The sequence below is a fragment of the Chitinophagales bacterium genome (assembly GCA_020636495.1).
Taxonomy (GTDB): domain Bacteria; phylum Bacteroidota; class Bacteroidia; order Chitinophagales; family Chitinophagaceae; genus UBA5543.
This window is the reverse complement of the sequence record JACJXQ010000008.1, coordinates 3,055,779-3,286,464: the sequence shown is the minus strand read 5'-3', so window position 1 is coordinate 3,286,464 and position 230,686 is coordinate 3,055,779. Positions and strand designations below refer to the sequence as shown.

At 42.9% G+C, this 230,686-nt stretch carries 222 protein-coding genes and 1 tRNA gene (1 of these 223 running past the window's edge); 126 read left to right on the top strand and 97 right to left on the bottom strand.

The genetic code is table 11. From position 1 onward, the window contains the following. From prfA to H6550_14750, 3 genes are all read left to right on the top strand, one after another. Positions 1-629, top strand: partial view of a peptide chain release factor 1 gene (gene prfA, locus H6550_14760; protein MCB9047393.1) — the 3' portion only. Its footprint begins 448 nt before the window's first position; only the last 629 of its 1,077 coding nucleotides appear in the window; its start codon lies off the left edge, out of view; its stop codon occupies positions 627-629. Between the two features lie 69 nt (positions 630-698). Beyond that, positions 699-1,622 carry a hypothetical protein gene (locus H6550_14755; GenBank protein ID MCB9047392.1) on the top strand — a complete coding sequence of 308 codons (924 nt, stop codon included), beginning with the start codon at positions 699-701 and terminating at the stop codon, positions 1,620-1,622. Further along, positions 1,619-3,097 carry an O-antigen ligase family protein gene (locus H6550_14750; protein ID MCB9047391.1) on the top strand — a complete coding sequence of 493 codons (1,479 nt, stop codon included), beginning with the start codon at positions 1,619-1,621 and terminating at the stop codon, positions 3,095-3,097. Before H6550_14755 ends, H6550_14750 begins: the two co-directional genes overlap by 4 nt. Here the strand turns inward: H6550_14750 and ispG are convergent. Continuing rightward, positions 3,084-5,093, bottom strand: a complete 2,010-nt coding sequence (gene ispG / locus H6550_14745; GenBank protein ID MCB9047390.1) for a (E)-4-hydroxy-3-methylbut-2-enyl-diphosphate synthase — start codon at positions 5,091-5,093, stop codon at positions 3,084-3,086. The genes H6550_14750 and ispG overlap by 14 nt on opposite strands. A gap of 190 nt (positions 5,094-5,283) precedes the next feature. On the opposite strand from ispG, the gene H6550_14740 reads away from it, so the two are divergent. The 3 genes from H6550_14740 to H6550_14730 all read left to right on the top strand — a co-directional run bounded on the left by H6550_14740 (position 5,284) and on the right by H6550_14730 (position 7,386). Then, entirely contained in the window at positions 5,284-6,045 is a 762-nt protein-coding gene (locus tag H6550_14740; GenBank protein MCB9047389.1) for an alpha/beta hydrolase, read from the top strand. Between the two features lie 95 nt (positions 6,046-6,140). Next, the gene (locus H6550_14735; GenBank protein ID MCB9047388.1) at positions 6,141-6,800 is read left to right on the top strand and encodes a CBS domain-containing protein; all 660 of its coding nucleotides are present in this window, start codon (positions 6,141-6,143) and stop codon (positions 6,798-6,800) included. Between the two features lie 7 nt (positions 6,801-6,807). Beyond that, positions 6,808-7,386, top strand: a complete 579-nt coding sequence (locus H6550_14730) for a DUF3109 family protein (GenBank protein ID MCB9047387.1) — start codon at positions 6,808-6,810, stop codon at positions 7,384-7,386. A 10-nt stretch (positions 7,387-7,396) separates the two neighbouring features. Here the strand turns inward: H6550_14730 and rpoN are convergent, their stop codons facing one another. Next, entirely contained in the window at positions 7,397-8,875 is a 1,479-nt protein-coding gene (gene rpoN / locus H6550_14725; protein ID MCB9047386.1) for an RNA polymerase factor sigma-54, read from the bottom strand. Between the two features lie 752 nt (positions 8,876-9,627). Here rpoN and H6550_14720 point away from each other — a divergent pair. Beyond that, on the top strand, positions 9,628-10,029 hold the full coding sequence (locus H6550_14720) for a hypothetical protein (protein ID MCB9047385.1): 402 nt from the start codon (positions 9,628-9,630) through the stop codon (positions 10,027-10,029). A gap of 160 nt (positions 10,030-10,189) precedes the next feature. Here H6550_14720 and H6550_14715 read toward each other — a convergent pair whose 3' ends face one another. Next, positions 10,190-10,567, bottom strand: a complete 378-nt coding sequence (locus H6550_14715; protein MCB9047384.1) for a hypothetical protein — start codon at positions 10,565-10,567, stop codon at positions 10,190-10,192. 346 nt (positions 10,568-10,913) lie between these two features. Between H6550_14715 and H6550_14710 the strand changes: the two genes are divergently transcribed. Beyond that, on the top strand, positions 10,914-11,183 hold the full coding sequence (locus H6550_14710; protein ID MCB9047383.1) for a hypothetical protein: 270 nt from the start codon (positions 10,914-10,916) through the stop codon (positions 11,181-11,183). Positions 11,184-11,376: 193 nt separating this feature from the next. After that, positions 11,377-11,586, top strand: a complete 210-nt coding sequence (locus tag H6550_14705; GenBank protein MCB9047382.1) for a hypothetical protein — start codon at positions 11,377-11,379, stop codon at positions 11,584-11,586. Here the strand turns inward: H6550_14705 and H6550_14700 are convergent, their stop codons facing one another. Next, complete coding sequence (locus tag H6550_14700; protein ID MCB9047381.1) at positions 11,587-12,183, bottom strand: riboflavin synthase; 597 nt, start codon at positions 12,181-12,183, stop codon at positions 11,587-11,589. Between the two features lie 6 nt (positions 12,184-12,189). Next, entirely contained in the window at positions 12,190-12,744 is a 555-nt protein-coding gene (locus H6550_14695) for a hypothetical protein (GenBank protein ID MCB9047380.1), read from the bottom strand. 151 nt (positions 12,745-12,895) lie between these two features. Here H6550_14695 and H6550_14690 point away from each other — a divergent pair, with 151 nt between their 5' ends. From H6550_14690 to H6550_14675, 4 genes are all read left to right on the top strand, one after another. Further along, a complete protein-coding gene (locus tag H6550_14690; GenBank protein ID MCB9047379.1) occupies positions 12,896-13,093 on the top strand; it encodes a 30S ribosomal protein S21 in 198 nt (65 codons plus the stop codon). Between the two features lie 93 nt (positions 13,094-13,186). Beyond that, positions 13,187-14,077: a tyrosine-type recombinase/integrase gene (locus tag H6550_14685; protein MCB9047378.1), complete on the top strand. Its 891-nt coding sequence runs from the start codon at positions 13,187-13,189 to the stop codon at positions 14,075-14,077. Positions 14,078-14,105: 28 nt separating this feature from the next. Next, positions 14,106-14,405: a ribosome-associated translation inhibitor RaiA gene (locus H6550_14680; protein MCB9047377.1), complete on the top strand. Its 300-nt coding sequence runs from the start codon at positions 14,106-14,108 to the stop codon at positions 14,403-14,405. Positions 14,406-14,531: 126 nt separating this feature from the next. Continuing rightward, positions 14,532-15,662, top strand: a complete 1,131-nt coding sequence (locus tag H6550_14675; GenBank protein ID MCB9047376.1) for a PQQ-binding-like beta-propeller repeat protein — start codon at positions 14,532-14,534, stop codon at positions 15,660-15,662. A 120-nt stretch (positions 15,663-15,782) separates the two neighbouring features. Here the strand turns inward: H6550_14675 and H6550_14670 are convergent, their stop codons facing one another. The 9 genes from H6550_14670 to H6550_14630 all read right to left on the bottom strand — a co-directional run bounded on the left by H6550_14670 (position 15,783) and on the right by H6550_14630 (position 23,982). Then, positions 15,783-16,595 carry an undecaprenyl-diphosphate phosphatase gene (locus tag H6550_14670; protein ID MCB9047375.1) on the bottom strand — a complete coding sequence of 271 codons (813 nt, stop codon included), beginning with the start codon at positions 16,593-16,595 and terminating at the stop codon, positions 15,783-15,785. Between the two features lie 2 nt (positions 16,596-16,597). Continuing rightward, positions 16,598-17,179 (bottom strand): radical SAM protein, encoded by a 582-nt coding sequence (locus H6550_14665; protein MCB9047374.1) that lies wholly within the window; start codon positions 17,177-17,179, stop codon positions 16,598-16,600. Between the two features lie 45 nt (positions 17,180-17,224). Then, positions 17,225-18,100 carry a bifunctional 5,10-methylenetetrahydrofolate dehydrogenase/5,10-methenyltetrahydrofolate cyclohydrolase gene (locus H6550_14660; protein ID MCB9047373.1) on the bottom strand — a complete coding sequence of 292 codons (876 nt, stop codon included), beginning with the start codon at positions 18,098-18,100 and terminating at the stop codon, positions 17,225-17,227. Positions 18,101-18,208: 108 nt separating this feature from the next. Then, positions 18,209-20,161, bottom strand: a complete 1,953-nt coding sequence (locus H6550_14655) for a hypothetical protein (protein MCB9047372.1) — start codon at positions 20,159-20,161, stop codon at positions 18,209-18,211. Next, positions 20,158-21,339: a mechanosensitive ion channel protein MscS gene (locus H6550_14650; protein MCB9047371.1), complete on the bottom strand. Its 1,182-nt coding sequence runs from the start codon at positions 21,337-21,339 to the stop codon at positions 20,158-20,160. Before H6550_14650 ends, H6550_14655 begins: the two co-directional genes overlap by 4 nt. Then, positions 21,336-22,082, bottom strand: coding sequence for a DUF1361 domain-containing protein (locus tag H6550_14645; protein ID MCB9047370.1), 747 nt, complete (start codon positions 22,080-22,082; stop codon positions 21,336-21,338). Before H6550_14645 ends, H6550_14650 begins: the two co-directional genes overlap by 4 nt. A gap of 311 nt (positions 22,083-22,393) precedes the next feature. Next, positions 22,394-22,567 carry a hypothetical protein gene (locus H6550_14640; protein MCB9047369.1) on the bottom strand — a complete coding sequence of 58 codons (174 nt, stop codon included), beginning with the start codon at positions 22,565-22,567 and terminating at the stop codon, positions 22,394-22,396. Beyond that, complete coding sequence (locus tag H6550_14635; GenBank protein MCB9047368.1) at positions 22,557-22,775, bottom strand: hypothetical protein; 219 nt, start codon at positions 22,773-22,775, stop codon at positions 22,557-22,559. Before H6550_14635 ends, H6550_14640 begins: the two co-directional genes overlap by 11 nt. Positions 22,776-22,827: 52 nt before the next feature. Beyond that, on the bottom strand, positions 22,828-23,982 hold the full coding sequence (locus H6550_14630; protein MCB9047367.1) for a hypothetical protein: 1,155 nt from the start codon (positions 23,980-23,982) through the stop codon (positions 22,828-22,830). 164 nt (positions 23,983-24,146) lie between these two features. Here H6550_14630 and H6550_14625 point away from each other — a divergent pair, with 164 nt between their 5' ends. Then, on the top strand, positions 24,147-26,147 hold the full coding sequence (locus tag H6550_14625) for a hypothetical protein (GenBank protein ID MCB9047366.1): 2,001 nt from the start codon (positions 24,147-24,149) through the stop codon (positions 26,145-26,147). Between the two features lie 11 nt (positions 26,148-26,158). Here H6550_14625 and H6550_14620 read toward each other — a convergent pair whose 3' ends face one another. Further along, complete coding sequence (locus H6550_14620) at positions 26,159-27,529, bottom strand: GIY-YIG nuclease family protein (protein MCB9047365.1); 1,371 nt, start codon at positions 27,527-27,529, stop codon at positions 26,159-26,161. A 149-nt stretch (positions 27,530-27,678) separates the two neighbouring features. On the opposite strand from H6550_14620, the gene H6550_14615 reads away from it, so the two are divergent. Next, positions 27,679-28,581, top strand: coding sequence for a class I SAM-dependent methyltransferase (locus H6550_14615; protein ID MCB9047364.1), 903 nt, complete (start codon positions 27,679-27,681; stop codon positions 28,579-28,581). A 23-nt stretch (positions 28,582-28,604) separates the two neighbouring features. Here H6550_14615 and H6550_14610 read toward each other — a convergent pair whose 3' ends face one another. Then, the gene (locus H6550_14610) at positions 28,605-29,135 is read right to left on the bottom strand and encodes a hypothetical protein (protein ID MCB9047363.1); all 531 of its coding nucleotides are present in this window, start codon (positions 29,133-29,135) and stop codon (positions 28,605-28,607) included. Positions 29,136-29,410: 275 nt separating this feature from the next. On the opposite strand from H6550_14610, the gene H6550_14605 reads away from it, so the two are divergent. Then, a complete protein-coding gene (locus tag H6550_14605) occupies positions 29,411-30,394 on the top strand; it encodes an NAD(P)-dependent alcohol dehydrogenase (protein ID MCB9047362.1) in 984 nt (327 codons plus the stop codon). Positions 30,395-30,410: 16 nt separating this feature from the next. Here H6550_14605 and H6550_14600 read toward each other — a convergent pair whose 3' ends face one another. Beyond that, a complete protein-coding gene (locus tag H6550_14600; protein MCB9047361.1) occupies positions 30,411-30,956 on the bottom strand; it encodes a Crp/Fnr family transcriptional regulator in 546 nt (181 codons plus the stop codon). A 186-nt stretch (positions 30,957-31,142) separates the two neighbouring features. Between H6550_14600 and H6550_14595 the strand changes: the two genes are divergently transcribed. Next, the gene (locus H6550_14595) at positions 31,143-31,388 is read left to right on the top strand and encodes an MbtH family protein (GenBank protein ID MCB9047360.1); all 246 of its coding nucleotides are present in this window, start codon (positions 31,143-31,145) and stop codon (positions 31,386-31,388) included. Positions 31,389-31,469: 81 nt separating this feature from the next. Here H6550_14595 and H6550_14590 read toward each other — a convergent pair whose 3' ends face one another. From H6550_14590 to H6550_14580, 3 genes are all read right to left on the bottom strand, one after another. Next, positions 31,470-32,240 carry a hypothetical protein gene (locus tag H6550_14590; protein MCB9047359.1) on the bottom strand — a complete coding sequence of 257 codons (771 nt, stop codon included), beginning with the start codon at positions 32,238-32,240 and terminating at the stop codon, positions 31,470-31,472. After that, entirely contained in the window at positions 32,237-32,875 is a 639-nt protein-coding gene (locus H6550_14585) for a hypothetical protein (protein MCB9047358.1), read from the bottom strand. Before H6550_14585 ends, H6550_14590 begins: the two co-directional genes overlap by 4 nt. Positions 32,876-32,963: 88 nt before the next feature. After that, the gene (locus tag H6550_14580; GenBank protein MCB9047357.1) at positions 32,964-33,620 is read right to left on the bottom strand and encodes a hypothetical protein; all 657 of its coding nucleotides are present in this window, start codon (positions 33,618-33,620) and stop codon (positions 32,964-32,966) included. 168 nt (positions 33,621-33,788) lie between these two features. Between H6550_14580 and H6550_14575 the strand changes: the two genes are divergently transcribed. Next, positions 33,789-34,310, top strand: a complete 522-nt coding sequence (locus H6550_14575) for a hypothetical protein (GenBank protein ID MCB9047356.1) — start codon at positions 33,789-33,791, stop codon at positions 34,308-34,310. 66 nt (positions 34,311-34,376) lie between these two features. Here H6550_14575 and H6550_14570 read toward each other — a convergent pair whose 3' ends face one another. Both H6550_14570 and folP read right to left on the bottom strand, forming a co-directional pair. Continuing rightward, on the bottom strand, positions 34,377-35,780 hold the full coding sequence (locus H6550_14570; GenBank protein ID MCB9047355.1) for a metallophosphoesterase: 1,404 nt from the start codon (positions 35,778-35,780) through the stop codon (positions 34,377-34,379). A 263-nt stretch (positions 35,781-36,043) separates the two neighbouring features. Continuing rightward, positions 36,044-36,868 carry a dihydropteroate synthase gene (gene folP, locus H6550_14565; GenBank protein MCB9047354.1) on the bottom strand — a complete coding sequence of 275 codons (825 nt, stop codon included), beginning with the start codon at positions 36,866-36,868 and terminating at the stop codon, positions 36,044-36,046. 84 nt (positions 36,869-36,952) lie between these two features. Between folP and H6550_14560 the strand changes: the two genes are divergently transcribed. From H6550_14560 to H6550_14530, 7 genes are all read left to right on the top strand, one after another. After that, a complete protein-coding gene (locus H6550_14560; GenBank protein MCB9047353.1) occupies positions 36,953-37,498 on the top strand; it encodes a DUF1599 domain-containing protein in 546 nt (181 codons plus the stop codon). Between the two features lie 63 nt (positions 37,499-37,561). Further along, positions 37,562-38,674, top strand: a complete 1,113-nt coding sequence (locus tag H6550_14555) for a DoxX family protein (protein MCB9047352.1) — start codon at positions 37,562-37,564, stop codon at positions 38,672-38,674. Between the two features lie 18 nt (positions 38,675-38,692). Beyond that, on the top strand, positions 38,693-39,739 hold the full coding sequence (locus tag H6550_14550; protein MCB9047351.1) for an ABC transporter permease: 1,047 nt from the start codon (positions 38,693-38,695) through the stop codon (positions 39,737-39,739). A 183-nt stretch (positions 39,740-39,922) separates the two neighbouring features. Beyond that, the gene (locus tag H6550_14545) at positions 39,923-41,167 is read left to right on the top strand and encodes a porin (protein ID MCB9047350.1); all 1,245 of its coding nucleotides are present in this window, start codon (positions 39,923-39,925) and stop codon (positions 41,165-41,167) included. A 114-nt stretch (positions 41,168-41,281) separates the two neighbouring features. Continuing rightward, the gene (locus H6550_14540; protein ID MCB9047349.1) at positions 41,282-41,929 is read left to right on the top strand and encodes a DUF47 domain-containing protein; all 648 of its coding nucleotides are present in this window, start codon (positions 41,282-41,284) and stop codon (positions 41,927-41,929) included. Between the two features lie 26 nt (positions 41,930-41,955). Beyond that, positions 41,956-43,395, top strand: coding sequence for an inorganic phosphate transporter (locus H6550_14535; GenBank protein ID MCB9047348.1), 1,440 nt, complete (start codon positions 41,956-41,958; stop codon positions 43,393-43,395). Positions 43,396-43,488: 93 nt separating this feature from the next. After that, the gene (locus tag H6550_14530) at positions 43,489-47,256 is read left to right on the top strand and encodes an SNF2 helicase associated domain-containing protein (GenBank protein MCB9047347.1); all 3,768 of its coding nucleotides are present in this window, start codon (positions 43,489-43,491) and stop codon (positions 47,254-47,256) included. 3 nt (positions 47,257-47,259) lie between these two features. Here H6550_14530 and H6550_14525 read toward each other — a convergent pair whose 3' ends face one another. From H6550_14525 to H6550_14500, 6 genes are all read right to left on the bottom strand, one after another. Continuing rightward, the gene (locus H6550_14525; protein ID MCB9047346.1) at positions 47,260-48,231 is read right to left on the bottom strand and encodes an endonuclease; all 972 of its coding nucleotides are present in this window, start codon (positions 48,229-48,231) and stop codon (positions 47,260-47,262) included. After that, positions 48,228-49,199 carry a 6-phosphofructokinase gene (gene pfkA, locus H6550_14520; protein ID MCB9047345.1) on the bottom strand — a complete coding sequence of 324 codons (972 nt, stop codon included), beginning with the start codon at positions 49,197-49,199 and terminating at the stop codon, positions 48,228-48,230. The genes H6550_14525 and pfkA overlap by 4 nt, the downstream gene beginning before the upstream one ends. 86 nt (positions 49,200-49,285) lie before the next feature. Further along, on the bottom strand, positions 49,286-49,696 hold the full coding sequence (locus H6550_14515; GenBank protein ID MCB9047344.1) for a VOC family protein: 411 nt from the start codon (positions 49,694-49,696) through the stop codon (positions 49,286-49,288). 73 nt (positions 49,697-49,769) lie between these two features. Next, positions 49,770-50,186, bottom strand: coding sequence for a helix-turn-helix transcriptional regulator (locus tag H6550_14510; GenBank protein ID MCB9047343.1), 417 nt, complete (start codon positions 50,184-50,186; stop codon positions 49,770-49,772). A gap of 117 nt (positions 50,187-50,303) precedes the next feature. Continuing rightward, positions 50,304-52,205, bottom strand: a complete 1,902-nt coding sequence (gene dnaK / locus H6550_14505; GenBank protein ID MCB9047342.1) for a molecular chaperone DnaK — start codon at positions 52,203-52,205, stop codon at positions 50,304-50,306. Positions 52,206-52,384: 179 nt separating this feature from the next. After that, on the bottom strand, positions 52,385-53,488 hold the full coding sequence (locus H6550_14500) for a hypothetical protein (GenBank protein ID MCB9047341.1): 1,104 nt from the start codon (positions 53,486-53,488) through the stop codon (positions 52,385-52,387). Between the two features lie 828 nt (positions 53,489-54,316). Here H6550_14500 and H6550_14495 point away from each other — a divergent pair. Next, a complete protein-coding gene (locus tag H6550_14495) occupies positions 54,317-55,087 on the top strand; it encodes a T9SS type A sorting domain-containing protein (GenBank protein MCB9047340.1) in 771 nt (256 codons plus the stop codon). A 75-nt stretch (positions 55,088-55,162) separates the two neighbouring features. Continuing rightward, a complete protein-coding gene (gene recR / locus H6550_14490) occupies positions 55,163-55,786 on the top strand; it encodes a recombination protein RecR (protein MCB9047339.1) in 624 nt (207 codons plus the stop codon). Positions 55,787-55,808: 22 nt separating this feature from the next. On the opposite strand, the gene H6550_14485 is transcribed toward recR, so the two are convergent. From H6550_14485 to H6550_14470, 4 genes are all read right to left on the bottom strand, one after another. Then, positions 55,809-56,048, bottom strand: a complete 240-nt coding sequence (locus H6550_14485) for a hypothetical protein (protein ID MCB9047338.1) — start codon at positions 56,046-56,048, stop codon at positions 55,809-55,811. Positions 56,049-56,159: 111 nt separating this feature from the next. Beyond that, the gene (locus H6550_14480; GenBank protein ID MCB9047337.1) at positions 56,160-56,474 is read right to left on the bottom strand and encodes a hypothetical protein; all 315 of its coding nucleotides are present in this window, start codon (positions 56,472-56,474) and stop codon (positions 56,160-56,162) included. Between the two features lie 72 nt (positions 56,475-56,546). Continuing rightward, complete coding sequence (locus H6550_14475) at positions 56,547-56,969, bottom strand: NUDIX hydrolase (protein MCB9047336.1); 423 nt, start codon at positions 56,967-56,969, stop codon at positions 56,547-56,549. Between the two features lies 1 nt (position 56,970). Continuing rightward, positions 56,971-57,912, bottom strand: a complete 942-nt coding sequence (locus H6550_14470; protein ID MCB9047335.1) for a magnesium transporter CorA family protein — start codon at positions 57,910-57,912, stop codon at positions 56,971-56,973. 148 nt (positions 57,913-58,060) lie between these two features. Here H6550_14470 and fbp point away from each other — a divergent pair, with 148 nt between their 5' ends. After that, positions 58,061-59,071 carry a class 1 fructose-bisphosphatase gene (gene fbp, locus H6550_14465; GenBank protein MCB9047334.1) on the top strand — a complete coding sequence of 337 codons (1,011 nt, stop codon included), beginning with the start codon at positions 58,061-58,063 and terminating at the stop codon, positions 59,069-59,071. A 79-nt stretch (positions 59,072-59,150) separates the two neighbouring features. Here fbp and H6550_14460 read toward each other — a convergent pair whose 3' ends face one another. The 4 genes from H6550_14460 to H6550_14445 all read right to left on the bottom strand — a co-directional run bounded on the left by H6550_14460 (position 59,151) and on the right by H6550_14445 (position 61,206). Next, positions 59,151-59,693 (bottom strand): redoxin domain-containing protein, encoded by a 543-nt coding sequence (locus tag H6550_14460; GenBank protein ID MCB9047333.1) that lies wholly within the window; start codon positions 59,691-59,693, stop codon positions 59,151-59,153. Continuing rightward, on the bottom strand, positions 59,668-60,177 hold the full coding sequence (locus tag H6550_14455; protein MCB9047332.1) for a hypothetical protein: 510 nt from the start codon (positions 60,175-60,177) through the stop codon (positions 59,668-59,670). Before H6550_14455 ends, H6550_14460 begins: the two co-directional genes overlap by 26 nt. A gap of 1 nt (position 60,178) precedes the next feature. Beyond that, a complete protein-coding gene (locus H6550_14450) occupies positions 60,179-60,571 on the bottom strand; it encodes a DoxX family protein (GenBank protein MCB9047331.1) in 393 nt (130 codons plus the stop codon). 68 nt (positions 60,572-60,639) lie between these two features. Beyond that, a complete protein-coding gene (locus tag H6550_14445) occupies positions 60,640-61,206 on the bottom strand; it encodes a TetR/AcrR family transcriptional regulator (protein MCB9047330.1) in 567 nt (188 codons plus the stop codon). A gap of 375 nt (positions 61,207-61,581) precedes the next feature. Between H6550_14445 and H6550_14440 the strand changes: the two genes are divergently transcribed. Genes H6550_14440 through H6550_14430 form a run of 3 tightly spaced genes read left to right on the top strand, consistent with a single transcriptional unit; the run spans position 61,582 to position 63,951 of the window. Further along, on the top strand, positions 61,582-61,881 hold the full coding sequence (locus tag H6550_14440; protein MCB9047329.1) for a winged helix-turn-helix transcriptional regulator: 300 nt from the start codon (positions 61,582-61,584) through the stop codon (positions 61,879-61,881). Next, positions 61,859-62,530 (top strand): SdpI family protein, encoded by a 672-nt coding sequence (locus tag H6550_14435; protein MCB9047328.1) that lies wholly within the window; start codon positions 61,859-61,861, stop codon positions 62,528-62,530. The genes H6550_14440 and H6550_14435 overlap by 23 nt, the downstream gene beginning before the upstream one ends. A gap of 5 nt (positions 62,531-62,535) precedes the next feature. Continuing rightward, a complete protein-coding gene (locus tag H6550_14430) occupies positions 62,536-63,951 on the top strand; it encodes an alpha/beta hydrolase (GenBank protein ID MCB9047327.1) in 1,416 nt (471 codons plus the stop codon). 45 nt (positions 63,952-63,996) lie between these two features. Here the strand turns inward: H6550_14430 and H6550_14425 are convergent, their stop codons facing one another. The 4 genes from H6550_14425 to H6550_14410 form a co-directional block, all read right to left on the bottom strand. Then, positions 63,997-65,358 (bottom strand): c-type cytochrome, encoded by a 1,362-nt coding sequence (locus H6550_14425; protein ID MCB9047326.1) that lies wholly within the window; start codon positions 65,356-65,358, stop codon positions 63,997-63,999. Between the two features lie 109 nt (positions 65,359-65,467). Then, the gene (locus H6550_14420) at positions 65,468-66,229 is read right to left on the bottom strand and encodes a hypothetical protein (protein MCB9047325.1); all 762 of its coding nucleotides are present in this window, start codon (positions 66,227-66,229) and stop codon (positions 65,468-65,470) included. 3 nt (positions 66,230-66,232) lie between these two features. Continuing rightward, positions 66,233-67,333, bottom strand: a complete 1,101-nt coding sequence (locus tag H6550_14415; GenBank protein ID MCB9047324.1) for a Nif3-like dinuclear metal center hexameric protein — start codon at positions 67,331-67,333, stop codon at positions 66,233-66,235. Between the two features lie 845 nt (positions 67,334-68,178). Further along, positions 68,179-68,628, bottom strand: coding sequence for a hypothetical protein (locus tag H6550_14410; protein ID MCB9047323.1), 450 nt, complete (start codon positions 68,626-68,628; stop codon positions 68,179-68,181). A 437-nt stretch (positions 68,629-69,065) separates the two neighbouring features. On the opposite strand from H6550_14410, the gene H6550_14405 reads away from it, so the two are divergent. The 5 genes from H6550_14405 to H6550_14385 all read left to right on the top strand — a co-directional run bounded on the left by H6550_14405 (position 69,066) and on the right by H6550_14385 (position 72,269). Continuing rightward, positions 69,066-69,806 carry an HIRAN domain-containing protein gene (locus H6550_14405; protein MCB9047322.1) on the top strand — a complete coding sequence of 247 codons (741 nt, stop codon included), beginning with the start codon at positions 69,066-69,068 and terminating at the stop codon, positions 69,804-69,806. 122 nt (positions 69,807-69,928) lie between these two features. After that, entirely contained in the window at positions 69,929-70,516 is a 588-nt protein-coding gene (locus H6550_14400) for a hypothetical protein (GenBank protein ID MCB9047321.1), read from the top strand. Positions 70,517-70,523: 7 nt separating this feature from the next. Continuing rightward, positions 70,524-70,958 (top strand): rRNA adenine methyltransferase, encoded by a 435-nt coding sequence (locus H6550_14395; GenBank protein ID MCB9047320.1) that lies wholly within the window; start codon positions 70,524-70,526, stop codon positions 70,956-70,958. Continuing rightward, positions 70,945-71,754: a hypothetical protein gene (locus tag H6550_14390; GenBank protein ID MCB9047319.1), complete on the top strand. Its 810-nt coding sequence runs from the start codon at positions 70,945-70,947 to the stop codon at positions 71,752-71,754. Before H6550_14395 ends, H6550_14390 begins: the two co-directional genes overlap by 14 nt. Then, positions 71,751-72,269, top strand: coding sequence for a hypothetical protein (locus tag H6550_14385; protein MCB9047318.1), 519 nt, complete (start codon positions 71,751-71,753; stop codon positions 72,267-72,269). The genes H6550_14390 and H6550_14385 overlap by 4 nt, the downstream gene beginning before the upstream one ends. On the opposite strand, the gene H6550_14380 is transcribed toward H6550_14385, so the two are convergent. Continuing rightward, entirely contained in the window at positions 72,270-73,250 is a 981-nt protein-coding gene (locus H6550_14380; GenBank protein ID MCB9047317.1) for a helix-turn-helix domain-containing protein, read from the bottom strand. Between the two features lie 128 nt (positions 73,251-73,378). Between H6550_14380 and H6550_14375 the strand changes: the two genes are divergently transcribed. From H6550_14375 to H6550_14345, 7 genes are all read left to right on the top strand, one after another. Beyond that, positions 73,379-73,786: a VOC family protein gene (locus tag H6550_14375; GenBank protein ID MCB9047316.1), complete on the top strand. Its 408-nt coding sequence runs from the start codon at positions 73,379-73,381 to the stop codon at positions 73,784-73,786. A gap of 33 nt (positions 73,787-73,819) precedes the next feature. Then, positions 73,820-74,254, top strand: a complete 435-nt coding sequence (locus H6550_14370) for a VOC family protein (GenBank protein ID MCB9047315.1) — start codon at positions 73,820-73,822, stop codon at positions 74,252-74,254. A 12-nt stretch (positions 74,255-74,266) separates the two neighbouring features. After that, a complete protein-coding gene (locus H6550_14365; GenBank protein ID MCB9047314.1) occupies positions 74,267-74,632 on the top strand; it encodes a DoxX family protein in 366 nt (121 codons plus the stop codon). Positions 74,633-74,655: 23 nt separating this feature from the next. Continuing rightward, entirely contained in the window at positions 74,656-74,865 is a 210-nt protein-coding gene (locus H6550_14360) for a hypothetical protein (GenBank protein ID MCB9047313.1), read from the top strand. Between the two features lie 66 nt (positions 74,866-74,931). Then, positions 74,932-75,276, top strand: a complete 345-nt coding sequence (locus H6550_14355) for a winged helix-turn-helix transcriptional regulator (GenBank protein MCB9047312.1) — start codon at positions 74,932-74,934, stop codon at positions 75,274-75,276. Beyond that, the gene (locus H6550_14350; GenBank protein MCB9047311.1) at positions 75,260-76,216 is read left to right on the top strand and encodes an SRPBCC domain-containing protein; all 957 of its coding nucleotides are present in this window, start codon (positions 75,260-75,262) and stop codon (positions 76,214-76,216) included. Before H6550_14355 ends, H6550_14350 begins: the two co-directional genes overlap by 17 nt. Before the next feature lie 9 nt (positions 76,217-76,225). Continuing rightward, positions 76,226-76,669 (top strand): SRPBCC domain-containing protein, encoded by a 444-nt coding sequence (locus H6550_14345; protein MCB9047310.1) that lies wholly within the window; start codon positions 76,226-76,228, stop codon positions 76,667-76,669. Positions 76,670-76,726: 57 nt separating this feature from the next. On the opposite strand, the gene H6550_14340 is transcribed toward H6550_14345, so the two are convergent. Together H6550_14340 and H6550_14335 are read right to left on the bottom strand one after the other, a co-directional pair. Further along, positions 76,727-77,671, bottom strand: coding sequence for an SDR family oxidoreductase (locus tag H6550_14340; GenBank protein MCB9047309.1), 945 nt, complete (start codon positions 77,669-77,671; stop codon positions 76,727-76,729). Positions 77,672-77,704: 33 nt separating this feature from the next. After that, positions 77,705-79,051, bottom strand: coding sequence for a UDP-glucose/GDP-mannose dehydrogenase family protein (locus H6550_14335; protein ID MCB9047308.1), 1,347 nt, complete (start codon positions 79,049-79,051; stop codon positions 77,705-77,707). Positions 79,052-79,194: 143 nt separating this feature from the next. Between H6550_14335 and H6550_14330 the strand changes: the two genes are divergently transcribed. Further along, positions 79,195-80,055: a hypothetical protein gene (locus H6550_14330; protein MCB9047307.1), complete on the top strand. Its 861-nt coding sequence runs from the start codon at positions 79,195-79,197 to the stop codon at positions 80,053-80,055. 119 nt (positions 80,056-80,174) lie between these two features. Further along, the gene (aqpZ, locus tag H6550_14325) at positions 80,175-80,870 is read left to right on the top strand and encodes an aquaporin Z (protein ID MCB9047306.1); all 696 of its coding nucleotides are present in this window, start codon (positions 80,175-80,177) and stop codon (positions 80,868-80,870) included. A 66-nt stretch (positions 80,871-80,936) separates the two neighbouring features. Here the strand turns inward: aqpZ and H6550_14320 are convergent, their stop codons facing one another. Continuing rightward, positions 80,937-82,109, bottom strand: coding sequence for an aspartate aminotransferase family protein (locus tag H6550_14320; GenBank protein ID MCB9047305.1), 1,173 nt, complete (start codon positions 82,107-82,109; stop codon positions 80,937-80,939). 190 nt (positions 82,110-82,299) lie between these two features. Here H6550_14320 and H6550_14315 point away from each other — a divergent pair, with 190 nt between their 5' ends. Together H6550_14315 and H6550_14310 are read left to right on the top strand one after the other, a co-directional pair. Continuing rightward, complete coding sequence (locus H6550_14315; protein MCB9047304.1) at positions 82,300-85,164, top strand: TonB-dependent receptor; 2,865 nt, start codon at positions 82,300-82,302, stop codon at positions 85,162-85,164. Between the two features lie 233 nt (positions 85,165-85,397). Continuing rightward, positions 85,398-86,699, top strand: coding sequence for a T9SS C-terminal target domain-containing protein (locus tag H6550_14310; GenBank protein ID MCB9047303.1), 1,302 nt, complete (start codon positions 85,398-85,400; stop codon positions 86,697-86,699). A gap of 83 nt (positions 86,700-86,782) precedes the next feature. Here H6550_14310 and H6550_14305 read toward each other — a convergent pair whose 3' ends face one another. The 4 genes from H6550_14305 to H6550_14290 all read right to left on the bottom strand — a co-directional run bounded on the left by H6550_14305 (position 86,783) and on the right by H6550_14290 (position 91,516). Then, positions 86,783-87,256, bottom strand: a complete 474-nt coding sequence (locus H6550_14305; GenBank protein ID MCB9047302.1) for a group 1 truncated hemoglobin — start codon at positions 87,254-87,256, stop codon at positions 86,783-86,785. Positions 87,257-87,291: 35 nt separating this feature from the next. Then, complete coding sequence (locus H6550_14300) at positions 87,292-87,702, bottom strand: hypothetical protein (GenBank protein MCB9047301.1); 411 nt, start codon at positions 87,700-87,702, stop codon at positions 87,292-87,294. A gap of 154 nt (positions 87,703-87,856) precedes the next feature. Next, positions 87,857-88,486 carry a response regulator transcription factor gene (locus H6550_14295; protein MCB9047300.1) on the bottom strand — a complete coding sequence of 210 codons (630 nt, stop codon included), beginning with the start codon at positions 88,484-88,486 and terminating at the stop codon, positions 87,857-87,859. A gap of 87 nt (positions 88,487-88,573) precedes the next feature. Continuing rightward, a complete protein-coding gene (locus H6550_14290) occupies positions 88,574-91,516 on the bottom strand; it encodes a hypothetical protein (GenBank protein MCB9047299.1) in 2,943 nt (980 codons plus the stop codon). Between the two features lie 193 nt (positions 91,517-91,709). Between H6550_14290 and H6550_14285 the strand changes: the two genes are divergently transcribed. Continuing rightward, the gene (locus H6550_14285; GenBank protein ID MCB9047298.1) at positions 91,710-94,157 is read left to right on the top strand and encodes an outer membrane beta-barrel protein; all 2,448 of its coding nucleotides are present in this window, start codon (positions 91,710-91,712) and stop codon (positions 94,155-94,157) included. 106 nt (positions 94,158-94,263) lie between these two features. On the opposite strand, the gene H6550_14280 is transcribed toward H6550_14285, so the two are convergent. The 6 genes from H6550_14280 to H6550_14255 all read right to left on the bottom strand — a co-directional run bounded on the left by H6550_14280 (position 94,264) and on the right by H6550_14255 (position 99,760). Beyond that, the gene (locus tag H6550_14280) at positions 94,264-95,286 is read right to left on the bottom strand and encodes an amidohydrolase (protein ID MCB9047297.1); all 1,023 of its coding nucleotides are present in this window, start codon (positions 95,284-95,286) and stop codon (positions 94,264-94,266) included. Between the two features lie 62 nt (positions 95,287-95,348). Next, entirely contained in the window at positions 95,349-95,720 is a 372-nt protein-coding gene (locus H6550_14275) for a DUF4440 domain-containing protein (GenBank protein MCB9047296.1), read from the bottom strand. Further along, positions 95,701-96,474 (bottom strand): DUF2490 domain-containing protein, encoded by a 774-nt coding sequence (locus H6550_14270; protein MCB9047295.1) that lies wholly within the window; start codon positions 96,472-96,474, stop codon positions 95,701-95,703. Before H6550_14270 ends, H6550_14275 begins: the two co-directional genes overlap by 20 nt. A gap of 29 nt (positions 96,475-96,503) precedes the next feature. Further along, the gene (locus H6550_14265) at positions 96,504-97,700 is read right to left on the bottom strand and encodes an acetyl-CoA C-acyltransferase (GenBank protein MCB9047294.1); all 1,197 of its coding nucleotides are present in this window, start codon (positions 97,698-97,700) and stop codon (positions 96,504-96,506) included. Positions 97,701-97,862: 162 nt separating this feature from the next. After that, on the bottom strand, positions 97,863-99,104 hold the full coding sequence (locus H6550_14260) for a PLP-dependent transferase (protein ID MCB9047293.1): 1,242 nt from the start codon (positions 99,102-99,104) through the stop codon (positions 97,863-97,865). 92 nt (positions 99,105-99,196) lie between these two features. Further along, complete coding sequence (locus H6550_14255; GenBank protein MCB9047292.1) at positions 99,197-99,760, bottom strand: DUF1579 domain-containing protein; 564 nt, start codon at positions 99,758-99,760, stop codon at positions 99,197-99,199. A gap of 82 nt (positions 99,761-99,842) precedes the next feature. Here H6550_14255 and H6550_14250 point away from each other — a divergent pair, with 82 nt between their 5' ends. Continuing rightward, entirely contained in the window at positions 99,843-100,337 is a 495-nt protein-coding gene (locus H6550_14250; protein ID MCB9047291.1) for a DUF664 domain-containing protein, read from the top strand. On the opposite strand, the gene H6550_14245 is transcribed toward H6550_14250, so the two are convergent. Beyond that, the gene (locus tag H6550_14245; GenBank protein MCB9047290.1) at positions 100,334-100,504 is read right to left on the bottom strand and encodes a hypothetical protein; all 171 of its coding nucleotides are present in this window, start codon (positions 100,502-100,504) and stop codon (positions 100,334-100,336) included. The two genes, H6550_14250 and H6550_14245, sit on opposite strands and share 4 nt — an antisense overlap. 179 nt (positions 100,505-100,683) lie before the next feature. Between H6550_14245 and H6550_14240 the strand changes: the two genes are divergently transcribed. Continuing rightward, positions 100,684-101,391 (top strand): PorT family protein, encoded by a 708-nt coding sequence (locus H6550_14240; GenBank protein ID MCB9047289.1) that lies wholly within the window; start codon positions 100,684-100,686, stop codon positions 101,389-101,391. A gap of 42 nt (positions 101,392-101,433) precedes the next feature. On the opposite strand, the gene H6550_14235 is transcribed toward H6550_14240, so the two are convergent. Then, positions 101,434-102,027, bottom strand: coding sequence for a hypothetical protein (locus H6550_14235; protein MCB9047288.1), 594 nt, complete (start codon positions 102,025-102,027; stop codon positions 101,434-101,436). A gap of 228 nt (positions 102,028-102,255) precedes the next feature. On the opposite strand from H6550_14235, the gene H6550_14230 reads away from it, so the two are divergent. Genes H6550_14230 through H6550_14215 form a run of 4 tightly spaced genes read left to right on the top strand, consistent with a single transcriptional unit; the run spans position 102,256 to position 105,153 of the window. Continuing rightward, positions 102,256-103,050, top strand: a complete 795-nt coding sequence (locus tag H6550_14230) for a hypothetical protein (protein MCB9047287.1) — start codon at positions 102,256-102,258, stop codon at positions 103,048-103,050. 20 nt (positions 103,051-103,070) lie between these two features. Next, entirely contained in the window at positions 103,071-103,724 is a 654-nt protein-coding gene (locus H6550_14225) for a hypothetical protein (protein MCB9047286.1), read from the top strand. Beyond that, the gene (locus tag H6550_14220; GenBank protein ID MCB9047285.1) at positions 103,711-104,487 is read left to right on the top strand and encodes a hypothetical protein; all 777 of its coding nucleotides are present in this window, start codon (positions 103,711-103,713) and stop codon (positions 104,485-104,487) included. Before H6550_14225 ends, H6550_14220 begins: the two co-directional genes overlap by 14 nt. Before the next feature lie 3 nt (positions 104,488-104,490). Continuing rightward, positions 104,491-105,153, top strand: a complete 663-nt coding sequence (locus tag H6550_14215; protein MCB9047284.1) for a response regulator transcription factor — start codon at positions 104,491-104,493, stop codon at positions 105,151-105,153. Positions 105,154-105,216: 63 nt separating this feature from the next. Here the strand turns inward: H6550_14215 and H6550_14210 are convergent, their stop codons facing one another. Continuing rightward, positions 105,217-105,942 carry a thioredoxin fold domain-containing protein gene (locus H6550_14210; GenBank protein MCB9047283.1) on the bottom strand — a complete coding sequence of 242 codons (726 nt, stop codon included), beginning with the start codon at positions 105,940-105,942 and terminating at the stop codon, positions 105,217-105,219. 43 nt (positions 105,943-105,985) lie between these two features. Continuing rightward, positions 105,986-106,288 (bottom strand): thioredoxin, encoded by a 303-nt coding sequence (gene trxA / locus H6550_14205; protein ID MCB9047282.1) that lies wholly within the window; start codon positions 106,286-106,288, stop codon positions 105,986-105,988. A 271-nt stretch (positions 106,289-106,559) separates the two neighbouring features. Here trxA (H6550_14205) and H6550_14200 point away from each other — a divergent pair, with 271 nt between their 5' ends. From H6550_14200 to H6550_14175, 6 genes are all read left to right on the top strand, one after another. Continuing rightward, positions 106,560-107,183, top strand: coding sequence for a peroxiredoxin (locus H6550_14200; GenBank protein ID MCB9047281.1), 624 nt, complete (start codon positions 106,560-106,562; stop codon positions 107,181-107,183). A gap of 96 nt (positions 107,184-107,279) precedes the next feature. Beyond that, positions 107,280-108,071, top strand: a complete 792-nt coding sequence (locus tag H6550_14195; protein ID MCB9047280.1) for a sulfite exporter TauE/SafE family protein — start codon at positions 107,280-107,282, stop codon at positions 108,069-108,071. A 119-nt stretch (positions 108,072-108,190) separates the two neighbouring features. Next, positions 108,191-108,454, top strand: a complete 264-nt coding sequence (locus tag H6550_14190) for a hypothetical protein (protein ID MCB9047279.1) — start codon at positions 108,191-108,193, stop codon at positions 108,452-108,454. Between the two features lie 71 nt (positions 108,455-108,525). After that, entirely contained in the window at positions 108,526-109,212 is a 687-nt protein-coding gene (locus H6550_14185; protein MCB9047278.1) for a PKD domain-containing protein, read from the top strand. Positions 109,213-109,260: 48 nt separating this feature from the next. Continuing rightward, a complete protein-coding gene (locus tag H6550_14180; protein MCB9047277.1) occupies positions 109,261-109,860 on the top strand; it encodes a hypothetical protein in 600 nt (199 codons plus the stop codon). A 108-nt stretch (positions 109,861-109,968) separates the two neighbouring features. Then, complete coding sequence (locus H6550_14175; GenBank protein ID MCB9047276.1) at positions 109,969-110,571, top strand: hypothetical protein; 603 nt, start codon at positions 109,969-109,971, stop codon at positions 110,569-110,571. A gap of 176 nt (positions 110,572-110,747) precedes the next feature. Here the strand turns inward: H6550_14175 and H6550_14170 are convergent, their stop codons facing one another. Beyond that, positions 110,748-110,900 carry an HNH endonuclease gene (locus H6550_14170; protein ID MCB9047275.1) on the bottom strand — a complete coding sequence of 51 codons (153 nt, stop codon included), beginning with the start codon at positions 110,898-110,900 and terminating at the stop codon, positions 110,748-110,750. 563 nt (positions 110,901-111,463) lie between these two features. On the opposite strand from H6550_14170, the gene H6550_14165 reads away from it, so the two are divergent. Further along, on the top strand, positions 111,464-111,970 hold the full coding sequence (locus tag H6550_14165) for a hypothetical protein (protein MCB9047274.1): 507 nt from the start codon (positions 111,464-111,466) through the stop codon (positions 111,968-111,970). Positions 111,971-112,041: 71 nt separating this feature from the next. Here the strand turns inward: H6550_14165 and H6550_14160 are convergent, their stop codons facing one another. After that, entirely contained in the window at positions 112,042-112,590 is a 549-nt protein-coding gene (locus tag H6550_14160) for a hypothetical protein (protein MCB9047273.1), read from the bottom strand. A 269-nt stretch (positions 112,591-112,859) separates the two neighbouring features. On the opposite strand from H6550_14160, the gene H6550_14155 reads away from it, so the two are divergent. From H6550_14155 to H6550_14065, 19 genes are all read left to right on the top strand, one after another. Then, positions 112,860-114,362 carry a hypothetical protein gene (locus H6550_14155; protein MCB9047272.1) on the top strand — a complete coding sequence of 501 codons (1,503 nt, stop codon included), beginning with the start codon at positions 112,860-112,862 and terminating at the stop codon, positions 114,360-114,362. Positions 114,363-115,003: 641 nt separating this feature from the next. After that, positions 115,004-115,657 carry a ribulose-phosphate 3-epimerase gene (locus H6550_14150; protein MCB9047271.1) on the top strand — a complete coding sequence of 218 codons (654 nt, stop codon included), beginning with the start codon at positions 115,004-115,006 and terminating at the stop codon, positions 115,655-115,657. Positions 115,658-115,685: 28 nt separating this feature from the next. Continuing rightward, positions 115,686-118,139, top strand: a complete 2,454-nt coding sequence (locus H6550_14145) for a TonB-dependent receptor (GenBank protein ID MCB9047270.1) — start codon at positions 115,686-115,688, stop codon at positions 118,137-118,139. 29 nt (positions 118,140-118,168) lie between these two features. Next, complete coding sequence (locus H6550_14140) at positions 118,169-118,393, top strand: hypothetical protein (protein MCB9047269.1); 225 nt, start codon at positions 118,169-118,171, stop codon at positions 118,391-118,393. 504 nt (positions 118,394-118,897) lie between these two features. After that, entirely contained in the window at positions 118,898-119,179 is a 282-nt protein-coding gene (locus H6550_14135; GenBank protein ID MCB9047268.1) for a hypothetical protein, read from the top strand. 101 nt (positions 119,180-119,280) lie between these two features. Beyond that, positions 119,281-124,473, top strand: a complete 5,193-nt coding sequence (locus H6550_14130; protein MCB9047267.1) for a hypothetical protein — start codon at positions 119,281-119,283, stop codon at positions 124,471-124,473. Between the two features lie 63 nt (positions 124,474-124,536). Then, complete coding sequence (locus H6550_14125) at positions 124,537-125,325, top strand: hypothetical protein (GenBank protein MCB9047266.1); 789 nt, start codon at positions 124,537-124,539, stop codon at positions 125,323-125,325. Positions 125,326-125,453: 128 nt separating this feature from the next. Next, on the top strand, positions 125,454-125,894 hold the full coding sequence (locus tag H6550_14120; GenBank protein ID MCB9047265.1) for a hypothetical protein: 441 nt from the start codon (positions 125,454-125,456) through the stop codon (positions 125,892-125,894). A gap of 156 nt (positions 125,895-126,050) precedes the next feature. Further along, positions 126,051-126,872 carry a hypothetical protein gene (locus tag H6550_14115; protein ID MCB9047264.1) on the top strand — a complete coding sequence of 274 codons (822 nt, stop codon included), beginning with the start codon at positions 126,051-126,053 and terminating at the stop codon, positions 126,870-126,872. A 69-nt stretch (positions 126,873-126,941) separates the two neighbouring features. Beyond that, positions 126,942-127,778 (top strand): glutaminyl-peptide cyclotransferase, encoded by an 837-nt coding sequence (locus tag H6550_14110; GenBank protein ID MCB9047263.1) that lies wholly within the window; start codon positions 126,942-126,944, stop codon positions 127,776-127,778. Between the two features lie 120 nt (positions 127,779-127,898). Next, a complete protein-coding gene (locus H6550_14105) occupies positions 127,899-128,138 on the top strand; it encodes a T9SS type A sorting domain-containing protein (GenBank protein ID MCB9047262.1) in 240 nt (79 codons plus the stop codon). Positions 128,139-128,215: 77 nt separating this feature from the next. Then, the gene (locus tag H6550_14100) at positions 128,216-128,773 is read left to right on the top strand and encodes a YceI family protein (protein MCB9047261.1); all 558 of its coding nucleotides are present in this window, start codon (positions 128,216-128,218) and stop codon (positions 128,771-128,773) included. After that, positions 128,774-131,635 (top strand): histidine kinase, encoded by a 2,862-nt coding sequence (locus H6550_14095; protein MCB9047260.1) that lies wholly within the window; start codon positions 128,774-128,776, stop codon positions 131,633-131,635. Then, positions 131,632-132,393, top strand: coding sequence for a response regulator transcription factor (locus H6550_14090; protein ID MCB9047259.1), 762 nt, complete (start codon positions 131,632-131,634; stop codon positions 132,391-132,393). The genes H6550_14095 and H6550_14090 overlap by 4 nt, the downstream gene beginning before the upstream one ends. A 113-nt stretch (positions 132,394-132,506) precedes the next feature. Continuing rightward, positions 132,507-132,920, top strand: a complete 414-nt coding sequence (locus tag H6550_14085; protein ID MCB9047258.1) for a hypothetical protein — start codon at positions 132,507-132,509, stop codon at positions 132,918-132,920. A 33-nt stretch (positions 132,921-132,953) separates the two neighbouring features. Continuing rightward, complete coding sequence (locus H6550_14080) at positions 132,954-133,667, top strand: c-type cytochrome (GenBank protein ID MCB9047257.1); 714 nt, start codon at positions 132,954-132,956, stop codon at positions 133,665-133,667. Between the two features lie 72 nt (positions 133,668-133,739). Continuing rightward, positions 133,740-134,111, top strand: coding sequence for a hypothetical protein (locus H6550_14075; GenBank protein ID MCB9047256.1), 372 nt, complete (start codon positions 133,740-133,742; stop codon positions 134,109-134,111). A gap of 45 nt (positions 134,112-134,156) precedes the next feature. Then, a complete protein-coding gene (locus tag H6550_14070; GenBank protein ID MCB9047255.1) occupies positions 134,157-134,702 on the top strand; it encodes a YceI family protein in 546 nt (181 codons plus the stop codon). Between the two features lie 26 nt (positions 134,703-134,728). Continuing rightward, positions 134,729-135,685, top strand: a complete 957-nt coding sequence (locus tag H6550_14065) for a hypothetical protein (GenBank protein MCB9047254.1) — start codon at positions 134,729-134,731, stop codon at positions 135,683-135,685. A gap of 92 nt (positions 135,686-135,777) precedes the next feature. Here H6550_14065 and mdh read toward each other — a convergent pair whose 3' ends face one another. Further along, complete coding sequence (gene mdh, locus H6550_14060; GenBank protein MCB9047253.1) at positions 135,778-136,710, bottom strand: malate dehydrogenase; 933 nt, start codon at positions 136,708-136,710, stop codon at positions 135,778-135,780. Between the two features lie 22 nt (positions 136,711-136,732). Here mdh and H6550_14055 point away from each other — a divergent pair, with 22 nt between their 5' ends. Further along, positions 136,733-137,044, top strand: a complete 312-nt coding sequence (locus H6550_14055; GenBank protein ID MCB9047252.1) for a hypothetical protein — start codon at positions 136,733-136,735, stop codon at positions 137,042-137,044. Between the two features lie 92 nt (positions 137,045-137,136). On the opposite strand, the gene H6550_14050 is transcribed toward H6550_14055, so the two are convergent. The 4 genes from H6550_14050 to H6550_14035 all read right to left on the bottom strand — a co-directional run bounded on the left by H6550_14050 (position 137,137) and on the right by H6550_14035 (position 142,110). Beyond that, positions 137,137-137,403: a hypothetical protein gene (locus tag H6550_14050; protein MCB9047251.1), complete on the bottom strand. Its 267-nt coding sequence runs from the start codon at positions 137,401-137,403 to the stop codon at positions 137,137-137,139. 125 nt (positions 137,404-137,528) lie between these two features. After that, positions 137,529-140,300: a carboxypeptidase regulatory-like domain-containing protein gene (locus H6550_14045; protein ID MCB9047250.1), complete on the bottom strand. Its 2,772-nt coding sequence runs from the start codon at positions 140,298-140,300 to the stop codon at positions 137,529-137,531. 169 nt (positions 140,301-140,469) lie between these two features. After that, positions 140,470-141,030 (bottom strand): hypothetical protein, encoded by a 561-nt coding sequence (locus tag H6550_14040; GenBank protein MCB9047249.1) that lies wholly within the window; start codon positions 141,028-141,030, stop codon positions 140,470-140,472. A 273-nt stretch (positions 141,031-141,303) separates the two neighbouring features. Then, on the bottom strand, positions 141,304-142,110 hold the full coding sequence (locus H6550_14035) for a 2,3,4,5-tetrahydropyridine-2,6-dicarboxylate N-succinyltransferase (GenBank protein ID MCB9047248.1): 807 nt from the start codon (positions 142,108-142,110) through the stop codon (positions 141,304-141,306). A gap of 157 nt (positions 142,111-142,267) precedes the next feature. Here H6550_14035 and H6550_14030 point away from each other — a divergent pair, with 157 nt between their 5' ends. The 9 genes from H6550_14030 to trxA (H6550_13990) all read left to right on the top strand — a co-directional run bounded on the left by H6550_14030 (position 142,268) and on the right by trxA (H6550_13990) (position 156,786). Continuing rightward, the gene (locus tag H6550_14030; GenBank protein ID MCB9047247.1) at positions 142,268-144,076 is read left to right on the top strand and encodes a T9SS type A sorting domain-containing protein; all 1,809 of its coding nucleotides are present in this window, start codon (positions 142,268-142,270) and stop codon (positions 144,074-144,076) included. A gap of 133 nt (positions 144,077-144,209) precedes the next feature. Beyond that, positions 144,210-144,284 (top strand) — tRNA-Val (locus H6550_14025). 276 nt (positions 144,285-144,560) lie between these two features. Further along, positions 144,561-145,301, top strand: coding sequence for an Error-prone repair protein ImuA (locus H6550_14020; GenBank protein ID MCB9047246.1), 741 nt, complete (start codon positions 144,561-144,563; stop codon positions 145,299-145,301). Between the two features lies 1 nt (position 145,302). After that, on the top strand, positions 145,303-146,796 hold the full coding sequence (locus H6550_14015; protein MCB9047245.1) for a DNA polymerase Y family protein: 1,494 nt from the start codon (positions 145,303-145,305) through the stop codon (positions 146,794-146,796). A 14-nt stretch (positions 146,797-146,810) separates the two neighbouring features. Beyond that, the gene (locus H6550_14010; GenBank protein MCB9047244.1) at positions 146,811-150,035 is read left to right on the top strand and encodes an error-prone DNA polymerase; all 3,225 of its coding nucleotides are present in this window, start codon (positions 146,811-146,813) and stop codon (positions 150,033-150,035) included. A gap of 249 nt (positions 150,036-150,284) precedes the next feature. Further along, the gene (locus tag H6550_14005) at positions 150,285-153,047 is read left to right on the top strand and encodes a hypothetical protein (protein MCB9047243.1); all 2,763 of its coding nucleotides are present in this window, start codon (positions 150,285-150,287) and stop codon (positions 153,045-153,047) included. Positions 153,048-153,249: 202 nt separating this feature from the next. Next, positions 153,250-154,725 carry a peptidase M19 gene (locus H6550_14000; GenBank protein MCB9047242.1) on the top strand — a complete coding sequence of 492 codons (1,476 nt, stop codon included), beginning with the start codon at positions 153,250-153,252 and terminating at the stop codon, positions 154,723-154,725. Between the two features lie 100 nt (positions 154,726-154,825). Then, entirely contained in the window at positions 154,826-156,358 is a 1,533-nt protein-coding gene (locus tag H6550_13995) for a hypothetical protein (protein MCB9047241.1), read from the top strand. 53 nt (positions 156,359-156,411) lie between these two features. Beyond that, positions 156,412-156,786: a thioredoxin gene (gene trxA / locus H6550_13990; GenBank protein ID MCB9047240.1), complete on the top strand. Its 375-nt coding sequence runs from the start codon at positions 156,412-156,414 to the stop codon at positions 156,784-156,786. A 251-nt stretch (positions 156,787-157,037) separates the two neighbouring features. On the opposite strand, the gene pbpC is transcribed toward trxA (H6550_13990), so the two are convergent. From pbpC to H6550_13975, 3 genes are all read right to left on the bottom strand, one after another. Beyond that, entirely contained in the window at positions 157,038-159,338 is a 2,301-nt protein-coding gene (gene pbpC / locus H6550_13985) for a penicillin-binding protein 1C (GenBank protein ID MCB9047239.1), read from the bottom strand. An 18-nt stretch (positions 159,339-159,356) separates the two neighbouring features. Next, entirely contained in the window at positions 159,357-164,750 is a 5,394-nt protein-coding gene (locus H6550_13980) for an alpha-2-macroglobulin family protein (protein MCB9047238.1), read from the bottom strand. A 135-nt stretch (positions 164,751-164,885) separates the two neighbouring features. Beyond that, on the bottom strand, positions 164,886-166,658 hold the full coding sequence (locus tag H6550_13975) for a T9SS type A sorting domain-containing protein (GenBank protein ID MCB9047237.1): 1,773 nt from the start codon (positions 166,656-166,658) through the stop codon (positions 164,886-164,888). Between the two features lie 139 nt (positions 166,659-166,797). Here H6550_13975 and H6550_13970 point away from each other — a divergent pair, with 139 nt between their 5' ends. The 3 genes from H6550_13970 to H6550_13960 all read left to right on the top strand — a co-directional run bounded on the left by H6550_13970 (position 166,798) and on the right by H6550_13960 (position 172,819). Further along, a complete protein-coding gene (locus H6550_13970; protein ID MCB9047236.1) occupies positions 166,798-167,181 on the top strand; it encodes a hypothetical protein in 384 nt (127 codons plus the stop codon). A gap of 97 nt (positions 167,182-167,278) precedes the next feature. Continuing rightward, a complete protein-coding gene (locus H6550_13965) occupies positions 167,279-171,649 on the top strand; it encodes a CusA/CzcA family heavy metal efflux RND transporter (protein MCB9047235.1) in 4,371 nt (1,456 codons plus the stop codon). Between the two features lie 6 nt (positions 171,650-171,655). After that, positions 171,656-172,819: an efflux RND transporter periplasmic adaptor subunit gene (locus H6550_13960; protein MCB9047234.1), complete on the top strand. Its 1,164-nt coding sequence runs from the start codon at positions 171,656-171,658 to the stop codon at positions 172,817-172,819. 51 nt (positions 172,820-172,870) lie between these two features. Here the strand turns inward: H6550_13960 and H6550_13955 are convergent, their stop codons facing one another. The 4 genes from H6550_13955 to H6550_13940 form a co-directional block, all read right to left on the bottom strand. Beyond that, the gene (locus tag H6550_13955) at positions 172,871-173,479 is read right to left on the bottom strand and encodes a hypothetical protein (GenBank protein MCB9047233.1); all 609 of its coding nucleotides are present in this window, start codon (positions 173,477-173,479) and stop codon (positions 172,871-172,873) included. 26 nt (positions 173,480-173,505) lie between these two features. Further along, on the bottom strand, positions 173,506-173,721 hold the full coding sequence (locus H6550_13950) for a hypothetical protein (GenBank protein MCB9047232.1): 216 nt from the start codon (positions 173,719-173,721) through the stop codon (positions 173,506-173,508). A 62-nt stretch (positions 173,722-173,783) separates the two neighbouring features. Continuing rightward, positions 173,784-175,208 carry a T9SS type A sorting domain-containing protein gene (locus H6550_13945; GenBank protein MCB9047231.1) on the bottom strand — a complete coding sequence of 475 codons (1,425 nt, stop codon included), beginning with the start codon at positions 175,206-175,208 and terminating at the stop codon, positions 173,784-173,786. Positions 175,209-175,339: 131 nt separating this feature from the next. After that, positions 175,340-176,071 carry a LexA family transcriptional regulator gene (locus H6550_13940; protein MCB9047230.1) on the bottom strand — a complete coding sequence of 244 codons (732 nt, stop codon included), beginning with the start codon at positions 176,069-176,071 and terminating at the stop codon, positions 175,340-175,342. Positions 176,072-176,285: 214 nt separating this feature from the next. Between H6550_13940 and H6550_13935 the strand changes: the two genes are divergently transcribed. The 4 genes from H6550_13935 (at position 176,286) to H6550_13920 (ending at position 177,916) form a co-directional block, all read left to right on the top strand. After that, positions 176,286-176,708, top strand: a complete 423-nt coding sequence (locus H6550_13935; GenBank protein MCB9047229.1) for a hypothetical protein — start codon at positions 176,286-176,288, stop codon at positions 176,706-176,708. 19 nt (positions 176,709-176,727) lie between these two features. Further along, the gene (locus H6550_13930; protein ID MCB9047228.1) at positions 176,728-177,141 is read left to right on the top strand and encodes a hypothetical protein; all 414 of its coding nucleotides are present in this window, start codon (positions 176,728-176,730) and stop codon (positions 177,139-177,141) included. Between the two features lie 96 nt (positions 177,142-177,237). Continuing rightward, entirely contained in the window at positions 177,238-177,507 is a 270-nt protein-coding gene (locus tag H6550_13925) for a hypothetical protein (GenBank protein ID MCB9047227.1), read from the top strand. Between the two features lie 49 nt (positions 177,508-177,556). Next, entirely contained in the window at positions 177,557-177,916 is a 360-nt protein-coding gene (locus H6550_13920; GenBank protein ID MCB9047226.1) for a hypothetical protein, read from the top strand. Between the two features lie 139 nt (positions 177,917-178,055). On the opposite strand, the gene H6550_13915 is transcribed toward H6550_13920, so the two are convergent. Together H6550_13915 and H6550_13910 are read right to left on the bottom strand one after the other, a co-directional pair. Beyond that, on the bottom strand, positions 178,056-178,442 hold the full coding sequence (locus H6550_13915; protein MCB9047225.1) for a hypothetical protein: 387 nt from the start codon (positions 178,440-178,442) through the stop codon (positions 178,056-178,058). Positions 178,443-178,465: 23 nt separating this feature from the next. Then, positions 178,466-178,888, bottom strand: coding sequence for a hypothetical protein (locus H6550_13910; protein MCB9047224.1), 423 nt, complete (start codon positions 178,886-178,888; stop codon positions 178,466-178,468). Between the two features lie 207 nt (positions 178,889-179,095). On the opposite strand from H6550_13910, the gene H6550_13905 reads away from it, so the two are divergent. Then, a complete protein-coding gene (locus H6550_13905; protein ID MCB9047223.1) occupies positions 179,096-179,515 on the top strand; it encodes a hypothetical protein in 420 nt (139 codons plus the stop codon). A gap of 4 nt (positions 179,516-179,519) precedes the next feature. On the opposite strand, the gene H6550_13900 is transcribed toward H6550_13905, so the two are convergent. From H6550_13900 to H6550_13885, 4 genes are all read right to left on the bottom strand, one after another. Next, entirely contained in the window at positions 179,520-179,939 is a 420-nt protein-coding gene (locus H6550_13900) for a hypothetical protein (GenBank protein MCB9047222.1), read from the bottom strand. Between the two features lie 94 nt (positions 179,940-180,033). Continuing rightward, positions 180,034-181,830 carry a T9SS type A sorting domain-containing protein gene (locus tag H6550_13895; GenBank protein ID MCB9047221.1) on the bottom strand — a complete coding sequence of 599 codons (1,797 nt, stop codon included), beginning with the start codon at positions 181,828-181,830 and terminating at the stop codon, positions 180,034-180,036. Positions 181,831-181,913: 83 nt separating this feature from the next. Next, positions 181,914-183,689, bottom strand: coding sequence for a T9SS type A sorting domain-containing protein (locus H6550_13890; protein MCB9047220.1), 1,776 nt, complete (start codon positions 183,687-183,689; stop codon positions 181,914-181,916). 131 nt (positions 183,690-183,820) lie between these two features. Continuing rightward, entirely contained in the window at positions 183,821-185,329 is a 1,509-nt protein-coding gene (locus H6550_13885; GenBank protein ID MCB9047219.1) for a T9SS type A sorting domain-containing protein, read from the bottom strand. A gap of 212 nt (positions 185,330-185,541) precedes the next feature. On the opposite strand from H6550_13885, the gene H6550_13880 reads away from it, so the two are divergent. After that, positions 185,542-185,826 carry a hypothetical protein gene (locus tag H6550_13880; GenBank protein MCB9047218.1) on the top strand — a complete coding sequence of 95 codons (285 nt, stop codon included), beginning with the start codon at positions 185,542-185,544 and terminating at the stop codon, positions 185,824-185,826. A gap of 15 nt (positions 185,827-185,841) precedes the next feature. On the opposite strand, the gene H6550_13875 is transcribed toward H6550_13880, so the two are convergent. Continuing rightward, the gene (locus tag H6550_13875) at positions 185,842-186,123 is read right to left on the bottom strand and encodes a hypothetical protein (protein ID MCB9047217.1); all 282 of its coding nucleotides are present in this window, start codon (positions 186,121-186,123) and stop codon (positions 185,842-185,844) included. A gap of 272 nt (positions 186,124-186,395) precedes the next feature. On the opposite strand from H6550_13875, the gene H6550_13870 reads away from it, so the two are divergent. After that, positions 186,396-186,824, top strand: a complete 429-nt coding sequence (locus H6550_13870; protein MCB9047216.1) for a response regulator — start codon at positions 186,396-186,398, stop codon at positions 186,822-186,824. Here the strand turns inward: H6550_13870 and H6550_13865 are convergent. After that, positions 186,819-187,337: a DinB family protein gene (locus H6550_13865; GenBank protein MCB9047215.1), complete on the bottom strand. Its 519-nt coding sequence runs from the start codon at positions 187,335-187,337 to the stop codon at positions 186,819-186,821. The two genes, H6550_13870 and H6550_13865, sit on opposite strands and share 6 nt — an antisense overlap. Before the next feature lie 281 nt (positions 187,338-187,618). Between H6550_13865 and H6550_13860 the strand changes: the two genes are divergently transcribed. The 4 genes from H6550_13860 (at position 187,619) to H6550_13845 (ending at position 189,591) form a co-directional block, all read left to right on the top strand. Beyond that, positions 187,619-188,281 carry a J domain-containing protein gene (locus tag H6550_13860; protein ID MCB9047214.1) on the top strand — a complete coding sequence of 221 codons (663 nt, stop codon included), beginning with the start codon at positions 187,619-187,621 and terminating at the stop codon, positions 188,279-188,281. A 100-nt stretch (positions 188,282-188,381) separates the two neighbouring features. Next, positions 188,382-188,795: a hypothetical protein gene (locus H6550_13855; protein MCB9047213.1), complete on the top strand. Its 414-nt coding sequence runs from the start codon at positions 188,382-188,384 to the stop codon at positions 188,793-188,795. Between the two features lie 41 nt (positions 188,796-188,836). Continuing rightward, positions 188,837-189,403 (top strand): hypothetical protein, encoded by a 567-nt coding sequence (locus H6550_13850; protein MCB9047212.1) that lies wholly within the window; start codon positions 188,837-188,839, stop codon positions 189,401-189,403. Beyond that, a complete protein-coding gene (locus tag H6550_13845) occupies positions 189,403-189,591 on the top strand; it encodes a hypothetical protein (protein MCB9047211.1) in 189 nt (62 codons plus the stop codon). The genes H6550_13850 and H6550_13845 overlap by 1 nt, the downstream gene beginning before the upstream one ends. On the opposite strand, the gene H6550_13840 is transcribed toward H6550_13845, so the two are convergent. After that, complete coding sequence (locus H6550_13840; protein ID MCB9047210.1) at positions 189,588-190,277, bottom strand: hypothetical protein; 690 nt, start codon at positions 190,275-190,277, stop codon at positions 189,588-189,590. The genes H6550_13845 and H6550_13840 overlap by 4 nt on opposite strands. A gap of 242 nt (positions 190,278-190,519) precedes the next feature. Between H6550_13840 and H6550_13835 the strand changes: the two genes are divergently transcribed. The 7 genes from H6550_13835 to H6550_13805 all read left to right on the top strand — a co-directional run bounded on the left by H6550_13835 (position 190,520) and on the right by H6550_13805 (position 199,567). Then, the gene (locus H6550_13835) at positions 190,520-191,572 is read left to right on the top strand and encodes a hypothetical protein (protein ID MCB9047209.1); all 1,053 of its coding nucleotides are present in this window, start codon (positions 190,520-190,522) and stop codon (positions 191,570-191,572) included. A 27-nt stretch (positions 191,573-191,599) separates the two neighbouring features. Continuing rightward, the gene (locus tag H6550_13830; GenBank protein MCB9047208.1) at positions 191,600-193,825 is read left to right on the top strand and encodes a hypothetical protein; all 2,226 of its coding nucleotides are present in this window, start codon (positions 191,600-191,602) and stop codon (positions 193,823-193,825) included. A 45-nt stretch (positions 193,826-193,870) separates the two neighbouring features. Continuing rightward, positions 193,871-195,580 carry a hypothetical protein gene (locus H6550_13825; GenBank protein ID MCB9047207.1) on the top strand — a complete coding sequence of 570 codons (1,710 nt, stop codon included), beginning with the start codon at positions 193,871-193,873 and terminating at the stop codon, positions 195,578-195,580. A gap of 3 nt (positions 195,581-195,583) precedes the next feature. After that, positions 195,584-196,090, top strand: a complete 507-nt coding sequence (locus H6550_13820; GenBank protein ID MCB9047206.1) for a hypothetical protein — start codon at positions 195,584-195,586, stop codon at positions 196,088-196,090. A gap of 2 nt (positions 196,091-196,092) precedes the next feature. Continuing rightward, a complete protein-coding gene (locus H6550_13815; GenBank protein MCB9047205.1) occupies positions 196,093-196,965 on the top strand; it encodes a hypothetical protein in 873 nt (290 codons plus the stop codon). A 98-nt stretch (positions 196,966-197,063) separates the two neighbouring features. Beyond that, a complete protein-coding gene (locus H6550_13810) occupies positions 197,064-197,714 on the top strand; it encodes a hypothetical protein (protein ID MCB9047204.1) in 651 nt (216 codons plus the stop codon). A 158-nt stretch (positions 197,715-197,872) separates the two neighbouring features. Then, positions 197,873-199,567 carry a hypothetical protein gene (locus tag H6550_13805; protein ID MCB9047203.1) on the top strand — a complete coding sequence of 565 codons (1,695 nt, stop codon included), beginning with the start codon at positions 197,873-197,875 and terminating at the stop codon, positions 199,565-199,567. A gap of 58 nt (positions 199,568-199,625) precedes the next feature. Here H6550_13805 and H6550_13800 read toward each other — a convergent pair whose 3' ends face one another. The 7 genes from H6550_13800 to H6550_13770 form a co-directional block, all read right to left on the bottom strand. Further along, positions 199,626-199,865: a hypothetical protein gene (locus H6550_13800; protein ID MCB9047202.1), complete on the bottom strand. Its 240-nt coding sequence runs from the start codon at positions 199,863-199,865 to the stop codon at positions 199,626-199,628. Positions 199,866-199,868: 3 nt separating this feature from the next. Continuing rightward, entirely contained in the window at positions 199,869-200,096 is a 228-nt protein-coding gene (locus H6550_13795) for a hypothetical protein (protein ID MCB9047201.1), read from the bottom strand. Between the two features lie 36 nt (positions 200,097-200,132). Beyond that, positions 200,133-200,426 carry a hypothetical protein gene (locus tag H6550_13790; GenBank protein ID MCB9047200.1) on the bottom strand — a complete coding sequence of 98 codons (294 nt, stop codon included), beginning with the start codon at positions 200,424-200,426 and terminating at the stop codon, positions 200,133-200,135. Continuing rightward, positions 200,416-200,973 (bottom strand): hypothetical protein, encoded by a 558-nt coding sequence (locus H6550_13785; GenBank protein MCB9047199.1) that lies wholly within the window; start codon positions 200,971-200,973, stop codon positions 200,416-200,418. The genes H6550_13790 and H6550_13785 overlap by 11 nt, the downstream gene beginning before the upstream one ends. 45 nt (positions 200,974-201,018) lie before the next feature. After that, positions 201,019-201,786, bottom strand: a complete 768-nt coding sequence (locus H6550_13780) for an NYN domain-containing protein (GenBank protein MCB9047198.1) — start codon at positions 201,784-201,786, stop codon at positions 201,019-201,021. Positions 201,787-201,929: 143 nt separating this feature from the next. Beyond that, on the bottom strand, positions 201,930-202,205 hold the full coding sequence (locus H6550_13775; protein ID MCB9047197.1) for a hypothetical protein: 276 nt from the start codon (positions 202,203-202,205) through the stop codon (positions 201,930-201,932). Positions 202,206-202,517: 312 nt separating this feature from the next. After that, positions 202,518-202,697 carry a hypothetical protein gene (locus tag H6550_13770; protein ID MCB9047196.1) on the bottom strand — a complete coding sequence of 60 codons (180 nt, stop codon included), beginning with the start codon at positions 202,695-202,697 and terminating at the stop codon, positions 202,518-202,520. Between the two features lie 593 nt (positions 202,698-203,290). Here H6550_13770 and H6550_13765 point away from each other — a divergent pair. Beyond that, positions 203,291-204,598, top strand: a complete 1,308-nt coding sequence (locus H6550_13765) for a PBSX family phage terminase large subunit (protein ID MCB9047195.1) — start codon at positions 203,291-203,293, stop codon at positions 204,596-204,598. A 153-nt stretch (positions 204,599-204,751) separates the two neighbouring features. On the opposite strand, the gene H6550_13760 is transcribed toward H6550_13765, so the two are convergent. The 4 genes from H6550_13760 to H6550_13745 all read right to left on the bottom strand — a co-directional run bounded on the left by H6550_13760 (position 204,752) and on the right by H6550_13745 (position 208,779). Further along, complete coding sequence (locus H6550_13760; GenBank protein ID MCB9047194.1) at positions 204,752-205,798, bottom strand: hypothetical protein; 1,047 nt, start codon at positions 205,796-205,798, stop codon at positions 204,752-204,754. 369 nt (positions 205,799-206,167) lie between these two features. Then, positions 206,168-207,412, bottom strand: a complete 1,245-nt coding sequence (locus H6550_13755; protein MCB9047193.1) for a DEAD/DEAH box helicase — start codon at positions 207,410-207,412, stop codon at positions 206,168-206,170. Between the two features lie 244 nt (positions 207,413-207,656). Beyond that, the gene (locus H6550_13750) at positions 207,657-208,106 is read right to left on the bottom strand and encodes a cold shock domain-containing protein (protein MCB9047192.1); all 450 of its coding nucleotides are present in this window, start codon (positions 208,104-208,106) and stop codon (positions 207,657-207,659) included. Positions 208,107-208,209: 103 nt separating this feature from the next. Next, positions 208,210-208,779, bottom strand: coding sequence for a pentapeptide repeat-containing protein (locus tag H6550_13745; GenBank protein MCB9047191.1), 570 nt, complete (start codon positions 208,777-208,779; stop codon positions 208,210-208,212). Between the two features lie 67 nt (positions 208,780-208,846). Here H6550_13745 and H6550_13740 point away from each other — a divergent pair, with 67 nt between their 5' ends. The 4 genes from H6550_13740 (at position 208,847) to H6550_13725 (ending at position 213,082) form a co-directional block, all read left to right on the top strand. Beyond that, a complete protein-coding gene (locus H6550_13740) occupies positions 208,847-209,101 on the top strand; it encodes a hypothetical protein (GenBank protein MCB9047190.1) in 255 nt (84 codons plus the stop codon). Between the two features lie 104 nt (positions 209,102-209,205). Then, entirely contained in the window at positions 209,206-211,230 is a 2,025-nt protein-coding gene (locus tag H6550_13735; protein ID MCB9047189.1) for a hypothetical protein, read from the top strand. A gap of 297 nt (positions 211,231-211,527) precedes the next feature. Continuing rightward, complete coding sequence (locus H6550_13730) at positions 211,528-212,241, top strand: hypothetical protein (GenBank protein ID MCB9047188.1); 714 nt, start codon at positions 211,528-211,530, stop codon at positions 212,239-212,241. A gap of 280 nt (positions 212,242-212,521) precedes the next feature. Beyond that, positions 212,522-213,082 (top strand): hypothetical protein, encoded by a 561-nt coding sequence (locus H6550_13725; protein MCB9047187.1) that lies wholly within the window; start codon positions 212,522-212,524, stop codon positions 213,080-213,082. A 55-nt stretch (positions 213,083-213,137) separates the two neighbouring features. On the opposite strand, the gene H6550_13720 is transcribed toward H6550_13725, so the two are convergent. Continuing rightward, the gene (locus H6550_13720) at positions 213,138-214,184 is read right to left on the bottom strand and encodes a nucleoid-associated protein (protein MCB9047186.1); all 1,047 of its coding nucleotides are present in this window, start codon (positions 214,182-214,184) and stop codon (positions 213,138-213,140) included. A gap of 202 nt (positions 214,185-214,386) precedes the next feature. Here H6550_13720 and H6550_13715 point away from each other — a divergent pair, with 202 nt between their 5' ends. Both H6550_13715 and H6550_13710 read left to right on the top strand, forming a co-directional pair. Continuing rightward, the gene (locus H6550_13715; protein ID MCB9047185.1) at positions 214,387-214,950 is read left to right on the top strand and encodes a hypothetical protein; all 564 of its coding nucleotides are present in this window, start codon (positions 214,387-214,389) and stop codon (positions 214,948-214,950) included. Positions 214,951-215,167: 217 nt separating this feature from the next. After that, positions 215,168-215,731, top strand: coding sequence for a hypothetical protein (locus H6550_13710; protein ID MCB9047184.1), 564 nt, complete (start codon positions 215,168-215,170; stop codon positions 215,729-215,731). A 56-nt stretch (positions 215,732-215,787) separates the two neighbouring features. Here the strand turns inward: H6550_13710 and H6550_13705 are convergent, their stop codons facing one another. Then, the gene (locus tag H6550_13705; GenBank protein ID MCB9047183.1) at positions 215,788-216,330 is read right to left on the bottom strand and encodes a hypothetical protein; all 543 of its coding nucleotides are present in this window, start codon (positions 216,328-216,330) and stop codon (positions 215,788-215,790) included. Positions 216,331-216,460: 130 nt separating this feature from the next. On the opposite strand from H6550_13705, the gene H6550_13700 reads away from it, so the two are divergent. From H6550_13700 to ygiD, 3 genes are all read left to right on the top strand, one after another. Continuing rightward, positions 216,461-217,444 carry a hypothetical protein gene (locus H6550_13700; GenBank protein MCB9047182.1) on the top strand — a complete coding sequence of 328 codons (984 nt, stop codon included), beginning with the start codon at positions 216,461-216,463 and terminating at the stop codon, positions 217,442-217,444. A gap of 11 nt (positions 217,445-217,455) precedes the next feature. Continuing rightward, positions 217,456-218,325: a peptidoglycan-binding protein gene (locus tag H6550_13695; GenBank protein ID MCB9047181.1), complete on the top strand. Its 870-nt coding sequence runs from the start codon at positions 217,456-217,458 to the stop codon at positions 218,323-218,325. 124 nt (positions 218,326-218,449) lie between these two features. Continuing rightward, positions 218,450-219,295, top strand: coding sequence for a 4,5-DOPA dioxygenase extradiol (gene ygiD / locus H6550_13690; GenBank protein MCB9047180.1), 846 nt, complete (start codon positions 218,450-218,452; stop codon positions 219,293-219,295). Between the two features lie 253 nt (positions 219,296-219,548). Here ygiD and H6550_13685 read toward each other — a convergent pair whose 3' ends face one another. Further along, positions 219,549-221,648, bottom strand: coding sequence for a tetratricopeptide repeat protein (locus H6550_13685; GenBank protein MCB9047179.1), 2,100 nt, complete (start codon positions 221,646-221,648; stop codon positions 219,549-219,551). Positions 221,649-222,166: 518 nt separating this feature from the next. On the opposite strand from H6550_13685, the gene H6550_13680 reads away from it, so the two are divergent. Then, on the top strand, positions 222,167-222,433 hold the full coding sequence (locus H6550_13680; GenBank protein ID MCB9047178.1) for a hypothetical protein: 267 nt from the start codon (positions 222,167-222,169) through the stop codon (positions 222,431-222,433). A gap of 42 nt (positions 222,434-222,475) precedes the next feature. Continuing rightward, positions 222,476-223,681, top strand: a complete 1,206-nt coding sequence (locus H6550_13675; GenBank protein ID MCB9047177.1) for a hypothetical protein — start codon at positions 222,476-222,478, stop codon at positions 223,679-223,681. 54 nt (positions 223,682-223,735) lie between these two features. Here the strand turns inward: H6550_13675 and H6550_13670 are convergent, their stop codons facing one another. Further along, entirely contained in the window at positions 223,736-224,260 is a 525-nt protein-coding gene (locus H6550_13670) for a hypothetical protein (protein ID MCB9047176.1), read from the bottom strand. A gap of 400 nt (positions 224,261-224,660) precedes the next feature. Here H6550_13670 and H6550_13665 point away from each other — a divergent pair, with 400 nt between their 5' ends. Next, positions 224,661-226,046, top strand: a complete 1,386-nt coding sequence (locus tag H6550_13665) for a T9SS type A sorting domain-containing protein (GenBank protein ID MCB9047175.1) — start codon at positions 224,661-224,663, stop codon at positions 226,044-226,046. Positions 226,047-226,125: 79 nt separating this feature from the next. Here H6550_13665 and H6550_13660 read toward each other — a convergent pair whose 3' ends face one another. Continuing rightward, the gene (locus H6550_13660) at positions 226,126-227,631 is read right to left on the bottom strand and encodes a T9SS type A sorting domain-containing protein (protein ID MCB9047174.1); all 1,506 of its coding nucleotides are present in this window, start codon (positions 227,629-227,631) and stop codon (positions 226,126-226,128) included. A 713-nt stretch (positions 227,632-228,344) separates the two neighbouring features. Between H6550_13660 and H6550_13655 the strand changes: the two genes are divergently transcribed. Further along, a complete protein-coding gene (locus H6550_13655; GenBank protein MCB9047173.1) occupies positions 228,345-229,154 on the top strand; it encodes a hypothetical protein in 810 nt (269 codons plus the stop codon). A 147-nt stretch (positions 229,155-229,301) separates the two neighbouring features. Next, entirely contained in the window at positions 229,302-230,633 is a 1,332-nt protein-coding gene (locus H6550_13650) for a hypothetical protein (GenBank protein MCB9047172.1), read from the top strand. The last annotated feature ends 53 nt before the right edge of the window (positions 230,634-230,686 follow it).

Genomic DNA, 230,686 nt, shown 5'->3' with positions numbered 1-230,686 from the left:
AAACAGAAGGTACTGTTGGTGGTTATAAAGAGGTACAGCTTGAGGTGGTGGGCGAGGATGTGTACGGCACATTGAAGTTTGAAAGTGGTGTGCACCGTGTACAACGTGTACCTGAAACCGAGGCCAGTGGCCGTGTACATACATCTGCGGCAACTGTGGCCGTGATGCCAGAAGCAGAAGAAATTGACTTTCAACTCAACCCCGCTGATGTAAAAATGGAAACAGCACGTAGTGGTGGTGCAGGCGGACAGAACGTGAATAAGGTGGAAAGTAAGGTGATGCTGACGCACATACCCACAGGCGTGGTGGTAATGTGCCAGACTGAGCGTAGCCAGCTGGCCAATCGCGAAAAGGCCATGCAGATGCTGCGTACCAAACTATATGAAGAAGAAGTACGTAAGCATGAAGAAGCAATATCTCAACGACGTAAGAGCCTGGTAAGTACGGGCGACAGGTCGGCCAAGATACGTACCTACAACTATCCGCAGGGCAGGGTGACAGACCACCGCATTAACATGACCATATATAACCTGGATGAATTTATGAACGGTGATATAGGTGAAATGGCGCAGGCTTTGCAGTTTGCAGAAAATGCGGAGAAAATACAAGCCGGAGAAACAGTAATATAATTGCTGAAACTCCGTTCTTTAAAGGAAAAATAACTATGTTTAACACTCATAATCTTATATAAAACTACAATGAGCAATCCTCGTTTCGATCTGGTAGATATAGTCCAGACACTACGCAAACAGAGCAAACTGCTGATAATAGCTGTTGTTGCATCATCCCTGCTGGGCGCACTATTTTATGTAGTGGGTAAAAAGAAATACAAGGCCGAGGCCGATTTTATCATATCCAACCCATTGTATGCAGACCGCAACAACCTGTATCGCACACGCGATACACGTTTTGTAGACTATTTTGGTGGTGATGATGATATAGACAGGGTGCTGGTTATTGCGGGTTCTGATACGCTCAGGAATACCATTGCAGATAAACTGGACCTTTGGGATGCATACAAGCTGAAAAAGGATGATCCTAAGGATCGTCTTGAAATGAAAGAGATATTCAAGAACCTGTTCAAGATGGAACGTACCGAGTACACCACTGCTAAAGTATACTATAAGGATACAGACCCTGAAAGGGCAGCAGCAGTTGTGAACCTGGCTATTGAGACTTGCGAGAACATCTTCCGTGGTTACTACCTGACCATGAAGAACAATGTAGCTAACTCTGTGAATGACAGGAATGATGATATCGACAGTACTATCACTGCACTGACCACAGAGGAGATGGAGATAGGTGGTAAGATGGGGTCTGCCGGTAAAGAAGAGCAAATGATGCTGCGTGATAAGATAGAAGAAATAAACGTTGTTAAGAAGCAACTGATGGAAGACAAGGCGAGGAACCTGTCTATCCTGAATGAGCTGAAAACAGGTGCTACTCCTGAAGACAGGAGCCGTTACCTGCAGGTGATCACTCCGGCTACGCCACCTGCCAAGCCTGCCGGCATTGGCTTTGTGCTTACGGTTATTGGTGCGGGTTTCTTTGGTTTCTTCTTCGTGGCTATTTACCTGATGATCATAAGCTATTATCGACTAATAATTGCTGTTGAGCGTTGATACCTGAACTGAAAGCAGATAATAAGTGGCTGATGCGTATCGGCTTTGCGGTATTATTCCTCGGGGTGATACTGTTCTCCTATACGCAGAGCTTCAAGACCATACTGGTGCCGGTAGCTTTTATATACCTGCTGCTGCTGTATGTCAACTGGAAAGTGGCTTATTATCTTTTTCTTTTTACTATTCCTATCTCAATCGATTACCAGCTTACGGGGTCGTTGTCCACTTCGCTGCCTGATGAGCCGTTGATGTGGATCTTCATGTTCATGTTCCCCGCTATATTTCTGCAGGACCCGAAAGTACTGGGCCGCAGAACATGGTTCCGGGATCCGATAGTTACTGTTGTTATTCTGCAGTTTGCATGGATGATAGTTGCTGTTATTTTCTCGCACGAGCACTTGCTGTCTTTCAAATTCATGGCAGCCAAAATATGGTTCCTGATATCTTTTTTTATACTCCCATACTATGTATTCAGGGATAAAAAAGATTTTCGCAGAGCATTCCTGTTGTTCCTGGTACCATTGGTTGCTACTATGGTGGTCATCATGTTGCGCCATGCTGCCCGCGGGTTCCATTTCCGTAAGGTAGAATATGCCATTGGTGACCTGTATTATAACCACGTTGACTATTCGGCGGTAATATCCATATTTTTCCCGCTGTTGCTGGTGGCATGGCCTATGACGCGTAAGATGCGCAATCCATTAGTGAAGGCTGCCATATTGTTCCTGATCATGTTCTTCCTGCCTGCTATATACCTGACGTATGCACGTGCGGCTGTATTGGCAGTAATATTTGCTATAGTAGTAGCTATTGCTATACGCATAAGACTGGTCAACCTGATATTCCCGGTTTTTTACGGACTGTTGGCAATGCTCATCATCTATATGGCGGATGATAACAGGTTCATCAACTTCCGCCCCAACTATGAGAAAACCTACATGCATAAGAACTTTGCCGAGCACGTAATGGCAACGTTCAGAGGTGAGGATATGTCATCGATGGAGCGACTGTATCGTTGGATAGCGGCTATGCGGATGAGTACAGATGAGCCGGTAAAAGGCTGGGGGCCCAATGCATTCTATTACTATTACAAACCATATGCGGTAAGTTCATTCAAAACTTATGTTAGCCGTAATACGGAACAATCTACTACGCACAACTACTTCCTGTATATGCTGGTAGAGCAGGGCTGGCCTGCTATGATATTATACGCCGTGCTGATAATGGTAGCACTTGCGCAGGCGCAGAAAACCTATCACAGGTTCAAAGACAGGTATTACAAAAACTGTACGCTGGGTGCGGCAATGATGTTTGGTGCTGCATTCGTCAACAACTTCTTCTCCGAACTGCTGGAGACACATAAAGTAGGTTCACTATTTTACATCAGCCTGGCACTGTTGGTAGCATTACGGCGTATCAGCCTTGAGCAGGAAAAGAAAGAGCAGGAAGGAATAGCAGAGGTTACGCCTCAGTAGGTTCTATCCATACTTCATTATCCTTCAGTATCTGTATCAGTTCATTCACCGCAATATCGCTGGGTACATTACGTTTCACCACCTCTTTGTTCTTATACAGGGTTATTTTGCCGGGGCCGCTACCTACATAACCAAAGTCGGCATCCGCCATTTCACCGGGGCCATTCACTATGCATCCCATAATGGCTATTTTTACTCCTTTCAGGTGGTTGGTGGCATTACGTATCATAGCAGTAGTCTCCTGCAGGTCGAATAGTGTACGTCCGCAACTGGGGCAACTGATGTATTCGGTTTTGCTGATCCTTGTTCTTGTTGCCTGCAGAATAGAAAAACCTGTATTGTTCAGGAACTGGTGATTGTTCTTTACTTCCAGGTAGGTTCTGCCGCTTACTTTCAGGTTCTCTACCTGTTGCATATTGTTCCATAGCCATACACCGTCGCCAAAGCCGTCCAGCATCAGCCCGCCGGTATTGGTGGCAAAGTCTATCAGTTGTTCATCAATGGTCATGTCCTCATTATTCCTGCACAGGATAACGGGTGTATCAATATGTTGCTCCAGTAATTCTATCATTACTCTGCGCACTGAGGCAAAATAGTTGGTATGGCTGCTATGCAGGCAAAGTACTGCGTTACTATCATTTTTCAGTTTAGCGATAAGCGCCAGGGTGTTCTCCCATTGCGCATCGGCATTATGTACAACAAAATGCATGCTATCCGCAATGTCAGATGCGGCCAGATAGGCATCACTTTCAAATAGCGGGTGATATTTCCCTTTATCAGTTGCCTGCTGCCATGTATAGTAGTTGCATATCACCTGCAAGGTACCCGGCAGGTTAAAGTCTAATAGCTTGTCTGCCGTATAGATATAGTCTGCAGCTGCATCACCTATGTTCCACTTGTCGGTAGCTTCATCATATTTATAGCCTATGCCCTGCAGGTCTTTATGGCTTAATGAAGTCTCATTTCTGAAAGGCGCTATCACAACAGGTACATGATGGTCGCCTATATTACCAACGGTCTTTGTAGCTCTGCGTTTATAGGCAAAGGGTGAATATGGTAGTTGTATCTTTTCCTGTTGGTTGAGTGGCTGAACGGGTTGGCTGTTAGCACGTGTGCCATACCTGTTTACAATGTCCCTGCAAACTGGTATCTCAAATTCAGGATCTTCTGTCAACGAAACACGGATCGTATCGCCTATACCATCTTCCAGCAAGGTGCCTATACCTATCGCGCTTTTTATTCTGCCATCTTCGCCGTCTCCTGCTTCTGTTACACCCAGGTGCAGCGGGTAACATTCGCCAAACTCCTCATCCATTTTTTGTATCAATAGCCTGTATGCCTGCACCATTACCTGTGGGTTGCTGGACTTCATGCTCAGTATCACCTGGTGGTAGCTCTCGCCCCTGGCTATACGAAGGAACTCCATAGCACTTTCCACCATGCCTATAGGTGTATCGCCGTAGCGGCTCATGATACGGTCGCTGAGCGAGCCGTGGTTGGTGCCAATACGCATAGCGGTGCCATATTCCTTACATATCTTCACCAGTGGGGTGAACCTGTCCCTGATACGGTCTATCTCGGCAGCATATGCGTCATCAGTATATTCTATAAAGTCGAATTTCTTTTTATCTACATAGTTGCCGGGGTTAACACGTACTTTTTCTACTATACGAGCGGCAATTTCGGCTGCATTCGGGGTAAAGTGTATATCGGCGACCAAAGGGGTGTGGTAGCCCTTATCGTTCAGTATCTTTTTTATGACAGCCAGGTTCTCTGCCTCTTTTTTGCTGGGTGCAGTAATACGCACCAGCTCTGCTCCTGCCTCAATACAACGTATACACTGTGCCACCGTGGCGTCTGTATCCATCGTGTCGGTAGTGGTCATGGTCTGGATACGGATAGGGTTATTGTTGCCCAGCAGCAGGTCGCCTATGCGTACCTCACGGGTGGCAAGTCTGGTATATTCCGTCAGCGAATGGCAGTATTGTCCTGTCATATGTATTTTTTACAAAGCCATGCAAAGGTAGTTAATGCACGCTTAGCGACCTGCGAAAATCTGCTGTATTCCTGTTAATAATATGATGTTTTTTACTATGGTTGTTTATAAAAACAAAATATGGCTATTGGCATTAAGACTATGTTTTTCTGCTAAACAGTAGTATTTTAGCAAATAATAAGAGTATTACATGCAATACGAGATAAGACATTTCGGGAAATTCAAGTACGTAGAGGAGGGAGAGGGAGAGCCGCTGATCCTGTTGCATGGTTTGTTTGGAGCACTCAGCAACTTTAAGGATCTGGTGGATCATTTTAAGCAGACTCATAGGGTTATCATACCTATGCTGCCTTTGTTTGACCTGACATTGCTGGAAACTACTGTTTCCGGCCTGGCCAAACACGTACAAAAATTCATTGACGCCCGCGGGCTGGAAGGAGTCCACCTGTTAGGTAACTCACTGGGTGGCCATGTAGGGCTGGTATATACACTCAAGAACCAGGATAAGGTAAAGACCATAACACTCACAGGTAGTTCCGGTCTTTTTGAGAATGGTATGGGTGAAACATATCCTAAACGTGGTGATTACGAGTATATCCGTAAGAAAACTGAGCTAACTTTCTACGACCCGAATGTAGCTACCAAAGAGCTGGTAGATGAGGTATATTCTATCGTGAACAACAGGATAAAAGCTCTGAAGATCATTTCACTCGCCCGATCTGCTATAAAGCACAACCTGGGTAATGAGCTGAATGATATCAAAGTACCTACTTGCCTGATATGGGGTAAGAATGACACGATCACTCCACCTATGGTGGCAGAGGAATTTCAGAAACTGATACCCAATTCAGAGGTGCACTGGATAGATAAGTGTGGCCATGCTCCGATGATGGAGGTGCCGGGTGAGTTCAACAAGATACTCGCAGGTTTCCTCGAGAGGCACAAATCCTGATATTTTAGCTATTATTCTATGGCTGATACATAATAAACCCTGACCTTTGCAGGGCAACTAATGTATTGTACAAACCCATAAAACCGTCTTGATAAATGTCTGTAACGAAGATCATAGCCTACGACGTGCCTACGATATTGCCTGATGATACAGGCGATACCGCTATGCGCCTTATGGAAGAGAACGGTATTGAGCATATACCGGTTGTTGCCAACCAGCAGTACCTGGCACTTGTGAAACAGGATGATATGCTGGAATGGGATACTCCTGAACAGCCTGTCAGCGCGTCAGACTTTTTAAGGTATAGCCCTGCAGTGTTTACGGAAGCTCATGCATATGACGCTTTGCGATTGGCCCACAGCCAGCGTTTGTCTGTTATTCCTATAGTAGACAATGACAATAAATATTTAGGCTCTGCCACAAGGGAGACGCTGCTGAACTATATAGCAGAAGGAGGATTGGATAATCCGGGTGGCGTGATAGTACTGGAGATAAAACCGCTGGACTATAGCCTGTATGAGATAGTTCGCATAGCTGAGAGTGAGGAGGTGTCAATCATTGCTACTCAGTTATATACCCACCAGGCTACCAATACGTTGGAACTGACCATAAAAACCAACCGCAGCAACCTTGAAAGCCTGGCTAATACTTACGAACGTTTCGGGTATAATGTGAAGGAGTTGTATGGAGAGCGTAGCAATAAGGAAGATATGATGGACAGGTATAACCTGCTGATGGCTTATATAAATATGTAAAAGACCAATGATCGCGATAGATAATATACTGGTGAGTGACGAAATTGTGGAGGAACAGTTTGTGTGCGACCTGACCAAATGCAAAGGCGGTTGCTGCGTAGATGGCGATTGTGGTGCACCACTTTCTGATGAGGAGATACAACTGGTGGCAGAAAACTATCCCAAAGTAAAACACCTGCTGCATATAGATTATATCAACGAAATAGAGCGCGTAGGCACCCATACTATTGATGATGAACACGGAGCCGTTACCCCAACTGTGGACGGCGGCATTTGCGTGTACGCCTACACCGATTTTGGTGGGGTGGTGAAATGCACTTTTGAGAAACTATACCGCGAGGGCAAAATAGATTTCCCAAAGCCGATATCCTGTCACCTGTACCCCATCAGGGTGAAGAAGAGCCCTGATTTTGAAGCGCTGAACTACTCGCCCCGTAAAACGCTTTGCGCCCCGGCTTGCAAGCTGGGCAAGCAGTTGAAGGTGCCCGTGTACAAATTCCTGAAGGCTCCATTGATCCGTAAATACGGCGAGGAATTTTATGAGGCCCTGGACGCCATCGCACAGATGATGGCGGGTAAAAAATAATAACCTCTTCTTATAATTCTTTACGCAGGCGGGCCACCGGAATATTCAGTTGCTCGCGGTATTTGGCCACGGTGCGGCGTGCAATGTTATAGCCTTTTTCCTGCAGCATATTGGTCAGTTTTTCGTCAGAGAAGGGCTTGCGCTTGTTCTCATTTTCAATAATGCCGTTCAGGATATTCTTTACCTCGCGGGTAGAAACCTCTTCACCATCGTCGGTTTTGAGTGCCTCTGAGAAGAAGTATTTCAGCTTGTAGGTGCCAAACTCTGTTTGTACATATTTGCTATTGGCCACGCGCGATACGGTAGATACGTCAAGCTGCGTTATCTCGGCAATATCTTTCAATATCATCGGGCGTAGTGCTGTTTCGTCGCCCGTCAGGAAGAACTGCTCCTGGAAGTCGATAATGGCCTGCATGGTTTGCAGCAGGGTATGCTGGCGCTGCTTTATAGCGTCTATGAACCACTTGGCGGAATCCAGTTTTTGCTTGATGAATACCAGTGCTTCTTTTTGCCTTTTATCCTTTTTGTCGCTGCGGTCGTATGCCTGCATCATTTCGCGGTAGCCGCTGCTGATGCGTAGCTCGGGAGCATTCTTCGCATTGAGCGATAGCTCCAGCTTTCCGTTGTTGTTGTACACAAAAAAGTCGGGCAGGATATAGCTTTCGGCCTTGTTGACAATAGCAAAGGCGCTGCCCGGCTTGGGATTCAGCTTGAGTATTATGTTGATGACCTCTTTAAAGTCCTCGTTGTTCAGGTTGAGGTGGCGTTGTATCTTATCGTAGTGTTTCTTGATGAACTCGCCGAAATATTTTTCGATGATGGTCATCGCATTGGCCACTTCGGGAGTGCGGGGCTCCATCCTTGCCAATTGCAGGTGCAGGCATTCTTCCAGGTCGCGGGCACATACGCCGGCAGGGTCAAACTGCTGTATCATCTGGATGATCTCCTGTACCTCCTCTTCGTTGGTCTCTACATTCTGCCCGAATGCCAGGTCGTCTACCAGTGCCATGGTTTCGCGGCGCAGGTATCCGTCCTCATCTATACTGCCTATTACCTGCTCGGCTACCAGTTGCCGGTGGTCGTCCAGCCCCAGCATGCCCAGTTGGTCCAGCAGTACGTCGTGGAAACTGGTCTCAACACGTACCGGTGTATCGGGGCGTTCGTTATCCTGCCCGCCGTAGTAGTCGTTATTATAATCGTTACCGCTGTCCTCGTCTTCGCGGCGCAGAAAATCGTCCAGGTCTATCTTTTCGCTCTCATCATTGCTCAGCTCCACATCGTCCGTGTCATAATCATCGTCTTTGTCGTCGTTCAGCCCGTATTCGTCCAGTGGCTCTTCCGCACCTTGCTCCAATGCGGGGTTCTCTTCCAGTTCTTCTTTTATACGTTCCTCCAGGTTGGCAGTAGGTATCTGCAACAGTTTCATCAGCTGTATCTGTTGCGGAGACAGTTTCTGTAATAACCTTTGCTGTTGGGTTTGTCTTAACATCGGGTGTTATTCTGGTTTAAATATACAAAACAGGTTTTGTGCTTTGGGCCTGTACCCTCAAAATTTGACTTTTCGTTGGCAATTCTGCTTTTCTTCATGCGATAATGGCTCATATTGATCGGTTTTAGTGCCTGAATTGTTAAGTAAACGGGCGAAATGTCTGTTCTTTTGTTTAATTGACAGTTAATATAATTATTTACTAAGTGTTTGATATTCATATTGTTGGGTTTAAATCTGTTAAGAAATGTTAAGTAAAACAGTAAGCTCGTTCTACTTAACAATTGATAAAAAGGTCCCGCAGGGGCGGGACTAGTGATTTCGTGTATATGTTGGGGTGAGGGCATTGGCTTTGGGTTTTATTACTGTCCCGCCATGTCGGGATCTTCGTAAACGCATTCGCATTTACTACAACAAATATACGTTTAAATTAATTTATTTGCAAATAATTTATTCTGTCTGAATCAGGATAACCGGGATGGCAGGATTTTCAGGATATGGTTTGGCAGGGGAGGAAATATATAGGGATAATGAGTAGCGTTGTAAACGCTGTTCCGATGCGTCCTCGTTGCAAACGGAGGACGGGAGGAGGAAATACATACCCCACCTCACTGTGTTCAGTTGCCCCTCTCAAGAGGGGAATTGTGTTGTGTGCATGTTTGGTACGGTGAAAATACCGACCAAAGGGGGTATTATTCACGGGTGAAATAAACTGATAATATGTCGAACTTTGCTATTCACTAAAAAACATAAACATGTCACAAGTACTAAATGAAAATCAAACGCTTCCAATACCGGTAGCGATTGTAAAGCCAGAAGCCTTAAAAGTAACAATAGTAGATTCCCCGGAAAGAAATAATGATTGTTATTGTGTAGAGCCGTTTTTTATACGTGAATGCTTCCCTAAGAACGAGAAAAAATCGATTCCCATTAATGTTGAAGCTGGTGAAATTAGAGTTGTGGAATATATTACAACTTATCAAGTAAAAAATATCCAAGCTCAGATAGTAACTACAATAATACCTTTAGTAGAGAATGGGCACAACTATGTGAATTTTGTAGTAACCGTAAAGAATCAGGTCGCTGTTGTTGCAAATAGCAGTAGTGAAGGCGAAGGACATATTTATATTTCGGGAAAGCGGTATTTCAAAAAATGATACAGAAGGGTCTTTTCGTGTGAACCTTTTTACTATGTCTGTGTGGTTTACTTGTTCTTACCTGTCCTCGTTTGCAACGAGGACAGGAGAGGGCAATACGCAAGTCGGGGGACTTGCTACCGAAACGACGTAGTCAGGGGGGACTACGCCGAACGAGAGTTTATCGCCTGTCTGCTTCAATTATCCCGGTCTCGACTTTTTTTGTTTTCCCAACACCTGTGGTCCAGTAAAAAGTATTACCGTTAGAGGGCGCTCCGTTTGCATAGGCAATGCCAAGCGTTTCGTTGTTCTTTGCATCGAAACCGAATTGGAAGCGGCCATTGTCATCTGTAGTGAATAATATCTTATTGACCTTAAGTGTCCCGTTCATACCTCCCGGATATTCAGAAACGAATAATGTGAATGTTGTTGTTCTTATTGGCAGCTTATCATTATACTCAATGATCTGCCCTGATATGGTTCTGTGTCTTGACCTTTCGCAGCCGGTAAAACAAAATAGCACGACAGATGCAACTAACAGCAAACAGTATTTTTTCATTTGGGCACGGTTAAGAATATGTACACAAGTTAGGATACTATCATTTATGTCCGATACATATTTTACCCTCGTACTGTTCAGGATGTGCCCGTGTGCCCTGGTAAATACCTGTTACCCTTCTGTTTGGTACAGTGACAACAGCGACTCGGAGGGGATGTGATATTAATCATATTAAATAGTACCTTTCAATGAAATGAGATGCCTTATTTTTATATCATTTTTATTCTCTTTTTTGCATTCCGATGCACAAATCAAGGGATTGTATCAAGCTAATAATTCCTTCCCGCTGTTATTTCTTGATCGCGATGGTAGTTATATAATGCGATTGTCAACATGTTCTTTTCAAATGCCAATAGCAATCAGTTACGGTTCATATACAACAAAGAAAGACACTATTGAGTTATACCCGGAACATGGCAGATCTTTTTTTGATCAAGTATTTGATACATTATTTGCTAATGGTAACGGAGTTCAATATACATACCGTTGGTTAATGAAAAAGGGCAATTTGTTCGCGATTCGTATGAAAAATATCGAAAACCCTGTAATTTATATTGGTGATGAAATTCTTCACAAGATTGATGATAACGATATAAAAATAATTGGCGGTCCTTGATTTGGACTTTTCTCTTTTTCAGGTCTTGTGTCCAACTAATATGATTTCAATAGTACTGGTTGACGACAGGAATTGATAAAAAGCTTTGTAAACGATCTACCGGTGCGTCCTCGTTGCAAACGGAGGACGAGAGTGGTTACTGTGGAACCTTCATGCAATAACCAGTCCTCAATTACCGTTACCCATAGGTACTATGAAACGTCCAGCCATCATAATATTCATCATCTCAGTAGTACTGACTGCTTTGGCGTTTGTGCATGATTATATGTACGATACACCTTCGGTGCCTTATACAGCCGGGCAGTATGTGGTAGAGATACTCGTTTCCGGTACTATATACGTTGGCATTTTCTTTGCCCTGATATATGGTCTGTATGCTTTAGTAAGGTCGGCCTTCAGGTAATTATTCCCCGCTTACTTCCCTGCTCCTGAGCAGGTATTTGCCCAGCACGTCAAACTCCAGGTTTACGGTGTCGCCTTTTTTCAGTTGTTGAAAGGTAGTATGTTCGTAAGTATAGGGAATGATCGTTACGGTCAATGTATCGGCTGTGACATCAAAGGCGGTGAGGCTGACACCGTTGATGCAAATGGAGCCTTTTTCTATGACCAGTGCGGCATACTCTTTCGGGAAGCTGAATGTATACAACCAGCTGCCGTCCGGTTGCTGCACTTCTTCGCAGGTGCCCGTAGTGTCTACATGGCCCTGTACAAAATGGCCGTCCAGCCGGTCGCCCACTTTCATGGCACGTTCTATATTTACCATGCTGCCGGGTTGCAGTGAGGAAAGGTTGGTTTTGGCTAGTGTTTCGGCTACAGCGGTTACTTTATAGGCATCTCCTGAAATATCTACAACCGTCAGGCAAACGCCGTTGTGCGCCACGCTCTGGTCTATTTTCAGCTCACCTGTTACGGGTGTTGATACCCAAAGGTCCATATTGGTGCCTTCGCCGCCCGTTACTGACTGTACCGTACCTAAACATTCTATGATTCCTGTGAACATCTGCTGTTATTTTTTTACCCCTGTGCCTATGTGGTAGTTTACCCCTGTATCGCTGGCAATGGTCAGGTTGATGCGCAGCATGGTGCTGTCGCCGATGTATTTGTTGATGGTACCCTTGATCGTATCTACCGCGCGGCAAAAAACATGCCCCTCTACCATGTTGGAGTCGGGCAGGCTGAGGGTAGAGTCTACCAATGCTTTATAATACCTGTCGGCCGTCAGCCTTACGCTGTCGCCGCTTGGGCAAAAACCGTACATCCTGAGCTCGGTGAGCGAATTGGCTTTGAAGCCGATGGTATAATAGAGTATGGTATCCAGTTCATACTCGCCGTTGTATATCGAATCGGTAAGAGAGTAAGTGCCGGTAAATACTTCGGTAGGGTATACGCACACGCTGTTATCGGGCGTGCCGGGAAACCCGTGGTTGTAGTTGATAGCCAGGGGGTCGTTGCAGTAATGCGTCGCCAGGTCGTCTTCCGTCACGGTATCGAAAGGCGCTTTTTTGCTGCATGAGTACACCAGTAGTGCAACAACAATAAATATTGATATTTTCTTAAACATGTTACTCTTTAATAACGTTGCTTGTGTACAAATAACGTATTTACGCAGCTAAAATTATCGAGAATATGCAGAAATACAGGAATTAGTTGTTAGAAATTTGAAAAATATATACCTTTGCGAGCCTTAAAAGAATAAAGGAGGTATATAAATTATGTTGATCATCGACTCAAAAGACTGCGAAAATATTGATAAAGCGCTTAAGAAGTACAAGAAGAAATTCGAAAAGTCGCGCACACTCAATCAGTTAAGAGACCGCCAGTCGTTCACAAAGCCGTCTGTAAGAAAGCGCACACAAGTGTTGAAAGCTATCTATAAGCAGCAGATAGAAAGCGGCATCATCGAGAAATAAAGCGAAAACAACTTTTTAACAAAGTTTAGGCTACCATAGTATTGCTACTGGTATTGTAAATGAGTATATTTACAATACCAGTATTTTTTTTGTATGATCGCTGAGTGGCTTACAGATTTCCTGAAATACCTGAAATTTGAGAAAAGATATTCTCACCACACACTTATAGCATACGAAAAAGACTTATTACAATTCCTGAGTTTTATTGACGAACAATTTCAGCTGACCGAAGCAGGACAGCTAACGCACTTTCATGTACGTAGCTGGCTGGCCACTATGAAGGACGACAGGCAGTCTGCGCGGACCATCAACCGCAAGCTGTCGTCGCTGAACTCGTTTTACAAATACCTGCAACGCCTGGGCAAGGTGAAGAAGAACCCTGTGCGCCAGCTGCATGCACAGAAGCTGCCCGAGCGGCTTCCCTCGTACCTGAAAGAACAGGAGACTTCTTACCTGCTGGAAGAAAAAGATTTTGAGCCGGGCTTTAAAGGCTTTACCGACCGTATGATATGCAACCTGCTGTACCAGACAGGCATACGCCGCAGCGAGCTGCTGCAGATGAAGGAGCAGGACATAGAATGGTCGCTGAAGCAGGTGCGCGTATTGGGCAAAGGCAATAAAGAAAGACTGGTGCCGCTGGGGCCACAACTGCAGCAGGATATGCGTGACTATATAGCTGAGAAACGCAAACTTGATAGTTACGACGATAAATACCTGCTGGTGCTGGAGAACGGCAAACAGCTATATGCCGGCTATGTGTACCGTGTTGTGAAAAACCAGCTGGGCGGCATTACCAGCCTGGCCAAGAAGAGCCCGCACGTGCTGCGGCACACTTTTGCTACCCACCTGCTGAACAATGGTGCCAATATACAGGCCATAAAAGATCTGTTGGGGCACAGCAGCCTGGCAGCAACACAGGTGTATACGCATAATAATATTGAACAATTAAAAGAAATACACAAAACAAGCCATCCGCGAGGATAGGCCATTGTTAACATCAAAACATATATTTATGAACGTACAAATTCAGACAGTGCATTTTGACGCAGATGCCAAGCTTTTAGAGCATGTGAGCAAGAAAGTAGAGAAATTGGGCACTTTTCACGACAATATAATAGGCGTAGAGGTATATCTGAAGCTGGATAATATTGTTCACAATATAAAAGACAAAGTGGCAGAAATAAAAGTGTATGTTCCCAAACATTCATTTTTCGTCAAGCACCAATCTAAAGCGTTCGAACAATCATTTGACCATGCCTTTGATTCTATGGTGACCCGTATCAAGCGGCAAAAGGAAAAAATGCTTGCATAACTCGATTTTCCAACGTATTTTATTTAAATCCGGTCTTTTTCGTGCTAAAAGCCGGATTTATTTTTTAATCGTCTTGCAATAAAAGGCTAAATCTCCTATTTTGCAGTACTTAAACTAATATTAACAATGCGCCTAAGTTGGATCAGAAATATATTTTTATTCTCTACAGTGGTGATTCTTGCTACATCATGTTCTCAGCCTGAATTCAGTAAGGATGAGCCTTTGATAGAAGCAAAGAGGCCGGCGGTATACATCAGTGGTCAGAATAATTTTCTATTTGCGATAGACCCTAATACAGGGGAGAAGGTATGGGAGCGTTTCTTTGGCGTGAACAACATCAAACAAGAGCCGATCGTACTGGGCGATTACGTAATGGTGAACTCTGATTTAGGTGTTGTGGTTCTGGGTGTTGACAAAGGCAATAAACTGGATACTATCACATCAGTAGACGGTCACCAACTAGCAGGCTATATATCAGGCGAAGGGCTGACGATATATTCAGGTACTACAGACAACTTTATCATAGCTTACAACTACGGCACTAAGTCGGCCGTTTGGGGTGTACAGCAATCTTATCCTACGGCTATGTCATCAGCGGGTTCGTTCTACGGTAACTTGTTCATTGTGCATATCAACACAACATTGTATGCAATGGATAAAACACAGGGAGCCAGCCTGGCTTGGTCTAACCCGATTGGGCCGGTGTCAAATCCTGTTGTTTCTCCGCCTAATATTTATGCAATGAACCCTACTACGGGTACGCTATATGCTATTGACCTGGAAACAGGTGCCAGCAGTTGGAACCTGCCTACAGGCTCGCCTGTTTCAGGGCCGGTGATCGTATATGGTGGTTATATCATCTTCGGATCTGACGATAACTACTTGTATTGCATTGACTCCATATCTCATACGCCAAGGTGGACCTATAAAACCACAGAGCGTATCAAAGGCGGTGCTTATTGCTACGACCAGGCAGTATACTTCGGTGGTTACGACCACTATGTTTACTCGCTGAACATTGTAGACGGTGCGCTGAACTGGAGGTACAGGACAGGTGCGCTGATCAATGGTTCGCCTGTTGCATATGACGGTACGGTTTACTTTCCAAGTTACGACCAGCACTTGTATGCGTTTGACACCAGCGGCAGCCTGAAATGGAAGTACAAGGTGAATGCGCCGATAGATATGTCTCCTGTGTACAATGCACTTAATAATAAAGTGCTGTATCCTGCGCCAAGCGGATTGTCCAATCAGTAAGAACAAGCGAAATAACTAATAATAAAAACCGCCTCAGATGGGCGGTTTTTTATTTGGCTCTATTAGTTGATTGTTGTTGTGATCAGTTGTTAATGCTGTTGAACTGCTAACTATAAAAAGTTATTTCAGTCCCAATACAAACAGCATGATGATACCCGCAATGATACGGTAGATACCGAACCATTTGAAGCCGTTCTTCTGCAGGAAGGCGATAAAGGTTTTGATAGCGATCATAGCCACCACAAAAGAAATAACCGTACCAATACCGAAGTTGATGAGGTTGTCGGAGTTTTGAGTCATCAGTTCGTAGCCTTTCATCTCAGTGCCGTTCACATCCCAGTTCTTTAGTACCAGCGAGTAACCCGTAGCAGCAGCCATGGTAGGCACCGCCAGGAAGAAAGAGAACTCAGCAGCTACGCTACGTGTGAGCTTTTGCTGCATACCGCCAATGATAGAAGCAGCACTGCGGCTGACACCGGGTATCATGGCGATACACTGCCACAGGCCAATAACAAAGCCAGTTTTCATGGTTATGTCCTTCTCTTCGCTCACGGTGGGGTTCTTAAAAGCCCTGTCTATGAATATCAATACCACACCACCTACTATGAGCATGCCCGATACGGTGAGGGGGCTTTCCAGCAGGTCTTCTATGGCATCGTTGAACAGGAAGCCCAGCACCAGTGCCGGAATGACAGCCACGAACAGTTTTACATAAAAGTTCAACCGGCTGAGGTCGAAGAATTTTCGCCAGTACAATACCACTACTGAGAGAATTGCACCGAACTGCACGGCTATCTCAAACAGTTTGGTAAAGGTGTCTTCCTGTATACCCATAAAATAACTTGTGAGTATCATATGCCCGGTAGATGATACGGGCAGGTATTCTGTAATACCTTCTACAATGCCGAGGATAATTGCTTCTAACCAGGTCATGTTTATGGAATGTTGATGTACTTATGTGTTTGTAATGAGAGTTCCCATTCAGGGTGCTCTAGTATATAATCTATCACCAATGGGGTGATGTTGTCTTTCTTGCTCCACTCGGGCTGCAGGTATAGTTTGCAGTTTCCGGGCACTTTTTGTGCATGCTCTTCAGCCCACAAAAAATCTGACTTGTGGTATACCACCACTTTCAGTTCATTGGCTTTGTTCAGTGCTTCCTGTATGGGGGCTTTGAACTTTTTGGGCGATAAAGTTACCCAGTCTATATCACCAACAATAGGGTAGGCCCCGGATGTTTCGATATTAACGGTGAAGCCCTGCTCGTGCAGTGCATTGCATAGAGCCGTAAGGTCGTACATGGCAGGCTCGCCACCCGTGATAACCGCCAGCCTGCAAGGGTGTTGCAGGGCTGCGTTCACTATATCCTTTACCTCCATTTTTGGGTGTGCGTCGGCATCCCAGCTGTCTTTTACATCGCACCAAACGCAGCCCACATCGCAGCCGCCCAGCCTGATAAAATAAGCCGCCCTGCCACTATGTTGCCCCTCACCCTGCAGGGTGTAGAAATGCTCCATTACCGGGTAGGCGGTAGTATGTACAAGTGTTTCCAAGCCGCGAAGTTACGAATGTTCCCTTGCAGCTTCCAAAGTATTCATCATCAGGCCGCAAATGGTCATCAGGCCAACACCACCCGGTACGGGGGTGATCCAGCTTGCTTTGGGTGCTACAGCATCAAAATCAACATCGCCCACCAGTCGGCTGCCGCTTTTACGGGTAGCATCCTCAATGCGGTTGATACCCACATCCAGTATAATAGCACCATCTTTTACCATATCGGCAGTGATGTATTGCGGGCGGCCAATGGCTGCCACTATGATATCGGCCTGCAGGCATATCTCTTTCAGGTTCTTTGTTTTGCTGTGGCAGATGGTCACCGTACAGTTGCCCGGGTTGGCGTTGCGGCTCATCAGCACGGTCATGGGTGTACCTACAATGTTGCTGCGGCCTACCACCACGCAATGCATACCTGTCGTGTCTATGCCATAATGTTCCAGCATCAGCAGCATACCATAAGGCGTTGCGGGCAGGTACGATTTCTGGCCCAACAGCATCTTGCCCTGGCTAACGGGGTGGAAACCATCCACGTCCTTGCCGGCATCAATGGTGTTGATCACTGCGTCGTCTGATATATGCTTAGGCAGTGGCAGTTGTACCAGTATGCCGTCAATATCATTATCGGCGTTCATCTTGCGTATCTCATCCAGGAGTTCAGCTTCGGTAATGCTTTCCTCAAAACGCTTGAGCGTAGAGCCAAAACCCAGCTCCTCGCAGGTACGTATCTTACTGCCTACATAAGCCTCGCTGGCGGGATTGTTGCCTACTATGATAGCCGCAAGGTGTGGTTGCTTGCCGCCGGCTGCTATATGCGCTGCGGTATCTTTCTTTATCTGTTCTTTGATGTGGGCGGATACCGCCTTTCCGTCTAAAAGTTGCATGACTGCAAAATAGGTTTTTAAGTCAAAAATTAAAAGGGTGGTAGCATGGAAATAACAATATTGGGTGAGTATAGAACTCTTTCAGGAGTCGGAGCTTTAAAGACGCTCCTAATCCATATCAGCCATTACATGTTTACTGGTCACGAAGTACATGTCAACGCTGCCTTTGTTCTTGACGTCTATCTTACCGCGGTATACGCAATTATATTTTGCTTTGATCAGCTCATAGGTACTGTCGCTGACGTTGAGTTTGCCTGTTTCGCTGTTGCTCTGCATGCGCTCTGCGGTGTTTACCGTATCGCCCCATATATCGTAGGCAAATTTCTTCACCCCTACAATACCTGCAACCAGCGGACCGCTGTTCACACCAGCCCTTATGTCAAATATGCCACCTTCGGTACGGCGCTGCTTCATAAACTCCAGTATATCCAAGGCTGCATTTATAGTGTTCTCGGCATGGGCAGGGTCAGCGGTGGGCAAGCCACATACCGCCAGGTAAGCATCGCCAATGGTTTTTATTTTTTCCAGTCCGTGCCTTTCTACTATCTCATCAAAAGCTTTAAAACAGAGGTCAAGTTCCGCTACCAGGTCTCTGGGGTCCATATGTTCGCCTATACCTGTAAAGTTCACAAAGTCGGTAAATAAAACACTGACATGATCGTACTGCCTGGCCTCGCTGGTGCCATTCTGTTTCAATTCTTCTGCTATCTCTTCAGGCAATATATTATGCAGCAGGTCTTCTGATTTTTGTCGTTCTGCTTCGATCTCTTTCAGTGTATGCGAAAGTTGTGCTGTACGTTCTTCCACCTTTTGTTCCAGTACGATATTCTGCTCGCGTACCATTTTTTCGTTCTCCTGTGTTTTTTCCAGAAGCTTTTGCTGGGTTCGTTCATTGGCCTGCTGGAATGCCTCCCTTTCCCACTCAAACCTTCTTGACAGCAGGAAGGAAAGTATAAATGCCTCTGCCAATGTGGATGTAGCCGTATGGCTCAGGCTCCAGAAATAGGCCGGGCTGCCTGTTTGTATATAGACAGCTTCGCAGATAACGAGGGCAAAGTATATGAAGAAGGCGATACCGAAATAATAGCCCATCTTATTTCCTTTCTTACCTACTACTATACCTATTACCGCCATCAGCAAGAAGGAAATAAGCGCATTGATCGTATTGACAGCCAGCACAGTGGTAAGCGGTAGCCAGAGCCTTACTACTGCATAAATAATAAAATACCATATTACTCCCCATGCTATTTTGTTGAGCCTCGGAGCATACTTTTTTAGCTCCAGGAAATAAGCACAGTACATATTCTGTATGGCTACACCAATAGTAGGTATGGTTATATACCATGTCATCAGGTCGGCATGCGGAAATATATAGGGCAGGAAACCATCTACAACGGCTACCGCATAACATGTGTATATCACAATGTTCATGCAATAGAACAGGTACATACGGTTGCGTAGCGAGAAAAAGAAAAACAGGTTGCTCAGCAGCAGGAAACACATAAAGCCGAGATAAAAACCATAGACCAGTTTTTCGTTGTTCGACTTGATCTCATATGCCTTTATGGTATACAGGTTGACAGGTATCGGTCCAGAGTTGGATATCAATCGAACATAATAATCATGCTTGCCCGCAGGCAAAGGAAATACCTGGAAATGGTCTTTTACTATTTTTTCAGGCAGCGGTACTTTATATCCTGACCTGATGACCACCGTCTGTCCGTTCTCATCTTTGTAATACAAGTCGCAAACCGGCAGGCAGGCCTGCATCAGTTCCAGGAAAGGCTTGCTGTCCGACTCATTGTCAATGGTCAGCTTCAACCAGAAAACAGACACGGTATGCCCGAAGTTCAGGATGATCTTATCTGACTTGACGAATTTATCGCTATATGCGGCTGATCTAACTTCATCGAAGCTGAATTTACCATCAGGGTCTTCTAATACTTCCAGTTTATCACCCAGTTTCTTACTGCCGTCGTCGCCATTCCATACAATGGTTTGTGCACCTGCACCCAGTGTTAACGAAAGAAAAATGAATAGTATCAGCAGCCTGTTTGTCATAGGTCAGAATCAGATTTTAAGGGGTCTTCTTTAAGGAAAAGCGCGGGTATATTCATCAGGGTAGCCCAGGCTATCCACCACAGCCAGCAGTAGATACCAAACGGCAAGTAGCCCCATAAGCCCAGCAGCGGCATTTCAAATACATGCAACACATCTACATAAGGCAGGCTGTATTGCCAGTAGGCAGGGTCGCCGGTCCAGAGGTTGGGCGCATGAATAGCGCTCAGGTAGTTCTGCCCTTCCAGGCAAAATCCGGTAACGAAATAAGTAAGTGCCGAAAGCAGGGCAGGCGTCCAGTTGCCCTTGGCAATATCCATTACAGGTGTCCATACGCCTATTTTTTTCAACACGATCGCCAGGATAATCGGCGGTCCCAGCCACAATATAAAGAACATAGTATCGGGCAGTAACCCTGACGCGAACATACCGCCGAAACAGGCAAATAGTATCAGGTTGTCGATAGTATTATTTGTTTTGATCTTAATTCCGTTCGAGAAACGGTTTCTTAGCCTGGGAAATGTTTTGAACAGGCAATACCACTCAAAAGCGATAGGCAACAGTCCTGAGGAGACGATACAGGCATAGAGCAGGAATTCTTCCCTATCCAGCATGTTGCCCTGCGGGTAGTACCAGTTGTCATCTACAAAAAAATTCAGGAATTCAAATATCATCCATCCTGACACTGAGGCCACGCCTATACCTATCAGCTCCTGCGGCACTTTGCTTACCAGCGATACTCCGCCGTTGCGTTTATATACCCAGCCATCCAGCATCAGCGCTGTACCCCAAAACAGGGGCACGTCTGTCCAGTGGATCAACCATGCAGGATTGCGCACTTTAAAAATGAAGAGCAGCATCACACCGGCCCAGCAAAATAATCCCAACCAGAACCACATGGGCCATTTTACTTTGGGCCGTACCACCATCGGCGTTTCCACTTTTTTGAAAAAGAACCATTGCGGGAACAGGTAAGCAGCCGCAACTATGGCACACAGTAATGCAACAAAGGCAAATATGTACATATTAAAGTCCGCCTTCGGCATGGCTTTCAATGTGGGGTATGCGAAAAAGTCTGCGGGAAAGTTGCCCGAGTAATAAAAGTACGAGCCTAACCACGGCAGAAATAGCATACCTACCATCGTAAGCAGCAAAATGGACATTTTTGTTGCAGTCGTCATTCTGATTGATTTTTTGAGGTTGCTGTATTAGTAACGAATCCGGATGATTCCACATTACTGATGTCTTTGAACATGATGAGCAGTAAATATTGAACAATGCCAAACAGCAACATCATCATATAGGCCTCTTTATGTGCGCCTATAGGGAACAGCAGGTCCCAGACCGCTGTAATTATCTGTCGTGGCTCTAAAAATATTTCCCATGAATAGAGGTAGCCATTACCCAGCTTAATGGCCGAAAGCATCTCGCGGCCCATATAAAAACCAAGGCAACTCAATAAAATGGTAACAGCTATGGCTGTGTGTGCAAACGCATTGCTGTACCTGTCCTTAAAAATGTTGAACATGATCTTCAGCGACAGGAAACCATAGTAAACAGATAGCATGGCTATTGAGAATATAATAAGCGTATCGAAAACGATCAGTTCGGCATAGGTCTCATCATGGTTATCGGCATTTACATGTATCAGGTCGCTGATCATATATGGGGCATTGGGGTAAAAAAGTACCCATATCAGGGTAATGAACCAGAAAAAGAATGCATTGATGTTGCCCTTGTACTCTTTGAGGAATACAGCTATTACCAGCGCCGGTAATGAACCGATAAAGAGATTTGACTTTAAAAAGTCGAAAACAGAACAACCGACGATAATATTTCTTACGGCTAATATGGCGATATTAACAACAGTAAGTATAAGCGTAACCCTTATGTATTGGGGTATTCGTAGCCAAAGCTCCCTCATATTTTAAATGTTATATTAATACAATTCTGAAGTGTTCAGGCACATTCCATACATCGTCCGGACTATATCAGGGAAATAGTTCAATAGGTATCACGGCTCACTGATTCGCAATGATACTTAGTTATCGCCCCTTTAGGAGCAAGATCGCTTTCGTATAGAAGCCAATTTAATGCAAATAATTAATAAATTATAACATTTTGTATTTAATTAATGAAGAAGGAAAGAATGTGCAAAATGCAGGTACGCTCTTCCAGGTTGGAATAGAAACAAACCGGAAAGATGAGGAATGTAAAAAAGGTAGTAGTGGTAAACTATTTTACCATCTTCTTCCTGAGTGCGATAAACAGCAATGCGCTCAGATTAGTCAGAAAAATCAGGAATAGGGTTTTGCTGTCGCCGATACCCGCGGTAACAACGAAATACACCATTAAGGCGGCCAGCAGTATATTGACGGTTATCCAGATAGTAACTAAGTTAATTTTCATTCTTTCTTGATTCCGCATCAGGGCGCAATGCCCCTTTTTTAAAAATACCCATTTTGTACATCAGGTATACTGTGTTCGAAATGGAACATATGGCCAGCAATAACGTCGTAGTTTTATTGTCGAAGCCTGCCGTAAATGCCATATATATATAGTAAATAACCAAGACGAGGTTGATCACTAACCATGTTCTTGTGATGCTCTTACTCATGATTGAAATATTTGCACTACGAATATAATGTATACATTAGTTTTTTTCTTTTTTACTTTAAGATTGGGTGCCGCTTAAATTCTTTCGTCCTGTCAAAAAGGTAACGGTAGGTGCGTAATTTCCGGCTGATATGTGTACCCAGGCTTTCTGCAATGCTGATCATCTTCGGGTTCCAGTCGCCTATCCACTGCATTTCGTATTTATCGTACAGGTGTTTGCCCTGTATTATTTTCGCGGCTTCTACTATCATAAACCCGTCCACACCTTTGCCCTGGTATTCAGGTACAACACCAAATACCAAACCGGTAAAGCGGTCTATCCTTGTAAATGCTTTCATCCACAGCAGGCGCAGCTTTTGCAGGATACCCAGCTTGCCGTTAAAATGTTTGAAATACTGGTTCAGGTCAGGAATATTTACCCAGAAGGCTATAGGCTCTTCCTTATAGTAGGTGAACCATATTATCTGTTCATCTACCACAGCGTTGATACCCTGCAGCATTTTTACTACACTTCGTTCTTCCATCTGCTTATTGCCTATATGCGCAGCCCATGCCTTATTGTAGATGGTGGTAAAATCTCCGGCGAATTTGTGTAGCTGTTTCTTATTGTAGTGAATGGCTTTAAAGTTCGGGTCGGCACTTACTTTTTCGTGGCTGTGCATAAATTTTTCCTGCAAAGGTTGTTGCGGGTCCAGCGAAAAACACAACTGTTCAAAATAGGTTTGAAACCCATATTGCTCAAACAACTCCCGGTAATAGGGCGGGTTGTAGTTCATCCTGTAAAGGGGTTGCTGAAATCCTTCCGTCTGCAATCCCCACCATGCATCCCGTTCTCCAAAGTTGATAGGCCCGTCCATGGCTTCCATGCTCCGTTCCTGCAACCAGTTTTTACAATGGTCCAGCATAAATGCTGCTGAGGTATAGTCATTGATACATTCAAAAAAACCTATGCCTCCTGTGGGTTGTTCCTGCTTGTAAGTGTTATTGACAAATGCGGCTATTCTTCCGATGGTCTTACCACCATTATCTTTCAACAGCCAGCGGCTACACTCACCTTTTCTGAAAAATTTATTCTTACCGGGGTCAAATACTTCCTCTATGTCTTTATCCAGCGGGCGTATCCAGTTGGGGTCGTTCCTGTATATCTCAACGGGTAATGCAAGGAACGCTTGTTTGTCTTCATTGGTTTTTACCTCATACATCTTCATATGCCGCAGACCTTTAACCGCGAAATTACTGCAAAACGGTAAAGCGGATAAATCGTTAAAATAATGATAAGTGTTAGTGTGGGTTAATGATATAATTATCAACCCTTTGTATTTTTTCCTTAGTTTGCATACTTATGCTTTGGCTCTGGGTTTTCCTTGCAATAATGTTGGCTGCTGTCGCGGGATATGTTTCTTATCGCGCCGATGTGAAGCGTGCCGTCCCTTACCCTTGGCTCACCGCATCGCTACGAGGCATAGTGGTGTTACTTACCCTTCTGTTGTTGTTAACACCTGTTTTTACTGTACAAAAGCACGAGACCCGCAAACCAATAGTACTCTTTTTGCAGGATGACTCCCGTTCTGTAGGTGTAGCGCTTGACAAAGACAGTGTTACTTACAAAGATGCTGCCGGGAAGCTATTGGATAAATTAGCCGGCAAATACCAGGTAGTGACATGGAACCTGGAAGGAAAATGTGATAAAGACAGCCTGTTCGGGTATAAGAATGAAAGTACAGACCTGTCTTCTGCCCTGAACAAAGTGCAGGAGTATTATGGTACACAAAACCTGGGTGCTGTAGTTTTAGCCACTGATGGCAGGTATAACCAGGGTGTGAATCCTGTTCACCAGCAACTATCATTTAAAGGCGCTTTGTATACCATTGGTATTGGTGATACTGATGTACAGAAAGACCTGCGTGTAGCTCAGGTATATGCCAACAAGACCGTAACCATGAATAACAGCTTCGAGGTGCGTGCAGACGTGGTAGCGGATAAATGTAAGGGTTATAATAACACTGTAAGAATAACGGAGGATGGTAACACTATTGCCAATGCTACTTTGAGTATCAATGGTGATAAGTTCGACCGTTCTGTGTCGTTTACGATAAGGGCCGATAAGCCGGGTTTGCATCATTATGTAATTACCGCTCCGGCCGCCGATGGCGAGGCCAATACAGTAAATAACAGGAGGGATGTTTTTGTAGAGGTGATAGATGAACAAAAGCATATACTTATTGCAGGGCTTGCACCGCACCCGGATATTAAAGCGATAAAAGAAGCCTTAGCAGGACTGGATAATTATAAGATAACTGTAAGGGTAAATAATGATTTTCCTTCGTTGCCGGATGATTATGACATACTGGTATTACACCAACTGCCCGGACAGGGTTATAGTGGTAACACTACCATTATGCGTAGTAACAAACCAACGTGGATCATACTTGGGCGCGGAACTGATAATGCCGCGTTAGGTTCTTTAGATAAACCCGTAGCCTCCAATATAACACCAGGTGCGCTGAGAAATGTGTTTGCCGCTTACAACCCAACCTTCAACAGCTTTAACCTGCCGCAGAATATCAGGGCGGTAGTGGATAAGTTCCCGCCAATAGCTATACCCGGTGGTAAGATACAATTGGTGCCCGGCGCACAGGCATTGTTTGTTGACAAGGGCAGTGATGTGCCGTTATGGGCGTTGAGGCAGGGACGGAAACCAACAGCTATAATCGCAGGAGACGGGCTTTGGCGCTGGCGTATGTATGAGTATAAGAACTTTGGGAATACCAACACCATAGATGAGTGCATCAGGCAGACCATGTCTTTCCTGTCAACTGATAATACGGGTAAGCCATTCAGCGTAACACTCCCCAAATATATCTGGAGCGACCAGGAAGCCATCAGCTTTAACGCTTATCTGCGTAATGCCAATGGCGAGGCTATCAATGAGCCCGAAGTAAAGGTATCCATCCGTGACAGTAGTGGTAATGAGATGCCCTACACATTTGAACGCTCAGGTAATGCATATCAACTTAATATAGGCATACGTGCCGGCGGTACATATGCCTATACTGCTCACGCTGTTTATAATGGTAATACTTACACTTCCTCCGGCAATTTTATGGTGGAAACAATTCCACTTGAACTTATGGAGACCGGCGCTGATTATGCTATGCTGTATAGCCTGGCAGAGTATAACAACGGCGCTTTCTTTCCGTCATCAAAACTGTCATTGGTATACGATAGCATTGCCACTAATGATAACATTAAACCAATTATTGAAACAAATATAGAAACAGTTCCACTGATAGACCGTAAGTGGTTCTTCCTGCTGATATTATTATTTGCCGTGGCAGAGTGGCTGTTGCGTAAGTACTGGCTGGCGCAATAGCGGTGGTGGTGTTAAAATGAAAAACATTTTTCAGGATATTCGGCTGCGTGTTTGAACACCAGGTTACGGATATAGTCATTGTCCTGGTAGGGCTCCAGGCTCTCTTCCAGCTTTTCCATGTCGTTCAGCAGTGTCTCGTTGGCTATATAACCCATGCCAAAAAAGCTGCCTTGTTTCACCAGTATGCAACTCTGTTCTGTTTCACTGATGCCTTTGTCCAATAGCGCGAAGGTTGGCAGTTGTTGCTGCATACCAGCAATGGCTTTGTCTACTTTGGCATTGTAGCCGGCTACATCTTCTTCTCCCGTGCAGGCACCTTCGCAATGTGCAGCATACATGCTCGTACTGCAGTCTTCTGTTTTGGCAAGGTTGCACAGTCTTGCGCACAGGTTATATTCCTGTATCAGTTCGCGTATATGGTTATGCCCTTCAATAATGGTATTGAAAGTATGTACGGGTTTGAAGTAGAGTTTGTTCTTTTCTATTCCGAAACGTTTGTAGCCATTACGGTCTTCGTATACAAACAAGCCGAAGCGTGGCAGGTAGCCGCGCTGGCTGCGGTTGTGCGACGGCCATAATCTGCGTATCTCCGCACTTTCCAGTATATGCGCCATCAGATCGGTTGCGCACTCGGTATATGATATGCGATGTATCTCCCGCAGAAATTCCTGCTTTTGTTTATTGGTCTTGTTATTACTGAAATGGCTCTTGATACGTTTGGCCAGGTTCACCGCCTTGCCTACATATATGATCTTGCCACGGGCATCGTAAAAATAATATACCCCCGGAACGGGCGGCACATTATCTACTTGTTCAACAGGTACGTTCGGTGGCAGGTATTGCTCCCTGTTACGGCCTTTCAGCATACCGTCTATCACATTTTCTGTATCCTCTTCCAGCAGCATTTTTAATAACTGTGCTGTAGCCATAGCATCACCTCCTGCACGGTGATGGTTGGTCAGCTCAATGCCCACCTGGTGGCAAAGCTTGCCTAAGCTGTAGCTGCGCAAACCGGGTATTATCTTACGGGCCAGCCTTACTGTACACAGCTTTTTGGTGTTCAACTCAAACCCTTCTTTCTCCAGGTGGTGCTTTACAAAGCTGTAATCGAAGTTGACATTATGTGCAATGAATACTTTGTCCTGTAGTAGCTCATACACCTGTGGAGCTATCTCGGCAAAAGTAGGCGCATGCTGCACCATATTGTCATTGATGCCTGTAAGCCTTTGTATAAAATAAGGGATACCTTGTTTAGGATTTACCAGTGATTCGTAGACGTGCAGTACCTTCTCTCCGTCGTGAATCACAATGGCGATCTCGGTGATGCCATTTCCTGCGGCATAACTCCCGGTGGTTTCTATATCTACTACTGCATATAGCATGGATAGTTAAAGATAGAGAAAAAACACGCTACCTGCCTGATGAAATATAGGTTAAGCTTAGGTATACAGTTTTTGTGTAATCTATTACAGGCGGGGTTTGTTATTTGTTTTTTATATTGCACCTCCTGAATCGTCAAAATCAGTAACTAATGGTAAAATCCCCTGTGACGGGTAGTCCTGCCACGCTTGTAATGAAAATGCCTGTTGAGCGCATTGTAGATGAGTATCGCAAGGATTATAATATGAGTGTGGAACGACACTTTAAAGGACTGGAAGAAATTGAGGTGTATCAATGTCCCGACACAGGATATCGTTTTTTTTACCCGTTCTCTGTTATCGGCGATGAGCAGTTATATGACGAACTGCAGCAATTTCCCTGGTATTATCTGGACTGGAAGTGGGAGTACGATAAGGCACCTGAGTTTATACCCAAAGGTAGTAAGGTGCTGGAAGTAGGCAGCGGTGAAGGCAAATACCTGAAGTACCTGAAAGATAACCGGGGTTGCGACGCTACAGGGCTGGAGCTGAACCTGCAGGCAGTGAACAAAGGCAAAGCCAACGGACTGGACCTGCGTCATGAGTTGGTGCAAGAGCACGCGGCAACTCATGCCAATACCTATGACGTTGTATATTTCTTCCAGGTGCTGGAGCATATAGCAGATATTAAAGGCTTTGTTGAAGCGGCGGTAACCTGCCTGAAGCCTGGTGGTAAACTACTTATTGCCGTACCGAATAATGATCCCTATTTCTTTAAAAGCATCAGGCATTATGCATTGAATATACCCCCGCATCATATGGGTTGGTGGAATACGGAATCGCTCACTGCTATTGCACCTTATTTCGGACTAAAAACCGATAAAGTTTTTTACGATCCCATCACATTGATGGCGATACCCGGTTTTGTGAACATTTACATCAGGGAAAACAGCTATCGTAACGAAGGTAAGCGCAAAATGATGCGCCTGATGAAACCTTTTTACTGGGCTAAGTTCATACTGCAGAAGAGTGGTATTCCCGGCCAGCACATTATGGCTGTTTATACCAAGCAGTAATTAATTACTTCTTTTCTTTGCGGTTACTGCACTTTTTCCAGTTGCAGCCAGCTCCAGTATATAGTTGTGTCGCCGTTGAAAGCATAAACGTACTTATTACCCCATGTGGTTGAATTTTCTGACAGGTACAGAATGTCTATGATGCTGGTGTCGCGTTGTGTCACCACTCTTGTACCAATAGAGTCCGTATATTCTTCAATGATCTGTATGCGGGTCTGGTCGTTCAGCAATGTCCATGTAAATTCGTCGGTCTCTTCCTGTACAATGCCCGACTGGTCTTTGCTTTTGCTTAATACAGTGCCCATACCTTCCGGCAGGAAACTGATGTACATTTCTTCACCGTCTTCAGGAGGTACTTTTTCCTCCTCATCCAGTTGGCCATTCTCGTTATCGTCATCGGCACTGAAAAGCACTTTCCATTTGCCTGACAGCAAAAATTCGTTGCTGGGTGGTTCCGGGGTTACGGTTGTTGTTTCTTTATTCTTATTGCCGCAGGAAAATACAAGGAGCAAAAAGCCGAAAGCGACTATCGGAAGGGTCAGTTTAGATGTCATATAGGTATATTTTTAGTTAAGGTAATAATTCCTGCACAATAGTCGTGCCGAATATCGACGATGTATTTTCCGGATATTTTCTCTCCAATTTCATTTCTTACCCAAAGTCAATGTCTGCCCGCAGGCACGGGGATACTTTTGCACCTGTAATCAAAAAAACAACACCCATGATCAGTTTTTATGTATTCAGAGTAATAGTAAAGCCCGCAGTCTTATTGCTGGCGTCCCTGGTAAAGACCCTGCTAAAAACAGTATGTATATAATTAAACAATAAAATGATAAAAATAATGAAAGCAGTTTTTGTTACCCGTTATGGCGGGCCCGAAGTTTTAGAAGTAAAAGATGCGGCACGTCCGCAACCTAAAGAAAATGAGTTGTTAATTAAGATACACGCGTCCGGCCTCTCAACAGCATCAGCTATGATGAGGACTGGTACGCCGCGTTTCGCCCGCTTGTTCCTTGGGCTAAAGCGTCCCAAACGCCCTATACCGGGTTCAGGTTTTGCCGGGCTGGTAGCAGGTAAGGGAGCAAATGTAACAGGCTATGAAATAGGCGATGCCGTGTTTGGCCATACCGCGGCTATTTTTGGTACGAATGCTGAGTATGTATGTGTACCTGCAGACGGTATAGTAATGCCATTGCCCGATTTTCTCTCTTTCGAGGAAGCATCTATTATGTCTGACGGGCCGGTTACATCTTACAACTTCCTGAAGAACCTGGCGAAGGTACAGCCCGGGCAAAAGGTATTGATCAACGGGGCATCGGGTAGCCTGGGCGTTGCCGCTGTACAAATTGCCAAACGCATGGGTGCCGAGGTGACAGGTGTGTGCAGTGCGGCTAATGTTGACCTGGTATGCTCCCTGGGTGCTGATCATGTAATAGATTATAAGCAGCAGGACTTTTCAAAAGGCGACCAACAATACGATGTAGTGTATGATACCATAGGAAAGAGTAGTATGGGTGAAGCAAAGCATGTTTTGACCCCCGATGGGATATATATGTCGCCGGTATTGACGCTTGCCATGCTGAAGCAAATGTTACTGAACCCTTTTCGTGGTGGGAGAAAAACAAAATTTGATGCAACGGGTATTAAGCCGGTTAAGGATTTTAAGCAGATGATCGGTGACTTGTTGCAAATGATGAATACAGGCACCTTCAATGCTGTAATAGAGCGCAGGTACAGCATGGAGCAGGTAGTAGATGCACATAGGTATATCGACTCCGGCCACAAGCGCGGCAACATCGTTCTGTCAATGTAAGAGTGGGAGAGGGTGCTTATTTAGCATTGAGCATCCTCTTCCTTATCCTGCTCAGCGATTCGGGTGTTACGCCTATATAGCTGGCTATCTGGTGTTGCGGTATGCGGTTCAGCAGTTCGGGGCGGTTGTCCAGCAGGTCTTTATAGCGCTCCTCGGGCGATGAGGTGATGAATTTCGCCAGGTCGTCCTGCACTTCACCTGTTGCTTTTTCCACCTCCTGCCTTATCACCGATTCAAGGCGCGGTATCATTTGGCACATTTCTTTTTCCAGTTCATCAGTACCCACGGTCACGATGCAGTCTTCGGCACACACCATAAAGTGTTTAGAAGGTTTTTGACGGGAGTAGCTGGTAAATGATGTAACGGGTTGGCCCTCGGTATAAAAAGCGGTTGATTTTTCTTCGCCGTCTACTATGTAATATTCCCTGATGCAGCCCTGCAGCAGGAAATAACACTCGCGCGATACCTGGCCTTCGCGCAGGATAATGTCGCCCTTTTTGTAGCTGCGTAGTTGGGTGTTGTCTATTATCAGTTGCACCTCATCATCGGTCAGCATGTTCATGCTTTTAATGAAGTGCTCTAATACTTCAAGCTCTCGTTGTTGTAATGCAGTGGTCATAATGTTGTATTGCGGGGTTGATAATACCGCATAAAGATACACAAATGAGAAAAATGGGTGATTTCACCCTTGTGTAGCAATATGAGCAGTAATAACTTTAGACATTAATAACCTGAAAACGTATACCTTATGTGGGAAGATGAAGAAGACACAAGAGAATATGTAGTAGTGATCAACTATGAAGAACAATACTCTATATGGCCGGCAGACCGTGAGATGCCGTTGGGCTGGGAGGCTGTGGGTAAACGCGGTACCAAACAGGAGTGCCTCGACTATATAAAAGAGGTATGGACCGATATGCGCCCGCTATCGCTACGCAAGAAAATGGAAGAAATGGAAGCAGAAGAACGCCGCCGCAGGGAAGAAGGCAAGTAGGGGGCGAACAAAGTCTCTTTTTGACCCGGCAATACACTACTTGCAATTATTCTTCCGGTGTAAAGCCAGGTAATGCTGTGCCTAATGCTCTGAGTATGTTGCGATAAACCTCGTGCTGACAGAGTCCATAAAGGCTCCGTTAAATACCTGTGCATCGCAAATGGTCACTTCTATATGTTCATTATCTATCTGCCTGACATATAACTTTGATCCTGACTCTGCTTCGTATCCTCCAAACAAGATGGTCACAAGGTTGGTACCATTGGTATTTTCAAATATCTTGTACACTCCGTTGGTCGGTTTCTGGCTGAACTCAAAATATATGCTTTTGGTATTGGTAGACATGTCTATTCGCCAGTTAGATGAGAAATAGTATTTGGCTTTGCTGTATAACGGCTCGTACTTTGTTCTTTGCGGATGGCTGTAAATAACTGTATCTAACGGGGGCGTGCATGGAATAAATGTTGTCGGTATACTGATACTGTCTAACGATACATCACCTCCGGCAGCGTACCCGTTCTCATTAGCGGCCCATGCCCTGAAATAGTATTTATGCAAGCCGTCCAGGTTTTTGTACACATAGCGGAACGTATTGCCGTACAAGGTATCTATGGATTGCTGGTTGCTCAAGAGGTCGGGGTTGGGGATGGTGTCCATGCAAAAGCCTGCCAGCACAATATCGGTATAGCCAGTAGCAACTATTTCGCCCGTAACTTGTACTGAGCCGTCTGACAATATTTCTGCGCCCGTTGTCTTGACTACGGGATGATAGTCTTTAGCATCGGGTTTCTTTTTGCAGGAGTTGAATATTACCAGGATAGCGGCAGTGATCAGGAGTATTTGGTTCTTCATTCTTCGTCTGATTTGATAAAGTAGTTTATACCTATTCCGTATGTGTTATGAGCATAACTGTTCGACCAGTCTGATGCAACTATAGCATTGTGCATAGCCTGCATATATACCTGGAAATGGCTGTTGATCTTATAGGCAGCCTGGACATTGCCTCTTAGTCCACCGATGTCGGGGTTCACAATGCCGTCGGTCTCAATTATCATAGATTCAATATAGCGGTCATATTTCATTTTTGCGCTGCCTATCATAATGCCTATGCCCGCATACAGGGCCAGTCCTTTTTTATTGATGATCCTGATACTCTGATCAATGAAAATGCAGTTCATCCTGAGCTTCTGGTACACAGCATAGCCCGGCAGCAGTGTATTAACACCACTTATTTCTGATTTTACACCATATACAAAGAAGGTATCCAATGCCGGGGATAATGTAGTGTGAAAGAATCCGACACGGCTTTGCATAAGGCCGTCCCACTCGTTCTGTACATAATATATCTCGTATGCAGTCCCTTTTTTGTGGGTGGGTACTATGTCTCCGCCCGGACTTAACAATGAACCCTTGATACCAAACTGTGCTATTGCGCTAAATGAGGTCAGGGTAAGGAGTAGCATGGTGGTTATAAGTATTTTCTTCATAATAGTGTTTTAAGTGAAGATAAATGTAAACAAAATTTATTCAGTTTAACAATTTTTTGCCCTGTTGAGGTGGGCTTGGAGATACATGCTATGGTATAGATATTGCATAAATATCATCTGACTGGTCGGAAAATTCGTACATGAAAATATACTTTTGTTTCCCTTTTCCTTTATAAGTAATATTTACTACTAACATTACATATTTTCTGTCATCCCTGATCTGAAAGGCAGTTAATGCGAATTTTTCAACTTGACCCAGAGAAAAATAATCATTGAACATCTGATCAACTTGTTCATTGCCTTCCTGTTCCAGTATTTGTTTATTGATGTAACTTTTTGCCTTTTTAAAATCCCCATCCTGGATCGCTTTGCAAAATAATTTGCATGCGTTGTATTTGTTTACAACCAATTCAATGTCCTTGTAGCTATAGTCATATGAATTTTCGACTCCATGCTGTTTTATGTCTATAAGTATTGAATCGCAATCATTGGATGAAAAATCACTTATTGCCAGAACTGAAACGATACTCGCATAAAGTTCATATGAGAAAAAAGTAGACTTTTGCTCTATTGCTTCATCTATCAGTCGTGAGTCTTCAATTTCTATTTTAACTGATCTATTCTCTTTCAGAATATTGATATGGTCCGTTTTTAGTAACTCTTTCAGGGCGGAATAAATATTGCTTGCCTGGTTGTGACTGTCTTGAGGCGCCCCACATGAATAGCATAGGAATATAAGTATCAATAAAATGGGTCGCACTGTTTTTTCTCAAAGTTAATTTAAAATTATGAGTATTAGTACGTTCTATATAGTCAGGGGGCTATGCCGAACTGGGCAAGACAGGTTAAAATATATTGGCTATTTTGTGTGTATATCTGAGCTTTCTTTACGATATTAATCAAAATAAACCCAATGAAAAACATTAAGTCAACAATAAAATTCAAGGCTGGTATTATTTTATTAGTGTCCATTTTGTTGTTTGTTTCTTGTGGCATAGAGTGTATTGTAAGAAAAACCGGACTGAACAAAGTCAGTTTAAGTATCGATGATTCTAAGGATAAGGGCGTGTTTGTTTGCGAATTACGTCCAAACAAGACGTCGTTTATTCTTGATAGTTCTAACAGTTTTGATCTTGATAAAGTTTGGATGGAGCATATATGGACTTACGACTGTGTAAACGGATTTGCCGAGCTAAAGGTCAAAGAATATACCCAATTGGTTTTTAGTATTAAGAACGAGATCGGGGATTTTGATCGGTGTGATTATTTGTTTGAGAAGGCCGATCTATCGCGGGGAGTTCCTTTGTGTTCAAGGCCATCTATGAGCCATGATACGGCAAGTGCTATTACCTTGTTTCTTAGTCATAGGATGGGATTTGAGGATCCAAGGATAATAATTGATACAGTGATTTTTACACCCCTAAGATCATATTAAACCTTCCGTTAGGCGTAGTCCCCCGACCACGTCTAACGGTGGCAAATCCCCCCGGTCTGCGAAACACTATTTACAATTACATTGCACAAAACCTGCTGTATCTATATAGCGCATACCGCACCGGTAATACTGCCATGGATTGGGTTTCTTTTTGGGGTTGCTTACGTAAAAGTATTGTGCATAGCGGTTGTGCATGGCGGTGTCTGTTCCTATGTTCTGCCACAGGCTGCCCAGCGTTGCGGCGTCTATGCTGTTGATGTGGTAGGTTTTGCCGTAGTTGTATTCTTCTGCCCAGTTATTATTGCCGCGGTGTTCTATGCCTTTAAAGCGGTAGGTCACGCTGTTCAGCATCAGCATTTTGGCAGGGTCCCACGTCACCTCAACAAAGGCGGGGTTATTGCCGAATATCGGGCTGACGGCCGGGGTAATATGTACGAACGATGTGATGTCGTCGCCATCAGCTACCAGCCTGAACTCATCCATATGCGTATGTCCGGCGAAGTTGCCTTGTATCACGTCGCGGTATTTGTTCACCAATGCTATGAAAGCGGTATTGTATTTTTCATGCCACATGGTTATCACGCCGCAAGGCCCCGCCTGTGTCGATTTATAAACATCTATCCCCGGTGGTATATGGTACGATAGCCACACGTGTTGCCCTTTGGCTTTGCAGTCGGCCAGTTGTTGTTCCAGCCAGGCCATTTCTGCTGTTGCCGGGTTGGCGGTATCGGTAGGGTTGCAGACATTAGAATACCACTCGTAGAAGAAGATGGTATTCAAACCTATGAAGGCCTGCGTGCTGTCCCATGGCATGGTCACTTTATAGTAGCCCCCTTTTTTGAAAGTGGTCATAAAATCCGTTTGCTGCATATTGCGCAGCATCGGTGCGCTTTGCCCTGCGTAGAACGAAAGGAAAGGTCCGTCGGGCTGTATATGATAGTCGCCGCAATAGTCATCGTTATTCCCCAGCACGGGCAAAACCGGCACCCCGGGGAAATATTTGTCAATCATCATAAACACGAACGATATGGTCTTGCGCACAAACGACTCATAAGCCTCAGCCGTTGTTTCTCCCGAACGTGAATAGAAGTTCCCGTTAAAGTGGTGCGACAGCAGGTCGCCATTGATGATGATCATATCCGGCTTGCTGTTTTGCGCCTGCATGGCCTCCAGTCCGCTAACAAACAGTCGGTAATAAGTGTCCGAATCATAATATCCGTACGAGGTATCTGTAACACCTGAAAATATAGTTGGCCAGTCGGTATAGTCGGCCTTCACTAGTTGGGGTAATATCTTGCTGTCGCAATAGGGGTTAAAGTGTATGTCCGATATCATCAGGAATTTACCTGTTGCCCCGGTATGTTTGCCTGTTGTATCATCAGCAGGGCCGTTGTTGTTATCTGAACAGCCTGTGCAACCCTGCCCGGCAAAGGCCAATATCATTACAGCGAAAAGGATATAACGTTTCATGGCTTAAATATATGGCTATTGCTTGTGATGTAATAGCGTGTTTTCACCCAGTTTTGCAGGCATAACAATTTGTTATTGATAGCAAAAATACGTATATTCGTATGCGTTGATTTGTAGCAAACATGATGTTCTTTGACATGTCATTATCACCATTTAGCAATATAAACTATGTAATGATCCGGGTAGTTTTTTATTTTCCGTGATTCCGGGAAACAAAAGGAAACAAAACAGGACAAATCACATTTCCTCCCCTTCAGGGAAGGTCAGGAGGGGTCTAATTCCTCCCACAGCTTCACCACTTCCACAGCCTCCAGCACATCATGCACGCGCAGGATGTTGGCACCCTGTTGCAGGGCTACCATATGCAGGGCGGTGGTTCCGTTCAGTGCTTCTTCGGGAGTGGTGCCCAGTGTGCGCCATATCATCCCCTTGCGGGAAATGCCGGCCAGTATGGGCCTGCTCAGTGCACGCAGGTCGCTCATATGTTTCAGCAGGCTGAAGTTGTGCTCCTTGGTCTTCCCAAACCCGAAACCCGGGTCAATGATAATATCCATAATACCAGCGGCCGTACATTCTTGAATTTTATGTTGCAGGTAATCGTGTACGTCTTTTACCACATCGGTGTATTGTGGGTTTTGTTGCATGGTTTGTGGTGTACCCTGCATATGCATGGCTATATAAGGCACTTTCAGCCGGGCAACTGTGGCCAGCATGTCAGCATCCAGCTCGCCGCCGCTTACATCGTTGATGATAGCGGCTCCTGCCTGCACTGCCTGCTCAGCCGTAGCGGCATTGTAGGTGTCTACGCTGAGCCATGCTTCCGGGAATCGTTTACTGATAGCCTCAATAGCGGGGATAACACGTTGCAGTTCTTCATCAGCACTTATCAGCTCAGCCCCCGGACGGGTAGATGCTCCGCCAATGTCCAGGATGACGGCACCTTCGCGCAGCATCTTTTCTGCATTGGCCAGCAGGCTGTCTGTATCACTGTCCTGCCCCTTGTTGTAAAAGCTGTCGGGTGTGGCATTCAATATGCCCATCACCACGGGTTTTTCAAGGTTCAGCTGGCGTCCTTTGCTCTGAATCATTGTTTGTACGAGTAAAACTGTATTTTTGAGACTCATCGGCTATTAAATATTAAAATGCAGGATACGTTAAGCAGCGAAAAGACCATGCCTAATACTACAGAACAATACCAGGGCATTGTAGCACAATGTAAAGACTTATTTGTAAAAAAAGCCAGCGACTACGGCACTTCATGGCGTGTTTTACGCCCCATATCTATTGTAGACCAGATATATATCAAGGCGTGGCGCATCAGGCAGATACAGGAGAAAGGGCAGCAGAAGATAGAGGACAGCATACATTCTGAATTCATAGGTATTGTCAACTATGGTATTATTGCCCTCATCCAGTCAGACCTGAAAGGTGATGATAATATTGATATGGCCGCTGCCGAAGCCAAAGAGTGGTATGAGAAAAAATCGGGCGAGGTAGAAGCCCTGATGATGCAGAAGAACCACGACTATGGCGAGGCATGGCGCGATATGTCGCAGGCGTCATTTGTCGACCTGATACTGGTGAAGCTCCTGCGCATTAAACAGATACTGGCCAACGACGGGCAAACCATCGTATCTGAAGGTATGGATGCCAACTTTGCCGATATTGTCAACTACGGCATATTCGCCCTGATAAAAATGAGCGAGGAGAAAGCTTAACATTTTTTTACCTATCGCTGTTATTATATTCACTGTCATTAAATCGCAAACGCAGGACCTTTTATGAAATACGTACTCTGGATCATTCGCATAGTTGTAGGTGTATTATTCATCTTTTCAGGATTGATAAAGGCCAACGACCCCATGGGGCTGAGCTATAAAATGAATGAATTCTTCGAGGTGTGGCATATGTACTGGATGATGCCGTTCTCACTTACCTTATCTGTACTCATGATAGGTTTCGAGATAATAGCGGGTGTTGCCGTATTGTTGGGTTATGCATACAGGGTATTCTCATTCCTGCTGTTGCTGCTCATTACGTTCTTTACCTTCCTTACGGCCTATGTGTTGTTCTCAGGCAAAATAAAAGAGTGCGGTTGTTTCGGTGACTGTATCAAGATATCTAATACAGAGACCTTCTGGAAAGACGTTGTATTGCTGGTGCTGGGCATCGTGTTGTTTATTTACCGCGACCGTATCAAGCCACTGCTGGGTGGTTATACCGGCACTTCGCTGATGATCCTGACCGTGTTCTTCGCGTTCGGTTTTCAATGGTACAGGCTGGAGCACCTGCCGGCCTGGGATTGCCTGCCGTTCAAAGTAGGGGTGAACATGATAGAGGACAGGCAGATACCCGAAGGCGCTATTCCTGACCAGTATAAGAACATTATGATATATGAAAAAGACGGGGTGAAGAAGGAATTTACTATGGAGAACTATCCATGGCAGGACACCAACTGGAAATTTGTGGACAGGATAGACAAGCTGGTGAAAAAAGGTAATGCAGAGCCGAAGATCAAAGATTATATTATTACCGACTATGACGGTAATGAGTATACCAGCCAGATATTAGGAACACCTGGCTATACTTTCCTGCTGTATGTGCGTGATACTAAAAATGCTCGTATGGATAACCTGGATAAGTTAAAGGAACTGATCAGTGCCTGCAAAGCACAGGGTGTACCTTTTTATATCCTCTGTTCTGACAATAAAGAAGAGGGTTATGCTTTTGTAGATAAATACGGCCTGAACCAGGCAGAACTGCTGGTGCTGGATCGTACCGTAAGTAAAACGGCCCTGCGTACAGACCCGGGCCTGATGCTCATAGAGCAGGGTGTTATCAAAGGCAAATGGAGCTACCGCGATTATCCATCCCCGGATATCATCAAGCACTAAGAAAGTGTATCTTTAAAGGTGCTCCGGTTTTTAGCAAAACGTATCAGGTATAGCCTGCTGGTATTGTGGGGGGTGGTCACATTGGTATTCTTTTTATTCAATGTGCTGCCCGGCGACCCTGCACGTCTTGTTATGGGACAACGTGCAGACAAAGCCTCGATAGAGAATGCCCGCCGCGATATGAACCTGGATAAGCCTCTGTTCACACGTTACGGCCTGTACCTCAATGATATTTCCCCTATAGGATGGCACGAAAAAGCAGAGCAGGAAAAATATCATTTCATTCAACTCATTCCTGCCGGGGAACACTGCCTGGTATTGAAATGGCCATATCTGGGCCGTTCATACAGCAGCAAAAAGGAAGTTACTACCACGCTTGGTGAGGCATTGCCCGGCACGTTAATATTGGCACTGACTGCCATGTTGCTGGCAACGGTCGCGGGTGTTTTCCTGGGAATTATTGCAGCCCTGAAAAAAGGTACCTGGATGGATACTGCCTCTATAGCTGCCAGTGTAGCGGGTATATCTATGCCATCATTCTTTGCGGGGTTGGTTATCGCCTATGTATTAGGATACTTACTGCATGCTGTTACCGGGCTGAATATGACGGGCAGCCTTTGGGAATATGATGCATTTACAGGAAGGCAACTGGCTGTGCAAAACCTTATTCTTCCCGCTATTGCTTTGGGTATCAGGCCAATGGCCATTATTACCCAGCTAACACGCAGTGCTATGCTCGATGTGCTTTCGCAGGACTATATACGTACCGCTTATGCAAAAGGGCTGAATACAGGACAGGTAGTATGGCGACATGCACTGCCCAACGCTCTCAACCCCGTGGTGACAGCCGTAACTGGCTGGCTGGCAGAATTGCTGGCAGGTTCATTCTTTATTGAATATATATTCGGCTGGAAGGGTATAGGCAAAATAACCGTAGAGGCATTGGATAAATTCGATTTCCCGGTAGTGATGGGCTCTGTACTGCTTACTGCCGGTCTGTTTATTATCATCAACCTGCTGACAGATATGCTGTATGCCAGGATAGATCCAAGGGTAAGGTTATAGTGGCATACTACTATAATATAACCCCAATATTACCAAAAGGTTAACTTTGGATTACCATATTGTTAAGTAATGACCGTCAGCATACATTTGCACGCAAATTAATATCTGATGCGTATTAAGCGGTATTTACTGATATTGGCAGTAGCCATTTTCCCTGAAGAAGTGGAAGCTCAACGTTTTCTGATGGACCTTGTAGATACGACAACAGATATGGGACGTGGCGTTTTTGCTATGTATCAGAACTATAATGCCCTAAGGATAAGTGGCTATATGCAGCCCCAGTTCCAGGTTGCCGAAGGTAGCGGTATTGAGAGTTATGCAGGCGGTGATTTCCCCAAGAATGTAGACAGCAGGTTTATGTTGCGTCGGGGGCGTATCAGGTTGGATTACGCACATTATAATAAAGATCATCAGTCATCTACTAACTTTGTATTCCAGTTTGACGGAACAGAGCGCGGAGTCAATATCCGCGATTTCTGGGGACGGTTCTATGAGAATAAATGGCAGTATTTTGCCATAACTACAGGTATGTTTGCTCGTCCGTTCAGTTATGAAGTGAACCTGTCCTCATCAAACAGGGAAACTCCTGAGAGGGGTAGGATGTCACAGATACTTATGAAGACGGAACGGGATATGGGCGTCATGTTGACCTTTTCGCCGCGGAAAGAGAAAGCAAGGTTAAAATGGTTGAAAGCAGATGTAGGGGTTTTTAACGGACAAGGGCTTGCCGGACCTGCAGAATATGACAGCAGAAAGGATATTATCGGACGGATATCTATGAAGCCGCAAACGATAAAGCCATTGGGTGTGGTTGTATCTGCAGCATTCTCTACGTTACAGGGTGGTGTTATTAATCAATCGCCAATGTACTATACGATGAAACAGCAGAATAGTATGTATGTCCCGTACACAGATTCTGTTAATAGCAACATTGGTAAAGTAGCACCACGCAGGTATTATGGCGGAGATGTTCAGGTGAAGATACCCAATCGCAAAGGCGCAACAGAATTCAGGGCTGAGTATATAACAGGTTTGCAATCAGCAACATCAGGCACTTCACAAACTCCTGGCTCGTATCCTACTGATAAATTGAATAATAACTTACCTTTATATGTTCGTCCGTTTAATGGGGCCTATTTTTACTTTCTCCAGCACTTGGGTACAGAAAAGGCACAACTTGTTTTGAAATACGACTGGTACGACCCGAATACTACAGTAAGTGGAAATGAGATAGATAAATCAAAAGGATTTTCAGCAGCAGATATACGCTATGATACTTTTGGTTTCGGCGGGGTGTATTACGCAAATCCTCACATGAAATTTTTTGTGTGGTATGATATTGTTACAAATGAAACAACCGTATTGAACGGATATACAAAAGATATAAAAGATAACGTACTGACTGTAAGGGTACAGTACAGCTTTTAGATGTGAGTATATAAATGACTACGGTTAATTAATTATTAAGTTTTAATAACAATTTTTAATGGCAGCACAAGTAAGATACTTTTGCGGCGTGTTTGCAACGATAAACAATTAAATATGGGATTCGGTTCTTTTGTTAAGATTTTTATGCCTAAAGACAAGGTTTTCTACAACCTTTTTGAGGAGGTGGCTAATAACCTCAAAGAAATGTCAGGCATTTTTACGAAGGCTATCAATGAAAAGGATATCAGGGTAAGGGCAGGTATGCTGAAAGACCTGGAGGAGTGGGAGCATAAGAACGACGAGATCACACACAAGATATTCATCGAGCTGGGCAGCAATTTCATCACACCATTTGACAGGGAAGACATACACTACCTGGCAACAGCATTGGATGATATTGCGGATTATACCTGGGGAGCTGCCAAGCGTATGATGAACTACAATATCGAGGAGATAGATGATACAACAAGGGAGTTTGCAGAGATCATCGGTAAAGCCATCAACGCTCTGCATAAGGGTATATTGGAATTGCGCAATATGCGCGACCTGCGGTCTATCACAGAAGCTTGTGTAACTATTAACAGCCTTGAGAATGAAGGCGACGACCTGCTGGACAGGGGCATGAGCGCTTTATTCTCATCCAATAATCCACCTGTAGAGATCATTAAAAAGAAAGACCTCTACCAGATGTTGGAGATAGTGACGGATAAGTGTGAAGACGCAGCCAACGTAATCGAATCAATTATTATCAAATACGCTTAGTATAAAAGTATAGCCGAACCATTGTTATGACAGTATTCCTGATAATAATAATAGCATTAGCACTGATATTCGATTTTATCAATGGGTTCCACGATGCGGCCAACTCAATAGCTACAGTAGTTTCAACAAAAGTACTGACCCCATTCCAGGCTGTGGTATGGGCTGCTTTTTTCAACTTTGTTGCCTTTTTTATTTTTAAAGACCATGGCGTTGCAGATACTATTGCCAAAACGGTAAAAGCTGATTTTATCACCTTGCCCGTTATTATATCAGGCCTGGTTGCTGCCATATTCTGGAACCTGCTGACATGGTGGTACGGTATTCCATCCAGCTCGTCACATACTTTGATAGGTGGTTTTGCAGGTGCAGCGATAGCACACGCCGGCTTCAACTCTATCAACCCTGAACCTGTTATCAAAACCGTGAGCTTTATTGTGTTGGCACCTCTGGTAGGTATGATCATGGCGTTCATTATATCCTTATGGTTTATTAATGCCTTCCGAAAAAGCATCTTACCCAAGTTGGTGTCAATAGGAGTGATCATCACGATGATATTCGTTCTGTCAAACGTACTCACTACTAATACATACGAATTGATGGGATTGAAAGCGGATAAAGAAAAAGTGGTGGACCATGGCGTAGCAATAAAAGATGTTGGACATAAATCTCCGGCTAACCTCATAAAAATAAAGAAAGGTGATGTCATTACTGCTATTGGCGATATTCCGGTAAATAACCCTAAGAAACTCGGCAATGCATTTGATAATTATCATAATGGGGAGCAAATAACGGTTCATGTTATCCGAAATAATGAAGAAGTGACCCTGCAATCAACTTTCGATACCGGCTATAGTAGCCGGATGTGGTGGGTCATGTTCTACGGGCATAACTTCAAATGGATACTCATGGCATTTGTATTATTTGTTATGAGTGTTTTTACACTGTTCCTCAGCAGCCTGAACGTGGCCAGCTCACAACGGTGGTTCAAGAGAATGCAGTTGGTGTCTTCTGCTATCTTCAGTATAGGCCATGGTGGTAACGATGCACAGAAAGTTATGGGTATTATTACTGCCGCATTAATAGCAGGCGGTACTATTGAATCGTTTGACCAGATGCCTGTTTGGGTGCCATTAGCTTGCTACACAGCCATATCTCTGGGCACGCTCAGCGGCGGTTGGAAGATCATCAAGACCATGGGTACACGTATCACTAAAGTAACACCGTTTGAAGGGGTTGCCGCTGAGACCGCTGGTGCCATAACACTATTCCTGACAGAGAATCTGAAGATACCTGTAAGTACCACTCACACCATTACCGGCGCTATTATCGGGGTAGGTGCCACCAAACGTTTATCTGCTGTTCGTTGGGGCGTAACTATCAACCTGCTTTGGGCCTGGATACTGACCATACCTGTAAGCGGACTCATGGCTGCAATAATATATTTCATATTCAATCTTTTTCTATAACCGATTAACAGACATTTAATTAATATGAAGCACCGTTATACGGTGCTTTTTTTGTACTTTTGATGTTGCTTTTTTCAAAACAGTAGTCCCTTAATGTCATTACCACCACTATTAAGACACATATATAATCACGGAACAGAAGAAGTAATACGCAGAGGTAAGAAGATATTCTTTACCTCGGGTGTACAGATGCTGGATGTGGACCACCTGCTGGAGCAGGTGCGTTTCAGGGTGCGTAATGATGTATACCAGAACTACTATACGGTTACCATTAATAAATACATGGAGACCGATCACCTCTCCGTCAGATGCCAGTGCCCATACAATCTGGGCGAGATATGCCGGCATGAAGTAGCTGCGCTGTTTCAACTCAATGACCTGTTGCAAAGTGGTTTCTTTGAGAATACCGATATCAAATATGACCAGAAGCATACCGTAATACGTATGCGCCAGGTAAACATGCAGATGATACGCGTATTTACCGGCAGTGAGATAATGGAACATGCGCAGGAGATGGCCAATAAAACCGCTGCGATCATCACCGAGAAAAAAAGTGATAGCGTAGAAGCAGAGGTGCCGGATGGCGACCATACATATAAAGTCATAATCAGGCGTAACGAAGAAAAATACTTTGATACTTCCTGTGGTTGCGATGAAAAGGACTACCCGGTGTGCCTGCACAAGGCCACATTGCTGCTACAGATACTAAAAGCATATGGTCACCAGTATTTCCAGTCGATGCAGGATTGGGATATACAGAAGAACAAACTGTTGAGTTTATATGGATATAGCCTTGACGATGACCTGGCCGGTAAATTTGAGTTTACTTATGAGAATGGTAAGCCTTTTCTCAGGGTATTGGATAAGAGTATCAAAAAAATATCAGCACCATCTACAGAACCTAAAGTAGTGGCACAGCAAAAACAAGAGCCTGTATTAGCAGAGATGGAGGCGCCCGAGAAACCCGCACAGGCACGTCTGGGCATTGTGCTGGATACAAGTGCTAATTGGTATCCGTTTGTGAATGTAGCCCTGGTGAGTGGTGTAACCGATGAAGAAAGTGAGAACAAGGGGTTTATTAATGGTATTGAAGTACTGGAATTGCAGCAATATATCAATGCGCACAAATACAGGCATGATGAACGTGAGCTGATTCCTGCCACCAGGAAGTTTCATCCTATAGAGGTAATGAAATACCTGAAAAAGAACCTGCCCTTCGGCGACCTGTATGACGACTATCACCAGGTGCTGAAAGATGTACCTAACGAGGAAGTAAAAGAACAGGTATGGGAGTACCTGTTGCCTAAATATCAGAAGCTACTGGACCGTTATTCCGGTCATCACCTTTGTTTTATCAATCGTGGTGCGGGTGGATTGTCTTCTAAAACAATAGAAGCGATAGAGTTTACCGGCAAAAAGATACACCCGCAGTTGAGTGTTGTAAAGAAAAACGATAATTATGAAGTGGAGTTATCGTGGAATGTGGAGGATACATACATTCCCTTTAACGAGGTGAAGCTGCTGAACAATGCATTGGCAGAACATGATTTCAGGATATATGCACTCTCCAGCCAGGCAGAGGTGGCGCTTATGGATGATTTCATGCCGGATGGCAGGATCACTGTAGCTGCAGATGAGTGGAATAATTTCTTGTCGGAGAAACTGATGAAGTGGAGCCAACTGGTGCATGTGGTGTTTGACGAGGAGATAATAGAAAGGCTGGATAAAGTAAAACCGGAGTACAGGCTGTATCTGCGTGAACGAGAACAAATGCTGGTATTGAAACCCGCCTTTGTGTACGCAGGTGTGGAAATAGAATGGGGGTTCTTTGGCGATGTGATAGAGCCGAAAGATGGTATCGTAAAAGTGATACAGCGCAACGAGGACGACGAGCAGAACTTTATTCATATGCTGCGTAACCTGCATACGGATATGCAGCAGAATATGAGAGAAAACTTCTTTTATATCATTGCTACATCAGTACTGGCACAAAACTGGTTCTTCCGTTTTGTAGAAGAAATGAAGGATTGGAACGTGGAGTTGTTTGGTTTTGAACAGCTGAAGAACCTGCGCATCAATACCAATAAACCAAAAACACGCATTACAGTAGGCAGCGGCATAGACTGGTTCGATACGACAGTAGAGCTCGTTTTTGGCGATCAGGCAGTAGGTATCACAGATGTGAAACGCGCCATTAAACAAAAACAGAATTTCATCAAGCTGGGTGATGGCTCAATAGGGTTATTGCCTGAAGAGTGGTTGCAGAAATATGCGCTCCTTATAAAAATGGGTGAGGAGAAGGGGGGCAAATTAAGGTTGAAGAAATTCCACTTCAGTGTGCTGGACGAGATGCTGGAAGACCTGGACGAAGATGCCATGGTAGAAGAGCTGGAGCAGAAGAAAGAAAAGTTGTCGCACATTATTGATAATAACTTCAGTGATATGAAACCGCCGGCATCGCTGAAGGCATCACTGAGACCCTACCAGTTGGCTGGTTTCCAATGGCTGGTGTTTCTCAACGAAGCAGGCTGGGGCGGTATTTTGGCAGATGATATGGGTCTTGGTAAAACCGTGCAGGCTTTGGCTTTCTTTTTACACTACAAGGAGAAACATGCAGGGGCTAAGTTCCTGGTCGTTTGTCCTACCACGCTGATATACAACTGGGAGAAAGAGATACAAAAATTTACACCGAATATTACTTACAAGATACACCACGGACCCAAGCGCACGCTTAACCCTGAGGAGTTTGTTGATTTTGATATCATTATTACTACCTACGGTACTATGCGTAGTGATATCAGGATGCTGAAAGAAATGCCTTTTGATTATGCACTGCTGGATGAATCGCAGTCTATCAAAAATCCGCAATCGCAGGTGGCCAAGGCCTCTTTGTTACTGAACACAAAAAACAGGTTGGCACTCAGCGGTACACCCGTGCAGAATAACACATTTGACCTTTACGCACAGCTCAACTTCCTGAACCCCGGTATACTGGGTAGCAGGGAGTTTTTCATGAACGAGTTTGCTACACCTATAGATAAATTCCAGGAACGCGAGATAGTAGACCAATTGAAGAAACTGACCTACCCATTCCTGTTGCGCCGCACTAAAGAACAGGTGGCCAAAGACCTGCCTGAAAAAACAGAGACACTGTTGTATTGCGAAATGGAGAAAGAGCAACGCAAAGTGTACGAACATTTCAGGAGTGCCTACCAGTCGCAGATACTGGGTATGATAGAACAGCAAGGTATGCAGAAGTCGCAGATGCACATATTACAGGGCCTTACCAAGCTACGCCAGATTTGCGATTCGCCGGCAATACTTAATGAAGATGAACGGTATGAGAACCACTCCGTGAAACTGGATGAGTTGTCAAGAGAGATAACGGAAAACACCGGTAACCACAAGGTGCTGATATTCTCGCAGTTCCTGGGTATGTTAGGGCTGATCAGGCAGAAGCTGGAAAAAGAAAAAATACCATATGCCTACTTTGATGGTAGCACAGGCGCTACGGAAAGAGAGCGGGAGATACAACGTTTCCAGAACGATGAGTCTTGCAGGGTGTTCCTCATATCGCTAAAGGCCGGTGGTATAGGTCTTAACCTTACCGCGGCAGATTATGTGTATATAGTAGACCCATGGTGGAATCCCGCGGTAGAACAGCAAGCCATTGACCGTACGCACCGTATAGGGCAGACAAAAAATATTTTTGCCTACAGGTTGATCTGTAAAGACACTATTGAAGAAAAAATGTTGATACTACAGGAGCGCAAGCGTGCTCTTGCCAGCGACCTGGTGTCTGAAGATAATGCCATGCTTAAGAAACTAACACAGGAAGATATTGCATTCCTGTTCAGCTAACAGTTATTTTATTAACCTGATATATATCGGCAAATGGTCGCTGTAGCCATTGACCCAGTTATATCCTTTGAAAGAACGTAATGGGTAAGCGTCTTCAAATTTTGTATTCCTGATAAAATCTGCATCGAATATTTTTGCTGACTCCATATGCAGGCCTTTATTTCCGCTTAATGAACGTGAAATAATTATCTGGTCAAAATGATCCCATTGTTTTTGATATACGGAGGTGCCTTTGCCTGATTGAAAGCCTGATAGCCACGGGTTATTCAGCTTTCCTTTAGAGCTTGCCCCCAATACCTGTGCAATGCTGTTGTTGTCCGGGTTGTCATTCATATCTCCCATGATAATGATATTGCTTTGACTATTTCTGCCCAGCAATGAGTCAACCACTTTTTTATTCACTTTTGCCACGGCAATACGTTTGGGCTCTGATTCCCGAACGCCTTCCCTTCTTGAGGGCCAGTGATTGACCAATATGTGTATTGTGTCGTCTTGCAATACACCACATACATACAGTACGTCACGAGTGTGCAGGCCTTTCATTTTTACAGGTATCGTGTACGATCTTACCAGGCTGAAGATATCGGTATCGTACAGTAGGGCTACGTCAATACCCCTGGGGTCTTGGCTGTTGAACCATGCGTATTTGTAATGACGTTTTTGCAACTCGGGTTGCTGAATGAGCTCATTCAGCACAGTGCTGTTCTCTACTTCTGCCAGCCCTATTATAGCAGCATCCAGTTTACCTATTACTGTGGCTATATTGTGTATCTTCTGTTTATATACCTTCTCAGTATAACGGTATGCTCCCTTGGGGGTAAATTCGTCATCATTGGTTGCAGGGTCATCTACAGTATCAAAAAGGTTCTCAACATTATAGAATGCAACTGTATAAGATTTTTTATTGTCCTTTGCCTCGCAACTGCCCAATACGAATATGAGTAGCAGCAGCGGTAAGTTTATTTTGTTTCTCATGTAGAAAGTACCCTTATCATGTCCAGCATATCATCGCTTACAATAGCGTTTTGTTTCACTACCTCTTCAAACGGCGTGAAAACCACCTGTCCGTTGATGATGCCCGCCATCATTTGTGTTTTGCCTTCTATCAATGCATTTACAGATGCATAGCCCAGTCTGCTGGCAAGTATCCTGTCGGCGCATGTGGGACTGCCGCCACGTTGTATATGCCCGAGTATGGTAGCGCGTACATCTTTGTTCGGGAAACGCTCAAGCACTTTTCTCTTCACATCTTCAGCACCGCCAAAGTCGTCACCTTCAGCCACTACCAGTATATGCACTGTTTTTTTTCTGCGTTCGTCATGGTCTATTCTGTTCAGTACATCTTCTATATTGGTAATGGTCTCCGGTATCAGTATATCCTCAGCTCCGCAGGCAATACCACTGTGCAAAGCAATATACCCGGCATCTCGCCCCATCACCTCTACTATAAACAGACGGTCGTGTGCCTCGGCGGTATCTCTTATTTTGTCTATCGCATCTACTGCGGTATTAACAGCTGTATCAAAACCAATGGTAAAGTCAGTTCCGGCCAGGTCTTTGTCAATGGTACCCGGCATGCCTATTGCGGGAATAGTGTACTTTTTGAAAAAGTTCACAGCACCCCTGAATGTACCATCGCCGCCTATCATTACCAATGCTTCAATGCCGTGTTGCTGTAATTGTTCATATGCCTTTTGCATGCCTGCATCGGTCATGAACTCTTTGCTACGTGCAGTCTTCAGTATCGTACCTCCACGTTGAATAATGTCTGACACATCAGTTGTCTGCATGTGGAAGATATCTCCCTCTATCATGCCCTGGTATCCTCGGTAAATACCGTACACCTCAATATTATTATAGATGGCTGTTCGTACGGCTGCACGGACGGCTGCGTTCATGCCCGGGCTATCACCTCCCGATGTCATGATGCCTATTTTACTGATCTTGTTACCCATATCTTTCCAGCTGTTGCCGAAAGTTACTGAAAAGTAAGTTCTTTCGCTTTATAGAATGGGCAATATGTTAGCTATCACGCAGATTGGTTAAGACTAAACCAATTGCCTGAATTATCCTTGAAACTGGCTGAAACGCCTGAAGGCGTTTCCATAGGCGGAGCCTTAAATATTACACCTTTCCTTTTTAGTTCCTCATAAGTGGCATAAATATCCTTGCATTCGAAAACGCACCATCCAAGTGTACCATTTGATACCATTTGATTGATTTCTTCCGCCATTTCACGTGTATAGAATGGTCCTTCTGATGCTTTCATTAAAACGATCTCTAAATCCTTATTGGCAGGTGGTGATACTGTAACCCATTTCTTATCCGGGCCCAGGGGTATATTTGCTTTCAATTCAAAACCTAATATTTCGGTGTAAAACGTTACAGACTCATCCTGGTCTGAGACATAAATGAACGTATGTGTTAATTTGCTGATCATATGGTTATGTTTTCAACAAACTTAGCATCGAAAGTAAAAACGGTCTTGTCAAAAATTGCTTTTTTATATTTTGCTATATCAACTGAAAGCACCCCGGAACCCCGCTGAGTGGTTTTATTTTGAGTATTTGTTCATTCGCTCTTATGATCCTGCGATACTCAGTTGGAGATACTGTGGTCATTTTCTTGAAAAGATGAGAAAAGGACGCCGGGCTATCAAATCCGGTATGTAGACATATTTCTGAGACGGATTTATTTGTTCTTTTCAATTCAAGTTTTGCATGTCCGATACGCTTATTGATGATATATTGATGAGGAGAACTTCCGTAGACTTTTTTGAATAGACGTAAGAAATGAAATTTTGAGAAACTTGCTTTCAGCGCTATACTATTTATATCTATCGTATCGATAAAGTTATCATCGATGAAGAGCTTTGCATCTACGATCCGTTTGTATTGATATGTTTTTAAGTGGGTAAATTTATTACGCATACGTAGCTATTATGATGTCTACAAGCAAGTAAATTTACATATTTCATATTCTATTTGTCTAATAAATAAAAATGCCGCCTATCAGGCGGCATTTTTATTTATTAGACCGGGTAAGTATTACTTACCGTCTTCTTTTACTTCTTCAAACTCTACGTCCGAAACATCATCAGCGCCACCTGCATTTCCTTCAGGCTGGGGTTGTCCCTGCTGGCCTGCACCCTGATCGTTGTACATGTGCTGGCTGGCAGCCTGCCATGCATTGTTCAGCTCTTCCATTGCCTTGTCAATGTTGTCCATATCTTCAGCTTTGTGTGCTTCTTTCAGCTTGGCTACAGCCGCTTCGATAGTAGATTTCTGATCGGCAGGCAGTTTGTCGCCATACTCTTTCAGTTGTTTTTCTGACTGGAATACCAGGCCGTCTGCCATGTTCATTTTCTCAACGCGCTCGCGTACTTTCTTGTCCGCTTCTTCGTTTGCTTTGGCCTCGTTCTTCATTTTTTCTATCTCTTCTTTGCTCAGACCGCTACCTGCTTCGATGCGTATGTTCTGTTGTTTGCCGGTGCCTTTATCTTTCGCACTTACATTCAATATACCGTTCGCATCAATGTCGAAGGTTACTTCAACCTGGGGTACGCCGCGTGGTGCCGGTGGTATGCCGTCCAGTATGAAGCGTCCCAGCGATTTGTTGTCTTTCGACATCGGGCGTTCACCTTGCAGAACGTTGATCTCAACACTTGGCTGATTATCAGCAGCGGTAGAGAATGTTTCGCTCTTCTTGGTAGGTATGGTTGTGTTGGCCTCTATCAGTTTGGTCATCACGCCACCCATAGTTTCGATACCCAGAGAAAGCGGTGTAACGTCCAGCAGCAGTACGTCTTTTACATCACCTGTCAGTACACCACCCTGTATCGCGGCACCTATTGCTACTACTTCGTCAGGGTTTACGCTCTTGTTCGGCTTTTTGCCAAAGAATTTTTCTACTACTTCCTGTATTTTAGGGATACGTGTAGAACCACCTACCAGTATCACTTCGTCAATGTCAGAAGGATTCATGCCGGCATCTTTCAATGCTTTCTGGCATGGCTCCAGTGTACGCTGTACCAGGCTGTCTGCCAGCGACTCGAATTTAGAGCGGCTCAGTTTGCGTACCAGGTGTTTAGGCACCCCGTCAACAGCTGTAATATATGGCAGGTTGATCTCTGTTTCCTGAGAAGAAGACAGCTCTATCTTGGCTTTTTCAGCACTTTCTTTCAGGCGCTGCCATGCCATAGGGTCTTTGCGCAGGTCTATAGCTTCGTCAGCCTTAAACTCGTCTGCCAGCCAGTCCATGATCACTTTATCAAAGTCATCACCCCCCAGGTGCGTATCACCGTTGGTTGATTTTACTTCGAATATACCATCGCCCAGTTCGAGTACTGATACGTCAAACGTACCGCCACCCAGGTCGAATACAACTATCTTGCTGTCTTTATGTTGTTTGTCCAGTCCGTAAGCCAGCGCCGCAGCTGTAGGCTCGTTGATAATACGGCGTACTGTCAGTCCTGCTATCTCACCGGCTTCTTTGGTAGCCTGGCGCTGAGCATCGTTAAAGTAGGCAGGTACGGTTACTACCGCTTCGGTTACATCCTGTCCCAGGAACTCTTCGGCTGTTTTCTTCATCTTTTGCAGGATCATTGCCGATATTTCCTGCGGGGTGTACATGCGGCCATCAATATCCACACGAGGGGTGTTGTTGTCACCTTTCACCACTTTATAAGCTGAGTGTTCCATTTCATCGCCTATTTCATTGTACATACGTCCCATGAAACGCTTGATGGACATGATGGTGTTGTGCGGGTTGGTAATGGCCTGGCGCTTAGCGGGGTCGCCCACTTTACGCTCTCCGTTCTTTAAAAAAGCTACTACCGAAGGGGTAGTACGGCGGCCTTCGTCATTTGCTATAACTACCGGCTCATTTCCTTCCATTACTGCAACGCATGAGTTGGTTGTACCCAGATCTATTCCAATAATTTTTCCCATAATATATTTTCCTTGTTGTTGTAATTAGTAATTCAGCTTTCGCTGTACTGTCTATATGTCAATACACATGCCATTTGCCAATCTTCGGTAATAATGTCAGCCATACTGTCAATCTGAAACAAAAATGCCCTAATGTTGGTACATTAAGGCATTATGAATGAAGTTTAAATGTAATATTGTCAATCCTCTGACACACCACGTATACGCAGCGATTCTGTAGTTGGGTTGATCATCAGCGAATCCAGCGTAACTTTCTCAATAGCAGCGTTGTAATAAGTTCTAACACCCCTTGATCCCAGCACACCCAATACATTACTGCCCTTGAAATTGGTGTAGTTGGGTTGGATATTATCCCCTGTCAGGCCGCCGGCCTGACCCAGGTTGATGGTCTTGTAATAATATATTTCAGGGCTGGCAGCATAAATAAACAGGTCGCAACTGTCCATATATCGCTCGATATTTTCCGGTGCCGGCCCGATGGACGAGTACAGGAAACCATAAATATCAGAATTCAGAGTGCTCAGCTCGAAGCTGGAACCTGCTTTGGTTACAGCCAGTTCCTCATCAAATTTATAGTCTACATACCTGCGTGTTTTGGCGCCTGTTGTGATGTCTTTATCTACATAATTGAAGCGGATATATCCTTCTACCATCCTGCCATTGCGGGGCATGAAGGTAAACAGGCGGTAGCGCGATGTAGTAGTGGTTCTGGTAAAGGCTACTTTATACACCGCCAGGGTGAAATCCTGTATATAAAAGCCATCCAGGTAGCGGTTGGAGTCGCTGTTGACGATGCCTACCAGGTCAGACGAGTCTATAAGCCCTGTCTTTTTGTTGTTGATGATCATCTGGTACCAGCGCCTTGGGTTCAACGGAAGATCTTTATTTTCAAACTTGTACGCGTAGTTTGGCATGGTAAAGAACTGCTGTTCGCTGATTGCTGGCTCTTTTACATAATTCGCTCCTTCCTGGTTCATATCTACGCGGTTCAGCACTACGCTGCCGGTTATTTTGGTACGTGCACTGTCCCACTCATTCAGAGTCACTACCAGGTCGGCCTGGGGGTAGAAACTGCTGTCCGGCACTTTTGACATGTCTATGGCACTGCCATTCTCATCCATAAAGGCTTTTTGTATGCGGATATAGTGCACAGAGTCGGCCCTGTCTAAAATACCCGAAACGATGGTGATATTCCTGTAGGGTGCAGCAACCGTAAAATCTTCTTTACAACTGTACATCCCCATTAGTACGATGCCACACAAAGCGGTCAATAATAGTCTCATTGCTTAGCAGTAGTTATTTATTATAAGTGAGCAAAGATAAAATAATAGCCCAAAGTTTACGAAAATGATATACGAATGCGGTTTTTATGATATGTAGCTGACAAACTGATGTAGACGGAGGAGGGTAATGGTGTGTTACTTTAATTTGGTAATGGGGGAATGTGCTATAATGGCCGTATTTGTTAAGTAACGGGCCGTTTTTTCTTAAAATGTTAAGCATTTTATTTAACCGGAAGTTAGTATTTGTTTTTATTAAGTGACTGATATTCATCTGTTTGTGATTTAAGTTGTTAAGTGTTGTTAAGTAATTGATGATTGTTTTCGGCCTTAACGAGTTCGCAAGCTCAGTTGTTAAGTAATTGATGATTGTTTTCGGCCTTAACGAGTTCGCTGTGTTCGGTTGTTAAGTAATTGATGGTATTTCTCCTGTAACAACAGTGATTGAACTGACCAGCTAATTGAAGAGATACAACCAGTTATATAACATATGTTTAATGTATTAGTATGATCGGTACTCACTGCGATATATTTTAATTTTTATATAACAAATGTACGTAAATTTCTACATTTTTCAAAGTAAAATATCTTAATATCGGTTTTGTTACTATTATGGATCAGGGTTTAAGTATAAGAATGTCAACTATTTGTAAGCGTTTATTGCCTCCTGAGCTAATGATCTGTCATCTAAATGAAATTTAATTGTCACAATCTTAACTAGAAGCTAAACAAACGGGTGTTTCCCGGAAGATTCCCTTAATAAACCTTAATGAGAAATTAAAATAGTCTGTTTTTTAACTATCTTTAGCCCTTCACTCTAAAAACTTAAATATGAAGCGTATTTACTTATTAATGATCTTATTTGTTGCATTTGCAGCAAACTCCTTTGCTCAGAGAACATCTGACATAAAGGTTACTCTGGCTAGCCCGACCTCTTCTACTATCCTGACAGCCGGCGGCTCTTTCAACGTAGATGCAATTGTTACGAACCTAGGTCCAGATTCTATAAAATACACCGGAGACAGTATTTTATGGTATATGGCTATACAAAACAGCCTGGTAAACCTGTCTATTGGTGGCCAGAGCGGTACTACTTGGTTAAGGTACCATAAGCCTTTGAAAACAGGAGATACTTTACATATTACATTTACGGGCCTTACTCCAAGCAATTATACCGGTGCTGCTGACTCTCAAAGGACTTTCTGCTTCTTCGCATTTCCAAGAGGACCCCAGGGTGATACCATCGCAGACCCTAATATGACTCCGATCAGCACTTCTAACAACAGGGCTTGCGCTACTTTCCTGTGGAAAAAAACAGTTGGTATAGAAGATATCCAGGGTGTTGGTGCAAACAGTGTTAAGGTATTCCCTAACCCTGCTTCATACTATACCCAGGTTGCTTTCGAAAACAATTCTCCTGCTACTGTTAAATTGGTTGTGTTAGACGTTACAGGCCGTACTGTTCTGAATGTTGACAAAGGCACAATGAATGCCGGACAGCACAATTTCCGTGTTGATACAGACAAACTGCGCAGCGGTATATATGTTTACCAGTTGTATGTGGGCAGCGACCTGACAACAGGTAAACTGACCATTCAATAATATTGAATAACATAATTTCTAAAAGCCCTGTAAATTTTACAGGGCTTTTTTGTGTACTACATGTAACTTAGCAACATGGTTTTTTCTTCGAAGCTGATAGAGGACGCAGTAAATGAATTTGCCAAACTGCCGGGCATAGGCAAAAAAACCGCCCTGCGCATGGTGCTGCATTTACTGAAAAAAGAGACCGAAGAGGTAGACGCTTTTACGGAAGCCATATCGCGTATGCGGCACGAGATCAAGTTCTGTAAATCCTGCCACAATGTATCTGATAGTGAGCTGTGCGAGATATGTGCTAATAAAGGCCGTAACCATACACAGGTATGTGTTGTAGAGAGCATCCGTGACGTGATAGCCATAGAGAGTACCCAACAATATAACGGGCTGTACCACCTGCTGGGCGGTATCCTTTCCCCGCTGGATGGTATCGGCCCCGAACAACTGAATATTGTATCGTTGCACGAGCGGGTGGAGAAAAATGGTGTGGAAGAGCTGATCATGGCTTTGAGCCCTACTATTGAGGGTGATACGACAGTATATTACATAGCCCGCCAGATGAAGGATCTGCCGGTGAATATTACCACGATCGCACGTGGCATAGCCTTTGGTGGTGAGCTGGAGTATGCAGATGAAATGACACTGGCGCGTAGTATTGCCAAACGCCTGCCTATTGAGAATTATGTAAGTATGAAGGGATAACAGGAATTGCGCCTGTTGATAGTTACTCTAATATCACTTTCTCATTAGAAGGTGATACGTCTTTTACATTCGAACTTTTTACGTCGATTGACATGTTGGTGGGTGGCTGGGTATTATTGCTTTGTGGTGAAGTGGAAGAAGCCGGAAAATTAGTATTGCTGCCAGTTGGGGTATTATCTTCTGCAACGATCATACTTGCGCATCCTGTAGATAAGATAGCAGCAGATAATACTAAAAACAGCAGGTTGTAACTCCGAATCATACTTTATTGATTGAAGCACAAATATCGGTTAATTGAAACAATAATTATTCAATACAATAGTCAATTTTACTTTGGTAGAGGTACTATACCTCTACCAAAGTCTTTAAATACTTATTTACTTATACTATAGCTTACAGCTGTTTGAGGTTGTGTTGCAGCCATTGTTATATTAGCAGGCGCAGTCCCCGGCCTCGTATCAGTATGCAGGGTGCTTCTCATGCGCTCATCCCTTTGCATTCTATCCATAGCCTCATAATTTTCAACAGCAACAGTTTGGGCTTTGGCCGCGTCTGCCATATTGCTGTTCGCTTTTGTTTGAGCAGGGCTTGCTATTTCAGAAGCCCTTACGGCAGTCTTTTCCTGCGCGAAACCTTGTGCTGATATTGCTACCAAAGCAGCCGTAGCCAGTAATTGTAGTTTGTTCATAATTGTCTTTTTACAGATATAAAAACAAATACCATGCTAACTGAGTGGCAAGTAGAGGTATTTAACAATGTTTTATAAGAAACGTTCGCGCAGCTTTTTGCCCACAACCTTGTCTATCGGCAGACTGAAAGTATCTGGGGTAATGTCCTCTACTTTTATCCAGTGTGTATATTCCTGAGGGTTGGTATTGATGATATATGGGTCAGGATGCAGGGGCTCTACCAGGTAGTAGATACTTATCACCTGCGATTCGTCGAAATAAGATTCCTGGAAGAACTCGGTAGTGTAAAAATGTTCCAGCACTTTTATATCCAGGTTCAGCTCTTCTTTCCACTCCCGGTGCAGGCAGTTAATGACACCCTCCCCATATTCCAGCCCGCCGCCAATAAATTTGATGTAGTTCTTATTCCGGATGGTCTCTTCATTCACCAGTACACGGCCTTCGAGCATCCATATGCCATACACGCGTATGTTGAAACGTTTGCCGCTACTCATATCAGAACCAGCGTTTTTTGTTGAAATACAACGTCATAACAGTGGATACGATAAGCGATAGGATAACCGGGATGTAAAAGCTGAAATGCCCCTCCTGGTAGGGTATGGGCACGTTCATGCCATAAAAGCTAGCTATGAGCGTAGGTAATGATATAAGTATCGTGATACTGGTAAGGCGTTTCATTACCAGGTTCATATTATTGTTGATGATGCTGGCAAAGGCATCCATGGTACTGTTGAGGATGTTGGTATATGTATTCGCCATTTCATGCGCCTGTGAGAACTCGATGACAAGGTCACTCAGCAATTCGCGTTCTTCCTCGTCGCAATTAAGAAAATTGGTGCGCTCCATTTTCATCAGCAGTAACTCGTTGCTGCGCAGCGCCGTTACAAAGTACACCAGGCTCTTTTGCACACGCATCAGGTACAGCAGTTCCTCGTTACGGTTACTGTCATACAGTTTCTGTTCCAGTATGTTACGACGGTGGTTGATCTCTTTCAGCACTTCGATAAAGTCCATGACCACCTTCTCGAATATCTTCAGCACCATCATATTAGGGCGCTCAGGGTGGCGCTTGGCAAAAGTGTTCAGAAAACGGCGTATGGCAACGTTCTCAAACGAGTTGACCGTAATTACCTGGTTGCGCTCGGTAATGATAATAGATATGGGTATGGTCACATAATCGGCGTCACTTTCGTTCAGCGATTTATTCTCTACCGGGGTTTTCAGGATAATGAGCTTTACGCCGTCCTCTTCTTCATAACGGGCACGTTCTTCTATATCCAGTGTATCCGTCAGCAGGTCGCGTGGAATGTGCAGGTGCTCTGAGAGGTTGTTGATCTCATTCTCCTGGAAGGGTGGCGTCACATTGATCCAGTTGGCGCCTTCCGGCCCCTGTACCTCCTGGGTCTGACGATTGATATTTTTGAAATATTGTACCACGCCCTCGCGCTTGTGTTTATTGGCTTCGCAAAGGTAGCTTCTATATATTGTAAAGTAAACCTTTTGGCCGCTGTAAGGTATATTAATTTAAGTAAATGATTATCGGGCTGCGTTTCTTAATTTTGCAGCCACATTGTAATATTTATATATGAAGCAGCAAAGAAGATTAATGCCCCTGGACGAGTTCACTATCCAGGAAACAAGAAGGTTTCCCCAGGCAACAGGCGAGTTATCGGCCATACTCAGGGATATAGGCCTGGCCTGTAAGATCATCAATAAACAAGTGCTGAAGGCAGGACTGGTAGATATACTGGGCCAGCATGGCGCTACCAATGTGCAGGGTGAGGAACAAATGAAGCTGGACGTGTTTGCCGACGAGGCACTGATCAGTGTGTTGCGCAACAGTGCTGACTGTGCGGGTATTGCTTCTGAAGAGAATGATGATTTCATCGCTTTCGACGACGAATTTTCAATGAATTCAAAATACGTGGTATTGTTCGACCCGCTGGATGGTTCTTCTAATATCGACGTAAATGCTTCTATAGGTACTATATTTTCTGTGTACAAGCGTGTAAGCCCGCTGGGTGGTCCATGTACTAAAGAAGATTTTCTGCAGCCGGGCAACAAGCTGATGACAGCGGGCTATGTGATATATGGCAGCAGTACCATGCTGGTATATGCTACAAGGTTTGGCGTGAATGGTTTTACGCTGGAGCCTTCAATTGGTGAGTTTTGCCTGTCTCATCCTGATATGAAATGTAAAGAGGACGGTAAGATATATTCTGTGAACCAGGGCAATACCTGCAAGTATGACGATGGCATGAAAGCATACCTTGATTACTGCATGGAGGATAACAAGGCAGAAGGCCGCCCGTTCTCACATCGTTACATAGGCTCAATGGTGGCAGATATGCACCGTACGCTGATAAAAGGCGGTATATTCATGTACCCGGCAGATAAGAAGAACGCCAATGGTAAACTGCGCCTGCAATACGAGTGCAACCCTATGGGTTTCCTGATGGAAGCTGCAGGCGGTGTGGCTACTACAGGTAAAGAAAGGATACTGGATGTACAACCTACAGAACTGCACCAGCGTGTACCTATATTCATCGGTTCGAAGAATATGGTAGAAAAGGCGCTGAGCTTTGTAAAAGGTTAATCAAGACTATATAACTTTTAATAAAAAAAGGCGCTGATTGTTCAGCGCCTTTTTTGTTTTTACCTAAATACTTATTGATTTACGCAAATGTATTTCTTGCTGCAAATATTTCTTGCAACGGTAGGTGGTCTGCATAGTGTTTGCCATAATGTGCCAGCACTATTACTCCATCAGGATTAACCAAAAAATTTGCCGGGTGCAAATCTACCACACCATCTATACGCATATTCTTTTTGGTGTTTTTCATAGCCTTTGTCATCAACAAAGGTTTTGCTAAAAGGCGCAGTGCTGATACTGCAGAGCGATGCGTAACAACATAGGCTTCAAATAGTATTTGCTGCTTATCCGGTATCAGCGGAAAGCTGCCCTGATCATTATTAATATACTCTTTCATGCTTTCTGCTGTTGACGGCCATATGCTGTATATCTCTATGTTCTGCTCCTTGAATTTTGGGTAGGCCATCTTTAATTCATGTGTGCGGGTATTGCAAAACGGGCATGCCGAAAAGCGATGAAAAGATAAAAATGTCCAGTTGTCGTTTTTGCCTGTTTTATATTCCTTACCATACAGGTCTTTTGTTATTAATACAGGTGCATTATCCCCTTGTTTTAATAGCTGCATCAGGTATGTTTTTGTTTAGTAATATTTTTAGAATCAAAGCCTGTACTATCATCAATAGCGGAACGTATACTACTACTGTGAAGTAATTTACACCCAGATGCAATTCGTATACTTTCTCATACATAGCTACTGATAGTGCCAATATCATATCTGTTATGCTAATGATAGAGAATACCCATCCAAGAACAGTTGCAGTTTTGTATTGCATCCTAAGCATATAGAGTGTCGATAGTGCCAGTATGCAGGATAGCAGGTCGCCATATACGATTACTGCTTTTACGTCTTCAGGAAAATCAGTAGCAACCTGTCCCGGCATATATAAAGACATGGGCAGATATCTAAAGATGTTGATGATAAGTAAAAATGCGAACATCTTCATTTTATTGTCTTGAGTGATGCGCGGAATCAGGTACCATTTAGCCAGTGCAAAAAAGATGATCAGGCTCAGAATACATTGTATGGCTAATACTATTATTGGAAGCATGTTATTTATTGATTGGTGTTAATGATTGTAACTTTCTGCCTTTCGGGCGTAACATCCACGAAGCGCTTGCCAGGCTTGCTATCATGAGTGGAATGATGACCATTGCCGCTTCATCACCCATGCTATAACGTGAAAACGCAGCACCTGTCAGGTCGAATATTATACCGGCATAAGCCCATTCTTTCAGGCGTTTTGCTTTAGGTAGTAATATGGCCACGGCTGCCAGTATCTTCCATATACCAAGAATGATTTGAAAATAAGGTGGATACCCAAGGTGCGCCATATCTGCTGCTATATGTTGAAACGGTACAAGATTGCCTATACCTGTTATAATAAATGCTGCTGCTATAACTATTGTAGTCAGCCAATACGTAACTGTTTTGATTTTTGACATATTTACTACTTGTTTAATTATTATATTTTATGTTGGTAAGTGTTCACTAACAATTATTTGCAAATTTTTTAAATCAACTTGTTGATGGTCTTAAAAAAGTCTTTACAGTATTTATCCAGGTTGTTCATATTGCCTTCCAGCCTTAGCTGTAGCAGGTACATGCGGAAATAGCCCATTAACACCTTGCCCAGCTCATAGGCTGCTATATCGTTGCGTATTGTTCCGTTTGTTTGTCCCTGCTGAATCAGGGATTCCATTAATGAAAATTTGCGGGTCAGAATTTCGCTGATTTTTTGGCTGAGTCCGGCAATGTCTATAAAACTACCTTCGGAGAATAAAAGGAATACCAGCTCGGGGTAGTCCTCGAAAATGTGTTTGTGTATCTCAAATATGGTCTCTATTTTTTCTTTCTCATTTATTTCTGCAACAACTATAGATGCAATTTTTTGACCAATCAAACCTTCAAAATGCTCGAAAACTTTATGGATGATTTCGTCTTTGCCGCTGTAGTACCTATATAGTGCAGCTTCAGAAATACCGATCATAGCAGCTAGCCTTTTGGTAGTAAAGGCCTGTACGCCATCACTACCTATTATCCTTGCAGCTGCTTCTATTATTTCGGTTTTTCTATCCATGTTAGTTAGTATTCACTAACAAAGATATTCATTTCTTGTATTCTACGATAATAATATGCTGATAAGGCTATAGTAGAAGATTATTTATCAGGTAAAATTGCATGGGGTAGTATATCTTCAGCCCCAAGCCCATGGAGCAGTGCTGTAGATTATGCAGAGGGTATGGGGTTAATCCCGATTCTGTTTTTATAGGTTTTCCCCATTGATCGGTGTCGTCACCGAATCAATAAGCCCTCCCCAGCATCCTCTGTTTGCAACTCAGAATAATCTCCCCCCCCTCCCAAAACTTTTTTGTTAAAAATTTGGTGGTTCAAGAAAGTATTTAGATATTTGACTAATTAGATAATTATCTAAATAACTAAATATGGTAATTGTATGAACAATCTCTTTAAAGCACTGAACGACCAGACGCGCAGAGAGATACTGGAGCTACTGAAGGTGCGGGATATGACGGCTGGCGAGATAGCGGAACATTTCGATATCTCCAAGCCCAGCATCTCTCACCACCTGGATATACTCAAGCAGGCCGGTCTCATCAATTCCGTCAAGTCGGGCCAGTTTATTACCTACTCCCTCAATACCACGGTTGTGGACGAGATACTAAAGTGGGTATTGCAATTTCAATCGGAGAACACCGTAAAATTCAAAGCACATGCAGTCAAAAAATCCTCTTAGACATCTACTGGCAATGATAGTATTGCTGGTGCCGATGGCATATCTTGGTTATGTGTGGAATGAACTTCCTCCGCGCATAGCCTTGCACTTTGGTGCGTCCGGACAAGCCAATGGCTGGGGCGACAGGAACGGTTTGCTGGTACAAACAATTATTGTTACAGTAATTACACTTGTAGCCTATATAGTAGTAGTGAACGCGCATAAGTTAGATAAGAAAAGAACACATGGTGTTAAGCCACCTATGTTCGATACAATAGCTTTTGTGGCGGTTTTGTTCATGAGTATTATCTCATTGGCTATTATCATTAATGGTATCAATCCTGATGGTATGTTGTTCAATAAGATCGTGCTGCCTGCCACGGGAATGTTCTTCATATTTATCGGCAATGTTATGTACAGCATCAGGCCTAACCGTTTTGTAGGTGTACGCATACCATGGACATTGAATAACGATGACAACTGGAAACATACGCACAGGTTGGCAGGTAAACTGTTCTTTGCAGGTGGATTGATGATAACATTTGTTTCCCTCGTGTATAAAACTGAAATTGCCGCTATGTTCATGTCGGGTATTGTGCTGATAATACTGGTGATTACAGTGGGATATTCTTATAACTTTTACAGAACTACTCAAAAAAACAAAGCATAGAAAAAATGAAAAAACTCATCATGCTGCTGGCCGGCATTGTAACTTTCAATACAATTTTTGCACAGATAGACCTGAAAGGAAGCTGGCATGGAACGCTGAATGGCGTGAAAGACCTGGTTGTGGCGTTCAATATATCCGGAGAAAATAATGATTTGAAGGCAACGCTGGATGTGCCTATGCAAAATGCCAAAGATATGCCTTGCACATCGGCAAAACTCAGCCACGATACGCTTATTGTAAGCATGACCAATATCAATGCAGAGTATATAGGCAAGGTAATAGATGTAAATAAGATAGAAGGCCTGTGGACACAGAATGGGTTAGGAGTGCCACTGAGCCTGAAAAGAATGGAAGGCAGGGTACAGCTCAATCGTCCGCAGACACCTAAGCCTCCTTTCCCTTACAATAGTGAAGATGTTTTGTTTTATAATAGTACCAAGAGTATGGAGTATGGAGCTACTATTACGACACCTAAAGATGATAAACAACATCCGGCATTGATACTTATATCAGGTTCGGGCGCACAAAACAGGGATGAAGAGATCTTTCAGCATAAACCATTTGCTGTTGTTGCGGACTACCTGACCAGGCGTGGTTATGTGGTGCTCAGAGTTGACGACCGAGGTACCGGGCGCACAGGCGGTAGCCGTGTTAACGCAACATCAGCTGATTATGCAAAAGATGTACTGGATGCTATTACCTACCTGAAAACACGAAAAGAAGTAGATAAAAAGAAGATTGGTCTGTATGGCCACAGTGAGGGTGGAATGATAGCCCAGATGGTAGCGGCGGATAATAAGGATATAGATTTCATTATCTGTATGGCCGGCCCAGGCATAAAGCTATCGCAGGGAATGGTAGAGCAGAATATTGCTGTACTGACAAGCATGGGCCTGAGTGAGGCGGCTGCAAATAGCTATGGAGAACTGTATAGTGCTCTTGTGAATGATGTATTGGTATCGAGTAAAGAAGAACAACTGATAGAAAAAATGAAGGTAAGCATCGATAACTGGATGGCTCAGGCTGATTCTCAGGTTGTATTACAGACAACAGGTATTCATGATAGTGCATCCCGACAAGTGTTTATTGATAAATTTGTAGAAGGAGTATGGAATAAGTGGATGACCTATTTTCTGCACTACGACCCGCAACCTGTATTGGAGCAGCTGCGTTGTAAAGTACTTGCATTGAATGGTGACAGGGATATGCAGGTAATATCAAAGTCGAACCTGCCCGGCTATGAAAAAGCATTGGCCAAAAGCAAGTCGAAAGTATATGAAACAAAAGAAATACATGGTGTCAACCATCTCTTCCAGGAATGTAATACCTGTACCGTTCAGGAATATGCAGAGCTGGAACAGACCATCAAACCCGAGGTACTGAAGATAGTAGGCGACTGGCTGGACAAGAACGTTAAGTAAACATTATTGAATAAGATAACAAAGGGCGACTGATGTCGCCCTTTGTTATAATGTCTTCAGGTATTCTATCACTGCACTCCGCTCTTCATCGCTTAATCCATCGCCAAAGTAGTGCCCGTAATTGCCGTAGCCGGGCAATGTAGTATCATACACTTTCTTTTTATCAGGACCATCATGTGCTATGTATTTCCATCCAACTGATACGTAATCATATTCCGGGTTTTTATAGTCCCTGCTCCAGTAAGCCGGGCGTTTGCTGCTGTTCAGCATAGCCTCAATAGTGGGTACGGAGCCATTGTGCATATAAGGGGCTGTTACCCATATACCGTCCAGCGGAGGCGCTATGTACCCTTTAAACGGGACAAGTTGTGCCGGGTTCTCACCTTGTACAAACCAACTATTGTTGAACCAGTCAATGAATGGCTTGTTCTCGATAAATGCATTGCATAGCACTGAGTCTGTCTGGACTATAGATGTGGGGACCAGCAGGTTGGGATACTCCCCATTATCTCCATAAGTGCCGTGACAGCCACTACAGTTGTCGTTAAATATATGCCACCCTTTTTTTGCCAGCTTTTGGTTAATGTCTTTAGGATAGGCTGGTGGTTGCAACGACCTGATGTAAGCCAGCACATCGCTAAAATGGCTACTCACCTCACGTGCCTCAGCGGTATCTTTTACAGTCAGTAAATTAGATAACATCAAAAATTTGCTAAAATCGCCACGACCAAAACCTGTATAGAACATAGCATTCTTCTTTTTCATCAGCCACCATGCGGGTACGTCTGTTGGTATGATAGCTTTGGGCAGTGTAAGCATCGTACTATCATTCCACTCCAGTGTTTTAGGGTCCCTGTGCGCCGCAAGGACAGCCGCTAAGCCATCTGCAGGATTTATACCACGCACTTCCGTTTCCAATAAGGGATAGGTAGCTGCAAACGCTGTAAGGAAAGGTTCTGCCGCTTCATATTGTTTGGGTGCCATTGCCTTCAATACGCTTATACGTGTTTTTACATCCCTGTGCGATGTTTTGCTGAAGTCGAGCGTAGTATTGCCCAGCCCTATCACCAGTTGTCCGTCAAATTCTTCGGCATGGCATTGCAGACAGGTGGGTATCACCATCTCAATACCGTTCTTTTCTACCATGTTATATCCATGCGCCAGCGTGGCATTCTTGCCTTCGCGCTGGAGGTAGTTGTTTTTGTCTTTGCCATTAGTAGCAATAAAGGCGCCATAGGGCAGGCCACTTTTTAGGAAGTCACCAGTAGTAAGGTAGGTATACCCTTGTTCCGCATCACCCTGTTGCTGTGGATTGGCAGGTAGGGTTGTAATACCATTATCGTAAGTACCGGTAAAGGCCAATATTGCGGGGGCAAGAATGCATATCGCTGCAAGTATCTTTTTCATATGCGGGGCTGTAAATGCTGTATATGAAATTAGGTAATGGATACCGGAATAAAAAAGCACCGCTATGTTAAAACCACGGCGGTGCTGTTAAAGTATTTCTAAGAAAATATTACTTGCCGTCTATTTTCACTTTTTCGTGCAGATCTACATCTACCAGCACACGGCCGCAGTGTTCGCACACGATGATCTTCTTGTGCTGGCGGATCTCTGACTGGCGCTGAGGAGGGATGACGTTAAAGCAACCACCGCATGAGTCGCGCACTACTGGCACAACAGCCAGCCCGTTGTGGTAGCTGCCACGGATACGCTCGTATGCTGTCAGCAGGCGTGGGTCAACTTTTTCTTTTGCAGCTTCAGATTTCTCTGCAAGCATTTTTTCTTCTTTATCAGTCTCAGCTATGATCTTCTCCAGTTCTGCTTTCTTTTCCTTCAGCCTGTCTTCTACATCCTGTATTTTACCCAGGGTATTTTCTTTGGCTGCGTTGCGGTCGCGCATCTCGTAACCTGCATCTTTAATGTGCTTGTCGTTCAGCTTCACTTCCAGCTCCTGCATTTCCAGCTCTTTGTTGATGGCTTCAAACTCGCGGCTGTTCTTCACGTTGTCCTGTTGCTTCTCATATTTCTTGATCAGCTCCTGGGCTTCTTTCTTAGCTTCTGTTTTCTGCTTTACAAAGCTGTTGATGCTTTCTATTTCAGCATCTATGTTGTTGATACGGGTCTGCAGGCCTTCGATCTCATCCTCCAGGTCTTTCACCTCCATTGGCAACTCACCTTGCAGGGTTTTGATCTCGTCTATCTTTGAATCGATCTTTTGCAAAGTAAGCACTGCTACCAGCTTTTCTTCGACCGAAAACTCTTTAACTTTTGCCATATATTAATAATAATAATTTACCGGATTTGTTGATAAACTTGATAAAAGAGTGGCAAAATTAGGAAATTTTCTATTAATAATATCTCTGAATATTTCCGAGGTAAATTGTTCACTCTCGTAGTGCCCGATGTCGGCTATGACCAGGTGCCCGTCCGCATCGAAGAACTGGTGGTATTTATAGTCGCCCGTGATGAAAAAGTCGGCCCCGGAGCGGATGGCATCCTTCAGTAAAAAACTGCCCGAACCTCCGCAAATAGCCACTTTGCGCACTTTTTTGCCCTTCAACGCAGTATGCCGGATCACTTCTGTATGCATGTTTTTCTTTATGTGTGCCAGGAAGTCCTGTTCGTCTATCGGCTCTGCCAGCTCGCCTACCATGCCTGCGCCCAGGTCCTGGTTGGGGTTGCGGAGGGTTACCAGCTCGTAGGCTACCTCCTCGTAAGGGTGGACGGCAAAGAGCGCTTTCAGCACCTGTCCCTGGCGGGCTTTGTCTACCAGCACCTCTATTTTTACCTCTTCCACGACTTCTCTTGGTCCGCCCGTCTGCCCGATAGCGGGATTAGTACCCTCGCCGGGACGGAAAGTGCCTGTGCCGGGCGTATTGAAACTACATTCGTAATACCTGCCTATCTCGCCCGCACCTGCCGCAAACAGGGCATCTCGTACCTTATCCGCCGTATCTTTTGGGGCGTAGGTGTACAGTTTCAACAGGCTTTCACCCATAGGGGTGAGTATCGCCGTGTTCTGTAAACCCAGCTTTTCGGCTATTTTGGCATTTACGCCGTGGCGCACATTGTCCAGGTTGGTATGGCAGGCGTATATGTTGATGTCATTCTTTATAGCCTTCTGCACAATACGTTCAATATAGTTGCGGCCGCTTATCTGTTTCAGCCCGCTGAAGAGGAGGGGGTGGTGCACTACCACCATATTCATGCCCTTTTGTATGGCCTCGTCCAGGATAGCTTCGGTCACATCCAGGCTGATGAGCACGCCTCTGGCCTCGTCGTTGGGGTTGCCTATCTGCAGCCCGCTGTTGTCGTACCCTTCCTGGTAGATGGGCGGGGCAAATGTTTCAATAGCTTGTATGATGTCTTTTATCTGCATATCAGGTTAAAAGTAAAGAGTTAAAAGGTAAAATGGTGTCATTCTGTATCGTTTTGTATCGGGTTCGGGTAGATATAAATCCCTCTGACCTACCCTCAGCTTCAGCGGGATCTTATTCCGGGGAGTAAATAGGATTTGTTGCCTGCCGGACCGGACGTCGTTCGGGCTGGTGTTTTGTTGTTCGCGAGTTAACCACCCCGATTGGCTCACACTCCTTTGAGGTGTTCGCCAATCACCCCTCCTAAAAACAGGAGGGGAGCCAATCATCTTTTGTTGTGTCCCGATAGCTATCGAAATCAGATACCTGAAAACTGCCGCTATTTTGTTAAGTAGTGTATTGGAGGGTTTAACTGACGGCAATATCGGGCGTTTGCAAGTAGTTGTTTGTGAATAAGTTACAGCGCAATTGTTAAGTAATGTTAAGTGAAGCCATGTTTTTCCTGTACTTAACATTTCATAAAAAGCCCCTTTTCCAGGGGCGGGAGTATCATCATTATGTTGCGGTGTATCAGGATAAGGGTTTTATTTTTCATGGTTGGCTTTGTGATATGATCATCAGGTTCCTCATTGCAGAACCCGATAATCTTGTCAATTAAATAATGACAAAAATACAAATTATATATTTTTTAGCAAATTAAATAATGATCGTATTCTGTGTGCGTGTATGGTTGTGGAAACGGCGGTAAGGTTTGTACAGGATAAAAAGCCCGGGGCAAGCTTACAGTTGTTTGCTGTGAACTTGCCCCGGAGCAGGTATGCGCCCTGTATTCATGGTGTGGGAAAAGAAGGTTCTTTTTAATGAGCCCGATGCAGCGGTGCATAGCTGCATCGGGCTGTCTTCATGGCTATATAGCAATTACAACTACATTATTCTGAATAACATAGGGATAGTTGCCGGCAGGGATCATAGCCGGGCAATTTGCACCTAATGCAGCTTGCTCTTGCGGTGTGAAATAGTAGTCGGCGGACAGTGACAGGAAGTTGCCGACAAATACCTGGTTCCAGTTGGGGTCAGTTAATGTAGATGCAGGCAGTGCGATGGTGAGGCTGCCATTGTTATTGAAAACACCGCCTTCGCCTGCTTGTAATAAACCGGCATCTGCGGTAGAAGACAGCGACCAGTCCATGCGAATCATGATATTGCAGATATGCTTAGGGCCGACACAAGAATACGCATGCGTGTAAGGGTCAATTTCGAGGATACCTTTAGCGATGATGATAGATAAACCAATAGCGTTTGCCTGCCCGATAACTGTCGTAAAACAGATCATTAGTAACAAAAATACCTTTTTCATACTGATAATACTTTTATGTGGTTCCTACTCTTTTGTCCGCTTTTCGGAAGCCGCGTACAAGATATCCTTAACTACTACAGATATATTGTACCACAAATATTGGGAACATACACGCAGCAGCCGTCATTAATAAAATGGTATTGTGACTTACTTTTTGAGGGGGGATGTCTGAATCAGGACTTGCAGGATAAAAGGATTTGCAGGATGTTGTTTGACGGGGTAGCGTTGTAAACAGAGGGCGAGATGTGGTATTACGCAAGTCAGGGGACTACGCTGAACAAGAAGACGAGATGCGGTAATACGCAAGTCGGGGGACTTGCTGCCGAAGCTATGTAGTCAGGCGACTACGCCGAACAGTGGGAAAGAGCGGGTACACGTATTTTTACCGCAGATTTTAATAATTTCATCTTACTGAATATAACCCTCAAACAAAGATTATGAACCGTTCGGGATTTTTGAGCACTTTGCTGGCTTCCATAGCTATAGGCAGGCTGCCGGTATCACTTACCAAAGACTTCAGAAAGATATACCTGTTGCAATGCTTTGTTGCGGGTTTCCGCCACTATGATGGTATGCAGTTGCTGGACCGTATGAATGAAGGTGACCTGCTGGAACTGGTGCGCGAGCCGGGCAACACATATGATTCCTGCGCCATTGCCCTGCACTGGCAGGGGAGAAAGATAGGTTTTGTTCCGGCATCTGTCAACGAGATGCTGAGCTATCTTTTAGATGCAGACGCATTGAGCCTGTTCGCCGTTATCACACACCTGGAGAAGCAATCTCAGCCGTGGGAGAATGTTGCTGTTGCCGTGTATTTTGTACAGGAGGTAAATAAAGCGTTGCCTGCACATGCCAGCTACCTGACGCGTATTGAAGCGCCACACTACCGTACATTAGGCAAGGGTCATACAAAAACAAAAGAAGGTCCTGATATGGGTGACCTTTTTGATAGTACAGAACGGGTGATAGACCTGGATGCTATACCGCAAGAAAAAGAAGAAGTGAAAGCATACTTTGAAAAATACTATCCGCAACATGCCGTTGAGATGGACAAGCCGGGCAGGTATGTGCGTGTAAAAGACGACGGCATATTTACTTATATGTACGAAATAAGCGAAGAGGTAAGGCGTGTGCTGAACAAGAAAGGTGAGGAACTGCTGGAGTTTTTTATTGAATGAACACATAGTAGTTCAGTATGATATCCTTGCTTCCCTGTTGCATATAGAAACTTACGAAACAACTATCACCTTGATTTTAGCACATTCTCTATTATATTTACCCTACTAAAATTTTAACCCTTATGTTTAAAAAGATCCTGTTTGCCGCGGTGCTGGCATGCGCTGCTTTTGTGGGCAAAACACAAACCCTGGCCGATGTGAAACAAAGTGAGAGCCTTACGTGGTATGGCATCGACTATTCACAAACCCGTTTTCTGAACTTCGGTGCTTATATGAGCGATAAGACCGTTCGTAAAGGCCTGAACCGCTGGAGCTATAATCCTTTTGGTGGCGATGATATGGACTCATGGAAAAAGAAGTACAGGAAAGACGACCTTAAGGTAGAGAATAAGATGTCTGCCAAAAGGAACGAAGATGCCAAATATGACGAGCATATGGGCACAGAACCGTTCGAGATGACAGAGGATGATATCAAAAAGATAGTGTCTGAATATGATATTACCGGCGAAGGTTATGGCTTGTTGTATATCGCCGAGTGTTTCAACTACCTGAGCAGCAAAAAAGCGTATATGTGGGCGGTGTTCATCAACAAGAAAGACAAGAGCGTGATAGACGCGCAAAAGACCACTACGGAAACCTATGGTGACTGGGCGCTGGCCGTGACCAATACGCTGAAACAAAGCGCCAAAGCACTGAATAAGGCCAAGTAAGACAAAGATGATATTTGACCCCGATAACAGAGTGGTGCAACTATGTGCCGAAGGTATAATAACGGAAGGTACGGGCGATATGGCTCGTGCGAGAGAGTATTATCAGCAGGCATGGGATATTGCGGGTGATTATTTTGAACGGTTCACGGCGGCGCACTACCTGGCACGCAATCTTGACGATACGCAGGAAGAACTGAAATGGAACGACCTCTCTTTGTTATATGCACTTAAAATAGAAGACCCCGGTATAAAAGGAGCATTGTCTTCGCTATACCTGAATATAGGCAAGAGTTATGAAAAGCTGCATGACATAGCCGCCGCAACAACAAATTACCAGCTTGCCGCAGAATATACCAGGCACTTGCCTGATGATGGTTATGGTAAAATGATACAGGGTGGTGTAGCTGAATCGCTAAAACGTGTAGCCGATGAAAACGAGTAAACAACTGTTACCGCAAACCATAGACGAAGTAATAACCGAGTTGGAAAGCATACTGGAAGATTGTACCCGCACGAGCAACCGTGCGGGCTTTTTCGCTGCATTGTACCATAAGGTCACCTGTAGGGTGAAGGATGGAATAGCCAACAACGAATTTGAGGATGGTGCCCGTATGGAACGGCTGGACGTATTGTTTGCCAACAGGTATATTGAGGCATACCATTTATGGAAAGACGGCGGGCGGCCAACAGCCAGTTGGCAGGTAGCTTTTGATGCGACGAAAAGCAGGAACAAGTTGTTGTTGCAACACCTGCTGCTGGGTATCAACGCACACATCAACCTTGACCTGGGTATTGCTACCGTTGAGACATTGCAGGATAAGGAAATGAACACGATGCTCAGTGACTTTAATGGTATAAACACCATACTGGCATCGTTGTCTTACGGGGTAATGAATGATATCACTAAAATGTCGCCGTTACTATCCTTCCTGGGTTTTCATGCATCGGGCAACAACTCTATACTGGTGCAGTTCACCATCAATAACGCGCGGGATGGTGCCTGGATGTTTGCCAACGAGCTGTATAGCAAAAAGGGAAGTGATGAGGTAGATGAATGCATAGCTACCCGCGATAAGACCATTGCGCAACTGGCAAATGGGCTGACGCAGCCTAAGGGCGTGCTACGTTTCACTACGTGGCTTATACACTTGTTTGAGTGGAAGAAGGTAGCCAATATCATTCATGAGCTGCGTTACTATCGAAAAACATATATCCACGTTAATAAACCCGTGTCATGAGCCAATATCCTGAACTGACATATAAAATGCTTGGGCATCCGGTTGTAGAAGCTTTCAACTATAATGATGCGGTAGACTGGGCTATACAAATGCTGGAAGCGGGATTTGAGACACCGGGGCTACTGCTTTTGGCTGGTACAGACAAACCAACTGATTATTTCGAAACAGAAAAACTACTGGAAACGACGTTGAACGAATTGGGCATAGCTGAACCTTCAGAAGAAAATGCTATAATAGCTTATGCCGCGTACCATGCATTGCAAATACGTTCGGGTAAGGATATACAGCTTAACCTGTCTGCGTTGCATAACCTGTCATTTGCAGCGGATGAATCGTTTCACAGGATGTCTGATTTCAGTTTGCTGTATGATGCGTGGACGCATATAGACGACTTGTTTTATGCGCAGATATACTGGCCCGATGTAAATGCGGACAATATAGAAGACATAACAATTGAATGCGCCGAAGCATGGCTTGATGAACATGAAGATGTCATCCAATCACTATTGCAATAACTATACAGCCTCCGCCAGTTTATTATACCTGTTCTTGTATTCAATAGGCGATAGCCCTGTTATCTTTTTGAATGTAGTACGGAATGCTTTGGTATCGCTGTAGCCTACTTCGTACATAACTTCGCTTACCGTTTTGCGGCTGCTTTCCAGGTTCTTTTTGGCTGCTTCTATCTTTACACGTTGTATGTATTCCTGTACTGTATTGGCAGTAGCTTTTTTGAAACGTCGCTCCAGGCTGCGGCGACCCAGTGCAAATGTACTGGCCAGTTGGTCGACAGACAGCTTCTCGGTGTAGTTCTTTTCAATATATTCCTGTGCGGCGCGGATGTCGTCATCTTCGTGGTCCTTTTGCCCGTTGAACATGATGAACCTTGACTGGTTGTCGCGCTCTATTTCTATCGCAAACACTTTTGCCAGTGACAGTGCCATTTCGCGCCCGGCAAACTTCTCTACAATATGCAGTATCAGGTTGAGGTAAGAGAACGCTCCGCCGCTGGAGTAGATGCCACTATCTTCAGTGATGATCTTCTCTGTTACGAGGTTCACTTCAGGGAACATCTTCCTGAATTCGTTTTGTGCTACCCAATGCGTTGCGCAGCTCTTGCCATTTACCAAACCTGTAGATGCCAGCAGGAAGGCGCCCACGCAAAGGCTGGCTATCTCTGCGCCTTGTGCGTATTGTTTGGTTATCCATGGGGCAAAGTCTTTGTTGATATCTATAGCTTCTCCAAGGTCGCCATCTACAGCAGGAATGATAACAAGGTCGGTCTTATTCACCTCGCTGATGGTAGCATCCGCATTGATGGTGAACAGCCCGCCTGCGGCAGGAGTAGACTTATCGAGCCCTACCAGTTGTATGTGAAACAATGGAGGTGCGCCCTGCTGTGCCATAAAGTTGTTGGCCATCGCAAATATCTGCCTTGTTCCTTCCATGCTGGCGAGAATGACTTTTCTTGGTATAAGTATAGATACGTGTTTCATGGTTCAAATATAGATAAAATGCATGTCGTAAAAAGCCCCCGAAGTTGGCGCATTTTCACTCTATGAATTAGAAATGGAAAAAGTACGTTTGCAATGTCAACATTATACAAAAGAAAAACAAGAAGAGAATGAACAGACAAATATATGTGAACCTGCCGGTGAAGGACCTTGATATAACGATGAAATTCTATAGTGCGCTGGGCTTTTCATTCAATGAGCAGTTTACAGATGAGAAGGCGGCTTGCATGGTTGTAAGTGATAACATCTTTGTTATGCTGCTGCGAGAGGAGTTCTTTAAAACATTCACGAAAAAGGAAATTGCCGACGCGACAAAAAATACAGAAGCAATATTAGCAATATCGGCAGAAAGCAGGGAAGAGGTAGACATTGTGTTGAACAAAGCATTGGCTGCAGGGGGCACATCGCCTATGCCATCGCAGGATCACGGCTGGATGTATGGCAGGGGCTTTACAGACCCAGACGGGCATATGTGGGAGATAATATACATGGACCCTGCAGGACCAGCGGATAACTAAAAATAATTTATCAATCATTTAAACATAAAAACAATGGCAACATTAAACGCTCACGTAGCCTACAACGGCAATTGCGAAGAAGCATTCAATTTTTACAGTAAAGTATTCGGCAGCGACATCAACATGGTGATGCGTAACAAGGATATACCCGGCGATGTGCCATCACCTGCTGGTGAGGATGAAGCAGAAAAGATCCTTCATATCTCATTACCTATTGGTAACGGCTGTATGCTGATGGGCTGCGATATGCCTGCAGGCTTTGGTGAAGCAACAAGGGGCAATAGTTTTAATATATCTATCAGTACAGATAGTGAAGAGCAGACAGAAAAATTCTATAACGGATTGCTGGAAGGAGGTAAGGTAAATATGCCGCTGGACAAGACTTTCTGGGGTTCATATTTTGGGATGGTAGTAGATAAGTATGGTGTGCAATGGATGATCAGTTATGATTATGGTCAACAACCTTAATAAAACAACACGATGAAAAAATTAAAGATCTTTTACTGGGTGTTTACCTTGCCGTTCGTAGCTTTTATGCTGTTCTCTGCTGTTCCTGACCTTCTGGTTACCGCTGATGCGCATAAGTTTATGACCGCATTAGGTTATAATGATACCGTTACCCGTTTCCTGGGTGTTGCAAAAATTCTGGGTTGTATCGCAATACTTATTCCGGGCTTACCCAGGCTGAAGGAATGGGCTTACGCGGGATTGTTCTACGACCTGGTAGGAGCGACCGTGTCTATGGCAGGTTCTTATGGCGTTAATCCCGGTATGTCATTTATGCTATTGCCAATAAGTTTCTTATTCGGGTCTTACATCTTTTATCACAAATTGAATGGAGCTTGATCGTAGAGCCGATACAATACAATATGATCGAGGTATTTAAGACAAATGTATCGGAACAACAACAGGCTGATAAACTTATCGGTCTGTTGTTGAACTTACTGCCAAATAGTAATATCAACTTTGACCTGGAAGACTGCGATAAAGTTCTGCGTATTAACCATGAAATGATAGAGCCGGACCAGATAATCGGTTTGTTGATTTCCAATGGTTTTGATTGCCGCGTGATGGAATAAATATTTTTTTTGAAAATTTGTGTAATCAAATGGTTACGCATATATTTGTAACCAAATAGTTACTAAATGTATACGAGAAGAGATGTTTTCCAGGCAATAGCCGACCCTGTACGGAGGGATATCATAACCATGATAGCTAAAGAACCTATGAACCTGAATACAGTGGCAGAGAGGTTTGAAATAAGCAGGCCTGCAGTATCCAAACACATGAAGATACTCGTGGAGTGTGGCATGGTAGTTATCAATCAAAAGGGTAGGGAACGTGTGTGCGAGGCAAAGCTGGAATCGCTGAATGAAGTGAGCGACTGGGTAACGGAACAACATAAAATATGGAATGACAGGTTTGATAACCTTGAAATATATCTTAAACAATTACAGAGTAAACAGAAAAAAAATGGCAAAAGAAAATAGTATTCAAGACAACCAGCTATTTATTAGCCGGGTAATACATGCACCACGCGAATTGGTATTTAAAATGTGGACCGACCCGGAACACATGCCTAAGTGGTGGGGGCCAAATGGCTTTACCAACACCATACATGCTATGGAGCATGGTACAGGCGGTTTTTGTGATTATACCATGCATGACCCCGACGGTAAAGATTGGCCAAACTACCAGCGTTACAGGGAAGTAATACCAAATGAAAAAATTGAGTACATGCATGGCAGTACTGTTGATGATGTTGAAAAAGGCTTTCATGTAGTGGTAAATTTTGAAGATATTGAAGGTGCAACACGCATCAGTATGTTAATGACTTTTGAAAGTGCAGAAGACAAGCAGCATAAAACAGAGGGTGGCGCTAAAAACGGGCTTACGCAACATATGAACAATATGGAAGACTACATCACATTCTTAGATACAGATGGTGTGTTCACAATATCCCGTGAGTTTAATGCACCGATACAGCTACTATATGAAGTGCATACACAGAAAGAACACATCATGCACTTTTGGGGGCCGAAGGAGAGCGATACCGAAATAATAGAATTTGACCTGAATACAGGCGGAAGGATATTCTATTGCATGCATATGCCCGATGGTAAATATTACGCACAACAGATATTCAGGGAGATAGTGACCAATAAATTACTGACCATGATGACCACTTTCTGTAATGAACAGGGAGCAGCGATACACCCACCTATGATGGAAACTTTGCCCATGAATATGCTGACCAGTATGGGCTTTGAAGCTGTAGATGAGCACACAACAAGACTAACTATAAAAGTAGTGCCATTTAATGCGACTACAGATGAACACCAGGCATTCGTACAACTGAAAGATTCAATGCACGAAGGGTACACTGGTACATTGGATGTATTGGAACAATATCTCAAAACCATTAACTAAATCAACTTTATGTCAACAGATAACAGGATACTGACACTTGAGCGTACGTTCGATGCACCACGCCAATTAGTTTGGGAGGTATGGACACAACCCAAACACATAGCCGAATGGTGGGGCAGGGGTATGGATATGCAGATCGAAGAGCATGACTTTCAACCCGGAGGTAAGTGGAGGTACACAATGCCTATGCCCGATGGCAGCCAATTTATTTCCGAAGGTGTTTATGCAGAGATAGTAGAGTTCGAAAAAATCGTTTCGTCTGCTGAGTTTCGCCCGATGACTGAAGGTGTGATATTCACAGCGCTGTTTGAGGACTATGGTGATAAAACAAAGTTCACTTTCAGTGTGCTGCACCCGACAGAAGAATACAAACTTGTGCAAGAAAAGATGGGCTTCTTCAATGGATGGGGTTCTGTATTCAATGTGTTGGAAAAATATATTGCAAGGCAATAACAGTATAAAAAAAGCCGTTACGCATTTCGTAACGGCTTTTTAATTATTGTATGCAGCTTAAATGTGTTGCTTGAAATATTCCAATGTGCGTTTTAAGCCTTCGCTACGGTCTACCTTCGGTTCCCATCCCAGTATTGTTTGGGCTTTGGTAATGTCTGGTTTACGCTGCTTGGGGTCGTCTTTTGGCAGTGGTTCGTAAACGATCTTCACATCTTTGTTACCTACCAGCTCTACTACCTCTTCAGCAAAATCTTTCAGAGATATTTCAGCCGGGTTGCCGATGTTTACCGGCATGTAATAATCTGACATTAGCAGGCGATATATACCCTCTACCAGGTCGTCAACATAACAGAATGAGCGTGTTTGTGAGCCATCGCCGAATACAGTTACATCTTCACCACGCAGCGCCTGGCTCATGAAGGTAGGCAATGCACGACCGTCGTCGAGGCGCATACGCGGACCATAAGTATTGAAGATGCGTATCATCCTTGTTTCCACACCGTGGAAGTTGTGGTAGGCCATTGTGATGCTTTCCAGGAAACGTTTTGCCTCATCATATACACCACGCGGGCCTATGGGGTTTACATTGCCCCAGTATTCTTCTACCTGCGGGTGCACCAGCGGATCACCATATACCTCAGATGTTGAAGCCACCAGTATACGTGCTTTTTTAGCCAGTGCAACACCCAGTATATTGTGCGTGCCTAATGCACCAACCTTCAGGGTTTGTATCGGCATCTTCAGGTAGTCGATAGGACTGGCCGGAGATGCGAAGTGTAATATATAATCAATATGACCAGGCACATGAATGTACTTAGTGATATCGTGATGGTAGAACTGGAAATCCTTTAAAGGGAAAAGGTGTTCTATGTTTTTTATGTTACCGGTAAGGAGATTGTCCATACCAATGACCTCACAACCTTCGCTGATAAAACGGTCGCAAAGGTGAGAACCCAGGAAACCTGCTGCACCTGTTACAAGAACTCTTTTTTTATTGCTCATTATTAATATTTATCTGCCGATGATGTGTGTAAATTACGAAAGAACGTTCAATTCTTCTTTTTTACTTTCGTGGATAGTGCTGCGGCCTATACTTTCGTAGTAGAAGCCTTGCTCAGCCATTTTTTCCAGAGAAAACACATTACGGCCGTCAAAAATGAACGGTTGTTTCAAAGACGTACGAATTTTATCGAAGTCAGGATTGCGGAATTCGTTCCATTCGGTAACGATGACCAGTGCGTCAGCATCCTGCAGCGGGTTGTATTCATTATCGCTGTAAGATATCTTGTCGCCCATTATCTCTTTGACATTATTCATTGCTTCAGGGTCAAAAACATCAACCGTAGCGCCTGCTTCTGTCAGCTCATTGATGAGTTCCAGTGCAGGAGCCTCGCGAATGTCATCTGTTTCGGGTTTGAAGGCCAGTCCCCATATAGCGAATTTGCGTCCGGCCAGGTTATCGCCGAATACATTCTTTATTTTGACACCCAGTCTTGTTTTCTGGAGGTCATTCACCTGCATGGTAGTTTCAACCAGTTTGAAGTCGTAACCCAACTGGCGGGCAGTGCGTGCCAGCGCCTGTACATCCTTAGGGAAGCAACTACCGCCATATCCAACACCTGAGAACAGGAAGCGTTTGCCAATACGGCTATCGCTACCCATACCTACGCGTACCATGTCTACATTGGCATTTGCCCTTTCACAAAGGTTGGCCATCTCGTTCATGAAAGATATACGCATGGCCAGGTATGAGTTGGCCGCATATTTTGTCATTTCCGAAGAACGCTCATCCATAAAATAGATGGGGTTGCCCTGGCGCACAAATGGCTGATACAGTTCTTCCATTATTTTGCGGGCTTTATCAGAAGAAGTACCTATTACCACTCTGTCCGGTTTCAGGAAGTCGTCAACAGCTACGCCTTCGCGCAAAAATTCAGGGTTAGAGACTACATCATAAAGGCTTTTGTCCAGTTTTTCTGCCAATACGGCGGCCACTTTTTCTGCTGTGCCTACTGGTACTGTACTTTTATTAACGATTACTTTATAGCTGTCAATAATATCGCCAAGGTCGCTCGCAACATTTAATACATATTGCAGGTCGGCCTCGCCATCTTTGCCCGGAGGAGTTGGCAAAGCAAGAAATATTACTTGGGCATCCTTTATCCCTTCGGCCAGCGAAGTAGTAAAACTGATGCGTTTATCTTTGATATTTCTTTCCAGGAGCACGTCCAGTCCCGGTTCATAAATAGGCGTTTGCCCGTTTCTGAGCATTTCTACCTTTTTTTCATTGATGTCAACACAATTGACATTATTGCCGGTTTCAGCAAAGCAAGTTCCGGTCACAAGGCCTACATATCCAGTACCTATTATTGCAATTTTCATATGAAAAGTAAAAATTTGAGCAAATCTAACTATTATTTTGCAGGCTATTATAATTCATTTATTTTTCGTTTATAAAATATGCGCCATTTATGTTTTATATTTATGGCAATGCTTTAGTAGCATAAGTAAAAAGCTATCAAAATATGTTTTCAAAGAGACTATCTAAAATGGCGGGTTCGTGCGCCATTGCTGCACTTGGGCTTATGGTCGGTGTGACAGCCTGTAAGAAAAAGAATGATAATAATAATATAATTGATGCTGAGAAAACGGGTTATGCTGAAGAGCAGCTCCTGCTTGAGCAGATATATGACAATGCTGACAGGCTTGTATCGCGTGCGGCAACAATGGGCGCTTCGTCGCTGAAAGGCGGGGAAAATCCATTGGCTCTCTGCGCTGAAGTAATAAAAGACACTACAACAGACCCGAATCTTGACAGAATGGTGATCAGTTTTGGTAGTGCAGACTGTTTGGGGTACGATGGCCGTTATCGCCAGGGCAGGTTGATAGTTGATTACAATAATAAGCTGAAACCCAACGAAAAGGGCTACTATTATAAAATAACATTTGATGGTTACTCCGTTGACGGCAACAAACTGGCCGGACATAAAGAAGTATGGAATGTGGGTACCAACGCTGCAGGTAATATTCAATATGATATCGCCAGTGTTGATACTATATACCTGAAAGACCAGTCGGGCAAGCTGACAGGTGCGAGCCAGCGTACACGTGAGTGGTTCAAAGGTTCTTCTACGCCGCAAACCTCTGATGATGTGTACCGTTTTACAGGTTTTGGCCATTTTACCCGTCCGGGCGGTGAGCAGTATTATATTGAGATAGCCAAGCCACTGGTAGACGACCTGAGCTGCAACTGGATCAATGAAGGAGTTATCAATATTTTCCCTGAAGCAGCTACACAAAGGGTGTTGGATTTTGGTGATGGCCAATGTGAGAGCGAAGCTACTATTGATGTAAATGGTGTTACCAGGAAAGTTGTCATTCCATAAGTAATTGAATTTTATATTATTATAAAGAGCCGGGCTTGCCCGGCTCTTTTATTTTACGGTTAAGGATATGAAAAATTCGCTAAATATGTATATTTTACATATCAACTAAAACCGGTTATATGAAAAAATATTTTGCAGAACTGATAGGCACTTTCAGCCTGGTTCTATTTGGTTGTGGTGCAGCTGTTGTTGCAGGCATCTCGTCCTCAGGTCCTGCCGGAGTAGGACTGTTAGGTATTGCGCTGGCCTTTGGCGTATCGGTAGTTGTAATGGCCTATGCTATCGGCCCCATTTCGGGCTGTCATATTAACCCCGCAATTACCATTTCAATGCTGGTGGCAGGAAAAATATCCATGGCTGACACAGTGGGGTATATTGCAGGCCAGGTAGCAGGTGCAATACTTGGCTCGGCGGTTTTGTATGCCATCCAGTCGGGTATGCCGGGTTTTGCTATGGGCGAGTGGGCGCTTGGCGCCAATGGTTGGGGGGCCGGCTACCTGGGAGAATATAATACCATGTCGGCTTTTATTACGGAATCGATCATGACCTTCCTTTTCCTGTTCGTGATATTTGCCGTAACGTCAAAGAATGGTAATCCGAATATGGCAGGTCTGGCTATAGGCCTTACATTAACGTTGATACATTTGGTAGCTATACCCATTACGGGTACTTCTGTTAACCCGGCCCGTAGCCTGGGCCCTGCTATTTTTGCGGGAGGAGCTGCACTTTCGCAGGTTTGGCTGTTTATTGTAGCACCTATATTGGGTGGCACAGTGGCTGCGATAGTATGGAAAGGTATGTTTGGAAAAGAATAACTATTGCCGGTATAAGGGATAGGAGATACCGGAGCAAGAGAGGGGGCAGTGCCCCCTCTTATATTTTTAGAGGCATGACAATATTATAGAACACGCCCGTTCTATTTCCTCATCAGTAATAGTAAGTGGTGGTGCTATGCGCAGGCAGTTCTGAGCAAAAAGGAACCAGTCTGTAAATAAGCCTTTGTCTACACATTTTTGTACCACTTCCAGCACTTTTTCAGCAGACTCCAGCTCCAGAGCAATTAATAGCCCCATGCCGCGTACGGCTCTTATCGCCGGGTGTCTCAGTTTTTGCAGAAACAAGTCGCCTTTGGCTGTGACATTATCAACCAGCTTTTGCTGTAATAATACCTGCATGGCTGCCTCGCCGGCAGCGCAGCAAACCGGGTGACCGCCGAATGTGGTGATATGCCCCAATACGGGATTGTCTGTAAACGCCTGCATATTATTATATGACGATATGAATGCGCCCAATGGCATGCCACCGCCAAGAGCTTTACCTAATAATAATATATCCGGTTGTATACCATAATGTTCGAAACCCCATAGTTTGCCCGTTCTGCCAAAGCCGCATTGTATCTCGTCAAATATCAGTAGTGCCCCGGTTTCATTGCACTTATTGCGCAGGGAAGTCAGCCATTTTATGTCCGGTTCTATTACACCCGCCTCTGCCTGGATGGTTTCTATGAGCACGCAGGAGGTATCTTCATTTATGGCTTCGATCAGTTCACTACTATTATAGTCATAATGCCATACCCCAGGCAAAAGTGGCCGGTAGGCATTGCGCCAGTATTCATCGCCCATCACACTCAGGGCTCCAAGAGTAGACCCGTGATAGCTGTTATTACACGCAATGACATCTGTTTTGCCTGTCACCCGCCTTGCCAGTTTCAGGGCACCCTCCACCGCTTCGGCACCTGAGTTGGTGAAGTACACGCAATCCAATTGCCCGGGCAGGTGTTCTGCCAGCAGGCGGGCATACCTTGCCTGAGGGTTCTGCACCAGCTCGCCATATACCATAATATGCAGGTAGTCTCTTGCCTGCCCGGTAATGGCGTCAACAACCGCCGGATGGCGATGCCCGATATTACAAACACTGATACCTCCTATCAGGTCGAGATAGGATTTGCCATCAGCATCATAAAGGTAATTGCCTGAAGCTGAGGTGATGTGCAATGCCATAGGCGCAGGAGAGGTCTGTGCCATATGACGCAGAAAAATATTGCGGGTATCCATATGACAGCAAAGTTACCAATGCTCCTGAAAACACCGAGCTTAATAATTACGTAACATTAAATAAACATTACCGCTAGCCGGAATGCAGTATGGGCAAGGTGTTAATATTACGGTAACATTGAAGTTACATACGCGTAACACAGACGTAACATGGTGGTAATAGTATTTGACCAATTTTGCGCTCAAATAGATGAATATACTTATGCGTTTTGTTACTATTCTTATTGCTGCATTGCTTTTTGCAGCAAATTCATTTGCAGAAAACGGCAAAATAGCCGGTAAAATTTCTGACAAGACTTATGGTGATGCCATCATCGGCGCTTCCGTATCTGTTCAGGGCCTTTCAATAGGAACGGTAACAGATGTGGACGGTAATTTCATTTTGAATAACGTGCCTACAGGCGAATATGTTATCGAGGTGAAATACATTGGTTTCCAACAGAAAAACATTGAAGGCGTTGCTGTAAAAGCAGGACAGACCACCAATGTGAATGTGGTAATGGAAGAGAGCTCCAGCACAAAAATGGACGAGGTGGTGATCACTGCCCGCCTGGACAGGGAGACTGTCAATGCATTATATATACAACAACGTAACAACGTTTCATTATCAAGTGGTATCTCTGCAGACATTATACAGCGTTCGCCTGATAAAAATACCGGAGAAGTGTTGAAGCGTGTGAGTGGCGCCAGTATCCAGGATAATAAATTCGTGGTAATACGCGGACTGAACGACCGTTATAATATGGCCATGGTGAACAACGCCCTGATGCCAAGTACTGAGCCTAACAGGAAAGCCTTTTCTTTCGACGTGATACCTTCTGATGTTATTGATAATATAGTTATCAATAAAACGGCAACTCCTGATCTGCCTGGTGATTTTGCAGGTGGTGTAGTAAAGGTGCTGACAAAGGATATTCCTGAAAGGAACTTCTTTAATGTGAATCTGGGAGCAGGATATAACTCTCAGACAACTTTTAAAGATTTCAAAACAACTCCTGACCAAGGTGCTGCATTCCTTGCGTTCCCTGCTAAAGACCATCAACTGTCAAGTTCATGGGGACAGACACAAAGGGATTACCTAACCCTGACGAACCAGCAGCGATTTGACGCAAACAAAGAATTGCCACAGAATAGTTTTACAACAACAACCAAAGCTGCAATGCCTAATTCATCATTGCGTTTGTCTGCCGGTAATACGCAGACCTTCAAGAATGGTGGTAAACTAGGTACTATCGCTTCAGCTTCGTTGAGCAACAGTCAGACCACAATAAATAATTATAAGCGTGGTAAGTTTTTAAGCAACAACCAAGTACACACCCTGAGTACCGAAGATCAATACCTGACGGAATCGAACATGGCGGCGATGCTGAACATTGCTTACTCAAAAGGCAAAAGCAGGATATCTTTCAAAAACCTGTATAATAAGATATATGACAAGAAGTATATCGATAGACAGGGTTACTCAACCAGTAGTTTCCAGGATAACCTGTTGTATGCTACCAAGCCAACAGAACGTGCTATCATGAACAACCAATTGGAAGGTAGCCATGCTATTGGTACAAAAAACATAAAAATAGACTGGAACTTAAACTACTCAGGTATGAATTCCGGTATGAATGATTTTCGCAGTGCGGAATATGCACGTAGTATGTCAGGTGGTTTTGTTGCTGACCCTGTATATGATGCGGGCAAACCATATACATTGGTAGACAGGGATAGCCGTCGTTTCTTCAGTAATCAAAAAGATAATAACTATGGAGCTAATCTGGATGTTACTTATCCCTTTGAAATAGCTGGCAGGAAACAAACTTTGAAAGCTGGTTATATGGGCTTGTTCAAAAACAGGAGTTTTGCGGCACGCACATTCCAGTATCGTTTGTATGATTATACAACGCCATTGAAAGACGAAGTGCTTACAAAACCTGTTGAGACTATCTTTAATTATGATAACTTGGGTACTGATAGGCTGGAACTTAATGAGATCACTGCAGCATCTGATAAATATGATGCGACCGGCAACCTGAACGCTGCATACGTGATGCTGGATAACATGGTTGGTGAAAAGCTCCGTGTAATATGGGGGGGACGTTATGAAGCATATACACAGGTGTTAAATGCATTTACAAGGTCAGGTGATTCGATCAATTTGACCACGCCTTTCAACAATCTGTTGCCTTCTGCAAACATAACATATGATGTTAACAAAAATAGCAAGTTTCGTTTTGCAGTGTCACAAACTGTGAACAGACCTGAATTCCGTGAGATCGCTCCATTCACATTTATTGACTACGAAAATATCTGGTCTGTAGTTGGTAATCCTAACTTAGTAAGGGCTACTATTACCAACTATGACCTGCGCTACGAAATATATCCTAACCCCGGTGAGGCTGTGACTTTCGGTGCATTCTACAAGAACTTTATGAATCCAATAGAAGCTAAGCTCGACCCCGGAGGAAATTTAGATTATTTGCTCTTTGGGTATGCAAATGCCGCATCAGCATATGCTGCGGGGTTTGAGTTCGAAGCTCGTAAAAACATGGGCTTTATTGGGTCAGCTCCATGGTTAAATAATTTTACAGCATCTACAAATCTATCATACATATATTCTAGGGTTGATACCAAAAATATCGTTGGTGCTGTTAGTACGGTCGGTACAAAAATAGACAGGCCACTACAGGGACAGTCGCCATATATTGTTAACCTGTCATTGATGTATAACTCAAAAAAGAGTGGATGGGCTGCCAGTGCATTGTATAATCGTATTGGTCACCGTATAGCATATGTTGGTAGCGCAACAATTCCTACTACATGGGAGAATGGCCGTAACATCGTAGACCTGCAAGTGAGTAAACAACTATTCAAAGGTAAGGGTGAAATAAAACTGACTATCAGTGATCTGCTGAACTCTCCACATACGTTGTATTGGAACACAGATACTAAAGACGCCTACAAAAAAGGCAACAGTACTGTTGGACTAGGTAACGACCAGATATTCCAACAATATCGTACAGGTACAGGAGCGTCACTTGGCTTTGTGTACCGCTTAGGTAAATAAGAGTAACACGTATAAGTATAAATACAGCAGGCATGGTTTCTACCGTGCCTGTTTGGCTTTTTAAGAACTTCTGTTATGTTCATGACCGGTGCAAAGTACTGTACCTCAGAACGCTTGATATAAATAAAGAAACCGTGTTAACACTGACGTAAGTTTTACTTAACCTACTGTTAATGTTCAGGTAAAACAGTCGTAACACCCGAAGTCTACTTTTGAGCAAAATTTAGAACTTTATGAAACTGCAAAGAATTTTACCAATGATGCTGGTGGGTGCGCTGGCGCTGAATGCAACTTCTTGTAAGAAGGAAAATACTCCAACCACTCCAACTACAACTACAACTGACGATCACATCCTGACCGGTGACGTTACAGCTGACATGACTCTGACTGCTGACAAAGCATGGACGCTGAAAGGTTATGTATACATCAAAGATGGTGCTACACTGACTATCGAGCCAGGTTGTCTTATAAAATCTGACATTGTAGATAAGGGTGCGTTGATATTTGAACGTGGTTCAAAGATCATGGCAGAAGGTACTGCTGCTAAGCCGATCGTTTTCACTTCAGGTGTTACTAAAGGACAGCGTCGTCCGGGTGACTGGGGTGGTATCATCCTGTTAGGTAAAGCTACTACTAACCGTTCTACTGAGCCTACTATCGAAGGTGGCGTTGGTAAACAATACGGTGGTAACGATGATAATGATAACTCAGGTATCATGAAATATTGCCGCGTTGAGTATGCAGGTATCGCTGCTGAACCAGGCTCTGAGATCAACGGTATCAGCTTCGGTGCTGTTGGTAAAGGTACAACTATCGATTACGTACAGGTTTCTTACGGTAACGATGATGCTTGTGAATTCTTCGGTGGTGCTGTTAACTGTACACACATGATCGCTTTCTCTTGCCTGGATGATGACTATGACTTTGACTTCGGTTACCATGGTTCAATCACCAACGCTATCTCTTTCAAACACCCTCAGTTCGCTGATCCTGGTGATGCTTCAAACGGTATCGAGTCTGATAACGATGGTACAGGTACTACTGCTTCTCCGTTCACTCACCCTGTTCTGAAGAACTTCACAATGGTTGGTCCTAACAACGCTAAGAACACTCAAGCTAACCACAACTACGGTAACAGGTGGCGTCGTGCTTCTCAGTTCGAGATCAGCAACTCGATCATCATGGGCTTCCAGAAAGGTGGTTTCTCTTTGGAGTCTCAGGAGACTGGTGATGCTTACTTCGCAGGTACTTCTAAATTTGCAAACAACCTGGTTCACGCTGTAGCTGATCCTTACAAGGTTGATAGCAAAGTAGGTCATACTGCTGCTGAAGTAGAAGCTAAAGCTACTGCTGATGGTTGCGAAACTATCGCTGATGCTAACGATATCGGTCTGACAGATCCTTTCAACACAACTGCTCCTAACTTCGCTCCTAAAGCCGGTTCTAAAGCTGCTACTAAAGGTGTAGGTGCTATCACCGGTTCTGACTGGACTCAAGGTTGGACTAACTGGGATCCTAACAACGCTGACTATTAATATTTATTCATAGAAGTGTAAATAATAAAGGGCTGCCCATCTGGGCGGCCCTTTTTCTTCTTCTCGTACTCCTCAACCAACTTTTATTTACCTACTATATCGCTGCGCATAGGTCCTAATATATCTAAGAGTTCACCTTTTTCCTGCTCAGGTACATTGTAGAAATCCAGTGCTTTGACCAGGTCACCAACCAATGCGTCGAAGTCATCGTTCTGGATGTTCATGCCTTTGTGGGCATCTGCCATAGATTTACCGGTATATTTTTCCGGGCCGCCTGTACCTTCACCAATTTGATTCACCAGGTTCATTTTCAGTGCATCTACCCTGTTTTGGGCTACCGTTTCTGCAAAAAATGAATTGATAGCCGTGTCTGCGGCCACATACTCAATGAATTTGTCTACCACAGCTTTAATAGCGTCATTCCCTCCCAGGCGTTCATACAAGGTTTTGGTCATGGTAGTTGTTGTTGGCATTGTGTCCTCTTTCTTTTTACACGCACCAAATGTAAGCGCTCCGGCTACAAATAGTATTGTTGCATACGTGATCGATTTCCTCATAATTGTTGTTTTTTATAGATTAATTAATGCTTTTGTTATTTACGTAGGTTCAGTGCGTATTTAGCTTTGTAAAACATGTCCAGGTAGCCATGAACAGGGCACTGTGGTTTATTGCTGTGTATCATTTTTTCAACAGCATTTATGCCGCTTGCTTTCAGGCCTGATAATATTGATATCCTGTTTGTTTGATTTTTGCTGTATGTGATCACGAGTGTATTGTTCTCAGGCACATAGGTATGTGATGTTACACCGGGTAGCTGTTCTACTTTGGCGTCTATATCTTGTACATCTTGGGAAATTGTGAGCATCGATATGCCCGTAGGGTCAGACATGTATATCTTTTCTCCGGGTGTAGGCTCTTGAAGATTAGCATAGACGAAAAATGCCAGGAATATGATAACAGCAGTGATTGCTGTTGCTTTCAGGAATGTTCTCAAAATTGCCATGATTAAGTATTTGTCATCATTTACGACAATACTGTGACAATAGATTTCGTCAACGGCAAAAAAGAAGAAAATATATTGTAATTAACTGTTTATCAGTAGGTTGGTATGGGAAATAAACTAGCTTTAAGTGGCAGGAGCATGAAAAAGCTGAAGATCAAATGAACTTGTTGTCTTTGGCCAGCTTAATAGCGTCTGCTTTAGAGTGTACATTGAGCTTGCTGTATATGTTCTTGATGTGAGACTTAACGGTCTCCAGGTCTATGAACAATTCTTCGGCAATGCGCTTGCGACTTTTGCCGGTTGCTATCTGTTCCAGTATTTCCGTTTCGCGTGGGGTGAGCGGAGATTCTTCGCTTCGCTGAAAAGACTGTATCACCATTCTTGCAATGTTGGAGCTCATGGGGCCTCCGCCTTCCATTACTTCTTTTATTGAGGATAATATCTTTTTGTGCGGTGTGTCTTTGGTCAGGTAACCTGAGGCACCTCCGGCCAATGCACGGAATATCATCATCTCCTGCTCATATACCGTTAGAATGATAATGTGTGCGTCGGGTACCAGCTTTTTTAGTTTAGGTATGGCATCTATGCCTGAAATACCCGGCAGTTCCACATCCAGTAGTATCACATCAGGGTCGCATTTGGCTATCTTTTTAGCGGCATCTTCGTAAGAAGCAAAACTGCCACATATCTTATACCCTTCATTATTACCTATGAGGTATTCATATCCTTCACGGATGGTCTCATCATCTTCTATCAGGCATATATTCAGATCCAGGTCTTGCATAGCTGTAATTTGTTGTGTTGTATAAAGTTCTTATAAGTAGGGGAGAATTATATCCCCCTAAACAAGGTATTTGATGTTTTTTAACATTTATCCCTGTTTTTGCAACCTGAAATGCAGGTTGATAACCGTTCCGTTGCCGGGCTTACTGTCAATATACAGTTTGCCGCCCAGCCTTTTGGCCCTGTTGCGCATATTGTTCAGGCCGTTGCCTCTTACTACTTCTTCTACGTTAAATCCTTTGCCATTATCTGATAGCGTAAGATGCAGCACATTCTGTTCTTTGAGCTCTGCATCCAGGTGCACATCTGTGGCATCTGCATACTTCAGGCAGTTGTTCAAAGCCTCTTTGAATATCATCAACAGGTTGCGGCTCATGTCCAGCGGCATTTTGTAGTCATGCCATTTTTCATCACTACCCGAAAAGGTAAACCTGATCTCTGTATCAGAAAACAGGTCGTTGCCAAAATCACGGATACGGTGCAGTATCTCATACAGATTGTCGTTTGTTGACTGCAATGACCAGAGTATATCTTTTGTGCCGCTGTACAACTGGTTGGTATTTTCCTGTATCTGTTCTATAAGGCGTTGCTTGTCCTGCGACATATCGCCCATTTTAGCGGTCAGTACGTTGGTCAGTACATTGATACGGGTAAGCCTGTTGCCTACTTCGTCATGAAAGTCCTCGGCGGTACGTTGCCTTACTTTGGCCTGTTCTTCCCGCCTCAGTTTATCTACCAGCGCCAGCCTGTTTTGTTTGCGGCGGTTCAGTATGTATTGTATGCTGATACCTGCCAATATACATGCCAACAAAATGAGCAGGCTGAACCAGCTTGTTTTATGAATTGGTGTAATGATCTCGAAAGGGTAGGCTAGTGTTTTTACATCATCAGTACCCTGAACTTTACTTTCAATACGCAATGTGTACTTGCCGGGTGGCAGTGCCGAATAGGTAACGGAGTTCAGGTGCGTCCAGTCGCTCCATGGAGCATCCAGTCCATCAATGCGGTACCGGTATTGCAGTTGCTCATTACCATTCAGGCTGATGGCCTTGAAGGTAAAAGTAATGTTGTTCTTTTTATAGGGCAGACGAAGCTTATATGGCACATTATACCAATTGTCTGTGCTGTCATAATAAGTAGTGTCACGTATATCGTCGCCAAACAGCTTTACAGATTGAAGAATAACGCTCACCGGTTGTGGCAATACCAGTTGTTTGTCGGGGTCAATATGTACTGCTCCTTTTGTAGTGCCGAACCACAGTGTTCCATCGGGCATTTTGCATACGGCATTCTGATTGCTCTCCATGCCGGTGATGCCTTGCTCCTTACCGTAGAAAGTGACATGCGGGCTGCCATCGGCCATATGTATCTTATGAATACCAAAACCTGTGCCTGTCCAGATGTCACCATTATCATCGGCTATGATGTTATAAATAAAGTCAGACTGCAATCCGTTGCTTTTATTCAGGGTGAATGAGTTCCCTGTTTTTATATTATAACTGATAACGCCATTGTCAGATGTGCCGATCCATAATGTATTGCCCTGCATGGTTATGCATTGAGGGTGTGAGCTATCTGCACTGCTATGTGTAAGGAAGCGTGTCACTATGCTGTCGTGGTACAGCAGCAAGCCTTTTTTTGTAGCTGCTATTATGCTGTCCTTGCCTATCTCTGCAAATGAAAAAACATTGTCTTCAATATCTTTTATTGTATAAAACCTGTTGTTGTTATATATAACAGCTCCCCTGGAAGTACCTATCCATACACGTTGGTATGAGTCTTTATAGAGAGAAATGATCAGCGCATTGCCCGGCATTTCGGGGGTGTTGTAAAATATTCTTTCCCCGTTTTTTATGCGCCATAGCCCCTGCCTGTTTGTTCCTATCCATATATCATTGTGGTTGGCGGTCAGCAAAGCACTGATATAGGTTTTGCGGTTATTCATAGCTACGGGAGTTATGTTCCCATCGTTGTAGTAATACAGCCCTGCATCAGCTGTACCTATGTACAGGTTATTGCTGCCGGTGGGTGTAAAACTCATCACCTGCTCACTGGGCAGGTTGCTTTTTTCATCAAGTATTGAGAATTGAGCACCGGAAAACCTGTACAATCCCTGGCCATCGCTGCCAAACCAGATGCTGCCTTCTTTGTCTGCAAGTATGGAGGTGATCGTATTATCCGTAAAGCCATTCTCTTTATTGTATTTTTTCAATACTGAGTCTTTCAGGCTGTAAGCTCCGCTACCTGTTCCCAACCATAGAGTACCGTTGTTGCCCTCAGCAATGGAAATAAATGGGATGTTATACAACAACCCGCTCTTTGTATGTACCACTTTTACGGAATCATTACTGTACATGAACAGGCCGGAGCCTGTAGTGAATATGATGCTGTTATCTTTTGTTCTGAATATGCCTGTAGTGAAAACAGGCGGTTTGGTATAACCAGGTATCGAATAGAATAAACTGTCCCAGCTGTTATTAAAATGACGAAATATCTTCCCGTTGTTAGTAGCTATCCACAGTGTATCGGCCACAGGCAACAAGGCCGATACGATCATGTTGCTGTCAGGAAGTTTCAGCTTCTTTACCTGTTTGCCTGCTATATGGTAGATACTATTGTCGGTATTGCACCAGGCAGAATTATCATCGCTGATACATATTTTTTTGATGCTCCTTGGCTCAGTACTTTCCTGCGAAACAAGACGGAAGTGCTCAAACTTTTTCCCGTTGTACAACGATATGCCTTCCTGTCCGCCCAACCATATGTTACCTTGTTTATCAGTGGCGACACATAAAACGGTATTGTCCAGCATGCCATTGCGAACATTGTAGTTGGTGAACTGTGTACCATCATAACGGGATAGCCCACCCCAGGTGCCCACCCACAGGTGGCCGTAATTATCCTGCGCCAGGCCTCTTACCTGTGATTGTATCAGCCCATCCTCAACACTCAGGTTATAAAAAGAGTAGCGCTGCGCTGTGACCTTCCAAGCGATCAAACAAAGTGCCCATATGACGATTGCCCTTTTCATTTTTGTATCAGTGAAATTAAGTTTTTCATCCCAGTCATTTACAACTGCCGGCAAATAATGCAAGGTGATGTAGAATATTTAATAGAAATTTCCCCCCAAACGAGTGATGCCGAAAAATGCAAATCCCCCGACATGGGGTACATAGTTGCAGAATACCCATACTACTTTTGAACTGTACTTAAATACTATCCTGATGAATGTTCGTTTATTCTGTTTTGCTGTATTATTTCTCTTGTTCAATGACACGAATATTTTAGCTAAGGGTAGTAATATTTCATGCACAGTTACAAATGAGCACAATGAAGCAATAACTACTGCAAATGTTGTATTGCTGAATGAAGCAGGTAAGACATTAGTAAAGTCGGGCATTACAGATGAGACAGGAAGATGTGTACTGGATAATGTGGAATATGGCTCATATCAATTGAAAGTAACTATGCTTGGGTATCTCCCTTATAGTAATGAGCATATAACTGTGGATGAGCAGGACATGACACTACCGCCGATAGTACTGAAGCAGAAGGACAATAAGCTGAAAGAAGTAACTGTCAGGGGGCAGAAGCCACTGATAGAGATACATGCAGATAAGCTGGTAGTGAATGTCGAGAACAGCATTGTAAATACAGGTTCAACTGCACTTGAAATACTGGCACGCTCTCCCGGTGTAAATGTCGACCAGAATGACAATATAAGCATAAAGGGTAAACAAGGGGTGAATGTAATGATAGACGGCAAGTCGATGGTAGTGTCAGGAACCGATCTTGCCAATATGCTCAAGAGTATGCCTTCTAACGCTATCAGCCAGGTGGAGATCATCAGCAACCCCGGCGCGAAATATGATGCAGCGGGTGTAGCAGGGATCATTAATATTCGTACAAAACGCGATCGGAATATGGGAATGAACGGTAGTGTGAATGCAGGATATGCACAGGGCGTTTATCCAAAATACAATGCAGGAATCAACCTCAATTACAGGAATAAGAAGATCAGCGGGTACGTGAGCTATAACTATTCACGTCGCTGGTGGTTCAACCACCTGGAACTGAACAGGCGTTTTTATGCGCCCAACAGTGATGCGTTCCAGTTTGCTTATGTGCAGGACAACTTTATGAAGATGCCGGTAGATAATCACAATAGTACATTCGGGTTGGATTATAGCATTGGCAAAAGAACGATCATTGGCATAGCAGGTACGGGCGGCATAAATACATTTACACGCCAATCGGCAAACACCTCCCGGGCATTGGATGGGAATGAGCAACTGATATACAACTTCAATAGCAATGGCGGCCAGAACCAGGAGTATTACAACTATTCAGGCAATGCTAACCTGCGGCATCGTTTTAATGATAAAGGTGAGAGCCTGAATATTGATGTAGACTACGCACGTTACTGGAATCACTCACTGCAGGATTTTGTAACCGATTATACAAAGGCCGATGGCAGCAGTTATCAGCCATCTTATTTTATGCGCAGCGATATGAATGGTATTACCCAGATACGGGCATTGAAGTCAGATTACTCGTTACCCCTGAATGATAAGACTAATTTTGACGCAGGCATAAAAACTACTTATGTCACCTCCGATAATGAGCCCCTTTTTTATGAAAAGACAACTGGTGATTATACACTGGACCTGAAAAGGAGTAATCATTTTATTTACAGGGAGAACATAAATGCCGCTTATGTGAACTATAACAGGAAGTGGGAAAAATGGAGTACACAAATAGGTCTGCGTACAGAGAATACGAACGTAGAGGCGGAACAACTAACATTAGACAGTTTGTATAAAACCAGCTACACACAGTTATTCCCCAGCCTTGCTGTACAGCGCAATCTTAATGATAAACACGACCTGGGTATTACGCTTAGCAGGAGGATACAACGCCCCAATTACCAACAATTGAACCCTTTCAAATTCTTTATTGATAATACCACCTATAAAGCTGGCTATCCTTATTTGCGGCCGGCACTAACCTATGCGGCGGAATTATCGCATACATTCAGGAAGAAATTTATTACTACGCTCAGTTACAGTATCACCAATAATAACATTACACAGGTGGTGCAGCCAAGCGAGACTGAGGATTCTATAACAGTGCAGACGGATAAGAACCTGGCAAGGGTCAATTCGTTCAGCTTGTCCGCCTCTTATCCATTCCAGGTAACAAAATGGTGGAGTAACGTAAACAACTTTACAGGCTGGTATTCACACTTCAGTGGTTTCCTGGCCAATACCAATTTAAGTAATGGCTCGCCTGCCTTCTCTGTATATACCAATAATAATTTTACACTGGGCAAAGGTTTCAGGGCTGAGCTTACCTTCTGGTACCAATCAAGGCAGATATATGGCTTCTTCGACCTGAAATCGATGTGGACACTGGGCGCCGGTATACAAAAAAGTGTATTTAAAGATAAAGGAACGATACGACTGAACGCCAATGATATTTTCTGGCGTGGCCTTCCCCGCGCCACATCTGTGTACAACGCCTATAAAGAAGACTTTACAGTAAAACGCGAATCCAGGCAGATAGCTCTGTCATTCAGCTATCGCTTTGGAGATAAAAGATTACAACCTGCACGAAGGCGTACCGGTGGTGCCGACGATGAAATGAACCGGGTAGGTAGTGCAGGCTCATAACAAGCATATTCGCATATCCATATAACCAAATGGAAAGAACCTGTAATGCAGGTGCTGTAAGAATCCCCTTAGCTAATGTTCTTCAACATTAATAGCAAGGGGCTTTTTATTTGAATTGGCTGCCGTCGATACCCATCCATTCCAGTGCGTTCTCGTACAGCAATTTATCTTTCAACTGTTGCGAAAAACTATCCATACTCTCAATAAGTTTGCCGGGGTGATGCTCTCCAAGAGGGAAAGGATAATCGCTACCCATACATACTTTGTCACCGCCCATAGTGTCTACAATGTATTGCAGTGCTTTGTCGTCGTGTGTCAGTGCATCTATCCAGAATTTGCCTATATAATTGCGGGGATTTACATCGTTGTCAATGGCACATAGGTCCGGGCGAACGTTAAAGCCGTGTTCTATCCGTCCGATAGTAAAAGGGAAGCTACCGCCGCCATGCGCAAATGCTACACGCAGTTTAGGGTGGCGCTCAAATACACCTGCGAATATCATAGAGCTGATAGCACGTGCCGTTTCGGCCGGCATAGCCACCAGCCACGGCAGCCAGTATTTGGTTATGTCCGCTTCGCCCATCATCTCCCACGGGTGTACGAATATGGCACAACCTAACTCTTCAGCAGCCTGCCAGAAGGGTTCAAATTCAGGGTCGCCCAGGTTCTTTTTATTGATGTTGGAACCTATCTCCAGGCCAGGCATTTTCAGCTCTTTTACACAACGCTCCATTTCTTTTATCGCCAGGTCTATATCCTGCAACGGAACGGTACCGATACCTGCAAACCGTGTTGGGTGCAGGTCAACACATTGTGCAATATGATCGTTGAAGAAGCGACTGGTTTCCAGTCCGTGCTCCGGTTTCGCCCAGTAGTTGAACAGTACCGGGATGGTAGATAACACTTGCACGCCTACTTCGGTCATATCCATTTCTTTGGTGCGCGCATTCGGATCCCAGCAGTTCTCTTCTACTTCCCTGAAGAATTTATCTCCTTTGATCATCCTTGCGCAGCATGGCTTATGATGCTCCAGGTGAATAAAATCTCCATATCCGAATTTGCTGAACCAATCCGGGATATGTTCCGGCATGATGTGTGTATGTATATCTATCTTTTTCAAAATCGTAATATTATTATCTGGAACTATAAGGTTACAAAAGTAACAATAATGACGGGCTTTTGCCTGTGGGCTTATTGCGGAGCGACACTGGAGTGGTGCTGAATGATCTTGTCATTCTGTATCACCAGTGTATACCTTGCAGACACACGGTGAGGTTTACGCTTAACGGTCCACGAAAAAATATAAATGCCCGATTCTACGGTAATATCTTCCAGCATTTGCGTAGTGGCATCAATGATCTCAACTTTAAATTCCGGTTTTGCCAGGAACTCGGCGAAATATTCTTTTATCTGTCCTGCAGTCTTCTTCATCTGGCTCGACATGGACGGGATCAGTATTGCATGAGGGCTGTACAGGCCTATAACATGTGTCACGTCATGCGTATTCATAGCCGCGGCCCATTGCTCAATGGCCAGCGGACCCTCAGTTTGCTTTTTTACCATGCAGCGTAAAGTTTTTGAACACTGATAACTGGATAATGGAGGACGATATAAAACTGTTGGCACCTGTTTTGTCATATTGGTGCATATGTGCCAGTTGTATATTGCAGTCGGGATTGAACTTGTATCCCAGGCCTGTGTACAGCCAGTTACGGGCAAATGAGTTAGGCATAAAGTTGTTGCTCTGGTTGATCCAAAGTTCATCAAAACCACTGAAGAAAATACTGTTCCTGTCCTTATTTATTTTCAGGATATCGAACGATACGATGAATCGGTAACGGAAACGGTTGGCATAGTCCGTTCCGTTGATGTAATGTTCATCAGCCGGAGAAGCCGGAGCTTCGATGTGGCCTATCCATCTTTGCTCAAACCTGAACCTGTGTTGTAAAGTGACTTTGCCGATATTAGACTTGAGCATAACCTGCTCCCAGATATTGTGTTCATTTCGGGGGATAGGCTGGCTGTATGGTACATATGGCCATGAACGTACAAAGGAATAACCCAGCGATAATTCTACACCCTTTTGTAAGTGGTAATCAACAGACGGGCGGACAATGACCGTTCCCTGGTTGCTCAGAAAGCTGCCTGTACGTTCATGCAGTTCATTGGTAAGGGTGAATTTGTCAGAAATATTTACCCTGTTGACAACAAGGAACCAGGTATTTATATCTCCTTTGGTTACTGTTTGTGCCTTTGCATCAATTGCAAAGGTTAATAATGTCGCACATGTTATTAATACTCCTGTAAAAAACCTCATTCCACTCTTTTTATTATTCACTGATTATTTTACACCATCTCGTAGACGATGGCTGCGCCCTGCCCGACACCTATGCACATAGTGGCAAGTCCATATCTGCCGCCACGTTTTTTTAGTTCGTATAGCAGTGTAGTTGAGATACGTGTGCCGCTGCAACCTAAAGGATGGCCGATGGCAATAGCACCACCATTCACATTTACTTTGTTCTCATCCAGTCCCAGCTCTTGCATACAGGGTATGCCCTGCGCGGCAAACGCCTCGTTCAGCTCTACCAGGTCAAGGTCTGCAGCGGTAATGCCGGCTCGTTTCAGCGCTTTCTGCGATGCCGGAATAGGGCCTATACCCATTACTGCCGGGTCAACACCGGCAATACCCATGCTTACAATTTTAGCTATTGGTTTCAGGTTGTACTTCTTTACCGCATCTGCCGAAGCAAGTATCATAGCGGCAGCACCATCATTCACACCGCTTGAGTTGCCCGCGGTTACAGTGCCATCTTTTTTAAAAGCAGGTTTCAAGCTGCTCAATGCTTCCATTGATGTTTCACGAGGATGTTCATCTGTATCGAACACCATTGTCTTACCCTTACCCAGTTGTACAGTGTAAGGGGTGATCTCGTCTTTGAATTTGCCAGCGGCATGCGCGGCAAAATATCTTTCCTGGCTTTGCAGTGCGAACTTGTCCTGTGCTTCACGCGATACATGATAGCGCTCGGCAACATTCTCTGCTGTTTCGCCCATGCTATACGGATGGTGCAGGGCACTAAGTGCTTTGTTCACAAAACGCCAGCCAATAGTTGTATCATATATTTCCGGTACACGGCTGAAGGCTTTGTCTGCTTTGGCCATTACAAAAGGAGCGCGACTCATACTCTCCACACCGCCTGCTATATAGATGTCACCATCGCCGCACATAATAGCGCGCGATGCGTCCATGATCGCCTGTAGTCCTGATGCGCACAAACGGTTGACGGTATTGCCCCCGACAGTTACAGGCAGACCTGCCAACAATGCAGCCATGCGGGCAACGTTACGGTTGTCTTCGCCGGCCTGGTTGGCAGCACCTGCAATAACATCCTCTATCTCATTCACATCAATAGAAGGGTTACGCTCTATCAATGTCTTGATGACGTGAGCCAACAGGTCGTCAGGACGAACAGAGCTCAATGCTCCGCCATATTTTCCTACTGCGGTACGTGTGGCGTCTACTACAAAAACTTCTTTCATATTTTATTAATCAGCTGTGGTTGATTATTAATTTATTTATCACTTGCAATGTTTGCATTCATTGCGGGTTGTTTTTTTGAATAGCTGAACATCAAATGAACTGCTCAGCTAATCGTCAAGGTTCTTAAACAAAAGGTTGGGACTTTTCAGCCTCTCCATCAGCTAATGCACAAATGAGCCTATCTGGGCCAGGGCGTTATTCAGATCCTCGATAATGTCTTCTACCGTTTCCAGTCCTACACTCATACGTATCAATCCGTCAGTAATGCCGAATGTCGCACGATCTTCGGGTTTTACACCGGCATGTGTTGTAGAGGCAGGGTGAGACAATAGGGTATCGCATGTGCCTAATGAAACAGCATTGGTGCAAAGATTCAGGTGGTTCATGAATTTTTTACCTGCTTCGAATCCTCCTTTCAGCTCAAAGCTCATCAGTGCTCCGGGGTGTTTCATCTGTGCCTGTGCTATTTCATGATCAGGATGAGACTCAAGGCCCAGGTAGTTTACTTTGGCCACCAGCGGATGTTGTGCCAGGAAGTCCGCCACCTTTTGAGCGTTCAGGCAGTGGCGTTCCATACGCAGGCAGAAAGTACGAAGCCCGTTGGTGAGCAGGAATGCTTCAAACGCATTACAATTAGCACCTAATAGCCTATGCTTTTTGGTCACCACTGTATTCATCTTTTCAATGTCGCGGCCTATAAGCACACCACCAACAGCCGTACCATGCCCGTTCAGGAATTTTGTGGTGCTGTGCATCACATAGTCCACATCGTATTTAAAAGGCTGTTGCAGGTAGGGCGTAGCAAAAGTATTGTCGGCACAAACGGTTAAACCATACGATTTGCCTAAAGTACTTAGTATGGCAATATCAATGCACTGCAGCGTTGGGTTGGCTGGTGTCTCTATATACATCATGCTGATAGCATCATCAGCCTTAATAGCTTCTTCTACCTCGTAGATGTTATGGAAGTTTACGATCACGACTTCGATACCCAGGTCGGGTAACACCTTGTCGAATAATTCCTGTGTGCCGCCGTATAAAGAATGATGGGTGATGAGTTTTTCACCTGCTTTCAGGTTGCTCAATACCATGGTAGTAATAGCCGCCATGCCCGATGAATGCAGGATCGCTTTCAATTCCAACTGCTCGCCGTGTGAATTCTTAATGCCATAGGCCTCCATCATAGCTATCTTCTCTTCAGCCTCGTTGATGGTAGGGTTGCCGAAACGGCCATATACATAACCCTTTTCTTTTCCCTGGAAAATATCAACGGCCTGCTCCGCACTGTCAAATGTGTAGGTGCTTGATGCGTAGATGGGTGTGAGATGTGCGCGGTTACTTTCTTCTTTATGCCCGCCATGTATGCAGATGGTCTCAAAACCTTTGTCGTGCAGTTGCTTCATCGGTTGTAATTTGTGTGTGCAAAGGTACGGCTATTAACTAAAAAAGCAGCCCCGTGGTTCACAGGGCTGCTTTTTTATATTGATATTTTTGTTTATTTCTTGCGTGTGAAAACCACTTCCATCGATTTGAACTCTTTGCCGTTCATCGTATTGTACATTTCCATTTTGTAGCTGTCATTGCTTGTATAGGTAACCACTTCGCGGAAAGGTAGTTGTTTGCCGGCCATAGGGTCGGTGGCCATACCTTTGAACTCAATACTCTTAGTAGCCTCGTTCCATGTACCTTCACTATACATCACTCCCGTACTCATATTATCTATCCACGTATTCATGAATACTTTTTTTACATTGTCGTAGCCGGTCATTGATTCGCCCTGGAAAGGCATACCCTGGAAATCTCCTGAGAAGATAGACTTCTGGTAGTGGTCGGCCATGTACATATCATTGGTCACATTGGCAGTACTTTCCATTGCAGGTGTGCCGGGAGCCATCCACATTTTAGTGCTGGCTTCCCAAAAACCATTGTATTTTCCAAGCATCTTATGCATGGCACCCGGGGTAGCATAGTCCATCCATGCCTTCATATCATCTTCGCTTTGGGCATAGGAGTTCAGGCTCAGGGCTATTGCAGTTGCAAAAACTAATAACTTTTTCATATGTGAAATATTTTGTTGCAAAATACTGAATTCAGGCATATCAAAACAATAAAGTACCTTCATTTATCATTATTTAAGAATTATGAAGGAGTTATTGCTGCGTTATGCCCGGTATAACGTTTGGGCCAATGCACAGTTTGCTGATGTTTTACTGAAACTTACCGATGAACAACTGGATATGGAGATAACCAGCAGTTTCCCCACTATACGCAAAACAGTGTACCATATGTGGAGTGCTGAGGATATATGGATGCAGCGCCTGTACCTGGCAGAGCAGCCTGTATGGGCCGAAGGTGTATTTCAAGGTAGTTTTGATGATGTGATCAGTAACTGGAGAACTGTCTCGGCTGATTTGCTGGCATTTGTTGAAAAACAATTCAGCGATGATTCGTTCGCGCACGTCATGCAGTATTACAACCTGAAGAAGCAGTCTGTTAAAGTGCCTGTACATGTAGGCCTCATGCAGGTGTTCAACCATGCCACTTATCATCGCGGGCAATTAGTGACGATGCTGCGCCAGGCAGGGATAAAAAAAATACCGTCAACAGATTATTACCTTTTTGCCATAAAGGGTTAATTGCCGGCCTTGTTTTTACTTTTACTATTGGGTTTAATACCTTTTTTATTATTTCTGCTGCTGTAGTTATCCTCTTTGTGCTCGCGACTGTCCATATCATCTCTTATTTCCGGGCGGTGGGCACTTACTTTACCTACAGTACTGTTTTGTTTTTTCCCGGTTTTCATAATTCTGTGTTTCCTGCAATTTAATACATATGTTTGTTTAAATAGGTGATTTTTGTCATGTGTTCATTGGTGTAAGTATCTGTAAAATTATATATGTGTATTAATGTTCCGGCAGACTTTTATTAAGCCCTTACATACTGTATCTTCGCTTTGTTCGTTATATTTACCGAATACATTACATGCGGATAAAACAAATAATAATACTTGCTCTTGGTGTTTTGTTTTTTCAACAGGCAAAAGCACAACGCAAGGTGATGAATATGCCTGAACATGACCAGAAGGCTTATTATTTTGGTATCACTTTTGGTACTAATTTTTCTACCTACCGCATAAAACACAGCCAGAGTTTTATTAATAACGACACTTTTAAATACATACAACCCGGTTACGGGCCCGGATTTAACCTCGGGCTGATGGGCAACCTGCGCCTGAACGACCTGATAGACCTGCGTTTTGTTCCGTCATTAGCCTTTGCTGAGAAAAAAGTAGGATTAAGTGTGCGCGATATTGCAGGCAATGACAGTATCTCCAACCGTACGGTAGAGTCTATCTACATGCATATGCCGTTGCAACTGAAGTTCAAAAGCGACAGGATCAAGAATTTTCGTTTTTATGGGTTGACGGGCTTTAAGTTTGATTATGATATGGCGGCCAATGCGCGTTCGCGCCGTAAAGATGAATTCATTAAAGTATCGGCTGCAGATTTTGGTGCAGAACTGGGTGTTGGTTTCGAGTTCTATTATCCCAACTTTATTTTCTCTCCGGAAATAAAGATCAGCCAGGGGCTGGGCAACCAGATATACCATGATGGCAGTATTCCGCTCAGCAACGCCATTGACGCTCTAAGTACAAGGATGATCGTTATATCCATCCACCTGGAGGGCTAGTTATCCACTGTTTTGCATAGTAATATGGCTGCAGGGGCTGTGCTACGCCTCAAGTATTGCCTTCATGTCGTAAAAGCAGAAAATGCCTTCTTTGAACAGGGATTCCTGTATCTCTTTACTTGTTGTGTTCCTGATTACGGGAATGTTGTCTGTTGGTTCGTGTGTCATCGGGTCTGAAATGATATTTTCTTCTGTTACCATATTCTGTGCGAGATTAGCGATCTTAAAAGGAGCTGTGTTGTCTTTCCCGGTTGTAGTATTATCTCCATGTCCGAAATAATAACCCGGGTTTGCCGCGTTCAAAGCATGTATGCATTGATGTACCAGCGTATTGCATATGCTGTGTACAGGGCGGTTCACGGTCATCTTATTTATATGTATGATAGATGGGTTCAGCGGGTCGTCGTAAGCATGTGCGCTTTTGGCGAAAGGTAAAGGCCAATACAGGTCGACTAACAAGTGCAGGTCGGATGAATGGATCATGTCAGCTATTTTTTGTGGAGATATATCGGCCATATCAAATTGTTTAATATTATAAATAGCATCAAGGAAGGGGGTATAAGTAAACAGGTTGTTTGCATAGGTTACCGCCGCCTTGATCGTATCATTTGCACCTTTGTAGTCTATAGTTATCATCAGTCTCAGCTCATTTGTCGTTTCAGGATGATGGGTTTACAGGAAAAGAGGATAATTCTTGTAAACCGGTATGCCATCAGACATGACTGCCGTATGGATACAAATGTCTTGTTATTACTTTTTCAGCACAACGGGAAAATGTGCAAAAAGGTGGGGGTATTTTTCACGGGGTCGGTTTGAATTGTATTTTGTAAATAATTTACTTTGTAACACACTAAAACAAACACTATGCCGGTAAGGATAAGAATAGGAGATAACTCAGACGACCCAAGGGTCATCAGCTTGCAGGATTATGTGGACGGACGCGCCAATTTTACCCTGCATTATTATTACTCACCCACTCAGCAGGAATTTGGCGGCCAGGTAATAGGCATCCAGTGGGATGACCTGCAGAATGCCGTGGATTCATTTATCAAAGACACGGGCACTGCTGCTACGAATGTCGCCCTGCGGTTTGTACATTGTTTTATGCCGGGCCTTTCAGAAGCCCCTGCAGTGCTGTTCTTAAGGTTGCAGATATGTGGCATGACCCCTTCTGCAGAACCACCACCACCGGGCGTCAGCCAGGTGTACGACCTGGACACTACAGGTGCCCTGTGGTACGAGATAAGTGAAGGAAGTTTTATTTCCACCACAGACCAGACGTTATTTGGCACGGTATACCTGTCTAACTTCTACTATAAAGCAGATCCAGCATCGGCCGACTTGATGCCGCTCACAGACGGTCCTGCTGCATTTGTGAAGAACCTGGTCCTGCCATGGGGCAATGAGATATTGCAGATGTATCTGAATAATGGCTCACCTGCCGGTGCCGGTATTAATTTTGCTGCGTGTTCTTATGTTGCTACACCTGAACATGCTAATGTAGAATGGCCGCATGGTATGGTGGTATACCTTACTAACAGTACCGGTCAGCCAATGCTGGATAATGATAACTACGCCACTATATTTCATAACAAAGGGGCTGATTATGGAACTATGTGCCCGCCAAATTGTAATGTATACCTGGAGCCGGATATATAGAGAACTGTTGACCTAATATTATGTCTATTGATTTTATATTATTGGTGATAGTAAAAAGTATTGCTTTTGCTCTATTAGTACGTTATTGGAAGACTTTGCCTATTGCCTATAAATTGGTGATACTGCCTGCAGCTCTTTCACTGGTTGTAGAGGTAGTTGGCCGTTATATAGCTCTGGTTTTGCAACAGAGTAATGTTTGGATATTCAATATATATGCACTGATTCAAATGTTATTATTAGGTACCGCAGGATACTTATTTGCTGATAGGAAAGTGCTGAAACAGGTTATTCTGTCGTTGATGATTACCTGTACCTTATTTTGGATTTGGTATGCGGTCTATATTGATATACGGACACTGTTTAACTGGTTTTTTGTTACGTCTTCATTAGCTGTTGTGGTAACATACATTCTAGTTATTATAGACAAAGCTTTATTTAGGGGACAGAAGATATTTACACAACCACTTTTTTTAATAAGTATATCATACATTATATTCAGTGCGAGTGTTATTCCGTTGTTCGGTGTTATGAATATGCTTATAAATACAAATATGGATGTCGCACGCTCTCTTTTTACCATCAATAGAGTTGCCAATATTCTTTGTTTCGCATTAATCACTATTGCTTTCTATCTTTATTGTAAGCAAGAGATGAGAGGATATGTTCGCCAATGATATAGCACTTACTGTACTAGTTACTACTTTATTGATATTACTGCTGATTGCCGGTGTCATCATTACGATGATACTGGCCAATCGCAGGCATGTGCAGCAGGAAGTAAAGATGACTCAGATGCAGGTGGATTATGAGAAGGAGCTACGCCTGGTAGAGAATGAAGTACAGGAACAGGTGCTGTCAAACGTAGCCCGCGAACTGCACGATAATATAGGCCAGTTACTCACCCTGATAAGGTTACAGTTGGAGCAGGAAAAACTGGATAGTGATGAGATGACCACTAAATTGGCCCCGATAGATGCGACACTTACCGATACCATAGACCAGGTACGTCTGTTGAGTCATAATTTGAATACGGATTACCTGGAAACCAACGGACTGGGCTATGCAATCAGCAAGGAAGTAGACAGGCTATCTAAATTGAAGAGGATAAAAGTGCACTGGGATACAGATGACGGGGAACCTGGAATGGACAAAGGGCGTCGTATTATGATATTCCGCATGGTGCAAGAGATATTGAACAACGCCATGAAACATGCGGCTGCTAAAAATATTACCATACAAATGAGATCAACCGGTGGGTTTCAACTGTCAATAGCTGACGATGGTAAAGGGTTTGACATAGACAAGGTGTCGGCTGAAGGTCGTGGCTCCGGTTTGCAAAACCTGGTGAAGCGAGCAAAGCTGGCAGGTGTAGATTTTGATATAAAAAGTACTGTTGGTAAAGGGAGTATCTTTACATTTACAGAAATCCGCACATAAACTATGTCACATAGCACGGAAATATTTCTTGTAGATGATCACCCGATAGTCCGCAACGGACTTAAGGCACTCATAGAACGACTGGGCAATTATAAGGTTACAGGTGAATATGATAATGGAGAGGAGTTAATGAACGATTATCCTTTTGCCCATCCACCGTCATTGATCATTATGGACCTGATGATGCCGGTAATGGATGGTACGGAAACAGTTGCAGCACTTAAAAAGCATAATGCAAAGTACCCGGTACTTATGTTAACATTAGAAACGGATGAGCGCACCATCATCAACCTGTTTCGCATGGGTATCAGGGGCTATTTGCCCAAGAGCAGTACAGCCGAGGTATTGCGTAAGGCAATAAGTGATGTACTGACCACCGGCTTTTATCATAATGAAATGCTCGCAAAAGCATTGTTGTCGGTAGATAGTTCAGAGCCTGATGAACGGCAGGCAATCATCAACCAGGTAAGTGGCCGCGAACGGGATTTCCTGAAATTGGTTTGTGATGAAAAGGAGCCTACCTACGAACAAATAGCCGAAATTATGGCAGTAAGCAGGCGCACAGTGGATGGTTACCGTGAGTCTCTGTTCAATAAATTCAATATTAAATCTAAAACAGGATTGGTGATGTTTGCCATTAAGTACGGTATTGTAAAACCTGAGTAAACAACATAAAAAAGCCCCGTAAAAACGGGGCCTTCTGTATGTAACAGGTAAACGATACGAAAATCACTTAAAGGTAATTATTTTTTCCAATAATTCATCTTTTCCTATATAACCCATATGGCTCCAAACCAGCTTTTTGTTTTTGTACATAAGCAGGGTTGGTAGCCCGGTAATATTCAACTGCTCAGATAAGGCAGTGTTCTGGTCAGCATCTATCTTATGCAGGTTTAATACTTTGGCTTGTTCTTCAGCTATTTCTTTCAGGAAAGGGGTCATTTTTTTACATGGGCCACACCATGGGGCGTAAAAATCTATCAGAACAAGTTTGTCGGTATTCTGCAGGTTGGTATAGTCTTGCATGGTCATACCTTTCAATTCACTGGCATGGTTGCTACTGCTACCTGCCGTTTCGAGCGGTAGGCCGGCCCTTCTCCATTGCATAATACCGCCATCCAGCTCATATACATCACTAAAACCCATATCGCGCAGTGCATTGGCTGCCGAATGGCTCCTGCCGCCCGAAAGGCAATATACGAATGTTGGTTTCGACTTGTCCAGCTTGCCGGCTTCGCTCATAAAGCTGCTGTTGTTCCAGTCCAGATTACGCGCGTTTTTTATATAACCCTCTTTAAACTCTCCGGGCGTACGCACGTCCAGTACCACTTTGTCTTTTGTATCATTCATCAACTTTTGAAAAGCGCTGGCATCCAGTACTTTGCCCTTGGGCGACGAGGTACATGAAAAGAAGCTGAGCGTCAGCAATAATGATAAAGCAAGTATTCTATGCATTATGATCCGTAGTTTTATTATGTGTAAAAATAAGTCTTAATGATCAGGCGTATTGTTCTATTATTTGTTTCAGTTGGTTGGCCGGTACAACACCGCTCTGCCGCCATTTTACCTGTCCGTTCCGGAACAGTATCAATGTTGGTACACCTGATACCTGGTAAGCCTGCGCTGCTGAGGGGTTCCTGTCTACGTCTACTTTTATGATATTGGCCTTATCACCTATCTTGTTCTTCAGGTCAGAAAGTATAGGAGCCATCATCTTGCAGGGTCCGCACCATTCTGCTGAAAAATCAACCAGTACAGGTTTGTCTGAGTTGATAAGTGCCTGGAATGAGTTTTGTGCCATTTTATCCGTTGTTTAATGTACAAATATCCGCATAATACTGAAGCGATACAGCAACTTATGTTACACAAGCGGCTATTTAGGCTTTTTGTAACATAAGTTGCTATACTTGCCATTCAGATTTGCGCTCTTTGCAAAGTATTCAACGGGTAGGATATGTAACCTGATGTTTGTCAGGATGTTCAATGACAATGGTCATAAATACCCGATTGCGATACAGGTAATTTTAAAAATCTAAAATCTCATAAATATGGATACCAATGAAATGAGTATGATGCCGAGGATAGGCGATCAGGCTCCTGATTTTGAAGCAGTTACTACGATCGGCAAACTGAAATTCAGCGATTATAACAAAGATAGCTGGGTGATATTATTCTCTCACCCTGCCGATTTTACACCCGTATGTACAACCGAGATGTCGGCTTTTGCGCAGGAAGAAGAATATTTCGCATCTAAGAATACCAAACTCATGGGGTTGAGTATTGACAGTATTCACTCGCACATAGCCTGGGTGAATAATGTAAAGAAGAATATGGGCATATTGATGAAATTCCCCATTATTGCTGATATAGATATGAAAGTGGCCAAACTGTATGGTATGCTGCAGCCAGGCGAAAGTGAGACTGCTGCTGTACGCGCCGTATTCTTTATGGATCCTACCGGGAAAATAAGGCTCATTATGTACTATCCGCTGAATGTGGGACGTAACATGAATGAGATTAAGCGTGTGTTGGACGCACTACAAACCAGCGATAAGAATAAAGTGGCTATTCCGCTGAACTGGCAACCCGGCGACAAAGTAATAGTGCCGCCGCCAAAAACAGTTGATGAAATGGAAGACAGGGAGAAAAGTGATTACGAAATGGTAGATTTCTACCTGGCCAAAAAAACACTATAGTACAGGTGAATACCAGAAAAGCCGTTGGTAATGAATTTACCCCGGCTTTTCATTTTTTACCCTGTGCGATACATTTTTTGTATTATATACAGCAATATGGAGATAGCAGGATACATAGCTTCAGTACTCATCGGCCTATCGTTAGGGCTTATCGGTGGCGGAGGTTCTATTTTAACCGTGCCTGTGTTGGTATACCTGTTCGGCGTAGATCCTACCACTGCCACATCCTATTCATTGTTTATTGTCGGCATTACCAGTCTGATAGGAGCGGTGCGTAAATATGCCATCGGGCAGGTGAGTATGAAAACGGCGCAGTTGTTTGGCATTACATCCCTGGTGACCGTATTGCTGGTACGCAGGTATATCATTCCTGCCATACCCGAACACCTGGGTTCTGCAGGCGGGATCATACTTACCAGGTCTATGCTTACCATGGTGCTGTTTGCCATACTTATGCTACTGGCTTCCATATCTATGATAAGAGGCCGTAAGGATGCAGAGGAAAAGGAAAAACCTATAGAGGTGATACCTCTTTTGTTGTATGGTGTCGGCATTGGCATCATTACAGGTCTGCTGGGTGCTGGTGGCGGTTTCCTGTTGATACCCGCATTAATATTCTTCGTGGGCCTGGATATGAAAAAAGCAGTAGGTACATCGCTCGTTATTATTGCTATGAACTCACTGGTGGGTTTTGCAGGGGATATCGGTCATTTTGCTATGGACTGGGTATTGTTGCTCACGGTGTCTGGCATAGCGGTAGGCGGAATATTTGCAGGTATTGTGATCAGTCATAAGGTAGCCGGAAGTAAGCTGAAAAAGGGCTTTGGCTGGTTTGTACTTATTATGGGTATATACATCATTATTAAAGAATTGTTTTTGTCTGCTTAATAGCTTCGTAGCATCCCCTTTTACACCGTTTTTTGTGCGGCATGATTTTTGAATTGATCTTTCATATATGCCTTTTGCGTAACTTTAGGCAAGAGATAAGGGGTTTTAATTATTAAGGGATGAGAGCTTTTACTGTCACAATATTTGTGATGCTGGTTGCTGCCTGTACATTATCTTCATGCACCAAGCTGGCCAGCTACAAAAACTACGATTGTTACTGCAGCCAGGTAGTAAACGGCAATGTGGTTTACGAAGAAACATATGGGGTACAGGCTACCAACTGGTCAGACGCCGGGGTGTATTGCAATGATATAGAAAGCAGGGTAAATGACTACAACGAATCCTCAGGTTTCGACAGGCGGGTTGACTGTAAATTGCGATAATATTCAGCTTCTTTTTCTCTCTGTTTACGAGGCATTTCCCTTACCTTTATTGCTACACCTAAATCGAAATAATGAAATATTCCGTCCTGTTAATATTGGCTTTTGGCGCTGTTGTTGCTCTGTCGGCATGCAAAAAAGATCCGGAACCCGCAGTTATAGTTGACGATACATCAGTCTTTCAACCCGACTTTGAATTCAGCGGGCAGAAGTATGTATACACACCTGTTACCTTTACCAGCAACTTCGAAAAAGACGTTGATTTGACATGGTATTTCAGCGATGTGGTAGAGAAGAAGGTGTATGGCAAAGGAATTACTTATACTTATGACAAGGCAGGAACCTACAAAGTGACCATGGCTGTAACTGACGGTGTAATAGGCTCTGTGTCTAAGTATATTACCATTACCAATGGTCCTGAACGTGTGGGGGGAAAACACAACTGGAATTTCTTTTTGAGAAAGACCAAACATGGCACCAGCCCTACTTTGATACCTACTGAAACCATCAGCACCAGCCTGGAATTGAAGGTAATAGACGACACGACCATACAGATACCTGACATACCGCAGATGAGGTTCCGCGGACCTTATACTGTCAATAAATATGAGGTGACCGATTCCGTACTAATATACAGGAGTAGCGATTGGCAAATGGAGGTGAATTATACGTTTAATACGTCCCTTGCAGGTATCACGCTTATACAGGCCAGCAACGATACTACCTGGAGGCTGGACGGTACGGCTAATATATACCAGTAGTACCAACTAACATTGTCTCCCTGCCGTCTTTTGTAAAAACGGCCTCTTATGATATTGAGATACATATTCTTGCTGATGCTTGCAGGGGGAGTAGCTTTGGCACAGGAGCCTTATGGCGATGGTAAGGTGATACACTCCCGTACTCTTTTTAGCGGCAAAGCTGCTATTGATATCCCTGATAGTTATAGCCTGGCAAGTACCGGTACTGCATTTTATGCTGATGAAAATGGCGAGTCGCTAGTGGACGGAGTGGCGGTATATTCACATAACGGATATAAAGAGGTAGTATCCTGTTTCCTCCTCCGTGATAAGTTGTCGCAACATGATGTAAAGAAAGATTATACAGCTTTTAAAGCCGGTAACAACGGAGATTATCAAAACATACTCCGCGACGAGTTTGTGGCCGAAGGGGATAATAGTTATTACTATTACGAATGTGAGTTAAAAGATGAATTTTATAATGAGTCGGGGGATATTGGTTTTGAGAAAGAAGATGGTACGGTTCTACCCAACTATTTTCTCTGTTATTACGTGCTGCACAATGGCAAAGCAGCACATATAGTCATCCACTATGATGGTAAGATGGCAGGCCAGGCAGATTTTCGTGAACAAGCCTATACAATAATCAGGTCGTTCAGATTTTTATAAAATTGATAATCAGCCGTTTAGCTGAATAGTCCATATGTTAATAAAATTAATCCTGTTAACATCTGCAGATTGTCCGTATATTAGCATTTCAACCGAAAAATAATAAACATGCGTGTACTAAGCCTCTTCGTGCTGTTGGTGTTGTCGTCTGCATTATATGCTAAAACACCCCCCGCCGCTAAAGTAACGTTCGAAAAGCACAACCTTTTCAATGGTAATTTACAGTTAGAGATTCCCGCATCCCTGCAAAAAGACAGGGAATATTATCACTATTGGGACAACTGTCCTGACGGAGGATATACCATCTCATTTTCCAGCGAATGCAATAAAAAGAAAGGTGTGAATATCCAATTGAACATCCACGATTGGATAACTGATCCTGCCCACCTCAACAATCACTACGATCCGCGTAAGCAATGCCTGCACAATGCACAACTGCTGCAGGATACAAGCTATATGATAGGCAATAAACGTTATACTGTAATGGCTACATTGGCTACGCCTGATAACAGTATTGTCAAGCGTGGAGGAACACATACCAACAATTACAACCTTAGCTATTATATCATTGCCGACGGGCGTATGCTGGAGTTCAATTATTATTATTGGGATAAAGATGGCCACGACCTGGAGCGCTGGAAAGATATATCCAACCACATAATCAACTCAATTAAATGGTATAGCCCGGGTTGGGTAACAGCACAACGCTGATATATTGCAAGAGACACATAAATAAATTTAGCCCCGCCAGGAATGGTGGGGCTAATGCTTTTGGTAAACGTGTCAAATGAAGCAATTCAACAACAACTATATAGAAAGGTCATCCTTGTAAAAGGTTGGGTGTTTACATAAGTTTTACAATTCACAAACTATTGGTTAATAATATCTTATGGCCACGGGTGTTGGTCGCCTTTTTCTTCGTTTACTTTCCAGTGCAGCGCCTGCAGGTTATGAATATTATCCGTACCGCCTGCGGCTACGGGAATAATATGGTCTATCTCCCAGCCATATTCAGACCCCCGGTTGCCAAACTCCTGCATATTGATGATATTGCCTGTAGCATCTCGCCGCCATATATCGTCAGGATGCCCTTCTATAATACCTGCTTTGGCCCATACCCGGTTTTTTACTGCTTTGGTGAATTTGTTGCCTGCACAATCGGTGTTTGATTTTCGTATCACGTCTTAAATTATTATCGGTTTAACGCCTTTTTAATTAAAGAATGATTAAATATAAAGAATGTAAGGGATAAGAGGAAATAAATATATCGTTATTTTAATATAAAAAAATATTATTATTTGATAGTAAAATAAACACTTTTATTCAGAGCGAAAATGCTACAAAAAGCAAAGCCACTCTTTGTCAGAGCGGCTCAGCTTACAGGTAAACTTGGTGTCTGCTTGTATAGATAGGTTAAACCGTCAAAAAGGTTGGGGTTTACTTTGAGAATTGTTTAAAATATAAATTGTTGATTAATAATCAATTGAGATAAAGTAGATGTGGCCTTAGGTATAGGTATACAACCATGTACGTATATAAAAATACCCAGTAGTACGTATTGAGTATCAACGATCCGGAAAATATTTTTGTAAAAAATTATTATATGAAAAAAATCACTTTGTTTTTCGCTTTGTTATTATCAGCAGGTATGATGTCTTGTAATAAGAACAATACAACTACTACGCCAACAACACCCACCACCACAAACACAACTCCTGACAATACATGGACGTTGAAAGGTACACAGTACAAAGCTGCGCTTGTGCTGATACACGATAAGAATGTACTCACTGCTACAGACGGTACTCCTTCAGGCAGCAACCCACAGGTAAATTCATTTAATGTATTCTTCAAAAATGTACCTACGGCTGATGGCAACTATAAGGTAGTTTTTAAACCCCAGGATTCATTGGCTGCTGACGAGGTCTTTTTATCTGCCGGTTTATACGCTACATCATCCACATACATGCCCGCAGGTATAGATAATATCACAGCAAAAGTGACAATGGTGAATGGTAAGATTAAGTTCGAACTGCCGGATACAAAGGTGTTCACTACCAAACCATCAGACGATACCACAACACTTTCTGGTGTGATCATCGAGCAATAAATCACATTACCCCTATATAGCAGAAGCCCCGCCTGTAACAGCGGGGCTTTTTATTATGGTCAGGTTCACATTTATTGCTGTGTGGCCGTGTACACCATATCAGTCGTATAGTTGCCGGCTACACAATTCACACCGGGTGTAGCTTTGTATTTTACGGTAAAGGTTTGGTTATTGCCGGGGTTACAATTGTTCAGCAGGGTAACAGGCAGACCCAGTACACTGAAGTTTTGCCAACCGGTTAGCAGGGCACTCAATGGTTGGTTTCCGCCTGTGTTATTATTCACTACCTGTATCTTCATTACAGTACTTACTTTCAATAATGTGCCTATTAACGAACTGCCTGAATAGCTGAAATTGTTAGAAGATGGCTTTACGGTCACTTTGAATTTCTTGTTGGAACGTACGCGTATTTCGTGTGTGCTCGTTTCCACTCCGTTGATCATATCGCTCAGCGAGTTGAACTGCACATTAATGGTGCTGCTGGAATTATCGGTGAATGATATTTCCAATGCGTTGCTCAGGTTCAGGTCGGCGGTTTGTGCCCCGCTGCTGCCTGCGTTCTGTGCAAACGATGTTAAAAATGATATGGCCAGTATGGCCGATAAGGTTATCCTCTTCATGTTTGTTTTGCTTGCTACGGATCACTTCACTCCGCTGTTTGTTTGCAGCACAAATATGCACACTCAATGACCACGCTCCCTAAACTTCGTTAACGGTTAACCTTCACTTTGCATCCTGTTAACAGGCTGATAACAAGTAAGCTATTCTAATTGTATTGTCAAGAGCTATGAGTAGATGACAATACATGATTTTTCATACACCCGGTAAGGTGTTTTCACTCTTGTGGAGGGTATACGGGGTCGGTAGATTTGTGTAAAATATTATACCGATGAGAAAGATCATAATAATACCGTTTTTATGTACCATCATGAGTGGGGTGTCAGCACAGGTTATTGATGTTGAAGAAACTGAAAAGAAAATAAATAATGTTGTGAGAGGGGTTAATGTTTTGTGCAATGCAGTAGAGCCTGTTATAGTTGGCGAAGACACAAATAAAATAGCCACCAGCGGAACGTATAAGAGGTATATTGACCAGTATTTTACCTATTTAAGCTATAGCAGGGGAACACTACCTACCGGCACGTCTGCATCACTTGTATTAGCTGATAAAGAAACACAGCTGAATCTTAACATTAGCAGGAAGGTTGAAGGGAATAGGGGAGGAATATTATTAATGACATCAGGTGTGTCTGCAAAACTGGACAATAATGTGTCGCAGTTATTTAATGGTAATGTACCTCAGTCGGGAACAACTTTTTTCGGAAATTTCGCTTTTCTCCCTAAAAACGGCAGGTTAAGTCGTTCAAAGAAAGGACAAATTATATATGTTACGGATTATTTTGATGAACATGGTAATCATACAAGTCCATTAGAAATAATGCATAAGAAGAGAGCTGTGCTTAAAGAAGCCTACTGCAACAAATACCAGGCAGAGTTCGTTAGTAAATACACTGCTATTTTAGACAGGTGGGAAGAACTTAACGGTATGAATCTTGAAGCCTTGAACTCAGTAGAGGTTATAGCTGTATTGAAGGAGAAAGAGGCTCTTGAAAAAACGTTGCGTGATGCAGGATTGTTAGATAAATCTGCGGAGAAGATAGCAAATGAGGTGATCAAAAAATACACCAACGAGTTGTATGACTTAGAAATTGAGGATGCATCATGGCTGTCTGTAAGTTTCTTCTGGTGGAGTGGGGGTATAACATATACCAGGGAGGCGTATGATACTTATAACAGCAATGCTCCTTTATCTAAAAGATTCTCAACACAGGATTTTGACGCGCTTGGATTGAATATTGCTGCCAACTGGTTCAAAGAGAAATTTGAGAAGCAGGGACTGATTCAATCATACTACGCTAATATTGGCTATGCACCTAAAAGAACCAATTCAATTGCAGGGCTTAAAAGCCAGGAAATTCTGAGAAGTATCAATAACAGTCCCGGCAATGATACAATGTATCTGATACAGTCATCCAAAAAGGCTAAGAATGTTACAAATGTAAATTACGAAACGAATATCAAGCATGTGTTTAGTGGTACATACACGGCTATGTTTGGAGAAAATAAAAGCTCTGGTTTGAATTTTTCTGCTCAATTGATTGTCTCTCCGATCTCAAAGCCGGTTTATAATACACATATCGGGTATCTGGTCAGGTTGTTAAATAATCAACATGATCCGGAAGATAAGAAGAGTAAAGCGAGGATCAATTTTGAGGTTTTCCTGGAATTGCCTGATATGACAGACGTTGCAAAAACTAACAACACCATATGGGAAAACGGCATTATTGGAATCAATACATCAGTACCATTTAACAAGATATTCTTTAAATAATTAAAACATAATCATTATGGCTAAGGTTGTATTAATGAACATTAGATTTCATGAAGACGCAGTGCAAAACGCGTATTTTGTTGAGGCAAAGCCTGCTAACAGATGGGTAAGGGTCGGCGGTCCTTTTAATACAAGGGATCAGGCTGTTAGCTTTGCAAAAAATTATTCCATTACTAATCATGTCCAGTCCCGGGTAGTCACTTCGATGTGATTTCCTGTCTGAAGATTGTTGCAAAATCTCCTTCTGGTATTATTGTTTTATTTGGTAATATATTGTATATTTGTTCTTTAAAACCTGTACCTGTACTTATGAATAGATTGCACAGGAAAATATATAATATAAAGCGCCCGCCGGTAAGCAGGGCGCTTTTCCCTTTTGTTAACTGTTGCGACGATACGTTGTTTTACTTAACATTACTTAACAATTGTATTTCAACACATTCATTGTCAGTCTGTTGCAAAGGCCCGGTATTGCTTTTGGTTAAACTTTGGTGTGGGCTACTTAACAAAATGAGCCTGTTGGACACCAATACGCGCCCCAAAGGCCCGGTGTTTGCCGGCAATGACCAAAAATCCTGTGCACATTCCCGTTTTACCCTATTAACCTTATCTTGCAACCTTAAACAACAAAATATATAATAATGCCCCTGATAGCGCCTTCTTTATTATCTGCCGATTTCCTGAACCTGGGCCGTGACATCGAAATGATCAACAACAGCGAGGCCGACTGGTTTCACCTGGATGTTATGGATGGGCGCTTTGTGCCCAATATCAGTTATGGTATGCCCATCATCAAAACCATGAAGAAAACCGCTACCAAGACCTTTGATGTGCACCTGATGATCGTGGAGCCGGAAAGGTATTTCGAGGCTTTCAAAGATGCCGGCGCAGATATTCTGACCATACATTACGAGGCCAGCACGCACCTGCACCGCAATCTGCAGGCTATTAAAGCATTGGGTATGAAGGCGGGTGTTTCGCTCAATCCGCACACGCCTGTACATCTGCTCGAAGATGTGATAACTGATATAGACCTGGTACTGATCATGAGTGTGAATCCTGGTTTTGGCGGACAGAAGTTCATACCGCAGGCAATAGAAAAGATACGCAAGGTGAAAAAGATGATCACAGACTCCGGCAGCAAAGCACTTATAGAGGTAGACGGTGGAGTTACACTCGAAAATGCACCTACGCTGGTAGAAGCAGGAGCCGATGTGCTGGTTGCGGGTAATACGGTCTTTTCATCTCCCGACCCGGCTGAAATGATCAGGAAATTGAAACAGGCAGGAAAATAAAACATCAACTATACCCGTTTTCAGTCAGATGCTAAAGAAACTCACTGCCTTATTTATTTGCCTGGTCACCATTATTTATGGTGTTCATGCCCAGCAATATGCATACATCAATGGCAAAGTAACCAATGAGAGGGGTAAGGCTATGGACGCTGTGACGGTTGCGCTGAGTGGTACGGCCATTGGCACTAGTACTGACCGTAAAGGAGATTATAAACTGGAAATACCTGCCAACAGCAGGGTAACACTCGTGTTCTCTCACCTTGGATATGAAGTCCAATCTCAATCGCTGGTGATGATACCCGGGCAAAGTAAGACAATAAACATACAACTGGCTCCTTCAGCCACGCAAATGAAGGACTTTGTAAAAATGGCAGAGCGTAGGGACGAGGCAGGCAATATTAAGCTGGATGTGAGTAAGGCCGGACTTTTGCCAAGCACCAGTTTTGGTAGTGGTGTTGAGGCATTGATAAAAACCTATGTGGGCAGCAACAACGAATTGACATCTCAATACAATGTGCGCGGTGGTAACTACGATGAGAACCTGGTGTATGTAAACGACTTTGAGATATACCGCCCTTTTCTTACCCGCAGCGGACAGCAGGAGGGAATGAGTTTCGTTAATGCAGATCTTGTGTCCGGTGTTAATTTTTCTATAGGCGGTTTCCAGTCAAAATATGGCGATAAAATGTCCAGCGTGCTGGATGTGAACTATAAGAACCCGACAAAGTTTGGTGGCAGGGCAGTAGCCAGTATGTTAGGTGCCAGCCTGGCATTGGAGGGGGCCTCAAAGAATAATAAGCTTACCTGGCTGTTCGGCGCCAGGCAAAAAAGCAACCAGTACTTACTTAAGGCGCAGCCCACAAAGGGTATATACAACCCATCGTTCACAGATATACAGGCTGATATAAAGTACCATTTCAATGCTAAATGGGAGGTTGAGCTGATAGGCAACTATGCGCGTAACAGGTTCAGGTATATTCCCAAGGAGTCTACCAGCAGCTTCGGGCTTATCAATAAAGCCTACCAGCTTCGGGTATTCTATAATGGTTCCGAGACCGACCAGTTCGATTCACGTTTTGGAGGTATTTCTACCACCTACAAACCCAATACAAAACTGAGGCTCAAACTGCTGGCTTCCGGTTTTCAGACCAATGAAAAGGAGACCTATGATATATCGGGTGAATACCTGCTGGGTGAACTGGAGACAGATCTTGGTAAGGAGAACTTCGGACAGTTGAAAACCTACCTGGGTACCGGGGTCATCCATACATATGCCCGCAACTATCTGAGAGTGAATGTTGGAGATGTGGCACATAAAGGCTCTTATGACGGGGGGAAGCATTTTATACAATGGGGGCTGGGTGCTAATGTTACCAGTATTTCCGATAAGCTGAATGAGTGGGAGCGACGCGACTCTGCGGGTTTCACCCAACCATTCGACCCGAATAGCCTGGAGTTGACAAGGGTATACTCCTCAACGGCTGATTTTAATTACCTGAGATATACCGGCTATCTGCAGGACAATTTCAGGATCGGCGATTCTATAGATCTGACAGGGTCGATTGGTGCCCGGTTCAATTACAGTACGCTGAACGGCGAACTGCTGGTAAGCCCCAGGGCGCACCTGGCATTTAAGCCTGAATGGAAAAGAGATATAGTGTTTAAACTGGCGGGTGGCTTGTACCAGCAACCACCATTCTATCGTGAAATGCGCGACCTGAATGGCAATGTGAATATGAACCTGAAAGCACAGAAGTCATTTCACATATTGCTGGGTACCGATTACAACTTTGAGAGTTGGGGCCGGCCATTCAAACTGACGACAGAAGTGTATTATAAGGGTCTTTGGGACATTGTACCATATGAGTATGATAATGTTCGTATCCGGTATTTCGGGCAGAATGACGCGGTAGGCAGGGTATACGGTGGCGAAATGAGGATATATGGTGACATTGTAAAAGATGCTACTTCATGGATAAGTATAGGTATACTCAAGGCAGAAGAGGATGTAAAGGATGATAAAATAGTCTACAGGGATGTTAGCGGTGCAGACAGCGCAACGATCTACCCGGGTTATATACCACGTCCTACCGATCAGCGCTTTATGCTGGGTATGTATTTTGAGGATTACCTGCCCCGTAATAAGAACTTTAAGATGCACCTGAACACCATATACACAACCGGCCTGCCCTTTGGCCCGCCTGATAAGAAGCGCTATGGAGATACATTGCGCCTGCCGCAATACATAAGAGTAGATATCGGATTTTCAGCCTTGCTGCTGAATGGCGAGAAGCATACAGATAAGAAGCTGCTCAGTGCTTTTAAAAATATCTGGTTCAGTGCAGAGGTGTTTAACCTTTTGGGTATACAGAATACATTGTCATACACATGGGTACAGGATCAGACCAGTTCGCTTACCTTTGCTGTGCCCAACAGGCTCACGTCCAGGTTGATCAATGCCAAACTGGTCGTCGATTTTTGACGTATATTATAACTTACATATATAAAGAGATGAAGCATTTAGTTATTCCGGTTATGATAGTGATGGTATTCGTTGCCTGTCGCAAAAAGGATACCTATGGTTACACATGCACATGCGATGATAAAAGTTCGGGTAAAACAGACACTACATATACAATCAGGGTACAAACGTCTGGAGAGGCCTCATATATCTGCCACGACCACGCAGATACAGCCAACTTCTATGGTAAGAATATTGAATGCAATATCAAATAGGCTATCAATGTCTGCTTATTGCCATATAAAATCAACATTTATATGACAAATACAATACGCCGGATATATAAAAATCGACAGGAGTTTTATAATTTTGTTAACTTAAATGTCTATTTTGTAGGCCTGATAAATGAAAAGCAAAATGAAGAAAATGTTATTCCTGGCGATGGCCACTGTTGTATTTGCATCTTGTTCTAAGGAATATACCTGCACTTGCGTGGATCCGGAGACCAACGAAGAAGATCAGATGATTTATTATACCAATAAGAAATCACATGCAACGCGTCTGTGTGAAGACTGGGAATCTCGAATCACAACTGCAATACCTACAAAAAGCGCGACTACCTGCTCAATAAAATAGTCTGCTCAGTAAAACATATTTAAGCTGACCATATAAACATGTGGTCAGCTTTTGTTTTTAATGTTCTTACGACAATGACCTATGACAAAGGTCGTTGTTATGTTTGATTGTATTTTTATATATTTGTTATAGTCTACTCTGCAATGGGTCAATTTGAGAATACCATCCGCCTCTTTGAGGATATGGCTTCCGCCATTTCAGCTAAATATTTAGCCAACGTCAAAATTATGACCGTCAGGCAGGGAGGACGCCCTGACTTTGATGACCTGATGACTCAATTGAAACAACTTGAGCAGGAACTGACCAAAACCGGTGTGTCATTTGTTGAGGAATATAAACCCGAAAACAGCAGTAAAGAGGATATTACCACCAGCCTGAAAGAGATCATACAGAAGACAATAGAATCATTTATAAAGCAGTTATAAACTAATAATATTAAAATCGGCATAAATAACCTGCAGATTTTAATGTAAGTGTATCTGTATTGCTCAATTTAGCTATCTTTAAATACGAAAATTTGTATCTAATGGTAAACGTTATACACAAACGTGTATTTGTCATTGTATTACTGACCCTCATTGCAATGGCACCTAACAATATTATCACTGCGTCACCCAAAAACAAAGAGTTTGTTGGAGAAAAATCAATATGTTTTATTGAGAATAAGGGTCAGATCAAAGACCAGTATGATCATGTAAGAAGTGATATAGATTTTAAAGTTCCTGCAGGTAAATTGAATATATTCATTGGTTCAGGAGGCATACACTATCAGTGGAACAAGCAGTTGGCTACAAGCGAAGAGGAGGAGCATAATTCACCACAGGATTTGATAGCAAGTTACAGGATGGATGTAACACTTGTAGGTGCTAATGTCAATGTACTGCCTGTAGCAGAAGAACAGACCGACGCTATAGAGCGTTATTATACTCCGGGTCTTGAAGATGTAACGACACGTACATTCAGGAAAATTACCTATAAGAACATTTATAATAATATCGACTGGGTGCTCTACAACTACGATGGTAAGCTGAAATATGATTTTATCATTCACCCGGGAGGTAATACAGATGATATACGGATGGAATATTCAGGTGCTACAGGTCTTGCTATTGAGGGTGGAGAAGTAATAGCTACAACTCCTTACGGACGAATTACCGAACACGCACCATATACTTACTATGCAAATACCGATATTGCCATACCTTCTGCCTACAAATTATCGGGTAGTACGGTAACTTTTTCGGTTGACAAGTATGAGGGCCATATCGTCATAGATCCTTCACTTGAGTGGGCTACCTATATGGGAGGTACAGGCCTTGACCAGTCGTACGACCTTGCAGTTGATACTTACTACAACGTTTATATGGCGGGGTTGACCAGCAGCGGAACAAACGTGGCTACCTCAGGTACTGCAATTGATACTTTCAGTGGTGTTGCAGATGGCTACGTCATCAAACTCACTCCTGCAGGTGTACGTTTGTGGTGTACATATTATGGCGGCAGGGGAAGAGATGTTATCAATGCAGTGAAGGTAAACGGCGAAGGCGATATAGTGTTTAGTGGTGTAACAGATACGTCATCCACACTTGCATCTTCCGGAGCTCACCAGGTGAACAGAGGCGGGGGAGGCAGTGATGCATTCCTGGGTAAACTTAACTCGTCAGGGCAAAGGGTATGGTGCACCTACTATGGTGGTGCCGGAGAGGAAAAAACATCCGTTGACCAGTTTCAGACCTATGTGACCTGCGACCTGAACAATAATATATACCTGGTAGGTCGGACAACCAGTGATACAGGTATTGCAACCAGTGGTGTAGCGCAGTCGTCAAGGCATAGTCTGTATGATGGCTACATTGCCAAGTTCAATAAGAATGGTGTAAGGCAATGGGGATCATATTACGGAGGTACCTACGATGACTTTTTTACAAATGTAACTACAGATCCCAATGGTATAGTATATGTGATGGGTGAATTTAAAAGTGATACCCTTGGAACATCAGGAACCTACGCACCTGTATGGGTGGTAAATGACCCTACTCCAAACAACAATAACCGGTATTTCGAGATACTCATTGCTAAATTCAATCCAATTAATGGCCAACGCATTTGGGCTACTTATTACGGTGGTGCATACCATGAAACTGCCGGTGGTATTGTAATAGGAGATACCAACAATATTTATATATCAGGCGGTACCCAGAGTTCAGCAAATATTGCTACCAGCGGTAAACAAACTGTATTTGGTGGTGCATATGATGCATTCGTGGCCCAATTTGACAGTACCGGTCAGCGTTCGTGGGGCACCTATATGGGCGGATCTAATACAGATTACGGCGGTAACATAACCATAGACGAGTATGGAGACTTAAATATAGCAGGTCGTACTGCGAGCACTTCAGGTATTGCGACAACAGGTGCACACAGGACTTCAAAGGCAGATCCAGGTAACCCGTCATTTGATGCTATGTTGTACATATACAGTACATCAGGCAGTAAAATATGGAGCTCATATTATGGCGGAGGCCAGAATGACTACGGTGTGGGTGTCATTACGGCACCTGGTGGCGTCGTATACATGTGTGGCTATACCGAAAGTGATACCGGTATAGCATACAGTGGCAGGCAGAATAGCTATAGTGGAGGTGGTAACGACGGTTTCCTGACCAAGTTTACCCCGGATACGAGTGCATTCATTTTCCAGCCATTTACACAGACTGTTCATTGTATAGAAGATTCTTTTGTGCTTAATTATGGTGTCACCAATCCATTTGTAAGTGGTAACACGTTTACCGTACAACTTTCAAATAGCTCAGGTAGTTTCGCTTCGCCGGTGAATATAGGCAGCAAGGCTGCTACCGGTGCAGGTACAATAAATGTAGGCTTGCCATCTAACATGACAGGCAGCGGTTTCAGGATAAGGATTATTGCTACTATGCCTATAGACACCTCTTACGATAATGGTAATGACATACTCATTAAGCCCAAACCAACCTGGCCGGTTGCATCTAATGATGGACCAGTGTGTAGTAACAGTATCCTTCATTTGTCTTCTACGGCTTCTTCTTCGGGAAGCACTTATATGTGGACAGGGCCGGTAAGCTATGTACAATATGGCCAGAATGTGACACGTACGAACATGAGCAGTTCCATGTCTGGTGATTATATCGTTACTGCTATTCTGAATGGTTGTACGCGTTCAGACACAACATCCGTAACAATACGCCAGGCGGCACCTAAACCGGTGGCAGGCAACAACGGCCCACTGTGTAGTGGTCAGGACCTGCATCTTACAGGTAATAACATTGCCAACGGGTTACCCATTAGCTGGAGTGGACCGGCATTCTCTTCAAACCAACAAAACCCTACAATCAGCAATGTCGCTACCTCAAATGCAGGTAGTTATATTGTTACTGTAACACAAAACAATTGTGACAGTAAGGACACCACAGTTGTCACAATAGGACAAACTCCGGCACCAGTCACTGCCAGCAGCAACGGGCCTGTGTGTTCGAGCGATACTTTATGGTTATATGGCACGTCTGCCACATCAGGCGTTGTATACCACTGGCAGGGACCGGGAGGTTTTACAGCTAACACCGGACAAACCAGTGTGGCCAGAACAGGATTAATGACCTCGTACTCCGGCGATTATGTCGTGACGGCAGACCTGGTAGGATGTACGGTAAAAGATACCGTATCTGTCACCATCAAACAGGCCCCGGCAAAACCCGTAGCCAGCAGTAATAGCCCTCTTTGCAGCGGAGCAGATCTGCAATTGACAGGTACTAATATTACAACAGGGGCGTCGGTAGAGTGGTTTGGACCGGGTGGATACAACCAGACGGGAGCCAACCAGACGATACCCAATGTTGCTACCAGCTATGCCGGAACATACATTTTGCAATCAGAACTCACCTCTACCGGTTGTAAACAAACAGATACAATAACAGTTTCTATTACTCAATCAAGTATCATTAATGTTACAGCGATGAGTAATCTTGGTACGATTGTTTGTCCATCAGCCAATATGACTTTCTATTTCTCACCCTCTCAGCCTACCGGCACTCAGATAGTGTGGAGCGGCCCCGGGAACTGGAGTGCGAATACTGATACTGCAACGAGAAATAATGTACAATATGTGGATTCTGGGTATTATTCAATAAGAGTAGTAACCCCCGGTTGCGGATTTGGTTCAGACAGCTTGTACCTGAGAGTAGTGGATACACTTTCACCACCTGTTATTACTACCAATAGTCCTGTTTGCGAAGGTGATACGCTGAAACTGATGTCTACCCATCCGGGCAATGCACAGCGGGTCTGGACAACGCCGGGTGCCACAACATTGCCTGGCGCGTCGATAACAATTTTTAAAGCCAAACCAACAGATGGTGGAACCTACGTAGTGAAAGCTGAAGCCGGAGGTTGTAAAGCATATGATACGGCAGTAGTGGTGATTAAACCACAACCTGCACAGCCTAATGCCGCTAGTAATGCACCTCTTTGTGCCGGCGAGACGCTGAACCTGACTTCGTCGGGATCAACCTCAGGCATTACCTATTCCTGGAATGGTCCGGGAGGATACTCCTCTACCAGTCAGAATCCATCAATACCCGGTGCTGACCCTTCAGTTCATGCAGGTAAATACCTGGCTTATACGATATTAAACGGGTGTCCTTCGGAACCTGATACGGTACCTGTAGTAATTTATGATATTCCACAGCCTGTTATTACCTCGGATAGTCCTGTTGTGTGTGAAGGGAAGCCGATCATACTTAAGGTGAATGATACAACCACTGAGACCTACAAGTGGACCAGTGACAATAGTACATTCAGTAGTACAGGCCCCGTTGTGACGATCAATAGTTCGAAACCCGAAGACAGGGGCAATTATGTTGTGATCGCTACCTCAACAGTTACAGGATGTAAAGGATATGACACCTTTGCTGTAAATGTTATCTCTTTACCGGGGATCATGGACGTATCATATAACAGCCCGCTATGTGAGGGTAAACGACTGGAGTTAAAAGTGTCGGATACATCTAAAGGTTCGGTGGCTTATGCCTGGACAGGCCCTCATGGTTATTTGTTCCTGGGCAAAGATGCCTTTAAAGACCCTGCTGATTCTATGGACAACGGGAAGTTCATAGTCACAGCCAGCAGAGCAGGTTGTACAAGAACTGCTGAAGTAGATGTGGTAGTTAAGCCTACTCCTGAAAAACCACAATTAAGCAGTAACAGCCCTATTTCAGTTGGCAGTGATTTATTCCTGAAGGTTGAGAACCCTAAACCCGGAGCTACCTTTATATGGAAGGGCCCCAATAGTTTCGGCTCGTTTTTGCAGGACCCGGTAATTTACAGGGCTACCGCAAATGCAGCAGGCCCCTATACATTAACCACTACGTTGAATGGTTGCAGTATTGCAGAGAATATTATTGTAGTAGTGAACAGTGCGGAGTTAAACAAAGAATCCGTTATCCTGTTCCCTAATCCTAATACTGGTACTTTCACTATAAAAGCAAAACTGAATCACGACCAGATAATGCCATATGAAGTGGTGAGTATACTGGGTACTGTTGTCTTTAATGACATAGGCCAATCAAAAGATCTGGAGTTTGAACGTAAGGTAGAACTGGATGGCGGACTGGCAAGCGGTGTTTATATATTCCGTATCATGGTAAGTGGCAACAGCCTGGAGATACCATTTAGCGTGGTGAGGTAATGCAACTTGTATGCAGACCGGAAAAATTACGTACTTTAGTTAGTTCCAAAACAACAATGATCTATGCGTATTGTATATTATTTGCCGATAACCCTTTTGCTTTTTATTGCCATAGCTATTGTACCCGGTTGTAAAAAGAAAGGTATAGACATTACAGATGTGACATTTGTCAACAGGTTGAATGAGGAAATAACCCTTGACCTGTATGATAATGGGGAGGATTACGCTACTAATGGTAACCTGCAGGACAGGATCATAGTGCCGGCAAACGATAAGATAGTGTTGCCGGGTGAGAATTTTAAAAGCGGCGTGACTTACTATATAGACTGGTATTCTGAGGATTATTATCACAGCAACTGGTTCAACGATGACTACCCTGTAGATGGGAACCGTGTACGCATACAACCCAAACCGGGCAATAATACCTACTATTTTGAGCCAGCCTACAAGGGAAATGGCCGCAAGGCCTTTTTGAAGGGCTCGGGCACACAGACAAGCTGGATAGCAGTTGGCGCATACCTGTACTCATCCAGTATTGGTTATAGCAACCAATGGGATGTGATCACGGTGAACGAGCGTTACAGGCGAATAACAGTGAAGAAAGATTTTACGGCTGAATATACCCGTAAAGATGCAGACGGTAATATCCAGACCAGCAACCTGTTATTCCTGGTTCAGCAGTCTGAAGTGCCGTACATTGAATTTCAGAATGCTGACGGCAGTATCGGCGGAAATATGACCGGTGGCAAGCTGCCTGTGTCAACAGTTACGGACTATAGCAGCAATGCAACTGACACGGTTATGGCATTATTTCCCGACAATGAGTACATTTTTATGATGGTGAGACAATAACTAAAAACAGACTGTCAGGACATTGCAATGTATGTAAAACAGCAGGATAAAAAACTTAACGCACCAATTTTACATAAAGATTGTGATAACCGACAGATATATGTATATTTACACAAATATCGTAAGTAATGCCTCCAAAAGCTAAACATGTAAAAGACGTTAAGCCGCTGCAATTAAAACAGGCAGCAGCCATATTAATGAAACGCCGCAACATAGCCACCAAAGGTGAGATAGCAGCGAAGATAAAGGTGACTCCCTACTATTACTCAAAGGTGATAAATGGTGAAACGCCTTTGACTGAAGCATTTCTAGAGAAGTTTCTTAAATATGCCCGTGCGGGGAGCGTTAACGAAATACTTGCTTCGAAAAAGCCGCCTAAGAATATGTACGAAGTGATAGCAGAAGGGCTGCAGGCGTATATGGAAGCTAAAAAGGTTACCCAGGCTGAGTTGGCAGCACATCTTAAGACAGATCAGCAGATATTGAGCCGCATACTTCATTGTAAAAAGAAACTGTTTACACCTGATATGTTTATAGAAATACTCAGGCTGATAAAATATAAAGTATAGGTTTCAAAAGCATTTTACTACATAGCCCCCGTAATATATGGGGGCTTTATTTTTGCAGGCAGATAAGTGGTTGGGCAGCAATATTATTGAGCGAAAAACGTTCTACATTATAGTAATAAAAGTTATTTTGCCGCTGTATTAGCATAATTTTATAACATGTCCCGATCTTATTCCACTATACTATTGTTGGCTGTTTTGGTAGTGTTGGCTGCTTGTAAAAAGAAAACGTATACGCCAGTGGCAGATGAGGAAGATAACGGCAATGCGAGTGCCTTTATGATCAATACTTTGCCTGATTCTGTATATGTCACATTAAGTGGACATGACATAGCTACCGGAACATTACCACATATCATGTCCGTGACATTAGCACCATCAGATACATTGAAAATACCAAGAGCAGAACTTAAAAACGCTTATCGTTATCAATACGACTGGCATACGGCTGATTATATGTTCAGTAACTGGTTTGTTGTAGATGCCAATGGTAAAGCGGTTGAATTATTGTTCGATTACTATGCAGATTCATCTGACTACAATTTGGAAATAAACAGCACACAGCGCAAAGAATTGCTGATATGCATGGATGGTGATGGTGTGTCGAGTACGTGGAAAGCTGTAAATGCATATGACTTGTCCGGTACATCGGTATGGGCGGGACTGGATGAGCATGACAGGGATCATAGCTTTGTTATCAGCAGGTTTCATACCTCAAGGCATATTTTTGAAGATACCGCAGGTAAAGCTACAAGTACCAACCTGAGTTTCAACTTTGATATTTCGCAGCCGCGCATGTGGTTGAGCGTAGCACAACCTGCTGATAGTTATATATTGACGAATAACCTGGCATCGATAGCTCCATTATATACAACAGCGACAGATACCTTGTATTATAGCAGGTTTGCTACAGATACCAGTGGAAAGGTTATCTATCCTGAGCCATTCTACCAGTTGGTAAGACAAAATGTAGAAAGGTAGCTACCTAATGATTTTTTGAAAAAATGAGCCGTAGAGCTATTTTTGATGCCGTAAAAGGAATTCAAGCACATGCACAATCGATATTTCAGGACTCTGTTATTGTTTACGACCATAGTTTTTGCAGTATCGTGCAATGATGAAACAGAGACAAAACAACCCGCCGAAACCATATCCCCGTCTACGATGTCCGCGATACCTGAAATGCCTGTATTACTGGTTAATCAATATCCACACAAAGAAACAGCCTATACAGAAGGGCTTCAGTTTGAAGACGGCGTAATGTATGAGAGTACGGGGCAATATGGCAGGTCGTATTTATATAAATACGAATTAGGTTCGGGCAAAATACTGAACGAGTATAAGTTGGGCAATGAGTATTTTGGTGAAGGTATGACAGTATGGGGTGATACGATTTACATGCTGAGCTATAGAGAGCATACGGGATTCCTGTTTGATAAAAAATCCTTTCGATTGCTGGGCAAGTTCAGGTTGAATGCGAATGAAGGATGGGGACTGACACATGATAGTACACACCTGGTATATAGTGATGGCACGCCCCAGTTGTATTTCATGGATCGCAAAACCTTTAAAGAGGTACGGAGCATACAGGTTACAAATAATTACGGCCCTATACCCAATATCAACGAGTTGGAATATATTAACGGCTACATTTATGCCAATGTGTATGAAACGGAGAAGATATTAAAAATAGACCCCAATACAGGCAAAGTTGTTGCAGAGGCAGATCTGGGCAGATTGAGAACGCAGGCCGGTATACCAGGTACATCTCACCGTAATGGTGAACCGGAGGTAATGAATGGAATAGCTTATGACAAAGAGAAGAACAGGATATTAATAACCGGTAAAAACTGGCCCAGGATTTTAGAAGTTAAGCTGGATAATTAGCCTGTTAAAACTAACCAATACCCAATAGCACGTATATAATAATACCGTTTTGTCGGTATATCAAATACAGGTGTATTTTATAACCTTTATACTCATACTCAAGTACAAAACGTACCCTTGATGGATAAACACCTGACAGTATATCCTATTGCGTCCGGCGACATGCTGAATATTTTTGCCGATAATGATTTTGGTGAGATAAGAATAATGGATATGGCCGGCAATATGGTGTATCATGACATAAATACTATCGGATCAAAAAGCCAGGTCAATATCAAAGAGCTGGAAAGTGCGACTTATATTATCGAGATCGTTTATGCCAATCAAAAGACAGCACGCTCTGTGTTTGTAAAGACTTAACCGTTTCATCATTAAAAATGCCGTTCTCAACTTAATAATATTGTGGTTGCCGATATTATGGTGTATTTTTAATATCTATGCATCCGCTAAGGATATTACTATTGGTATTGCTATTAGTTGGCCCGTGTATATCAAACGGGCAAATTATCTATGAGGTTGACCAGGGTACGATCAGCATCAATTCAAATGCACCTAATGAATTTATCAGGGCCGCTTCGAAAGAGTTAAAGGGAGTTATCAGTACAGATAAGAAACAATTTGTATTTAAGGTACAGGTGTCAACATTCGAAGGGTTTAACAGTCCACTACAGAAGGAACATTTTCATGAGAATTATATGGAAACATATAAGTATCCAGAAATTGTTTTTGCGGGGAAGATAATAGAAGATATAGATCTGACGCAAAATGGTAAGTACATGGTTCGTGCTAAAGGCCGGCTTACGGTACACGGTGTGAGTGTTGACAGGATCATATATGCAAAGGTACTTGTAAAGGATGCAGTTGTGGAAGTGTTTTCCGAATTTAAGGTTGCATTAGCCGATCATGATATAAAAATACCCCGGGTGGTAAATGATAAGCTGGCTACGGAGATATTTGTTGTTGTTAAATCGACCCTGGTACGAAAGCAGGCATAAATGCAGAAACGATATTTTATCATATTTTTTTTGGTATCGCTGGTCTCCTTTTCTGCGGGTGCCGGTGAACCTTTTACTAAAGATATATGGCTGAATGAATCTGCAATACCGGTAAAGGTCAATTGCCTGGTAAAGGATGAGAGCGGTTATATATGGTTAGGTACTGATGAAGGTTTATACAGGTACAACGGACGAAATTTTACTAATATACAGTTGATAGCAGGTCAGGCGGTAACTGCACTGGCTTGCTATGACAGCCGTCTTGTAGTAGGGTTTGCCAAGGGCGGTTTGGGAATTTGGGATGGTGAGAAATATTATGCCAAAAAATTATCTGGAAACAAACCGGGAGATGCAATATCGTCTATTTATGTTGTGTCGGGTAATGTATGGGTAGTGTCTACCTTAGGAGAGGGCCTGTACCTTGTATATGATAATTACTGTACGAGGTATACAATGGATGACGGCCTTGCTGATGATTATGTATATACGATATTGTCTCCATCTCAAAAATTGTTGCTGGCAGCAACTGACCAGGGTATAAATGAAATAAAAAATGAGAGCGGCAAATTTGAAATACAGCATTTTAATACCTCAACCGGCCTGCCGGATAATATAGTCAGAGTGATAAGACCTATGGCCGAAAAGTGCTGGAGCTGGATAGGCACACATCAGGGAGGGGTGGCCCTTTACTGCAGTAAAGACAGGCGTACATGGACACCACGTACCAACTTAACATGGCAGTGGGGGCAGATAAATGATATATTGCCTGTAGGTGATAATAAGGCATGGGTATGCACAGAAAACGGTTATATATTAAGACTCATGCTTCATGGAGAAGATAGCCTGGCCATTGAACCTTTTGCATATCAAGGAAAGAAGATATACAGGATGCTGATGGGACAAACGGGCAACATATGGTGTGCTACGAACGAAGGCGTCATGTTGATCATCTCGGAATATATGACATCTGTAAAACTACCGGTACCGTATTCTGTCCAAGACCTATCGGCAATAGCTTGCGATAACGACAATATTTTGTGGTTTGCACAAAAAAATAAGCTCTATAATTTTTCGTTGGCAGCCAGTTCACCGAAAATCAAAGAAAGCTTCGTGTCAAATACTCCGATCACTAATCTGTATTTCGGCCCCAAAGGTGCATTATGGGTAGGGACTTTTGGTGATGGATTGTGGTTGAGTAAAGATCACAGGCATTTTACGAAAATGAACGGTATCTCACCGTTGCAGAATGAAAGTATTCTGGATATAAAGGGTAAAGGGAATAACCTTTGGGTTGCAGGGCTGAATGGAGTGGAAGAACTCAAGGTAGAACAAGAGGACAGGTTGTCGCTGGTAAAAGTGCATAACAAAACTTCGGGTATAGGCAGTGATTACGTATATAATATGTTGCCTGACGAGAACAATAACATCTGGATGGCTACTGATGGAGCGGGGGTGTGTCGTTACAACAATGGTGTATATACCCATTGGGACAGTACTTCCGGTATGAATAGTAGTGTCATATACAATATTACGGAAGATGCCAGTGGTGATATGTGGACCAGTACATTTGATAAGGGTTTGTTGGTATACACAGGTAAAAAATGGAAGAGTATTGATAAAGAAGACGGCTTGCAGAGTTTAATGATAGCCACTATAGCCCCGACTGTGAACAAAGCGATACTGGTAGTGCATGCAAAAGGTATTGACGAGTGGCAACAGAGTGGCGGGCAATTCAGGCATTATGAACGCCGGTTGGGTGTAGGTATAGATACTGTGTCTGCTGCGCTGAACCTTTATGCGAGTGATACTGCGGGTAATGTGTACATTCCTTACCAGGATGGGATGGTATGTTTCGGCAAACATAATTATACAGTTAAGATCACTCCGTCGGTGTATATCAGATCGCTGAAGACCTTTTTTAGGGAAACACGTTTGCAACGTTATAGTTTTAAGCATTCTGAGAATCACATAACATTTTCATACGACGGTATCAACTTTGCTAATCCTGAACAGTTGTATTACAGGTACAAACTTGAAGGATATAATGAGGATTGGATCACAACAAGAGACGAATCAGTGACATTTCCGCAACTGTCCAGCGGGGATTACAGGTTTGTTATACAGGTTTCACTCAACAGTAAGTTCAATACATTCGGAGAAGCTACACATACATTTACTATTGAAAAACCCTATTGGCAGGAGATATGGTTCTTACTGCTAATAATAGGACTACTGTGGGGTATTGCATACACCTACATCAGGATACGTGAGTATAATCTGCGTAAATTGTCTTCATTACAGAAGGAAAGGATGATGTTTGAATATGAGCACCTGAAGAGCCAGGTAAACCCACACTTTTTGTTTAATAGTCTTAATACTTTGACTGGTTTAATAGAAGATGATACACAACTGGCTGTACAGTATACTACTCAATTGTCCGACCTGTACAGGAACATGTTATCCCACAAGGACAAGGACCTAATAACACTCTCTGAAGAATGGAAGATACTTCAGAATTATATTTATATACAAAAAAGCCGTTTTGGCGAGGCATTGCAACTTGTTGTTGATATACCCGATCGTTTGAAAAATAAGAAAGTGGTGCCTATGTCTTTGCAATTATTACTGGAGAATGCTATTAAACATAATATTGTTTCGCAGGCAAAACCACTTATCGTTAAGTTTGTTGCCGCTGAGAATGAGCTTACCATAAGTAACAATTACCAGCCTAAAATGAGTAAAGAAAAAGGCGCGGGGCTGGGACTTGCCAATATCAGGAAACGATATGCCTTGCATACTAAGAACCAGGTATTATCACGTATTGAAAACCATGAATTTATTGTCGTAATACCATTAATATGAAAGTTGTAATAATAGAAGATGAACTGCCTGCATATAAAAGGTTAGTGAAATTGCTGAATGAGACTATGCCGGAAGCAGAGATACTTACCCACCAGGATAGTGTAAGCGGTGCCAAAGAATGGTTTGAGCACAATGAGCGACCTTCTGTAGTGTTTATGGATATACATCTTGCAGACGGGTCTGCTTTCGACTTGCTCAAGGCTATACAGATAGATGCTCCTGTGATATTTACTACGGCATACGATCAATATGCGATAGAGGCATTTAAGGTGTCTGGTATGGGCTACCTGCTGAAGCCTATAAAAGCTGAAGAGTTGAAAGATGCTATGAGAAAAATGGAACAAATGAAACGCATTTTCAGTATTGACCCTGAGAAGCAAAACATATTACTTGAGGCATTGAAACAACCTGAATATAAAAAACGATTCATGATACGTTTCGGGGATAATATAAAAACAATAGGTACTGATGACATCGCCTATTTTTTCAGCGAGAACAAAGGAACATTTGCGCGTACATTCGAGGAACGTACTTACCCTGTTGACAATAACCTGGATGCACTGGAACAAATGCTGGATCCTGAAAAATTTTTCAGGATCAACAGGCAGTATATTATTTCATTATCATCAATAAGAGAGATGAAAACATATAGCAAAGCCAGGGTATTGGTTAAGCTGGCTCCGGAGGTGAAAGAGCCCCCCCTGGTAAGCTCAGAACGTAGTGCCGGCTTCAAACAATGGCTGGCAGGAGAGTTATAGATTGGTTTTTACTGTTTCATCACATGGATATACCTTTTCATCGTGTTTTAACAGGCGGAAGATTCAGATATTGATACATTTACATTGCTGAACAATAATGAGTTGTACATATTATGAATAAATGGAAGATAGTACTTTGGGTTATTGTAATTGCCATACTTACCGGTAGTATTGTAGCCTACAGGATGTGGAATAAACCACCTACGTTAGTTGAAGATGTGAAAGCAATGTCTGTATCTGTTGCAGAAATCACAGGTGCATACGCTGCAGACGAAACAAAAGCTAACGAAGAATACCTGAATAGAGCTATTGTCGTTACAGGAACAGTATCTGAGATGGAAGAGAACCAAGATGGTAAATTGGTAGTGATACTGGCCGGAGATGACCCTATGGCTACTGTACAATGTACCATGAGGGATAAAGGGATAAATGCGGAAACAGGAGCTACTATGACGGTAAAGGGATTTTGTAACGGGAGCAGCATCTTTGGTGTGTTATTGAGTGATTGTGTTCCAGCAAACAGGTAATAGCTATAAACAAACAGACAAACAAAACGATACATGAAAAAGTTTTTGTTCTACATCGCATGCTTTGTGACGAGTATGGTGGTAGTGGTTGCTTGTCAGCATAAATATGACGGGCCGTTACCTGCAACCGCAGACACTAGTGCAAGTAGTAATTCCGGAAATAACGGAACAGATACCGGGATATGTTTTACACGCGACATTTTGCCGATATTTGTTTCTAATTGTGCCAAAGCCGGTTGCCACGATGCTGCAACCCGTTCTGAAGGTTACCAGTTGACAGACTATGCATCAATCGTGTCCAAGAAATTTGTTGCAGGCAATGCCAACGCAACTGAGATATATGAAAAGATAACCGAAGACAATACAAAAGATATTATGCCACCGCCACCGGCAAGCCCACTCACTCAGGAGCAACGTAATCTGATAAAAAGATGGATAGATGAGGGTGGTAAAAACACAACCAATTGTTCTGTGCCTTGCGATACGAACAACTTTAAATTTACTGCGGATATACAACCTATGATCAATAAATATTGTACAGGATGTCACAGCGGGTCGGGTGCTTCGGGAGGAATATTGCTGGATAATTATGTAAACATTACTGCTGCAAATAAGGATGGGTCATTGTTAGGATCTATCAAACATGAGTTCGGGTTTAAACCTATGCCGGACGGAGGCGGAATGCTTAGTGACTGTGAAATAAAACAAGTGGAAAAGTGGGTAAATGATGGAATGTTGAATAACTAATTTTTAATATCTTGTTATAATATTCTTAGGTAAACGAATTAATAATCATTATATAGAATAATCGACCAAGGCATGAAAAAGATCTTAATACCTGTTTGTATTCTTTTATTGGCAGCCTGCTACAATGATAAAGAAGACCAGTTATATCCACAACCTACAGCTACAACTGGTTGTGATACGAATAACCTGAGCTTTGCTACTGATATACAACCTATTATGAACCAGTATTGCGCCATTCCTGATTGTCATGACGCGATTACCAAGTCATTTTTTCATGACCTGAGTAATTATGACGGGGTGAAAAAATGTGCCGACGGGGGCAGGATGATACCTTCTATCAAGCAGGAATCCGGTTATCTGCCAATGCCAAAAGGTATGAATAAGTTGGGGGATTGCGAGATATCCAGGATATCAGCCTGGGTAAATGCCGGTATGCCACAATAAGTAGGGTATGGTTTTTGAATAACTATAAGTAAACAGAATAACGATATGAAAAGAATCATTTTAGCCGTGATCATGGTTTGTGGGATATCATCGGCATACGCACAAAAGTATCTTACGCGTACAGGGAAAATTACATTTTATGCCGGTACATCATTAGAAAATATTGAAGCTAAGAATAATGAAGTGGCCAGTGTGCTGAATGCGGAGAATGGGGAATTTATCTTCCAGGCACCGGTAAAAAGTTTCAAGTTTGAAAGGGCATTGATGGAAGAGCATTTCAATGAAAATTACATGGAAAGCTCGAAATACCCTAAAGCTGAATATAAAGGCAAGGTGTCTGACCTTAGCAAAGTGAATTTTACTAAAGACGGGATCTACAACGTGACCACCAAAGGCAAAATGAGTATGCATGATGTGACCAAAGATGTGGAATTGCCCGGTAGTATTACGGTGAAAGGAGGGAACATAACGGTATACAGTAAATTCAATATCATCCCCCAGGACTATAATATCAGTATTCCCGGTCTTGTAAAAGACAAGATTGCAAAAGAAGTAGAGGTAACTGTTAATAGCATACTGGAGAAGAAATAATAAGCTTAATATCTAAAATATACACTATGCGCATTTCACTGGCCATTTTATCTATCGGGTTGTCTGTGGTGCTATGCAACCACGCTATGGCACAAGACAAAAAATCAAAGGAACACCTTGTGCAAAAGGCAGAGGGAGATGACCTGATGGCATTATTGGAGGACGACCAGCCTGCGAAAAAAAGCTATACCACAGCTACCTTTAAAACTACACGACTTGTTACGGGCCAGAGCATTGAAAATACCGGGAAAGGCGTACTTGACTTCAGGGTTAATCACCGTTTTGGCTCGCTGAATAATGGAGTGTCAACCTTTTTTGGACTTGATGATGCCAACACACGTATCGGTTTTGATTATGGAGTTACAGATTGGTTGATGGTGGGTTTTGGCCGCAACTCATACATGAAAGAGTATGACGGCTTTTTTAAAGCTAAGATCATGCGTCAGACTGAAAACAAGGGCAATCCTGTCAGCATCAGTTATGTAGGTGCTATGAGTGCTCAGTCGCTGCCGGCGCCTACATTACCAGCAGGGCAGGATTATCATTTTAGTAACAGGTTGTATTATGTAAACCAATTATTGATCGCACGCAAGTTCAACCAATGGTTGTCATTACAGTTGACACCTACACATATACATTATAACCTGGTGCCAACAACACCGGAATCAAACGACCTGGTTGCCATTGGTTTTGGTGGAAGAGTAAAAGTGTCAAACAGGGTTACGATAAATGGTGAGTATTATTACCGAGTGCCGGGTACGGAGCAACTTGGTTATCATAATGTACTTTCACTGGGTGTGGATATTGAGACAGGTGGACACGTATTCCAGTTGATGCTCTCTAACTCAAGAACTATGACGGAACGAGCCATGATTGGTCAGACACAAGGTACATGGGGCTTTGGTAAAGCTGATGCGATACACCTTGGCTTCAATATTTCAAGGGTGTTTACTATCGTAAAACCGAAAGAATTTAAGAACTAAATACGTTTAAATACGAGTTGTTATTAGAAGCAACATAAAAAAGCACCGTACGTTTCAACATGTACGGTGCTTTCCATTTTTGAGAGTATTTTTTATACCAAAGTATCCAGTACTGAGTTCATATTGCGAACAGCTTCAGCCGAAGCATTGAATTTAGTTTGTTCGTCATCAGTCAGTTTGTAGTCTACTATACGTTCCCATCCATTTTTGCCTACCACTACAGGTACACCCATGCATATGTCGCTCTGGCCATATTCGCCTTCCAGCAATACGCAACAAGGGAAAACTTTCTTTTCGTCGCGTATGATGCTTTCTACCAGTGCAGCCCCAGCAGCACCCGGCGCATACCATGCTGATGTACCTAATAGTTTGGTCAGCGTAGCACCGCCTACCATGGTTGCGGCAGAGATGTTTTCCAGTTGCTCAGCAGTCAGGTATTCTGACACAGGAACTCCCCCCAAAGTAGCCAGCCTAGTCAATGGTATCATTGTAGTGTCGCCGTGGCCACCTATCACTGTTGCACTCAGGTCGTTAGGAGAGCAGTTCAGTTCTTTTTGCAGGTAACATTTGAACCTTGCGCTGTCCAGTATACCACCCATACCTATGATCCTGTTCTTTGGCAGGCCTGTAGCCTTAAGTGCCAGGTAGGTCATAGTGTCCATAGGGTTAGAAATAACTATTATGATAGCGTTAGGTGAATGTTCCAGCAGGCTCTTTGCTACAGTTTCTACAATTTTAGCATTAGTGCCTATCAATTCTTCTCTCGTCATACCCGGTTTGCGGGGAATACCTGAAGTAATAACACAAACATCAGAACCTGCTGTTTTTGAATAATCGTTGGTTACACCAGTTACAGTGGTGTCAAAACCCAGCAATGAAGCTGTTTGGGTGATATCCAATGCTTTACCTTCTGCAAAACCTTCTTTGATGTCTACTAAAACCAGCTCATCCACCAGTTCTTTACGTGCAATATTGTCTGCACAAGTAGCGCCAACCGCACCTGCACCTACTACCGTTACTTTCATTGATTATTTATTTTAAGTGTTAATGATCAAAAAAATCGCTGCAAAGATAAAGAATAGTCATTGCCCTATAAGGACTTTTTTTATATTAAATTCAGATTTAATTCATGTGCCGTTAATACAGTATAGCACATTTAGCGTTACCTTTGCTCTTCTGCCAACAACCTTATCAAGGAGAGATACATACATTGTAATTGTATATATAAAAACCAACACTATGCTAAAAAACTATGAGTCAGGGTCTGTACTGACCCTTGCAGCAATGGTTATCGCCTTGCTCAGCCTCGCAGGCATTTTTTTAGTAACGCTTGTGAAGTTATCTGAAATGGGGCTGTAAGCCTCGTTTTTTATCTGTTGTCTGTAAATTTTCTAAAGTAAAAAGGGCGTATCTATAAGACACGCCCTTTTTATGTTTATTCAGTCAGGAAATTAATAAGCCCTTTTGGCATACGATACTATGGAAAGGTGAATGATATCGTGAAGGTTGGTAGCTAGTTCATCCCTATCTATTTCTTTATTGTTTTGCACTTTATTCATCATTTTTACAGCCAGTTGCATCAGGCTCTGATTGATGATGTTCATATTATTGATAAGCAGTTGGGCCCTGTCTGCAGATTTTGCCCTATTCTCTGGAGAAAGTGCTTTGTTTACGGCATATCCGGCTGCTCTCGAAAAGACTGTTATTTGTTTGTTCATGCTCTGTTTGTTTGTGATGATTGTTAATTTGATAGAACAAAGATGTCTATACAATTATTCGTTTGAAAATTATTGTTAACGGTTAACGACGGTTTTACAACTCGTTAACAACTCATTCACAACTTTTATTTTTTGCGGATATTTATGGCCCTGCGCTTTTGTTTTATCTCGAAGAACAACGTCTTTTCATCGTTGTTGACAAGGTCTGCCTGCTGTGCATATTCAGTTGGTTTAAAGTTATCATCAAAGGCTACTTCACTTAATGTAACAGTATATACGCCGGCAGGCAGGTTGAAGTAGAACTCGCCATTTTCATCCGTAAGTGTTGAAAATGAGGAGCGTAGCGTATCGTTGCTGGTGGCCGTGACCTTAATATTACCCGGTTTGAATTCAATGTTCGAATTTTTGTCCGATTGAACATTCAGTTTGCCTGACAGTACTTTACTTTTTTTGTAAGGTATATATATGGTTTTGTTACCGGTTACTGCAAAGGTTTGTATCGTTCCACCCTGCGGTATCCAGCCCTTTATCTTACTGGTATAACCAAAATCTACTTTAAAGTCCTTTTTCTCAACGTTTTTAAAGATAACGACACCTCTGCCATCTGATACAAACAGGTTGTCGTTAAGAGCCAGCATTTGTTCTGCTATTGGTCCTTCCCCTTCATCTAGTTTACCATTGGTATTCACGTCTTTAAATAATACCAGTTTCAACTGGTAATACTTACGTACTGCTACAAAAGGTACATTTAGCCTTACCCTGAGGGAGGCAGCTATATAGGGTTGTGCATTTGGTTGGTTGACAGGCATGATTCCGGAAACGTTAAAGTCGAATCCACGCCTGTAGTTATGGTATATCAGGTTGCCCATCACATTAGCGCTCTCAGTGTTAGATGGTAGCGACTTGTTGTAGTTCATTTGCGAACGTATGGTCAGGCTGCGCTTAAAGAGGTTGAGCTCGGCATAGGGCCCCAGTACCAGGCGTCGGTATTGTTCAGGCTTTTGCAGGTATTTCAGGTAGTCGTGGTAGAAATACGGACCGATATCGTACCTGGCTGATACACCGGCAAAATACACTTGCAGAGCTCCCTGGTTGCTCATTACATTAACACCGGTAGTGTCTTCATAGCCTACCAGCACTCCACGGCCATAATAACTGTTCAGGTTCACATAAGAACGCTGGCCCAGCATCACCGATGTGCTCAGGTTCAGGAACCTGTATTCGTAGATAGGCACCGAGCCTGTGTCGCTCTGCTGCTGTCGCTGCTTACCCACAGAGAATGTAAGATTTGAATTTCTGAAGCTTACACCGGCTTTTGCTCCGTAACTGGCAGTTTTCAGGTTGAATACATCAGAAAATAACTGGGTATCTACGTAAATGTTCTGTTTCCGCAGGTTGTACTCATAAAAGCCTCCTAAGAAATACCTGTCATAAATACCTCTTACATCATGTGTCTGCGAACGTTGACCTTTGAATACTCCCGGATAGGAGTTGCTATTGGTCATCAAGTTAGAGATGACGTTTATATGCTTGGCATTCCATGAAAAGTTGTAACCCAATGATGTACCTAACTGTGCTTTTTTTGTACCTGCTGCCAGTGGACGGGTGATCTGCTCTATACCGGCACCCATTACTACTCTCAGGCTCATTTCGTCGGTGAGCTTAGAAGAAGCCTCCTGCTTTACAAGGTAGCTGTTCACCTGGTTAGTCTGGTCGAAGTTGGCTACTGCAGACTCAGTGAGCACCACCTTATCTTTTACCAACACGGATGCATTGCCGCCTATTAGTTTACTATTGCCGCTTCGACTTTTCAGCAGGCTGTACAGACCGACTTTGTTAATGTCATTTTTCCATTTATGTGCTACGCTTACGCCATACCCATCCATCACAAAATCTGCCAGTTGCATAATGTTACCTGCAGAGCCTGACCACTTTTCGCCCTCGTATTCAAATCGGTAAATGTCATTATTCTGAAACTGTCCCTGTGCAAATGTTTTACTTCGTATGTCAAACATGATACGTTCCCGTTCTTTCAGGTCAATTCTTCCATGCAGTGCACCATAATACTGCAGGTTTCCCGAGCCTTGTGAGGTCATACCTGTTTCCAGCTGCAGCGGCATATCCAGGTAGGCCGATGAATGCTCCTTAAGCATATATCCTATCTTGGATATCTCCTGTATCAGGTTTACTGTTTCACCATCCTCAACGCTTACCTGAACTTTTACCTCCTCTTTGCGTAACATGCTCCATTGCCCATCGCTTAATTTAAGAGGTATTTTGTAGGTAGTATCCTGTTGAGGATCCAGGTGCAAAGGTTGTTTGTAATTCAGGTTCAGCAGGTTGTTGTTGTAGTGAATGGTATAGTTTTTAGGAACGTTACCCGTGTTCTTGACATATACCGGGAATGTGATATCTTTCTGGTAGGCGCCAAGTATCATGTCGGGCATAGGCAGCCTCGCTTTGAACTTTGTAAATTCCTGCACCTTTACTTTAAAGGTATCCGTAAGGGTTTCCATACCCTTGTTCAGTCGGTACTCTATTTTTACCTGTTCCCAGTTGGCCGATATAGACTTTGCCGGTAGCAGGCGCAGGCTGATGATGGTATTCTGGTTGCCGGGCAGGCTCACAGTCATTACTTTTTGGGTGGTCAGGGTCCAGCCTTCGGGCATGGTTATGGTCAGGAATATACTGATGGAATCGGTGGTCAGGTTGGTGATATTGATATTGTTGTACATGAAGTCGCGGTTATTGTCCGCAACCAGCGTGTCATACAATAATTTGGTGCGATATATACGACTGCTGAGCTGGGCATGCAGATTGTTGGATACAAGCAGTATAAGTAGCAGGCAGAAAAATGCCTTTCTGCCATAGAACAGGTATGTCTGCTTAAATGTCATCAAATGGGTTAGTCCTCTGTTTGCCTGTTAAGCCCGTCGTGAGGGCAGCAATATTTACAAATATCTGAATATTAACCCAAATCTTTTAGCCCTATGTGAATATGTATATAAATAGCAAGAAAGGAGCCTTACGGGGCTCCTTTCTTAATATTACGAGTGAGGGAAACAATTACTCTTGAGTAGCAGTGTATACTACGTCTACTGCGTAAGTACCTGCAGGGTATGCGAAACCGGGGGTAGCTTTATACTTTACACTGAAAGTCTGGTTGCCACCACGGTCAGCCGCTGTGATCAGGTCCTGGTTAGAAGCTGTCAGCGTAGAGTAAGCAGTTGAAGAGAACGGGCTGGCTATAGAACCACCTGTACCGTTGGCTGTTACTTTTACTGCCAGAACACCACTTACAGGCATTGTTGGAGCCGGGGTAGTGTTACCTGTGTATGAGAAGTTTGTAGCGTTAGCTTTAACAGCTACTGAGAAATTCTTGTTAGAACGTACTTTCAGTTCCTGTGCATCACTTTCAACACCGTTAGCGTAGTCGTTAACTGTTGTGAAAGGGATAGTCACGTCAGCACCTGTAGCAGAGCTGTTACCTGTGAAAGTGATCTCGATTGCGTTGCTCAGTACCAGGTTGGTAGTTTGAGAAGCAGAAGAGGTTTGGTTAGCCTGGTTTTGAGCATTAGCTGCGAAACCGAAAGAAGCGAAAACTGCGATTGCGATGATCTTTTTCATAATTGTTGTTTTTGTTTGTTTTAGTTTGGTTGTTTGTTTAAAAAATGTTTGTTGTTTTTGTTTGTCTTAGTTATTCGTTAGTTTAATTATTCTATTTTGTACTCATGAACTCACGTTGTTCGTTTGACGATACAAAGATGCGACGGGAAAGTGCCTTGAGAGAAATTTTCAGCTTCAGTTAACCACGTATTTGCAACCCGCTAACGAGCCATTAACAAAAAAATAGCCACCCTAAGGTGGCTTAAATTATTGATTTTCATTTTATTATAATTACTATACAGATACATTAAACTCTCTTAATGCATCATTCAGGCTTGTTTTCTTATCTGTAGATTCTTTACGCTGACCAATGATAAGGGCACAGCTAACACTATATTCACCGGCAGGGAACTTCTTGCTGTAGCTACCGGGTATTACCACGCTGCGAGCCGGTACACGCCCCTTATATTCTACAGGTTCGCTGCCGCTCACATCTATTATCTTGGTGCTTTGGGTCAGTACCACGTTGGCGCCCAATACAGCTTCTTTCTCTACATGTACTCCTTCTACTACTATGCAGCGCGAACCGATGAAGCAACCATCTTCAATAATAACAGGGCTGGCCTGTAGCGGCTCAAGCACACCACCAATGCCTACACCGCCACTCAGGTGCACATGTTTGCCTATCTGTGCGCAGGAACCTACGGTAGCCCATGTGTCTACCATGGTACCTTCATCTACATAAGCGCCTATGTTTACATACGATGGCATTAACACCACATTTTTGGCCAGGTAAGCGCCATAACGGGCTACAGCATGAGGCACGGCACGGACACCCATAGAAGCATAGTCCTTTTTCAGGAGCATTTTATCATAGAATTCAAACGGTTCAACATCCCATGTCTGCATGGGCTGTATGCCAAAGTACAGTAGTATAGCCTGCTTTACCCACTGATTCACCTGCCAGCCATCAGTGGTTGGCTCTGCTGTACGCAGGCGGCCTTTATCTACCTCTTCTATCACAGCACGTACGGCATCTTTGTATTTATTTTCTTTCAGCAATTCTCTATCGGCATAAGCTGCCAGTATCAGATCTTTCATATTACTTCTTTTGTTGGGCGAAAATAAGAAAGCCTGCTCTTTAACCCCAACTTAAAAACGGAATAAAATGTCTGTAATGTAGAGATACAATGACATTCAGTTGACAATTTCCTGTATGTATATTATTATATTACAGATATTGCTTAAATAAATGCTTATGAAAACCATATTTACACTATTACTGTCCTGCATTACGCTCTTATCTGCAGGAAGCCCGGACAAGATCTATGACAAACTCTGTGAAGTAAACAAATGCTGGAAAGAACAGCCGGATATTGCTGGACTAAATTATCCAGTCAATGATAACAGGATGGAAAAGGAGTGGATAAGTATACATCTGCAACTGGTAGAGCAAACGTTAAGGACAAGGAGTACAGAGCATCTTACAACTGCTCAGAAAAATAACAGGCTGGCAGCTCTTGAACATCTGAACCAATACTGGCACAGCGGTGCGTTTCCCGTTAACGACCAATACGCATACCGTACACCCATATTTATTGACAGGTACGACAACTTTTGTGCGGTAGGCTACCTCGTAAAAGCAACAGGACATGAGGATGTTTCACGCTTGATAGCCTCAAAGACCAACCTGGCTTACGTGCGCGAAATGCATTATCCTGAATTACAGGATTGGGCATACGAATATGGTTTTACTATTGATGAACTGGCATGGATTCAGCCGGGTTATCCACCCGAAACAGCTTTGCAGGGTGTTGGTAGAGGTACGGATGGGATAGTGTATGAACTAGCTGTAAGTGCCAATGGTGAGCAACTTTATGTAGGGGGGGAGTTTACAGAAGTAGACAGCGTTATAGTTGCAAATAATATAGCCTATGTGACATTGCAGAATGAAATATATACCTGGCACAAAATGGACAGTGGTGTAAACGGTAGAGTAAATGCAATTGTCGATTTTGACAATAAGGTGTTTGTGGCAGGAACATTTACAATGGCGAGCGGAACAGTAGCGAATAACGTAGCTTATTGGGATGGTACAAAGTGGAACTCTGCCGGCTGCCTTGCTGGTGTGGTTAATGATCTGTTGGTATATAAAAATGAATTGTATGCAGTTGGTGATTTTGACGTATGTGCATCAATGAGTGACATTAATTTCGCCAAGTGGAATGGTACTGCATGGCTACCGCTAAACGGTATTAGTGGCCATATCAATACAGCTCATGTTTCCGGTAATTACCTGGTCTTGGGTGGGAAATTCAGTTATAACAATGATACTGTAAATATCATCAGGTGGGAGCCTGTGAATGGTTTTATAAAATACAATGCAGGTATTGATAATGAAGTTAATGATATACATGAATATAAAGGTGAAATGTATGTGGCTTTGTCTGGTGATGTTGATTCTGCAAGTCTTGTGAAAAAGCTGGATAAAAGTTCCGGTAGCTGGTTAGCACTGAAACATCTGCCATATAGTGGTGTGAATGGCTTACCTGCATTATATGCTTTTTGTGATGTAGGCAATGATCTGCTGGTCGCCGGGAATATCGATTATCCTTTTAGTGAAGGTAATTGTGTGCAAGTAATGGACACAATACTGCTCAGGGGAAAGTCATTTGGGGTAGATAGTGCTGTCTATGCTATGGCCGATTTTAAGAACAGGTTTATTGCAGGTGGAAAATTCAAAAGTGGCTCGTCAGGCTGGCTTATGCCGCAAATGAACAGTATCGCTGCTCAGAAGGGCGGTGTTAATGTTACAGCACCTGAACGCAAGGCAGTAGGTTTTGCAATACATCCCAACCCTTCTACGTCAGGTACTGAGGTGATATTAGAAAACGATATGAATGCAAACAGGGTAAGGTTGTATGATATAAATGGTAAACTGCTATGTGATAAAATTCTGGATGCCTCAAAGACGATGTTGTTACCACAATTGGCCGCAGGTATATATATAGTTGAGCTGGTAAATGAGCAGGGCATTCATGCAGTAGAACGTTTGTCTGTCAGGTAAATAATATTCGTTTTATAATTATAATACTGTGCTGCGCTTGTTTTACAGGCGCAGCACAATTTTTTTTTCAAACTGATTTGGCAAAATGGAAAACCTGCCTATCTTTGCAATCCCTTTCGGGAAAAGCATAAAAGGAGGCATAGCTCAGCTGGTTCAGAGCATCTGCCTTACAAGCAGAGGGTCCGCGGTTCGAATCCGTGTGCCTCCACACAATAAGGGTTTCAAGGTTCAGGCTTTGAAACCCTTATTTTATTTCCAACCCTTTTTTTATACCAATTTTTCATCAGGGCATTCATTCTTGGTAGTAAGTTATAATTGTCTCATCACAGGCAGTTATTTATATAGTAGTATTTATACGTTTCGTTATATAATACCATTCTCATAAGTAAGATTGCGCAATTATATTGAACTAATTGAATTGTACAAATATTCATAATTTATCTTAATAATCTGTACATTTGTACAAATTATCAGGTTATTTCCTATGAGCAGTATGATAGTTAAAGGGGATGTGATTCAGCAATTACAGGAGCAGGTTCTTGTTATGCAGGGGCTTAAAAAAAACAATGCAGATTATTCACCGGAAATTGGTTTGGGTAAGATTGAGGCATCATTTCCCGGAGGCGTGTTTCCCATTGGTGCTATTCACGAGTTTATTAGCAGGAACAATGAGGATGCAGCGGCAACAAATGGTTTTATCTCCGGCATGTTGGGGCGCTTCATGAAAAAAAACAGTATTTCTCTTTGGGTAAGTAAGAAGCGTAATGTCAATCCTGCGGCACTGATTTTTTTTGGTATTAAACCCGACTCTGTCATTTTTATTGATCTGGCAAGAACAAAAGATGCACTTTGGGTAGTTGAAGAAGCACTGAAATGCGAAGCGATAACTTGTGTGGTGGCCGAGCTATCAGATCTGAGTTTTGTTGAATCCAGGCGACTTCAGCTTGCTGTGGAAAAAAGCAGGGTTTCTGGTTTTATCCATCGTTATCAACCAAGAAATGAAAATAATCTGGCATGTATGACGCGATGGAAGATAAGAACATCGCCAAGTGATCCGGGTAATGGAATGCCTGGTGTAGGATTCCCAAGGTGGAATATTGAACTTATAAAGGTGCGTAATGGTATTCCGATGTCATGGCAGGTCGAATGGTCACCCAATGGTCTGTACTTTATTGAGGAAAGTCATTCAACTCTGTCATTATTAGCCACGTCAAAAACCGGTTGATATGGCAAAGAGGTATTTATCATTATGGTTCAGTCATTTGTTGACAGATTACCAGGTGCGCTGCCGGCCGAAATTAAAAGATAGCCCTTTTGTACTGGCAACGCCTGAACGTGGCAGGATGGTAGTAAAAGCTGCTAATAATATTGCTCGGCAAAACGGTGTACATCCCGACATGGTGGTAGCCGATTGCAGGGCTTTGTTGCCAACTGTCAGGGTATTGGATTATGAGGAGGGCAGGAACAATAAGCTATTACATGCTTTGGCTGAATGGTGCATACGGTATACACCTTCTGTTGCTGTGGATAGACCGGATGGGTTATTACTTGATATAAGTGGTTGTCCGCACTTATGGGGTGGTGAAACACCTTATTTTGAAGAAATTATCCTAAAACTGAAATTATTGGGTTATAGTGTTCGGGGGGGAATAGCTGATACTATCGGCTGTGCGTGGGCTGTTGCACGATACGGCCAGGCTACTATCATTCCTACTGGTAAACAAGTTGGAGCGATCATCTCTCTCCCGCCGGCGGCACTACGACTGGAGCAAAGTGTTATTCAACGTCTCGAAAAACTTGGATTATACAAGGTGCAGAACTTTATTACCATGCCTCGCTCGGCACTGCGCAGGCGTTTTGGCGAGCAGTTACTTATCCGGTTAGGGCAGGCTATCGGTCAGGAAATAGAAACCATTGAACCCGTTGTTCCTGTTGTACCGTACCAGGAACGACTGCCTTCATTAGATCCTATTTGCACAGCCACAGGTATTGAAATTGCGATTAAAGACTTGCTTGCAAAGTTGTGCAAGCGACTTGAGCATGAGCATAAGGGACTACGTTCTTGTATATTTCAAGCTTTCAGGATTGACGGTAATATTCAACGATTAACTATTGGCACTAATAGCCCTTCAAGGAATGTGATGCATCTTTTCCGGTTGTTTGAGGTGAAATTGGAAACTATAGAACCCGCACTGGGAATTGAGTTATTTCTGTTAGAAGCCCCTGTTGTTGAAGATTTACCGACCTCTCAGGAAGCATTCTGGGATGGCTCAGGAAAAGACGAGAAGATTATTGCTGAATTACTCGACAGGATATCTTGTCGATTTGGAACATCTGCTATTCGACGATTTTTACCTGATGAGCACTATTGGCCGGAGCGGTCAGTAAAGCAGGCCCCTTCTTTGACGGACAAGCCCGTAACACAATGGCGTACAGATATGCCGAGGCCACTCCATTTGTTGTCGGTTCCCGAAATGATCGAGGTAACTGTACCGATGCCGGACTATCCACCCATGCTGTTTTCTCATAAAGGGAAGTTGCATAGGATAATAAAAGCGGATGGGCCGGAACGCATTGAACAAGAATGGTGGCTGAATGAAGGTTTGTATAGGGATTATTACTGTGTAGAGGATGATAAAGGTGCAAGGTATTGGTTGTTTCGGTCAGGAAGCTATCAGTCAACTGAACCTAAATGGTTTGTACATGGATTTTTTGCATGATGAATGGCTTAGTTATGAAATACACAGAATTACAGGTCACAACCAATTTCAGCTTTCTGCGAGGCGGGTCGCATCCCGAAGAAATAGTACAGCAGGCGCTGGCTTTAGGTTATACTGAAATTGCTATAACTGATCGCAATACACTGGCAGGTATTGTGCGGGCACATAGCGCTGCAAAAGAAGAAAATATTCGTATCATTCCCGCTTGCAGAATCGACTTGCTGGATGGTACAAGCCTGCTGGCATACCCTATGGATATGGCTGCTTATGCAAGACTTTCTGCATTATTGTCAGAAGGAAATTTAAGGGCGGAAAAAGGTGAATGTTATTTGCAAAAAGCTGATGTATACCGCTATGCTCAGGGAATAAAATTTATCGCTGTTCCTCCGGATACTTTAAATGAGCATTTTGAATTTGAACAAGACTTTATTACTGATCTGCAGGAGTATAAAGCCAGATTGAATGATCAGCTTTATCTGGCTGTAACTCGTTCTTACCTGGCAAATGATAATAAAAGGTTGTTCAGGCTGGACCAGTTATCAAAGCAATTGTCTATCCCGATTGTCGCCACAAATGATGTGCATTATCACACTCCTCAACGAAGAGAGCTTCAGGATATATTGACATGTATTCGTGACAAATGCACAATTTATAATGCAGGTTATCGTCTCTGGCAGAATGCAGAACGGTATTTAAAACCGGCAACAGAAATGCATCGTTTGTTCAGGCAGCATGCTGAAGCAATTGAGCGTACACAGGATTTTGTTGCTGCATGCACTTTTTCCCTGGATGAACTACAATATATTTATCCTGAAGAGATCACGTCAGACGGGCGTAATCCGCAGCAGGAACTTGAATATCTGACATGGAATGGTGCTAAAGAAAAATTCGGTGCTCATATTCAGCAGCATATTAAGGAAACTATACTGTATGAGTTGAATTTTATTGAACGGAAGAATTATGCTGCATACTTTCTGACCGTTCACGATTTTGTACGATTTGCAAGAGGTCGGAATATCCTATGCCAGGGCCGTGGATCTGCCGCCAACTCTGTTGTGTGTTATTGTCTTGGTATTACTTCTGTTGACCCTTCAAAATTTAAACTTTTGTTTGCGCGTTTTATGTCTGATGCCAGGAATGAACCACCTGACATTGATGTAGATTTTGAACATGAACGCAGAGAAGAAGTGATACAGTATATATACGAGAAATTCGGCCGGGACAGGGCAGCAATTGTGGCTACCGTAACACAGGTGCATTACCGCGGTGCAGTAAGGGATGTTGCAAAAGCTATGGGGTTGTCGCTGGATGCTATCAACCGGCTATCTAATTCTGGCTGGGAGTTTACTGATAACTGGATGAGTGGTAAAGGAGTAACCTCAGAAGGTTTTGATCCTAACGACCCGCATATCCGGAAGGTTTTGCAGCTTACACATCAGTATATAGGTTTCCCGCGCCAGTTAGGGCAGCATACTGGTGGTTTTATTATTACCCAGGGTAAGCTTTCTGATCTTTGCCCGATACTCAATGCACGTATGCAGGACAGAACTTGTATAGAATGGAACAAAGATGATATTGAGACGTTGGGCTTTTTAAAGGTAGATGTTCTCGCTCTTGGCATGCTTACCTGTATCAGGAAGGCATTTGAACTGGTAGACCGACATTATGGACAGAACTTGACATTGGCGAATATACCGCAAGACGATACTGCAGTATATGAAATGATAAGCCATGCCGACACAGTAGGTGTGTTCCAGATAGAAAGCCGTGCACAAATGTCAATGCTGCCACGTTTACGACCTAAATGCTTTTATGATCTGGTAATAGAGGTGGCGATCGTACGGCCCGGACCGATACAGGGTGATATGGTGCATCCATATTTGCGTCGCCGTAATGGTGAAGAGCCGATTGAATATCCATCGAAAGAACTGAAGGACATTTTAGGACGAACACTTGGAGTGCCATTATTCCAGGAACAGGCTATGGAAATAGCTATTGTTGCAGCAGGTTTTACACCCGCTGAAGCTGATCAACTGCGCAGAAGTATGGCCACTTTCAAAGCGAAAGGATTGGTTAGCCAGTTTGAGAAAAAGTTGATCGATGGTATGACTGCAAACGGCTATACAGAAGAATTTGCTAAGCGCGTATTTAAGCAACTTGAAGGTTTTGGAAGTTATGGATTCCCGGAGAGCCATGCCGTCAGTTTTGCACTTCTTGTTTACGTGTCGTCATGGATAAAATGTTATTACCCTGATGTATTTGCAACAGCCCTCTTAAATAGTATGCCTATGGGGTTTTATCAGCCTGCACAGATTGTTATTGATGCTAAAAAGCACGGAGTAGAGGTATGTCCTGTTGATATCAATCTATCTGATTGGGATAACGTTCTTGAGGAAAAACGAGGTAAGTTTTATACAATTCGCCTGGGCTTTCGTCAGGTAAAAGGACTGCATGTGGACGATATGCGGCTGCTGGTCTCAAAGCGTGGACATGGGTACAGGGATATAAATGCACTCGTAGATGCAGGTGTTTCAAATGCAGCTTTGGAGCAATTGGCTGACGCGGATGCATTCAGATCATTAGGGCTTGACAGGCGGCAAGCCCTTTGGCAGGTGTCAGCCCTGGCCGATAGCCCGACAGGGGCATTTATTGGACAGCTATCGGAAACATTTTCAGAGCAAATATCATTACCAACTATGTCTCTTCCTGAGCATGTTATTCAGGACTACAGCAGTACATCTTTGTCATTAAAAGCACATCCGGTCAGTTTTGTGCGGGAGAAGCTTTCCATGTTGGGTGTTGTTGCCAATAATGATTTGGCTGCTTATAATGACGGAGATAGCATAAAGGTAGCCGGATTAGTGCTGGTGCGACAAAGGCCGGGTACAGCCAGCGGTATCGTTTTTATTACTATCGAAGATGAATCAGGAATTGCTAGCCTTGTTGTATTCAGCAAAATTTTTCAGCAATATCGAAAGGAAATTACACAATGTCGGTTGCTGATGGTAGAGGGTAAGCTTCAACGCGAAGGGGAGGTGACACATGTAATTGCCGCACGCTGTCACGATGTTTCCGGGTTGTTGCATAACATGGTCGACTTGCAACAGAAAGCATCAGAAATCCAGACCTTGTCACGGGCCGATGAAGACCGCGAAAATTACAGATCAAAAGACAATAGAGTTATAAAGCAGCGTGTTGTGCAGGCAGAGATATTTCCTGCTGGCAGAAATTTTAAATAAGCAGGCATATTCAATTTCAGAAGATAGTCTGATACATTTCTGTGCCTTCATACATTAAATGCGGGTTATTGTGTTGATTATCAATATAATGTGTCCATCCGGTATTCTCCTTGTTAGAGACTGGTATTTTAATTTCCTTCTATTAATAACTATAAACATGATTGACAATGCATACAGATATTTTTATATTGTGAAAAATATTTATAGATGATTGTCAGGATATTGAGGTTGATCATATTGTGTTTTTGTATGTTCTTGTTCTCATTTGTTACTAAAGCCCGTGAGGAAACCGTACAGCCAAACAATGCGGTATACGCTACTTTAAGGTTGTATGAGATCATCAATGAGCTGAAAACCAGGGACAGCACTTTTGACGAGATCAGGTGCAAAAAGGAGTTTTTCAAGTTGGTGAAAACATTCATCAATGATACGATCGACAATCGGGGCTATTTTGGTATGTTGAAAAGCTACCCTTATCTGCTTCATTTGCAGAATATGGTCTTTGCCTCAAACTTTACCATCGAGAAAACTTCACTGGCCGTAAAGAAACTTATTGCAGAAACAACTGATAGCACAGACCTGGTAAAATTGAAAAAACTGGACAGCCTTTTTACAAGCATAAAAAGATACCAGGAAGCTATTGGCGAAGAGAAACTGGAACTTTTAGGATTTGAAGAGGACTTACGTAGATATGATAGTTTGTATCGCACCAGGTTCTCCTTATCTAATAACGATTCTTCAGCCTTATTAATGATGTTGCATACAGATACGCTTACCGCCGGTTGGGTCGACTCATTACTAATGTTGAAAAAGACAGACTCTGCAAGGATCAGTGCCTACAAGGAAAGTATAGAAACAACCGAACAAGACCTTGCAGAAGCCGTTGAAACATTCAAGTATGAGATACAGGGATTGAGGAGAAATCTGAAAACACAATTGATTGCAACTGATAAGGATGTAAATGAAATGTTGAGTAATACATCCCGTATTGTTGACTTTTCACAAGGATTATACAAGTCTGCTGATATGGATGTACCTCCTTTAGCTGCTATGCAGACAACGATCAGTTTAACCTCGTCTTTCCAGGGACATGCGCTGTCTATGCCTTCGGAGTCTGAAATGATAGACGCTTTGGCCATATTCCTTACCGACCGGGTAAAACAGGAAACCGTTATCTGGTTTTTTGAACAGCTAAGGGCAAATGCCAAGCTGTACAATGATATGAATGTGTTGTTCCCGGCAAGTATAAAACTATTGCGTGGTAATGAAGTATATGAAACACCGGATCTTGGAAAGGCCTGGAGATATGCTATAGCAGAGGATTTTGTAAGAATGCCGGAACATTTGGTGAATACCAGCTATGTAAGGGCCTATATTGACGAATCTCCCGAGCGGCGGAATAATATACTGCCGTATATGCAAACTGGCGTCAGCATTGCAACGGCTTTGCAAAATAAGTATACTTTGTCTGAAACACTGGACTACCTATACCTGAGCAGGAGCCATACGGAAGGTACAGGTATCACAGGCAATGATTATATCACGTTGTTGTATGCCATAAAACAGGAGTTCTTCCTCGTAGACAGTAATACACGCCAGTGGCTTACACCATCTGTTCTGCTTGAAATGGACGACGATATGTTCATGACCATGCTGAGCCTGACCGATATGAAATATGACAGGGTGTTTTCCCGCCTTGCCGGAAAGAACTATGGCCGCAGCTTCTGGTTCAAAAAAACTGATGTACAGAAACTGAAGGTCTGGTTGGCTAAGATATTGCTGAATATCAAAAAGCTGGAAGCCATATATGCCGAAATGGAACGAGTATCCGCCGACGACAAAACAGATGTTACATCGGTAAACTATAATGTATGGACCTACACAAAAAATATTATCGGGACACTGGAGAGTCTGAACATAGTGCCTGCTGAACAGAATGTAAAGGACGGACTGGCTATGTTAGCCGAAATTCTGGATATATACCGGGAAATAGACAGGAAGAATTATCCGGGTGCTATAGGCAAGAGTTTCGATATTATTGAATATTTCTATGAACGTAGAATAATTGAGCAAAACGGAGCACGCCGTTTTTTTAACGAGTACCCCATGCTGACAAACGACTTGTTAGCCGTTGCTACAGGACAAAGAACAGACCCGGCTTTCAAAGATAGTTTACAGAGCAGGTTTGATAGAACAAAGCAAAATATCAAAGTTAATGTAGATTCCACCGCACTTGTAGGTCGGATCGTATATACACAGGATGGCAATACGTTTGCACTTGCAGATACCTTCATCAGCCGGCTCAGGTTTAAAAGAATGGAAGACATCGTCAGCAGGACGGGCTTGTTTTTAAGCGATGTTTCTGATGCCAGGAACAGTAAAGACCTGAGTAGTGTTGTGCAGAAGTATGCATTGCCACCGTCGAGTTATAATATAAAAAAGGCATCACTGCACAGCTGGTTTATCAATGCTTATGTAGGGCCATATGTAGGCCATGAGTGGCTCATAAAAACATTGGCATCGTCGGCCACAGATACATTAGGCCCGGATAATAATGGTTATGTTTATGGCATCAGCGCACCTATCGGGCTTACATATTCCATACCTTCTCGTCGCGATGTGCAGAAAAATGATAAGTATGTAACTTGTTTCAGCAAAGGGCGCATGCGCTACCTGGGCAGTAATCCCTGGAGTTTTACTCTGAGCGTGGTAGATATAGGTGCGGTAGTCTCATATAGGATAAGTAATACAGATGGAGTTTTACCACAAAAATTCAAGTGGGAGCAGTTCTTCAGTCCGGGCATACACGTTGCCAAAGCTATTTACAAAACCCCGCTCGTCGTAAGTGTGAGTGGTGTATATGCTCCCTTGGTCAGAAGTGTAAATACGTCTGATCGTCAATATACGGCGTTGCGGTTGCAGGCGGGCGTGTTTTTCGACATACCTGTCGTGAAAATATATGCTAAAAACAGGTTTGTGAAGCTGGATAAGTTTCAGGAGAAGTATTGGTAATAAAGTGCACGCCTGTAACTGGTAGAAAAAATGCAGAATTGTTTCTAGGAGTCAGGCAGACTTCTTCAGTTCATTTATACGGAAGATTGGGTGAAAACACTCTTTTCTGGCTGGTATTTATTTAGGACATTTATAAGACAGTAATCTTTGGCAGTGTATATATATACATGTGCCGCCATCACTAACTATAAAGGACCATCTTATGAATCAGTTTTCTATTGATATGCATTGCCACCCCGCGATGAAGCCATTTGGCAAAAGTTTCTCAACAAAAAAAGTAGGGGAGAATTCCACCAACAGGCATCATAAGACCTCTATTTGGTTTTATGATCCGCCCAACCCATTGGAGCGCCTGTTGCAGCGTTTGCTCGGATTAGTAAAATTTACACAGTGCGACTTTACAACACTGTCAAATGGTAAAGTGCGTTGTATCTGTGCCTCTATTTATTCTATCGAGCGGTCATTTGTAAGGCTGAATACAGGTACAGGTGTCCTCACCGATTTTATCAGCAACCTGGCATCCAGCCTGGGCAAGGACCGCATCAACTTTTTGCAGAGTAACAAAGATTATTTTTCAGATGTTGAGAACGAATATGATTTCTACCTGCAATTGCATAATAAGGAGATAAAGTTTGGCAACATAAAGCGGAAATATGTACTCATTAAAAGCTATACAGATTTACAGGAAGCTATGATGCTTAATGAGGATAAAACGGAGGTTGAGACAGTGTATGTTATTATGAGTATAGAAGGGCTGCACAACCTGAATGCGGGTAACGGCGATACACCGGACGAAGTTGAAGTATTAGACAATCTGAGAAAAATGAAGTCATGGACGTACAGGCCGTTTTATGTTACGTTCGCACATCATTTTTATAACGAGCTTTGCGGCCATGCAGAAACAATGTCTGACTTTTTCCAGGACCTGATGACACGCCAGGAGCCGGGTATGAATACGGGTTTCACACCATTGGGCAGAAAAGTAATGAAAGAGGTACTGGACAATACCGATGGCAACAGGATGCTGATCGATATCAAGCATATGAGCTATCTGTCAAGAACAGAATATATCAATTACCTGAAAACGGAACACGCAGCAGAATATGCACGCAAAGAGATCCCGCTCATTATAAGTCATGGCGCATGCAATGGCATGCAAAGCAGGGATAACCCTAACGCAACTCCCGGGCTGGAATATACTGCTTCGAGAATGTATTCAGCTGATATCAACTTTTATGACGATGAACTGCTGGAGGTGGTCAGGAGTGGTGGCATCATCGGCTTACAACTGGATGAAAGAAGAATAGCATCCAAACAATATAAAAAATCCCTGCGCCTGGAGCTGGCATCAGATAGTGCGCGTAAACACTCCAACAGCAAAATGCTGTGGAACAACATCAGACATATTGTTGAATTGCTGGACATGCACGATATGTTTGCCTGGGACAACATAGCAATTGGTAGTGATAACGATGGTATGATAGATCCTATGAATATGTTCTGGACATCAGGAGATATGGATGCCCTGGTACAGTATATAGAGCGGCATGCCTTCAACTATTTTAACGATCCGGAAACCAAACTAAAGAACAGCTACAACCGCATAGATCCTTCAGAAGTGATACAGCGTATATTCCATTCTAACTCAATGGAGTTCTTCCGGAAATACTTTAAATAGCGCAGGGTATTATCGTATAGAAATCTATCATATTCCCTCTATTTGTAAAAATGGGTGCATCTTTGCGGTCAGAACAGCATTTTTCCTGAATATGACGACAATGAAAGGCCCTCTGACAAAGCATCCTATAGCGGATAACTTTAGGGAATGGAGTGAAAAAGTGAATGGTAAACAGTTTTTAGAACAGTTGGCGCGCCATGCCTACCGTGTATGCAATTACAATGCGGTAGAGGAGAATTATGATACTTTTTATGAGCATTTTGGCCATGCGGGCACTGTACATTTTGCTGTTAAGGCCAACGCGGAACCACATGTACTCAAAGCTTTGATAGCAAAAGGCGCCGGTTTCGAAATAGCTACTTACAGCGAATTACGCCTGTTGATAGAAAGTGGCCTGCCTAAATCGGAGATCGGTAAAAAAGTAAATTTCGGCCAGACGCAGAAGGAGCGTGCTGATATCCGTCATGCATTGATAGACGGTATGCGCAATTTTGCTACCGACAATATTCATGATATACGCATTCTCAACGAGGAAATAGAAGACCTGGATATCAATAATGAAGATATCAGGATGCAGATACGCCTGTTCAATGCAGAGGGTACTAGTTCAGGTACAGGATATTCGCAGTCGTTCAACAAAAGATATGGGGTTGATAATGAGCAGGCTATGGAACTGGCCAGAACCATTCTGGATTATGGTATGACAGTTTCGGGCTTTACCTTCCATCCGGGCAGCGGTTCATCCGACCCAACAATGTGGGATTATGGCATAGAACATGCGGCCCGACTTGCCCGCAGGATGAAAGATGAACTTGGGCTGGAGATACAGGAATTGAACCTGAGTGGTGGTTTCGATCCTGCTGTAGCGATAGAAGTATATGCAGAACATATTTTACAGGAGATAGAAATAGCTTACAAGGCAGTAGGATTACCCGTGCCGGAACGTATAGATACCGAACCCGGCAGATGGCTGGTGGCCAATACAGAGGTACTTATAGGCAAGGTGTCTAACATCAAGATAAATGAAGATGGTACACGTATTGTTACCCTCACAACAGGTGTTTCTGAAAATGGTACACTGACCGGCCTGGGACTGGATTACGACTATTTTATACTGAAATACGGCAAAGCACATAAGCTGGAAAAACGTAAAGATGTAAGGGCCAATATACATGGCCGTGCTTGTGCCGATTTTGATGTACTGGAAGAAAATATAGCAATACCTGACGAACTGCACCCTGACAACCCGCTGGCAGATAAGATATTCGTGGTAATACACGGGGCAGGAGCATATTCGCATTACATGGAGCGCAATTTCTGGTGTGGTATTACCCCGCCTATGAAGATGAACTACGCCGATTTTAAGAATTGTATCACTTCGGAGGAGTATTACGAAATGGCGCTGGTCAATTCGTATGCCGAGCGGTCAGGGTTGCCGTTGAAGAATGCTATGACTTTTATCACTAAAAGGACAAGTGAGAAGATAGGGGCTATAAAAGGCGCACAGATTGCAGAAGTGCTGGATGACCCTAAGTTGCTGAATGAACTGGGGATGCATATACTGCACAGCGTGGCCGATTTTCTGCAAGAGCATGGTAAAACAAATAATAAACATAGTGAAGGAGATATGTAATATTTATTACAGAACCCCGATTTTGGATACCATACCTTTGCAAAAAGTTTAACATGGCGACAATACAACTGACAACCAAAGATTTTAAAGAGAAAGTATTTAACTACGACATAGAAAAAGAGTGGAAATACCTGGGCAAACTGCCTGCTATCATTGATTTCTACGCTGACTGGTGCGGACCTTGTAAAATGGTGGCTCCGATACTTGAAGAGTTATCAAACGAATATGATGATAAATTATTGATATATAAAGTAGATACGGAAGTAGAACAGGAACTGGCAGGTGCATTCGGTATACAGAGCATTCCCAGCATGTTGTTCATCCCCATGGCTGCACAGCCAATGATGCAGGCGGGCGCACTACCTAAGCACGTACTGAAACAGGTGATAGAGGAGCACCTGGTGACCAATACTGCTGAAAAGAACTAAACATAACTATTCTTTTGTTCAGGATCCGGGCTATGCCCGGATTTTTTATTGATAGTAAAATTACGTATATTTGAACTATTATTGCATTATGCAATTACCAGTTCTTTGACATATTGCCATGAAATAAATGCTCGACGGATTTTCTTCTTTTCTGCAACAGAATACAACTATTTCAAAATGCGATCACTTAACAATACTTAACAATTTGGGCTTAATTGTATTGATTCTCAGTCACTTGTTTTTGTAAATGATCAGATAAATTTTACCTTGATATAGATGTCTTTATTGCGGCCTTTGTCGTCAGCGCATGATATTTTAATATTGGGTGTTTCGGGTACGAAGAATACACGCTCGCCTGCATCGGTACTGGTAAGATATTTATCATTGATATACCAGAAGACCTTTTTTACATCATTACCGGCGGTGCATTGCAGTTGTAGCTGTTGTTTGTTCTTGTCGGTTATCAGGTAGGTAGCTTTGTCTGTTAGTGAAGTGATGTATGGTGCCTGCCCGTCAAACGTCCGGGAGCATAATGGGTTGTGTTCAGGTATTTTAGTATAGGGTATGTGATACTGTTCGTAATAAGCTGTCAGCTCTGCTGATATGTTGGGGATGGTCTCTGTTTTGTAGCCTGCAGAAGGGCGGCAAGACGTACAGTAACTAAAACTTTCGTCGGCTGCCAGCCATACTTCTTTCAGGTGATCGCAGTGGTTGTTGTCAGAAATACCCGGGATGTAATAGTCCATTATGGTCTCAGTACAGAAATCATTCGGTGTTTTGCCTGTTTCTTTACATACATACCTGAACTGCACTTTCTCGGGCATTTTCAACCAGTCGTCCGACACATGTTTGTCAATAGTGTTAAACAGGCGAAATAATAGTGGGGTAGCAATGCCTGCACCATTCAGTTCAGCAACTCCTGTACCGTCAAAATTACCTACCCATACACCGATAGTATAGCGTTTATTATAACCTACACTCCAGGCGTCTTTCCTGCCGTACGATGTGCCTGTTTTCCAGGCTATTTTAGGTATGCTCAACGCATTATCAAAGAGGTTAGGTACATCTGGCCGGTACAGATCGGTAATGATGTTGCTGACGATATATGCCGCAGCTGGTGACACCAGGCGTACAGGTTTGACTTTTGTGGGTTTAACTGGTTCCGTTGTCCATTTCATAGGTTGGAATTCGCCCTTGTTGGCCAGTGTGGAATATAAACCTGCCAACTCATCCAGCCGAATAGTACAGCCTCCCAGTATCAGTGATATGCCCAGGTTCTTACGTTGTTCTTTCAGCGTAGATACGCCACAGTTAGAAAGGGCTCTGATGAATGTTTCTGTGCCGGCTTCGTTCAGCAGTTTTACAGCCGGGATATTGAGTGATTTTTTTAAGGCGTCTTCTATAGCAATGTTGCCCCTGAATTCAAGGTCGTAATTCTCAGGCATGTATCCGTCCAGGTTCACGGGTACATCGGCTATGATCGTTTTAGGGGTTATCATACCCATGTCAGTACATAACGCATATAGAAATGGCTTCAGTGTACTGCCGGGCGAACGTGGCGCTGCTACTCCATCTACCTGCCCGTGATGTGTGTCGTCATAAAAGTTGTGAGAACCTATGTAGGCTTTTACTTCATGATTTGTGTTGTCTATCACTATTACTGCACAGTTGTGTATGTTTTGCAACTCAAGATTGCTCATGTATCCCTGTGTTATATCCTCCGCCTGTCTTTGCATGCGTTTGCTGATGGTAGAATATATATCAGCTTTACCCGGGTGCTGTGTGTGCATCCTCCATGCAAACTGCGGCACTTTTTTAGGTGCATCATGTCTGGAGGCAGTAAGCGGTTCCGTTAGTGCATCTTCAATAGCTTTGTCAGAAAACAGCCCCGCTTCTTTAAAGCGCATCAGCCACTCATTTCTGTAATTTACAAGTTGTCTGTTGTGTTTACCCATAACCAACGAATTGGGTTTGTTGGGTATGATGCTCAGAGCGGTGATCTCGGCAAGAGAAAGCTGTTCCGGCATTTTGTCGAAATAGAGAATTGATGCTGCTTTTACGCCCTGTATGTTTGACCCGTAAGGTACAAGGTTCAGATACATATCCAGTATCTCGTTCTTGGTATAGTGTAGCTCCAGTTGAAGGGCGCGGAACATCTCCGTTACCTTGTTGAAGTATGTCCTTTTTTTAGGTTGCAGCATACGGGCAACCTGCATGGTAATGGTTGAGGCGCCTGATGTTCTTTTCTTATGTGTTATGTTATTGAACATAGCTCTTCCTACAGACAGCAGGTTTACACCGGGGTGGTAGTAGAAATACTTATCCTCTTTAAAGATGATGGCTTTGCGCAGTTCCGGCGTTATTTCTTCTGCTGAAACTTTCATACGCCATTGTTCGTCTTTTGCCAGGTAGGCATGCAATACACTACTGTCGTCACCTCTTATCAGCTGGCCGTAGTCAATATGTGTTTGTACTGGCAAAGTAATATCCAGCACAATGAACAGTATTGCGGCAATAACCACCGCAATACCAGATATACGCACTATATGTATCAGCCGACCTTTCACTGTTTATTTTTCAAGCACTTTTATTTCTCCTGCGCCATTGTATGAGTGGAATGCTCCATTATACATAGCATCTGCCTGTACAGGCCCCAGCTTGAATGTGCCGGGAGATACTGCCCTTACCATGTAATAGTAAGTTCGTTTGTTGCCATCTGCACTTGTAAATAGGTTCACCCTGTCATCACGAAAATCTTCATAATCAGCTTCAGACTTGTTCTTTATCCAGTCAATATCAGGCATACTGTTCAGGCGTGTGTTCTCGATTTCCAAACCGGCTGGAAGTATGTCTGTAAGTACCACATTTTCAATGTTAGTGTTGTATTGTGCTTCCAGGGTCAGTTGAACAACGATCAGGTCGTTTTGCCTGAAGGTATTATCCGTTATCTGTTTGCCGCTACGAGTGTAGAAATATCGTCTTGCACGCATGTAGCTGTCTTCTTCTTTAAAGCTGCCATCTGCTGTAATGCCTGATGTTTCGGCAAAGAAATAGTAAGAACCCGTACCGTTAACCTTCATTTTAATAGATTGCCCCATATAAGGTTTCAGGTCGATTGACAGGTCATCTCCATTTGTGCTGCCGATATTTTTGCCATTGACTATAACGGTTGCCGTGGCTTTTGTTTTATTGGCACGTTGAGCGATCTTACCCATAGCCAATATACCAAAGGCCTTCTCCTGGGTGTTCATGTATTGGCTGTTGCGCATCTTTTCTGATAACAACCTTGAAAGAACCGCTACCTGTGGATGGTCCGGGTCTATCTCCTGCAATGCATATAAGGATATGGCAAGATCGCGGATATATGAGTAGAAGCTGCCACTGAATGTTGACTTAGATTCTTCTCCTGCAAACTCGCGCGGCAATATCTCAGCTACCTTTTGTTTTTGACCTGATATGGCATAAGCGGCTGCCAAGAGGTATTTACTGTCTATACTCAGTATTTCTGGATGAGCCTTATAAAAATTCATCGTGCTGTGTTGCGGGTTGCCAGCCAATGCTAATACAAATAAAGAGTAAGCAACTTCTTTTGCTGCAACTTCCTTTTTGTCGTTCAGGTTGTAGTACAGTACGATTGTTTTCTTAGCCTTTAACATTTGCACCAGGTAATCCTGTATACGCTCAATGGTCCTGTTGTTGACCGGGTATCCTGCTTTCTTTGCTTCCAGCAGGAAGTGGCAGGCATATATAGTACCCCACCAGCTTTCATATCCTCCACCTGGCCAGTATGTTAAAGCACCATTGGACATTTGCATGGATTGTAACTTCAGTATAGCCTGTCTTACATTATAGCCGGGGTTCATATCTCCGTCCTCTGTTTTGGAAATGCTTTTTACCAGGTCGTAATAATACAGTTGCGGGAAGACAGTTGAGGTGGTTTGTTCCACACAGCCATACGGATAACTTACAAGGTCGGTTATATCTTTAGTAAATGCAGTAAGCGGGGATTTGCTCACTACCAGCTTGCCCCTTGCACTTGCAGCAATGAATTTATTGCTGATGTCTACAGGCTGATCATTACCTGCTTTTACCTGGCCTGATGTGAATTGCTTTTGCAAGCCTGCAGGAGGCCGCACTGCAATTTCTGTTTCGTTGGTAAATGTCTCGTTGATAGCTTTCACTGAAATAGTAACCTTGCCTGCTCCTATAGCAGAATTGGCTGATATATTATATACTACGCGTTGTTCTTTATTGGCGGGTATCTTGATGGTTTGTGGCGCAGAATTGCCTTTGCTCAATGGACCTGTAACGTTTATGTCTACATTGGCCGACATTTCTTTGTCGGTTGTATTACTGATCGTTACACCAACAACCGCTTCATCGCCCGGGCTGAAGAAGCGGGGAAGCGCCGTGCTGATCACAACAGGGTCTGCAACCTTCATGTGTTCTTCTGCACTGCCAAATCCTTTTTGTTTATAGGCCAGCGCCATTACTCTGATGTCTCCTGAGAACTGAGGTATATCTATATCGTAAGATACATTGCCATTCGCATCTGCCTGTTTTATGCCACTCCAGAATGATACATTTTTTATGCGGTTGACAAAAAGCGGGTTGGCTCTCATGGCACTTTCATCGGCACCATCACCACCTGTGCTGCTCATGCGGGTTTTTATTTCCGGCATCAGGTATGGATAGACATCGTAGCTTTTGGTAGATAGCGCCACTTTCTGGTAGAAGTAGTTGTACGCATCCGGTGTTTTGAAATTCTTAACCTGCAGTATGCCTTCATCTACCGCCGCAATGGTCACAAAAGCATTAGGAGCTGTTTTTACCTTAATAGTTTGTTTGGTTTTAGAACGTGACTTCTCTGTACTCGTAATGCTAACCGCAAGTTTAGATTCTTTGTTCTCTACTTTTACAGACCTGAACCCATGCGCTACTGTCAACGGCATTTGAGAGTCGTCCATAGGGCGGAACAGCGTAGCGGTAACATATACGTTAGGTACCAGCATTTCTTCTGCTTTCAGTGTGTAAGAAGCAGACTTATTCTCTGTACTAAGGAACAGGTGCTTTATTACCTTGTCACGTTCCAGTGTTATCAACATGCGCCCTTCGAAAGGGGTGGTGAACAGCAGTTTGATATCTTCTCCTGTATTGTATTGTTCTTTATCCGTTTTGATGGTTACATTCCCTTCATTGTTCACCTCGAAAGAACTGTATTCTGTATCTCCCCAAGCCCATGCATAAATGGTTTCGGATACATAACTGTTCGCGCCGTCAGGTGTAATGCGTATCTCATATTCACCACTTACGTCGGGTATAAATGAGTAGGTGGTGTTATTACCACTAATGACAATATTAGACTCCTTAAGCATCTTTTCCTGCTTTTGCGATACATACCTGTAGCTGCTGCCCGTTTGCTGTATCACGCTGTGCCATTCTTTTCTTATAAGCTGAACTTTTGCTTTAGCGCCATTTTGCAATTTGCCGTTCTTGTCTACGGCTATTAACTGAAGTTTATGTGGTGCACGTGTGCTTACATAATAGTTGTGCTGTTTAATACCTATAAATACAGGTTGTGTGTATACATCGAAATGACTGTACCTGTGAACGGGGCGGCCTGTTTCATCAAACGCAGTTGCCATGACATTGCCTTGCAACATACCCGTGCCTTTGAGCTCTTTTTTTACATCAAACCCGAATTTAGCAGTGCCGGCATCATTGGTTTTTCCTTCCTGGTAGCCATAAGGATAGTCATTGTTGTTCACAATGTCGAAGGAGTAATCTGAGAAGGCAGATGCCCTGAATTCTTTCTTGTCCATATTCAGCTCTGCCGACCAGTTCCGACCAGACGCCGGAGTGCCAAACAGATTGTCTACCTGTAGGGTAGCATGTATACTGTCGCCGGGTTTGTATTCTTCTTTGTCAAGTGTGAGTGCCGATTTTATCCTGTCCGGTACAAAATCTTCTACGCTTATGGTATATGAGTTCAGCAGTACATTGTTGCCCGTAAGTACATTTAGTGTGTATGGGCCTGTAATGGTAGTAGGCGGCAAGTCGAATGATGTTTCGCAGGACCCTTCTTTATTCAGTATTTTCCTATTGTTACTCAGTTCCTTGCCATTCGGCATTTCTAATTGCAGTATTACAGGTATCTCGCCGGGATTGCGCCATGCTTCATCCCTTATTATTGTACTGACATGCATTTTTTCTCCCGGGCGGTATAGGTTACGTTCCGCATATATCATGGCATTCAGCCCCGTACTGTTGGGGTAGCGACCACCCACATCAAAACGTGATGTTTCTACTCCCTGGGTGTACATGGATATAAAGCTGAATTCCCCGTCTTTTTTAGCGGTTACCAGTCCTACTTTGAAGCCGGGGTGTTTTTCATTCAAGTCAGCCAGTTTGGCCATTCCTTCATTGTCGGTAGTTATTACGTCCAGTAACTGGTTGTTGGTGCTGACGAAAGATATTTTTACGCCGGACATAGCCGTGGCATGACGTATTGAATTGGCAAAGACATATACATTGTTATCCTCTTCTTTTACTATAAGCCCGATGTCTGAGAAGTTGAGCACTTTTGATTCCTGTACCCAGTTGTGGTCAGTAGACTGGACGGTAACTATATAGGTTCCGTCAAAGGTCTTGATCTTATCTGTAAAATCAAGGTTGAGGATGCTAATGGCATTTTGCCTGGGCAATTTAGAAGTTTCATACTCCTGCGAAAATACCTCGTCTCCTATGTTATAGGTGTTGTAGTACCTGTAATCATTATAATCTTCTTCATCGCTATCGTAAGAATAACCATAATTGTAGCCACGCCTTAAGAATTGTTCAATGTTATTCTCGTACACTTTGGTGATGGTCAGTCTTATTTTAGGTACGCTGGCTATTTTTAATGAAATGTTCCTATTGCCCTGTGTAGACAGGTACATGCCTTTGCTATTGGCAAAAGAAATAGATGGTGCCAGCTTTTTAAAAGATATTTCCGACGCGAAATCTTCTTTCATTTTACCACCAAAAAGTCCCTCTACGGCTTTAGATATGGTTAGGTCGTATTTGCTTGTAATTGAGAATTTATCACTGGTGATAATGATGCTTCCTTCAGAAGTTTCAATGTCAAATGGTACCGCAGGTTCCAGCTTGATAAGTTTTTTCAGGCCTTCTTCCATTACGGGCTGTGATGTGCTGATGGAAATTATGCCTTCTTCTCCTGTATGCTGGCTGGTCAGGTTTGTCATGGCCAGGTTGAATCTGCTGGGGACTGACCCTTCAATAGTTGTGTCAGTATTAGACGCTTTGCCGGTCTCTGCGATAGTAATGCCTTTACTTAATTTGATATCCAATGGAGTTTCCAGATCCGCATCGTTAAGAGGCATGAATTGCAGTGATACCCGTTTGTCGTTACCGCTGTTAATGGTTGTTGTGTTTACCGTATTGCCTGTTGAGCTAAGAATGATATTTGCAGCGGCAGATGTGACCTCTACCTCGTAGTTAAAATCGATGTCCAGTTGCACCATTACGTTTGCATTGCCGGCGCCTCTTGTCCAGGAAATATTGGCTTGTTCAATACGTAGCGGAGCTGTATGAAACTTAACAGTTTTGTCCTTCAAATTATACTTATTCCTGCTCTTTTTCAGCACTTCGTTGTTTATTGTTGCTGTATACTCTGTTTCCGGTAAAAAAGCTGTTCCCGGAGAGAATGATAATTCACTTGAGCTGTTCCATTTGAAAGAACCTTTTACTACTGGTGAAAAGGTGACGAATTCCGTACTGTCCCATTTGTAGAGGAGGCTATCAGGGTAGAGGTCTTTATTAAAGGCAAATAACAGGTTCTGCTTTTGTTCTATGTCATTAGCAAAATGACTTTTGTCAATAGTTAGCCCATTACCTGAATTGCAGGAATAGATAGCAAGGCAGAGCATAACCAGCATGCCTGCATAGAGGGAGGTGTTTTTCATACGAAATATATTGAGCGTGGTCGAGATACTCTAAAGTAACCTTTAATAACGTAGTATTAAAGCGGGGCTTGCCTTTCAGAGTATAAAATATTTGTTAATAAATAGTTGCGTGGTTAGTGCATGTAGTATAAGCTCTTATTTTTTCAACAGTTTAAATACAGCACAGGTTCCTTGTGTATTTCTTACTTTCAGAATATATAGCCCACTGCTTAATTCAGCTGTTTCAATGGTACTATTGCCTGTTGTGATACTTCCTTCTTTTAGTATCTGCCCGGTTGTATTATAAATGCGGTATGTAAAAGCACTACTTATGCTTGCTGAGATATGTACCAGGTTATTGAAAGGATTTGGTGATACTAAAATGCCCATATCTTCCTGGCTGACGGATTTGATTGAAGTGTAAACCGGATTTTTTGTGCAATCGGTCGGTAAATTATTATCGTGCCTGTCAATGGCTGAATTACGTCCTGTGTTATAATCATGAGGCGCACCTATACTGGGAAATGTATTATGGGCTAACCAGTAACCGGGTTCAGCCTGCAGGTATAGGGATTTTTCAGATATGGTATTAGTGCCTACAGGTGCTATTACTGATTTTACATTATTGCCGTATTCAAAATGCCCTTTGCCATTCAACAGGTAGTAGGCCAATCCCGGGAGGGTGCTGGTTATTTCATTCCCAACGTAATTCATGCTGTCTGATGCAGGGTTAGCATTGGTGAAAATGCCATACAGTTGGGCCCTGTTTCTGAAGAAAGTATTGAAAGGCCCATTGATGCCGTGAGAGTCATCAATAACAATACTCTGAATGATATTCCCTTCAAAAAGATTCAGGTAAGGATAGTTACCGTGACATACAATATCGCCTGCCGAGTTTGTTGGGAATGGCGGCTCGTCCCAATAAGGGTCAAAAGAATAATTGTAAGCAAAAACATTACCATTGGCACCGGACTGAACAAGCATAGAGTGACGTAAGTGTTCAAATATATTGTTCTCAATAAGACACTCCCCACTGCCATACTCCACAAGTGTACCGTAAGCTTTGCCATTGCCACCATATGCATGTGCATGGTGCATATAATTGCCTCTCAGCAAAGCATGTGTGGAGTGTCTTACAGCAACATGGGCAAAGTTCGAGTTGTAACTTTCAATGCCTGTAACCCAACAGTCTACGGTTTTGTCGAACGTTATGTTGTTGGTTTGGTCCGTTGTAGCGTCTTTACGTTCAATATACATGCATTCAATGCCTACATCTTTAACCAGGGTTAGCTTTTTTAATACAGGTGTATTGTTCAGTGTATAGTTACGTCGTAGTTTATTCTCTACTGTGAGATCATTCCCTGAGATGGAGATTATTTTCAATACCTGCCCGGTTGAGCCCGCAGCCCATGCTGAGGTCGTCAGTATCTGGTCATTATCTGTAATGAATACGTATGAACCTACTGAAAAATCACCACCATTATTTACTTTGACCGTGTTATCTCCTTTGTTAACTGTTGTTGTAGTGTTGTAGGTCGTATTATCAATGCTGCCAATAATGTTTATCATGTCGACAGGTCCGCCTATATCAAATGCCAGCTTTGAAGATGCTCCTTCTCCTTTTAATACAATGCTGTCCCTGTAGATGTTAATCGGTTTTTTGAAGAGGTAATTTCCGGCAGGAAAATAAATTGTGCCGGGTTGGCCATTAAGAGCCGAAAGGGCATTTGCGAAAGCGGTGTCGTTGGCAGTTGTTCCGTCTGCAACTGCCCCGTGATTCATGATATTGATAGTGGTAGAAAAAACAGGGAGTGTATCAGTATGTCCTGCTTTGCTCCAGTCTGTCACCCTGTCCGAAGGAATGGTTTGTGCTATACTTTGCATCCATACAGCTAAAAGAAATACTAATAGTGCTGAGGTTTGTTTCATTTTGTTAGATTGTACCACTAAAACTATAATATTTATTACCACATTTTCAATGTACAGGCTTAAAAAAAGATAAAATCATATCCTGACAGATATTGATGATATACTGACTAATCAATAATATTCATAACTTTGCATTGCATTGCAACGTTTTGTGGTCATATCACTGCTATGTACTTTCATAGCCATACAAACACCCTTGCACGAGGTGTTCAAGTTCCCTTTGCTGGTAACGCATTACTTTGAACACAAGAAGCACGATGAAACAATGACCCTGCTGAAGTTCATGCATATTCATTACACACAGAAGACAGTTGTAGATGATGATTATGATAAAGATATGCAGCTGCCTTTCAAAGATTGCAGTGCTCCGATCTTCTTTACCATGTCTACCATCTCTAAGAAAGTCCAGATATCACTACATGTCCCGGCTCCGGAGAGTAAAAGTCTTCTTTCTGTTACTACAGATACATTTCTAAGCACAGATTTTCATGATAAGATCTGGCAGCCTCCCCGTAATTGTTAAGCATGCAACGTGACCCGGACGTGGGTTCGCAATCGTAATTGATCTTTGTACGAGACAACCGGAAATCGGTTGTCCGAATAATTAATGCTTAACATTTATGTTGAATAAAATAATATCGTTTTCGATAAAGAAAAAGCTGATCATCGGGCTGATGACATTAGCGTTGATAGCATGGGGTGGGTACTCCCTTACCCGGCTATCCATTGATGCTGTGCCCGATATCACTAATAACCAGGTGCAGGTAATTACCAGTGCACCATCACAGGCAGCCTCTGATATAGAGCGCCTGGTAACTTTCCCGATAGAGCAATCGGTGGCAACCATACCGGGATTGTCTGAGGTCCGTTCATTCTCCCGTTTCGGGCTTAGTGTTATCACAATCGTTTTTGATGAAGATGTGGATGTGTACTGGGCAAGACAGCAGGTGTCTGAGCGACTGAATGATGTCAAAGGGGAAATACCATCGTATATAGGCAGCCCCAAAATGGCACCGGTAACTACGGGCCTTGGAGAGATATACCAATATGTATTACGCCCCGAAAAAGGGTATGAAGACAAATATTCCATCTCAGATCTGCGTACAATACAGGATTGGATCGTACGCAGACGATTGCTGGGCGTAGAAGGTGTGGCTGAAATTAGCAGTTTCGGAGGTCATTTAAAGCAATACGAAGTGGCTGTAAACCCTGCCAAACTTCGGGGCATGAATGTCAGTATATCTGAAGTGATTGCAGCGCTGGAGACTAATAATAAGAATACCGGTGGAGCATATATTGACAGTAAACCCAGCACTTATTTTATCCGTACTGAAGGCCTTACAGAGACTATTGATGATATAGAAAAGATAGTTGTAAAAGTTAACCCGGGTGGATTGCCGATCCTTGTAAGGGATGTGGGAGTTGTGCAGGAAGGAAGTGCTGTAAGGTATGGGGCTATGACCTATAATGGTAAAGGAGAAGCTGTGGGTGGTATAGTTATGATGCTGAAAGGGGCAAACTCCTCTGATGTCATCAATAAAGTAACTGAGCGTGTGCAGGAAGTAAGAAAAAATCTACCCGAGGGTGTAGAAATTGTTCCGTATCTGGATAGAACAAAGTTGGTAAATAATGCCATAAGTACTGTGTCGCGCAACCTGATTGAAGGTGCGTTGATAGTAATATTCGTATTGGTACTATTGTTGGGTAATCTTCGTGCCGGGTTGATAGTAGCATCTGTGATACCATTGGCTATGTTGTTCGCATTCAGCCTGATGAACCTGTTTGGGGTTTCGGGTAATCTGATGAGCCTCGGAGCATTGGATTTTGGGTTGATAGTAGACGGTGCTGTTATCATAGTTGAAGCTACGATGCACCATTTGTCGAAGATAACGGGGCAACATAAGCTGAGCAGGGATGAAATGGATAAAGAAGTGCTGGGTTCTGCCGGTAAAATGCTCAACTCGGCTGCGTTCGGGCAAATAATTATCCTGATTGTGTATTTACCCATACTGGTATTAACAGGTATTGAGGGTAAGATGTTCCGACCTATGGCTCAGACCGTTTCATTTGCTATTATGGGGGCATTCATATTGTCGCTTACTTACGTGCCTATGATGAGTGCATTGTTTCTGAGTCGCAAAACAGAAGCAAAAACTACTTTTTCTGACAGGTTGATACATAAGCTACAGTCGTGGTATGAACCATTGCTGGCAAAAGCACTGCATCATAAACGTATGGTTGTTTTAGCGGCATTCCTTTTGTTTGCCGGTGCAGGAGTTTTATTTGCTGGAATGGGTGCCGAGTTTCTGCCCTCATTAGATGAAGGCGATTATGCTGTAGAAATGAGGCTATTACCCGGTACCAGTTTGCCTGAAACTGCAGAGGTAACCATGAAAGCTTCAAGAATATTGCTGAAAGAGTTTCCTGATGAAGTAGTAGAAGTTGTAGGTAAAATAGGTAGTAGTGAAGTGCCTACAGACCCGATGCCAATAGAAGCGGCCGATCTGATAATAGTTTTAAAAGACAAGGATCAGTGGAAAAAGGCATCAACAAAAGACGAATTGACGGAGAAAATGTCGGCTGCGCTGGAAAAATTACCGATCGCTACTTTTGGATTTCAGCAACCTATACAAATGAGGTTTAATGAACTAATGACAGGTGCCAAGCAGGACGTTGTAGTAAAGATATATGGAGATGATCTGGATAAGCTGACAGAGTATGCAGGTAAGGTGTCAAAAATAACAACGGGTATTACCGGAGCAAGAGATATATACGAGGAGCAGGTAACTGGGTTGACGCAAGTAGTAATAGACTACGATAGGGCGGCAATAGCACGTCATGGCTTGTCAGTTGATGAGATTAACAAAACAGTAAATGCCGCATTTGCAGGATATGTAACAGGTAAGGTGTATGAGGGTGAGCGCAGGTTTGATATGGTGGTAAGGCTTGAAGAGCAGGTGAGGGGTAGCATAGAAGATGTACGTAAGCTTATTGTTACGACAGCTGACGGACGCTCTGTACCATTAGAACAGCTTGCAGATGTTTCTTTTCGCGTAGGTCCTAACCAGATACAGCGTGATGATACCAAACGCAGGATAATTGTCGGTTTCAATGTGCGCGACAGAGACGTTGCGAGTGTTGTGAAAGAGTTGCAACAGAAAGTAATACAACAAATACATTTTGATCCTGGGTATCACGTTACCTATGGAGGTACTTTCGAGAATCTGCAAAAGGCAAAGGCAAGGCTTTCGATCGCCGTGCCCGTTGCTTTGCTGCTCATTTTTATTCTGTTATACTTTGCATTCGGCTCCATAAAACAAGGACTAATGATCTATACTGCAATACCTCTTTCTGCAATTGGCGGCATACTGGCGTTGTGGACCCGCGGTATGCCGTTCAGTATATCGGCAGCTGTTGGTTTTATCGCCCTGTTTGGCGTGGCTGTGCTTAATGGTATAGTGCTGATAGCAGAATTTAACCGTTTGAAAAAGGATCTTGATACTGATCTGAAGGATATAATATTGAAAGGTACTCATTCAAGGCTAAGACCGGTTATCATGACAGCATTGGTAGCATCCCTGGGATTTTTGCCAATGGCACTCTCTCATGGTAGTGGTGCAGAGGTACAGAAACCCTTGGCAACAGTTGTTATCGGTGGTCTTATAACAGCCACTATGCTTACTCTGTTTGTTTTGCCATGCCTGTACTATCTAGTTGAACAGTTCAGTAACAAACGACACAAGGGTGTAAGTGCCGCAATATTATTATTGCTGGTAGCAATGCCATTTGCCAAAGCCAATGCACAAAGGCTGACACCGAACCAGGCGGTAAATATCGCTTTGGAAAATAATTATGGTCTTAAAGCAAGTGTTGCTGATGTAACCTATAACAAACAGATGAAAAGAGCGGCATGGGAAATGCCCAAAACGCAGGTGTCTGCAGTATATGGACAATATAACAGCTATATTTCTTCTGATAACAATTACACGATCAGTCAGCAAATACCCTTTCCTACACTCTTTATAGCAAAAACACAATTGGCCAAAGAGAAAGAAATCGGTGCGCAGTTGCAAAAGGATGTTGTGGAAAATGATTTGGTGTATAAGGTTAAGGAAGGGTATTACAACTTGCTATACTTGCAGGAGGTACACCGGGTATTGCAGCGTATGGATAGCTTATATACTGATTTTAGCCAGGCGGCTGAGTTGAGGTACAAAACCGGTGAAGGGACTTTGCTGGAACAATCTACAGCTCAGGCAAGGAAAGCTGATGTAAAAAACAGATTACTACAGAACCTGTCGGACATCACTATCGCTAAACGTCATTTACAGGCACTCATGTCAACAGACGATAGTATTGAGATAGCTGATGAGCAACTTCTGCCGCTTGTTATTGTAGGGGCTGATCTCAAGGATGCATCTGCCAATCCTGTATTAAAGATGATGGAGCAGGATGCTATTGTCAGTAAAAAACAAAAAGCGGTAGAAATGCATGCTATCCTGCCCGACCTGATGGTTGGTTACTTTAATCAAACAATGGTGGGTAATCCTTTGAATGATAATAGCCCGCCAGCTTTGGCTACTTCTACTGACCGATTTACAGGAGTTCAGTTTGGGGTGTCAATTCCATTGTTTGTAGGGCCGCAAATGGCTAAGATGAAAGCGCAGGAGGCAAACAGGCAAAAGGCACTGTTGCAATATCGCAATACAGAGATCATGCTTAATAGTATGTACGAAGAAAGTATACAGGAGTATGTCAAACAAAAGAATAGCCTTGCTTATTATAATGAAACAGGTTTGGCTAATATGGCACTCATCCGTACACAGGCACAAAAGTCTTACAACGCCGGAGAAGTGAGCTACACAGAATACCTTGTGAGCCTACAGCAGGTACAGGAAATGGAACAACAGTATTTAAAAACAATTAGCGACCATAACCGCGCCGTTTTGCGCCTGGCATACTTGTCAGGTGGTCAGCTTCAGATAAAATAAATAGCAATGAAACTTATCAATAGTATAATAGCGTTTGTCGCAGTAGCAATCTTATTTGCGGCATGCGGTCATAAGCAAAAGCAAAAAGAATCATCTGCGCAAACACAGGATGTGCAGGAGTATGAAGTGTCCGTCAATCAGGATCAGTATAATACAGCTGGTATAGAAACCGGTACGGTAAGTACAAGGCGGATTGGTGAAGTGATATATGCCAATGGCAGGCTGGATGTACCTCCACAACAAATGGTTAGTGTTTCGGTGCCGGTAGGAGGTTTTGTAAAAACTACATCTATGTTGCAGGGTACGCATGTTCACAAAGGTGAGGTCATCGGAACACTGGAGCATATGGATTATGTACAGTTGCAGCAGGACTACCTGGATACGAAAAGTCAGTATGAGTACGCCAAAACAGAGTATGCCCGTCAGCAGGAACTGGCTGCAGAAAATGTAAATGCTAAAAAAGCTTTGCAGCAGGCGAAAGCGAATTATGAATCATTGCAGGCTAAGTATATGGGGCTGCAAAGTAAGTTGAAGCTGATGAATATTGATCCTGTAAAAGTTGAACAGGGTAATATCTCAAGTGTAATCAATGTGTACGCGCCTATTAATGGTTATGTTACTGAAGTAAATGTAAATGTGGGGCAATATGTTACTCCCCAGCATGTAATATTCAGGCTGGTAAATACAGAGCATCTGCATGCGGAGTTGACAGTTTTTGAAAAGGATATAGCCAAGGTAGAGATTGGTCAGCCAGTACGGTTTACCCTGGCCAATGAAGTGAAAGAACGAACCGGAACAGTACACTTAGTAGGTAAAGAGATCAGTACAGACCGCACAGTTCGGATACATTGCCATCTCGACGAAGAGGATATCCATTTGCTGCCGGGCATGTTCCTGTCGGCAAAAATAGAGACAAGCGGTTCGGATGTATTTGCTTTGCCTGATGAAGCTGTGATGAAGTTTGAGGGTAAGGATTATTTGTTCGCGGTAAATGATGACAACCTACAGGATAGCATATATCGCTATAAAATGGTAGCCGTAGAGACCGGAAGCTCGGAGGATGGCTATACAGCTATTACATTACCTGTTGGATACGATAAGAACAGCCAGTTTGTTGTAAAAGGAGCATATACACTACTGGCGAAAATGAAGAATATAGAGGAAGAGTAGCGCAGTGGTTATGTTATTTTGTAATGCCTGTAAATGATGTATTTGCAGGCATTACTTTTTCAGGCTTGATATTGAGCTTTTGAAGTTGTTGATGAGCATATCTTCGTCATTTGCATTGTTGCTTACAATGCTGACACCAAAGTTCAATGTATCCAGCATCGTGCTGTATGTGGTATAAGTAAAATAAGGTTTATCTCTGTATTGTACCGATAATACAGCTATTTCGAAACTGATGCCATCGATGATCTCTTTAGTAAGAGATGTGTCAGCACTGTAAAAGTCTGCTGAGTATGATCTGTATTGTTGGGTAAGCAGGTCGTGTAGGCTGGGGTGATCTTCTTCACGGTTATAGCTCCTCACAAAGGCATACACTGAATTGATATCATCCTTGCTTTTACGCACGCCCAGTATGATCTTCTTCTCCCCTTCCTTATTATTGCTTAGTGACTCTTCTTCATAATAGTTCTGTGCTGCATAAGCGAGCTTATCGCGTTGAGTTTCTGAAAGTATTTCCCAGTTTTCGGGAATGGCCATTTGCCAACCTATAGGTGAATAGGTATATACTTTTTCCCCGTCACCGTTCCTACTTATGCCATTGTTGTCGCACGATGCGGTAAATATCAGTACAGGTATGTATAATATTAAGATGAGTTTTTTCATTGTTGTTTGAGTAGGAGTTGAGCATGTTATTCCAGTTCACATTTTACATCTTTATACTCGGCACCTGAAAATTTAAGTCCTTTCTGCTTGCACTCAAACGATGCGGTAGATTTTTTCGCTGCTTCAATCTTGTAACCGGCAATTTCTTTGCCGTCAGCGTGTTTACAGGAGCATGTATAGGTCTCATTGCCACAGGATGTAAACAGTACCAGGCAGCAAACTAAATATAATAATTTATTCATTCTGCTAAAATAAGTAAACAATCTATAGCAATAATGACTTGTTTTTAACAGCAGTCTGCGTTCTATTGTACCATAATACGACGGGCAATTTTTTCATTTTTCGTTTTAACTGTAATGAAATAAAGCCCCCGGCGCATCCCGCTGGTTGAAATTTGTTTTTTATAGATTGTGACATCTTTGTCTGCAATACGCATTACAATGTGTCCGTCCGGAGTTGAGATCGTAAGGTCAATATTTGTTTCTTCGTCAAATGTGGCTTCCAGATTTATGTAACCTGTTGCGGGGTTGGGATACACGGATACTGTATTTCCAGGCTTAAGCAATGGAGGGCCCGGAGTAGAAGGAGTTGGTCTACATATTGCAGTATCATGGCAATATACATACTCGACGATGTCTGTACTGTTTCCACTAATATGACTGGTTGTATGCCTGGTAGTGCCGGAAAGTAGTCCAAGATTATTGTAGTAAAAGTCTATGTTGTAGTATAAGTCGGTAATTGTGTCTGAGTTCAGGTTCGGGTTTTCATAAAAAATGAGGTTGCTTATTAAGCCTGCACTGTCGTATTGAAAGTTATTAGATTCATAGATTACATATTCATCATTTGGTATTTTCTGGTGCAAAAAGGTAGAGTCTGAAATTTTCTTACCGCTACTATCGTAGGCATACCTGACAATTTCTGTTGTGTCGCGCTTGTTAGAGTCGGTATATGATTGACTTATTTTGATTCGTTCTATAAGTTTGCCTGTAGCATTATTATATTGATAGTGTAAAATTGTGTACGGCCATATTATTTTATCTATTATTGTAGATTGACTTTGATAGACAACTACTTTTTGCCTGCTGCTGTCTGTTAATATCTGTCCCTGGTTGTTGTAAGAAACAGTATTAATTTCGTATAAAAACGTGTCCTGGCTTGTCCCACTCCACCTTTTTTTTTGCACCATGTTGCGATTTGTGTCATAGGTATACTCTATTGTACTCGTAATGCTCAACGTTTGGGTTTGACTCGTAGAAAATCTCGGTTGGTACCTGATAACTTTGGCAAGGTCATGGTTATTATTGTAGAAGAGCGAATCAATTGAATACAGTCCCCAACCAGATACAAATGCATCCTTTGCATAAGTTTTTCTAAGGCTCAGCTGTCCATTAGGATAAAAATATTGTTCGTGATTTTTTGTTGGTGGCAACGTAGTATCCCCTCTATATACACCGATAATAATACTGGAATCGTATTCCATAGGGTCAGGGTAGGGTATTAACATGTGTGGATACTCTTCTTCAGGGTTGTACCTGAAAAAAGGGTTGGCTGGTAATAAACCATAACGGTTGCTGTTATTGCTGTAATAGAAGTCGTTACTGCCCGATGATACCGTATCGTTGCCTGCTTCGATGTAAGTAACGTTTTTTCGTATCAATTTCCATGGCACTTGACCGTAACTTATAGAGGATAATAGCAAGACTACAATACCAGTGATTAGCTTATTCATAGAGTTATTAGTTTGGCGGCAATTGTAAGTTACGGAATATTAATAATGTTTCTTGTGCTTGCATCTGATGCTTTGACATTTAAATGACAAAGCGGGCATATGCCCGCTTTATGTGTATTGCTTAATTGTAATTATACTGTTATTTCAAACCTTTTAGGTGGAGGCATCTCCCAGTCAATTTTACGCTTTACCAGCCATAATTCTTTTATCTCTTGTTTAGGTAGCAGGAACTGTGGGTAAAACTCTTCGTTGTCGCTGATGCAAACAAAGTTCTCGTTGTCATCTTTTCGGTACAGGCGTTTTACCATGATGCGGTCTTCTGTTACCACTACATAAATATAAAATTGTGCTGTGCTGTTCCAATAGTCAGGTGCAACAGTTTCTGCCACTACATGAAAACCTTCTTTCAATGTTGGTTCCATACTGTCGCCGCTAACTTCAAATACACGATATCTGTCGCCCCGGTAGGGCATATTAGGTACGTTCATTACTTCCAACTCTTCTACAAAGCTGGGCTCAAGATAGTGTTTGCTGTATCCTGCCTGTGCACGTATAGGAACTACGCTTAGTCCTTCGTGTACATTCAGTCCTAATGCCTTCTGCATGCGAAGGTCGTCGCCTGTAGTATGCGACGGCTGTTCATACATATCAGCAGGATTGTTGTATGCACCGCCAAACAATTGTTCAGTGGTAATGCCCAGTGCTTTGGCTGCGCGTGTACGTATTGTATCGTCCAGCCGCTCTTTACGAAAGTTGTAGTATAACGTACTCCTGGGTACGTTCAGTGATATGGCCAGGCCGTGTACCCCCATTTTGCTCATTCTTGCGGCGTTCTGCAATGCTTCGCCTTCATGGATACTCATAGACTAATGTATTATGGTTAATAATATTTTAAAATTATTTTGGACATTTGTACGAAATATGTACATTTGTCTAACAATGATGATTTGTTCAAGTGTTGTTTGTACAAATGTATAAATAAAATTACAAAACGCCAACCTTGATTGAAAAATCTTTTAAAGGGAAAGACAAACAGGCAGGAGCTGTATTAACTGAATAACAATAAACTTTTAAGCTATGGAATCGCTAAGGAAAAAGAACGGAAATCCTTTAGGGGTAAGCCTTTCAGGCAACGCAAAAAAAATGCCCGATGTAGACACACGCGGGCGTTTCAAAACAAAAAATAAAAAACACAATGCGAAGATAACAAAAAATTGGAACATTGAAGATTTTGAAATAAGAGTGTTGTATGTACAAGTATTGTGGCATGCCTTGCCAATGGGGCAAACACAGCAATTAGAAGTATGTCGGCCTTGCTTTGAGCAGTGGTTGGGTGAACAGGGCAGATTGGATTGGTGTATGGAGGGGTTAGATACGGACCACACTCCGGAATTGATCTCAGGTATTATGGCCATAGACGACTACTGGGAGAATGTAGAATATGAAGTGAAGCGTAAAGACCTGAGGGATTATATAGTAACAGAACAATTGATTAAGTAACCAATTAAATATTTCAGATATGGAAAAGAATATGTTTTACCGCCATGTAAGTAGCTGGATAGAAAGCTACTACAATGCAGATGCTCTTGAGTGGCTGCGCCGTTTTATCAATAACAGTACGCAGCCGGTTGAAATGAAAGACAGATTGCAGCGCGAGGTGGACCGGAAGGTAGCGGCACTGAATAATACCCCTTTTTTTGGCAAGTATGATGATATGCAATTGTTGATGGACGAACACTGTCATCCGCAGATATTCACGACCCGTTATGCAGCAATGAGTAAGATCGTACAATTGCGCGCTACAGGATATGATGCGCGATTGCTTGAAGGTAATGCTTTCTACCGTATTCAACTGGTGCAATCAGCCCCTATAACATTTTTACGTCTCAATGAGGGGCGCAGCCAGCTGACCGGCCTGAAAATGAGCGCGTAAATATCCTAAACAAACTATGAAAACACACTGGGCCCTATCGCAAACCTGCATGGCAGACAACACAAAACTTAACACCCGTACCCGGGAACTATAATTATGAAAACGGAATTAATAATCGCTGACGATACTACTAACGGAAGTTTTGCTTCGGTACTGGGTATTGAAACAGCAAGAGAAGAGCAATTATGCGACCTGATAGGACAATGTTTAACCAGCACGGACACATATCCGCAAGCAATTGCGGAAATATCGAAAAAGACAAATAACATCAATGAGTTGACCTACGCACTATTCCACCTGGGTGCTTTCGCAGGTAATGAACGGGCAAAAAGGGAAATGATACATATACTGGAAGGAGAAGAATAACCGATATGCTCTGCAGTTACAGCGGAGTGTAAACTGAAACACTATCTATATGAAACAGGAACAACAAACACCAAAAGGTATGAACATATCGCTATTTATCATTTGCGGTGATAAAAGCGAAATGTCATCCGCGCTGAAAGAATCTTGTTGCCGGCCATTATTCGAGTCGTGGAATGCAGAAGTTGTATCCGTTGCAGAGTGGGCATCTCATAGTGTTGATTTTTGGGGGCATAAGCAGGTAGAGGGGCCTGCTTTCCCGCCCTCACTTTATCTGAACGATAAGGAGTTGGGGAGCATGATTGTCAGTTGTTCTGATAATGATGAATTGACGGCATTGTTGAGAGATAATAAAGAGCGGATAAGAAAGAATAAAGGTCTTGGAAAACTGTTCGAAGAGAAACGGACTTGAAAGATAAGGGTTAGTAAAAGTTACCTGTACCCTCACCATGAAAATTTAAGACATGCTAAACTACCTATGCCCTCACCATGAAAAACTAAGTGAAGTTCTTTGACATGTTATGAGTACAGCGAGTAGTTTAATGCCATCGCTAATGTGTGATAAAAATGAAAGTGGCCATAAAATAAAATATGGCAGTTGATGCGTTCAACACTAACAGAAAAAGAGCTGCTTTATTACGTGCATAGAAGTATTTGCTGACCACCATACCCATTATAGATAGAAGGGCATGGCCCAGGGAAAAGATGGTCGTTATTATAGTATGGTCTTTCAGGTTGGCAATGGGCATGTATTTACCGGCAATAAGCAGGATGAAGAGTTGTACAGGCACATATAATACGATGAAATAGTAGAGTAGCTTTTGTGCCGGAGTAGGTTCTCCTTTCATAGCTTTGAACGGCGATAACCGGTTCACCAAGTTGTATAAGCCCGCAGTAATAATGCTGGCGAATATGACAATGAGAATAAGCTTACCCATGACTTTTAGGGTAAAAATAAGCCTTATTGTTTATATACAAAGAAGAACAACCCTATCAGGCAGCCGGCATAGATACATCCTGCCAGAAGGTCGGTGACAAAATACAAGGTGTTCTTCGAATTGCGCCTTCGCAGGTACCAGGCTCCGGCAGCTCCTAGTACGCTTATCAGCACATGTCCGGTACAAAACCATACCAATAGGTGAAGCGTTGACGCGTCCTTCCATCCCGGCAACATAAATGCCATAATAATCAGCAGCAGGATAGAAAGAGGGGGATAACCGGCTATACTATAAAGAGTTTTGCGCTCCCACTCAGGCAATGAGACTGTTGCGTCTCGCCGGCTATAAGGTGAGAGCTCGTAGCAGATGGATGTAAAACTGACGATAAATACAAAAGCCAAAACCACATAAAACAAAACCCCTATCGCCATACTCATCATACTCATAACAAAATCTCTTTGTTAAGTACAAAACAAAAACGATACCAAACTTGACGAACAGGAATTATTATTTAATTGAAATTGGTGAAAAGGTTGTTTATGATAATCATTTGACAATAGATGAAACACATTAACGCTTTTTTCGCAACAAAACACAACAAAATACCGTCTTAATATATGGTGCCAGTCTGTACAAAAAATAAAATGTAAGTTATGGAACAAGAAAGGAGAAATGAAATACTACGAGACAGGGCTTTGGCTGACAACCAAAAATTTGTCTTCCCGTATATAACTACGGGAAGACTCAATAAGCAACAACTTTCTGATTGGATGACAGTATTCAATCGGTGGCTTTCACTTACCGGAAGAGTCATCGAGGCTGAGCGAGAATATCGTAGACAGTTTGCAGCATGGTTTATGCATATAGACCTTACGGTTGAATCTCCGGCACAGTATGATCTGGAAAATACAATGTCGTTCTTTGAAAAAAAAGTATCCGGAAGCAAAACTATCCCCCTGCCAATAGCCTACGCCGTAGGTCAACCAAAAGGGAAATTCAGTAAAGGGAATAACAAGTTTGATATGTATTGGCTGAAAAATCTACGTGATGAAGTGAGGAGCATGGGTATATGATCCGTTATCTTACCCAATCAATAGTGTCAGCACCTTCTGAAACAATATCTACACCTGATTTAGTTAACTCATAATAAAACGGTTTCATGTCGTAACTATATCTAGATGTGTTAATGGATCGGTATGTTCCGTCTTTCATCTGAAAGACAACACGCATAGTATGGTCCAGATCTACAATGATCTTGCTGACATCTGCAAAATGCACATTTATGTTTCTGCTAAAAGGGTTTAGTGTAAATATACTTATGCGCTCGGTATTGATCTTTATAAGTGGCATATTGAACGTTTGCCAGGCTACAATCATCGCTGAGAGTGTAAGCGGGAAATTGAGATAATCTAATTCGGGTACAAAGAAACGTATGGAGATAACCCCTAGTATAAAAACGCTAGTAAGGGTGAATGATGTATATCCAAAGTGTTTCATTCAGAGTGTCGGTTTTATTAAAGCTAATTTAATGATTTTTCAATTTTAAAAGCGCCTCAATGGGCGCTTTTAAAATTGGCATAATAGTATGAAACTATTGTTTTACAAATCTTCCCGTTCCATTTACGTTTTCGCTGGCCAGATGTATAATATACATACCTGAAGGTAAATCAGTGATGTCTATGATATTGCTAGCATTGTTCAGCAAGCTGGTGTTTACAGCCTGTCCTGATAAATTATATATTGTAGCAGTTGTTTCGGTTTGCAAGTCTAACCGAAGGCTGTTTTTTGCAGGATTAGGGTAAAGATTAACAATGTTGCCGGAAATAAAATCTTTTACATTAACAGTGTTCTGATCAAAAACAGCAAAACTACCTAATGATGTTATTCCATCTTTCTTCTGGCTGTACATACTGCCTGTGGTAGATGCTGCAGTAGGTGTAGTTTTTTCCCAGTCATCGGTATTATACATCGTTACAAATGAATTGCCACGGTCAAAACTGTTTACTTCAGAACCTGCCTGCCATTTCAACTCAATTGCATAGTCCAGGTTTGTAGTAGATTGTTGTGTGATAATCCATGTTGCGTCTACAACAGGCTGCGAAGCAGCCAGGTCAGCGCCCATGGTGGCGTGTGCTTTTACGCCTTGTGATACATTAACGCCCATTTCGGTGTATTGAGTACCATTCTTACTTTCGATAGAAATAGGTGTGTAGGCATTCATATGGCCGACTGGATAGTTAGCAATTGCATTACCTGCTATATCCTGCCTTAAGGCACCGCCTTGTTCTGTAATGATATAGCTGTTAGAAGATCCGCCTGAAATTGTTGCGGTTGGCGAGATGATCAGGTTATTTCCTTTAACATTTATTTTGCCATCCTGAAGGTCCAGTTTTGTGGCTACAGACATGTCTGTCAGTAATTCGATAATTCCGCCACCGGCTCCCGTATTCATTGTAAAGTTATCGATGATATTGTTGAGTGCATCAAAGCGTATAGAGCCTATCGTTCCTGCCGTGGATGATATCTTAATATCAGATCCACCGTTGCTTGAAATTGTACCCGAGCCGCCAGCAGCGTCAATTGTTCCATTCGCCCCCAGGTTGATATTGAATGAATTCATAGTCAAGGTACCGGATGTAAGTTTCAGAGCACCTTTCACGTTAAGATCGGCGTAAAGGCTGGTGCTGTTGCTACTGCCTACGGCAACGTCCAGGTCTGTACAACCAGCTCCCAACAGTTCCCATCCTGTGCCTATCTGCTTACCGGTGTTCTCATAACGCACATTGTATGGATTGGTGAGATTAAATGTCGCACTGCTGCCTACAGTGAGTTCTCCACCATCGAAAACAATAACCGGACGTGGTGTGCCAGTTGACAATGTCATTGTTCCCAAAGTTAACTGTGAAGCCATAGTGCCTGTAAGGCGCAACGTTTTGTTAACGTTTAAGGTGACATTCAATGAAAATGGAGCACCGGACAAGGCAAGTGTGTTTGCAGTAATACTTCCATAAAACTGTATTTGTGGATTCGAATCAACGAATACACTATCTACATCTATAGAGCAACCCAGATCACCTAAAAAGAAGCCGTTCTTTACTGAAAGGTAATTCTTTGATGTAGAGATGATCTTTGCCGTACCTTTCATCTGAAGTAACGAGTTAGTATTACTTAGCGTCAGGTCGCGATCAAGTGTTATTGTTACACCTGAATTGATAATAATGTCGTTTGCACCTAATAATGGGTTGGGGGGTACAACTCCACCTAACCATACGCTGGTGCTGCTGAAATTACCGGACGCTGTTGCAGTGTATTGTAACGCATTGGCTGACGTGGAAGCCAGGCAAAGTACTGCAGCACAGGATAATATTTTTGTAGAGATCAGTTTCATAATCGTTCACATTTTAGATAAGAAAATAAATATAGTAAATTATTGTTATAAATACTGGCTTTATTCCCTTTATAAAGAGTTTTTTAATTTTTGAGGAATTTACCGGTTGCATTAAGTTCTTGGCCAATAATGCGCAGGTAATAAATGCCCTGTGGTAAAGCTGTAATGTCAATGCCATTATTAGAATGATCTAATTTTTGAGATAGCATTAATCTGCCTGAAGTGTTATATATGGCAATATCAGCAGCAGAGTTTGACCTTACAAACAAAATATTGCTTGCAGGATTAGGGTATAGTTGCACAGAATTATTACCTGTTATGTTATTTACATACACTGTGGTATTGTCGAAAACGGCCATTGGTGTAAATGAGTGGACGTTTTCTCTTTTCATAGCATACATGTTTCCGCTTGTCGTGGCTGCTTTGCCTGCCTGTTTATCCCACATAGCACCAGTCAGTTGAGTTATGTATGACTTTGTTCTGTCAAAAGAATTAACTTCCATACCGGCGTTCCACATTAATTCAACATCTACATCTATGGTTGTAGCTGTTCCGTTCTCTAAAAACCATGTGGCATTTACTAATGGCTGAACATTTGAAATGATGTTACCGGTAGAGCCGGTATTCTTTACGCCATCATTTACTCCTACTGTTAATCCGTTGTATACGGTATTGCTTCTTGATGTAATTATACATGGAGCATATGTTGTTTGGGTACCGACATGATAAGTTACTGTGTCACCAGAACCAACATCATCTGCCAGTTTACCCCCGTTACCTGTAATGACATAACTTCCACTGCCAGCACCGTTTATAGTAGCGCCCGTAATTAATGAGAGTTTGTGATTTTGCACGTCGATCTTTCCTGATTGAAAGTCGACCATGGTAGTAATTCGGAGATCGCTACCTAGCTTGACTGAACCATTTGTATTAATAATGAACTTTCGTACCAGGTTTGACCCGGTAGTGAATTTCAGTTCACCGGTGATAGCAGAACCGGAGCTAACTGTTATATCAGAGCTGGAACCTCCTTTTATTTCACCGGATCCTGAAGGGTCAAGGTCCCCGGATGCGCTGAATTCCAGGTTATGATTATTAAGATTGAATGTTCCTGAAGTAAGTTTAAGAGTGCCACCCTGTAGTTTGGCATTCCCCATTAGCTTTACTTCTTCGCCGGTACCAACATCAACTGTGACATTTTTTAAGCCAGGTCCGTTCAATTCGACTCCTGATTCAATACTGCCGCCAACATATTCAACACTGTAAGGGGCTAACAGACCCAATACACCTGCACCACCAACGGTTAAATAAGCAGGTACAGTATTGCCCTGTATGCCACTTATTTTCATTACCGTACCGTTTGTCAGGTTTATCTTCCCATTGTTCAGATTCAGGCTTTTGGATACATAGAACACCTGGGCCACATCAATAGTAGGATTGCCCATTATCATCATAAAATCAATTTCAAGTTTGTTAGTACTCATAGTGCCATTAAAGTCAAATTGTCCGGGAAATGATCCTGAAAAACTATCCACAATTATAGAGCCGTTACCCAGCATGGCTGCGTCAGAAACATGCAGTGCATAGTTTGTCGCAACCAGGTCGCCATTGATAGTAATACTTCCAGTAACGCCTGTAATAGAAATATTTGCACCTGCTGTTACTTTGATACCAGGGGGTATTACTATCGCATCATTGACAAGCCCGTAAGAAGGTGCAATACCTCCCTGCCATGTAGCAGCACTGTTATAATTCCCATTGGCAATAGCTGTATAAGTTACCGCGGTTGCATACTTTTGTGCAAGTACAAATGCACAAAGTAAGAGTCCGGATCGCAGAAGTGTAAACATGTGGTTCATGAGCTTGAGATATTTTTGTTGATTTTATATACTAATAAAGATATAGATTTTGTGTTAAGTGCTTTTCGTTATCGTATTGGTCGAATTGTTATACTAGTAAAATTCAATATTGAATAAGCAAATACATGCAGCTATTCTCGTTTAACTATTTTACCTGTGAGATAGGTTGTGCCTTGCTGATTGCTTATAAAATAGATGTAATCACCCGGTGGTAAATTACGCATCGGAATATCAGTTTTGTTTTTGCCCGCTTTGTAGGACAACAAACCGGTGTCATAAATGTTTTTACCATTCACATCAGTCACACGTAACCGGAGTTGCTCATCTCTTTTGAGCTCCATATCAATATTCAGGTTTTTAACAACGGGGTTTGGATATATGTTCACATCAGCATCAAAAAGTACATTCCTTATGCCTACCCTTTTGTAGTTGTATGAGAAGAGGTCTACACCGCTATTGTCGCAGTTATTGGCCGAAAAATAAAGCTCATCACCAATCGGTGTCAGTCCTGTTGGCAGGCTGCTGTTTGGCCCCGGACACAGATCTCCGATAATAGCAGGCGTGTTTGTGCCGTCGTATGCATACAGCTCATATCCGTTTGCACCATCATTTACTGTGAAAAATAGGCGATTATTATACACAACAAATTCACGGGGGTTAGCATCACCGTTAGGGTTTATCTTATGTGCAAGTTTTACATTGCTGTTTGAAGGGTCGTATGACCATATATGGCTTTCTCCACTTGTATCCCTTGCACCAAAGTATATAAGGTTGTTGAAAAAGGCGAAAGCATTACGAGAAACGACACTGAGGCTACTGAAGGCTGAGGTATTAATATCTGTAAGTCTTTGAGGCATATTACTTCCATCATACATATACAACTCTCTGCCATACTGAACTGTTGTGGCACTGAAGTATAGTTTGTTATTCAGCACTTGAAAATTTGCGGGGTTTGAAGAGGTTTTGCCGGTATCAATATCAGCAATAATTGAGGTCTGTGATGTAGTGGGATTATATTCCCATAATTCGGACCCATTAGCGGCAGTATTTGCCACAAATATGATCTTGTTTGAATAAGCAATAACAGGACCATAGACGCTACTGTCAGGGCCTGAATTAATATCCGTTATCCTTGTTGGTGTATTAGTACCATCATATACATAAAGTTCCGAACCATTGGCTGAGGTAGTGGCAGTATAATAGAGGTTGCCATTAAATACAACATAGTTGTCGGGTTGCGAACTGTCTGGCCCAAAGTCAGGGTCAAAAACAACTTTGGGAGAATTATTACCGTCGTAGACATACATTTCTTCACCTGTTGAGCCATTATCAGCAGTAAAATAGTATTTGCCATTCATATAAGCTGAAGGGTTCATGTAATTTGTGCTGATCGCATTTTTTATGCCACTATTCACATCATCGATCATTACAGGTTTGCCGGCACCCTGTACAAAATAAGGCTCCCTACCATTGCTGCCGTTGGCAGCATAAAAATAAAGAGTGCCGTTCAGGCTATTAAGATATAATGGTGTAGAACTGGATAGCCCTTGCGCAACATCAAAATCTTTGAAACCAGGTTGCATTTGAGCAGAAGCGAGAAAAGTCGAATATATTGCAAGTATTGTTAATTTATATTTCATTAGTTGTTTTTTCTGTATCGTAAACATATAAAGATAAGAAATTGTGCCTTAATGACCCTGGATAGCCAATTATATAGTGCTAAAATCTACATTTATGAGTAATGTAATATTTGCAGTTTCCTGTATCTGTTTTTTGTCGCTAACATCTCGTTAACAACTCATTAACAACCTTCATGTATGTGGAGTCGTAGTTTAACATTTGCATTTTTTTTATGTTACATTACGAGCGATTTCAAGAGACTATAATTGAATTAGCCGGAGAGGAAGCTGTAAAGTGGAAACATATATTGCCAGCCGTGCCATTAGCGCATCGTAACCGGTTTATGTACACTTTGCATAAAGGCTTTAGTATACCTGTAAGTTTTGACATGGTCATGTTGAGCCAGACATTAGCTGACAAAGATTATGATTTGTTTGTACAACAAGCACTGGCCAGTAAAATAGACATCGGAGCAAAACCTGACGGAAATGTCGAGAAGTTTTCTATTAATGAATAAGTGTGATTTTGGGTATTACCTCAATGTACATTTTATCTCAATAGAAGCGCTGGAACCAAACTCTTCTGCTTTACAAAGCTTCAGGGCCTCACTTTTTGAGTAGCCTACGAATTCCCGTGTCAGTGTGGTATTGGTGCCCTGGCCTACTATCGTGCAAAAGCACTCGTGCTTCCTTTTGCAGGAAGACGATAGAATAACCAATAACAATGCTGAAGCGCAAATAGTAGTACCCTTATTCATTGTGTGTTTTACTTTTTCATCAAAACAGGGAAAAATGGCTACCTGGTATTTCGCCATTTAGGTCATAAAAATACGTTTTCGTAGCAAATATGTGTGTTAATGGCAAGTTATTGTAAATGAGGCGACAATATATATATTGATGTTGTACGGCTGATAAGAATTTTGATCAGAAGCCTCTTTTTATGCCAGATATATTGCATTTGTTATCGGGTGGTTAATATATAGTTACCGGGATGTTATTGGCATATACATCTTACCCCTAAGTATAAGGATATTTGTTACTTGCTCCTGATACATATTTAGAGAATGCCGGCAATAAACTAGAGCAGATGCCGGCAAAGAGATACCATAAAGCCCGGCTTCTTAAAGCTATGGATACAAAGGACAAGATCGTACTGATCGTGGAAAGAGATACCGGTATTGCCAATATGATAAGGGCAATATTAGGTATTGTAAATGTGCCTGTCCAACATGTACAAACTGGTGAAGGCGCAACAAAAGCACTAAAAGATAATAGTGTGGGGTTGATCATTTGTGAGAATGGTCTGCCGGATATGGATGGATATGATCTGTTAAAACAAATAAGAGGCAATGCTACAACCAAACAGATACCGTTTATTATGTTAGTGCCTGAAAGTGACAGAAGCTATGAAAAATTGACGCAAGATAAAGCTGCTGATAGATATATTACCAAACCATTTACTGCCAGAAAGGTTTTAGATGTTGTGAAGGAGTTTATTGTGTATAAAGGATTATAGCAGTTCCCTTTGAATTTTACTGATCATAGCCAGGTGGTGATCGTCATGTTCTGCAAAAAAATGAACAAGGTCGGTAATGTACATAGTTTGCTCCAGCCTTGGGTGGATAGAGACGCGTTCTGTCATTTCTTCGTCATACCTAAGTAGTCTTTGCATGGTGACATGACGAGCGGTTCTAAAGGTTTTCAGAAGGGAGTTAATGTCTTTTAGGTTGTGTTCTGCCTCCTCTGTTTTTCTATTGGTCATATCAGCAGTGGTGAGTGTATCTTTACTCGCCTCAAAGTCATCAAGTCTTTGCATTAATAACTCCTCCAGGTCTGCAAGGTGGCCAATATGTTGTTGAATGCTCCAGCCGTTTTCAAACGGTTGCGTCAGGATAAGGAAAGGCATATCCTGTACTTTTTCCTCAAGCCGGGCTGGAGTGCCTGACAGCCTTTCTATTAGGGCAGGATATTTGCCCGGGGGTATGTCAAAAGCGAAGGACATATCAGTCCATTTTATTTGGCTGATCATAGATGTAAATTTAATATTTATATCCATATCCTTAACATTTTATTGTGCTTTGCAGTACAACTTTTTTCCCCCCATTCCGTTATTTAGTCAGTAGCAGTTGCGAAAAATGAATACGCAGGTTAAAGCTACGATATCATAAAAGTAAAGCAGAAGCAGAGTAGTGTATAGTGAGTGTGTGAAGGGGCGGTTCGTTGTATAGCGAACCGCCCCGTTTGTTATATAAATCGGTTAATCAGTGCTTAAGCGTGTATGATAGTAATACATAACCTTATCTTTGTCTTATGTCTGTTGTTCAGATAAAGGATTATTATAAAATACTGGATATCAATTCTTCTGCGAGTACGGAAGAGGTGAAAAAGGCATATCGTAAAATGGCTATGAAGTATCATCCGGATACTAATGATGGTGATTCGTTTTTAGAAAATTATTTCAGGGAGGTACAGGAAGCATATAGTGTATTGGGGCACGTACAGAGGAGAGCAAAGTACGATGAGGAGCGTTGGCTGGCAGGTATGACCAGCCGATCGGAAAAAAAAGAACAAGCCACACCGGAGTGGATACTAAAAGAGGCTATAAAGCTGAATAGCCACATGGCCAGAATTGATGTATATGGCATGAGCCACGAAGGAATAAAAGATTACGTGTTACAATTATTGAACGACAAGCATATGACAATCTTACTCAGGTCGGGGGGTACTTCTGTAAATGAGGGAATTGTGAGTGTAACATTACAGTCAGTAAAGAAATTGAAATACGATTGTTTGAAGGAGGTAGCGGATAGATTACAGATTTTATCGGAAGAGGATACTAAGCTAAATAAAACCATACAAGATATACTTAATAGCAGGCGAAAACAAATGCTTTGGGAGCAACGTATCCCGTATGTCATTGGCTTGGCTACATTGTTTATCGTGTTGTGTATGTATTTTTGGGTTAAAAAATAATACAACAAAAATTTGTTTGTTTGTTATTTAAATTTGTGTATATTTGCATTAGTACTATGAAGAGGGTAGTACTGGTTTAAGAGGATAAAAAGAGAGAAAAATGGCACTTTCGTCTACCGAGGCCGAATTTGTAAGACGCATGATACTGCATGGCAATAAGCTGTGGGCTGTGCGGTCTGCTTTTCCTAAATTGGAAAAGGGATTTGAGGATGCTGCTATCAGGTATATGATGCAAAACCCGGAAGTGACCAGGCATATAGATGCGGGTGTTTTATACATGTTCAGGCAGATAGTAAAGCATACAGATATTCCAGTGCCGCAACCACTGACAGTACAGGATAAGATGGATATGCTGAGGCTGATAATAAATGGAGAACGGGAAACCCCCACATATATAGTTACAGCGGAAGGCCTGCGTGTAATATTTGTAGAGCCGATGGAAGACGAAATTGACGATTCACGAAAGATGTTGAAAGAACTTCAAAGGGCAGAGGAGCTGGAATGGATGATGTGACAGGATAATTGACAAAAAACAAAATAATAAATACCACAACCATGAAAAATAGTTTCGCGAACGATCCCGCATACAAAGAGGTTTTCTATTCCAAAGTACATAATGTAAGATTATACATGCCTGAAGATGTGGCCAATGGTTACCACATGAGCCGATATGTAGCTGCCGGAGCACAGAATATTTTTTCTGCAGGCGGTGCTACCAAAGATGTACTTTCTGCAATAATGGACAAAATGCTGGAGTTGTGTAATGATGAGAAGAACATTAAGCATCTTCGTACAGACATTGCTACATTGGCTAATAATATCAAATACAGGTTGCGCTACCCGGTAGATGAAGATTGCGCTTTGCGTATGGGAGCCATTTATGCTTTTGTAGAAGGGGAGGACCCTAATACGACTGAGGATTTTTGGACGGCTCGTAAAGTTGCCTGGGCTAAAGGAGATGCATCACAGAGTATTGAGCCAGATCCTGATTTGTACGCTTTTTTTTTGAGCATCGGAGTTCCGTTCACGCCTGCCTGGAAAGTGCAGTCGCATATTTTGACAGATATGAACTATTTCAAAACAAGACAGGAGAATACAGAGGGAATGTATCCTCAGCAATAATGTCTGTACCTGCCAGGGTAGATGAGTGGTATGATAGTTTTTGGGATATTGCCCTGAAATATTGTGAAGGAAATGTACGGGATGCCGAGCATTTTATGGATACGGGGGTGTTCAATTTCTATTATCGTATCAGACAGAAGGCTAATTGGCTTAAGTGGCACAATGAACAATTCAAACAAGAAGATTAATCGTAATATTCAAATTCGTAAATCGTCATGAAATCAGGCTCCGGGTTATTGTCAACAAAGTTGAGCATTCTTATCGTGTTGCCGTGGTCGTCTATGGTAGATATTTTGTGATCAATTACCTGTTGTGGAGATTCGCCGACTTTTAGTGTGGTTTGAGTAAAGTTATTGTATTCGTCGTATGTATAGGTTGATATACCATTATGACTTTTGCCTTTTTTATACGCATCAAATACAGTTGTCCGTATCAGGCCGCCGACTACTGTGAATCTATATGAACTCACAATATTTTTCCTGATCTTTTGTAATTCAGTGCCCTCGTATTCCCTTGCGAGTACAGTACTATCATTCGGAACAGTTAGTTCTACAATAGTCGGTACAATTGCTTTGTTGTCATATGGGGGCATACAATCGAATCTTGTATTTATCAGTATCACAAGAGTGCCATTTTGTTGACTATAGGTGTATTCTTTGCAATATCCATAAGCTGATCGGGGATTATAGAAAATAGCAGTACTGTCATGAACTATATACCCTGAGGTGTCGTACCAATTCTTTATTACAGAATAAAGGGTGCCTTTTGCATGCTCTGCTCCGGTTCCGATATGTTTGAGATTTGTGTATTTGTAAGTCGTAACATGCCTGATATGACCATTCATACCCAGCCTAGTATGAATACTGTATATCATTGCAGGATCAGCCTGTTGGGCAGAGACATGTTGCCAAGAAAATAACAACAGGGCTATACTTATGTATTTACGTAACGATTGCACAGATACAACATTAAAAATATTTTTTGGTAATTACAAAAATTATTATTTACTTTGTTGTGAAGTTGCTATCAAAGGAGACGTCCTTTTTCTACAAATACGTTACAGGTAATACGCCACCTACTCAAGTGCATTGGTTTTCAACAGAAAAATATGAACCTATGGCAGATATTACCGAAGTACTTCACGAAATTAATTACAGGGTAAATACCGGCAGTTTAGACGAAGCTACAATGTCTATCAGTGCTCAACTGAAGGAGTTATATAAAGTGTCTAAAGCTATGGATGTCTATATCAAGCAGATAGATGGGCTCTCGTCAACGGGGTCGAAAAAGTTTGAAGAACTTACTAAAAGTATTAAAGAGGCGGATAAGGAAATCACTAACACCGCAAAGAACTCAAAGAAATTCACAGAGGAAGATAGAAAACAACTTAAGGGTAAGATCAACACCTACCTGTCGTTAGGAAATGAGGTAAAGGCTGTTTATGATGAAATATTAAAGGCACAAATAGAAACTGCTGACAAGGAGATAGCTGTACGTGAGAAGAAGGTAGAAAATGCCAAAGAGCTTGCCAAACGTGGAAATGTTGAGGCATTGAAGATAGAAGAGGATGGGTTGCGAAGGTCAATTGAGCAACGTGAGCGATTTGCTAAGAGACAACAAGCTGTTAATACTGCAATAACTATATCTAATGCGATAGCCGCAGTGGCAAGGGCAGCACTTGAGGGAGGTGGGTTCGGTTCGATAGCTACCATAGCTGCGTTAGTAGCCTCACTTGCTGCCGGATATGCTGCTGTTCAAAGCCTGTCTAATGAAAATACAGCATTTGCTAAAGGGGTAGTTGGTTTTAATGGTAAAGGTGGACCGGAAGATGATAGGAACTGGGTGCGTATCAGCAATGGCGAGAGTGTAATAACGGCTGAAGGGACACGCAATAACCGGGCATTGCTGGAAGCTATCAACAAAGGTGCCACCTTGCACAATGTGACAGCTACTTTGCCATTGGCTGTACCCGCTTTTAAGCAGCCAGAAGTGAGACCAGATGGTAAATATGCGAACGTTTCTGATGTTCATAATTTGGAAAAGAAACTGGACCAGGTAGTGGATGCCATATCAGATAATAAACTCAACCAGAACATATTTTTTAATGAGCAGGGAGTAGGCATAATCACAGAACGAGCTATAAGACGGGACAGGAACCGCTGGAAATAATAATACTGACAATATCAAATCATCACCATGGAATTAAAGCTATTGATAAGACAACTCATCAGGTACGATGCATCTGGAACAAAGGAACAATATGTGACCCTGCAAGGTGGCAGGTTGGTAACCGTAACAGGTACGCTCCCGTCTCACCGGAAATTTGTTAATTACGGCAATTTCCTGGATATAACTGATGCCGTAGGCGACCTGCATCAACTAAAGTTAACATGGACATTGAACAGGAATAACCAGGGCTTGCCTTCTGTAGGTGTCGCTAATCAAAAGAAATCTGCGGCCGGTATCCTTACGTTGGAAGGAGATGCATATAAATACCTGAAGGCATGGCTGGTAGACGATGAGAGCGCATCAGTAAACGCAATAGAGGTGCAAATACAGCATGTGAACTGTGGCGATTATACCGACTGGGTAATAAGAGCAACGGACATTACATGGTGCGAAGATGAGGTGTGTACATTCAATGTAGGGCTGAAACAAAAAGACGAAGCACTGACTTGTATTAAGAATACACTGATAAATGACAATTGGCAAAACTGGTTTGGCAATAGCAGGCAAATTGATCCGAACAAACAACACCCTCGGTTTAGTTACTGCAATGAAATGAGACCTAATGGTAAACTGGTGACCATCTGGTGGGTGATGACACAACTAATGAGCGTACTGGGGCCGTTAATGCTACTTATCGCTCCTGTTATTAATTCTATTGTATTTACTCTTAAATATATCATCTACCCGATCGTCAACTTTATATTGGGTATTCTGAACAAAAAGAAGCTGGATAAGGATAAACTGAATTATATACAATACCAGGACATAAAAGATATATTCGGTAACTTTTTCATAGAGAGCGCCGGATGCGGCAGGGAGCACCCCGCACCACTGGTCAGGGACTATATTGAGAATGTATGTTCAAAATGCGGTGTTAAGGTGAATGCTGATACTGTACCCATATTTTTTGCACAAACTATTACTATAGAAACATCTGCTGACAGGAATAATAAAGTAGCTCCGCAACCCAGGCAGAATCCACATTATAATGCCTGTTATTTCTTTCCTATGGTAGAGAAGGGTATCAGGAGGTTTGATGACCTGAATATATTTAAAGGCGCATTGATGAATAAAACGGATTACTGGTTGCCCGGCAATGCGCCTAATATTACTCTGGATGTGTTTCTTGACCAGTTGAAGACGCTTTACAATTGCGAATGGCGCGTAGAGCATAATACCCTCTATTTTCAAAGAAAAGATTATTGGCTGAATAATAAGGATAGCTTTGATTTTTCGGAAAAGGGTGAAGACAGGAACTTGCTGGTAAAAGGCCTGTGCTATGAATGGGACGAGACTAAAGAACCACTATATAGTGGTGGTATTTACAGTGCTGACGCTGCTGATGTATGCGGAAACGGAGCCTGTACTTATATGAACGGATATGCTTCTTTCGGAGATATTACCGTTAACCCGCAATTTGATGGAGTGCTGGATAAGACAACTAAGTTTGGCGCAACAAAATTCAGGCTGGACGGTGCAGATACTGACTATATACTGGATGCCATGCAGCAGGTGATAAACACGACCCTTATTACAGGCTCAGTATGGACCACTTCATTGTTCGCAACAGTAAATAAGTTCTTTCACGAGTACACAGATTATGCATTAATGCTGACATCGGAAACTGTAACATTGCCCAAGATATTATTGTGGGACGGTGAACATTTTGATAATGCCAGGTGTGTAAAACCCTATGATGCTTCTGTGAATCTCAGCCAACAGGTTCCTGTACCCAATATTAGGTATAATGCAAACGCAGTTTTGTGGGAGCATAGGCACGAGCCACAAACGAAAGTATCTGGCAGAAAGCTGGTACCTCCACCACAACCCCGGTATCTGTACGAAGTAAGAGGGCTATTCGGTTCTTTGGTTACCTTATTGTCTCCTAAGCTGGTGAATTATCCCATGTATTTTGAACCGGGCTATGAAGGTACGCTGTGGGATTGGTTTCATTGGATAGATGACCCGAACGAAAATCCGAAACTCCACCAGAGCTTTACCGCACAATTAGCGCTTTGCTGCCGGACACTAAAGGAGATACGCCCCTTTGGCGATGCCGGGAATATCATACTGGGACAGAAGGTAAAGCTACCCGGAAAATACTTTACGGAGGCAAGAATAACCGAAATAGAAATTAACTATGATACATCTGACCCCTATGGCCCTAATGTCACGCTGAAAGGTTCCAGGTAACTACAAAATATAAATTCTAAACAATAATCCATAAACATATATTCCATGACATGGTTTGATAATATACAAGACCTGCAGTTTTACCACCAACCTAAAGGTGTGCCCTGCTATTGCGAAATGATTGTCTATCCAACAGATCTTATTTTGCAGGGCAACGGTATTAGCGGCAGCGGTAATTATATATTGAAGCTTTATGTATATAGTGCTGACGGCCTGACTCAATACGAAGATGCTACAACCTATTTCGACTATTACTTTGGAGTAATGCCCGGAGGCGGTCATTTTTTCAACGCGCGTTTACGCTCGTTCAGCCCGGCAATGTGCGCGCATGAGTGTTATGTGCTGCGCGCAGAGGTAGTACAATCTGGAGGTATTACCGTTTTTAATAAATACACAGAGCGTTACTGTCAGAATAATTGTTGCGATGTTCCAACAGGAATAAATTTTCAGCAGGATGGGTATGCAATAGATACATCAACTACTGAAGATGTAGTGTCATTAAACGATGTAAGTCAAAATTTGTATGTCCCGGTGGGAAATTGCGGAGAGCCATTATTACGTATCATTTCAGAATTTGATTGTATTGATTCATTTACAGGTGATTTCTTTGGTGTGCCAGATACTGTATTAAGTGGTACAGCCGATTTTAAGTTTACAAAAGTTACTACACTACGTGGCCGTATTGTACGGAGACCCAGATCAATAAAACGTGATATAAGCTATAACTGTAAACTGCAACGAAGTGAAAGTGCTGCACAATACCTTTTAGAAGGGTTTGAATACCTTCCGGCCTGGAAAATGTATGAGATAGAAGGTCAGCTTCATGGCAACAGGATATATATTGATGATTTTAGCGGAGCGCGAGAATATCAGTATGCCGGAGGAACACCTTTCAAACAAATAAGCAAATGTTTCGAGCTTTTTAAATTGGAAACAACATTGGAGGACTGTACCCAACGCCAGATTTTCGGTTGCGGGGCTTGTGAAGAGCAGCTCAATTTTGATGGTAGTAATAAGATATTTGCTATTCCTGCCGATTATGATGAGGGCGGTTTTTATAACAGTCTGAAGGAAAAGATAGCTGATGATTACGAAGGCTTAATGGATTATTTCTCTACCCGCAACGGAGCACTTGGTGTTAGTGATATTGATACAGGGACGATGAATTGTTCTGCATACAAAGTGCTTGCAGTTTCATCGGTCGGACAGATAGACAGCTGTCTTTATTACGATTCGCCTGTTATTGCCCATAGGATAACCGGGCTCGTGGTTGACGATATTAACGACCTCTGTGATTATTTGCCGGCAATATGTGTTAAGCCTGCAACGTCAGCTTTTACTGTTACAGTGCCTGCCTGTGCTACACCTACGTATGACGTATTTACTGTTGAGGATACAGATACTGATGATGTCAGTGTGAACGGTTATCATAACTGGGTAAAAGATGAAGAAAATACACACGCCTCTATTTATAATAACGAGGTGACTCTGAACCTGGAGGTTGTGAATGCAGAAATTACTGAGGATCCTGCAGACCCCGGTGAGCCTGTGTTGGTAAATGATATAATTGGCGTAGTAGGAACGAACGGACGCCCGGCTACGATGGTTGTGCTGAATAGCGCAAACAGTACCCTGGATGATAATGTTACTGTTTCTATTGACGCTTCTGGTGTCATTAAATATTACGGACCGAGCAGTACAGCTTCATCAACCGAAATAAGTATTCAATTAATAAACCTGAAATATAATATCTAAACCATGGCAAGAAAAATAACGATCCCCTTAACGGATCATGATGCGAATTGTAGTACAAGCTATACTGTTTCATACAAATTAGATGGTGATACTTTGTGGACATCACAACCCTATTTTATTCCGCCGTTCGAGATCAATAATTTGATGGTTGACAGCTTGTATAATATAAAGATAACGAGGCATTGTTGCGATGGTGTACAAAGCACTCCGCTTGAGTTGTCTGTGAATACCAGCATTCTGGCAGCCCCGGCCGGTTTTACAGCTACGCCCGGAGATACAGAAGTGGCGCTTGATTGGGATGATGTTACTTCGGCTACCTCGTACACATTAGAGCGAGCTGACGATACTGCCTTTACAGTAAATGAGTCTGTAATATATACAGGCGCCGCCAGCAACTATACCGATACCGGGCTGACCAATGACCAGACCTATTATTATCGTGTTAAAGCCACTGCGCTTTATCATGCTGACAGCGAATACTCAACCGATAACGCAACCCCAACCGCATAATTATGGCAGACTTAACTATCTCCATTCCGGCACCATTACTTTCGGCAGGACAATACTTCAAAGAAAGGCACAGGATGTTACCTTCAGGAAGCTGGGGGACATATACCAGTCGCACCAATGCACCCTTTACTATTACAGGCTTAAGTGCCGGCGACTATGAATTTGAATTTGTGCTGGTGAATGCTGACGAGACAGTATGCCCGGCAGTGTACAGAACTTATACTGTTATCAGCGATTATGACTGTATTTCCTTCGCTTCTGAAATGAAGCAGGTGAACGGACTATATCATATTGAGATTACATACACCTTGCCCGGGGGCTATACAGACCCTCCCTGTGGTTGGGAGTTTGAATATACACCTTCAGCAGCTAGCCCGCTGAAATTCACTATGTCGGCATTGCCGGTAAGCGGTATCATTAAGATACCATGCCAGAATGTTTCAACCTCTTTGTACATAAGAGCCTTAATGTGTAATGGTCGTACAAAGAATTGTCATGCAAATGACGTAACAAACTTTCCCGATCCTCCATGTGTTCCATTTTCATCAGTAAGTATGAACATTATTGAACAACAGGGAGCTAACGGGAAATGTGAATATTACCTGGATGTCAGCTTTACTCAGTCCTCACCTGCTACCACTACTGTCAACCTGCAATATGTACAATGGACGAATGGTTTGCCTGCCGGTGATAATTTTAATGGCAGCGTAAGCATTTCTGCTACTGCCACGACATTCAGACGCAAGTTGAATCCACACTTTCTTGAAGGGCAGGAATGCTCAGGCTACTATGTCAACTTCATTGATGTGTGTGGTAATGGTCCCTCTACCTATGTGCCGTTTTGCAGAACTATGTGTTTTGATAAGACACCTTAGTATAAGAGTACACAAAAAATGATAGCAGCCCCCTGCTGTTATTGAAAATATTTTATTCGCCTCCCGCAGGGGAGGAGGCAACCTTAAACTTATTTACTATGGCATTTTGTCCGGCAGATTGCGCCAATATCACCATCACAACAAACCAGCCTGGAGGCTGCGACCTGAAAGTGCGCAAAAGAAGTATTGACCGTATCGGTTTTTTCCCTTGTAGTGTTGACCTTCCCATACCATTTACTTGTGCGGGCTTAGAAGGACTGGCAACAGCGAACACACTTACATTCAGCAGCCCGTTTGCTAACATTGAGGTTCAGGAACCGAATTTTGAAGAATTACAGATAGCAGATTGCCGTCCGGGAGAAAGGGTAGCAACCAGTCGTGTTATTACATTCCAGGACAGGATTGCAATTGAGACTCCTGAAATTGAAGATCCTGCTACACCTGCTAACCTGTTTTTCGATTATGATTTCTGGAAAGACAAGAAGACAAAGCGTGCTATGATGCGCTATATGTTCGTGTTTTGCGATGGTACGGTTGTAGTACCAAGGGATGAGAACGGCAGACCTATGGAAGCCAGCCTGGATGTATTCCTGTCATACGAGCGACAGGGTAGTGGTAGCAATTCTTACATACTGGAGATAAAGAAAGGGCAACTGGAGTTCAAAGGAGACCCGCTGGATTTCAATAAACCGGAATTGACAACCGGTAATGAAGTGTTTTACCTGTCCGATTGTGATGGTTTGATATAAGCCGTATATCAGCTGATAGTTGCAAAACCTTATACCGGGCACTGTGCATAGGCACGATAAAGAATATAGGCTTTCGTTATGACGTGTGTAGCTGTCAACTTTTACTTTATTGTCAAAGCGTTATTTCCTGTAATAGAAAAAATAAACCAAATAGAACCATGAACATAAAAGAAGTAATAGCAATACTGAACAAAGATGTAAAACTGCCTGCCGCCATGACAGAGCTCCTGCAACGTTGGCGAGATGTATATTATGCAATGAGCCTGCATACGACAGGAGCATGCCCCCGGTTCAGAGAGCCGGGTACAGGACGTATGATAAAACCTGCCGGCTACTATGGCGAGGAATATCAATACCTGTTTGATAATTTCCTGCTAAGCCGCCATCCACGAGAGGATGATGCTACACGCAACTGGCGCTACAGCCAGTACAGGCCACTTACCCAAGCCCCCTTCGGACAAATAACAGGTGTAGTGACCGGTGCTATATTCCAGGATTCTAACTATACACTGGAAATAAGCGATGAACAGGACAATGCATTTATTTGGGACAATCGCTTTAACGGTTATGATCTGAAGGGGTATTTTGCCAACATAGGGTTCCGTAATATGATAGAAGACCCGAACGGAGTTTTTCTGCGTATACCCGTAAGCCCGTTTTATGAGCAGGGAGATGATAAACTGGATGTGGACATTTGGTTTGTCAATACAAAAGATATGGTTTGGTTCAGCAAAAACGATCTTATATTCAAACGAGGTAATTATGCTTATTGGGTGAACAGGTACACTGTATGGAGGTTTACCTATAATGCTGAAGCGAGGAAATATTACCTGGCAAAAGCTGACGCACAGGGATATTATGCACATATGCTGGACAGGTTACCGGTAACGGTTGCCGGTGGCGAGTGGAATACGCAAGGTTATTATGATAGCTACTACAGCAAAGCAAGGGCGGCTGCGGATGATTTTATTAGTTCGTACAGTGCCGCACAACTGGTAGACAAAGAAGCGTCGCACCCATATATAGTAGAAGCCAGTACGGATTGTCCTGATTGCAGTGGCAGGGGACATATACAGCAGGATTGCGATAGCTGCCCTAATGGTGTGGAGTTGGCGCAATGTCCTTCATGCATGGGTAGCGGGCAGGTGAGCCGTAACCCTGGCCAACGAATGATCATACCACACGAAGAGATGAAGAACGGCACGCCGATACAGATAGTAAACCCGGATGTGAGTATAAATATTCACCATCGTGATGTATGCAAGCAGGTAATGGGCCTGGTAATTGAAGCTCTGCACCTGCAAAAGACAGATGAAGCGCAAAGCGGTGTAGCAAAAGCAATTGACCAGGAACGTTTGTATAAATTTATCAGCGCCATCAGCAACGATATGTTTGATAAGGTGATACATGATACCCTGCGAGATATTGCCGCCTATCGCAATGCTGACGGTGATAATGCACATGCTTTCCGCATTGTGAAACCAACACAGTTTCGAATAAAAACAGGTGCAGACCTGCTGGCCGAATATAGTGAAGGAACAAAGGCAGGTGTGCCAGTATTTATCCGCCGCCGCATGGCTATGGATTTTGTTGACAAACAATACAGTGGCGACGAAGTAATGAAAAAGAAAGCCCAACTGATAACTGAGCTGGACGAACTGAGTGTGTTAAGTACCACAGAAATTACGGACCTGCTTGCAGCAGGTGCCATTACCAACGAGGATATTATTTACAGCCGAAAACTGCCTATAACAATAGATGAGTTAGAACGCACTCGTGGAGAACACTGGCTGGTACAAGCAACGGTGCAACAGGTATATAAAGAATTGTTACAAAATAGAGAGTTTGGATAAAGGTGAATGTGTGTTTGGTTTTTATGACGGCAGGAGCGTTTTTACGCTCCTGTTTATTCTACCGTATTTTACTGCATTTATTTACCTGGTAGGTTTCAAAACCCATGGCGCTGGCGTCATACACCTGTTTCTTCATTGTGTTTATTTCCGATTGGGTCTTGTCGCATATCATGCTATCACGGTAAGATACCACATATCCATCACTGAATACCAATACACACCCCCAGCAATGTTTTTTCTCTTTGCCGCAGGCGGTCAGTACTAATATAGCTGTTATAAAGAGTACAGCTTTGCGCATAGCTTATTTTTTGGTGCAGTTGCTGTAGGTAGTGGTATAAATGACGTTGCCGTCCTTATCTTTTGTTTCTTGCGGGCTGGCCTGCAGTTCCTTTATCTCTTTTTTGCTCTTGTCGCACACCTCCTGCTGGAATGTATCGCCCCCGATATCTACTGTACACTCCCAGCACCTTTTTTTGTTACATGAGGCCAATAACAAACCTGAGCATATGATCAGTAATATTTTCTGCATCTATCGAATTTCAACTAAAGTTAATGATTTTCGGGTTTACTGCTGTTGGCAGTTGGTCAGTATCCAGGTATCGTAGCCCGCAGCCGTTGCGTCCAGCTTAATATTATCCCGTAGTTCAATGTCTGTTTTGGTCAGGTGACACAGCACTGTATCCCCTGTCCTGTCTGGCTTTTGGCCGCTGAAAGTGTATGTGCAACTCCAGCAGTGCTCTTCCTCCTTTTTGCAACTTATGGTTAATATGCCTACAGCCGAGGCTAATATCAATGCTTTTCTCATCAGGTGGTCAGCTATAGCTGTAAATATAGCAATTAAGTCAGTTTTATCGCTCAAGGGTCAGTTGCATGGCCTTGCCAGGTTTTGTGGGTGAGGGTGGGGAGATCATTAATTGTCCATTCAGGTATATATGAAAATTGCTCTCTGTATCTTTCAGTAGACGGAAGGTGTCTCGTATGTCCGCTTTTGCATGTTTCAGCTGTACTATATATTCTTCATCAAATCGCTCAGCTATCGCTATCGGTCCTGAGATGTTTGTGTTGTAGTTTTCTTTGGTTACTTCTGTAGTAACAGAATGGCCTAGTATGATCGTATAACTGTCATCGCGTTGTGAATCCGGCTCGCCGTACATGTTGTAATAAAATGTAGCGGCATAACCCGTGTCATTCTTCTTCCATATCTGTATATGGTAGGGGCTGAAGTACCTGTTTTCTCCTATCAGAGGTTCTTTGGTAGCGGGGTCTGTGTATTTCAGGTTGATACTCCAATTGGTTACTGTCCAGGTCGGGTCTCGGGGAGCACCATTGCCAAAGGGTAATTTGTCGCAGGATGCCATTGAGATAGTTAGTATGATAAACAGGAATATGCGGGCCGGTAGTTTCATATTTATACCTGTTACATCAATTATGCCAAAATGGAACCTCTTGTGTTACTTTTTTCTTTTGTTCTCCTTTATCCTCACAAAGAAGTTGCTGTCACCCTTCTCCGTTTTACGGTCCTGCACCTCAAACTCCTGCAAGCTGCGGAAGAATTGCAACAGTTTGCTATGACCATAGGTACGGGGATCGAAGTCCGGTTTCTTTTTCAGTATAGTATTGCCCACACTGGCCAGTGTCACCCAGCCGGTATCGTCATCTGCCAGGTCTTTGATACTGGTCTTTAGCAGGTTCATGGTTTTTCTGTCAACAGGGGGCTTTTTAGGCGCTGTCTTTTTCTCTTTGGCGGGAGTTGCCTCTTTGTCGTCCTCTGCCACCGGGGTGATGATATTCTCTATATGGATGAACTGGTTGCAGGCCGACTTAAATGGCGTAGGCGTTTTCTCTTCGCCAATGCCAATAATGATCTTTCCTCCCTCGCGCAGGCGCATAGCCAACGGAGTGAAATCGCTGTCGCTGCTCACCAGTATAAAGCCATTCAGCTCGGCAGTATGCAGCATGTCCATAGCGTCAATGGTCATAGCGGTATCTGTGGCGTTTTTGGCTGAGGTATAGCTGTATTGCTGTACGGCGTTCAGTGCATGGCTCAGCGATACTTCCTTCCAGCCGCGCAGGTGGGGCTTGGCCCAGTCGCCATATATACGGCGGTAGGTGCAGGTGCCGTATTTAGTGGTCTCTTCTATTATTGCGTCTATATATTTCGATGAGATATTGTCTGCGTCTATCAGCAGTGCAAACTTAGCGTCCTTAAAACTTTCCATTGACTTGTGTTTAAGATGTATGTAAGTTACGGTAAATAATGCCGGGGTGCTAAAAATTGGGATATAAACACAAAAGCCCGCCAGCCTGGTCGATACAGGCTGGCAGGCACTAACCCACCAAAAACCGGAAAATTATTTATATGCTATAGTACACAGCCGTGTACCTCACCTATTTTCTTCATCACCTGGTTGATATCCCTCCTTTCGCTGGCCAGCATGCTGCTGCCGTCCGAGAAAACGAACATCAGGCTGATACCGTCACCTGTTACTACAGGGCTCAGGTTCTTCTGATAACGTGCATAGTTTTTTTGAGGATCGTACTGTTCCTTGATCAGGATATTTACGTCATGTTCCCTGGCTCCGTTCAGAATGTCGGATGTGCGAACACCGGGAAACAGAATAGCGATTGCTGTATTCATTTTTTGTGTTTTTTATGTTTTTGTTTGTCTCAATACCACTGTAGTAGTATTGATTTTTTGTTTTGTGGCGATAAAAGGTGCTTTTTGTTTTGATGCCTTTCTTTCGTCAGGCTGTGTTTTTCTTCGTAACAGTACAAATATCGTTCGCGGGTACCCCCGATTGCAAAAAATGCCCTGTGATTAACACGGACTTTAAAAAGTAATAACTACCAATTAACAAACGACACCTTGGGGCTGTGTTATGAAAATACAACTGTAATGCCTGTGTATAAAGGAATACAGGCTATAATAAGATATGAAATATGGTACCCCTTAGCACACAGGCACCACTTCGCGAACTTCTAAGCTCAACAGCCAGTTATAAAAGTGGTCCTCATCATCAGGCACATGCTGCACTATTTTACCATTCTTAAGCGATATGACAAAGATGCCGCATGTTATCGCAAATGCTGATAATTCGGAAGCATTATATGGAAATCCCTTATAGATCATGATGTGGCAAGTCGTGTTTTTTTATTTAACGGGGTCACAATGATACATCACCTCTTTTAAAAATGCTAATCAATTGCAGGTTTTTTATCTATGAATTGTAGCGGTTTTGTCAATTCCCCTGATTAAGAGACACTTCTGATAATAATTAATGATTTGTTTACGATGACGTAACATGCATGGTCTATTTTTATAATCAGAGGAAAGGAATATTTTTTCCGGAGTTTCGTTGGTTTGCGGTTTCTTGCACCGTGCCGCATTCATTTTCATAAAGTAAGAACCGTCCCTGATCTACCAGGGACGGTCTCTTTTATATACCCATCTCAGGCACAGTTGCACCGCTGTGCCTTTGCCCCATTTGGGATGGCGGGGCTACCCTTAGAAAAATTACTGTTTCTATAAGGTAACATTACAAACCTTGTGCCAATTTCCCCATTTAGCTATTAATTAAGACGGATTTAATAAGACGTATACGGGGTACTGTTTGGATGAGCTACAAAGTAAGTAAAAGGTGATTTTATTTTTAATTGTTGTATTATTATTGTATATTTGCTATCTAAAGTTATTGTAAAACCTGTCATCTTAGTACTATTACCATGGATATACCTGATAGATTTCCCAAAGAACAGTTCAGCAAATTATTTGAAAAACTGGCCGATGCTGAAAGCCGTTTTATTATCAACTATGGCGGCACCGCAGCGGGCAAAAGTTTCAGTGCTGCCCAGAAAGAGGTTATTTGCGCTGCCTTAGCGCCCATCAAGACCCTCGTGATACGCAAAGTGGGCAATACCCTGCGAGATTCAGTCATTCCTTCCTTCTGGTCACGTATGGATGAATTGGGCTGTACAGATGAGTTCGTATTCAACAAGACAGACCGTACGCTGACCCACAAAGAGCATGGCTCGCAGATCATCTTCCGCGGGCTGGACGATCCCGATAAACTTAAATCCTTCGAAGGGCTTACCCGTATATTGGTAGAAGAAGCAGCGGAGTTGGAGTTTGAAGATTTTATGGAGCTGAACCGCCGTGCCCGTGGCAGGCAGAATATACAGATAACGCTCACTTTCAATCCTATAGATGAACAACATTGGTTGAAAAAGCATTTTTTCGACCGGGACGATCCTGATGCTACAATAATTCATAGCACATATAAGAATAATAACCACCTTACTGAAGAAGATCGCAAACAAATAGAACAGATAAGCCTGTATAATAATAATCAGTACCGCATATATGCCCTGGGCGAATGGGGTGTGCTGACCAATGACAGGCCATGGCTGTATACTTTTGAAAAAGAAAAACACGCGTCAGAAGAACTGACTTTACTCCGCGACCATGCGGTGTACCTCTCTTTTGATTTCAACAGAAATCCGCTTACCTGCCTGGCAGTACAGATGAGTGACACACGTGGAACGAAAAACAGCTTCATCCACTTTATTAATGAGTTCTCGGGTAGTTATACGCTTGAAGAGCTTTGCAGGCATATCAGCAGTACTTATAGCGGCGTACCGCTTTTTGTTACTGGCGACGCATCAGGCAGGCGTGGGGACATCAGTATGACCGACAAACATGGTACCTATTACAGCATGATACAAAGCTATCTGGACCTGAAACCCCGGCAGATGCATATCTTCAGTCATAACATAACTCATAACGACAGCATGCTGCTGGTCAACACGCTTTTTGCGGGTTATCCGCGCCTGCGCATCTGCAGCAACAATTGTCCCCTGCTTATAAATGACTGTATCACAGCCAGGATTGACGACAAAAGCGATACGCCCGGCTCGCTCAAAAAAGACCGTAAAGCCTATAAAATGGACCTGTTCGATGCAATGCGTTATTTCTTTCAACGCTACTTCAGTGATTTTTCGGGAAGTGTGGTGTTGGGGAAGAAGGCGGCATGATACGACATTGTAACATTTTCATGATATTGGCAAAGTAACTTGGCATAGTTACGGTACTCCTTTAACCATAAATGCATTTTTATACTTTCCCGCGTCCATGGGTTGCACATATACTTTTTACCGAAAGGGCAAAAAGCATATTTATTTCAGATGTTACCGCGCAGGTTCAAAATAACTCAGTCCAACATAATCCTGGTCTGAGGTTTTTAGCAGGGGCTCATGCCCGCCAAACAATGCGAATATCATTGCCTGCATACGGGATCGACCTTTGTATATCTTACCTGCCTGGAAGGTCATATTAAAATACAGCACAGTATCTGCGCTTCTAAAACCTATTTTCTGCGACCAGTGAGCGGGAAAGGGTAGAATGATCATTTCAGGCGGTGGTTGCAGGTAAGCTACTTCTTTATGCTTTTTCAGCCACGATACATCTTCGATGGTCTTATCAATATGGTCGGGCCGCTCAACCATCACCTGTAAGGTCTGGTCTATATCATGCCTCACCCTGTTCCACTTGCCTGCTTTTATATGGTTGCAAAACCGGCAATCTTTACCGCAATGTTCTGCAATGCCCGTTTTTAAATCCTCAGGGTTGCGTTTTATGATCTCAACTTCACAATAATTGCTTTGCGTTCCACGTACATAAAAGTTCAGCTTTGTAGCAGAGGCTTCGCTCTTCGGCCAGTACATATAATGATACAGATCAAATGGTGCAATGCCATAGGGTTGGTACCACACTAAAAATTTGTACACCCCTGCCATTAATGGTTGGCTGAACCAATGCCTGTCAGCAGAAGCCTGAAGGTAGTGAGGTTGACTGTGCAGCCTGAATGGTATATCTACATGCGTGCCGGGTTTTAGCTGTACTATACGTACATTACCCGTATTTCCGCCCGTTGGGCTCGGCGAGGTAACATCATTTGTTATTTCTGTAGTTACTTCTGTATAGTGGTTGTTCGTATCTACGGTGTACACAGACATATACAGCAGCTTCCGCCCGTCATTGGTAGGCCCGGGTATCATTACGGGCCAGGTGCTGTCCTTGTCTGTATTGGTAATGCGCAGGTTGAAAGAGATGGTTTCCCATTCATAGCAAACAGGTGTAGGGGTGGTCAGCTCAAACTTCAGGGGCATATAGACCATATCTGCCACACATGTATGGCAGGCTATTAACAAAAGTATGGAGAGCAGGTATCTCATTTCTTACAGGTAAGAGTGTTTTTTTAATTTATTCCATAAATACCACGGTGAGGACTACAGATCGTTTTTTTTTTCGCCATTTAGTACCATTATTTAATATATTATTGTATATTTGTTGTAGTATGTCCATTGTGGATTCACCATGAAGTTCTTAATTTATTGATCAATAACCTCTGTGAATGAATAATTGCGGCCTTTTTTTTAATAATAGTGGTCATTCCTATGTTTTTTGGTGCAGCCAATAGGAAATGGCAACCGAGCACGCCAACTTGTTAAGTCGAATAAATTCGCTACAATTTACTTAACAATACTTAACAAAAATGCCCCGTAACCGATACGGGGCATGCAAAAGTTTTGTTTATTGTTGTATTACCAACGTTTGTCAGCCGGGCGGGTTTTGCCGTTATTGCCTTTGCCATTGGGGCGTTTACGCCTTTGTGGCTTTCGGGGCTCAGGTTTGGGAGTGTTGATCCGTTCTGTTGTTGCCGGGTGTGGGTGATCTTCAACTACAGGTATTTTCAGGCCTATCAGTTTTTGTATGTCTTTCAGGTTATCCAGCTCTTCAACATCGCAGAAAGCCACGGCTATACCATCAGCACCTGCGCGGCCTGTACGGCCTATGCGGTGCACATAGGTTTCGGGTACATCAGGCAATTCGTAGTTCACTACGTGTGGCAACTCGTCAATGTCTATACCGCGTGCGGCAATGTCTGTGGCCACCAGTACCCTGATACGGTTATCTTTAAAATCATTAAGGGCACGCTGCCTGGCATTCTGCGATTTGTTGCCATGTATAGCGGCAGCACTGATACGGTTCTTCTGCAGGTCTTTTACCAGCTTATCTGCGCCATGTTTCGTACGGGTAAATACCAGAGAGCGGGTAATGGAGCTGTCCTTTAGAATGTGCATCAGCAGGTTTTTCTTTTCTTTCTTGTCCACATAATACAGCGACTGTTGTATGATCTCGACAGTAGAAGAAACAGGTGTCACTTTCACTTCGGCAGGATTCTTCAGTATAGTATTGGCCAGACCTTGTATCTCAGGCGGCATAGTGGCAGAGAAGAAAAGGGTTTGTCTTTTGGCGGGTACTTTGACCAGTACCTTCTTTACATCGTTGATGAAACCCATGTCCAGCATACGATCGGCTTCGTCCAGCACCAATATCTCCAGTTCAGACAGGCTGATGAATCGTTGCTGCATCAGGTCCAGCAGGCGGCCGGGAGTAGCTATCAGTATATCAACACCTGCACGAAGTGCCTGTACTTGCTTGCCTTGCGGCACACCACCGAATATGGTAGTGTGCGATAATTTCAGTTGTGCACCATAGGCACTGAAATTGTCGCCTATCTGTATGGCCAGTTCGCGGGTGGGTGTCAGTACCAGGCATTTGATGGCTTTGTGGCTGCGTTTGGGGCTCTGGCTCAGCAACTGCAGTATGGGTATAGCAAAAGCTGCTGTCTTTCCGGTACCTGTTTGTGCGCAACCCAGCAGGTCTTTGCCTTGCAATATATGAGGTATAGCCTGTTGCTGTATAGGGGTAGGGTGTGTATAGCCTTGGGTTTGCAGTGCTGCAAGTATGGGCTGTATGATGTTTAATTCTTTAAATGTTGTCAATGTATTTCAATTATTTATGCACGGGTATGCTATAAGTGCATACAGGTAGCAGTTATTATGTTGTTGTGTAAAAAACAAATGGAGGGTTAAACGAACGCAGAAGAAAGAATGAATACTTGCTTAAGGGAATGACTATCCATACTGTATTTGCGCAAAGGTATATGATATATGTGACCGAAGATGTTAATATTAAAGTAAACCCCATCTAACGACGGGGTTTAGTAATGCCTATGTTGAGTAATGTTTATTTTACTTTTTTCACCCTGACAGCAACCAGGCCTTTGGGGCCTTTCTCTACTTCAAAGGTTACTTTGTCCTGTTCGTTCACAGGTTCATCTAACTCATTGATGTGTACAAATATGCTGTCCTGGCTCTGCAGGTCGTTGATGAAACCAAAACCTTTATCGTGATTGAAAAATTTTACCACACCTTTCCTGATCAGGTCTGCCGGGTCGGTCGGAATAATGGGTGCTGCGCCCAGCTGGATGTCTTCAGCCTTCATTTCTTTCATCTTGCGAGGATCGGGTGGCGTATCAGATAAGTTGCCGTTTTCGTCTATATAGGCCATCATGGAGTCGAGGGACTTCCCTTTGTCGTTGTTCTCTTTGCGCTCTAAACGACGCTCTTCTTTCTGTTGTTTTTTTAATTTTTTCTTCTTTTCCCTGTCTTTTTTCCCCATTGTTTCTTGACCCATAAAACTATAAACTGCTTTTTAGTGAGATGCAAAGGTCGCATTTTATCAGGGATATATCTAATTAGTTGGCAAAAACAACTGGTAATAGAGTAATAGATAGATATTATTCTATTGTTATCTGGTACTTCTCCAACAGGCCTGCAATACCATGAATGGAGAATTTTGCCTTTTTAATACGGTTATGCTCCGGGTCTATCGAATAGTTAATAGCAGTATGCAGGTCGGCATGTTCTAATATGGTGTTATCAAATACAGCCATGCGCAGGTCGCAGTTGTTAAAAGTGGCATTGGTCAGGTCTGCCTGCGAGAAATCTGTTTCTTCGAGATTGCAATTGTTAAATGTTATGTCTTTTAGCTTCAACTGGTAAAATACAGAGTAGCTAAGCTGGCAGTCGCTGAAACTCATCGTGAGCAGGAATTTATTGCAGTCATTAAAATGCAGGCCCAACAACTTACAGTTGTTGAATTGTATATTATTAAGTGTAGTGCTTTTGAGAATGGCAGAACTGAGGTTACAATTGTTAAAGGTGCAATCTGTGAAACTCACCCCTGAAAGGTCGATAGCAAAGAGGTTGCAGTCGGAAAATGTGCAATGCTCATATTCAGCAGCATCAATGCCGGTTTCGGTAAAGTCTGTTCCCGTGATATTTTTATGTTCTATAAATCCTTGCATGTTGTCCTTACTTGTGTAACAAATATAACACAACCACCGGACCTCGTCTTTTATCTTTGACTCAACTATGTTACAACGTATCAAGAAAAACAGTATTACTATTGCCGGAGTTATTGTAGGCCTTATAGCAGGCTACCTGTACTGGTATTTTGTAGGATGTGCAGACGGTACCTGCCCGATACAATCCAGCCCCTGGCGGATGACACCTTATGGTGGCCTCATGGGCGGGCTGACAGGCAATATACTACAAGACTTTGTGCAACGATACAGATACCGCAGGCATACAGATAAGCATACCCCAACGGGGGATAAGCACTTATAGATTTGACGCTTTTAGGTAAGTAAGGCTGCAACGCATAGAAATTCAGGACTTAAATATTGTACATAACGCTCTTTATATCAGCTATTTCGTATATTGATAGCCAGATGAAGAGGCTTCTGTTTATTCTGCTATTATTTACCGCTACGCCTGCCATGGCTCAATTAATATGGACAGGAGGTGTAACACATCTTACTATTGATAGTATTCCATATTCGTTTGATGAAAACTGGCTGTATCATTCAGGAGATAATAGTAAATGGGCCTTGCCGGGATATAATGATAGTAACTGGAAAAAGGTAGATCCTCGTTTGAGAAGGTCTGATGATCCTGATCTTGATTTTAATGGTATTGCATGGTTAAGGTTGCATGTAAATGTGGATTCAACGCTTGCAGGCAAAGTGATGGCTTTGACTGTGAAACAGGCCGGTGCATCTGAAATATTTATAGATGGTGAGCGTATCATAAAGTATGGAAAGATAAGTGCACCTGACAGTACTGAATATTATGATCCGAGGAGCGTACCCCTGCCGGTTACCTTTTCTACAACAGGTGAGCATGTTATCGCTGTTCGTTATGCTTGTTTTTACGCAAAAGCAGCATCTGAAAATTATGATAAATTAAGTGTTGGATTGTCTATGGGCATCGGCATGGCTAATTATTTTATTGATAGCTATGTTTCACGAATATCCATGTTGGGATTGGTTTTTCTGCTACTGTCAGGATTGTTTTTTACGCTTGCAGCAGTACATTTCCTGCTGTGGATATACCAGCGTGCTGACAGATCGAACTTGTACTTCAGTATATTCTGTTGCTCATTATTCGTAGCTTTTTTGCTGCCCTACCTGAATATGGTCATTCACGACCCTGGGTTTGGCAGGTGGACAGCATATGGTGGCGTAATTGTAACTGTCGCAGTTTGCATTTCTCTGAGTGGGTTAAGCAATGTGCTCTTTAGCAGGAAGAAATTAAGGTTTTACATTATTGCCTCTATATGTTTGTTGGCACTACCATTAGTATATTTCAATTTTATTGCAGCTGTACTATTTCTTGTATTTGTAGGGGTTTTAGTCACTTTTGAGTCAATATGGCTTACAATAGCAGCAATATACAGAAAGCAAAAAGGTGCAAGGATAGTTGGTGTTGGAGTGCTGTTTTTTACGATGTTTATCTTCCTGTTGTTACTTGGAGGTATATTCAATAGCGGTATTGAGATAAATGATGGCACACCGCAGGGCAGAGTGTTAATGATACTATTGGCGGCTGCCATACTTAGTATACCTGTTTCTATGTCTATATATCTTGCATCCAGCTTTGCTACCATGAACAGGAACCTGAATATGCAGTTAGATGAGGTTAAACGACTCTCAGCAAAGACGCTGGCGCAAGAGCAGGAAAAGCAACATATGTTGGAAACCCGTAAAGAAGAACTGGAAAAAGAAGTAGCTGCCAGAACTGAAGAGTTAGAGCGGCAACATGAGGAGCTCAAAGCAGAAAAGAATAAGTCAGATGCACTTCTTCGTAATATTTTGCCGGAAGAGATAGCCGAAGAGTTAAAGAATAAAGGCGCGTCGGAGGCGCGGTATTTCGACCATGTAACAGTGATCTTTACTGATTTTGTGGACTTTACCAAAGCCGGTGAAAGAATGACTCCCCAGGAACTTGTTGATGAATTGCATACCTGTTTTAAAGCCTTTGACGGCATAATATCACGGTACAATATTGAAAAGATCAAGACCATTGGAGATGCCTACCTGGCAGTTTGCGGATTGCCGGCCTCAAACAGTAACCATGCTGTAAACACTGTAAAAGCTGCGTTGGAAATTAGGCAGTTTATGAATGAACGCAAAAAACAAATGCCAGACAAGACCTTTGACATCAGGATAGGCATCCATAGCGGTGCCGTAGTAGCAGGCATTGTGGGGGTAAAGAAATTTGCCTATGATATATGGGGCGATACGGTAAATACTGCAGCGCGTATGGAATCGAGCAGCGAACCGGATAAGATCAATATCTCAGAAACCACCTATCAGCTTGTTAATGAACACTTTAACTGTGTTTTCAGGGGTGAGATAGAAGCCAAGAATAAAGGTGAGATGAAGATGTATTTCGTTGATAGTATTAAGGTCTGATTATATCTTTTATTTTGTTAACAATCTCTGAGCCGTAAGAAAATCAAAAGTCAATTGTTATTGGTTATCGCTCTTTATAGCAACTGTTTTTAGTTTACTATGCTGATAACCATTTTGTTACGTCCTTATATTTGTTGATTTCCTCTCTTTTTAGTTTGTTAATTGCCAGTTAACAGGATGCAAATAGAGCGTTAAGCAGAGCGTGTAATTCGTTTCAGAGTCATTTGTCGGGTCATATTTGTATCGCAAACAGCAACAAACACCGTACCGGTGGTAACCTTAAAAAGACAAACGACAATGAAAAAGATCACGATCATCACACTACTAATGCTCTCGGCAGGCACCATAGCCTTTGCTCAGAATGGGCATCATGGTAACGGAAATGGCTGGGGTAACAGCCAGAACAACAGCTCAGGCAATAACTGGGGCCAAAATGGCAACGGTAACGCCTTTGGACAAGGTAATGGTAACAATGGCAATAGTGGTAATAATGTTAGCGGTGGAAGTAGCTCGGGTTCAGGAGAAGCTGATGCTGCAACACAGAGCACTAACCTATCTCTTTCTAATGCTTTAGAGATCACCTTTACAGGAAATGGTTCTTCAATGGGGGCTGATGTAACTATCCCCTTCTCAACCGTTAATGACTACGCTAACGGTGTTGAGAGTGATGCACAGGAACTGAAAGTACGTTCTAATAAGAATTTCTCAGTAGCTGTTAAAGCTAACGCTACTAACTTCTCATATACAGGTAACACTACCCCGGCTCCAACTATGCCTGTAAGTGGTGTTCTGGCAGTAAAAGTAACAGCTAACGGTACAGGTGGTTCCATAGCCAGCCCGTTCTCTTCAACTGCTTACTCTACGCTGACAGCTTCTAACCAGGACCTGATCACAGCAGCTGACCGTGGTGGCAACCAGACTTTCAGTGTAAAGTATAAAGCTACCCCTGGTTTCGCATACCCTGCAGGTACTTACGCAGTAGACGTAGTGTACACAGCTACCCAGGAATAATAATAATTCAACAATGCAATATTCAAAAGGAGCCCCGTAAGGCTCCTTTTGACATTTAAGAGTGCCTGGATATGCTTGATAATAGCAGTGTTACGGCATTTTTGCACCGGATCTTATTTGTTAACGGCTCGTTAGCGGGTTGCAAACACATGGTTAACCGGGCTTAAATATTTCTCCAATGTGTACCGGCGTCGCATCTTTGTATCGTCAATAACGACAAACACAAACAACAAACATTTTTAAACAAACAACCAAACTAAAACAAACAAAAACAACAATTATGAAAAAGATCATCGCAATCGCAGTTTTCGCTTCAATCGGTTTCGCAGCTAACGCTCAAAACCAGGCTAACCAAACCTCTTCTGCTTCTCAAACTACCAACCTGGTACTGAGCAACGCAATCGAGATCACTTTTACAGGTAACAGCTCTGCTACCGGTGCTGACGTTACTATCCCTTTCACAACAGTTAACGACTACGCTAACGGTGTTGAAAGTGATGCACAGGAACTGAAAGTACGTTCTAACAAGAATTTCTCAGTAGCTGTTAAAGCTAACGCTACAAACTTCTCATACACAGGTAACACTACCCCGGCTCCTACTATGCCAGTAAGTGGTGTTCTGGCAGTAAAAGTAACAGCTAACGGTACAGGTGGTTCTATAGCCAGCCCGTTCTCTTCAACTGCTTACTCTACGCTGACAGCTTCTAACCAGGACCTGATCACAGCAGCTGACCGTGGTGGCAACCAGACTTTCAGTGTAAAGTATAAAGCTACTCCAGGTTTCGCTTACCCTGCAGGTACTTACGCGGTTGACGTAGTGTACACTGCTACTCAGGAATAAGTTTTGTCTCTCTCGTAATAATTAAAAAAGAAAGGAGCCCCGTAAGGCTCCTTTCTTATGTTTCATTGTCAAAGTATATTTTGTAATAATGCTTGCCGACTGCCTCGTCGTAACCTTTTTCTATCAGGTCTCGGTCGCCATGAACATAAACGTGAAAGTTCTTGTCCAGCTTGATGACGCTTTTGAACACCCGGGCTGACCTCTTAACAGCATATTCTGATATCGCAAAGTCAGTGCCCAGTTCCTTTTCATATTGTTGTTCATAATCTCTTTTATAGCTGGAAAAAGAATTGATGAGTTCCTTGTCTTCAAATACTTCGCTGGCAAAGGCTCGTTCGTCAAATTCGTTGTTGTTTTTAAAAAAATTAATGGACTTGTTCAAGTAGTCGACCTGCTGGGCTTTGGTTACCTCATATTCCTGGGGTATCTGTTTGGTAATGAATTCTTTGGTTGCCGTGAGATAGTCGGTGGTATAATGGTATTCATCAGCAGTAGCTATTATTTTCAGGAATTTATCTTTCCAGTACTGAGCCTCGTTCTTTTTATTGGTCTTGTCTATAGCAGACAATATAATGCCGTCATTTGTATTATATATGATACACCCTTTATCCATTTTGTCAACATGTATGCCTTCCTGCATATTGATCTGATAACCAGAGAATTTTTTGTCCAGGTTAATGAATACATCCCTGTGCTCTGTTTTATATATTCCGATGGCCTCAATGCTTTGGCCATTCATATGAATACCTGAGAGATAGGTTATGTGCAGCTCACCGCTTTTAATGTTGGGTGAATCTGATATCTCGTACAGGTGTTTGGCGATATTTACGGAGTGTTCAAGGAGTGTGGCGGGGTCTTCAAATACTTTTTGCGCAAAGTGCATGACGGTGTTCAGGTTTATATCACTTTCATGGTGGAACCTGTAATACTCTTCAATATCCCTGAAAGGTGCCGTGAAGTAATGAAGCAATTGTTCCTCCAGTTCATTATCCTCAATCGCAACCAGTTCTTCCGCATAGAAAAATGTGTCATCCGAGTGTTTGTTGCCTACGTAGTGGGTAGCAAGGCCGTCTATAACTGTATCTGAAAAGTCTGCTCTCAATGTTTCTTGTGTTTATGGGCAAAAGTAAAGGAATACGCCCCATAATCATAGTGTCGGGCATTTGTTAACGGGTGGTTACCCGCTTGCTAACCCACCGTTAACCGGGGGCGAAAATTTCTCCAATGTAGTTGGACATCGCATCTTTGTATCAACAAAACAACGAACAAACAAAACAAACAAAAACAATCAAACAACAAACAAAATGAAAAAGATAGTATTATTCGCATCGTTCCTTACTTCAATCGGTTTCGCAGCTAATGCTCAAAACCAGGCTAACCAGTCTTCTTCTGCTTCTCAAACAGTTCAACTGTCTCTGAGCAACGCGATCGAGATCACTTTCACAGGTAACAGCTCTGCAACAGGTGCTGACGTGACTATCCCTTTCACAACAGTTAACGACTACGCTAACGGTGTTGAAAGTGATGCACAGGAACTGAAAGTACGTTCTAACAAGAATTTCTCAGTAGCTGTTAAAGCTAACGCTACAAACTTCTCATACACAGGTAACACTACCCCGGCTCCAACAATGCCAGTAAGTGGTGTTCTGGCAGTAAAAGTAACAGCCAACGGTACAGGTGGTTCAATAGCCAGCCCGTTCTCTTCAACTGCTTACTCTACGCTGACAGCTTCTAACCAGGACCTGATCACAGCGGCTGACCGTGGTGGCAACCAGACTTTCAGTGTAAAGTATAAAGCTACTCCAGGTTTCGCTTACCCTGCAGGTACTTACGCGGTTGACGTAGTGTACACTGCTACCCAGGAATAATTTTTCATCGTTAATATCGATTTTAAGCCCTTGCGGAACAACCGCAGGGGCTTTTTTGTGTCAGTGACATAAGTGTGGTTTGTTAATGGCTCGTTAACGACTTGTAAACGGGTAGTTAACAAGCCGGTGAAAAATGCCAGCGGTTTTTTCGACGACTATATTTGTGTTAACAAACGGACAACAAACCGGAAACAAACCGATAACAATTGCCACACTTATGAAGAAGATCTTAATGCTCATTCCGCTTTGCATGCTGGTATATACAGCAGTGATAGCTCAAAACGAAGCTAACAGCAGCAGTGGTGCAAACCATGCAGCGGTACTTGCATTGAGCAATGGTATTGATATCTCTTACATGACAACAGGTGACGGTTCTGGCCAGGATGCGATTATGAGTTTTAAGACCCCGAATGATTATACCAATGGGGTTACATCAGCCAGTCAACAATTGAGGGTACGTTCCAACAGAACATTTAAAGTAGCCGTAAGGTGCGATGCCAATACCTTTGCGTACGAAGGTAATGGCAATCAGTCTCTGAATGACATGCCTACAGATGCGCTATGGCTGAAAGTGACAGCCAATAATACCGGTGGTAGTGTAAAAGCGCCCTTCAGCACATCAAATTTTGCTTCATTATCGCATAGCAACCAGGACCTGTTGGTAGACGGCAGTAATGGTGGTAACCAGACTTTTTCGGTGGTATACAAATGCACCCCGGGTTTCAACCTGCCTGCGGGCACCTACAGCATGAATGTTGTATATACCGCTACCCAGGAATAAGTTGTTTTTTTTAGTACACTGGTTGATTTCCTCCCGTTCTTTTACGGGAGGTTTTTTTATTTCTTACTTACGATATTGATCTTGCGACCTGTAGTGTCTAACGGGCGTTTTACTGTAAAATACTTATTGGCCAGGTTAATTGCATGAGGTTGTAAAATGCTTTGCAGGTCGAGCCCGGGTTGCGATAGGTACTGTGCCAATGTCTGACCTTCCGGTATCTGCAGGTCGTATCTCAATGGTACCAACCTGACATTGGTTTCACTTAACATCTCAAGCAAAAAGATATAAAAGCCTTCAGGCTGTTCCGGCCCGCCAACTTCGTAGAGGCTAAGAAACAGGTTGTTATTTACTTTACTGACGATTGCCGGCGTCATAGTACCAAACCCATGCACAATATGTAACTGTCCTTTTTTATTTGGGTCTGCCATTATAGTGTAGGCCTGTCCGGCGTTGTGGTATTTTTCGATCTTCCATGTGCCGGAAATGCTGCTGGTTAGTTCGTAAGAACCCTCGTCGACAGGAGTAGGGGAAAGGTATGATTGCGCGTATAGGCTAAAGGCATTTGCCAATAAGGTCAATAAGAAAAACAGCTTTTTCATAATAACATTTTATCGAAGATAATAAATGCGGGGTGTGAATTTATAATCAGTTTAAACAGGGTGTTTTTCACGTATGAAAATTGATTTTAATTTTTAAACTTTGTTGAAAGCTCATTTTCAAAACTAAACTATGAAAAAGATCACCCTCATATGCATGTTCTTACTGTGTTTATTCAATATTAGTACTAAGGCAGATACATCTGATAGCTTACGGGAGTTGTACAACAGAACCGCGGTAATGTCAGACTCTCTGCAGCGTATGTATGATAGCATTGCAGCACTGAAAGCAGCAGCAGCTATTGATACTTATTATGATTCATCCGCAGTAGCACGGGCTAAGGCCGATCCGTTGGGTACGATATACAAAAATGAATGGAGGATAGGTGGTAAGCCCTGGACCATTCATCCGTTTATTATGTCATTACTTGTGTTGACTATTGTGATCATTTCCTTTTACGTGGTGTTAAAAACAGCAATGCTGCGTGATCATGGTACAGACGCGAGCGGTGCTCCATTGCCGGTGGTGGAAAGGCCGTACAGTTATTCCCGTTCTCAACTGTATTGGTGGACAATGATCATAGTAGTGTGTTTTGTCCTTTTCTTTATCAAAACATGGGACCTTTTACCATTCAATATTACTTGTATTACCCTGTTAGGCTTGGGTGCTACCGTTCACCTTGGCGGAAGGATATTGGACCAGAAAGACCTTCAGGATAATAATGTTGCTATGGGGAGCAGAAAACAAGATGAAGCTTCATCTCAGCGCTCTTTCTTCAGAGATCTGTTGACAGATGGTTCCGGGCTTTGCGTACACAGGTTTCAGTCTTTGATATTCAACGTTGTATTCGGGATAGGTTTCGTTAGCTTTTTCGCAATGAACTTTGCAGCACGCAAATATCCTTTTATTGACTTTTCGGAATGGCAATTAGCCTTGTTAGGTATCAGTTCTGCTACTTATCTGGGTATAAAGGCTACAGAAAATGGTGTTACACCAAACAGAAGTCTTAAACAACAACCGGGTGCTGACAGTACTGTTAACAGGGTAGCAGGAGGTAATACAGTGGCTCCACAAGAGGAGGAGGTAGAGAGGAACACAACAGATTTTGAACAATAAACCATATCGTTATGCTGAATGGATTAGATATATCACATCATAATACAATAAATGCGCAGGTGTTGCGCGATATGTCCTGGAAGAACAGGTTATACTTCAACTTTATTAAAGCATCAGAAGGAGCCACGATACAGGACGGACAGTTTGCCAGCAACTGGCAACTAAGCCGGGATGCGGGGTTGATATGTGGTGCCTATCATTTCCTGAGGCCTTTTTCAGATCCCCTGCAACAAGCAGATAATTTCATAAGTCAATATAAAAAAGTAAGCAGGGTTGGAGTTTTTCCTCCAGTTGTAGATATAGAGTGGGCTCAATCAAGTAAGGGGGAGCAGTGGAGCCAATTAACACCTGCTAAAAGACTTACCCAGATCAAAGCATTTATGACGGCTGTAGAACACGCACTTAATGTTCAGCCTATTATCTACACTGCAGTTAACTTCTGGAATACCTATGTTTTTCCACAGTGTAGCAATGTAGATAATGAGTACTTTAAACAGCATATGGCGTGGATCGTAAACCTGAATGGTAAAGGAGCTATACCCAAACCGTGGAGTAGTGCCACTTTCTGGCAAACGCATTTCGGTGAGAACGGAACGGGTAACGATCCTTATGCGCACCTGGACCAGGATGTATTTAATGGTTCGCTGTTAGAGATGCTGAATAGTACACTGCCCGGGTTTACAGTTATGAATGGATTCCCACGGTCATACGTAGTATATGATATGCAGGACGTACTGAAAACAAAGGGTTTTATAGCCGACGAGCCAGACGGATATTTTGGTAAGAATACAGAAACAGCCGTTGTAAAATTTCAACAAGCTAACGGACTGACAGGCAACGGGATTGTAGACCGGCAGACGTGGAATAAACTATTAATGTAGGTACATTTATGATGCTATAGTTTAGTGTGATAGTAGCTGTCAATAATTATGATGAACTTTGTGATAAGTATTAATTCCGATGAAAAGGAAAGATTTTATCACATTATTGGCGGGAGCCGCGGCTATGAGTACACTATCAGGATTCAAAAGATTTACAGATGAGCTGAAAGAGCAGGAGGAGTATATGCCTGTATTGTTTGTAGGGCACGGTTCGCCTATGAACGCAATTGAAGATAATGAATTCTCGCGCAGGTGGAAGAAAATGGCTGGTGAGATACCGGTACCCAAAGCAGTGCTGATAGTATCAGCACACTGGCTGACGCGTGGTACCCATGTTACAGCCATGGAGCACCCAAAAACCATACATGACTTTGGTGGTTTCCCTGAAGCTTTGTTTGATGTAGAGTACCCGGCACCGGGTAGTCCTGCAGTGGCAGCCGAAACGGCAAAACTCATTACAAGTACTAATGTGGGTATGGATCATGACTGGGGGCTTGATCATGGCGCATGGAGCGTGGTACGACAAATGTATCCTGACGCCAACATACCCATGATACAATTGAGTATAGATTATTATAAGGAGCCGCAATATCATTATGACCTTGCAAAACAATTACAGGCTTTGCGTAAAAAAGGCGTGCTGATACTGGCCAGTGGCAACATGGTGCACAATCTGGGTATGATGGCGCTGCCCGGTGGAGACTTCAACAGGATAAATGAAGAGTATGGTTTTGACTGGGCACACGAGATGAACACCATTTTTAAAGAGAAGATTGGTAATGGTGACCATCGAGCTTTGATAGAATATGAAAAGCTGAGTAAGTCAGCCAAGCTGGCTATACCAACGCCTGACCATTATTACCCATTGTTGTACGTACTTGCTTTGCAAAGAAAAAATGAATCAGCAACCTTTTTTAACGACAAGGCACTGGCGGGCTCGCTTACTATGACAAGTGTTAAAATAACCTGATCGTCAATTTGTTGTGGCTTTACTTATGTTAATCACTCGTTAATAGATTGCAAACAGAGAGTTAACGGATGTGATATTTTTCGCATAAGTGTTAAGGGGTTGTAAGTTTGTATCAACAAATCCGGGGATAAGAGAAGAAAAATAACCCGGTAGCTCCAAAGATCATCACATCCAAACAGCTGCACAAAATCATCACATCCGACCAAGCTTCCGGGCCCCGAATAGGGGCCTTTACTTCTTTTAAGATTTTCTGTTAGGCTGGTAGTGTAAGCAGGAACGTAGTTCCTCTGCCCGGTTCACTCTCTACGACAATGTTGCCACCATTGTTACGAACAAAGTTGTAGGACAATTGCAAGCCGATTCCGGTACCTTTTTCTCCACCTGTACCCTGAGTACTTTGGTTAGGTGTCCCGTCAAATAGCTTATCTATTTGTTCCTTGGTCATCCCCACACCAGTATCAATTACCTTAATAGCAGCCATAGAACCATTCTTTTCTGCTGCAACGGTAACTGTACCGTTTACCGGAGTGAATTTTATGGCGTTTGAAACAAGATTACGCATCACCATTTCTGCCTGGTTCTTATCTGCCATAGCATATAGATTTTCAGGTACCTCCGCAACCAGTTTAATATTTTTCTGATCAGCAGCATCTTTTAATACCGCAAATGCTTTCAACGTTTTTCTGCGAATATTTATTTTTTCCAGATCTAGCGTGTGTTCACCTTTCATCTGCATTTTTGCCCACTGCAACAAGTTGTCCAGCATCAGGGTCACTGATTGGAGCTTATTATTTAATTCCTGTTTATATAACGCAAATTCTCCCGGGGTGATGATACCCTCATCAAGCATAGACATTGTTCCGGTGAGTGCGTTGATGGGGCTACGCAGGTCGTGCGATAAAACCGAGAAAGTAGTATCTTTAAAATTGTTCAGTACCTCAAGTTTTCGTGCCTGCGATTCTATTTCCTGTTTTTGTTTCAATATCAGTTCATTGGTAATACGTGCACGTTTCAAGTTTCTGAAAAACTGGAATGCAATAATACTCGCCAGTAACATGCCAACAAGTGCAGCTGCCAGCAACATGCGGTTAAGCTTTGTTTTCCCCGCTTCCAACGCATTATTCTTTTCGAGCAGGGTTATCTGTGCTTCTTTTTTTGCCAGTTCATATTCAAACTGCAGGCTACTTGCTTCTTTTTTTGCTTTATCAAGCGAGAGAGAATCTTCATAAGCTTCTTTTAACTTAGTATACTTAAGCGCATTTTTGTAATTACCCATTTCTTCATGGGTAGTAGCCAATATCTCTGCCAATTCCAATGCCTGCTGTTTCATGCCGGCTTCTTCCATCAACGCCAGCCCCTCTTCAATATATCTTAGCCCTAATTCTTTCTGCCCTTTTTTTACCAATACCTGTCCGACACCTCCTTTGGCAATAGCAATCCCCTCTATATCCTTCAATTTTTCTGAAACCTTTATAGACTCTTTATACAGGACATAAGCGCTGTCCAGTCGCCCCATATGCAGGTAGCATTCTGCGATGTTGCCTTTCAAAAGATTGGTAACATATGGTTGATTGATATCTAAAGATAAAGCCAGTGCTTCTTGCAGGCAGAGCAGTGATGAGTCGTATTTTTTTTCTTCATTGAATATGCTTGCATAGGTGGTATGGCATGAGATTACAGACCACTTGTCGGTTGTTTTTTTTGCCATATCCATTGCACGGGCAATGTATTGTTTGGCTTTGGGGTAATCTTTTAAGCGGTAGTATACATTACTCAAGTTTAGGACCGAGAGAGCAATATCATGCTGATTGTCCATTTCTTCGTGTATCTCCAGTCCTTCAAGAAAATTATTCAAAGCTTTTGAATAGGCACCCTGATCATAATAAATAGATCCGATATTGCTTAATATCCTTCCTCGTGATCGGTTGTCATCATATTTTTCAGCATATGTTAAACCTGTATCATAGTATGCCAGTGCCCTTATGTAGTCGGCCAGTCGCATGTACACATTACCTATGTTTGTATAGCCGTAGACCTTTTGGTCCTCCATACCGTTTGCATCGCAGACATCGATCGCTTGTTGATAATAATATATCGAGCTATCGTATTTGCCATTGTTAAAAAAAACGGCCCCCATCTGGTTAAGTGACCGACTCAATATATATGCATCACCCAGTTGTTGAGCAAGCGTATATGCGTCTTCAGCATATTTTTTTTGAGAATCAGCACTAATGTTCTGGTATTGTACACTTATGTGTAACATCAGGCTCACCTTAGTAGTATCGTGGGAGCCGTGGCTGCTTAGTACATGTTTCAGGCTATCTATTACACTACCATAGGATGTAATGCTCAACAGAATCAATAGTTGAGTGAAAAATATTATTTGTATTGTAGGTCTGAGTATTTGTCTTTTTACCTGTTCCAGATGTTGTTTGTTTTGCTCTTAAATAAATGATACCGGCTGATTGTCATGGAATTGTCATGACGCTTTATGGGGTAAAATTAATGTAATTACATAAATTATATAGTCTTCCATGAGTTAAATCTTTAAAATGAACCTTCTATCCTTTATATATTACGATGATAACTATGGTGTTAATTTGTTAGAATGAAAGATATTTGTTATCTTGCATGCATAGCAATTAAACGATGAAACCTCCATAATTTTTTGGATCTCCTACAGAATACAGCGGCTTTGATCTGAAGTCGATCACCTCTTGTTATTTCTTGAAACCAGGATTAAATGCCCCGAGTACCGGGAGTGTAAAGGCGCACTTTTTGCCCGGCGCATAGGTTCCTGAAACGTAGTGCAGCACATGTAGTGCAGTACCCTGCCTTGTATTTTCTTAACCTTACAAAACTTGATCAGTTATGCTAAGAGCAATGATACTGATCGTGCTGATTGCACTATTGCTCATCACGATCGTAACACAGATAGTACTGCCTATGTTTACAGACAAACTTGAGTTTTTCTGGTATTTCAAAAAAGGCAGCAGGGATGATATCATTATTCCCGCCAAAGATGAGGACCTGTACGACCAGGCACAAGATGCGACAAAGCAGTACAAACATGTGAAAGATAAGATCAGCAGACAGCGGCAAAAGCTGAAAAAGCTGGACAAAGAAACAGATGTATAATTATTAATAACAAGATTTTTAAATAGAATAACTAGTAAAAAAATGAGAAATAGTATCGGAAGAATTTCTTTACGTAAAAAAATAATCGGTGCCGTTTTAGGCATCACATTGATAGTGTTAACATTCTCAATAGGCGGTTTGTTTGAAGATGTGGATGCGGGACAAATTGTGGTGATACAAGCACCGATAACAGGTAAGCTCTCCGTGTACAAAGAGCCGGGATGGGTGGGACAGTGGTTCGGTAAAGCCACACATTATCATAAGTCCGCACAGTTCTGGTTCAACACCTCCGGTAAAGATGACCGCTCCATCAGCGTAAGGTGGAATGATGCGGGTACAGCCACCATCAGTGGTTCGGTGCGTTACAAAATGCCGTTGAGCGATGATAAGATCATCGAATTGCATAGTATCTACGGTTCTCAGGAAGCGTTGGAAAACGATTTGATAGAGACCAACATCAAAAAGTCCATCTACATGACGGGCCCGCTGATGAGCTCCAAAGAGTCTTACGCTGAAAAGCGTAGCTATCTGATACAATTGATAGAAGACCAAGCAGCCAAAGGTGTGTATCAAACCATACAAAAAGACGTGAAGGCAGTTGACCCTATTTCGGGACAAGAAAAGACCATCACCATTGTAGAGATACAATATGATACAGTAAAAGGTCTTACACTAAGGCAAGAAGTGTCTCCGCTGAAAAGCTATGGTATCACTTTGAGCAACCTTTCGATAGAAGGCATCAAGTATGATGATAAAGTGGAAGCGCAAATAGAAGCACAGCGTCGTGCAACCATGGAGGTGCAAACCGCAATGGCAAAATCCAAAGAAGCGGAACAAAGAGCTTTGACTGTTGAGAAAGAAGGTGAGGCGAAAGCCGCCGAAGCTAAGTGGGATCAAGAGGTGATAGCCGCAAAAGAGGTGACACAAGCCGAGATGCGTCGTAAGGTGGCCGAAGAGGATGTGAAAACAGCCGAATTGCGCAAACGCCAAATGATATTGGAAGGTGAGGGTGAAGCCGCCAAAAAGCGCCTGGTAATGCAGGCTGACGGTGCACTGAAGCAAAAGCTGGATACCTGGCTGAAAGCTGAAGAAATGAAATGGAATGCATTTGCTCAATTTAAAGGTAACCTTGTACCTCTATACCAATCAGGTAGTGCAGGTAATAATGGTAACAACGCAATGCAATACATGGAACTGATGGGGCTGAAAGCAATGAAAGATATATCATTGGATATGAGTACCAAATAACAAAGAGGGGGGCTGTTTAGCTCCCCTTGTTATTCGTGACCCTCGAAAAAAATGTTAGTTTTTACGTTCTGTTATCTCACAAGAAAATGAAACCGTGTCTTTCCCTTTGCCATAATATTTTACAAGTTTTATATCCTGTACCCTGGCGGTTATCCTGCCATCATCGCTGAGTACAAATGTGGCTTTACTGGTGGGCTCATTCATACTCCGGTATAATGAGCCGGATAGAAGTTCACTTACTTCGATGAATACATATTTGCTCACGGTACCAAAGCTATCTCTTGAGTTTACGATAGCATAGTCCATGGTTTTGGGCAGTCCGCCATCGTAGTATATGTCACAGCGGTTAATACTGCTGGTTTTAGGGTCGGGCGGAGCGCTTTCAGCTGTAAGGTGGAAGTCTCCGATATCAGAACGAGATGAATATTCTACATTATTGGTTGTTCCGTCCAATGTCCACGATCCCAGATCGGTTGTTTGAACCGGTTCAGGATCGGGATTTACGGTGGCATCCGGAATACATGCGTTCAGAAAAAATATCCCTCCTGCAATAATCAGAATATGTAATTTATTATTCATAATATGTAGATGTTTGAGGTAGGTTAAAGGTAATTGTTACATCAATAAGGAGTGCAAACAAGATAGATTTGTGGGTTTTTAATTTTTGTTGTTGGTAATCAATTACTTATATGTGTTTAAAAAACATAACAGCCCCTGAAATCAGAGGCTGTTATTTATTCAACTTTAGAAAAATTATTGTTTTCGCGGTAAAAGTAATATCTGTAATCAATCCTGTAGATTAAAATCTACATAAAAGTTATGGTCCGAAAAATTAGTAAGAAGGCCTGGTTGCGAAGGAAATGCCTACTAGTGTCGTCATAAAGGGTGAAAAGGTATTTTGACTACATATTAAACTTTGGTTTTTTATTCCGGTCGTAATAATTGCCCTTTGCTGTAATCAACTTTTATAAGTACTTCTATGAAAAGGATACATCTTATCATTTTGCCTGCTGTAGCATCAATTGCTATATCAGCATCAATAGACCTGGGTACCCCGGAAAATTACGCCAACCAGTCTATACCGGCTTATATAGCCAAGGATAATACACCACTGAACAATACGATCAGCGATAAGGGCGCAACACTAGGCCGTGTGCTCTTTTATGATAAAAAGCTGTCTGTCAACAATACAGTTGCTTGTGCCAGTTGTCATAAACAAAGTCTTGCGTTCAGCGATACTGCCAGTGCCAGCGCAGGTGTGAACGGAACTACTGGCAGGCATGCTATGAGACTAGTGAATGCACGTTTTGCGAATGAAACCCATTTTTTCTGGGATGAAAGGGCACTGACATTAGAGCAACAGACAACAATGCCTATTCAGGACCATACGGAAATGGGGTATAGCGGCCAGAATGGAGATCCGGCATTAGCTGACCTGATAACAAAAATGAATAACACCTGGTACTATCCTCAATTATTTACCTGGGTATATGGGGATGCAAATATCACAGAAAACAGGATGCAGCGAGCTTTAGCTCAGTTTATCAGGAGTATACAATCTTTTGACTCAAAATATGATGCTGGCATAGCACTGACAGGTAACCCTAATGGGCCATTCCAGAATTTTACTCAGCAGGAGAACCAGGGAAAACAGTTATTTATGGCAGCACCCCAGTTTGACGCTAATGGTATACGTGTTGCCGGAGGTGCAGGTTGTGCTGGTTGTCATGGAGCCCCCGAATTTGATATTGCACCTGTTTCGAGGAACAACGGTGTGACGGGGTCTTTTACTACAACTACTGATCTGACAAATACCAAAGCCCCTTCATTAAGGGACGTGGTAGATATGAATGGCAACGCATACGGTGGCTTTATGCATACTGCGGGACAAAACGGGCTAAACACATTGCTGGATGTGATCAACCATTATGATTCTATCCCGCAGGATAACCCGACCCTTGATCCTAAACTGAGGCCTGGCGGGAATCTGCAAAGATTAAGACTTACGACACAAGAGAAAGCCAACCTGGTTGCTTTCATCAGAACACTTACCGGAACGGATGTATACACCAATCCCAAGTGGTCAGATCCGTTTGTAAATGACAGCCTTACGCTGATCCCTTTAGGTATAGAACAGGTTGTTGCTGACGAACAGATAAAAGTATACCCGACAGTAACTGGCAGTAACGTAAATATTAAGTATCCGGCTACTTTGCAGGGACAAAGGATGATAATAACGGATATGAACGGACGAGTGCTCTATAACAGGGAGATAACTAACTTGGTAGATGTGTCTGCATATGCAGCCGGTGTGTACCTGATCCGATTTGAAAATGGCGAAGTGGTGAAAATAGTTAAACAATAGTTTTTCATAAGTAGGGGTATATATGAAAAGGTCCTGCCGGCATTTGCCGGCAGGACCAAATTTTTTCAAGATAAATAGGCTACAGTTTTTGAAATCTTCCGGTCGCCATTATACTCCCCGTATTACTCTTGAGTTGGTATATGTAGCTGCCAGCAGGCAGCTCATTTAAAGGTATTTCAATGATGTATTGCGATGCACCATACAAAATATTACCAGATTGGTGAACAACTCTGCCGTTAATATCTGTTACAGTTGTGTTCAATGTTTGACTTTTGTTTAAAGTTATGTCCAGGTAGACATTGCTTTTAGCGGGATTGGGGTATAGAGTAACTCCTCCGTCAAATTGTACATTTTGTACACCGAGGGCATAATTTGAGTAGCGGAATAGCTCGGTGCCAACATCACTACCCCTGGCTGAGAAATATAGGCCTAATCCCGTCGCTGTAACATTATCTATAAGGCTGCTAGTACTGCCGGGCATTATATCAGTTATTCTTACAGGATTGTTGCTTCCATCGTACATCCACAATTCAATACCGGCAGTAGTTTCATATGCACTGAAAAATAGCTTATTGTCATAAACCGCAAAATCATTTGGGGTGGCAGCACCGGACGGGTTTATTGCATATACCATTGAGGTATTATTATTCGTTGGGTCGAATTGAAATAATTGATAGGAACTGCTGTTTGCATCGTATCCATTAAAATAGAGCTTACTATTTAATACAGCCATATTGGCGCTTGGGTATACTCCGCTGCCTAACCCGGGATTAAGGTCTGTTAGTCTTTTAGGAGGATTAGTTCCGTCATATTCATATAGTTCGGTACCATATTGATCCTCTCGTGCACTAAAATATATTTTATTGTCAAGTACAGTGATGTTAGCAGGACTACTGCCAGCATTGCCAACATAAATATCTGCTACCAACATTGTCTTATCCTGTACGGGGTCATATTCATATAATTCCGACCCGGTAGCCGGTGTAAAGGCCTGGAAATATATTTTGTTGTTGAAAGCAGCAATCTCTCTTACAACGCTTCCGAGACTATCAGGGTTGACATCAGTTATTCTCTTCGGAGTTTTCATATTAGTGTTAATAACCCACATCTCGGAGCCATACTCTTTAGAGAAAGCAGCAAAATACAGGTCATCATTCAATACGGTGAGATATGTAGGGTTAGATCCGTATGTTCCAGTATATATATCTGCTGCCATTGTAGGTGGAGTATTATCATTTATATACCATAATTCATTACCATGCGCACTATCTGTTGCAACAAAATATATAGATCCTTTTATGGCAGCTAATTGCCTGATGTTTAGCAATACTGAACTTTTTGTACCTGGTTGTATGTCTGTAAGACGCATAGGGGCTGTAGTGTTGGAGAAAAATGCCCATAGCTCATATCCATGTACACTGTCATTTGCGCTGAAGTACAGGGTGTTGCCATAACCATATAGGTTACGTGGGAAAGAACTGTTGTTATAGCTACTATTTGTGTTGATGTTGAATGAATCCAGGTAAGGTTGCGAAGATGCAGCAACACAAATTGTCAGGAATAACACAAGGAATGCATATCTCATGAGTTATAGTTTCTAAAGTGATAAATGTATCTAAAATTAAGCAATGTTAACTTGGTAAAAAAAGCCGGGTCATTACATCTCTAACATCTTAATGGCTTATTAATCTTTAGAAAAACCTTGCATTTAGTTTATTTATATTATGCAACAAAACAATTTTAGAAATAAATTTTGTTATTTAAATTAAAGTTGTATATTTGCTATTGTAAACAATCTCTATGGAACCTTTGTACGAAAATAAAGTGCCGTCATTTACCTTTCCCCGGTACAATCAACCTGAGCCGGTAGGAGAAATGAAGCCTGTTAAAGTTCAGCACTGTGCAGATATTTCGAAAATAAGCACAATTAAGACCACAATCCAAAACTTTCGTACAGGGAGAATAATGACACTCGCGAGAAAAACGGCTTTGTTGTTATCTGGTAAATATCCCAAAGAATTTAAAATCAAATAATTATGATCACCGATGAAGATAATAAAGCACCACCAGGTAAATTAAAGCCCTTGTACGTTTCAAGTGCCTATATTCAAGATACTGATGAAAGCCAATTGAAGATACCTCCCGGTTATGTATACATAATCCCGCTAAACGACGGTAGTAATGAGGACAGGTCTGAAGCATTCTTTTATCCCGAGAATAAGTATAAACGTATTTACGGGAACAAGTTGAAATACACTATTATAAAAAACACAATTACCATAAACAATCACCATCAATATGAAACTCTCAATAGAACAAGCCAACAAATTACTTTCGCAGCTCACCGCAGGTGTATCAGTTGTGGAGGATGAGCAGACTGCAGATAAAGATGCTGACATTCAGTCTGTAATTATCAATATCAATGATGTGTTGTCAAAAGACCTGAAGCCGATATTGACCGAAGAAGTTAAGTCCGCAGCAGAGTCAGCATTTACTGCGCGTTATCTTGGTGCTTTACGAAGTGCCGCACACAGGGTATTCTCCATTCCGAGAAAAGAGCTGGAAGACCTGAGCCTTGAGCAGATGCTGTCGAAATGCAAAGGCGCTATCGATAGCAGGTATAACCAGACTGAAGCTGAAAAGCAGACACTCCTGGAAGCTACTGTGCAGGATTATGAAGAGCAGATAGAAAGCCTGAAAGCGCAACACCAGGAGGAATTGGCTGCCGAAAGTGATAAATACAGGCAAAAAGACATTACATCACGGTGTGTGAGCATTATACAGCAGCTACCTAGAAAAGGAGGAGATATAGATGAGCAAGCCGAAATGTTGAAGTATAAAATGCAAAAAGTATACGAGGTGCGTTATAATGAATCCAGCGGTAGACTGGAACTTTTTAAAGAAGGTCAGCCTGCTATGGTAGGTGATAACAAACCTGTCACAGACGAAGACTTTGCCCGCGAGTGGGCAGAACGGACAGGTATCCTTATGCGTGATACACGTCACATATTGCCATCGGATATTGGCACTGAGCCATGGCCTGTATTAAACACAACCGATACGGATCAGCCCGGCATGAATGCTATTGAGGCCTGGGCTGAAGGCTAGTGTGTCGGTATCTCGCTTTTACTCCACTACTATTTCAAATTATTCCGCAGCCGGACGCGGCTACTGTAAACAATACGTTACAGGCTATTTTCAAGTTCGCGCCTGAAGCGATGCAATAATTTTTTAACTCTATTAACTATATAAGCCATGAGCTTTAAGAATGCCATGCAGGCAACCCAGAAAAGTATTTTGCAGTACGCTAAGCAAGGACAGCCTTACGAGGTTTTATCAGCATTGCTGGCAGCAAGACAATTTAATACCACCATAAACGAGACTGACCTGCAAGCTGAAGCAGGAAAAAAACGTCAACTTAAGATCAATTATTACCCGCCCGTATGTACCGATGATGGTACGGGTACGGAAAGTATCTGCGACCCGGGAATTGTCGTTGAGCCGAAACAGGTGTTTTTTGAGATATCACGAACTACTGCATCTGCTGTATATCAATTGAATAGGGATGATGTTCGTTATGTGGATGGTAATTATACATTCAGTGATCATGCCAGGGCGGCTATTAATGCAGCATTACCGGCAGTAAGACGCAAACTCGCAGTTGAGGCTGCAGGATTACTCGTAGCAGCTACAGGCTTGTTGCCTGACGGTAACGAGGCCCGTATGTTGCCTTTTATGGATAAAACAACAGGCAATGTCAACCCTGTAGGTCTGTGGGAAATAGAACGCACTTATCGTGACGCAGGATTTTCAAATCCGTTCATTGTAGGTGGTACTGATGTTTTTCACTGGCGCAAAGCCGTAGAAGTAGGCGGTGTGAATGATCAGGGACAGAATATAAGCCGTATTGGTCGCAGCAATGCTTATTACGATAGCTTGATAAATGATGCGTATGCTGATACGGATACGGAACATATCCTGACGTTCGATCCGCAGATGCTGAAGTTTGTCAGTTTCAGTAAAAATGCCGGAATATTCGCAACAGACCTTCAGAATATTGATGCAATTGATACAATATATCAACGTGGAGGTACTGACTATATACAAGGTGTACTTGCAGACCCTATTACAGGTTTGCTTTGGGACCTGGACGTGAATTACGATAAGTGTAACTACCGTTGGACGTTCCAATGGAAACTGGAGTGGGATATATTTTTTATGCCCCCTGCAGTATGTAACATCCCCGGCGTGAATGGTGTGTTCCACTATACGACATGTGCTCCGGTAATATTTGAGTGCCCTACAGGAGGAACACCTTTGACAGGAGCATCCAGCGATACTTATGAATGGGACACATCTGGTGAGGTGACATTCCCGCTGTATGTAAACAAACTGACAGTAGCCGGCCAGACCTCTTATCCTAATCAGACGGTTGCCGATGCGGGCGAACTGAAAGACTTGTTCAATGCAAGTATTACAGGTTATATGTTCGCCATTGATACTACCAAGATCACTTATACAGGATATAGTGCTATTACAGGAAAAGTAAATGATGCTACTGATATTTCCTTCGCAACAGCCCCTTAATTATCCCACCATGAAAGCCCCCCCGTACAGTAGCGCGGGGGAGCTTTAATCCT

What these genes read in the sequence shown, in the direction of transcription:
- H6550_13815 (MCB9047205.1), top strand. Translation starts at nt 196,093, where the DNA reads ATGGCAGACTTAACTATCTCCATTCCGGCACCATTACTTTCGGCAGGA.
- dnaK (MCB9047342.1), bottom strand. Translation starts at nt 52,205, where the DNA reads ATGGGAAAAATTATTGGAATAGATCTGGGTACAACCAACTCATGCGTT.
- H6550_13845 (MCB9047211.1), top strand. Translation starts at nt 189,403, where the DNA reads ATGTCTGTACCTGCCAGGGTAGATGAGTGGTATGATAGTTTTTGGGAT.
- H6550_14610 (MCB9047363.1), bottom strand. Translation starts at nt 29,135, where the DNA reads ATGACATCTAAACTGACCCTTCCGATAGTCGCTTTCGGCTTTTTGCTC.
- H6550_14125 (MCB9047266.1), top strand. Translation starts at nt 124,537, where the DNA reads ATGCGTATTGTATATTATTTGCCGATAACCCTTTTGCTTTTTATTGCC.
- H6550_13745 (MCB9047191.1), bottom strand. Translation starts at nt 208,779, where the DNA reads ATGCAAGGATTTATAGAACATAAAAATATCACGGGAACAGACTTTACC.
- H6550_14295 (MCB9047300.1), bottom strand. Translation starts at nt 88,486, where the DNA reads ATGCAAGACCTGGATCTGAATATATGCCTGATAGAAGATGATGAGACC.
- H6550_14480 (MCB9047337.1), bottom strand. Translation starts at nt 56,474, where the DNA reads ATGAACAAACTACAATTACTGGCTACGGCTGCTTTGGTAGCAATATCA.
- H6550_13785 (MCB9047199.1), bottom strand. Translation starts at nt 200,973, where the DNA reads ATGAAACTACCGGCCCGCATATTCCTGTTTATCATACTAACTATCTCA.
- H6550_14385 (MCB9047318.1), top strand. Translation starts at nt 71,751, where the DNA reads ATGAGCCAATATCCTGAACTGACATATAAAATGCTTGGGCATCCGGTT.
- H6550_14180 (MCB9047277.1), top strand. Translation starts at nt 109,261, where the DNA reads ATGATATTGAGATACATATTCTTGCTGATGCTTGCAGGGGGAGTAGCT.
- H6550_13830 (MCB9047208.1), top strand. Translation starts at nt 191,600, where the DNA reads ATGGAATTAAAGCTATTGATAAGACAACTCATCAGGTACGATGCATCT.
- H6550_14440 (MCB9047329.1), top strand. Translation starts at nt 61,582, where the DNA reads ATGAACAATCTCTTTAAAGCACTGAACGACCAGACGCGCAGAGAGATA.
- H6550_14045 (MCB9047250.1), bottom strand. Translation starts at nt 140,300, where the DNA reads ATGACATTTAAGCAGACATACCTGTTCTATGGCAGAAAGGCATTTTTC.
- H6550_13710 (MCB9047184.1), top strand. Translation starts at nt 215,168, where the DNA reads ATGAAGAAGATCTTAATGCTCATTCCGCTTTGCATGCTGGTATATACA.
- H6550_14515 (MCB9047344.1), bottom strand. Translation starts at nt 49,696, where the DNA reads ATGATCAGCAAATTAACACATACGTTCATTTATGTCTCAGACCAGGAT.
- H6550_14365 (MCB9047314.1), top strand. Translation starts at nt 74,267, where the DNA reads ATGAAAAAATTAAAGATCTTTTACTGGGTGTTTACCTTGCCGTTCGTA.
- H6550_14685 (MCB9047378.1), top strand. Translation starts at nt 13,187, where the DNA reads ATGATCGCTGAGTGGCTTACAGATTTCCTGAAATACCTGAAATTTGAG.
- folP (MCB9047354.1), bottom strand. Translation starts at nt 36,868, where the DNA reads ATGATTCAGAGCAAAGGACGCCAGCTGAACCTTGAAAAACCCGTGGTG.
- H6550_13695 (MCB9047181.1), top strand. Translation starts at nt 217,456, where the DNA reads ATGCTGAATGGATTAGATATATCACATCATAATACAATAAATGCGCAG.
- H6550_14270 (MCB9047295.1), bottom strand. Translation starts at nt 96,474, where the DNA reads ATGAGGTTTTTTACAGGAGTATTAATAACATGTGCGACATTATTAACC.
- H6550_13920 (MCB9047226.1), top strand. Translation starts at nt 177,557, where the DNA reads ATGAAACAGGAACAACAAACACCAAAAGGTATGAACATATCGCTATTT.
- H6550_13820 (MCB9047206.1), top strand. Translation starts at nt 195,584, where the DNA reads ATGGCAAGAAAAATAACGATCCCCTTAACGGATCATGATGCGAATTGT.
- H6550_13825 (MCB9047207.1), top strand. Translation starts at nt 193,871, where the DNA reads ATGACATGGTTTGATAATATACAAGACCTGCAGTTTTACCACCAACCT.
- mdh (MCB9047253.1), bottom strand. Translation starts at nt 136,710, where the DNA reads ATGAAAGTAACGGTAGTAGGTGCAGGTGCGGTTGGCGCTACTTGTGCA.
- H6550_14085 (MCB9047258.1), top strand. Translation starts at nt 132,507, where the DNA reads ATGAATAAATGGAAGATAGTACTTTGGGTTATTGTAATTGCCATACTT.
- H6550_14600 (MCB9047361.1), bottom strand. Translation starts at nt 30,956, where the DNA reads ATGAACATGCTGACCGATGATGAGGTGCAACTGATAATAGACAACACC.
- H6550_14165 (MCB9047274.1), top strand. Translation starts at nt 111,464, where the DNA reads ATGAAAAAAATCACTTTGTTTTTCGCTTTGTTATTATCAGCAGGTATG.
- H6550_14220 (MCB9047285.1), top strand. Translation starts at nt 103,711, where the DNA reads ATGTTCGCCAATGATATAGCACTTACTGTACTAGTTACTACTTTATTG.
- H6550_13945 (MCB9047231.1), bottom strand. Translation starts at nt 175,208, where the DNA reads ATGAATAAGCTAATCACTGGTATTGTAGTCTTGCTATTATCCTCTATA.
- H6550_14285 (MCB9047298.1), top strand. Translation starts at nt 91,710, where the DNA reads ATGAATGTTCGTTTATTCTGTTTTGCTGTATTATTTCTCTTGTTCAAT.
- H6550_14090 (MCB9047259.1), top strand. Translation starts at nt 131,632, where the DNA reads ATGAAAGTTGTAATAATAGAAGATGAACTGCCTGCATATAAAAGGTTA.
- H6550_14400 (MCB9047321.1), top strand. Translation starts at nt 69,929, where the DNA reads ATGTTTAAAAAGATCCTGTTTGCCGCGGTGCTGGCATGCGCTGCTTTT.
- H6550_14055 (MCB9047252.1), top strand. Translation starts at nt 136,733, where the DNA reads ATGATCAAAAAAATCGCTGCAAAGATAAAGAATAGTCATTGCCCTATA.
- recR (MCB9047339.1), top strand. Translation starts at nt 55,163, where the DNA reads ATGGTTTTTTCTTCGAAGCTGATAGAGGACGCAGTAAATGAATTTGCC.
- H6550_13775 (MCB9047197.1), bottom strand. Translation starts at nt 202,205, where the DNA reads ATGAATACAGCAATCGCTATTCTGTTTCCCGGTGTTCGCACATCCGAC.
- H6550_14475 (MCB9047336.1), bottom strand. Translation starts at nt 56,969, where the DNA reads ATGAGTAGCGGCAAACGTTTCAACATACGCGTGTATGGCATATGGATG.
- H6550_13995 (MCB9047241.1), top strand. Translation starts at nt 154,826, where the DNA reads ATGAAAGGCCCTCTGACAAAGCATCCTATAGCGGATAACTTTAGGGAA.
- H6550_14015 (MCB9047245.1), top strand. Translation starts at nt 145,303, where the DNA reads ATGGCAAAGAGGTATTTATCATTATGGTTCAGTCATTTGTTGACAGAT.
- H6550_14495 (MCB9047340.1), top strand. Translation starts at nt 54,317, where the DNA reads ATGAAGCGTATTTACTTATTAATGATCTTATTTGTTGCATTTGCAGCA.
- H6550_14555 (MCB9047352.1), top strand. Translation starts at nt 37,562, where the DNA reads ATGAAATACGTACTCTGGATCATTCGCATAGTTGTAGGTGTATTATTC.
- H6550_13895 (MCB9047221.1), bottom strand. Translation starts at nt 181,830, where the DNA reads ATGAAACTGATCTCTACAAAAATATTATCCTGTGCTGCAGTACTTTGC.
- H6550_14435 (MCB9047328.1), top strand. Translation starts at nt 61,859, where the DNA reads ATGCAGTCAAAAAATCCTCTTAGACATCTACTGGCAATGATAGTATTG.
- H6550_14755 (MCB9047392.1), top strand. Translation starts at nt 699, where the DNA reads ATGAGCAATCCTCGTTTCGATCTGGTAGATATAGTCCAGACACTACGC.
- H6550_14110 (MCB9047263.1), top strand. Translation starts at nt 126,942, where the DNA reads ATGCACAATCGATATTTCAGGACTCTGTTATTGTTTACGACCATAGTT.
- H6550_14445 (MCB9047330.1), bottom strand. Translation starts at nt 61,206, where the DNA reads ATGGATAGAAAAACCGAAATAATAGAAGCAGCTGCAAGGATAATAGGT.
- H6550_14155 (MCB9047272.1), top strand. Translation starts at nt 112,860, where the DNA reads ATGAGAAAGATCATAATAATACCGTTTTTATGTACCATCATGAGTGGG.
- H6550_14715 (MCB9047384.1), bottom strand. Translation starts at nt 10,567, where the DNA reads ATGAAAAAATACTGTTTGCTGTTAGTTGCATCTGTCGTGCTATTTTGT.
- H6550_13850 (MCB9047212.1), top strand. Translation starts at nt 188,837, where the DNA reads ATGAAAAATAGTTTCGCGAACGATCCCGCATACAAAGAGGTTTTCTAT.
- H6550_14035 (MCB9047248.1), bottom strand. Translation starts at nt 142,110, where the DNA reads ATGAAAGATCTGATACTGGCAGCTTATGCCGATAGAGAATTGCTGAAA.
- H6550_14100 (MCB9047261.1), top strand. Translation starts at nt 128,216, where the DNA reads ATGCATCCGCTAAGGATATTACTATTGGTATTGCTATTAGTTGGCCCG.
- H6550_14390 (MCB9047319.1), top strand. Translation starts at nt 70,945, where the DNA reads ATGAAAACGAGTAAACAACTGTTACCGCAAACCATAGACGAAGTAATA.
- H6550_14095 (MCB9047260.1), top strand. Translation starts at nt 128,774, where the DNA reads ATGCAGAAACGATATTTTATCATATTTTTTTTGGTATCGCTGGTCTCC.
- rpoN (MCB9047386.1), bottom strand. Translation starts at nt 8,875, where the DNA reads ATGTTAAGACAAACCCAACAGCAAAGGTTATTACAGAAACTGTCTCCG.
- H6550_14360 (MCB9047313.1), top strand. Translation starts at nt 74,656, where the DNA reads ATGATCGAGGTATTTAAGACAAATGTATCGGAACAACAACAGGCTGAT.
- H6550_13735 (MCB9047189.1), top strand. Translation starts at nt 209,206, where the DNA reads ATGAAGAGGCTTCTGTTTATTCTGCTATTATTTACCGCTACGCCTGCC.
- H6550_14115 (MCB9047264.1), top strand. Translation starts at nt 126,051, where the DNA reads ATGTCCCGATCTTATTCCACTATACTATTGTTGGCTGTTTTGGTAGTG.
- H6550_13800 (MCB9047202.1), bottom strand. Translation starts at nt 199,865, where the DNA reads ATGCGCAAAGCTGTACTCTTTATAACAGCTATATTAGTACTGACCGCC.
- H6550_13680 (MCB9047178.1), top strand. Translation starts at nt 222,167, where the DNA reads ATGCTAAGAGCAATGATACTGATCGTGCTGATTGCACTATTGCTCATC.
- H6550_14255 (MCB9047292.1), bottom strand. Translation starts at nt 99,760, where the DNA reads ATGAAAAAGTTATTAGTTTTTGCAACTGCAATAGCCCTGAGCCTGAAC.
- H6550_14710 (MCB9047383.1), top strand. Translation starts at nt 10,914, where the DNA reads ATGCCAATAGCAATCAGTTACGGTTCATATACAACAAAGAAAGACACT.
- H6550_14620 (MCB9047365.1), bottom strand. Translation starts at nt 27,529, where the DNA reads ATGCTATATGCAGTAGTAGATATAGAAACCACCGGGAGTTATGCCGCA.
- H6550_13715 (MCB9047185.1), top strand. Translation starts at nt 214,387, where the DNA reads ATGAAAAAGATAGTATTATTCGCATCGTTCCTTACTTCAATCGGTTTC.
- H6550_14130 (MCB9047267.1), top strand. Translation starts at nt 119,281, where the DNA reads ATGGTAAACGTTATACACAAACGTGTATTTGTCATTGTATTACTGACC.
- H6550_14140 (MCB9047269.1), top strand. Translation starts at nt 118,169, where the DNA reads ATGAAGCATTTAGTTATTCCGGTTATGATAGTGATGGTATTCGTTGCC.
- H6550_14340 (MCB9047309.1), bottom strand. Translation starts at nt 77,671, where the DNA reads ATGAGCAATAAAAAAAGAGTTCTTGTAACAGGTGCAGCAGGTTTCCTG.
- H6550_13975 (MCB9047237.1), bottom strand. Translation starts at nt 166,658, where the DNA reads ATGAAACAAACCTCAGCACTATTAGTATTTCTTTTAGCTGTATGGATG.
- H6550_13910 (MCB9047224.1), bottom strand. Translation starts at nt 178,888, where the DNA reads ATGAGTATGATGAGTATGGCGATAGGGGTTTTGTTTTATGTGGTTTTG.
- H6550_14430 (MCB9047327.1), top strand. Translation starts at nt 62,536, where the DNA reads ATGAAAAAACTCATCATGCTGCTGGCCGGCATTGTAACTTTCAATACA.
- H6550_14535 (MCB9047348.1), top strand. Translation starts at nt 41,956, where the DNA reads ATGACAGTATTCCTGATAATAATAATAGCATTAGCACTGATATTCGAT.
- H6550_14250 (MCB9047291.1), top strand. Translation starts at nt 99,843, where the DNA reads ATGAAGGAGTTATTGCTGCGTTATGCCCGGTATAACGTTTGGGCCAAT.
- H6550_14020 (MCB9047246.1), top strand. Translation starts at nt 144,561, where the DNA reads ATGAGCAGTATGATAGTTAAAGGGGATGTGATTCAGCAATTACAGGAG.
- H6550_14415 (MCB9047324.1), bottom strand. Translation starts at nt 67,333, where the DNA reads ATGCAGATAAAAGACATCATACAAGCTATTGAAACATTTGCCCCGCCC.
- H6550_14235 (MCB9047288.1), bottom strand. Translation starts at nt 102,027, where the DNA reads ATGATAACTATAGACTACAAAGGTGCAAATGATACGATCAAGGCGGCG.
- H6550_14075 (MCB9047256.1), top strand. Translation starts at nt 133,740, where the DNA reads ATGAAAAAGATCTTAATACCTGTTTGTATTCTTTTATTGGCAGCCTGC.
- H6550_14310 (MCB9047303.1), top strand. Translation starts at nt 85,398, where the DNA reads ATGAAACTGCAAAGAATTTTACCAATGATGCTGGTGGGTGCGCTGGCG.
- H6550_14315 (MCB9047304.1), top strand. Translation starts at nt 82,300, where the DNA reads ATGAATATACTTATGCGTTTTGTTACTATTCTTATTGCTGCATTGCTT.
- H6550_14065 (MCB9047254.1), top strand. Translation starts at nt 134,729, where the DNA reads ATGCGCATTTCACTGGCCATTTTATCTATCGGGTTGTCTGTGGTGCTA.
- H6550_14070 (MCB9047255.1), top strand. Translation starts at nt 134,157, where the DNA reads ATGAAAAGAATCATTTTAGCCGTGATCATGGTTTGTGGGATATCATCG.
- H6550_14135 (MCB9047268.1), top strand. Translation starts at nt 118,898, where the DNA reads ATGGGTCAATTTGAGAATACCATCCGCCTCTTTGAGGATATGGCTTCC.
- H6550_14195 (MCB9047280.1), top strand. Translation starts at nt 107,280, where the DNA reads ATGGAGATAGCAGGATACATAGCTTCAGTACTCATCGGCCTATCGTTA.
- H6550_14300 (MCB9047301.1), bottom strand. Translation starts at nt 87,702, where the DNA reads ATGGCAATTTTGAGAACATTCCTGAAAGCAACAGCAATCACTGCTGTT.
- H6550_14570 (MCB9047355.1), bottom strand. Translation starts at nt 35,780, where the DNA reads ATGAAACGTTATATCCTTTTCGCTGTAATGATATTGGCCTTTGCCGGG.
- H6550_14260 (MCB9047293.1), bottom strand. Translation starts at nt 99,104, where the DNA reads ATGAAGCAACTGCACGACAAAGGTTTTGAGACCATCTGCATACATGGC.
- H6550_14605 (MCB9047362.1), top strand. Translation starts at nt 29,411, where the DNA reads ATGATAAAAATAATGAAAGCAGTTTTTGTTACCCGTTATGGCGGGCCC.
- H6550_13905 (MCB9047223.1), top strand. Translation starts at nt 179,096, where the DNA reads ATGGAACAAGAAAGGAGAAATGAAATACTACGAGACAGGGCTTTGGCT.
- H6550_14680 (MCB9047377.1), top strand. Translation starts at nt 14,106, where the DNA reads ATGAACGTACAAATTCAGACAGTGCATTTTGACGCAGATGCCAAGCTT.
- H6550_14625 (MCB9047366.1), top strand. Translation starts at nt 24,147, where the DNA reads ATGTTGGCTGCTGTCGCGGGATATGTTTCTTATCGCGCCGATGTGAAG.
- H6550_14585 (MCB9047358.1), bottom strand. Translation starts at nt 32,875, where the DNA reads ATGAAGAAAATACTTATAACCACCATGCTACTCCTTACCCTGACCTCA.
- H6550_14695 (MCB9047380.1), bottom strand. Translation starts at nt 12,744, where the DNA reads ATGTTTAAGAAAATATCAATATTTATTGTTGTTGCACTACTGGTGTAC.
- fbp (MCB9047334.1), top strand. Translation starts at nt 58,061, where the DNA reads ATGAAGCAGCAAAGAAGATTAATGCCCCTGGACGAGTTCACTATCCAG.
- H6550_14655 (MCB9047372.1), bottom strand. Translation starts at nt 20,161, where the DNA reads ATGACAAACAGGCTGCTGATACTATTCATTTTTCTTTCGTTAACACTG.
- H6550_13795 (MCB9047201.1), bottom strand. Translation starts at nt 200,096, where the DNA reads ATGCAGAAAATATTACTGATCATATGCTCAGGTTTGTTATTGGCCTCA.
- H6550_14595 (MCB9047360.1), top strand. Translation starts at nt 31,143, where the DNA reads ATGTGGGAAGATGAAGAAGACACAAGAGAATATGTAGTAGTGATCAAC.
- H6550_13725 (MCB9047187.1), top strand. Translation starts at nt 212,522, where the DNA reads ATGAAAAAGATCATCGCAATCGCAGTTTTCGCTTCAATCGGTTTCGCA.
- H6550_14530 (MCB9047347.1), top strand. Translation starts at nt 43,489, where the DNA reads ATGTCATTACCACCACTATTAAGACACATATATAATCACGGAACAGAA.
- H6550_14660 (MCB9047373.1), bottom strand. Translation starts at nt 18,100, where the DNA reads ATGCAACTTTTAGACGGAAAGGCGGTATCCGCCCACATCAAAGAACAG.
- H6550_13660 (MCB9047174.1), bottom strand. Translation starts at nt 227,631, where the DNA reads ATGAGATATGCATTCCTTGTGTTATTCCTGACAATTTGTGTTGCTGCA.
- H6550_14320 (MCB9047305.1), bottom strand. Translation starts at nt 82,109, where the DNA reads ATGGATACCCGCAATATTTTTCTGCGTCATATGGCACAGACCTCTCCT.
- H6550_13665 (MCB9047175.1), top strand. Translation starts at nt 224,661, where the DNA reads ATGAAAAGGATACATCTTATCATTTTGCCTGCTGTAGCATCAATTGCT.
- H6550_14615 (MCB9047364.1), top strand. Translation starts at nt 27,679, where the DNA reads ATGGTAAAATCCCCTGTGACGGGTAGTCCTGCCACGCTTGTAATGAAA.
- H6550_14105 (MCB9047262.1), top strand. Translation starts at nt 127,899, where the DNA reads ATGGATAAACACCTGACAGTATATCCTATTGCGTCCGGCGACATGCTG.
- H6550_14170 (MCB9047275.1), bottom strand. Translation starts at nt 110,900, where the DNA reads ATGCAGGAGTTTGGCAACCGGGGGTCTGAATATGGCTGGGAGATAGAC.
- H6550_13960 (MCB9047234.1), top strand. Translation starts at nt 171,656, where the DNA reads ATGAAACTTATCAATAGTATAATAGCGTTTGTCGCAGTAGCAATCTTA.
- ygiD (MCB9047180.1), top strand. Translation starts at nt 218,450, where the DNA reads ATGAGTACACTATCAGGATTCAAAAGATTTACAGATGAGCTGAAAGAG.
- H6550_14510 (MCB9047343.1), bottom strand. Translation starts at nt 50,186, where the DNA reads ATGCGTAATAAATTTACCCACTTAAAAACATATCAATACAAACGGATC.
- H6550_14230 (MCB9047287.1), top strand. Translation starts at nt 102,256, where the DNA reads ATGCCGGTAAGGATAAGAATAGGAGATAACTCAGACGACCCAAGGGTC.
- H6550_13860 (MCB9047214.1), top strand. Translation starts at nt 187,619, where the DNA reads ATGTCTGTTGTTCAGATAAAGGATTATTATAAAATACTGGATATCAAT.
- H6550_13740 (MCB9047190.1), top strand. Translation starts at nt 208,847, where the DNA reads ATGTTACAACGTATCAAGAAAAACAGTATTACTATTGCCGGAGTTATT.
- H6550_13765 (MCB9047195.1), top strand. Translation starts at nt 203,291, where the DNA reads ATGGATATACCTGATAGATTTCCCAAAGAACAGTTCAGCAAATTATTT.
- H6550_14720 (MCB9047385.1), top strand. Translation starts at nt 9,628, where the DNA reads ATGTCACAAGTACTAAATGAAAATCAAACGCTTCCAATACCGGTAGCG.
- H6550_14335 (MCB9047308.1), bottom strand. Translation starts at nt 79,051, where the DNA reads ATGAAAATTGCAATAATAGGTACTGGATATGTAGGCCTTGTGACCGGA.
- H6550_13675 (MCB9047177.1), top strand. Translation starts at nt 222,476, where the DNA reads ATGAGAAATAGTATCGGAAGAATTTCTTTACGTAAAAAAATAATCGGT.
- H6550_13650 (MCB9047172.1), top strand. Translation starts at nt 229,302, where the DNA reads ATGAGCTTTAAGAATGCCATGCAGGCAACCCAGAAAAGTATTTTGCAG.
- aqpZ (MCB9047306.1), top strand. Translation starts at nt 80,175, where the DNA reads ATGAAAAAATATTTTGCAGAACTGATAGGCACTTTCAGCCTGGTTCTA.
- H6550_14120 (MCB9047265.1), top strand. Translation starts at nt 125,454, where the DNA reads ATGCCTCCAAAAGCTAAACATGTAAAAGACGTTAAGCCGCTGCAATTA.
- H6550_13900 (MCB9047222.1), bottom strand. Translation starts at nt 179,939, where the DNA reads ATGAAACACTTTGGATATACATCATTCACCCTTACTAGCGTTTTTATA.
- H6550_13930 (MCB9047228.1), top strand. Translation starts at nt 176,728, where the DNA reads ATGGAAAAGAATATGTTTTACCGCCATGTAAGTAGCTGGATAGAAAGC.
- H6550_14425 (MCB9047326.1), bottom strand. Translation starts at nt 65,358, where the DNA reads ATGAAAAAGATACTTGCAGCGATATGCATTCTTGCCCCCGCAATATTG.
- H6550_13655 (MCB9047173.1), top strand. Translation starts at nt 228,345, where the DNA reads ATGAAACTCTCAATAGAACAAGCCAACAAATTACTTTCGCAGCTCACC.
- trxA (MCB9047240.1), top strand. Translation starts at nt 156,412, where the DNA reads ATGGCGACAATACAACTGACAACCAAAGATTTTAAAGAGAAAGTATTT.
- H6550_14690 (MCB9047379.1), top strand. Translation starts at nt 12,896, where the DNA reads ATGTTGATCATCGACTCAAAAGACTGCGAAAATATTGATAAAGCGCTT.
- H6550_14545 (MCB9047350.1), top strand. Translation starts at nt 39,923, where the DNA reads ATGGACCTTGTAGATACGACAACAGATATGGGACGTGGCGTTTTTGCT.
- H6550_13810 (MCB9047204.1), top strand. Translation starts at nt 197,064, where the DNA reads ATGGCATTTTGTCCGGCAGATTGCGCCAATATCACCATCACAACAAAC.
- H6550_14215 (MCB9047284.1), top strand. Translation starts at nt 104,491, where the DNA reads ATGTCACATAGCACGGAAATATTTCTTGTAGATGATCACCCGATAGTC.
- H6550_13965 (MCB9047235.1), top strand. Translation starts at nt 167,279, where the DNA reads ATGTTGAATAAAATAATATCGTTTTCGATAAAGAAAAAGCTGATCATC.
- H6550_13915 (MCB9047225.1), bottom strand. Translation starts at nt 178,442, where the DNA reads ATGGGTAAGCTTATTCTCATTGTCATATTCGCCAGCATTATTACTGCG.
- H6550_14150 (MCB9047271.1), top strand. Translation starts at nt 115,004, where the DNA reads ATGCCCCTGATAGCGCCTTCTTTATTATCTGCCGATTTCCTGAACCTG.
- H6550_13840 (MCB9047210.1), bottom strand. Translation starts at nt 190,277, where the DNA reads ATGATATACAGTATTCATACTAGGCTGGGTATGAATGGTCATATCAGG.
- H6550_14000 (MCB9047242.1), top strand. Translation starts at nt 153,250, where the DNA reads ATGAATCAGTTTTCTATTGATATGCATTGCCACCCCGCGATGAAGCCA.
- H6550_13890 (MCB9047220.1), bottom strand. Translation starts at nt 183,689, where the DNA reads ATGAACCACATGTTTACACTTCTGCGATCCGGACTCTTACTTTGTGCA.
- H6550_14405 (MCB9047322.1), top strand. Translation starts at nt 69,066, where the DNA reads ATGAACCGTTCGGGATTTTTGAGCACTTTGCTGGCTTCCATAGCTATA.
- H6550_14010 (MCB9047244.1), top strand. Translation starts at nt 146,811, where the DNA reads ATGAAATACACAGAATTACAGGTCACAACCAATTTCAGCTTTCTGCGA.
- H6550_14330 (MCB9047307.1), top strand. Translation starts at nt 79,195, where the DNA reads ATGTTTTCAAAGAGACTATCTAAAATGGCGGGTTCGTGCGCCATTGCT.
- H6550_14630 (MCB9047367.1), bottom strand. Translation starts at nt 23,982, where the DNA reads ATGAAGATGTATGAGGTAAAAACCAATGAAGACAAACAAGCGTTCCTT.
- H6550_13855 (MCB9047213.1), top strand. Translation starts at nt 188,382, where the DNA reads ATGGCACTTTCGTCTACCGAGGCCGAATTTGTAAGACGCATGATACTG.
- H6550_14345 (MCB9047310.1), top strand. Translation starts at nt 76,226, where the DNA reads ATGTCAACAGATAACAGGATACTGACACTTGAGCGTACGTTCGATGCA.
- H6550_13730 (MCB9047188.1), top strand. Translation starts at nt 211,528, where the DNA reads ATGAAAAAGATCACGATCATCACACTACTAATGCTCTCGGCAGGCACC.
- H6550_14380 (MCB9047317.1), bottom strand. Translation starts at nt 73,250, where the DNA reads ATGAAACACGTATCTATACTTATACCAAGAAAAGTCATTCTCGCCAGC.
- H6550_14700 (MCB9047381.1), bottom strand. Translation starts at nt 12,183, where the DNA reads ATGTTCACAGGAATCATAGAATGTTTAGGTACGGTACAGTCAGTAACG.
- H6550_14450 (MCB9047331.1), bottom strand. Translation starts at nt 60,571, where the DNA reads ATGTCAAAAATCAAAACAGTTACGTATTGGCTGACTACAATAGTTATA.
- H6550_14145 (MCB9047270.1), top strand. Translation starts at nt 115,686, where the DNA reads ATGCTAAAGAAACTCACTGCCTTATTTATTTGCCTGGTCACCATTATT.
- H6550_13925 (MCB9047227.1), top strand. Translation starts at nt 177,238, where the DNA reads ATGAAAACGGAATTAATAATCGCTGACGATACTACTAACGGAAGTTTT.
- H6550_14005 (MCB9047243.1), top strand. Translation starts at nt 150,285, where the DNA reads ATGTTCTTGTTCTCATTTGTTACTAAAGCCCGTGAGGAAACCGTACAG.
- H6550_14200 (MCB9047281.1), top strand. Translation starts at nt 106,560, where the DNA reads ATGCCGAGGATAGGCGATCAGGCTCCTGATTTTGAAGCAGTTACTACG.
- H6550_13875 (MCB9047217.1), bottom strand. Translation starts at nt 186,123, where the DNA reads ATGGCGAAATACCAGGTAGCCATTTTTCCCTGTTTTGATGAAAAAGTA.
- H6550_14410 (MCB9047323.1), bottom strand. Translation starts at nt 68,628, where the DNA reads ATGAAAAAGGTATTTTTGTTACTAATGATCTGTTTTACGACAGTTATC.
- H6550_14240 (MCB9047289.1), top strand. Translation starts at nt 100,684, where the DNA reads ATGCGGATAAAACAAATAATAATACTTGCTCTTGGTGTTTTGTTTTTT.
- H6550_14355 (MCB9047312.1), top strand. Translation starts at nt 74,932, where the DNA reads ATGTATACGAGAAGAGATGTTTTCCAGGCAATAGCCGACCCTGTACGG.
- H6550_14705 (MCB9047382.1), top strand. Translation starts at nt 11,377, where the DNA reads ATGAAACGTCCAGCCATCATAATATTCATCATCTCAGTAGTACTGACT.
- H6550_13780 (MCB9047198.1), bottom strand. Translation starts at nt 201,786, where the DNA reads ATGGAAAGTTTTAAGGACGCTAAGTTTGCACTGCTGATAGACGCAGAC.
- H6550_14640 (MCB9047369.1), bottom strand. Translation starts at nt 22,567, where the DNA reads ATGAAAATTAACTTAGTTACTATCTGGATAACCGTCAATATACTGCTG.
- H6550_13865 (MCB9047215.1), bottom strand. Translation starts at nt 187,337, where the DNA reads ATGATCAGCCAAATAAAATGGACTGATATGTCCTTCGCTTTTGACATA.
- H6550_14645 (MCB9047370.1), bottom strand. Translation starts at nt 22,082, where the DNA reads ATGAGGGAGCTTTGGCTACGAATACCCCAATACATAAGGGTTACGCTT.
- H6550_14290 (MCB9047299.1), bottom strand. Translation starts at nt 91,516, where the DNA reads ATGAAAAGGGCAATCGTCATATGGGCACTTTGTTTGATCGCTTGGAAG.
- H6550_13700 (MCB9047182.1), top strand. Translation starts at nt 216,461, where the DNA reads ATGAAAAAGATCACCCTCATATGCATGTTCTTACTGTGTTTATTCAAT.
- H6550_14245 (MCB9047290.1), bottom strand. Translation starts at nt 100,504, where the DNA reads ATGAAAACCGGGAAAAAACAAAACAGTACTGTAGGTAAAGTAAGTGCC.
- H6550_14635 (MCB9047368.1), bottom strand. Translation starts at nt 22,775, where the DNA reads ATGAGTAAGAGCATCACAAGAACATGGTTAGTGATCAACCTCGTCTTG.
- H6550_13935 (MCB9047229.1), top strand. Translation starts at nt 176,286, where the DNA reads ATGGAATCGCTAAGGAAAAAGAACGGAAATCCTTTAGGGGTAAGCCTT.
- H6550_14275 (MCB9047296.1), bottom strand. Translation starts at nt 95,720, where the DNA reads ATGGTAAAAAAGCAAACTGAGGGTCCGCTGGCCATTGAGCAATGGGCC.
- H6550_13835 (MCB9047209.1), top strand. Translation starts at nt 190,520, where the DNA reads ATGGCAGATATTACCGAAGTACTTCACGAAATTAATTACAGGGTAAAT.
- H6550_14730 (MCB9047387.1), top strand. Translation starts at nt 6,808, where the DNA reads ATGATCGCGATAGATAATATACTGGTGAGTGACGAAATTGTGGAGGAA.
- trxA (MCB9047282.1), bottom strand. Translation starts at nt 106,288, where the DNA reads ATGGCACAAAACTCATTCCAGGCACTTATCAACTCAGACAAACCTGTA.
- H6550_13880 (MCB9047218.1), top strand. Translation starts at nt 185,542, where the DNA reads ATGTTACATTACGAGCGATTTCAAGAGACTATAATTGAATTAGCCGGA.
- H6550_13980 (MCB9047238.1), bottom strand. Translation starts at nt 164,750, where the DNA reads ATGAAAAACACCTCCCTCTATGCAGGCATGCTGGTTATGCTCTGCCTT.
- H6550_13885 (MCB9047219.1), bottom strand. Translation starts at nt 185,329, where the DNA reads ATGAAATATAAATTAACAATACTTGCAATATATTCGACTTTTCTCGCT.
- H6550_13955 (MCB9047233.1), bottom strand. Translation starts at nt 173,479, where the DNA reads ATGAAAAAACTCATCTTAATATTATACATACCTGTACTGATATTTACC.
- H6550_14455 (MCB9047332.1), bottom strand. Translation starts at nt 60,177, where the DNA reads ATGCTTCCAATAATAGTATTAGCCATACAATGTATTCTGAGCCTGATC.
- H6550_14305 (MCB9047302.1), bottom strand. Translation starts at nt 87,256, where the DNA reads ATGAGGAAATCGATCACGTATGCAACAATACTATTTGTAGCCGGAGCG.
- H6550_13705 (MCB9047183.1), bottom strand. Translation starts at nt 216,330, where the DNA reads ATGAAAAAGCTGTTTTTCTTATTGACCTTATTGGCAAATGCCTTTAGC.
- H6550_13770 (MCB9047196.1), bottom strand. Translation starts at nt 202,697, where the DNA reads ATGATCTATAAGGGATTTCCATATAATGCTTCCGAATTATCAGCATTT.
- H6550_14185 (MCB9047278.1), top strand. Translation starts at nt 108,526, where the DNA reads ATGAAATATTCCGTCCTGTTAATATTGGCTTTTGGCGCTGTTGTTGCT.
- H6550_14190 (MCB9047279.1), top strand. Translation starts at nt 108,191, where the DNA reads ATGAGAGCTTTTACTGTCACAATATTTGTGATGCTGGTTGCTGCCTGT.
- H6550_14040 (MCB9047249.1), bottom strand. Translation starts at nt 141,030, where the DNA reads ATGAAAAAGATCATCGCAATCGCAGTTTTCGCTTCTTTCGGTTTCGCA.
- H6550_13805 (MCB9047203.1), top strand. Translation starts at nt 197,873, where the DNA reads ATGAACATAAAAGAAGTAATAGCAATACTGAACAAAGATGTAAAACTG.
- H6550_13750 (MCB9047192.1), bottom strand. Translation starts at nt 208,106, where the DNA reads ATGGGTCAAGAAACAATGGGGAAAAAAGACAGGGAAAAGAAGAAAAAA.
- H6550_14735 (MCB9047388.1), top strand. Translation starts at nt 6,141, where the DNA reads ATGTCTGTAACGAAGATCATAGCCTACGACGTGCCTACGATATTGCCT.
- ispG (MCB9047390.1), bottom strand. Translation starts at nt 5,093, where the DNA reads ATGACAGGACAATACTGCCATTCGCTGACGGAATATACCAGACTTGCC.
- H6550_14650 (MCB9047371.1), bottom strand. Translation starts at nt 21,339, where the DNA reads ATGACGACTGCAACAAAAATGTCCATTTTGCTGCTTACGATGGTAGGT.
- H6550_13950 (MCB9047232.1), bottom strand. Translation starts at nt 173,721, where the DNA reads ATGAATAAATTATTATATTTAGTTTGCTGCCTGGTACTGTTTACATCC.
- H6550_14350 (MCB9047311.1), top strand. Translation starts at nt 75,260, where the DNA reads ATGGCAAAAGAAAATAGTATTCAAGACAACCAGCTATTTATTAGCCGG.
- H6550_14575 (MCB9047356.1), top strand. Translation starts at nt 33,789, where the DNA reads ATGAAAAACATTAAGTCAACAATAAAATTCAAGGCTGGTATTATTTTA.
- H6550_14485 (MCB9047338.1), bottom strand. Translation starts at nt 56,048, where the DNA reads ATGATTCGGAGTTACAACCTGCTGTTTTTAGTATTATCTGCTGCTATC.
- H6550_14675 (MCB9047376.1), top strand. Translation starts at nt 14,532, where the DNA reads ATGCGCCTAAGTTGGATCAGAAATATATTTTTATTCTCTACAGTGGTG.
- H6550_14420 (MCB9047325.1), bottom strand. Translation starts at nt 66,229, where the DNA reads ATGGCAAAAGTTAAAGAGTTTTCGGTCGAAGAAAAGCTGGTAGCAGTG.
- H6550_13670 (MCB9047176.1), bottom strand. Translation starts at nt 224,260, where the DNA reads ATGAATAATAAATTACATATTCTGATTATTGCAGGAGGGATATTTTTT.
- H6550_14500 (MCB9047341.1), bottom strand. Translation starts at nt 53,488, where the DNA reads ATGAGACTATTATTGACCGCTTTGTGTGGCATCGTACTAATGGGGATG.
- H6550_14540 (MCB9047349.1), top strand. Translation starts at nt 41,282, where the DNA reads ATGGGATTCGGTTCTTTTGTTAAGATTTTTATGCCTAAAGACAAGGTT.
- H6550_14670 (MCB9047375.1), bottom strand. Translation starts at nt 16,595, where the DNA reads ATGACCTGGTTAGAAGCAATTATCCTCGGCATTGTAGAAGGTATTACA.
- H6550_14225 (MCB9047286.1), top strand. Translation starts at nt 103,071, where the DNA reads ATGTCTATTGATTTTATATTATTGGTGATAGTAAAAAGTATTGCTTTT.
- H6550_14080 (MCB9047257.1), top strand. Translation starts at nt 132,954, where the DNA reads ATGAAAAAGTTTTTGTTCTACATCGCATGCTTTGTGACGAGTATGGTG.
- H6550_14050 (MCB9047251.1), bottom strand. Translation starts at nt 137,403, where the DNA reads ATGAACAAACAAATAACAGTCTTTTCGAGAGCAGCCGGATATGCCGTA.
- H6550_14665 (MCB9047374.1), bottom strand. Translation starts at nt 17,179, where the DNA reads ATGGAGCATTTCTACACCCTGCAGGGTGAGGGGCAACATAGTGGCAGG.
- H6550_14160 (MCB9047273.1), bottom strand. Translation starts at nt 112,590, where the DNA reads ATGAAGAGGATAACCTTATCGGCCATACTGGCCATATCATTTTTAACA.
- H6550_14375 (MCB9047316.1), top strand. Translation starts at nt 73,379, where the DNA reads ATGAACAGACAAATATATGTGAACCTGCCGGTGAAGGACCTTGATATA.
- H6550_13870 (MCB9047216.1), top strand. Translation starts at nt 186,396, where the DNA reads ATGCCGGCAAAGAGATACCATAAAGCCCGGCTTCTTAAAGCTATGGAT.
- H6550_14395 (MCB9047320.1), top strand. Translation starts at nt 70,524, where the DNA reads ATGATATTTGACCCCGATAACAGAGTGGTGCAACTATGTGCCGAAGGT.
- H6550_14740 (MCB9047389.1), top strand. Translation starts at nt 5,284, where the DNA reads ATGCAATACGAGATAAGACATTTCGGGAAATTCAAGTACGTAGAGGAG.
- H6550_13940 (MCB9047230.1), bottom strand. Translation starts at nt 176,071, where the DNA reads ATGAGTATCCATGAAGGCGAAGCATTGCAGAACGCCGCAAGAATGAGC.
- H6550_14460 (MCB9047333.1), bottom strand. Translation starts at nt 59,693, where the DNA reads ATGCAGCTATTAAAACAAGGGGATAATGCACCTGTATTAATAACAAAA.
- H6550_14525 (MCB9047346.1), bottom strand. Translation starts at nt 48,231, where the DNA reads ATGAGAAACAAAATAAACTTACCGCTGCTGCTACTCATATTCGTATTG.
- H6550_14560 (MCB9047353.1), top strand. Translation starts at nt 36,953, where the DNA reads ATGCCTAATACTACAGAACAATACCAGGGCATTGTAGCACAATGTAAA.
- H6550_14030 (MCB9047247.1), top strand. Translation starts at nt 142,268, where the DNA reads ATGAAAACCATATTTACACTATTACTGTCCTGCATTACGCTCTTATCT.
- H6550_14265 (MCB9047294.1), bottom strand. Translation starts at nt 97,700, where the DNA reads ATGAAAGAAGTTTTTGTAGTAGACGCCACACGTACCGCAGTAGGAAAA.
- H6550_13760 (MCB9047194.1), bottom strand. Translation starts at nt 205,798, where the DNA reads ATGAGATACCTGCTCTCCATACTTTTGTTAATAGCCTGCCATACATGT.
- H6550_14370 (MCB9047315.1), top strand. Translation starts at nt 73,820, where the DNA reads ATGGCAACATTAAACGCTCACGTAGCCTACAACGGCAATTGCGAAGAA.
- H6550_14590 (MCB9047359.1), bottom strand. Translation starts at nt 32,240, where the DNA reads ATGAAGAACCAAATACTCCTGATCACTGCCGCTATCCTGGTAATATTC.
- H6550_14210 (MCB9047283.1), bottom strand. Translation starts at nt 105,942, where the DNA reads ATGCATAGAATACTTGCTTTATCATTATTGCTGACGCTCAGCTTCTTT.
- H6550_14175 (MCB9047276.1), top strand. Translation starts at nt 109,969, where the DNA reads ATGCGTGTACTAAGCCTCTTCGTGCTGTTGGTGTTGTCGTCTGCATTA.